General features: G+C 61.4%; 146 protein-coding genes and 2 tRNA genes (2 of these 148 running past the window's edge). 81 read left to right on the forward strand and 67 right to left on the reverse strand.

The features are described 5' to 3' along the window. The 4 genes from ACFQDI_RS05890 to sorB form a co-directional block, all read left to right on the forward strand. Positions 1-1134, forward strand: the final stretch of a protein-coding gene (locus ACFQDI_RS05890; protein ID WP_377164408.1) for a beta strand repeat-containing protein. The gene continues 2142 nt to the left of window position 1, outside the view; 1134 of the gene's 3276 nt are visible here — the last part of the coding sequence; its start codon lies off the left edge, out of view; the stop codon is at positions 1132-1134. Between the two features lie 63 nt (positions 1135-1197). Continuing rightward, positions 1198-2292 (forward strand): amidohydrolase family protein, encoded by a 1095-nt coding sequence (locus ACFQDI_RS05895; RefSeq protein ID WP_377164410.1) that lies wholly within the window; start codon positions 1198-1200, stop codon positions 2290-2292. A gap of 94 nt (positions 2293-2386) precedes the next feature. Next, entirely contained in the window at positions 2387-3595 is a 1209-nt protein-coding gene (gene sorA / locus ACFQDI_RS05900; protein ID WP_377164412.1) for a SorA family sulfite dehydrogenase catalytic subunit, read from the forward strand. 24 nt (positions 3596-3619) lie between these two features. Further along, on the forward strand, positions 3620-3949 hold the full coding sequence (gene sorB / locus ACFQDI_RS05905) for a SorB family sulfite dehydrogenase c-type cytochrome subunit (protein WP_377164414.1): 330 nt from the start codon (positions 3620-3622) through the stop codon (positions 3947-3949). Between the two features lie 12 nt (positions 3950-3961). Here sorB and ACFQDI_RS05910 read toward each other — a convergent pair whose 3' ends face one another. Together ACFQDI_RS05910 and ACFQDI_RS05915 are read right to left on the reverse strand one after the other, a co-directional pair. Further along, complete coding sequence (locus tag ACFQDI_RS05910; RefSeq protein ID WP_377164416.1) at positions 3962-4750, reverse strand: 3-keto-disaccharide hydrolase; 789 nt, start codon at positions 4748-4750, stop codon at positions 3962-3964. Between the two features lie 78 nt (positions 4751-4828). Further along, entirely contained in the window at positions 4829-6151 is a 1323-nt protein-coding gene (locus ACFQDI_RS05915; protein WP_377164418.1) for a hypothetical protein, read from the reverse strand. A gap of 94 nt (positions 6152-6245) precedes the next feature. On the opposite strand from ACFQDI_RS05915, the gene tsaA reads away from it, so the two are divergent. From tsaA to ACFQDI_RS05935, 4 genes are all read left to right on the forward strand, one after another. Next, positions 6246-6920, forward strand: coding sequence for a tRNA (N6-threonylcarbamoyladenosine(37)-N6)-methyltransferase TrmO (gene tsaA / locus ACFQDI_RS05920; RefSeq protein ID WP_377164420.1), 675 nt, complete (start codon positions 6246-6248; stop codon positions 6918-6920). 22 nt (positions 6921-6942) lie between these two features. Beyond that, entirely contained in the window at positions 6943-7815 is an 873-nt protein-coding gene (locus ACFQDI_RS05925) for a phosphotransferase (RefSeq protein WP_377164422.1), read from the forward strand. Between the two features lie 66 nt (positions 7816-7881). Next, a complete protein-coding gene (locus ACFQDI_RS05930; protein ID WP_377164424.1) occupies positions 7882-9516 on the forward strand; it encodes an RNA polymerase sigma factor in 1635 nt (544 codons plus the stop codon). Between the two features lie 414 nt (positions 9517-9930). Further along, on the forward strand, positions 9931-16974 hold the full coding sequence (locus ACFQDI_RS05935; RefSeq protein WP_377164426.1) for an autotransporter-associated beta strand repeat-containing protein: 7044 nt from the start codon (positions 9931-9933) through the stop codon (positions 16972-16974). A gap of 13 nt (positions 16975-16987) precedes the next feature. Here the strand turns inward: ACFQDI_RS05935 and ACFQDI_RS05940 are convergent, their stop codons facing one another. Then, positions 16988-17569, reverse strand: coding sequence for a hypothetical protein (locus tag ACFQDI_RS05940; protein ID WP_377164428.1), 582 nt, complete (start codon positions 17567-17569; stop codon positions 16988-16990). A 107-nt stretch (positions 17570-17676) separates the two neighbouring features. On the opposite strand from ACFQDI_RS05940, the gene ACFQDI_RS05945 reads away from it, so the two are divergent. Then, positions 17677-18363 carry a 3-keto-alpha-glucoside-1,2-lyase-like domain-containing protein gene (locus tag ACFQDI_RS05945; protein WP_377164430.1) on the forward strand — a complete coding sequence of 229 codons (687 nt, stop codon included), beginning with the start codon at positions 17677-17679 and terminating at the stop codon, positions 18361-18363. Positions 18364-18430: 67 nt separating this feature from the next. Here the strand turns inward: ACFQDI_RS05945 and ACFQDI_RS05950 are convergent, their stop codons facing one another. Both ACFQDI_RS05950 and ACFQDI_RS05955 read right to left on the reverse strand, forming a co-directional pair. Further along, positions 18431-19303, reverse strand: coding sequence for a sugar phosphate isomerase/epimerase family protein (locus ACFQDI_RS05950; protein ID WP_377164432.1), 873 nt, complete (start codon positions 19301-19303; stop codon positions 18431-18433). A 58-nt stretch (positions 19304-19361) separates the two neighbouring features. Then, positions 19362-19805 carry a YiiD C-terminal domain-containing protein gene (locus ACFQDI_RS05955; protein ID WP_377164434.1) on the reverse strand — a complete coding sequence of 148 codons (444 nt, stop codon included), beginning with the start codon at positions 19803-19805 and terminating at the stop codon, positions 19362-19364. A 90-nt stretch (positions 19806-19895) separates the two neighbouring features. On the opposite strand from ACFQDI_RS05955, the gene ACFQDI_RS05960 reads away from it, so the two are divergent. After that, positions 19896-21632: a sialate O-acetylesterase family protein gene (locus ACFQDI_RS05960; RefSeq protein WP_377164436.1), complete on the forward strand. Its 1737-nt coding sequence runs from the start codon at positions 19896-19898 to the stop codon at positions 21630-21632. A 9-nt stretch (positions 21633-21641) separates the two neighbouring features. Here ACFQDI_RS05960 and ACFQDI_RS05965 read toward each other — a convergent pair whose 3' ends face one another. Beyond that, complete coding sequence (locus ACFQDI_RS05965; protein ID WP_377164438.1) at positions 21642-22319, reverse strand: histidine phosphatase family protein; 678 nt, start codon at positions 22317-22319, stop codon at positions 21642-21644. A gap of 62 nt (positions 22320-22381) precedes the next feature. Here ACFQDI_RS05965 and ACFQDI_RS05970 point away from each other — a divergent pair, with 62 nt between their 5' ends. Further along, a complete protein-coding gene (locus ACFQDI_RS05970; protein WP_377164440.1) occupies positions 22382-23326 on the forward strand; it encodes a glycosyltransferase family 2 protein in 945 nt (314 codons plus the stop codon). A gap of 6 nt (positions 23327-23332) precedes the next feature. After that, a complete protein-coding gene (locus tag ACFQDI_RS05975; RefSeq protein WP_377164442.1) occupies positions 23333-23863 on the forward strand; it encodes a hypothetical protein in 531 nt (176 codons plus the stop codon). A gap of 9 nt (positions 23864-23872) precedes the next feature. Here the strand turns inward: ACFQDI_RS05975 and ACFQDI_RS05980 are convergent, their stop codons facing one another. The 7 genes from ACFQDI_RS05980 to ACFQDI_RS06010 form a co-directional block, all read right to left on the reverse strand. Next, positions 23873-25486, reverse strand: coding sequence for a right-handed parallel beta-helix repeat-containing protein (locus tag ACFQDI_RS05980; protein ID WP_377164444.1), 1614 nt, complete (start codon positions 25484-25486; stop codon positions 23873-23875). A gap of 63 nt (positions 25487-25549) precedes the next feature. Continuing rightward, a complete protein-coding gene (locus ACFQDI_RS05985; protein ID WP_377164446.1) occupies positions 25550-26488 on the reverse strand; it encodes a prolyl oligopeptidase family serine peptidase in 939 nt (312 codons plus the stop codon). A 111-nt stretch (positions 26489-26599) separates the two neighbouring features. Further along, positions 26600-28156 (reverse strand): sulfatase family protein, encoded by a 1557-nt coding sequence (locus ACFQDI_RS05990; protein ID WP_377164448.1) that lies wholly within the window; start codon positions 28154-28156, stop codon positions 26600-26602. Between the two features lie 51 nt (positions 28157-28207). Then, a complete protein-coding gene (locus ACFQDI_RS05995) occupies positions 28208-29446 on the reverse strand; it encodes a serine hydrolase domain-containing protein (RefSeq protein ID WP_377164450.1) in 1239 nt (412 codons plus the stop codon). Between the two features lie 140 nt (positions 29447-29586). Continuing rightward, positions 29587-30474, reverse strand: a complete 888-nt coding sequence (locus ACFQDI_RS06000) for a sugar phosphate isomerase/epimerase family protein (RefSeq protein WP_377164453.1) — start codon at positions 30472-30474, stop codon at positions 29587-29589. A gap of 9 nt (positions 30475-30483) precedes the next feature. Beyond that, complete coding sequence (locus ACFQDI_RS06005; protein ID WP_377164455.1) at positions 30484-31284, reverse strand: SDR family NAD(P)-dependent oxidoreductase; 801 nt, start codon at positions 31282-31284, stop codon at positions 30484-30486. Positions 31285-31291: 7 nt separating this feature from the next. After that, positions 31292-32680 carry an FAD-dependent oxidoreductase gene (locus ACFQDI_RS06010; protein ID WP_377164457.1) on the reverse strand — a complete coding sequence of 463 codons (1389 nt, stop codon included), beginning with the start codon at positions 32678-32680 and terminating at the stop codon, positions 31292-31294. A 111-nt stretch (positions 32681-32791) separates the two neighbouring features. On the opposite strand from ACFQDI_RS06010, the gene ACFQDI_RS06015 reads away from it, so the two are divergent. Continuing rightward, positions 32792-33409: a type II secretion system protein gene (locus ACFQDI_RS06015; RefSeq protein ID WP_377164460.1), complete on the forward strand. Its 618-nt coding sequence runs from the start codon at positions 32792-32794 to the stop codon at positions 33407-33409. An 18-nt stretch (positions 33410-33427) separates the two neighbouring features. Here the strand turns inward: ACFQDI_RS06015 and ACFQDI_RS06020 are convergent, their stop codons facing one another. The 5 genes from ACFQDI_RS06020 to ACFQDI_RS06040 are packed head-to-tail and all read right to left on the reverse strand — an operon-like array spanning position 33428 to position 37805. Then, positions 33428-34105, reverse strand: coding sequence for a hypothetical protein (locus tag ACFQDI_RS06020; RefSeq protein WP_377164462.1), 678 nt, complete (start codon positions 34103-34105; stop codon positions 33428-33430). 54 nt (positions 34106-34159) lie between these two features. After that, entirely contained in the window at positions 34160-35116 is a 957-nt protein-coding gene (locus ACFQDI_RS06025) for a hypothetical protein (protein ID WP_377164465.1), read from the reverse strand. A gap of 19 nt (positions 35117-35135) precedes the next feature. Then, positions 35136-36161, reverse strand: coding sequence for a zinc-binding dehydrogenase (locus tag ACFQDI_RS06030; RefSeq protein ID WP_377164467.1), 1026 nt, complete (start codon positions 36159-36161; stop codon positions 35136-35138). A gap of 20 nt (positions 36162-36181) precedes the next feature. Continuing rightward, positions 36182-36880, reverse strand: a complete 699-nt coding sequence (locus ACFQDI_RS06035; RefSeq protein ID WP_184339340.1) for an orotidine 5'-phosphate decarboxylase / HUMPS family protein — start codon at positions 36878-36880, stop codon at positions 36182-36184. Between the two features lie 55 nt (positions 36881-36935). Continuing rightward, complete coding sequence (locus ACFQDI_RS06040) at positions 36936-37805, reverse strand: helix-turn-helix transcriptional regulator (RefSeq protein ID WP_377164469.1); 870 nt, start codon at positions 37803-37805, stop codon at positions 36936-36938. A 109-nt stretch (positions 37806-37914) separates the two neighbouring features. On the opposite strand from ACFQDI_RS06040, the gene ACFQDI_RS06045 reads away from it, so the two are divergent. Both ACFQDI_RS06045 and ACFQDI_RS06050 read left to right on the forward strand, forming a co-directional pair. Beyond that, entirely contained in the window at positions 37915-39351 is a 1437-nt protein-coding gene (locus ACFQDI_RS06045; protein ID WP_377164471.1) for an FAD-dependent oxidoreductase, read from the forward strand. Between the two features lie 78 nt (positions 39352-39429). Further along, the gene (locus tag ACFQDI_RS06050) at positions 39430-40212 is read left to right on the forward strand and encodes an AraC family transcriptional regulator (protein ID WP_246437989.1); all 783 of its coding nucleotides are present in this window, start codon (positions 39430-39432) and stop codon (positions 40210-40212) included. A 3-nt stretch (positions 40213-40215) separates the two neighbouring features. Here the strand turns inward: ACFQDI_RS06050 and ACFQDI_RS06055 are convergent, their stop codons facing one another. From ACFQDI_RS06055 to ACFQDI_RS06075, 5 genes are read right to left on the reverse strand one after another with little or no spacing between them, the layout of a single operon-like run. Beyond that, positions 40216-41343, reverse strand: coding sequence for a prenyltransferase/squalene oxidase repeat-containing protein (locus ACFQDI_RS06055; RefSeq protein ID WP_377164474.1), 1128 nt, complete (start codon positions 41341-41343; stop codon positions 40216-40218). Next, positions 41340-41999, reverse strand: a complete 660-nt coding sequence (locus tag ACFQDI_RS06060; protein ID WP_377164476.1) for a GNAT family N-acetyltransferase — start codon at positions 41997-41999, stop codon at positions 41340-41342. The genes ACFQDI_RS06055 and ACFQDI_RS06060 overlap by 4 nt, the downstream gene beginning before the upstream one ends. Before the next feature lies 1 nt (position 42000). Beyond that, positions 42001-42465, reverse strand: coding sequence for an OsmC family protein (locus ACFQDI_RS06065; RefSeq protein ID WP_377164478.1), 465 nt, complete (start codon positions 42463-42465; stop codon positions 42001-42003). Then, on the reverse strand, positions 42465-43076 hold the full coding sequence (locus ACFQDI_RS06070) for an FMN-binding negative transcriptional regulator (RefSeq protein ID WP_377164480.1): 612 nt from the start codon (positions 43074-43076) through the stop codon (positions 42465-42467). The genes ACFQDI_RS06065 and ACFQDI_RS06070 overlap by 1 nt, the downstream gene beginning before the upstream one ends. Positions 43077-43081: 5 nt before the next feature. Continuing rightward, positions 43082-44053 carry an alpha/beta hydrolase fold domain-containing protein gene (locus ACFQDI_RS06075; RefSeq protein ID WP_377164482.1) on the reverse strand — a complete coding sequence of 324 codons (972 nt, stop codon included), beginning with the start codon at positions 44051-44053 and terminating at the stop codon, positions 43082-43084. A 154-nt stretch (positions 44054-44207) separates the two neighbouring features. Here ACFQDI_RS06075 and ACFQDI_RS06080 point away from each other — a divergent pair, with 154 nt between their 5' ends. The 3 genes from ACFQDI_RS06080 to ACFQDI_RS06090 all read left to right on the forward strand — a co-directional run bounded on the left by ACFQDI_RS06080 (position 44208) and on the right by ACFQDI_RS06090 (position 45711). Then, on the forward strand, positions 44208-44699 hold the full coding sequence (locus ACFQDI_RS06080) for a hypothetical protein (protein ID WP_377164484.1): 492 nt from the start codon (positions 44208-44210) through the stop codon (positions 44697-44699). 235 nt (positions 44700-44934) lie between these two features. Continuing rightward, positions 44935-45168, forward strand: coding sequence for a hypothetical protein (locus tag ACFQDI_RS06085; RefSeq protein WP_377164486.1), 234 nt, complete (start codon positions 44935-44937; stop codon positions 45166-45168). 57 nt (positions 45169-45225) lie between these two features. Further along, entirely contained in the window at positions 45226-45711 is a 486-nt protein-coding gene (locus tag ACFQDI_RS06090) for a hypothetical protein (RefSeq protein WP_377164488.1), read from the forward strand. A gap of 205 nt (positions 45712-45916) precedes the next feature. On the opposite strand, the gene ACFQDI_RS06095 is transcribed toward ACFQDI_RS06090, so the two are convergent. After that, complete coding sequence (locus ACFQDI_RS06095; RefSeq protein ID WP_377164490.1) at positions 45917-46759, reverse strand: LysR substrate-binding domain-containing protein; 843 nt, start codon at positions 46757-46759, stop codon at positions 45917-45919. 104 nt (positions 46760-46863) lie between these two features. On the opposite strand from ACFQDI_RS06095, the gene ACFQDI_RS06100 reads away from it, so the two are divergent. From ACFQDI_RS06100 to ACFQDI_RS06110, 3 genes are read left to right on the forward strand one after another with little or no spacing between them, the layout of a single operon-like run. Then, entirely contained in the window at positions 46864-48225 is a 1362-nt protein-coding gene (locus ACFQDI_RS06100) for a proton-conducting transporter transmembrane domain-containing protein (protein WP_377164492.1), read from the forward strand. Between the two features lie 25 nt (positions 48226-48250). Further along, positions 48251-50434, forward strand: coding sequence for a DUF2309 domain-containing protein (locus ACFQDI_RS06105; protein WP_377164494.1), 2184 nt, complete (start codon positions 48251-48253; stop codon positions 50432-50434). After that, the gene (locus tag ACFQDI_RS06110) at positions 50416-51276 is read left to right on the forward strand and encodes a DUF6671 family protein (RefSeq protein ID WP_377164496.1); all 861 of its coding nucleotides are present in this window, start codon (positions 50416-50418) and stop codon (positions 51274-51276) included. The genes ACFQDI_RS06105 and ACFQDI_RS06110 overlap by 19 nt, the downstream gene beginning before the upstream one ends. Positions 51277-51482: 206 nt before the next feature. Here the strand turns inward: ACFQDI_RS06110 and ACFQDI_RS06115 are convergent, their stop codons facing one another. From ACFQDI_RS06115 to ACFQDI_RS06140, 6 genes are all read right to left on the reverse strand, one after another. After that, positions 51483-52004, reverse strand: coding sequence for a GNAT family N-acetyltransferase (locus ACFQDI_RS06115; RefSeq protein ID WP_377164498.1), 522 nt, complete (start codon positions 52002-52004; stop codon positions 51483-51485). Continuing rightward, a complete protein-coding gene (locus tag ACFQDI_RS06120) occupies positions 52001-52279 on the reverse strand; it encodes a pentapeptide repeat-containing protein (protein WP_377164500.1) in 279 nt (92 codons plus the stop codon). Before ACFQDI_RS06120 ends, ACFQDI_RS06115 begins: the two co-directional genes overlap by 4 nt. A gap of 59 nt (positions 52280-52338) precedes the next feature. Next, a complete protein-coding gene (locus tag ACFQDI_RS06125; RefSeq protein ID WP_377164502.1) occupies positions 52339-52761 on the reverse strand; it encodes a PaaI family thioesterase in 423 nt (140 codons plus the stop codon). A gap of 19 nt (positions 52762-52780) precedes the next feature. Continuing rightward, on the reverse strand, positions 52781-53209 hold the full coding sequence (locus ACFQDI_RS06130; RefSeq protein ID WP_377164504.1) for a GNAT family N-acetyltransferase: 429 nt from the start codon (positions 53207-53209) through the stop codon (positions 52781-52783). Between the two features lie 22 nt (positions 53210-53231). Next, on the reverse strand, positions 53232-54500 hold the full coding sequence (locus tag ACFQDI_RS06135; protein WP_377164506.1) for a hypothetical protein: 1269 nt from the start codon (positions 54498-54500) through the stop codon (positions 53232-53234). Positions 54501-54611: 111 nt separating this feature from the next. Next, positions 54612-56237, reverse strand: coding sequence for an FAD-dependent oxidoreductase (locus ACFQDI_RS06140; protein ID WP_377164508.1), 1626 nt, complete (start codon positions 56235-56237; stop codon positions 54612-54614). Positions 56238-56779: 542 nt separating this feature from the next. Between ACFQDI_RS06140 and ACFQDI_RS06145 the strand changes: the two genes are divergently transcribed. Beyond that, positions 56780-57736 carry a sugar nucleotide-binding protein gene (locus ACFQDI_RS06145; protein ID WP_377164510.1) on the forward strand — a complete coding sequence of 319 codons (957 nt, stop codon included), beginning with the start codon at positions 56780-56782 and terminating at the stop codon, positions 57734-57736. Between the two features lie 66 nt (positions 57737-57802). Here the strand turns inward: ACFQDI_RS06145 and ACFQDI_RS06150 are convergent, their stop codons facing one another. Beyond that, positions 57803-60442: a right-handed parallel beta-helix repeat-containing protein gene (locus tag ACFQDI_RS06150; protein WP_377164512.1), complete on the reverse strand. Its 2640-nt coding sequence runs from the start codon at positions 60440-60442 to the stop codon at positions 57803-57805. Positions 60443-60634: 192 nt separating this feature from the next. Further along, on the reverse strand, positions 60635-61750 hold the full coding sequence (locus tag ACFQDI_RS06155; protein ID WP_377164514.1) for a helix-turn-helix domain-containing protein: 1116 nt from the start codon (positions 61748-61750) through the stop codon (positions 60635-60637). 309 nt (positions 61751-62059) lie between these two features. Between ACFQDI_RS06155 and ACFQDI_RS06160 the strand changes: the two genes are divergently transcribed. Beyond that, entirely contained in the window at positions 62060-63823 is a 1764-nt protein-coding gene (locus ACFQDI_RS06160) for a serine/threonine-protein kinase (RefSeq protein ID WP_377164516.1), read from the forward strand. 71 nt (positions 63824-63894) lie between these two features. Continuing rightward, entirely contained in the window at positions 63895-65409 is a 1515-nt protein-coding gene (locus ACFQDI_RS06165; protein ID WP_377164518.1) for a serine/threonine-protein kinase, read from the forward strand. Between the two features lie 156 nt (positions 65410-65565). Here ACFQDI_RS06165 and ACFQDI_RS06170 read toward each other — a convergent pair whose 3' ends face one another. The 3 genes from ACFQDI_RS06170 to ACFQDI_RS06180 all read right to left on the reverse strand — a co-directional run bounded on the left by ACFQDI_RS06170 (position 65566) and on the right by ACFQDI_RS06180 (position 67722). Next, complete coding sequence (locus tag ACFQDI_RS06170) at positions 65566-65730, reverse strand: hypothetical protein (protein ID WP_377164520.1); 165 nt, start codon at positions 65728-65730, stop codon at positions 65566-65568. A gap of 228 nt (positions 65731-65958) precedes the next feature. After that, positions 65959-66327: a hypothetical protein gene (locus tag ACFQDI_RS06175; RefSeq protein ID WP_377164522.1), complete on the reverse strand. Its 369-nt coding sequence runs from the start codon at positions 66325-66327 to the stop codon at positions 65959-65961. Between the two features lie 237 nt (positions 66328-66564). Then, positions 66565-67722, reverse strand: coding sequence for a Gfo/Idh/MocA family protein (locus tag ACFQDI_RS06180; protein WP_377164524.1), 1158 nt, complete (start codon positions 67720-67722; stop codon positions 66565-66567). Between the two features lie 81 nt (positions 67723-67803). On the opposite strand from ACFQDI_RS06180, the gene ACFQDI_RS06185 reads away from it, so the two are divergent. Continuing rightward, positions 67804-68892: a Gfo/Idh/MocA family protein gene (locus ACFQDI_RS06185; protein ID WP_377164526.1), complete on the forward strand. Its 1089-nt coding sequence runs from the start codon at positions 67804-67806 to the stop codon at positions 68890-68892. 32 nt (positions 68893-68924) lie between these two features. Here the strand turns inward: ACFQDI_RS06185 and ACFQDI_RS06190 are convergent, their stop codons facing one another. Beyond that, positions 68925-69800: a YicC/YloC family endoribonuclease gene (locus ACFQDI_RS06190; RefSeq protein ID WP_377164528.1), complete on the reverse strand. Its 876-nt coding sequence runs from the start codon at positions 69798-69800 to the stop codon at positions 68925-68927. A gap of 114 nt (positions 69801-69914) precedes the next feature. On the opposite strand from ACFQDI_RS06190, the gene ACFQDI_RS06195 reads away from it, so the two are divergent. The 3 genes from ACFQDI_RS06195 (at position 69915) to ACFQDI_RS06205 (ending at position 72912) form a co-directional block, all read left to right on the forward strand. Then, positions 69915-70826 carry a ParB/RepB/Spo0J family partition protein gene (locus ACFQDI_RS06195; protein ID WP_377164530.1) on the forward strand — a complete coding sequence of 304 codons (912 nt, stop codon included), beginning with the start codon at positions 69915-69917 and terminating at the stop codon, positions 70824-70826. A 78-nt stretch (positions 70827-70904) separates the two neighbouring features. Beyond that, positions 70905-71336, forward strand: coding sequence for a nuclear transport factor 2 family protein (locus ACFQDI_RS06200; RefSeq protein ID WP_377164532.1), 432 nt, complete (start codon positions 70905-70907; stop codon positions 71334-71336). Between the two features lie 13 nt (positions 71337-71349). Next, entirely contained in the window at positions 71350-72912 is a 1563-nt protein-coding gene (locus tag ACFQDI_RS06205; RefSeq protein WP_377164534.1) for a fused MFS/spermidine synthase, read from the forward strand. 127 nt (positions 72913-73039) lie between these two features. Here the strand turns inward: ACFQDI_RS06205 and ACFQDI_RS06210 are convergent, their stop codons facing one another. Further along, positions 73040-74464, reverse strand: coding sequence for a S41 family peptidase (locus ACFQDI_RS06210; protein ID WP_377164536.1), 1425 nt, complete (start codon positions 74462-74464; stop codon positions 73040-73042). A 110-nt stretch (positions 74465-74574) separates the two neighbouring features. On the opposite strand from ACFQDI_RS06210, the gene ACFQDI_RS06215 reads away from it, so the two are divergent. Next, positions 74575-75561 carry a hypothetical protein gene (locus ACFQDI_RS06215; RefSeq protein ID WP_377164538.1) on the forward strand — a complete coding sequence of 329 codons (987 nt, stop codon included), beginning with the start codon at positions 74575-74577 and terminating at the stop codon, positions 75559-75561. A 63-nt stretch (positions 75562-75624) separates the two neighbouring features. Here ACFQDI_RS06215 and ACFQDI_RS06220 read toward each other — a convergent pair whose 3' ends face one another. Then, positions 75625-79350, reverse strand: a complete 3726-nt coding sequence (locus tag ACFQDI_RS06220) for a PVC-type heme-binding CxxCH protein (RefSeq protein ID WP_377164540.1) — start codon at positions 79348-79350, stop codon at positions 75625-75627. A 342-nt stretch (positions 79351-79692) separates the two neighbouring features. Between ACFQDI_RS06220 and araD the strand changes: the two genes are divergently transcribed. Then, complete coding sequence (gene araD, locus ACFQDI_RS06225; RefSeq protein ID WP_377164542.1) at positions 79693-81435, forward strand: L-arabinonate dehydratase; 1743 nt, start codon at positions 79693-79695, stop codon at positions 81433-81435. Positions 81436-81663: 228 nt separating this feature from the next. On the opposite strand, the gene ACFQDI_RS06230 is transcribed toward araD, so the two are convergent. Beyond that, complete coding sequence (locus ACFQDI_RS06230; RefSeq protein WP_377164544.1) at positions 81664-82671, reverse strand: hypothetical protein; 1008 nt, start codon at positions 82669-82671, stop codon at positions 81664-81666. 346 nt (positions 82672-83017) lie between these two features. Here ACFQDI_RS06230 and ACFQDI_RS06235 point away from each other — a divergent pair. Beyond that, positions 83018-83094, forward strand: a tRNA-Pro gene (locus ACFQDI_RS06235). Positions 83095-83131: 37 nt separating this feature from the next. Beyond that, positions 83132-84466, forward strand: coding sequence for a response regulator (locus tag ACFQDI_RS06240; protein WP_377164546.1), 1335 nt, complete (start codon positions 83132-83134; stop codon positions 84464-84466). A 2-nt stretch (positions 84467-84468) separates the two neighbouring features. On the opposite strand, the gene ACFQDI_RS06245 is transcribed toward ACFQDI_RS06240, so the two are convergent. Further along, entirely contained in the window at positions 84469-86550 is a 2082-nt protein-coding gene (locus tag ACFQDI_RS06245; RefSeq protein ID WP_377164548.1) for a PAS domain-containing hybrid sensor histidine kinase/response regulator, read from the reverse strand. A 187-nt stretch (positions 86551-86737) separates the two neighbouring features. On the opposite strand from ACFQDI_RS06245, the gene ACFQDI_RS06250 reads away from it, so the two are divergent. The 3 genes from ACFQDI_RS06250 to ACFQDI_RS06260 are packed head-to-tail and all read left to right on the forward strand — an operon-like array spanning position 86738 to position 89707. Beyond that, positions 86738-87916, forward strand: a complete 1179-nt coding sequence (locus ACFQDI_RS06250; RefSeq protein WP_377164550.1) for a Gfo/Idh/MocA family protein — start codon at positions 86738-86740, stop codon at positions 87914-87916. After that, positions 87913-89121: an N-acetylglucosamine-6-phosphate deacetylase gene (locus tag ACFQDI_RS06255; RefSeq protein WP_377164552.1), complete on the forward strand. Its 1209-nt coding sequence runs from the start codon at positions 87913-87915 to the stop codon at positions 89119-89121. The genes ACFQDI_RS06250 and ACFQDI_RS06255 overlap by 4 nt, the downstream gene beginning before the upstream one ends. Next, on the forward strand, positions 89114-89707 hold the full coding sequence (locus ACFQDI_RS06260; protein ID WP_377164554.1) for a DUF1287 domain-containing protein: 594 nt from the start codon (positions 89114-89116) through the stop codon (positions 89705-89707). The genes ACFQDI_RS06255 and ACFQDI_RS06260 overlap by 8 nt, the downstream gene beginning before the upstream one ends. Here ACFQDI_RS06260 and recJ read toward each other — a convergent pair. Next, positions 89695-91425, reverse strand: a complete 1731-nt coding sequence (gene recJ / locus ACFQDI_RS06265; protein ID WP_377164556.1) for a single-stranded-DNA-specific exonuclease RecJ — start codon at positions 91423-91425, stop codon at positions 89695-89697. The genes ACFQDI_RS06260 and recJ overlap by 13 nt on opposite strands. A 76-nt stretch (positions 91426-91501) precedes the next feature. Here recJ and ACFQDI_RS06270 point away from each other — a divergent pair, with 76 nt between their 5' ends. Continuing rightward, positions 91502-92020, forward strand: a complete 519-nt coding sequence (locus tag ACFQDI_RS06270; RefSeq protein ID WP_377164558.1) for a DUF3592 domain-containing protein — start codon at positions 91502-91504, stop codon at positions 92018-92020. 29 nt (positions 92021-92049) lie between these two features. Further along, positions 92050-92595, forward strand: a complete 546-nt coding sequence (locus ACFQDI_RS06275) for a thioredoxin-like domain-containing protein (protein ID WP_377164560.1) — start codon at positions 92050-92052, stop codon at positions 92593-92595. A gap of 6 nt (positions 92596-92601) precedes the next feature. Here the strand turns inward: ACFQDI_RS06275 and ACFQDI_RS06280 are convergent, their stop codons facing one another. Next, on the reverse strand, positions 92602-94041 hold the full coding sequence (locus ACFQDI_RS06280; RefSeq protein WP_377164562.1) for an arylsulfatase: 1440 nt from the start codon (positions 94039-94041) through the stop codon (positions 92602-92604). Between the two features lie 67 nt (positions 94042-94108). Between ACFQDI_RS06280 and ACFQDI_RS06285 the strand changes: the two genes are divergently transcribed. The 4 genes from ACFQDI_RS06285 to ACFQDI_RS06300 are packed head-to-tail and all read left to right on the forward strand — an operon-like array spanning position 94109 to position 96367. Next, positions 94109-94633 carry a hypothetical protein gene (locus ACFQDI_RS06285; protein ID WP_377164564.1) on the forward strand — a complete coding sequence of 175 codons (525 nt, stop codon included), beginning with the start codon at positions 94109-94111 and terminating at the stop codon, positions 94631-94633. Continuing rightward, the gene (locus ACFQDI_RS06290; protein ID WP_377164566.1) at positions 94630-95217 is read left to right on the forward strand and encodes a flavodoxin family protein; all 588 of its coding nucleotides are present in this window, start codon (positions 94630-94632) and stop codon (positions 95215-95217) included. Before ACFQDI_RS06285 ends, ACFQDI_RS06290 begins: the two co-directional genes overlap by 4 nt. Next, on the forward strand, positions 95214-95942 hold the full coding sequence (locus ACFQDI_RS06295) for an AAA family ATPase (RefSeq protein ID WP_377164568.1): 729 nt from the start codon (positions 95214-95216) through the stop codon (positions 95940-95942). The genes ACFQDI_RS06290 and ACFQDI_RS06295 overlap by 4 nt, the downstream gene beginning before the upstream one ends. A gap of 5 nt (positions 95943-95947) precedes the next feature. Continuing rightward, positions 95948-96367, forward strand: coding sequence for a ribosomal maturation YjgA family protein (locus tag ACFQDI_RS06300; RefSeq protein WP_377164570.1), 420 nt, complete (start codon positions 95948-95950; stop codon positions 96365-96367). Here ACFQDI_RS06300 and clpB read toward each other — a convergent pair. Both clpB and ACFQDI_RS06310 read right to left on the reverse strand, forming a co-directional pair. After that, positions 96321-98906 (reverse strand): ATP-dependent chaperone ClpB, encoded by a 2586-nt coding sequence (gene clpB / locus ACFQDI_RS06305; RefSeq protein ID WP_377164572.1) that lies wholly within the window; start codon positions 98904-98906, stop codon positions 96321-96323. The genes ACFQDI_RS06300 and clpB overlap by 47 nt on opposite strands. Positions 98907-99345: 439 nt before the next feature. Next, complete coding sequence (locus ACFQDI_RS06310) at positions 99346-100527, reverse strand: AI-2E family transporter (RefSeq protein WP_377164574.1); 1182 nt, start codon at positions 100525-100527, stop codon at positions 99346-99348. Between the two features lie 59 nt (positions 100528-100586). Here ACFQDI_RS06310 and ACFQDI_RS06315 point away from each other — a divergent pair, with 59 nt between their 5' ends. After that, positions 100587-101447, forward strand: a complete 861-nt coding sequence (locus ACFQDI_RS06315) for a M48 family metalloprotease (RefSeq protein WP_377164576.1) — start codon at positions 100587-100589, stop codon at positions 101445-101447. Between the two features lie 21 nt (positions 101448-101468). On the opposite strand, the gene ACFQDI_RS06320 is transcribed toward ACFQDI_RS06315, so the two are convergent. Then, entirely contained in the window at positions 101469-102926 is a 1458-nt protein-coding gene (locus ACFQDI_RS06320; RefSeq protein WP_377164578.1) for a sulfatase family protein, read from the reverse strand. A 100-nt stretch (positions 102927-103026) separates the two neighbouring features. Here ACFQDI_RS06320 and ACFQDI_RS06325 point away from each other — a divergent pair, with 100 nt between their 5' ends. The 3 genes from ACFQDI_RS06325 (at position 103027) to ACFQDI_RS06335 (ending at position 105199) form a co-directional block, all read left to right on the forward strand. Further along, positions 103027-103827, forward strand: coding sequence for a hypothetical protein (locus ACFQDI_RS06325; protein WP_377164580.1), 801 nt, complete (start codon positions 103027-103029; stop codon positions 103825-103827). Between the two features lie 20 nt (positions 103828-103847). Continuing rightward, entirely contained in the window at positions 103848-104576 is a 729-nt protein-coding gene (locus ACFQDI_RS06330; RefSeq protein WP_377164582.1) for an ABC transporter ATP-binding protein, read from the forward strand. Positions 104577-104674: 98 nt separating this feature from the next. After that, positions 104675-105199: a glutathione peroxidase gene (locus tag ACFQDI_RS06335; protein ID WP_377164584.1), complete on the forward strand. Its 525-nt coding sequence runs from the start codon at positions 104675-104677 to the stop codon at positions 105197-105199. A 4-nt stretch (positions 105200-105203) separates the two neighbouring features. Here the strand turns inward: ACFQDI_RS06335 and recO are convergent, their stop codons facing one another. Beyond that, positions 105204-105749 carry a DNA repair protein RecO gene (gene recO / locus ACFQDI_RS06340; protein ID WP_377164586.1) on the reverse strand — a complete coding sequence of 182 codons (546 nt, stop codon included), beginning with the start codon at positions 105747-105749 and terminating at the stop codon, positions 105204-105206. A gap of 51 nt (positions 105750-105800) precedes the next feature. Here recO and prfB point away from each other — a divergent pair. The 4 genes from prfB (at position 105801) to ACFQDI_RS06360 (ending at position 109892) form a co-directional block, all read left to right on the forward strand. Further along, positions 105801-106950, forward strand: a protein-coding gene (prfB, locus tag ACFQDI_RS06345; protein ID WP_377164588.1) for a peptide chain release factor 2 whose coding sequence is annotated in 2 segments (ribosomal slippage) — positions 105801-105887 and positions 105889-106950 — 1149 coding nt in all. Because the reading frame shifts where the segments join, the coding sequence is not laid out codon by codon here. A gap of 90 nt (positions 106951-107040) precedes the next feature. After that, entirely contained in the window at positions 107041-107907 is an 867-nt protein-coding gene (locus ACFQDI_RS06350) for a helix-turn-helix domain-containing protein (RefSeq protein ID WP_377164590.1), read from the forward strand. 47 nt (positions 107908-107954) lie between these two features. Further along, positions 107955-108752: an Hsp33 family molecular chaperone HslO gene (locus ACFQDI_RS06355; RefSeq protein ID WP_377164592.1), complete on the forward strand. Its 798-nt coding sequence runs from the start codon at positions 107955-107957 to the stop codon at positions 108750-108752. A 54-nt stretch (positions 108753-108806) separates the two neighbouring features. After that, the gene (locus ACFQDI_RS06360) at positions 108807-109892 is read left to right on the forward strand and encodes a glycosyltransferase family 4 protein (RefSeq protein ID WP_377164594.1); all 1086 of its coding nucleotides are present in this window, start codon (positions 108807-108809) and stop codon (positions 109890-109892) included. On the opposite strand, the gene ACFQDI_RS06365 is transcribed toward ACFQDI_RS06360, so the two are convergent. Beyond that, entirely contained in the window at positions 109852-121470 is an 11619-nt protein-coding gene (locus tag ACFQDI_RS06365; protein ID WP_377164596.1) for a tetratricopeptide repeat protein, read from the reverse strand. The genes ACFQDI_RS06360 and ACFQDI_RS06365 overlap by 41 nt on opposite strands. Before the next feature lie 59 nt (positions 121471-121529). Next, positions 121530-129728: a tetratricopeptide repeat protein gene (locus ACFQDI_RS06370; RefSeq protein ID WP_377164598.1), complete on the reverse strand. Its 8199-nt coding sequence runs from the start codon at positions 129726-129728 to the stop codon at positions 121530-121532. 81 nt (positions 129729-129809) lie between these two features. Here ACFQDI_RS06370 and ACFQDI_RS06375 point away from each other — a divergent pair, with 81 nt between their 5' ends. Together ACFQDI_RS06375 and rnr are read left to right on the forward strand one after the other, a co-directional pair. After that, positions 129810-130346 (forward strand): YkgJ family cysteine cluster protein, encoded by a 537-nt coding sequence (locus tag ACFQDI_RS06375; RefSeq protein WP_377164600.1) that lies wholly within the window; start codon positions 129810-129812, stop codon positions 130344-130346. A gap of 49 nt (positions 130347-130395) precedes the next feature. Continuing rightward, the gene (gene rnr / locus ACFQDI_RS06380) at positions 130396-132624 is read left to right on the forward strand and encodes a ribonuclease R (RefSeq protein WP_377164602.1); all 2229 of its coding nucleotides are present in this window, start codon (positions 130396-130398) and stop codon (positions 132622-132624) included. Here rnr and trpS read toward each other — a convergent pair whose 3' ends face one another. The 4 genes from trpS to ACFQDI_RS06400 are packed head-to-tail and all read right to left on the reverse strand — an operon-like array spanning position 132625 to position 136237. After that, the gene (trpS, locus tag ACFQDI_RS06385) at positions 132625-133590 is read right to left on the reverse strand and encodes a tryptophan--tRNA ligase (protein WP_377164604.1); all 966 of its coding nucleotides are present in this window, start codon (positions 133588-133590) and stop codon (positions 132625-132627) included. Positions 133591-133625: 35 nt separating this feature from the next. Further along, a complete protein-coding gene (locus tag ACFQDI_RS06390; protein ID WP_377164606.1) occupies positions 133626-134060 on the reverse strand; it encodes a universal stress protein in 435 nt (144 codons plus the stop codon). A gap of 5 nt (positions 134061-134065) precedes the next feature. Next, positions 134066-135421 carry an Nramp family divalent metal transporter gene (locus ACFQDI_RS06395; protein ID WP_377164608.1) on the reverse strand — a complete coding sequence of 452 codons (1356 nt, stop codon included), beginning with the start codon at positions 135419-135421 and terminating at the stop codon, positions 134066-134068. A 15-nt stretch (positions 135422-135436) separates the two neighbouring features. Further along, on the reverse strand, positions 135437-136237 hold the full coding sequence (locus ACFQDI_RS06400; RefSeq protein ID WP_377164610.1) for a transporter: 801 nt from the start codon (positions 136235-136237) through the stop codon (positions 135437-135439). 125 nt (positions 136238-136362) lie between these two features. Between ACFQDI_RS06400 and mntR the strand changes: the two genes are divergently transcribed. The 9 genes from mntR to ACFQDI_RS06445 all read left to right on the forward strand — a co-directional run bounded on the left by mntR (position 136363) and on the right by ACFQDI_RS06445 (position 148981). Beyond that, complete coding sequence (mntR, locus tag ACFQDI_RS06405) at positions 136363-136812, forward strand: transcriptional regulator MntR (protein ID WP_377164612.1); 450 nt, start codon at positions 136363-136365, stop codon at positions 136810-136812. A gap of 90 nt (positions 136813-136902) precedes the next feature. Then, the gene (locus ACFQDI_RS06410) at positions 136903-137223 is read left to right on the forward strand and encodes a hypothetical protein (RefSeq protein WP_377164614.1); all 321 of its coding nucleotides are present in this window, start codon (positions 136903-136905) and stop codon (positions 137221-137223) included. Positions 137224-137418: 195 nt separating this feature from the next. After that, positions 137419-137910: a hypothetical protein gene (locus ACFQDI_RS06415; protein WP_377164616.1), complete on the forward strand. Its 492-nt coding sequence runs from the start codon at positions 137419-137421 to the stop codon at positions 137908-137910. A 197-nt stretch (positions 137911-138107) separates the two neighbouring features. Further along, entirely contained in the window at positions 138108-139445 is a 1338-nt protein-coding gene (locus ACFQDI_RS06420) for a TolC family protein (RefSeq protein ID WP_377164618.1), read from the forward strand. Positions 139446-139462: 17 nt separating this feature from the next. Beyond that, positions 139463-140638, forward strand: coding sequence for an efflux RND transporter periplasmic adaptor subunit (locus ACFQDI_RS06425; RefSeq protein ID WP_377164620.1), 1176 nt, complete (start codon positions 139463-139465; stop codon positions 140636-140638). Between the two features lie 5 nt (positions 140639-140643). After that, positions 140644-143856, forward strand: a complete 3213-nt coding sequence (locus ACFQDI_RS06430; RefSeq protein WP_377164622.1) for an efflux RND transporter permease subunit — start codon at positions 140644-140646, stop codon at positions 143854-143856. Between the two features lie 68 nt (positions 143857-143924). Then, positions 143925-144431 carry a hypothetical protein gene (locus ACFQDI_RS06435; RefSeq protein ID WP_377164624.1) on the forward strand — a complete coding sequence of 169 codons (507 nt, stop codon included), beginning with the start codon at positions 143925-143927 and terminating at the stop codon, positions 144429-144431. A 109-nt stretch (positions 144432-144540) separates the two neighbouring features. Beyond that, positions 144541-145791 (forward strand): TolC family protein, encoded by a 1251-nt coding sequence (locus tag ACFQDI_RS06440; protein ID WP_377164626.1) that lies wholly within the window; start codon positions 144541-144543, stop codon positions 145789-145791. Positions 145792-145828: 37 nt separating this feature from the next. After that, positions 145829-148981 (forward strand): efflux RND transporter permease subunit, encoded by a 3153-nt coding sequence (locus ACFQDI_RS06445; RefSeq protein ID WP_377164628.1) that lies wholly within the window; start codon positions 145829-145831, stop codon positions 148979-148981. Here the strand turns inward: ACFQDI_RS06445 and ACFQDI_RS06450 are convergent. Next, positions 148972-149559 (reverse strand): septal ring lytic transglycosylase RlpA family protein, encoded by a 588-nt coding sequence (locus ACFQDI_RS06450; RefSeq protein ID WP_377164630.1) that lies wholly within the window; start codon positions 149557-149559, stop codon positions 148972-148974. The two genes, ACFQDI_RS06445 and ACFQDI_RS06450, sit on opposite strands and share 10 nt — an antisense overlap. Positions 149560-149621: 62 nt before the next feature. Between ACFQDI_RS06450 and ACFQDI_RS06455 the strand changes: the two genes are divergently transcribed. Continuing rightward, positions 149622-150599, forward strand: a complete 978-nt coding sequence (locus tag ACFQDI_RS06455) for an alpha/beta hydrolase (RefSeq protein WP_377164632.1) — start codon at positions 149622-149624, stop codon at positions 150597-150599. 6 nt (positions 150600-150605) lie between these two features. Here ACFQDI_RS06455 and ACFQDI_RS06460 read toward each other — a convergent pair whose 3' ends face one another. Both ACFQDI_RS06460 and ACFQDI_RS06465 read right to left on the reverse strand, forming a co-directional pair. Further along, positions 150606-151682 (reverse strand): hypothetical protein, encoded by a 1077-nt coding sequence (locus tag ACFQDI_RS06460; RefSeq protein WP_377164634.1) that lies wholly within the window; start codon positions 151680-151682, stop codon positions 150606-150608. A 3-nt stretch (positions 151683-151685) separates the two neighbouring features. Continuing rightward, positions 151686-152600: a DUF2167 domain-containing protein gene (locus tag ACFQDI_RS06465; protein ID WP_377164636.1), complete on the reverse strand. Its 915-nt coding sequence runs from the start codon at positions 152598-152600 to the stop codon at positions 151686-151688. Between the two features lie 121 nt (positions 152601-152721). Here ACFQDI_RS06465 and ACFQDI_RS06470 point away from each other — a divergent pair, with 121 nt between their 5' ends. Next, a complete protein-coding gene (locus tag ACFQDI_RS06470; protein WP_377164638.1) occupies positions 152722-153498 on the forward strand; it encodes a hypothetical protein in 777 nt (258 codons plus the stop codon). A gap of 8 nt (positions 153499-153506) precedes the next feature. Here ACFQDI_RS06470 and ACFQDI_RS06475 read toward each other — a convergent pair whose 3' ends face one another. Beyond that, entirely contained in the window at positions 153507-153932 is a 426-nt protein-coding gene (locus ACFQDI_RS06475) for a type II secretion system protein (RefSeq protein ID WP_377164640.1), read from the reverse strand. Positions 153933-154023: 91 nt separating this feature from the next. On the opposite strand from ACFQDI_RS06475, the gene ACFQDI_RS06480 reads away from it, so the two are divergent. The 4 genes from ACFQDI_RS06480 (at position 154024) to ACFQDI_RS06495 (ending at position 157635) form a co-directional block, all read left to right on the forward strand. Continuing rightward, the gene (locus ACFQDI_RS06480) at positions 154024-154671 is read left to right on the forward strand and encodes a hypothetical protein (RefSeq protein WP_377164642.1); all 648 of its coding nucleotides are present in this window, start codon (positions 154024-154026) and stop codon (positions 154669-154671) included. A gap of 44 nt (positions 154672-154715) precedes the next feature. Beyond that, positions 154716-156008 (forward strand): ATP-dependent Clp protease ATP-binding subunit ClpX, encoded by a 1293-nt coding sequence (gene clpX, locus ACFQDI_RS06485; protein WP_377164644.1) that lies wholly within the window; start codon positions 154716-154718, stop codon positions 156006-156008. 78 nt (positions 156009-156086) lie between these two features. Next, entirely contained in the window at positions 156087-157040 is a 954-nt protein-coding gene (locus ACFQDI_RS06490) for a sugar phosphate isomerase/epimerase family protein (protein WP_377164646.1), read from the forward strand. 40 nt (positions 157041-157080) lie between these two features. Beyond that, complete coding sequence (locus ACFQDI_RS06495) at positions 157081-157635, forward strand: PH domain-containing protein (RefSeq protein WP_377164648.1); 555 nt, start codon at positions 157081-157083, stop codon at positions 157633-157635. 19 nt (positions 157636-157654) lie between these two features. On the opposite strand, the gene ACFQDI_RS06500 is transcribed toward ACFQDI_RS06495, so the two are convergent. Beyond that, positions 157655-158149, reverse strand: coding sequence for a hypothetical protein (locus ACFQDI_RS06500; protein ID WP_377164650.1), 495 nt, complete (start codon positions 158147-158149; stop codon positions 157655-157657). 66 nt (positions 158150-158215) lie between these two features. Here ACFQDI_RS06500 and hflX point away from each other — a divergent pair, with 66 nt between their 5' ends. The 5 genes from hflX (at position 158216) to ACFQDI_RS06525 (ending at position 166434) form a co-directional block, all read left to right on the forward strand. Next, entirely contained in the window at positions 158216-159547 is a 1332-nt protein-coding gene (gene hflX, locus ACFQDI_RS06505) for a GTPase HflX (protein ID WP_377164652.1), read from the forward strand. Between the two features lie 263 nt (positions 159548-159810). Then, positions 159811-160584: an SDR family NAD(P)-dependent oxidoreductase gene (locus ACFQDI_RS06510; RefSeq protein ID WP_377164654.1), complete on the forward strand. Its 774-nt coding sequence runs from the start codon at positions 159811-159813 to the stop codon at positions 160582-160584. A gap of 223 nt (positions 160585-160807) precedes the next feature. Further along, positions 160808-164479, forward strand: coding sequence for a class I SAM-dependent DNA methyltransferase (locus ACFQDI_RS06515; RefSeq protein ID WP_377164656.1), 3672 nt, complete (start codon positions 160808-160810; stop codon positions 164477-164479). An 11-nt stretch (positions 164480-164490) separates the two neighbouring features. Then, positions 164491-165420 (forward strand): restriction endonuclease, encoded by a 930-nt coding sequence (locus ACFQDI_RS06520; RefSeq protein WP_377164657.1) that lies wholly within the window; start codon positions 164491-164493, stop codon positions 165418-165420. 9 nt (positions 165421-165429) lie between these two features. Beyond that, positions 165430-166434 carry a hypothetical protein gene (locus ACFQDI_RS06525; protein WP_377164658.1) on the forward strand — a complete coding sequence of 335 codons (1005 nt, stop codon included), beginning with the start codon at positions 165430-165432 and terminating at the stop codon, positions 166432-166434. A 551-nt stretch (positions 166435-166985) separates the two neighbouring features. Here the strand turns inward: ACFQDI_RS06525 and ACFQDI_RS06530 are convergent. Continuing rightward, the gene (locus ACFQDI_RS06530; RefSeq protein ID WP_377164660.1) at positions 166986-168431 is read right to left on the reverse strand and encodes a Gfo/Idh/MocA family protein; all 1446 of its coding nucleotides are present in this window, start codon (positions 168429-168431) and stop codon (positions 166986-166988) included. Between the two features lie 242 nt (positions 168432-168673). On the opposite strand from ACFQDI_RS06530, the gene ACFQDI_RS06535 reads away from it, so the two are divergent. Both ACFQDI_RS06535 and ACFQDI_RS06540 read left to right on the forward strand, forming a co-directional pair. Further along, positions 168674-168745, forward strand: a tRNA-Arg gene (locus ACFQDI_RS06535). Between the two features lie 441 nt (positions 168746-169186). Next, positions 169187-212062, forward strand: coding sequence for an autotransporter-associated beta strand repeat-containing protein (locus tag ACFQDI_RS06540; RefSeq protein ID WP_377164662.1), 42876 nt, complete (start codon positions 169187-169189; stop codon positions 212060-212062). Positions 212063-212137: 75 nt separating this feature from the next. On the opposite strand, the gene ACFQDI_RS06545 is transcribed toward ACFQDI_RS06540, so the two are convergent. Next, positions 212138-212575, reverse strand: a complete 438-nt coding sequence (locus ACFQDI_RS06545) for a GAF domain-containing protein (RefSeq protein ID WP_377164664.1) — start codon at positions 212573-212575, stop codon at positions 212138-212140. Positions 212576-212660: 85 nt separating this feature from the next. Between ACFQDI_RS06545 and ACFQDI_RS06550 the strand changes: the two genes are divergently transcribed. Further along, the gene (locus ACFQDI_RS06550; protein WP_377164666.1) at positions 212661-213236 is read left to right on the forward strand and encodes a hypothetical protein; all 576 of its coding nucleotides are present in this window, start codon (positions 212661-212663) and stop codon (positions 213234-213236) included. Between the two features lie 5 nt (positions 213237-213241). Beyond that, positions 213242-215977 (forward strand): helicase-related protein, encoded by a 2736-nt coding sequence (locus ACFQDI_RS06555; RefSeq protein ID WP_377164668.1) that lies wholly within the window; start codon positions 213242-213244, stop codon positions 215975-215977. Between the two features lie 725 nt (positions 215978-216702). Here the strand turns inward: ACFQDI_RS06555 and ftsH are convergent. Both ftsH and ACFQDI_RS06565 read right to left on the reverse strand, forming a co-directional pair. Further along, on the reverse strand, positions 216703-218778 hold the full coding sequence (gene ftsH / locus ACFQDI_RS06560; RefSeq protein ID WP_464694251.1) for an ATP-dependent zinc metalloprotease FtsH: 2076 nt from the start codon (positions 218776-218778) through the stop codon (positions 216703-216705). Between the two features lie 193 nt (positions 218779-218971). Continuing rightward, positions 218972-219835: a phosphoenolpyruvate hydrolase family protein gene (locus tag ACFQDI_RS06565; RefSeq protein WP_377164672.1), complete on the reverse strand. Its 864-nt coding sequence runs from the start codon at positions 219833-219835 to the stop codon at positions 218972-218974. 113 nt (positions 219836-219948) lie between these two features. On the opposite strand from ACFQDI_RS06565, the gene ACFQDI_RS06570 reads away from it, so the two are divergent. Both ACFQDI_RS06570 and ACFQDI_RS06575 read left to right on the forward strand, forming a co-directional pair. After that, entirely contained in the window at positions 219949-220836 is an 888-nt protein-coding gene (locus ACFQDI_RS06570; RefSeq protein ID WP_377164674.1) for a helix-turn-helix transcriptional regulator, read from the forward strand. Positions 220837-220917: 81 nt separating this feature from the next. Continuing rightward, positions 220918-221154, forward strand: coding sequence for a hypothetical protein (locus ACFQDI_RS06575; protein WP_377164676.1), 237 nt, complete (start codon positions 220918-220920; stop codon positions 221152-221154). Between the two features lie 37 nt (positions 221155-221191). On the opposite strand, the gene ACFQDI_RS06580 is transcribed toward ACFQDI_RS06575, so the two are convergent. From ACFQDI_RS06580 to ACFQDI_RS06590, 3 genes are all read right to left on the reverse strand, one after another. Continuing rightward, positions 221192-221770: a SixA phosphatase family protein gene (locus tag ACFQDI_RS06580; RefSeq protein ID WP_377164678.1), complete on the reverse strand. Its 579-nt coding sequence runs from the start codon at positions 221768-221770 to the stop codon at positions 221192-221194. A 163-nt stretch (positions 221771-221933) separates the two neighbouring features. After that, entirely contained in the window at positions 221934-223037 is a 1104-nt protein-coding gene (locus tag ACFQDI_RS06585) for an NHL repeat-containing protein (protein ID WP_377164680.1), read from the reverse strand. Positions 223038-223078: 41 nt separating this feature from the next. Next, entirely contained in the window at positions 223079-224746 is a 1668-nt protein-coding gene (locus tag ACFQDI_RS06590; RefSeq protein WP_377164682.1) for a hybrid sensor histidine kinase/response regulator, read from the reverse strand. Between the two features lie 187 nt (positions 224747-224933). Between ACFQDI_RS06590 and rpmI the strand changes: the two genes are divergently transcribed. From rpmI to pheT, 4 genes are all read left to right on the forward strand, one after another. Next, positions 224934-225149: a 50S ribosomal protein L35 gene (rpmI, locus tag ACFQDI_RS06595; protein WP_377164684.1), complete on the forward strand. Its 216-nt coding sequence runs from the start codon at positions 224934-224936 to the stop codon at positions 225147-225149. Positions 225150-225272: 123 nt separating this feature from the next. Then, positions 225273-225656, forward strand: a complete 384-nt coding sequence (rplT, locus tag ACFQDI_RS06600; protein WP_377164686.1) for a 50S ribosomal protein L20 — start codon at positions 225273-225275, stop codon at positions 225654-225656. Between the two features lie 92 nt (positions 225657-225748). Continuing rightward, positions 225749-226774 carry a phenylalanine--tRNA ligase subunit alpha gene (gene pheS, locus ACFQDI_RS06605; protein WP_377164688.1) on the forward strand — a complete coding sequence of 342 codons (1026 nt, stop codon included), beginning with the start codon at positions 225749-225751 and terminating at the stop codon, positions 226772-226774. A 54-nt stretch (positions 226775-226828) separates the two neighbouring features. After that, positions 226829-229222, forward strand: a complete 2394-nt coding sequence (pheT, locus tag ACFQDI_RS06610) for a phenylalanine--tRNA ligase subunit beta (RefSeq protein WP_377164690.1) — start codon at positions 226829-226831, stop codon at positions 229220-229222. Positions 229223-229296: 74 nt separating this feature from the next. Here the strand turns inward: pheT and ACFQDI_RS06615 are convergent, their stop codons facing one another. The 3 genes in view from ACFQDI_RS06615 to ACFQDI_RS06625 are tightly spaced (at most 56 nt apart) and all read right to left on the reverse strand, a layout consistent with a single transcriptional unit that may run on beyond the window. Further along, complete coding sequence (locus tag ACFQDI_RS06615; RefSeq protein ID WP_377164692.1) at positions 229297-229620, reverse strand: type II toxin-antitoxin system RelE/ParE family toxin; 324 nt, start codon at positions 229618-229620, stop codon at positions 229297-229299. Next, the gene (locus tag ACFQDI_RS06620; RefSeq protein WP_377164694.1) at positions 229617-229889 is read right to left on the reverse strand and encodes a type II toxin-antitoxin system Phd/YefM family antitoxin; all 273 of its coding nucleotides are present in this window, start codon (positions 229887-229889) and stop codon (positions 229617-229619) included. The genes ACFQDI_RS06615 and ACFQDI_RS06620 overlap by 4 nt, the downstream gene beginning before the upstream one ends. A 56-nt stretch (positions 229890-229945) precedes the next feature. Further along, on the reverse strand, positions 229946-230686 hold the 3' portion of the coding sequence (locus ACFQDI_RS06625) for an aminotransferase class V-fold PLP-dependent enzyme (protein ID WP_377164696.1). 429 nt of this gene lie beyond the right edge of the window; the window shows 741 of its 1170 coding nt (coding positions 430-1170); the start codon falls outside the window, past its right edge; the stop codon is at positions 229946-229948.

Here is a 230686-nt window from a genome sequence, read left to right on the forward strand (position 1 = left end):
TACTTTTTCCTCAACGGCGGCAATCAGTCTGCGGCGAACCTGTCCAGCTTTGTGAGCACCATCTCGCTGAATGCAGGCGTCCTTTCCACGCGTGGCTTTGCCATGAACACCTCAAGCGGTGCGACGAGTGCGGGCAGCAACCGCCTTGCGGTGCTGAACTTCAACGGTGGCACCCTGAAGGCTACGGATAACAACAGCGCGACCAATTTTATTCCCGACTCGGCCAACCTCACCTCGAAAGTGCAGGCCGGTGGCGCGGTCATCGACTCCAACGGCTTCAACGTCACCATTGCCGACAGTCTGGAGCACGACACCGCGCTCGGGGCCACGGCTGACGGAGGACTGACCAAGAACGGCACCGGCACGCTCACGCTGACTGCCGCCAACACCTACACAGGAAAAACCACCGTGGCAGCCGGCACCCTGGCGCTCAGCGGCTCTGGCAGTGTGGCCGCCAGCCCATGGCTCGAAGTCAGGAGCGGAGCCACGCTCAATGTCACCGCAGTCACAGGTGGCACCCAGACTCTGAGCAATCAGGTGCTCAGCGGCACCGGCAGCGTGACTGGCACGGTGGTCATGGGTGCGGGTTCGATCTTGAGGCCAGGGGCTTCCACAGATGGTTCGCTTGGTGCGATTGCCAGTGCGGGCGATGGTCTGGGCACGCTGACTTTCACCAATCTCACACTGGCCACTGGGGCAAACAGTGCCAGCCCGCGTGTGCTCCTCACCCTGAGCGGGACCGCCAGCCATGCCGCAGATCCCACCAATGCCGCGCAGGTGAGCGCTTTCAAAGACGCCGGCTCCGGCGGCCTGTATGATTCCATCAAAATAACAGGCGGTCTTGGGCTGAACGCGGGAAGCACGATCAAAGTGGAGCTGGCCTCCGGCTACCAGCCTGGCTGGGGCGATGTCTTCAACATCCTGGACTTTGCGGCGCTGAACACCAATGCCGACGGTGTGAGCGGAGCCTTCACGGTGGCAGATCTGGACCTGCCGACCAACCTGGGCAACGGGTGGTTTTTTGCCACCGATCAGTTCATCACCAACGGCATCATCTACGTCGTGCCCGAGCCGTCTAAAATTCTGCTGCTGGCCGGCGGGCTGCTGCTCGTGATAGGCCGGCGTAAACGCTGAGAAGGCGATGGAAACTTTGCACCTCGGCATTGATCCCACGGTGCAGCGGGCTAACGAGAGCGCATGACACTGACTCTCCCCCGCTGGTTTGACCTGCACACGCATTTTCGCCAAGGCCCTGCGATGGCTTCGTACGTCCGCTCTCATCTGGACATGGGCTGCGCTGGAGCACTAGCCATGCCAAACACCCAGCCACCGGTCTCCCGTGTGTCTGGCGCTGCGCAGGCAGATGGATGGTCCGTCGAGAGCTACTCGGCAGAGCTGCGCGCCGCAGGTGCCGCCAGCTTTGAGCAGCTCATCGTGCCTCTCTACCTCACACGCCAGACCACGGCGGCTATGATCGCGGAAGGCGCGGCCTCGGGGCTGCTGCGAGCCTGCAAATACTACCCGCCGCACGGGACCACGAATGCGGAGCATGGCATGCCGATGGACGACCTGATCGGCAGCGAGGTGCTGCGTGCGATGGAGCAGCACGGCATCGTGCTCTGCATCCATGGCGAGCAGCATGCGCTGAACGGGCCGGACTACATCGACGCGCAGCAAAATGCGGAGACGCGCTTTTACACCGAGCGCATGCCCCGCCTGCTGGAGGCGCATCCCAAGCTGCGGATCGTGTGCGAGCACATCACCACACGCACGGCGGCGGAGTTTGTGGCGGCGGCACCGGAGCATGTGGGGGCAACAATCACGCCGCAGCACCTGCTCTACACGCTGGGACATTTGATCCAGGGACTCAAATACCATCTCTACTGCCTGCCGATTGTGAAGTTTCAGGACGACCGTGCGGCGCTGCGCCAGGCCGTGACGAGAGCCGGGCAGGCCAAGTTCTTTGCCGGCACGGACAGCGCGCCGCATACCACCAAGGCCACCGCCTGCGGCTGTGCGGCGGGCTGCTTCACTGGCGGCTGCGCACCACAGCTCTATGCCATGGCGTTTGAAGAGGCGGGCGTGGATTTCACCACGGCGGTGGGCCAGGCGATGTTTGAGCATTTCCTCTGTCTCAACGGGCCTGCGTTTTACGGCTTCCCGGCATCGGCTCAAAAATTTCAGATGGAGAAAAAACCTTCCAAGATGGAGCTGCTGGAAACGCCCGCCGGCCCGGTGACACCGCTGCCAGTGGGACTGGGCTTGGAGCTGACCTGGAGCCTTGTTGCTTGATAGAATCCAAGGCGCGTGGAGCGTTGATTCATGGCACAGTGCTGCAGACGCGCATTCTTCAGTGCGGTGCCCCAACTGTCATCTGCCTACCACCATGATCCAGAACTCTCGTTCCTCCCGTCGCCAGTTTCTCTCCCAGGCCAGCGCGGCAGTGGCCGGACTGGGGTTGGGAAGCGCTGCTGACGTCGTCACGCTGCCATTTGCGAATGGCGAGCGTCGGATGGTGCGCTTCCCGCAGAAGCGGCCGCTCATCCTGCTGACCACACGCCCGCCGCAGCTCGAGACGCCGATGGAGGTCTTCAAGGAGGTGATCACGCCAAACGACGCCTTTTTCGTGCGCTACCATCTGGCCAATGTGCCCCGCAGCGTGGACGCAGCCGCCTTCCGTCTGGAGATCAAGGGGCTGGTGGACAAGCCGCTGCAGCTCTCCCTCAAGGAGCTGAAGACTCAGTTTGATCAGGTGGAGGTGGTGGCGGTGAACCAGTGCTCGGGCAACAGCCGTGGGTTTTTCCAGCCGCGCGTGGGTGGCGGCCAGCTGGGCAACGGGGCCATGGGCAATGCCCGCTGGCGCGGCGTGCGGCTGAAGGATGTCCTGGCGAAAGCCGGTGTGCAGGCCGGGGCAAAGCAGGTGGTGTGCAACGGGCTGGACACACCGACGCTGCCGCAGACACCAGACTTCATCAAGGCGCTGGAGATGGACCACGCGTTGGACGGAGAGATCCTCATCGCCCATGAGATGAACGGCGAGCCCCTGCCACTGCTCAATGGCTTTCCCCTTCGGCTCGTGGTGCCGGGCTACTACGGCACCTACTGGGTGAAGCACCTCAACGAGCTGAATGTGGTGAAGGACGTGTTTGACGGATTTTTCATGGCCACGGGCTACCGCATCGCCACCACGCCCGGGGGCTGTGTGGAGCCCGGCACCACACCCACGAGCACGGTCCCCATCACGCGCTTCAAAGTGCGCTCCTTCCTCACCAGCCATCTGGACGGTGCTCAGGTGCAGGCAGGTGGGGTCACGCAGCTCAGCGGCATCGCCTTTGACCACGGTGCAGGCATCACCGAAGTGGCTGTGTCCGACGACGGCGGCCGCACCTGGCAGTCGGCCGAACTGGGCAAAGATCTGGGCAGATATTCCTTCCGCCCGTGGTCCTTGGCCTGGAAACCGCAGAAGAAAGGCCCCTGCGAGCTGAAGGTGCGCGCCGTGAACCGCCTGGGCGAGTCGCAGGCCATGGAGCCGCTTTGGAATCCCCAGGGCTACATGCGCAATGTGGTGGAGACCACCCACGTGACCGTCGCCTGATCTTCACTTCATCCATTTCATTCCATGAAGAGTTTTTTTGCCATCCTGTTCGTCATCGCTGCCACAGGCTTCAGCCTCTCAGCCGCAGACAAGGCCGCTGCTGATGCGCCTGATTTTTCCAGCTTCGTGTGGCCGGCGGAAGACGGCAGCTACAAGCCCGGTGCGGGTGTGGAGCTGGCGCAGAGTCTCTGCATCACCTGCCACTCCACCGAGTATGTCTCCACCCAGCCGCCGCTGCCGCGGAAGTTCTGGGAAGCCACGGTCAAAAAGATGAAGGAAAAGTACGCCGCACCACTGCCCGAGGACAACACGGCGCTGATCGATTACCTGACCAGCGCCTACGGTGCGAAGTGATTTCGCGGCAGCCTACTTGGCCGCTTTCTTGGGCGGTCCTCCTTGAGGCACCACCTTGACGGCATCTGCTGGCACCGTGGCCTGGGCTGGCGTGACAAGGGGCAGATCGTCAGGAAGATGCTTCAGGAAGAAGTCCTTGTACTGGATCTTCATCGGCGGACCGCGATGCACCTGCACGGCGATGACGCCTTCGAGCGCACGGCCTTTTTCATCGAGGTCGGTCACATCCACGGTCTGCACACCGTCGATCCAGTGCTGGTGGTGGTTGCCCTCCACGAGCACGCGGTAGTCATGCCACTGTTCGGCGGGAAAGGTGTGGACGGGCAGCTTGCCCACGACCCAGGGCTGGGCCTGGGTGTCGATAATGACCTTCTCTCCCGTATGGGCAAGAATGCGGCGGCCACGCTCCTCGTAGAGCATGCCGTTGTAGTCGTCTTTGTCAGGCACCACATCGCACTGGTAGCCGGTGACGACCCATTCTCCGAGATCGGGGCGCTCCTGGCCGCGGTATTGCAGGCCGCTGTTGCCGCCTTTGGTGGCTTTCACCTTCACGCGCAGCTCGAAGTTTTTCACCTTGCCGTCCTTCCAGGTGATGAAGCGGTTGTAGTCGAGCTTGCCGTCGGTGATACCGGTCAGACAGCCGTCTTCGACCGACCACCAGGTGCTGCCGCCGCTCCAGCCGCTGAGGTCCTTGCCATTGAAGATGGCGGTGAAGCCTTCCGGCGGGGCAGGGGCCTTGTCTTGAGCGGCCAGGGGCATGGCGATGGCGAGAGGCAGGATGCAAAGAAGTGTGCGCAGCATGGCGTGTGGGCTGGGGAGTGAAGGGATGAGCCACTAAACGGAGAATGTGCTCCACTCTTCTGAAATCTTTGCCACCGCTCACTCCTGCGGGGCCATGAGCCGAATGCTGCGCACCTTCATCCACGCCCCTGCCTCGCCCTGGCCTACCGGATCAATGCGCAGGCGCACCATGGCCCCTTGGTAGGCGGGGCTGGAGGACAATGGAATGACATGGCGGTGAAACTCGCCATCGGCCACGAGTGAAAAAGCGACGGCCGTCTCTGGCGCGTAGCTTTTCGCGCCGTGCGGCTGCAGCATCACCACACCCTGTTTCTGGCGGGTATGGAAAGCGGCCTCAATGACCAGCACGGCAGCTTCTCCAGCCTGCCAGAATGTCAGCGGGCTGATGAGCTGCGGATCATCCTGCTCCAGCAGCACCTGCAGGTGATCCTTCACCGGCCAGCCGGTATCGCGTGCATTCTGGTAGTGCCAGCCTTGGCGGTTTGCGGAAAAAATCCACGCAGGGGCTCCTGGTGTGCGATGCGTGGCGGCGCGCTCGCGGATCTCCTGCACGGTGCCAAGCACGAGCTCGTAGCGGAACTCATAGCCGATGTTGTGGTCCAAAATTTCCTGTCCCTGTCCAGCCAGATAGCCGGTGTTGTTGCCATGCGTGTCATTCGGGCCGGGCTTGCCGGCAAAACCGCCGGTGAAATGCACGCGCCCAGGAGTGACGAGGCCGAGGCCGTAGTCCTTGTCATCCAGCAGGGCCGCCCAGCCTTCTGTGCCTGTCCAGAAAGTCCAGGGATGCTTGGTCTGAGACTTCGGCATGACGGAGAATGCTTCGCCGCTGAAAGGGGCTGCGCCGGTGTAGCTCACCACACGGGGAAAGGCGGCATTCGCATACACGGCGGGCAGCTCCTGCAATCGCGCCGGGTACTGCGTGGTGTCGCTGCGTTTGTTGGTGAGTCGCGCACGTGCTTTCACCACCGCGCCATCCAGCTCCAGCCAGGAGTCAAAGGTGCACTCACCGGGCACGTTGTTCAGCGGCCACTGCAGCGGCACGCAGCTCAGGTGGATGCGCTTCCCATCATTTTCGTGGGCGAGTATGCGGCTGGCGTTTTTAAAGTCGTCTCCCGTCTGTATCGGATTCCAGCCAATGTGCCGCCAGTGCTCGGCGGGCTTCTGTCCGTTCGCTTCAAAGGGCACCGGGCCGGAAAAAAAGGAAAGCTGCACCTGCCGCCCGAGGTCGTAGTTGTTGATCACATTCACGCCGTCCTTGGTGCTGGCCAGAAAGGTGATGGCTCCGCCGAGGTCGAGATCCACTCCGAGCTTGATGCGGTCATTCTCCAGCCAGCTCATTTTTTCCGCACGGGCGGAGGCTGTGAGGAGCAGCGTGGCAAGAAGCAGGCGTTTGGCGGGCATGGGCATGGTTAAGACAACATGAGGTGCCTGCCACTTTCAGCAATCGCTGAAGAAAATGGATGCGTGGTGAAAAGCGCGCGCTCATTTCAGACGCATGATTTCCCTCAATGTCATCGCTACGCTGCGTACGTGCTACACCGACAAGTTCGGGGTGCCGCGCCAGCCCGGGCTGGCACCCAGCGCATGGGGGATCATTGAGTTTGAGCCCGCCTACCGGCGTTCGGAGGCCGTACGTGGCATCGAGGAGTTCAGCCACCTGTGGCTCATCACGCAGTTTCACCTGGTGCAGGAGGAGCCGACATCACTGACCGTGCGCCCGCCCCGGCTGGGAGGGAATCAAAAGCGCGGTGTCTTTGCCACACGTTCTCCCTTTCGCCCCAACCGGCTGACTTTGAGCGTGGTGAAGCTTGACCGCGTGGAACTGGAAGGCGCCGCCGCCCCCCGCATTTTTGTCTCTGGCGTGGACTTGGTGGATGGCACCCCGATTCTCGACATCAAGCCCTACATTCGCTATGCCGACTCGATTCCTGAGGCACGCAGCGGCTTTGCAGATGTGGCACCGCAGCGGCTTCCGGTGCAGTGGGATTGCGAAAGCCGTGTGCCGGATGACGTACGCGTGATCATCGATGAATCGTTGGCCCTGCAACCCCAGCCTGCCTATCACGAGGATGATGCGCGGGAGTATGCCACAGAAATCGCCGGGTGGCGCGTGCGCTGGGCAGCGACCACTGCCGGAGCCTGCGTGAAATCGTGCGAATGGGTGGGTTGAGTGCTATCTCTGTCACCCCTTCATGACCGATACCGATCTTCCCATCCGCGCTGCCACCGAGACCGCCATCGCCCACGGCATCACGCCAGACCGCTGCGACATTCTGCAAAACAGCAGCACACTGGTGCTTCGCCTCACCGAGACGCTGGTGGCGCGTGTGGTGCAGGACACCAGTGGCCCGAGGCAGGGCACGGAGTGGTTTGCACGCGAAAATGCCATTGCCCGCCATCTCACGGAAAACGGTGCGCCTGTCATTCCCCTGCACTCGGACCTGCCACCCGGCCCGCACGAGCACCTGGGATATCCGATGAACTTCTGGCAATTCGTTACCCGTATCGACGCCGCGCCCGACCCGCGTGAAATCGGCCGCACCTTGCAGCAGTGCCATGACGTCATGAGCCGCTTTACCGAGCCGTTGCCGCATCTAGCCATCATCACCGAAAGCCTTGCGATTCTGGATGAGCGCGAGCTCTTTCCTCCAGACACACAGCAGATGCTGCGAAATCATCTGACTCAGTCCATCAAGGCGCTGAACCGCTATCCGCAGCAGCCTCTCCACGGAGACGCTCATATGGGCAATCTCATGAACACCACACGCGGCCTGCTGTGGACAGACTGGGAGGATACTTTTTCAGGCCCTGTGGAATGGGACGTGGCGTCTATTATCTGGAACGCACAAATACTCGAGGATGATCACGCTGCAGTGAAAAAGATCTGCGATGCCTATTGCGAAGCCGGCGGAGCCATCGACGAAGAGGCTTTGCATCACAGCCTCATCGCCCGTGCGGCAGTCATCACCGTCTGGTATCCGATTCTCTACCCAAATCCGAATGAGGACCGCCGGGAGAAACTGCAGCGGCGCATCGAGTGGCTGCAGCAGCGGGCCGTCATTTGACTGGAACGCTGAAAACCGCATACTTTTTTGTCACCAGCCGGACAGTGGCGACCACTGGTGGGTGTCATGAATACTGCAACCTTCATCCCAGCAACTACGAACGACGCCCACCTCGTGGAACTCAGTCTGCGGGGCGATACACAAGCCTTTGGCAGCCTGGTGGAGCGTCACCAGTCGCTCATCTGCGGCCTCGCGTACAGTGCCTGTGGAAATGTGCATGTGAGCGAGGACCTGGCGCAGGAGACCTTCATCACCGCCTGGCAGCAGCTTCGGAATCTGCGCGAGAAGGGCAACATCCGCGGCTGGCTTTGCGGCATCGCTAGGCATGTGATTAACAATTTTCTGCGGCGCCAGCAGCGCACGCCTACGGCGATGGCAGCGGAGCTAGACGAAATGATGCATCCCGCATCCCCCGAGCTCCCACCCGATGAAAGCGCGATTAGTGAGCAGGAGAGCGCGCTGCTCTGGCGCACGCTGCAGAGCCTGCCCGAAAACTACCGCGAGCCCATGGTGCTCTTCTATCGCCAGAATGATTCCGTGGCCGCTGTGGCGGAGTCCCTGGGACTCTCCGAAGATGCGGTGAAGCAGCGGCTGGCGCGCGGCCGGGCCATGCTGGCAGAGCAGGTGGAGCGCAGGCTGGGCAACGCGCTGCGCCAGACCATGCCCACAGCAGCGTTCACCTTTGGCGTGCTGGCAGCGCTGCCCCTGGGCACCACCTCTGCCTCCGCAGCCACGGCGGGCATGACTCTGGCCAAAGGCGGCGCGAGTGGGAAACCGCTGGTCATGGCCCTGCTGAACGGAGTGCTAAGCCCGCTGCTGGGCTTTGCGGCGGCAGGCGTGGGCTACAAGGTGAGCATGGACAGCGCCCGCTCTGTGGAAGAGCAGCGGATGATCAAAAAATTCTTCCGTGTGCTGCTGGCTGCCATCCTCTTTTTCTGTGCCTACACCACGATGCTGATGATTTACGGCCGGTGGCTGGCCCTCCAGCATCCTGCGGCGTATGTCACATTGCTGACGGGCATGATCGGTGGATGTATCCTGCTTTGTGCCGGAGGAGGGGCATGGGCGCTGCGGCAGAACCGGAAAGTCGTGTCCGCAGAATCCGCCGTGGAAGACGCAGGCATTCTCCCTGTGGGAAATTGGGGAGTGCCGCATCTCGAATATCGTAGCAGACTCACACTGCTGGGGCTGCCTCTCGTGCATATGCGGCTGGGGAGAAAGCACGGCGAGCCCATCCGTCCCGTAAAAGCGTGGTTTGCCATGGGGGATTTTGCCCTGGGTGTGATTGGGGCCTTCGGTGCCTGCACCATCGCTCCCATCAGTCTGGGTGCCTGTTCGTTGGGTTTGATCTCACTGGGCGGGCTGGCCGTCGGCGTGCTCTGCTGGGGTGGGCTTGGCCTGGGCGTGTGGGCCATTGGCGGCTGTGCACTTGGCTGGCAGGCCTATGGAGGCTGCGCCGTGGGCTGGGAGGCGGTGCAGGGGGGCATGGTGGCGGCGCGTCATCATGCGCTGGGGGCCGTGGCGGTGGCGCAGCATGTGAATGATGCTGTGGCCAGAGCCTTGATCAATCAGAGCGCGTTTTTCCAGTTCACCCGAAAGGCGATGCATTACGCGATCCTCCTCAACTTCGTCTGGTTCGTGCCGCTGGTGCTGCTCGTGCGCAAAGGACGGCAGCTGAGGCGTCAGGCGGCCACTCGGTGATGCATCATGCCCAATGAAGACGCCGCTGTGGGCGAAAATGCCAGACGGTGATCAGGCAAAGCTCATGCGGCAGTGTCTTTTTTCATAAATCATCGGGGGGATGAATCACTGTGCCCGTGTAGTGTTGGACGCCACTAAAAAGGACTCGATTGCGAGTCCGACGCGTGCCACTGAACCAGTGTCCATGACCGTGAATTTCACGATGACCTCGCACGGCTATCTGCCGTGCCTCAGGCCTCGTATTCCGGTCATCAGGTGCGGCGGAATCTGCGGATGCAGGCTGGGGTGAACGTTCGAGTTAGAACTCCGTCTCTGCTTCTGTTTTTTTCGCGCCAGCAGTGTCCCGCAAATCCCCGTCTGTTTCATTTGTCTGCCAGAATCATGTTTCGTTCTCATTCGTCACCATTGCCCCGTTTGTCGATTCACCGCACATGGCCTGGGGGGCTTTTTAGCCTTCTGGCGGCGGCTTTTTGGCTGGCATGGGCCGGCGGCTCCGCATCCGCACAGACCATTCTCTGGAATCAGCCTGCCGGTGGCGATTTCAACACGGCGGCAAACTGGGACGCAAATGCCGTCCCTGGAGCTGGCGACACGGCACTCTTCAACATTGGCATGAGCGGCAGCATCACCTTGTCCGCCAATGCTGCGCCAGGAAGCATCTCCTACGACACGAATGCCACTAGTTTCGCCCTGGGCACCCTGGCGGGAAATACTCTCACGACCGCCAACGGCGGCGCGATCTCGATCCTCTCCACGCTTACGGCAGCAAACCAGACCTTCACCATCAATGCACCGCTGATCCTGACGCCGGATTCAACGACCACACCGGGAGCGTTCACAATTCAAAATGATGGCACGAGCCCCAGCACGATTCTCGTCATTGCAGGCGGCATTTCCAGCAGCACGACGAGCGGCACAGAAACGCTGACGCTGGCGGGAGCAAACACGGGGGCCAATGTGATCAGCGGCGTCATTGGCAACGGCGGTGCGTCGAGCCTGACACTGACCAAAAGTGGCGCGGGCACCTGGATGCTCACAGCCGCAAACACCTATACGGGTGCAACGAACATTGCAGCAGGCACCTTGGCCCTAAGTGGTGGCAACAACCGGCTGCTGAGCACTGGCACGCTGAATTTTACAGGCAGCACTGGTACGCTGGACGTGGGCTCCACGAGCCAGACACTGGCCGGCCTGACGTTTCTGACATCAGGCGTCAACAGCAACGTGATCACTGGCGCCGGAGGCTCGCTGAACATCATAGGCGGAAACATTCAGATCGGTGGAGGCAACCTGCTGACAGCAACAGCACAGAACGTGGACATGAGCGGCCTGGGCACGTTCAGTTACACCCGGACCTCCGGCAGCTTCAATGTCGGTGGCACCTCGGACGCAGGCACCGCCATCACCGCTAGCGCGACTCTGACGATGGCGGCCGTGAACACCATCACAGCGGCGAGCTTCAACGTGGGCTTTTACAACACGGGTGCCAACGCACTCAACAGCGGTACCGTGCATCTGGGACAGACAAACACGATCAACGCCTCCACCATTCTCGTGGGCAATCAAAAAACCACGGCCCTGCTGGATTTCCAAAACCTGACCGCGCCGACGCTGAAAATTCGCGGGACTGGAGGCACGGATGCAGACCGCGCGTCCATCACCGTGGGGCCTGAAAACAGCGGACTGACGGCAACGGTGGCCACGGTTGACCTGACCAGCGGCGGCACGGTTTCGAGCACTTTGGACGCCATGGTCAGCACGCTGATGATCGGGCAGAATCTCCGCAACACCAATTCGGCCGGCATGTCCGCCACCGGCACGTTCATCATGGGCATGGGAACGCTGAACGCGATCTCCATCGTCGTGGGCCAGCAGGATTCGACTGTCGTGGTGACCACGGGAGGAGCGGCCACGGGCACGCTCAGCCTCAAGGGCGGCACCATCACCACCACCACGCTGACACTGGCCGACAAGAAAACCAACGCGGCGGGCATTTCTCAGGCGCTCACCAGCAACCTCAATCTCTACAGCGGTACGCTGAACGCCACGACCATTCAGCGCGGCGGCGCAGGAACGGGGGCGGGAGCCAGCAGTGCAACAATCAATTTCAACTGGGTGGACGGCACCATCGGCAACATTGCCGGGGCAGACATGACCGTGAGCGGCAACACCGCACTGAATGGCCTGACCGGCGGGCTCAACATCGTTCTCAACAACAGCGGCAACGTCTCTGGTACCCACACCTGGAGCGTGAGCGGCACTCAGACCGCCACGGTGCAAAATACGGTGACGCTCAGCGGTGCAGGCGGCCTGACCAAGATCGGGACCGGCATGCTGGTGCTGGCTGGCGCCAACTCATACGCTGGGGTTACCAAGATCAACGCAGGCACTCTGAAGTTTGGCCTCGAGACTTCGCTCTACGGTGGGAACACGGCCAGCTGGACAGACACGAATCTGTTGGTCGGTTCAGGTGCGACAGCGGCATTCAATGTTGGGGCTGCCGGTGAATTTACCGCGGTGGACATCGACAATCTGAAGGCCCTGGGGACAGCCACCTCCGGCTTCATGAAGGGCTCCTTCCTTGGTCTTGATACCACGAACTCCGGGGGCGTCTTCACCTATGGCTCCGTCATTGCGAACTCGAACGGCGGCAGCAATGTGCTGGGATTGGTGAAACTGGGTTCAGGAACACTTCAGCTCACCGCCGCAAACACTTACAACGGTGGAACCATCATCGCCGCAGGCACGCTTGCCCTGAGTGGCGGCAACAACCGGCTTCTCAGCACGAGCACGCTCAGCTTTACTGGCAGCAGTGGCACTCTGGACGTGGGCTCCACGAGCCAGACTTTCGCAGGACTCTCATTTCCCAGCGTAGGAACAGCCAGCCATGCCATCACCGGTTCCGGAGGCACCCTCACAGTGAACGGCGGCAGCATTCAAATTGGTGGCGGAAATGCCACGGTAAGCGGTTCTGAAACCCTGGACATGTCAGGTCTGGGCACCTTCAGCTACATCAACACCGCCGGAAATTTCTATGTGGGCGGACTGTCCGATAATAGTTCGAATGCAATCTCCGGGAACGGGGTGCTGACGCTGGCGGCAACAAACACCATCACGGCGGCGAATTTCAAGATCAACCCGTTCAGCACTGGCCTTGGCTCCGTGAACTCCGGGACCGTGCATCTAGGGCAGGCCAATACCATCAATGCCAGCACCATCCTCATCGGTGAGCAGAAGACCATCGCGCTGCTGGATTTCCAGAGCGGACTCGTCAGTCCGACGCTGAAGATCCGCGGCACGGGAGGTACTGACGCAGACCGCGCAGCGATCACTGTGGGGTTCAATGGCAGTGGCGTTCTGGATTCCGTCTCGACGGTGGATTTGACCACAGGAGTGACGGGCAGCAGCATCTTGGACGCCAAAATCACCACCCTGCTCATCGGCCAGGCCATTCGAAATGGCACTGCAGGAAAGGCGGTGACGGGAACTTTCCTGATGGGCCAGGGCACCATGGACGCCACCACAATCATTCTGGGGCAGCAGGCGGCTGTGAGCGCCGGCAATTCCTCCGGTCAGGCGACGGCCACCTTGAGCCTTAACGGCGGCACGATCATAGTGACGACCTTTACTCTGGCAGACAAAATCAGCACGGCTGTCGCACAAACGATCACCAGCAATTTCAACCTCTACAGCGGAACGTTGAATGCCACGACGATTCAGCGCGGTACCGCAGGCACCGGTGCCGGAGCTGACACCGCAACCATCAACTTCAACTGGGTGGACGGCACCATCGGCAACGTGGCTGGTGCGGACATGACAGTGAACGGCAACAGTGCGCTGAATGGACTGACAGGGGGGCTGAACATCGTCCTCAATAACACAGGCAACCTTTCGGGAACACATACGTGGAATGTGACCGCCACCCAGACAGGGACGGTGCAGACGGCGACGATTCAGAGCACCGTGATCCTCAGCGGCTCGGGCGGGCTGACCAAGACTGGCCTTGGCACACTGGTTTTCAACAGCGCCAACACCTACACAGGGCTGACAAATGTGACTGCAGGTGAGCTCGACCTCAATGCCACGGGCGGGCAGGCCATAGCGGGGAATCTCACGGTCAGCGGCGGCACGGCCAAGCTGCTTCAGTCAGCCCAGATCAATTCTGTCAAAAATTTGATCGTCAGCGGAGGAGCCTTTTCATTGCAGAGTTTCAACCAGACCCTTGCCGGTGTGCAGATCACGGGTGGCATCATCACTGGCAGCACCGGCGTCCTCACCAGCACAAGCGCTTATGATGTTCAGGCAGGTGTGGTAAACGCCATCCTGGCTGGCGGTGCCGGTCTTTCCAAGACCACAGCGGGCACGGCTTACCTCTCGGGTGCAAACATTTACTCCGGTGGCACCTCGGTCACAGGCGGCACCCTCGTGGGTGTGAGCACCTCGGCCCTCGGATCCAACAGCGGGCTGAGCATCAGCAGTGGCGCCACCTTTGCCTACCGTCCTACTGCAGCTGGTTCGCTAAACATCGGCTCGGGCGTGCTGACGCTTGCCGGAGGCAGCACCATCGGCACCGCACTGGGCGGCACTCAGAGCCAGTCGGTGATCAGCAGCACCGCCGCCGCCTCAGCGAGCGGACAGATTGGAGTGGCGCTCTATTTCATTCCCGCAGCCACACTGACGACGGGCGCCAACAATTTGATCACTGTAGCCAGCGGGCTGACATCGGGCGGTGCCACCTACACTCTGACGCAGCTCTACAACGCCACAAACTTCACCGTGAGCAACCTCGTGGCCACGGACACCACCCTGAGCATCAGCGTTGCCAGCGCCACGGCATTGACCACAGCCTACTGGAAGGGTGGGCTCAGCGCGGGCGGGAATGTGTGGGCGCTCTCTGATGGCACCGCCAGCAATTGGGTGACCAATTCCAACGGCACCGGCGCTACGCCACTGGTGCCGGGATCGGGGGGCGCCATCACCTTTTCGGCCACGGGAGCCACCAATCAGGGTTCCATGGTCCTCGGGGCAAGCATGTCGATCAAAAGCCTGGTGGTGAGTGACACCAATCTTCTGACGCTGAATGCGGATGGCAACACGCTTACCATTGCGAATTCTGCTGGCATCACCGTGAACAGCGGCGCCGGGGCCGTCACCCTCAACGCCCCGATAACTCTCGGGGCCTCCCAAACCTGGACCAACAACAGCTCCAGTACGCTGACCATTGGTGGCGCGGTCAGCCTTGCTGCATTCAATCTGACGAGCACCGGTGCCGGCAACACCGTCATCAGTGGTGCCATCAGCGGCACGGGCAGTGTGACAAAGAATGGTGCCGGCACCCTGACCTTGTCCGGTGCCAGCACGACCACCGGCACACTGACCATCAATGCCGGTGCGGTGAATCTCTCCGGCAGCTACACAGGGGCTGTGACTCTCGCGGGCACATCCATTTTCAATCTGCAGGCGGGAGCCGGGATTTATGGCACCAACACAGCATTCAGTGTGGGATCGGGTGTTGGCAGTGCAGGGGCTTTTTATCAGACAGGTGGAGACATCCTGTTTAACAACAACTTCAACCTTGGCATCAATGGAAACTCCACGTCTGGTTCATATGGGTTCTACAGCCTCAGCGGTGGCACCGTGACAGATACGGGAGGGGGAAATGTGCGCTTTCGCATGGGCGGCGGAGCTTCCTACTCGACGGGTGTCTTTTACCAGTCCGGAGGCGCGGTCAGCATCATCTTCGGCAACGGTCTGGAGGTCGGCGCCAATGCAAGCACCAATATTTCGAATGCCACTGGCGTGGGCTACCTCACCGGAGGCACATTCACTGCGTTATCCAACCGGATCGGCTACAACGGCGTCAGCAACAACGCCAATGGGATACGTGGAGAGCAGACAGTGGCGGGCACGGCCGTGGTCACCATCAATGGCACCACTTTCCTTGGCCTCGCAGCCAGCGACATCGGCATTCTTAACCTGAACGGCGGTGTGTATGCCACGAAGCAGATCACCAGGACCAACGGCACGGGGATCGTGAATTTCAACGGCGGCATTCTCAAGGCTGCGAGCTCCGCAAACAGCGGATCTTTTCTCACCGGCCTCACCAGCGCCAACGTCTTTGCTGGCGGCCTGACGGTTGATACGAACGGTCAGTCGATCACGATCGGCCAGTCGCTGCTGGCACCTGCTGGCAGCGGTGTCGCGACAGTTGCTGTCACCAATGGAGGCAGCGGCTACGTGGGCGCTCCCTACGTGGCCATCAGCGGCACCGGCTCAGGTGCCACGGCGGTGGCGAATATGGTCGATGACGGCACGGGGAAAGGCACCTTCAAAATCGCCAGCATCACCATCACGAGCCCCGGCACCGGCTACACAGGCACACCCACGGTCACACTGACAGGCGGGGGCGGCACAGGTGCGGTCCTGGATGCTGCGGTGCTGGCAGCGAATGTGTCAGGGGGGATCACGAAAACTGGCACCGGCACGCTCACCCTCAGCGGCACCAACAACTACACCGGTGCCACCGTCGTCAATTATGGCGGCACGCTCGCCGCGGGCAGCACCAGCGCTTTCGGTGTCAATTCTGCTGCGTATGTGGATGGCACCCTGCGACTTGCGGGCAGGGACAGCGCGCTTGGCTCGCTGGCGGGCTCCAGCACAGGCATCGTCGAAAATGCCAGCTCCACCTCGGCCACGCTGACTCTGGGTGGCGACAATTCTTCACAGAATTTCAGCGGCATCATCCGGGATGGCACAGGAACCGGAGTGCTCAATTTGGTCAAAGTCGGCACTGGCACTCAAATCTTGTCTGGAGACAGCACCTACACCGGAGCAACGACGGTGAGCCAGGGTACGCTCCAGGTGGGGGCATCCGGTCTGGGCTCCACCGCCGCCAGCAGCGCCGTCTCCGTGAATGGTGCCACGGCTGTGCTCGCGGGCAGCGGCACGGTGAATGGTGCTGTCACCGTGACTTCGGGCTTCATACTGCCCGGAGACGTCGGCGGAGCCGCCGTCGGCACGCTGAGTGTGGGCAGTCTGAATCTCACCAGCGGTGGCGCCGCAGCCTTTCAGATCCAGGGTGTCTCCCTCAATGACCGCATCATCATTCTCAATTCCGGCGGACTCACGCTGAATGGCAAGGTGAGTGTCACCACTTCGCTCACAGGCACGGCTTTCAGTGCGGCCTTTGCAGCTGGCAGCAAGTATGACCTGCTGGACTGGAGCGGAGTGGTCAACGGCACCTTTGATGTCGGCACGCTGGTGCGCAACGGCAGCCTGGACAACGGCCTGCAGTTTGATCTGCCCGACCTCAGCTCACTGGGGCTGTACTGGGATGTGAGCAGTTTCCTCACCGATGGCTCCATCCTCGTCGTGGTGCCGGAACCCAGCCGCGCCATGCTTCTGCTGATGGCCATGGGATGTGCGATCTTCCGCCGCCGCAGGCAGATGCACGGATGAGTGACAGCTCTGCTCAAGGAAGCCCCGGCACCTGCTTCGGATCATACTTGGCACCCTTCGACACCTGGATCAGCGTCATGCGCACCTTGGTGGGGAAAAACTTCTCGGGATCTGGCCGCTTGTGGGCGTGCAGGTTGTGATCGTCCTTCAGCACCAGGTGCATTTCCTTGATGCCCTGGTCCCAGAGGATGTCGTTGTTCTGCCAGAAGCTCGTCATGGAGATGTCCTTCTCATGCACGCCTGTGGTGGTGTAGGCACCTGTGCCGATGCAGCCGTAGCCGTGGTTCTGGCCCTTGTAGGGGATGTAGCACACGCTCCATGTCGTGGGCTGGTCACCCATAGGCTTTTCGAGCACTTCCAGGCGCACATGCACGGTGCCGTTGCGGTAGTCCACGGGCGCGGTCCAGTTTTTGGGACGCGCGGCATTCAGCATGTCTCCTTTCACGTAGTAGTGTGACTGGCTGGGCTTCGAATTGAGCGCACCCTGGTGGGTAAAGGTGAAGGTGGCATCAAACAAAACAAACTGATCGGCGTGGCCGGGGGCGGCGATGGACAAAAGCAAAAGGATGGAAACAACAAGAGTGCGTGCGTTCATGCCGTGAATCATGATGGAGGACGAAGCTCGGTCAATGCTGGAAGAAGCAGCTCGCTCAATTCATGAACCGGACGCAACAGCCGCATGCATCGCATCGTTTCGAAAGCATGCGCCTTTCCTTGCCCTTGCTGCTGTTTTGCTCCTCCGCCGTTGCCGGCGAATTGATCCACGAAGATTTTTCTGCCGCCGGTCTGCCCAAAGGCTGGACCACCGGAGGCCGCGCCAATTCATGGACGGTGCAGGACGGTGTGCTGCAAGGCAGCTGCGCCAAAGACGATGACCACGGTCCGGCGGTTTTTGCGCCTCTCTCCGGCCGTGATCTGGACCTGAGCTGCAAGGTGAAGCTGGATGAAAAAGGCAACTGCCTCATCCTCGTCGATGGCGAGTCCGCCTTTGGTGGCTCCGCGCATCTGCTGCGCGTTTCCATCTATGGCAATACGCTGGCCATTGCGCAGGACCGCGGCTCGCCGCAGTCACACATCGAGCACGGAAAGCTGCGTGCTGCACTGGCCAAGGAAGGCAAGAAAGTTCCGCCACCCACGCCTGAGCAGCTGGCTGATCCGGCCTACTACCGCACCGAGCGTCTGGCCAGCGCACCGCTGCAGGCCAAATCCGGGGAATGGATCAAGCTGGATGTAGCCCTCAGAGGCAACAATGTGACCGTGACGGTCAACGACTCGCAGAAGCTCGACGCAAAAGGAACGGTGTTTGATGTGGCAAAGTCACGTCTGGTGTACCTGGTGGGTCAGGGCAAAAAGCTCTGGGTCGATGAGGTGAAAGCCTCAAACCCGTAAAGCCAAAACAAAAGCGCCGAAGGATGCGTGATCCTTCGGCGCTGCGATGATTCTTTCTGAATCTGGATTACTTGGTAGCCGCAGTCGGCTTGAAGTTCTTCACAAACTCCAGGCACTTGGTCACATCAGGCTGGCTCGTCTCCCAGTCCTTTTCCCACTCGGCATCCAGCGGACCGTAAAAGCCCTGCTCGGCGAAGAGGTTCAGCACGGCTGGGATGTCAGACTGGCCGGTGCCCCAGATCATGTCCTTGGCCTCGCGGACACCGAAGGCTTCCAGATCCTTCACGTGGCTGTCAAAGATGCGGCCTTTGAGAATGCGGATGGCGTCCGTGGGCTTCACGCCGGAGCGCACCCAGTGGCCGATGTCGGCGCATGAGCCCATGCGGGGATCGCGGTCCTTCACCACGCTGAGCACATACTCGGGGTCCCAGTAGCGGTAGCTGCGGTCCAGCGGCTTTTTGGGGTGGTTGTGGATCGCCATCTTGATGTCGTATTCCTTCACCAGTTTTTCGATGAGGTCGAAGGCGTCTTCCGCAGGCTCGCTGACCACGATGCCCACGCCCATGTCCTTGCAGAAGTCAAAGATCTTGCGGCACTCAGCCTCATCGTTGGCCAGGCGCACCACGCCGTAGCCCACGGGGGTGAGTCCCAGTTCCTTGAGCTTGGCCTTCACCGGGGCACGCTGTTCTGCCGTGGTGTTGTGGTCAAACTTGGATTTCGGATCGGCTTTGTTCACCAGATGGCCGGGGAAAAACTCCACCGTCTTGCCGCCGCAGGCGGCGATCTTTTCCAGCGCCGTCATGAGCTCAAAAGACTTGAAGGTGTAGGCCTGGCAGCCGGCATAGAACTGGCCGACTTTGGCGCTTTCAGGAAGAGGCTCTGCGGCAAGGGCGAGTGAGGCCGTGCCGAGAACCAGGGAGAGAAATGTCGTGCGTATCATGGGAGCGAGTCAACGCTCCGCATGCAGCATTCTTGCATCTCTCAAATGCTGCGCTCACTCATCGCAGCGCCACAAAATCTCCCTCATAAAGCACGCAGATTTTGTCTTTGTGGATGACCTGAACCCGCAGCCTGAGATGGGCTTTGCCGGTGGTGTGAAAGGTGTCCTTGAAGGTGCTGAGCTCCGCCTCATCAGGCTTCAGGCACACGGCGCGTAGAGTTCCGCGCACAGGGTGCTTGTAGCGTATGCTGCTTTCGCGTACGACGATGTGCGCCTGCCGGTCCCCCAGCTGCAGCCAGAGCATGGCGTAGCCAGCCAGGGTGGTCAGCGCGCTGAGGCTGCCGCCAAAAGCGGTGCCAAGGTGGTTGTGGTTCGGTTCCAGCGGCGCGGTCACCACGAGCTGCGCACCGTCGTAGCTTTCCAGCTTTACTCCCATGGCCTGGGTGAGCGGGATCTGCTCATGGAGAAAGCGTTCGGTGTCACGCAGGAGGTCGTCGTTCATCAGGGAAGGACTTTCGGGATGCTCCGCAAATTCGCAACGATCTTCGCGATAGGCCGTGGCTTTCGCATCGTTACCAGCGGCCCACCTGCCATGAAAATGCTTCCGTGCTTCCTCGTCGCCACCTTCTGCCTCGGTCTGTCAGCCAGCCTGCAGGCCGAGCTTTCGCTGCCCCATTTTTTCAGCGACCACATGGTGCTGCAGCGCGAGCGTGCGGCCGCCGTCTGGGGCAAAGCGAGCCCGCAGGCCGAAGTCACACTCGAATTCAAAGGCAAGACCGCCTCTGCCAAAGCGGACGAAAAGGGGCGCTGGCGCACCAGCATCGAAACGGGTGCTGCCGATGCCAAAGGCGCGACACTCTCCGTGAAATCCGGCCCCGACAGCGTTGCGATCAATGACGTGCTCGTTGGCGAGGTCTGGCTGGCTTCCGGCCAGTCAAACATGGCCTTTACCATGAACCGCGCGCCAGCGAATGCTGACATCATCGCAAAAGCGGATTACCCGGGGCTGCGGATGTTCAATGCACCTCTGGTCACTGCTGCCGAGCCGCAGGAAGACATCGACGGGGCATGGACACAGAGCAGCCCGGAGACCGTACCTGGCTACTCGGCAGTGGCTTTTTTCTTTGCCCTCAAGCTGCATCAGGATCTGGGCGTGCCTGTAGGCGTGCTCAAGACCGCCTGGGGCGGCAAGCCGGTGGAAACCTTCACCAGCCGTGAAGCACTGAACACACTGCCTGGAACCAAGGAAATGGTGGACAAGCTGCTGGCAGAAGCCGCCAGCTATGACGCCGCCAAAGCGCAGGCTGCTTATGAGGCCAGTCTCAAGAAATGGCAGGAAACGATGGCCGCCGCCAAAGGCAGGCCAGCACAGGACCGCAAGCGTCTGCCCAAGCGCCCCGCCGCCCCCAAGCCGCCGCTGGAGACCGAGGGCAAGCCCGGCGTGCTCTTCAATGCCATGATCAATCCCTTTGCTGGCTACACCATCCGCGGCGCCATCTGGTATCAGGGAGAAGCCAACGCCAAGCCCGGTGCCGTGCCTTATGATCAGACACTGCCGCTGATGATCCGCGACTGGCGCCAGCGCTGGGCAGATGACTTCTCCTTCTACTTTGTGCAGCTGGCCAACTTCCATGCCCCCTCCACCGCGCCCGGCACGCCGGACCCATGGGCTCTCCTGCAGGATCGCATGCGGCACATCCTGACCTCCACTCCCAAGACCGGCATGGCCATCATCAATGAAGTGGGCGAGGCCAATGACATCCACCCCAAAGACAAAAAGACACCCGGCGAGCGTCTTGCCCGCTGGGCGCTGGCCAAGGACTACGGCCGCGACATCATCTACAGCGGCCCCTTGTTTAAGTCGAGCCAGGTGGAGGGGGGCGCTGTCCGCGTGACCTTTGACCAAGCCGGCTCCGGGCTGAAAGCGCGCGATGGCGCTGCCTTGAAGCGCTTTGAAATCGCCGGTGCAGACCACGCCTGGAAATGGGCGGATGCCAAAATCGACGGCAAAGACAGCGTCATCATCAGCAGCGTGGAAGTAAAGCAGCCGGTGGCCGTGCGCTACGCCTGGGCGGCCAACCCTGAAGGGGCCAATCTGGTGAATAGCGACGGCCTCCCCGCCTCCATCTTCCGCACCGATGATTGGAGCGATGTGGAGGTCGCTGCCCCAGCACCTGCGGTGGACGAGCGCCGTGCTCTCGCCACTGAAATCAAGACCCTGAATGCCAAGCTCCAGAGCATGGACCGCAAAAGCGCGGAAGCCTTGGAGCTGCGCAAAAAGGTGCAGGAGCTGCTCACCCAATACAAGGCCACCGCACCGAAAAAATAGCGGCGTGCCTTACTTGGCCCACCAGCTGGACAGGCAGGCCTTCGGCGTGTCCGGCTTGATCAGCGTGTCCTCAGAGTAGTGCGAGGTGTCGTTGAAAAGCATCAGACGTGCGCGCACCGGATCCTTGAAGTCCACCACATTCAGCGCTGCCGGGTTCTGATCCAGATTGTCGCGGTAGCGGCGGGGATCAAATCCGAGCAGCGAGCTCAGCAGCAGGCGGATCGTTGCCTTGTGGGAGACGACGATGATCGACTCCCCCTCATGCTGCCGCACGATCTCCATCAGCGCGGGCAGGGCACGTGCCGTGACGGCCAGACCGCTCTCACCGCCCTCTGGCGCAAAGGTGAAAGGATCTTCGTCCCAGGCGGCAGCCTCGCTGGGAAACTTCTGCTCCACCTCCGCGCGCGTCAGCTGCTCCCAGTGACCGTGTGAGATTTCCTTCAGGCCCTCTCGTGGATGCACCTCCAGCTCATGTGCCGCGGCGAGAATGCGTGCCGTTTCCATCGTGCGGTCCAGCGGAGAGGCATACACCGCTGCCACAGGCAGACCTTTGAGTCGCTGCGCCAGTCGCGAGGCCTGGCTGCGTCCTTCATCAGACAGCGGCACATTCGTGGCACCGGCAAAGCGGTCTTCAGCCGTCAGGATGGTGGCGCCGTGGCGGATCAGGTAAATGCGTGTGAGAGCCATGGCCTGCCTATAGCACAGGTCATTTGGCTCTTTCGAGCAGATTCTGATTCAAGATCTGGGGCTTGCTCGAACAGCCCGGATACATTGATGATTTAAAAGAGGCTTGGTGCATTGACCTCCGCGGCACGATCAGGTATCGAGGGCTGATGGTGAGCGAAAATCCCAAAGTCACAGTGGTCATGGCTACCTACAACTGGAGTTCGGTGCTGCCTTACTCCATCGGCAGTGTGCTGCGCCAGACCATGACGGACTTCGAGCTCTGGGTGGTGGGAGATGCCTGCACCGATGATTCAGAAGGCGTCGTGCGCGCCATTGAGGATCCTCGTGTGCATTGGTATAACCGGCCCGTCAATTTCGGGCAGCAAGGCGGACCAAACAACGACGGCATCGAGCGTTCGCGTGGGCAATACATCGCCTATCTGGGCCATGATGATCTCTGGCTGCCGCATCATCTGGAGTCACTCGTTTCTGCACTCGATGGAGGGGCGGACGTCGTCTGGGGGGCGGTTTCCTTGATCATGCCAGATCAAAAGAGGGCCTTGATGCCTGCTGGCCCCCAGAGCTATCGCCCCGGGATGTGGATCCCTCCTTCAGGCTTCATGCATCGCAAAAGCCTCGCACAGCAGGCTGGCGGGTGGAGGTCGTTTCGGGAAATATCCATGGATCCGGAGGCTGATTTCCTGTTCAGGATGCATCAAGCCGGGGGTAGGTTTTGCTTTGTGCACAGGCTGACGGTTTTGAAGCTTCCTGCGGCTGAAAGAAAAAATGTCTATCGCGAGAAACCCTGCCATGAGCAGGCCGCCTGGACCCGCAGGCTTCTGGACGGTGAAGATCTGGAAAGAGCCGAGTTGCTGGAGATGGCCATCAAACCTGCGCAGGCGGTGGAAACCCACATCCGTTTGTGGATGCGTGGCCTGATGGACACGCTTGGGAAAATGCTCAAAGGTTACAAACGGACGGTCTTTGACCGTCGTCGAAAATACAAAGGCCTCGAACCCAAATCCTGACTCCTCATGAATCCCGAACTTCCAGCCGTGCCCGACCGCCAGACCGTCACACCTCAGGGACAGTCGATTCAGTCGTTGATCGATGGCGTCAAAGTGCGCCTGGCGGTGACACATCCCGACGAGCGTGGCGATCTTTGCGAATTGTACAGCACCGCATGGGGATTCGATGACGAACCCATGGTTTACGCCTACTTCGCCAGCGTCCGCCCCGGTCAGACCAAAGGCTGGGTCAAACACCTGCTGCAGACGGACCGGCTCTTTTTTGCGCTCGGTTCATTCCGGGTGGTCCTCTACGATGACCGGCCGGATTCTCCGACTTATCAGAAACTGAACGTGCTGCACTTCAGCGACCGCAAGCGCGGCCTCGTGCGCATTCCTGCGGGCGTTTTTCATGCCGTGCAGAATGTGGGCACGGTGGACGCCTGCTTTGTCAACAATCCCACCCGGGCCTACAATCATGCCCAGCCTGACAAATACCGGCTGCCGCTGGATACACCGCTGATTCCGTTCGACTTCGCTCCGACGCTTGGCGGTTAGTCTGCCTCTTCACCTCCGCCCGTGGTTGAAGTCCACGGTCTTGCTCGCCGTCTTGGCACCCTGGTTGTGGTCGATCAGCGTGTTCTTGCAGCTCGGGTCCACCACGATGGTCGCTGCCTTGTTTCGGAAAGTGTTGCCAGTGAACTGCAGGTCGTGCCCGTTGGGGGCAAAGGTGACGGCCTCGTCAGGCGCGGAATCGCCGAGGATGAAAATATTGTCACGCACAATCACCGGGCCATAGCTGGCTCCCGGCTCATAGATTGTGAAGTAGAGCTCCGGAAACTCGCCCGGCTTGGCCGTGCGGTAGGCGATCCGTCCCCGCCGCATGTCAGGCTCATTTTTCGTGGTGTTGTTCACGAACACATTCCCCGTCATGATGAAATTCACCGGCTGGTTGATCCACGCACCGCGTCCGCCGTTACGGAAGGTGTTTCCCGTCATCGTCACATCCGTGCAGCTTTTCTCCACGCTGATCACGCGCGAGCCGTTGGTTCCATCCACAAGGTTGCCCGTGATGGTGGCGTTCTGGCAGTACTCCGCCAGAAAGAAGGCCCCCATGCGGCTGCCAAGGATGTGGTTGCTGGCAAAGATCACATTCCGGCTGCGCTGAATGTGCATCGTGTCTCCCAGGGCGCTGAGCTGGCAGCCGGTGACGCGCACGTCCTTCGCACCCACAATGTCAAACGCCCCCTTGCCCGGGCCGCTGCCCGTCGGGGCATAGGCCCCCAGGTAGGTGCCGCTGAGATTGAATGCCAGCACGCCGCTGCCATCGTTTTCGAAACGAATCGGCACACCCTTCGGCTGCTCGGCGATCTTGATGTGTTGAGGGGTGGATTCGACCACAAAGTACTGCCGACCACGAACGATGTTTTTCGGCAGGCGGTCACCCATGATGGTGAGCGCTTCTTTGGGATCATCCGTTTCACTCACGGCGAGCGGGCGTGTGCTGTTGTCAAACTTCACCAGATCCCCGCTGAATGTCGCCTCACGCATCAGGTCCGTACGGAAATACTTTCTGGCACGCTCCACCTCCCACGGCTCGTAGGCTTCCGGGAAGGTCATGATCTGCCACAGGTATCCGTAGTCCCACATGAACTTCCCGCTGCGCAGCAGCGTGCAGCTTTCCAGCGCCACACGCTCGGCATAGGCCTTCACCGCGCTCTCGCTGCTTTTACCCACCAGTCCATGCACGCCCAGCACGGCTCCAGCCATGCCGTTGGCCTTCACCTCACGAAAGAGAATGTCATGCGTGCCGCCCTCTCGGGTCGTGGTGATTTCAATGCCCTTCGTGTTCGCATTGGGCTCCCAGAGGTTTTCCTTCTGCGCCGGATCAAACACGTGGCCGATGAACTCTCCGCCATGCCAGGTGACATGCGCAATGTCCTGCCCCGCAAAGATCACCACACGCGCCTTGTCCGGCAGCGTCTCCGGCAGGATGAATCGCGCCCCATGGGCCAGGACGGTCATGTTCGACTCCAGCACCAGCGGCTTGGCACCATCGAGATGGTAATCACCTGCAGGGATCGCCACCACACCGCCTTTGGAAAGAAGCGCGGCGAGTTTGGCCGAGTCATCAGCAAAAGTGGCGGCGGTCAGCAGCAGGAGACAAAAAAGAGACTTCATGAGACAATCATAACGAAGCCCATGAAGCCATCTCCACCCTAAAATAAGGATTGTGCGGCTGCCCTACTTCTTCGCCTTCTGCACCGGCGTGCTTGGCAGTGAGGACACATCCAGCGTGAACGCCTTGGCAGGTTGTTTGCCCAGAAGTTGGAGATCAAACCACTCGGTCATGCGCTCCGTGTCCTGCGGCATTTCCTGCCAGCCGCCGTGCCCAGCACCCAGACGGATGACCAGTTCGCACACCACGCCCTCCTCATGGCAGCGTTTCAGAAAGCGCTGCGACTGCGTGATGGACACCTGCGGGTCAGCATCGCCATGCACGATGAAGATGGGCGGCAGTCCTTTGTGAACCCAATAGATCGGAGACAGCTCCTTGCCCAGCGTTGCGCGTCCTTCTTCGGTTGCCGCTTTGGGGCCAAAGGCTGCCGCGTAAGCCGCGAGCTTGCCAATGCCCACCGCATTGTCTCCGGGCTCGAACCAGTTCAGGTAATCGGTGGGCGGGTAGAAGCACGCCACGGCATTCACCGCGCTGCTTTCACGATCCACGGGATCAGCCGCCTTGGGATCTCCCGGACCGCCGCGCGTGGCCAGCATCAGGCTCAGGTGGCCGCCTGCGCTGCCGCCCGTGACTCCCAGCTTCTGCGGGTCCACGCCATACTCCACCGCATGCGCACGCACAAAGCGCACGGCGCGGTTCAGGTCCGCCACGATCTCCTCCACCTGAAACCTCGGCTGCGTGCCGTGTACCACCACAAACGTGGTGTAGCCAGCCTTCGGCCAGCCGCCGTCGCTGATGCCATTGTGGTTCGACTTCCACCCGCCGCTGATGATCTTGATGATGCCCGCGCCGTTGGGCTTGGCGGGCTTGAACACATCCATCGTCAGCGCCACGCCATCGTGCTTCGTGTAAATGACATCACGAATCCTCTCCGGCTCCTGGGCGTGGAGCGTGAGGGAGACGAGGGCTAGGCAGGGACACAGCAGGCTGGAAAGAAGTTTCATGGAGGGGACTGAGTTGTGCCCAGCTTCTTAAAATCCGCAATCGCCTTCACCACCTCATCTCGGAAATCAGGCTTCATGATGCAGGGGAATGAAAGACTCAGCCTCGCGGTTTCACTTTTTCTCCCGCAGCATCCAGCGGTTCTGGATCTGGTCTGCCTCCTGGCTGTTGATCAGCCAGTTCAGCAGTCGGGTGCGCAGATCAAATTCCACATCGCGCATCTCAGGCTTCCCGGCCAGGTTCCTGGTTTCAATAGGGTCGGCCTGGATGTCGTACAGCTCCGCATAGCCCTCCGGGTAGTAGCAGTATTTCCAGCGCTCCGTGCGCACCATCTTGGCATCAGGATGGCGGATGCCGCCCACGCCCTGGCCTTTTTCAAACGGCATCTCCGTTTTTCCTCCGGTGATGACCTCGGGAATGATGTTTTCGCAGAACACTTCCGCATGCGGTTCGTAATTCCTTCCCATGTCTGCAATCAGCGGCGCAAAGCTGCGCCCCTGCACCTCGCGCGGCTCCGGAATGCCGGTAAACTCCAGCAGCGTCGGCAGCAGATCCACGGTTTCGATGAGCTGGTGATACTGCGCACTTTTGATGTGCCCCGGCAGACTGAGCATCAGCGGCACACGCACCGAGGGATCAAAGAAGCAGTTCTTGTCCGTGATGGCGTGCTCAAAAAGCTGGTCGCCATGGTCGGAGCTGAAAACAATCAGCGTGTTCTCGGCCTCGCCGGAGGCTTCCAGCACATTCAGCAGCAGACCGATTTCATAGTCCACATGACTGATGGTGCCGTAGTAGCTGCGATAGGCCCACTCCAGCCGCTCACGGTCCAGCTTCGGCTCGCCATTGCGCAGCGCCAGCTTTTGCACCGGCAGGGGCATGTTTTTCACCGTCTCCAGGCTCACCGTTTCGGGAATCGGGATCTGCACGCCGTCATACATGGAGTCATAAGGAGCAGCGACTTCATAAGGCGAGTGCGGCTTCCAGAACGAAACATAGTAAAAGAACGGCCGCTCATCCTTCAGCAGCTCCTTCAGCACCGCTCGGGACCGTTCACCCGTCCAGGCGGTGTCCGTGTACTGCACCTCAAGGGTGGAGCGAAACGGGTTTTTCCCCGGCTCAATGTTTTTGGCGGTGGCACGGTAATACATTTTTCTGTTGGGCAGGGCCTCATGCAGCCACCTGACGTAATCAGACCACAGGTCCGTAATGGCAGAGCCATCATGCAGCTCGGCGTAGTCGAAGCCCGTGCGCAACGCCTCCTCCTTGTTGGGCGGGTAGTAGTGCAGCTTGCCCACGGCGGCGGTGCTGTAGCCCGCCTCCCTGAAGCGTGCCTGCATCAGGACTTCGCTTCGGTCCAGCGGCGTGTAGTTCACGCGGTTCTTGTGCGAGTGCGCATAGCGCCCCGTGAAAAAGCTGATGCGCGACGGCACGCACACGGGCGAAGAAACAAAGGCATGTGTGAAATTGGCCCCTCGCGATGCCAGCCGGTCCAGGTTAGGCGTCTTGATGATCTTGTTGCCATTTGCCCCGATGCAGTCCCAGCGGTGCTGGTCCGTCATGATGAAAAGAATGTTCGGGCGCGCCTTGCCAGCAGCCACGGTCTGAGCCTCCAGCCCTGAAGCTAAGAAAAGCACCAGGGCTGGAATGAGGATGTGTAAAAGCAGGTTCATGTTATTGGGCTGAAGTCTGCACCGGAACGACGGACTTTCGCTGGCTGCAGCTCATTTTCCAGCTTTGCCATACGCAGCCACCGCCGCCTTCATGAAGCCGCCATACATGATCTTTTGCTCCTCGCCGGTCATGTCAAAGCGCTCCACTAGGATCACCATGGCGATCTCGTTTTTCGGATCAATCCACATGGCTGTGCGGCGCGCCCCACGGTGACCAAAGCTTCCGACGCTCGGGCCCTCATCATCCTTGAGCTTGATGGAGAATCCAACGCCATAAGCCGAATCGGGGCTCACCGGGGTGTCTCCGGTCTGGATGGAGGACAACTGTTTGACCGCCTTCTCCGAAAGGTAGCGTTTGCCATCGAGCGCACCAGCATTCAGCAGCATGCGACAAAAGGTGCCTATATCCGTGGCGGTGGAGAAAAAGCCGCCTGCAGGCTCGCCATAATGTTTGGCATAGTTGAATGCGATGCCTGCTCCCATGTCCGCCGTGACAGCCCGCGGCACATGCACGCCTTCGCTCCATTTATCGATGATGCGCTGCTCCACATCCTTGTCCTGCTTGATCTCCTCCAGCCCCTTCTTGTCTGTCGTGAACCGTGCCGTATGCGCCAAGCGAGCAGCCTGCTCTTCATTCGGCCACAAGGTCGTGTCCTTCATGCCCAGCGGCTCAAACAGTCGCTTCTGCATGAACTCAGCATAGCTCATGCCGCTGACCACTTCGATAATCCGGCCACCCGTGTTGATCCCGCAGTTGTTGTACTCGTACTTGGTCCCGGGTTCCTGACGCAGCGGAAACCTCGCATACAGCGCCACATTGTCCTTCAGCGACTGCGTTTGTTTGAGGCCCTTCTCATTCGCCAGTACCATGCCGCTCGTATGGCACATCACCTCGCGCACGGTGATCGGGTGCTTCGGCATGTGCAGGATTCCGTCTGCATCCTTCACCTGCTGCCCCTTGAATTCAGGCAGGTATTTCTCCACCGGATCATCCAGGCTCACCTTGCCCTCATCCACCATCATCATCAGTGCTGCACCGGTGAGCGACTTGCTCATGGAAGCGATCCAAAACACCGCATCCTCCCGCATCGGCGTCTCACTGGCCAGGCTGGCATAGCCAGTGGCTTCGATCTCAAGCACCTTGTCCTTGCCAGCCACCAGAGTGACGACACCAGGGGCGATGTGCTTTTCAACCAGCGACTCCAGCACTGGCTTGATCGGGCTGGAGCTTGTCTCGCCATGCGAGAGTGAGGCGAGGACAAAAAGGCTGAGAAAGGTGAGAAGTTTCATGGTCTAATTTAAGGCGAGATAAAAGCGAAGACTGCGGCTGAGCTTTGTGGGACCGAGTTATAGAGACACAAGCAGGGAACAGCCTCCCAGAGGATGGGTGGGATTCATTTTCATCATCAAAACGGGTGTGCAGAAGCAGCCTACTGCGGCCAGTACTGGGCGATCTTCTTCTTCAGGAACTCCACGCTGCGCGCTAGCTGCTCCATGCCATCCACACCGTCTTCGATGCTGATCCAGCCATTGAAGCCCTTGCTCTTCAGTTCGGTGAAGATCGCGTCATAGTCGTTGAGACCTTTGCCGATTTCGCCGTGGCGCAGGCGCTTGGCGTAGCCCATGGCGCCGCCTTCCTCCTTGCGCAGGTCTTCGATGGTTCCTTCCGCCAGATAACGGTCGCTGGCATGCATCGTCACCACGCGGTGCGAGACACGCTTCAGCAGCTCCACCGGATCTTCTCCCGCCAGGTAGGTGTTGGACGGGTCGTAGTTCACGCCAAAATTTGGATGGTTCACCGCATCCACCAGCTTGCAGAAAACATCCATCTTCTGTGCAAATTCGGGATACTCCCAGAAATCGTCCTTGTAGTGGTTCTCAATGATCAGCGTGATGCCGCGCTCCTGCGCATAGGGCAGGCAGGCGTAGATGGAATCGGCCGCCAGTTTGACGCCTTCATCAATCGACAGCTCCGGGCGGCGCTGCCCGCTGAGCACCCGGCAGTACGAGCCGCCGAGCGTGTGAGTCATGTCGATCCAGCGTTTCTGCTTGGCGATCTCCTTTTCGCGGAAGGCTGCATCCGGGTGCGTGAAATCGGGGGAGCAGCACATCATCGGGATCACCCGGCCTGTATCTTCCACTTCCTTCCGGAAACGCGGCCAGTTTTTTTCATCGGCCATTTCCAGGAACCCGGCATACCATTCCAGGCCCTGTACATCGAGCTTGGAGGCGAGTTGGATCCATTCGGAGACGGTCATGGTTCCTTCTTTGCAGAGGGCCTGCATGAAGGCTTTGGGGAAGGCGGCGAGCTTGGGCATGGTGGGGTGTTATTTGGAAGGGATGGTCGAGGCGTCTTTCGGCGGATTGCGGCCGATGAAGGGATGCTGCTCCAGATCAAAGACCTGGCCGCTGATTGGGCCGCACTCGTCGGCCAGCAGCCACGCGGCGCACGCGGCGATCTCATCGGGCCAGAGGATGCGTCCGGCAGGAGCATAAACCTTGGGCAGGTCGGCGTACCAGTCTTCGCGCAGGCCGTGCTCGCGTTTGCGCTTGGCTTCGTTTTCGGTCAGCACCCAGCCGGGATTGATCTGGTTCACGCGCACGCCGTTTTCACGCATCAGCGTGTCGCCCAGATTGCGGGTCAGCGTCATGAGGGCGCCTTTGCTCACGCTGTAAGGCATCAGGTTGGGTTCGCCGCTGTAGGCGTTCACGCTGCCGATGTTGATGATGCTGCCATGCGTTGCGCTCAGATGCGGCAATGCAGCACGGATGATCAGATAGGGCACCACGCAGTTGATCTCCAGCATGCGGCGGAACCACGCGCCATCCGTGGTCTGGATGTTGCCCGTGCCCACCTGCGCGGCGTTGTTCACCACGGCATCCAGTTTACCAAAGGCCTTCACGGCGGCATCCACCAGCAGCTGCGGGGCCGCCTCGTCCGCCAAGTCCTTGATCACGAGTGTGGCATTTTCCGCACCGAGCTCCACGACGGTCTGCTCTCCCAGATCCTGCTCCAGACCGTGGATGATGACTTTGGCTCCTTCGGCGACGCAGCGTTTGGCGATGGCTTTGCCGATGCCGGTGACACTGCCGGTGACGATGATGACTTTGTTTTGAAGACGGGACATGTTGTTTTTAGGAATCAGTAAAAGGGCCGGCATTCTGCCGGGTGAGGGCCTCACGCACACGCTGACCATTCAGCGAGGCCACGGCGGTTTTCTCGGTCAAACTCATGGCGGCCGCACATCCTGCGGCCTCCCCCAGCGCCATGGCAGTTACGGTCACGCGGGTGGAGGCATGCGCACCACGTGTGGCGCTATGGCAGCGGCCTGCCACGAGCAGATTTTCAATCTTTTGCGGCACCAGCGAGCGGTAGGGGATGTCATAGGGCCCGGGCTGCACCTTCTCCGGATTGAAGTCGTTCGCGCTGCCCACCACAGTTTTGTTCGGGTGCAGATCCAGATACCAGCAGCCGGTGGCGATGGCGTCGTCAAACCGGCGGCCCTGCATGACTTCCTTCTCATTCAGCACATGCTGGCCGATCAGGCGGCGCGACTCGCGCACGCCGATCCACGGATACGCTTCGAGGAAATACGAGTCTGCAAAGGCGGGAATGTCCCGTTTCCACGCACGATGCATGGCCAGTGCATCAGCCCGGCCTTGCATTTCGGCACGGCTCAGGTCGGCGGCATCGGTTGGGTTGGCTGGCACGCGCACGCCGTGGATGTAGATCTCATCATTGGCATACATGAACATCACACCCGGGCCGTAGAAATGCGGCAGTTCACCCAGCTCCTGCGCCTTCACCAGTGCGGCGCGGCAAAGTTTGCCAATGTCCGGCACCTTCTGCACTTTGCCGATACGGAAATGCAAGGTCAGAGGCTGCACCTCGGCGCTCTGCTCAGTCGGCGCACCCGACCAGGCCGCCACATCAGCGTCGCCGGTGCAGTCGATCACCACCTTGGGCTTGATTCGCACCAGCCCATCCTTGTTGGCGATCACCACGGAGGTGATGCGGCCGTTGGAGGACTCGGCATCGCAGGCAAAGGAATTGAACAGCACAGTCAGCTTGTCGCCGCAGGCCTGCAGTTCGCGGTCCAGCAGCACCTTGAATTCAAAAGTGTTCGGAATCGTTGGGTTGTGCGGCTTGATCTCTTCTGCATCCGCCTTGCACACGCCCGTCTTGGCCAGCAGTTCCAAAGCGATGCCACGCACGACCACACGGTGCGTCTTGATGTCTGCAATGCCGTCAAAATAGGGCAGCCCCACGCTGGTGATGATGCCTCCCGCAAAGGGGGCCTTTTCCACCAGCAGCGTCTTCGCGCCATTGCGTGCCGCACTGAGCGCCGCCGCCGTGCCTGCGCAGCCTCCGCCGCACACCAGCACATCCGTCTCGATCTCCCGCATCGGCGCCTTGGTGTTCGCTTGCTGTGCAGACGCCATCGGTGCCACCGCCGCGACGGCAGATGCTTTCACGAAGGCACGTCGTGTGCTTTGGTCATTGCTGGTTGGGCTGGGGTTCATGACTCTGATCATTAACGGAATTTCATCAGTCAGTTCCACGACAAAGTCTGTGTGAAATGCGTCAGTGATTTTAAGCTTGGGCAAATCCCGGGCTTCGCATATCATTTTTCCATGAAAATCATCCGTAAAGGCCATGGTTTTACATTGATTGAGCTGCTCGTTGTCATCGGCCTCATTGTCCTTCTTGTGGCGCTGGTGGTCGGCAACTGGAATCCAGGTTCCTCCAAACGGCAGGTGACGCAAAGCACAAAGGAGATGATCGAGTCTGCTCTGGAGCGCTATCATGAGCACTACGGTGAATATCCAGAGCCTGCAAACTCCGAAGAGACAGCCGAGATCATGCCTGGAAAGGTGTATCGCATCGGTGCTGCCAAATGCCTCTATCAGGCGCTTCGGGGCGATGGTTCCGATGCCATCAAAGGTGTTCAATCTCCCGGCAATAATAATAACTCTCGTTCGGATGGCCAGGTCAGCACGGACGAAATCAAACATGCCATGATCCCGGACATGCCGGAGGGTATGTGGCGCAAAGTGGGTGACAGCTACATCCTTGTCGATGCCTTCGGGCGTCCCTTTCAATACGTCAAGGCCGACGCCGAAAAGAAAAACACCATCAATGCCACTTACGATCTATGGTCTTACGCTGAGGACATGAAAAACATCATGGCCATAAGCAAAGACACCGAGGCCAATGCAAGCCTCGGTGCCAAATGGATCAAAAACTGGTGAGCCTGAATCGGCCGCTGACTATTTCGCCACTCCCTTGATGCTGAAGTCGTCGTAAATCACGTCCACGCGGTTGGTGGTGAGGCTCACCACCGTTTTGTGATCATGCGCGACGCCCGGGGACTGGAAGGTGCTGACAACCTTGCCGTCAATGCTGGTTTCCACCACGTCGCCATGGGTGCGCACGGTCAGCGTGTGCCACTCCTTGAGAGACACCGTGGTGGGTGTCGACTTTGTCCACTTCTGCATGTTGGCCTTGTCCTCGGCGGTCAGCGTCGGCGGCACCGCCTTCTTGCGTGTGTAGATGTCGTTGCTGAAAGTGCCGGTCTTGGCATCGGCCACCACGACTGCCTTTGGATTCACTGAGATACTGCAAATGTGCCCCGCGTGGGAGCCTTTGTAGTCCTTGTCATCCAGCCAGATGTTGAAGCCCTTGGCCTGATCGCTGACCAGTTGGAACTTCACAGACACCTCCAGATCGGTCTCCGGAGCGATGCGGATCACATCCACCGCAGCATGATCCGACTCTGGTGCGGTGATGCCCACCAGCACGCCGCCCTTCACCACGCTGGAGCTCTTGTAGTGGCCCCAGGCCTTGCCGAAACCGTCGGTGGCGAAGTCGTCTGAGAAAATGACACGGGGATAATCAACGGCAAACGCGGCCGTGGAGAGCAGGGCGAGGCAAAGAAGCGATTTCATGGTTGGTGTGGAATGAGAGAGAAAAGTACGGCAGGCCGCCTCCCATCACACAAGCTATTTCACGAACTTCTTCACAAAGTCCAAAACTGAGCGCGTGAAGGTCCATTCACCGGTTTCAGGCAGGCACTTGGAAGGCGCACTCACCCAGCTTTCGATCACCATCTGGTCCGGCCTGCCATCCACGGCGGCATAGTCATAGCCCTGCTGCATGATGGAGGTGTACCACGTGCTGTCATCTGCCAGCCCACGCTTCAGCATGCCGGGGTAGCCGGAGGCCCAGTAGATCAGAGAAAAGGGCAGCTTCTTCTGGCGGCAGTAGAGTTCAAGCTGCCGTACCCCCTTCCAGGAGCCCTTTTGCTGCACGTTAAAGCGCAGCCAGTCCACATCCAGGCGGTAAAAGTCCAGTCCGCGCACCTTCTTTTCCGCCAGCTGCTGCTGCAGTCCTTCGATCCACTTCTTGTGCTCTTCGACGCTGGCAGACGGGTAGGCCTCGATGTCGCCAATCAGCACATCCGGGAAATGCTTTCGCACCAGCGCGATGTAGTTGGCGGTCTCCTTCATCGCATACTCATCGCTTTCGTGGATCTGCTCGCGGGCGCAGACCAGCGGCTCGTCCATGGCGATGGCGTAGAGATTCGCCCCCAGGCTTTGCAGACGCTCCCAGTTCTTGCGCTCGGCATTGAAGCACGCTTCGCCGGTCCTGCCCCAGGGCTTTACCGCTCCGACCTCCATCGCCAGCCGCAGCTTCCACTCCTTCATCATGCCGAACCACTTGCGCAGTTCGTCATCGCTGAAGTGGCGCTGCAGATTCAGGTCCGTGATGAACAGCACATCAATATGCGCTCTCGTTTCCTTCCATGCGTCCGGTTGCTCAAAAAGCTGCCGGAAGGCCAGGCACTTGTCCTGCCCCGGCGGACTGATCCACACCGAGGGCTCGGGAGTCTGTGCCTGAGCTGAGGCCATGCAGCCACAGACGGACAGCGCTGCCGCTGCCAGGAGTCGAAAGCTCATGAGATGAAAAGTGTGGGGATTACACCGGGCGCAGCACACTCTTCACGACCTCGCCCTTGTGCATCTTCTCAAAGGCCTCGTGCCATTCGGTCACGGGCCAGACGCCGCCGATGATGGGCTTCACGTCAAACTGGCCGCTGCTGAGCAGGGCGATGACGCGTTCCCAGATGGGCCAGTTGTGGCTGAAGCTGCCCTGGAGGGTGATGTTTTTCTGCACCAGCGGGTCGAGGTTGAAGCCCAAAGGCTGAGGGCCCCAGCCCACCTTGCTAATCCATCCGGCAGGGCGCACGATGTCGAGCGCGATTTTCAGGGTGATGCTCGCACCTGCGGCATCGATGACTCCATCGCAACCCAGGCCGTCGCGGGCGGTGGCCCAGGGCTTGGCATCGCCGATGATGACCTCGCAGCCGTACTGCTTGGCGATTTCCAGACGGTGTGCATCCTGCGGCAGGCCGACGATGGCCACCTGTGCACCGCAGAGGCGTGCCATGGCAGCGCAGAGAATGCCGATGGTGCCTGGTCCGAGAACGACCACGCGGTCGCCGGGTTCGATACGGGCGTTTTTCACCACGGCGCTGTAGGCCACGCAGCAGGGCTCGGTGAGGCAGGCCTGCTCAAAGGGAAGCTGGTCCGGCACATGGTGCAGGATGCGGCTCGGCACGCGCACATACTTCGTCATGGCGCCATTCACGCCGTAGCCAAAGCCCTTGCGGGTCGGGTCCAGATTGTAGAGCCCGCGCTTCGTCATCGGGTTGTTCGGGCTGATGATGGCGGCGGTTTCGGAGACGACGCGGTCGCCCACTTTCCAGCCTTCCACATCCTTGCCAATTTCGACGATGCGTCCGCCAAACTCATGGCCAAGCACGACGGGGTAGTTCACCGGCCAGGAGTGGTCGGCGGTCCACTGGTGGAGGTCGGAGCCGCAGACGCCCACATTGGCCACTTCGAGGAGCACGTCCTCGCTGCCGATGGTTGGCGTTTCGATTTCACGGACTTCGACGGAGCCTTTTTCAGGCGCGTAATTGACGACGGCGGCGGATTTCATGGGGTTGGAAAGAGGTGGAATTAGAAAGCAGGAACGTCCTGAGCATGCACGGCCTCGCAAATCATGCGCAGGGAGGCTTCAAGATTGCCATCCGCCGTTTTGAAAGCGTCGGCGTCGATGGTGAGCGGAGCGCCGAGCACCACCAGCGGAGCGCCATACTTCGGGCATTGGATGGCCTGCTCCAGGCTGAGGCCGCCCACGGCCTGCACGGGCACTTTGACGGCGTTCACCACCTCGCGCAGCTGGTCCAGCGGGCTGGGCATGCGCTTTCCAGCGGCGGCGATGCCGCGGCGCTCGTCGTAGCCGATGTGGTGAATCACATAATCGCAGCCCAGATCCTCCAGCCACTTGGCTCCGGCGACCATGTCTTCAGAGATCATGTTGTCTCCCATGACCTTGCAGCCAAAGTCCTTGCCGGCTTTGACCACGCATTTGACGGTTTCAGCATGCGCGCGGGCCATGACCACGACGTGGGTGGCACCAGCCTTGGCCATCATCTCGGCCTCCAGGTAACCGCCATCCATCGTCTTCAGGTCGGCCACGATCGGGGTGTTTGGGAAAGCCTTGCGCAGGGCGCGGACACCGTGCAGACCTTCGGCGAGGATCAGCGGCGTGCCGGCCTCCAGCCAGTCGACACCAGCACGCATGGCCAAGGCGGCGGTTTCGAGCGCTTCGTCGATGTTCGTCAGGTCGAGGGAGATTTGAACGATGGGTTTCATGGGCGGTTGTGAGTGCAGATTAATGCAGAACCGTGCATCTGCGTCACGACAAAGATTATTCGAAATGCGACAGGCGGTCTTGGCCGGGGGATCTGCCGAATTTGCGCCGGTAACAGCGGATGAAATAGTTGGCATCACGGAAGCCGCAGGCATGGGCGATCTCGGTGATGTTGAGCTGCGGGTCCTTCAGCAGGGGCCGGGAGCGTTCCAGCCGCGCCTGCAGCAGAAAATCGAGAAACGACTGACCACTAAACTCCCGGAACAGCCGGGACACGTGGTTGGGATGCAGATGGAGGAATCTGGCGACATCCTGCCTGCCGATGGGGTGATGGAGGTTCTCCTGTAAAAACCGGCAGGCCGCCAGCCAGGTGAAGCGCGCCTTTCCAGCAGCCGAGGCAGGCGGCTCGGGCAGCTCGGCCATCTCAGCGGCCATGATGAGCAGCAGCTCCACGAGGCGGCGCGCGGCCAGGTCCTCGGGTGGTGAGTGGCGGCGGTTTTGCAGGGCCTGGAGAAAGTGCCGCCCATCCTCATCCAGCGCCCGTGAGGCATGATGAGCCTGCAGAAACCGGTGCCCCGCAGGGCCTTTTTTGGCCAGCAGAAAACGCGTCATTTCCGGCGTGAAGACGAAACCGATGGCAAGATAGCGCGCCGATGCGTGGGGCTCCATCAGCGCCTGCGGCGCGGCCACGATGGCGTCCCCGCGCTGGAGCGTGATGATTTCCTGCTTCTGCTGCCGCAAGACGATGTAGCGCCCGGTGCCAGCGAGGCAGATGGAGAAGCGCGGGCTATCATGCACAGGCAGACCGCCGCGCAGGGCTGGAGTGCCGGACTCCAGGGCCAAGTGCACGCGCCGGGGCCAGCCGCGCCTGAGCAGGCGGCGGATCCATGTGGGCCATGGGCCGGCAGGGGCGTGGGCGTCGGGCATGTTTCGTTTGTGCTATCTTTGTTAACAACTTGGGCTGGGAAGCTGGGGGCGGAAGCCGCAGACTGCAACGCGTACTCGCCGCCCTGGAACCAACCATTCTTTCTCTGTCATGAAGCCCGCGCCTGCTGATTTTTCCCGCCGTCATTTTCTACGCGCTGCACTCGCAGGTCCGGCCGTGCTGCCTGCGGCCACATGGGTGTCTGCTGCTGAGGGACTAGTCGATGCCGGGGCATTTGATGAGCCCAGCCGGACTGTGCCGCTGATAAACGACGCGGATGTCATCGTCTGCGGTGCCGGGCCTGCGGGTGTGGCGGCGGCAGTTGCCGCGGCGCGGTCAGGCGCGCGGGTGCGTTTGTTTGAAACGAACGGCTGCCTGGGCGGCGTGTGGACGGCGGGCCTGCTGACCTGGATCTTTGATTTCGACAAGCCGGGCTTCACCCGGGAGATCCGGCGGCTGCTCGATGAGCGGGGGGCACGTCGGGGCACGGATGCGGGGCGCTTTGTCTATGAGCCGGATGAAATGAAGCTGCTGCTGGAGGATCTGTGCAGCGAAGCGGGTGTCAAATTCCGCCTGCACACGCGTCTGGTGGCAGCTTATCGCGAGGGAAGGCAGCTTACTACCGTCATCACCGAATCACGCTCGGGCCGGGAGGCGTGGCGGGCTCCGGTGTTTATCGACACCACGGGCGATGGCGTTCTCGGAGCCTTGGCGGGTTGCAGCTGGGATCTGGGGAAAATGGCGCAGGACGACAAGTCGGCAGAGTGCGCCTGCCAGCCTCTGACCATGAACGCGCTGGCGGTGGTGCGGGATGTGACGCAGATGGGGAAATACATCTCGTTTTATCAGGGCGACCTCAAATGGCACGTGGAGGCAACAGCCAACTTCAAAGCGGAAATCCAGCGCGCCGGTGTGGATCCCTCCTACGGCATGCCGACCATTTTCCATGTGCGCGACAACATCGTGCTGCTGATGCTGAACCATGAATACGGCATTCGCCCGGATGACGCCGACGCCATGACCACCGCCACGGTGCGTGCGCGCAGGGAGGTCTTCACCATCACCCGCGCGCTGCGAAAGCTGGGCGGGGTCTGGGACGGCCTGCAGGTGGTGGCCACGGCGGAGCAGATAGGCGTGCGGGATGGAAGGCGGATCCATGGCCGCTATGTGGTGACGAAGGAGGATCTGACCCAGGCCGCGCGGCACCCCGATGCCGTGGCGCGCGTGACCTTTGGCGTGGACATTCATGCGAAGAGCAAGGCGGACAATGACAAGCTGACCATTGAACGTGGAGGCGTGCAAAAATTCACGCCGTATGACATTCCGCTGCGTGCGCTGATCGCCAAGGATGTGGACGGCCTCATGATGGCAGGACGCTGCATCAGCGGTGATTTTGTGGCCCATGCGAGCTACCGCGTGACGGGCAATGCTGTGGCAATGGGGGAGGCTGCCGGTGTGACTGCGGCACTGGCCGCACTGAACAAGCGCCAGCCTCATGAAGTGGCCTGGGAGGACTGCCGCACGATGCTGGAAAAGATCGCACGCTGAGGCCGCAGGCCTGTTGCATGCGGGCTGCGTCACGCCATCCTGCTTTGCGTGACAACCCCAAGGCGATCCGACTCACCCTTGAGACCCCGCGAGCGTCCCAAGCGCTCTGCGGCGGAAATCGTGCGCTGGAGGAGGCAACGGGCCGCATGGATGGCCGCGCTGGAGCCAACACTGCTGTTTCAGCGTCTTTTTGACCACATCCCGGGCGTGTACTTCTTTGCCAAAAACAAGGCCGGGCATCTGATGTTTGCCAGCGAGGGGCTGATGCAGCGCTACCAGATGCCGGACGATTCCGAGATCATCGGGCGCACGGACTTTGACCTGAACCCGGACACCATGGCGCAGGCTTATGTGGATGACGACAAGCGCCTCCTGGCCGGCAAGGCGGAGGTGATCGAGCGGGTGGAGTTGTGGTGGGACTCGCAAGGCATCCCGGACTGGTTTCTGGTGACAAAGCTGCCGCTTTTTGACCGCAGGCGGAAAATTCAGGGCGTGATGGGAACGCTGAGGCGTCCGGATGAAGCCGAGCGCAGGCTGCCGGTATTCCAAACCGTGGCGCAGGCGGTGGAAATCATCCGCCATGACTACGCCAAGCCGCTGCTGATTGAAGATGTGGCCAAATCCTGCGGGCAGTCGCTGCGCCAGCTGCAGCGGCGGTTTCAGAGTGCGTTTGGCATCACGCCGCAGGAGTTTCTGATCAAGACACGGGTGCTGGCCGCGGTGCAGCTGCTGGAGCGGACGACGATGACGGCCAGCGAGATCGCGCAGCAGTGCGGGTTTGTAGATGCCAGCAGCTTCACCCAGCACTTCCGCAAACGCATGGGCGAGTCGCCAGCGGCGTATCGGCGTGCACGAAGATGAAACTCAGTGCAGCTCGTCGCACAATGCCAGCGCCTTGAGGGCCTGGGCGGTGGCTATGTAGGTGATGTAGTGGTAGTTGCCCCGGTAGAGCGAGTGCATCCACCAGCGGCCGGAGACACGCTGCTCCTGCTTGAGCCAGGCGATGGCGCGCTGGATGCGCTCATCGCTGGCGGGGATGTTGTTTTGACGCATCAGGACGACGGCAAAGGCAGTCATGTAGGCGTCGCTCTCCGGTTTGGCGGCGTCTGGAAGGTTGCTGACGAGCTTCACCACAGTGTCGCTCATCTTGAAATGCCAGTCGCTGAGCGCGGACATGTCGCGCAGTGACCAGCCGCCATCGGCGTGCTGTTTGGACGAAAGCAGGGCCAGGGCGGAATCTCGCTGCGCCTGCGGAACGACATCTGGCATGTAGTGTGCCAGTTGAAGACGCAGGATGCGGTCGTAGTCGTTCTTCGGCTCGGCAGTGCGCAGCCATGCCTTCATTTTCTCGATGCGGGCGAGCAGTTCCGCATCCTTCAGGCTGGATAGCCAGCCGGGCGCGGCGGTCACGGCACGGGCAGCCTGGAGGGTGAGCTCGAAGTCGGTGGTGATGTGGGGGATTTCGACCTCGCCATAGCTGACGAAGGAGCCATCGGCAGACTGGCGCATGAGCATCTCGTGCAAGGAGCGCTTGGTGTGTGCGGAGAGTTTGCCGGTGACATGCCTGTCCCATTCGGCGAGGCCGAGGGAGCGCCAGATGCTGGTCCAGGAGCCGCCGTAGTATTTGATGCCATCTTTTTCCGTTTCTTTCTGCGGCTTGACCTCAGCGGGCACGGTTTTGACAAAGTCTGCCAGCACTTCCTCCAGAGGCTGGCCGAGCTGTCGGGAGAGGGCGGGGCGCTCGCTGAGGTAGGGGCCGGTGGTGTGGCAGTTGACGCAGGTCTTTTCACGCACCCAGCAGATGGCCCCGTCATCGAGGTATTTGGCGGCGGCCTTGATGGTGTCGGGACCGAATGCCTTCACGCGGGGCTCGTCTGCTGTGGGAATGCTGACCTGGATGCCTTCGGTCTTGTATTGAAACTCGGGCTTGGGTTTTGGGTCAGCGGCGACAACCATGGAGGTGGCCAGCAGGAGGAAAAGGGCGTGCTTCATGCACGAGCCTGTACGCTGCGACTTTCTGCAATTAATCGTCCGAGGGGAATTGAATCGTCTTCATACAGCCAGCGGTGGAACGCGGTGGCAATCTGCGGCCATTCGTGGTCGAGCATGGCAAACCAGGCGGTGTCGCGGTTTTCGCCCTTGATGATCATGTGCTGGCGGAAGATTCCTTCAAAGGTGAAACCGAGGCGCAGGGCGGCGGCGCGGCTGGGGGCATTGCGTGCATCGCATTTCCATTCCATGCGGCGGTAGCCGAACTGCTCAAAGCAGTAACGCAGCAGCAGGTAGCAGGATTCGGTGTTGGTCTTGGTGCGCTGTGCTGCTGGTGAATACCAAATGTTTCCCAGCTCTGCCACGCCGTGCTCTGCGCGAATGCTCATGAGCGAGATGCTGCCCAGTGGCTGACGGGTGCCTGTGGCGCGCACGGTGAAGGCGATGACATTGGGCGTGGCCTGCCATTCACGGAGAAAGGCGGCGTGTTCTTCAGCGCAGGCAAAGGGGCCGCGGGGCAGGTAGCGCCAGAGCGTGGGTGTGGCTGCTGCGTCTGCATGCGATATGGTGTAGAGTTCTGCCAAGTCCGCAGCGACATCAAGCGGTGTGAGGGTGACAAAGCGGCCTTCGAAAATCTGGGGGGCGGGCTGAGGTTTCATGTCAGTTTTCTGGCTGAACAATGACGTCTGTTTTGATGGAATTGGCAATGAAGCACTGCTCATGGGCAAGATGATGCAGGTGCGAGACTTCAGTTGCAGAAGGCTGCTTTTCGCCGCCCCAGATGATTTTAGGGCGCAGGGTGATGCGGCTGATCCAGATCACGCCGCGCTCATTTTGCGTCATGATGCCTTCTGCTGCGTCATCGTAGCTTTCAGGGAGGAAACCGGCGTCGCAGGCGACGTGGAGGAACCAGAGCATGTGGCAGCTGGAGACGGAGGCGACGAACAACTCCTCGGGGTCGATACCCGCGGAATTGGACCATGGGGCGGGCACGATGTGCGGGGAAGGGGAGCCTGGCATGACAGCGCCGCCGTCGAAATGGAGCGCATGTTCGCGCGAATAACGGCGGCTGAGGAAATCGGGGCCCTGGTTTTTCCAGCGGATGGTGGCGGTGTGGGTGGACATCAGAGGCTATCCTTCATCATCTGGGCGGTTTCGCGATCGGTCTGATCGGTGCTTTTTTCGAGCATGGCGATGACAGACTGTGCATCTTTTGGTCGGTTTTGGCTGAGCTTGAACTTGCCTTCGAGGCGGGTGATTTCGATTTCGATGCCGACGATGCCTTTCATGAGGGCGTCGCGGAATTCGGGTGGGAGTTCGCCATTCCAGCGGTTGGGGCGGCCAGATTCGTAGAGTTCGACGAGGTCGTGCAGCATCTGGGCGAAGCGGTCATGCTGCGTGACGATGCGTGGAATGCCATAGGCATGCACGGCGGTGTAGTTCCAGGTGGGGACGGCGGGCTGGGTGGCATACCAGGCCGGGGAAATGTAGGCGTGGGGGCCGGTGAAGATGACGAGGACTTCGGAGTTGGTGAAATGCGACAACTGGGGGTTGGCGCGGGCCATGTGGGAGAGGAGAATTCCGTGCCCGCCTTGTGTCGGATTCAGCAAAAACGGCAGGTGTGTGGCCTGCGGGACGCCGCCCTCCTGTGAAACGAGGGTGGCGAAGCTGTGGCGCTGGATGAATGCGTGGAGCGTGCCGAGGTCGTCGATCTGGAAGTGGGCGGGGGTGTACATGGGGCCTACTTTTTCTTTTCTGGCAGCGCGGGGATGGCGGTGATGTCGATGGTGGCGTTTTCACCCCGGAGGGTGTTGCTGATAAAGATTTTTGCGCGGACCATGACGTCGGGATGGCTGACGGAGCCGTGGCCACCGTCGGTGATGGGGATGAGCAGGGAGGGGACGCCAGCTTGTTTCAGGGCGGCATGAATGGCTTCGGCGTGGAGGAAGGCGACGCGTTTGTCGGCGGTGCCGTGGAAGGTGATGAAGGGAGGATCGTCGTCGGTGACGTAGGTGACTGGAGAGGCGGCGACTGCTACCTCATGCTTTTCCTCATAGGTGCCGCCGAGGAGACCGGAGACGGCGTCGTCTTTGACGACGGGCTTATTGTCTTTGTCGAACATGAGGGCCTGGGTGAAGTCTTCGGGGCCACAGAGGTTGATGACACATTGGACGCGGCTGCTGAAGGTGGTGCTGGGGCCGAGGTCGCCTTCGAGTTCTTTGACATCGCCACTGGTGCCGATGAGGGAAGAGAGATGACCGCCGGCGGAACTGCCCATGACGGCGATCTTGTCAGGATCGAGATTGAACTCCTTGGCATGGGCGCGGATCCAGCGGATGGCAGCCTTGCAGTCGTAGATCTGGGCGGGCCAGTGGGCTTCCTTGGTGAGGCGGTAGCCGACGGCGACGGCGGCGTAGTCACCGGTGCGGGCGAACTGGATGGCAGCGGCGGCGTAACCGAGGCGGTCGCCGTTGACCCACCCGCCGCCGTGGATGAGGGCGACGACGGGGAGGGGCTTGTCGGTGTTGCGTTTTTTAGGGAGGTAGAGATCGACCTTCTGCTTGGGGTTGTCATTGGCGGCGTAAGGCTGGTCGAGGTGGAGTTCGACCTGATTTTTCTCTGCGGTGTTTTGGACGTTGTGCTTTTGGGCGGAGAGGTCCTGGGTCCATGCGGATGATGTCGCGAGGAGGACGAGCGGAAGAAGGTGTTTCATAGCGTGCAGAGTACGGGGTGGGTGCGTCAGAAGCAACTCCCATGAACCTGCCCCCCTTGGTACTCGACAAATCTGTGCCCCGTGATGTTGTTGACGTGCTCGACAGAATTGTTTCTCATCAAGAAGTTCGGCAACTCCTTCCATTCTTCGCCTTATGTTCACTCGAAACAGCTTGTTTTCGATCCTTGTCTTCCTCATTTGCAGTTGCTCCAAATCAAATACGACGTCGGTCCCGGCATCAGCAGACAAACCAGAAGTCACCACGCAGTCCAAGACTGAGCTCAAGGCCGCTCCGGTGCCTGCAGCCGCCAATGCTCCCATTACCGTTAGTTTCATTGCAATGGTGAAAGTGGAAGGAGCAAAGCTACCGAAAGTCGGAATCGTCAACCAGACCCAAAAAGGCATCAACGGGATTGAGTTCGAGTATCAGTGCTTCGATCAAGCAGGCAAAGACATTACAGGAGATCTTCACAAGTGGGGCATGACAGGCGCGGAACCACCGGCCGATCCCTTGCTCGCTCCCGAGGCCAAGGACGATGCAGTTGTTGGTTTGGATGATGCGTGGATTCCCGATGGAACAGTTCGCATCACGACAACCCCCATCTGGGTGAAGTTCGCGGACGGCACCGAATGGCACAAAGGCTGATCAGTTGACATCCCCGGTTCCATCCTAGCGCTGGCGCACCGAACGCTGAAACCCATTCACACTGGCCGAACAAAACAGATGCAAGCAGGGGGCTCGTATGGCACTCGTCATGTGATCGACGGTGGACTGTGACTCCAGCGGTGACCTTCGGGCTGCCTTCTGCAAGCTATGCCGCTCCAGCCCCACCCGCCGTCGCCTGAGCCGAACGTCAGGTCATCATGAAGCACGCCCCCCCATGAACGAAGACAACGACCAAGGGCATTCTCTTTCGTATTGGCGGCTTTCCTACCGCCAAAAATTCATCCGCACGCTTTGGACTTCTGTGTTCCTGCTTCTGCTCATTGTCATTGATCCTCCAGATGGCACAGTCTGGTCGCTGAGCATCTATGGGGTTCTCTTGCTCGCTGTCATTGTGCAGGCGGTTTATACTTTTTATCGCTGGCAGCGAGATGAACGCCACAAGGCCTAACCCGGCCAGCAGTCGCCGCTCAGCTTTTCTCCGTCCGCTCCACTCAACATGATCACCATGACCCACGAAGTCTATTGCACTGGGACCTGCCATTACCGGCGTCTTCCCGTATTGATCACGGGGATGGCGTTGTTCGCGTTCTGCTCGTTCTTTCTTGTCCGCCTTTTCCCGCAGTGGGTCGCCGTCTGGCATGATCCCAGGAAGCTCTTATTTGGCCTCTTACCCATGGGCTTCTTGAGTTTCTTCGCTTTTCTCGGCGCCATGCTGACTCGATACTATCTGACCGACTTTCGCGTGGAGTTGCGGATCGATTCACAGGGAGTGCATTATGGCCGTCGCTTCTATCCATGGGCAGAGATTGGTTCGCTGTCTGGCCGGGGGTATCGCGGGAGGCTACAACTGCTTCTGCACCGGAGAGGGCGTCTGGTAGTCGATCGCCACCTTCTGACTGACCTAGGACTGACGGAGGATGAGTATTCACATCTCATGGAGCGACTCGATGAGAACATAGGGGGCCTATATCCACACCTGAGAATCGGATGAGCCTGGAAGCGTGTCATGAACACGGGGTTGAGGGCCAGTGTTTAGTGTCCTGTCATGGACAGTTCCTTGCAACAATCAATCGCAGCCGTGCACACGAACGGGCCTGCGGCTGCCAAAGGCGGTAAGGGAGCGAGGTTGCCTTCAAGTTCTTTGACGTTGCAACTGGTGCCGATGAGGGAGGAGAGATGGCCGCCAGGGGATGATGTCAGTGCTTGAGGCGCTTGAGGACGAATTCCTCCAGTGTGTTGATGGCGGGATTGTCGGCGCGGTGTTTGAGGAGGGAGACGTGGGTGTCGGCGAGTTTTGGCAGGAGTGAGGCATCGACGGCCTGAAGCTCCGGGGGGATCATGGTGTGGGGCATGACGCTGATGCCCATGCCTGCTTTGACGGCGGCGACGGTGCCTGCGTAGCTGGGGCTGGAAAACACGAGACGCCAGGGGCGGCCGGCTTTTTCGAGGGCCTTGATGGCTGAAGCGCGATAGACGCAAGGATGCGGAGACAGGACGAGGGGGACGGGTTTTTTGCGGTTGATGAGAATGGGGTCTCCGACCCATTTGAGAGGCTCTGACCAGACATCGAGGCCGTTGGGGAAGTCTTCGGGCCGGTTCATTTTTACCAGCACGAGATCGAACTTCTTCTTTTTGAAGCGATCGAAGAGGTTGAGGGTGAGATCGCACTCGATGTTGAGAAGGATGCGGGGGTGGATGCGAGAGAAGTCGGCGAGCACCTCGGAGAGGTACACGCTGGCGAAGTTTTCCGGCAGGCCGAAGCGCACCTCGCCCTCGAGCTCGGGAGTGGTGAAGCGGTCGAGGGCCTCGCGATGGAGGGCGAAGATCTGCCGGGCGTAGCCGAGGAAGATTTCGCCCTCAGGTGTGAGGCCGAACTGCCTGCCTTTGACGAAGAGAGGCTTTCCGAGGAGGGAGACGAGCTTGGTCATCTGCTGGCTGATAGCCGACTGGGTTCTGCCGACGCGCTCGGCGGCCCGGGTGAAGCTGCCGGTTTCAGCGACGGCGATGAAGCATTGGAGGGTGATGGTGTCGAAGATCATTAGAATAGCTAATGTGATGTATAAGAATAATGATCTTTTCTTATATTATCAAGGCTAATATGTGTCCGGTGTAAGCCAAGAAAAACTAATACACACACATGAACATGACGCACGAACAAGCTGAAGCCCTGCTGTATCCGGACCCCCTGGCCGCCATCATGGTGGCGCTGGTGGTATTCATCGGTGTGTGTGTCGGCAGCTTTGCCGGCCGCTACCTGAAGGGGGACACGAGATACCGCGCCTTCTTCATCCAGCTAGGCCTGCTGGTGGCGACCCTGGCGGTGATGGTAAGCGCAAACCACCTGGTGGTGCTGCTGGCGGCCTGGATGGTGAGCAACCTGCTGCTGGTGCGGCTGATGGTGCATAAGACATGCTGGAGGGCGGCGCGGGCCTCGGGAGTGCTGGCGGCCAAGAACTATACGCTCGGCGCAGTATGCATGGCGGCCGCCTTTTGGCTGCTCTACCAGGCGAGCGGAGAAACGAGCATCCAGGCGCTGCTGCACAAGCCGAATGAGTCGAGTCTCATCATTCCTGCACTGGTGCTGCTGCTGGTGGCTGCGATGACGCAGTCGGCCATCTGGCCCTTTCACCGGTGGCTGACGAGTTCGCTGAACTCTCCGACGCCCGTCTCGGCGATCATGCACGCGGGGCTGGTGAACGGGGGCGGGTTTCTGCTGGCGAGGTTTGCGCCGCTCTACCTGAAGCACAGCGGGCTGCTGAGCGTGATCTTTGTGGCTGGAATCATCACCGCGCTGGCGGGGACGCTGTGGAAGCTGATGCAAAGCGATGTGAAGCGGATGCTGGCCTGCTCGACGATGGGGCAGATGGGGTTCATGCTGGCGCAGTGCGGGCTGGGGCTGTTCCCTGCTGCGGTGGCACACCTGGTGTGGCATGGGATGTTCAAAGCCTACCTCTTCCTGGCGAGCGGTGGCGCGGCGCAGGAGAAAAGGCTGGACCCCAACTACCCGCCGAAGTTGCTCAGCCTGATCTGCGCGCTGATCTGCGGTGTGGTGGGCAGCCTGGGATTTGGCTACGCGAGCGGCAAGTCCTGGAGCGCCGGAGACTCGACGCTGGTGCTGATGGTGGCGGCCTTTCTGGCGGCGAGCCAGTTTGCGCTGCCGATGGTGAGGCAGCAGCCGCTGAAGGGCCTGCCGCTGGCACTGGCGGCGGCGATCTGCGCCGGGCTGGCCTACGGAGGAAGTGTGCACCTGATTGTGGCGCAGATGGAAACGATGGAGCTGATGCAGCCGCAGCCGCTGAACGGGCTGCACATCGCCGGATGCGTGGTGCTGGCAGCGGCCTGGCTGACGATGCTGATGGTGCCACGAGGCAAGACGGACAGCCAAGTCCATGAATGGGCGATGAAATATTATGTCACAGCACTAAATGCCAGCCAGCCACACCCAAGCACCGTGACGACGCACCGCAACCACTACCAGTATCAACCAACGATCCAAGGAGCCTAAACCCCTGAACCCACTCAAAGCTGACATGAAAACTGCCACAAAACCACCCCACCCCGCCGAACTGACGAAAGAAGCGTTTGGCAAAATAGCGCCCTTCTGGCCGCTGAAAAACCTGATCGCGGTGAACCCGCTGCAAGGTCTGGAGGACAGGCCGATCGAAGAGGCGCTGAAAGCGGGAGCCGCGAGCTTTCAGCAAGCAGACCTGCCAGAGGAGATGCTGGCGGTGAACCGCGAGACGATCAAATGGCTGCAGGCCTTCTTTGACCAGGGGCAGGCGACGATTGCCATGCCGCTGCGGAGCCAGGGGCTGTATGCGGCCTGGAAACAGCTGGCGGTGCATGACAGCAAGCTGCATGGCCACAACAAGGACAAGCAGGCAAGGCTGAAGGCTCTGCCCGAGAGCGCGGAAGAGGCGGCGGCGGACTGCCTGAACAGGCTGGGCATCGAGGATGACGAACTGGCGACCTTTGCGACCCTGATGCTGACGACGCTGCCGGGCTGGGCGGCCTATGTGAAATACCGCACCGAATGGGCGGGGCTGGAGGCGGACCATGCGCACCCGGTGACACAGACGGACTATCTGGCGATGCGGCTGGTCATCACCAGCCTGCTGTGGCCGGAAGCCCAAGGACTGCTGCAATGGCATGCCAAAGCGCTGAAAAAGGCGGAGAAGGCAGAGAGCCCGCTGGTGAAGATGCAGGCGGCGGAGAAGGGATACCGCAAGCCGCTGCTGGACAAGCTGGCGGCGCAACCGATCAAGCCGGCGCATGCGCCCAAGGCGCAGATGGTGTTCTGCATCGACGTGCGCTCCGAGCCTTTCCGGAGGGCGCTGGAGTCCACCGGGGACTACCAGACGCTGGGGTTTGCCGGATTCTTCGGCGTGCCGGTGAAGATCACGGATGCGGTGACCGGTGACACCCATGCCTCGTGCCCGGTGCTGCTGACGCCGAAGCATGAGGTGGTGGAGTCTCCCTGCTGCTGCGGGCATGAAGAACTGCATGCGCAGCGCCAGGGCCATGAGAGACTGAGCGGATTCAAGCGGCTGTATCAGTCTGTGAAATACACCTTTACCACGCCCTTTGCGCTGGTGGAGGCGATGGGGATGGCGAGCGGCGTGTGGATGGGGCTGAGGAGCCTGGCACCGCAGGCGGCGACGAAGCTCAGGACGGCCGCGTCCGGGATGATCCGGAAGCCAGCGGAAGTGGAGCCCTCTCTGGACAGCATCTCAACGGCGGAGCAGTGCGCGTATGCGGAAGGGGCGCTGCGGACGATGGGGCTGACGCGCCACTTTGCGCCGGTGGTGGTCTTCTGCGGGCATGGGAGCACGACGCAGAACAACGCGTATGCCACGGCGCTGGACTGCGGCGCCTGCGGCGGGCGGCATGGGGCGAGCAACGCGCGGATCCTGGCGGGGATCATGAACCGCGCCGAGGTGCGGAGCCATCTGGCGAAGCAGGGGATCGAGATTCCGGAGGGGACGCGCTTTTATGCGGCCGAGCACAACACGACGACGGATGAAGTGACCCTCTTCTGCGACGCCAATGATGCTGCGATCCAGAAGCTGCGGGAGGATCTGGAAAAGGCGCGGCAGATCAACAGTGCTGAGAGGCTGAAGCAGATGAATGTGAAGAATGGCAACGCGCACCATGCCTGGCTGCGGGCGCAGGACTGGGCGCAGGTGCGGCCTGAATGGGGGCTGGCGAGAAACGCCGCCTTCATCGTGGCACCGCGTGACATCACCGCCGGGGTGAACCTGGAGGGGCGGTGCTTTCTGCACTCCTACGACTACACGCAGGACAGCGAGGGGCGGGCGCTGACGGTGATCCTGACGGCACCGATGGTGGTGGCCGAGTGGATCAACACGCAATACCTCTTCTCGACGCTGGACAACGTGGCATATGGCGGGGGCAGCAAGATCACCAAAAACATCACGGGGAAAATGGGGATCATGCAGGGGAACGCGAGCGACCTGATGACGGGGCTGCCGCTGCAGTCAGTGCACCTTAGCGACGAGGAGGCCTACCATGAGCCGCAAAGGCTGATGGCGGTGGTGTATGCGCCGCGCGCGATGCTGGACAGCATCATCCAGGCGCAGGCGGTGCTGCAGAAGCTGTTTGGCAACGGGTGGGTGCAGCTGGCCTGCATCGAGCCGGATGACCGCACAACCTACTATCTCAACCGGGACCTGACATGGAAACCCGCCCTTTGAAACTGTGCCGGGTGTATGAGGGGAGCTGCATCGTGCTGAGCACGAAGCATGCGAAGTCCGGTGCGCTCTCCGCGCCCTTCTGGAACACCCTAAAGGCGAGCATGATCGAATGTCCGGTGGACACCGATCTGCTGGGCAGCTTTCCGAGCACGGGCTCACGCGCGGGAAACGCGATCGAGTGTGCCCGGCGCAAGTGCCAGATGTCGTTGCGGCGACTGGGAGAGAAGGTGAAATTTGTGCTGGCGAGCGAGGGGAGCTTTGGGCCGCATCCATTTCTCGCAGGGAGAGCCAGCGATTTTGAGGTGCTGTATTTCATCGACCGGCAGCATGGGTTTCAACTGCATCTGTCTTGCCTGAGTGCGAAAACGAATTTTTCCATGAGGGCTGTGGGTTCGATGGAGGAACTGAGGGAGTTTGCGGCCAAGGCGCTGTTTCCGGCGCATGGTCTGATCCTGCGTCCGAATCGGAGCGTGGATTCAAACCTAGTGTTCAAGGGGGTGGATTCAGCGGGGGCGCTGGAGCCGGCGTTCAGGGAGTGTGTGAAACATTCCGCCGACCGGATGGCCTGGGTGGAGACGGACATGCGTGCGATTTTCAACCCCACGCGGATGGAGGTGATTGCGGAGCTGGGGTGCAAGCTGGCGGAGCGGCTGGCCGTGCTGTGCCCGAAATGCCGCACGCCTGGCTGGGGAAGAGTGCAGCTGCTGCCGGAAATGGACGGTGGTGAGTGTGCGGGTGGCGTGGAGGTGGGGAGCGCAGAAGTGCACGGATGTGCGAAGTGCGGCCATGAGGAGAGGATGGGCACCGGAGGCCTTGTGGAGGGGCGAGCGAGGATTTGGTGAGCGGACGGGGCGGCTGTGGCGGTGGTGCGATGAAGACGCTGCTGGAGGGCACGGAGCGTGAAGAAGGCACTGGTTTTGCTTTCCCCGATGTTTCGTGAGGGAACCCAGGGCTTGCTCGTGCCTCGCGGCGCCCTGGGCTGAGTCCGACGCCCCTTTGGGGCTAGAGCAGGGAGGTGCGTTTGAGACGCAAGAGAATCGACCTGTTTTCAATGGATCGCGGTATGAGCGTGCGAGGTATCACAATCCTTTCGGGCAGAGGGCGGCAGAGGAAGCTGTTTTGTGAAATACATTTTGGAGTGTCCGTGCGAGTCCCAGTCGGGGATGTGGCCGGCTTGTTCGAAGCCGTGGGCCAGATAAAACTGCGGGGCCTGATAGTCCATGGTGTCGACATAGGCGTGTTTGCAGCCGCGTTCGAGGGCGAGGCGTTCGGCTTCTGCTAGCAGGGCGGCGCTGATGCCTTTGGAGCGGTGTGCGGGATGCACGGACATGATGGAGATGCGCAGCCAGGAGAGCTGGGTTTCGGCGAAGAGGCCGCCGATGACGGAATCGCCGGAATGAGCGAGGATGATGAGGGGGCGGACAGCGTGTTCCGGTTGTTGAAGCTGCACCATGAAGGATGGATTCACCGCCCAATTGTGCTCACGCAGCCACTGGCGGACGAGGTCGCAGCCGGGGGATGAGGTGTCTGGTGCGGTGGTGAGGTGCCAGGCGGTGTGGGGAGCACTCATGACGACTGGTTTCGATAAACGTGCAGCAGATCGGAGACGAGGATGCCGTCGATACGCATGCCTTCGTAGCAGGCGTCTTCGATGCTCATGTGGGAGCAGTTGGCGTTGCGAATGATGGTGCCGGTGAGGTTGACGTCTTCGAGGTGTGAGGACGAAAGGTTGACGTTCACAAACCGGGCGGCTGAGAGATTGACGTCGTTGAAGATGGCGGAGCTGAGCCGGGTGTTGAGGAACTCGGCGTTGCTTAGGTCGGCGTTTTCAGTTTTGGGGGGCATGGCAGGTGAGGACGGTGAGTTGAGTGTTTTGAGGACGGTGGGGAAGAGATGACCGACGGTCATTGAATTTTAGTGATGAACCATTCGACAGTGGCGGAGAGGGTGTGGGTGCCGGACGCGTCGTGGAGTTCGACGTTGATGCTGATGGTGGCACGACCTTTCGCTGTGAGATCGGCGCGGAGCTGGCCGAGGGCTTCGGGCGGTGTGGTGACGGTGGAGGTGAGTGAGCCGCGGGCGGGTTTGCGGAATTTGGATTCAAGGCGGCGGACGACAGGGATGACGCCGGAGTCGGGACCGAAAGCGCGCAGAAGGAACTCGCCGCTGGTGGCTTCTGCCAGTGCGAGCTGAGCGCTGGCGTGGACGGTGCCGAGGTGGTTGAGGTATTGGGGGCCGGAGGGGAGGCGGAGGAACTGCGCAGGGGCGGCGGATGGTTCGAGGCCGAGGAAGCGATTGAAGGGGAGCTCGGTGACGCTGCTAGTCATAGAGGGAGGGGGCAGGAGCTTATTCCAATTGAAACGACACGAGGATGGCCGAGTGCTCTCTGCCGCCTGAGGACGCGTAGATGCGTCGGGCCGGGAGGTTGCTTTCATCGGTGAGAACCCAGGATTCACGGCAGCCTAAAGTGCGGCCGTGGGCGAGCAGGGTTTGCATGAGCTGTTTTCCGATCCCACAGCCTCGATAGGAAGAAGTGACGCCGACTTCATTGATCCAAAGTTCGGGCGGCTTGTCGGGATGTACGTAATGAACTGCTGAAGCCATGCCGATGACCTGGCCTTCAAGCAATGCGACAGCGAGATGATGCCGAGAGTCGGCTAAGAACTCTGCGAGCCAGCGCGGATGGATGGCATGGTCAAACACCTCGGCCGCCACGTTCTCCAAAACATCTGAGTCGGTTTGATCCAGCAGGCGAATGATCACCGATGCATTCATGACAGGGCAGAGATTTGCCTTATCACTTGAGTGTTTGCAAGCGCTCCCAGGCGGAGTCTGACCAGAAGAACTGGGAGTAGTAGAGTTTTGAGTAGTCGTAATGGGCGATGACGCGCTCGACATCAGCGGCTCGGGATTTGAGGATGGCGGAGTCGGGTGCGAGGGTGACGACCCAGGCGGCGGCGGTGGGCTCGCGGACGAACTCGGTTTCTTTGCTGCGACGTGGGGCGACCTTGAGGAACTTTTTCAACTGCAGGTGGGCGAGGTCCTGGGCCTCCTGTTCGGTCTGCTGGGGTTTCCAGTCGGCATTCATGACGCGCCAGTTCATCTCGAAGTGGGAGGTGTCGGCGTTGCCGAATTTCTCCGCCATGGGCAGGCTCTTGAAGGCGAGGTCGGCGCTGGCCTGCAGTCCCTGGGCATAAGCGGTTCGGATGGTGTCATCTTTCTCCATCTCCCACAGTGCACGCACGGCGCCAACACAGGTGCAGGAGGTCCAGGTGTGGTAGCGGGCGTATTCAAAGACCATGCCGTGCTGGCAGATCTCCAGGCGGGTGCGGTTTTCCTTGCCCCCGCGCTCGGCGAGAGAGGTGCGGTAGAGCCGATCCCATTTAGCGTCGCCGGTGACTTGATGGAGGGCTTTGCAGACGAAGAGGAGGCGGGGTGAGCTGTCGAAGCTGAAGCCGCCAAAGCCGCCGCGTTTGCCAAAGGGCTGTTCGGCGGGCATCTGCCATTTCATGGCGACAATGGCCTCGGCAGTCTCGACGAGGTGCTGGGCGATGCGTTGTTTTTCTTCTGCGGTGGCGAGGGCGGAGCTCCAGTAGCGCCAGAGGCCGAGGAACCAAGGGAGGGTCTGGTCATTGGAGCCCATGGGGTAGTGGGATCTGCCGTCCTCAGCGACGCCGCGACCGACGAAGCCTTTGACGTCGCTGATGGAGTTGAGAAGGAGGAGGCCCTGCATGAGCTTGCGGGCCTTGGTGGCGTCTTCCGTGGAGCGGGTGCGCTGCCAGCGGAGGAGGGCGGCGTCCATGTAGAGGCCATTGAACATGGCGCCGTTTTCGATGGGGGCCCACCAGCCGAGGGCGTTGGGTTTGCCGGCGCGGAGTTCTTCGGGGGTGGGGAGTGAGACGGAGCCGTCGAGGTCGGCGAAGTCGATCATGATGCCGAATTTGTCGATGAAGCGGCGCCAGATCTCGGTGTGGGCCTGTGCGGCGGCGGTGGCGACGTCTGCGGCGTGGGCTCTTGGGAGAAGGGCGGCGGCGAGAGAGGCGGTGAGGAAGGTGCGGCGGTGCATGTGACGCATGGTGGATAGGAGCAGGTTTTAACCACTAATCTCACACTAATGTCCGGAGGTGTGTGGTTTTGACGGTGGAATGATGGGGGCTGTGGGCGGGAGATGTGTCGTTTATTTTTGCGGGACGGAAAGGATCTGTGCGTCTTTGAGCAGGCGGGTGCGCAGGGCGGGGTAGCTGACTTGCTGGATGTCCTGGGAATGATCGAGGGCGAGGGAGGCGGCGGTGGCGGCGGACTGGGCGGCGATCATGAAGGTGAACTCGATGCGGTAGGCGCCGTAGGCGACGTAGCTGGAGGAGGGGCAGGTGGGGGTGAGGAGATTGGTGCACTCGGAGGTGTGGGGCACGAGTGCGCGATAGGGGATGCCGCAGGGGATCCAGTCGGCTTCCTTGGATTCATTGAAGACGGCGCCTTCATTCCACACGCGGCTGTCTTTGACGATGCGGCGGGCATGGTGGAGATCGGGCGGCCACCAGATGAGGCCGACGCTGTCGGTGACTGGTTCGGGGTCGGCTTTGCGGACGTGGGCTTCGGTGAGGACGAAGTCGCTCACCATGCGGCGGCCATTGCGGATGTAGAAGATGCGGGGCCAGCCGTCGTTGTCGGTGAATTCGTCTTTGCAGCGGCCCCATGCGGACCAGGTGGTGCGCTGAGCCTCGGGGACGGCGGGATCGTGGGCCATGAACCAGTAAACGCCCTGGATGTAGTCGCGGCTGGTGCGGAGCATGTGCTCGCGCTCGGCGTAGGTGGCGACGGGGTAGCGATGATTCCAGCCGGTGAAGTTGCCGGCGAGGGAGTGCCAGGAGCCGGGGTCGGTTTTGCCATTGGGGAGATTGGCGCCGGGTGGTGAGATGACACCGCCTGCGGCGATGTAGCGGCGCTGAAGTTCGTAGTGAGCGGGATCGTATGCGGCGGGCTTTTCGATGGGAATGCGGTTGGCGGGGTTTTTGGTGAGGCAGAGACGGAAGGCGTAGCCCTGGATGCTTTCGTCTGCGGTGCCGTGCTGACCGAGGGGCGAGTCCTGCACGCCGAAGATGAGGCCGCTGGCGGGTGAGCCGGGGGTGAGATAGGGATCGATGCGCTTATCCAACTGGCCGTGGTGGGTGTCGGTGCGGATGCCGTTTTTGGTTTCCTGGTACTTTGCATTGCCCTCGCGGCCGACGGTGAAGCTGATGCCTGCGAAGGCGAGGAGATCGCCCTCGTAGGTGGCGTCGATGAAGATGCGGGCGCGGACCTCGGTGCCGTTTTCAAAGTGGAGGGCGGTGATGCGGGGGCCGGTTTTGGTGACGCCGTCTTTTTCTTTGAGTCGGTGGCCGCGGAGGACGGTGATGCGGGGTGATTCGCGGACCCAGTCGTCGAAAACGGATTCGGCGACGTGGGGTTCGAAGCCCCAGAGGGATGAGTTTTTGAGACGCTGGCGGACCATCTCGTCGAACTTGGCCTCGCGGTGGTAGCGTGCGCTGATGCGGCGGTAGAACTCGAGGGTGAGACCGCCGACGGCAGGGCTGTTTTGGAACTCCTTGTGGTTGTCGATGTCGGTGCCGCCGAGGCCTTCGACGCTCATGCCGCCGAGGTGCTGGCCGGGCTCGACGAGGATGACGGAGCGGCCTTCTCTGGATGCCTGCACGGCGGCGATGACGCCTGCGCTGGTGCCACCGTAGATGCAGATGTCTGCCTCAGTGGCGGCGTGGAGAGGGAGTGCCAGAAGGGCGGCTAGGAAGAGTAGGCGGCGTGTCATGGGAGGACTATGAGAGGCGCGTGGGGAGTGATTTTGGACGGGGAGTGAGAACGGGGGCGGAAATTTGTGCCGCCGCTACGTGGCTCCGAGAGGGGATGGGGTTCGTCGGGGGCGGGCTGCTCTACGTGCAGAGAATGGGCGCCGGGTTCTGTGACGGGGGATGAAAGACCAACTCTCAAAAATCTTGTCACATTGTCCGAACGGCTGAGCGGCCCCATTGTCTGCGTGAGACGGTGTCTTCGACTTCATGGCGGGTGAGCGTGTCTATTTTTTGCCTGACATTAACGCCATGTGCTGAGGCTGCGTTGAGTGCAACGTGCATTCCGGCCTGTGATGCACATGCTAAGTGCCGACATGCTTGATTAATTCGTCGATCGGACTAACAAATTGCACCGGCCTGAAATGAACATCGTTTCAGCAAAAAGGAAGAGGCATTCTGCCATGATCATTTATCTCGGCTGGTTGAGAGAGACACAAACTACACCGGAGTGCAGCTCCTTCATGTTCACTCGTAACGTCACCCATCATAGATATTCACGCGAATGATCCTCCTTCTGGGCAGCAGCGGGTACCTTGGCCGGGCATTTCAGACCATCCTCGATCAGCGTGGAGAGAAGTACACCACTCTGCCCCGGAGCGAAGCGAACCATACAAGGTTTTCCTCTCTCACTGAATGGCTGCGTGTTCATCAGCCTGAATTTGTCATCAATGCCGCCGGCTACACAGGAAGGCCCAATGTGGACGCGTGTGAAAAAGCCCGAGGGGAAACCCTCGATGGGAATGTTCTCTGGCCCATTGCCCTGGCGCATGCATGCTCCTTGCTGGAGATACCCTTCGGGCACGTCTCTTCAGGCTGCCTGTATAACGGGGCGTACTTGAACGGCGCCCATGGGTGGAATGTGGAGACTGATCTCACCCAAGACGTGGTGGGAGAGATTATCAACAGGTCTCCAAACATGATTCGGGGGTTCAGCGAGGATGATGCCCCCAATTTCACCTTTCGACAATCGAAGTGCAGCTTTTACAGCGGATCCAAGGCTCTGGCGGAGGAGGCCATTGCAGATCTGGGGGAATGCTATTTGTGGCGGCCGCGTCTGCCCTTCGATCATTTCGATCATCCTAAAAACTACCTGTCCAAGCTGCTGAGGTACGAAAAATTATACTCCAATGTCAATTCGCTGTCGCACCGGATGGATTTTGCCAATGCCTGTCTTGATTGCTGGAAGCAAAGAGTTCCCTTTGGCATCTACCATGTCACGAACCCTGGGTATGTGACAACTTCGGAGGTGGTTGAGAGAATCCAAGAAATTCTCCGGCCTGACAAAGCGTTCGCCTTTTGGAAGAACGACCTGGAATTTTACACACATGCCGCCGATGCAGCGCGTTCGAACTGCATTCTGGAAACGAACAAACTGATCGAGGCGGGTGTGCAGATGCGGCCGGTGAAGGAGGCTCTAGAAGAAGCGTTGAGATTTTGGAAGCCTGAGCACTTGCACTGATGATGAAGTGCAGCATGAGGCGGAATCCGAGAAAAGATGGACCTCCCGCAGCCGATGCCGATGGCATTATTTCAGCTGCTCCAGCTTGAGGTTGTCGAGGAAGAAGGCTGTCTTGGTGGTGCCGAGGGAGCTGAAGAGGAGGTAGCCGGCGTTGGACCAGGCGGGTTTGCAGGCGAGGTCGGGGTAGGAGTGTTTGGTGCCATCCTGGCGGGTGAGCTCAAGTGACCATTTGCCTGCGGTGGTGGCGGCGGTGATGGAGACGTGGAACCATTCGCCTGCGGGGATTTTGATGAGCTGTACTTTGCCGTCGGTGCTGGCGGCGAGCTGGTCTTTCTGCCAGCGGAGGTAGGGGCCGTTGCCGAAGTCGAGGTTTTTGCCGCGCATCTCAAAGAACCAGTCGGCGCCGGGCTGGGCCATGACATCGAACTCAGCGTGGAAGGTGCCGGTGGTGTCCCAGGTGGTGGGGTAGATGTCGAGGACGGGATCGTAGCTGTGTTTGAGGTCGGGGGCGTCTTGCACTTTTACGCTTCGTTTGGAGCCGGGGGTGAAGGGGGAGGAAACTTCGTCGGTGACGCCGATGGATTCGCCTTTGTTTTCGTGGGTGTTTTTGGCGCTGCGAATGCCGAGAGTGCCGAGGGCGGCGTGCTCGAAGTCTTGATTGATTTTGTATGCGGGGGCGGGCCAGGGTTTGGCGTCGGTGTCCCAGGCGGGGTAGGTGTGGCCCTTGGCGGCGAGGGTGCGCCATGCGGGGTCGTCTTTTTTCACACCGGCGAGAGTGAGGTCCCAGGGCTTGAAGCCGATTTTTTCGGCGGGGGAGTTGGGCTTGAGGCGGAAGTCGCGTTTGGCGATGTCTTCGAAGAGGGGATCGGCAAAGAGGCTTTCTTTGTCGCGGCCCATCTTGCGCCATTCGTCCCAGGTGAAGTGGGTTTTGGTGAGGGTGGCGGGGATTTTGCCGTCGGTGGGCCAGTAGAGGTTTTTGCGGAAGACGAGGCTGTCTTTGGGATCGCCGCGCTCGGGTTTGTCGAAGAACTTCCAGTTCCATTCGCCGCCATCGAGGAGTGGCGAGGCGGGGTCCCAGACAACGATGTTGTTCATGTAGCGGAAGCGGAGGCGGGCTTCGTTGCGGGAGGCTTGAATTTGCGCGGTGTGGCCGAAGGCGAAGATGTTGTTCCGGACGGTGTTGAAGTAGCCGTAGTGCTGGTGGAAGCCTGCGTTCCAGGTGTCGTGGACGAGGTTGTTTTCCATGAGGGTGTCGGCGCTGCCTTCGTCATTGTAGAGGCCCCAGCCGCCGTAGCGGTGGCTGGCAACGTGGTGGACGTGATTGCCACGGACGATGGTGCCGGGGGAGGTGCCGAGGCCGTAGTAGCCGCCCATGTCGCTGAGGTAGGCCCAGCCGAGGTGGTGGATGTGATTGTTCTCCACTGTGGTCTCGCGGGAGGCGGTGTCGCCGTAGCCCCAATTCCACCCGGCGCTGACGCCGGTGTAGTAAAAGTCAGCGATGTCGCAGTGGGTGACGGAGCTGTGCTGGGTGTGAGTGAAGACGACGCCGCAGGCGCTGGGGTGGAGGCGGCCGCCGTGGTGGATGATGGAGTCGGTGACGGTGATGTGGTGATTGACGCGCTCGTCGGCGGGGCGGCCGGTTTCGCCGACATAGACGCCGCCGCCGCCGAGGTCGTGCAGGTGGCAGTGCTTGACGGTGGAGTCTGAGCAGCCGTTTTTAAACCAGAGGGCGTGCAGGCCGGTGTGGGAGACTTCGCAGTGGGTGAAGTGGATGTTGGTGGAGTCTTCGACCTCGATGCTGCCCTGGGTGGTGGTGGCGGCCTGGGTATCGTGCAGGCCTTCGGCGGGGTAGAGGTGATTGCTGTGCTGGAAGGAGATGCCTTCTAAGCTGACATTGTGTGCGCCTTTGATGGCGAGGAATTTGTCGGCGACGGGGGCGATGACTTCGGCCTTGGTCATGTCTTCGCCGGGGAGGGGGAGGTAGAGGACTTCGCCTTTGGCGCGATCGAGGAACCATTCGCCGGGGGCATCGAGGGCGGCGCGGAAGTTTTCGACCCACCAGCGCTGGTCGGGTTCGAACTCGACGAAGGGATAGCGGGAGCGGCCTTTGATGCGGACGGCGAGGACTTCGTCGTTGAGTTCTTTGATGCGGCACTGACCGACGGCCCAGGCGTGGGTGACGGTGAGGAGGACGTGGTCGCGCTCGGGCTGCGGGATGGATTTGAGGACGTCGTACTGCTCTTTGGCGATGGAGAAGGCGTGGAAGTTCATGTTCTCCTTGAGGTCTGGGAACACGCCTGCGCCGACGGCTTCGGTGATGTGGTAGTAGCCTTTGTTGGGCGAGCGGGCGAGGGTGGCGCGGCGGCCATTGATCCAGAGCTGTTCGAAGGTCCAGGCTTTGTCGGGGAGGGTGGCTTTCCAAAGGCCTCCATCGGTTTTTTGCCAGCCGGTGATGGGTTTGCCGGCGGTGAAGGTGGCGTCTTTGCCAGACCAGGTGACCTGGGAATCCTCAGCGCCGAGGGTGAGGGTTTCGGTAAGAGGGTAAGTGCCGGGGGCTACGACGATGTGTACGGGCTTGGGGGCGGCGCGTGCGGCATCGCGTGCTGCCTGCGGGGTGGAGATAGGACCCGAGGGGGAGAGCTGGATGTCTGCGGCGGATGAGAACGGGACCGCCAGGAGAAGGAGGGCGAGGGTGCGGGGGAGCATGTACCCTTATTCGCGCTGGGGGGCGGGAAGGGCAAGAGGGTAGCCATGCGGGTGACAGAATCCGAATGGCGAAAGCCAAATGAAGGGACGTGCGATTCAGCCGCAGGTGGACCGGATTGATTGACGATTGATGATCAATCGATTTTTGATTTTAGAGGTGTCGATCCTGAGGTGGAGTCGTGGGCTGAAGAGTTAGTGCAGCATCTGGCGGACAGTGGTGGCGACGGGGTAGAGCCAGGTGATCTCGTCGGGAGTGAGGGTGACGGGGGGATAGAGGGGATTGAGGCTGGAGAGGACGATGGAGTGGCCGTGGTCTGCGGTGCTGTAGATGCGGAAGAGGATGTCTCCGCCGAGGCTGTCGCTGAGGCGGGCGATGACGCGGTTGCCGGTGTGGGGGGCGGTGTTGGGGTAGAGGATGGCGAGCTCGCCATCGTGGTGCTGAGGGAGCATGGCGTCTCCGGCGAGGCGCATGGCGAAGGCGTCGGGATCTGTGACGCTGAAGGCGAAGTGCTCGGTGGCGGCGAAGGCGGCGAGGCTGGGGGAGGTGAGATCGCGTGCGGCGGGGATGGTGAGCACGGGGAGCGCGCTGATGCGTGGCATGGCGGACACGGGCGGCAGCGTGGCTGGAGCTGCGGGGGCTTCCTGCGCAGCGGGAGGCTGGGTGAGCGGTGGCGAGGCCGGGGCTGCGGCAGGAGTCTCGTGGAGGGTGGGCTGCGCTGTGGCGGCGGTGCCATGAAGGACTTCGGCCTCGAGCTTTTCAATGAGCTTGATGACGGGGAGGGAGGCGTGGGCGCCATTTTCGATCTTGGTGACGTACTGGCGGGAGACGCCGAGGCGCTGGGCGAGCTTGGGACGAGTGACGCCCATTTTTTCACGCAGGGCGGCGACGCGGAGGGCGAAGGCGTTTTTCCCGCGCTGGAGAGGTTTTTCTTCGGGCATGGAGGGAGCTGGGGCGTCTGGGAAGGGGGCAGAGAGGGTTTCTTCCGCAGGCTGCACGAGGCGGTCCAAAGCGGCGATGGCTTCCGGGGGGAGGCCTGACATGACCGGGGAGGGTGCGGCACTGGTGTCCGGCTGAGGCATGTGCATGGCGAGCTGTTTCAAGTTGGCGGCAGCTTCGAGTTTTTCGATCAGCTGAAATACAGGGCGGGAAGGGGCGAGACGGCCTTTTTCCATGACGCTGACGTAGCTGCGGCCGACGCCGAGCCAGCTGGCGAGCTCGGGCCTGGAGACGCGGAGCTTTTGACGAAGGGACTGGCAGCGTGCGGGGAAGCCGACGAGCTTTTCTTCGGAGACAGGTGAGTGGGGCATAGGTGAAGAGGGTGAGGTTTCAAGGGGTGACGTCGCATTTCGACTGGCATGCACCGGGGGGATTTGGCGCGACCTCCCTCCATGCATAATCTGCGCCAAGAACGTTTTTGGAGGCGGGGTGCATGACAAAAGTACCAAACAGGGGTACATTGAATCGTCGCTTTTTATGCCCTGTCTCTTTTCGTGCGAGGCAAACGGCCGTCAGCGGGGCGACAGCTTTTCAGTGTGCGGCTTGGAAAGGTAAAATGGTGCCGGTGATTTTACTCGCTGTCCGGGTGCGTATCGGTAAGAGTCCGCCGCTTTTTTTTCATGTCCCAGGAATCTCCAGCTCAGCACCAGCCGCCGTTTGAAGTCCCGACTGTCGAGGAGATGGACGCATTGCTGCCGCAGTATGCCTTTGAGAAACTGGCGGCCTTTGGTGGCATGGGGGCGGTGTACCGTGCGCGGCAGGTGAGCCTGGACCGGCCGGTGGCGATCAAAATTTTGCCGCCGGAGTTTGGGCGGCATGAGGACTTTGCCGACCGGTTCAAGTCGGAGGCGCGGGCGATGGCGAAGCTGAACCACACGCACATCGTGGGGGTGTATGACTTTGGCATCACCAAGGAAGGGCACCTGTACCTGGTGATGGAATGGGTGGAGGGGCAGACGCTGCACACGCTGATCCAAAACGGCAGCATTCCAGTGCGCAAGGCCGCCAGCCTGGCGATGCAGCTGTGCGACGCGCTGGCGTTTGCGCATCACCACAAAATTTTGCATCGCGACATCAAGCCGGGGAACATCATGATCAGCGAAGATGATCAGGTGAAGGTGGCGGACTTTGGGCTGGCGAGGCCGATCACGGGCGAGGTGGAAGAAAACCCCTACGGGACGCCGGACTATGCGGCTCCTGAAATTCTCGGCAAAGGTGCGGTGGACCAGCGTGCGGACATTTTTGCCGCAGGGGTGGTGCTGTATGAGATGCTGACGGGGCGAGTGCCGCAGCAGCCGCGACGCTCGGTGACGGAGTTTGCCCCGCTGTCTCCGAAATGGGATGAACTGATTGACCGGGCGACGCATGCCGACCCGGCGCGGCGTTTTCAAGACGTGGGTGAGTTGCGTGCGCACATCGCCATGCTGATCAACCAGGCTGCGCAGGCGGTGAAGGTGGTGGCAGTGGTGGAGGACGAGCCGAAAGCCAAGGCCGGACTCAAGCCGCCGCATTTGGTTTTGATCGGGGCGGCGGTGATCGTCGTCGGCATCGTGCTAGGGATGATGTTCAGAGGTGAGTCGCCGCAGAAGCCGGACATCGCGAGCGCTCCTCCCAAGGCTGAGGAGCCTGTGCCGAAGCCCGAGGAGAAGAGGGTGGTGGAACCGGAGAAGAAGGCTGAGCCGGTGGTGGTGGTGCCTGCGCCTGAACCTGAAATGAAACCTGAGCCGGCACCGCCTCCGGCTGAAAAGAAGGTCGTCGTGGCGCCGGTGCCTGCTCCGGCTGCAATGCCTGAGGCCAAGCCGGTGGAGACACCGAAGGCCATGCCACGCCAGGAAACCCCCGCCGAGGTGATTCAGCGTCTTGACGAAAAGGACGCGGAGCTGGCGGGAATGGTCATGGATTTCGCCGCCCAGTGGCTGGCCAACACGGAGCTGGACACCACGTCTGAAATGCAGGGGCTTGCTGAAAAATACATCCCGGCGCTGCAACGCAGCCTGAGCGGACTGATGCCGCAGCAGCGTGATTTTGTGCTGAGTGAGATCTCGCACATCGCGAACCATGAGCCACTGGACGAGCCAGACGCGCTGTGGCCGGAGGTGCTCAAGACGCTGCGCAAGGCCTACGATGCGCAGAGCGAGGCGATCCAGGGGCGTGCGAGCACGGCGGCGCAAAAAATGCGGGCGGAGCAATGCGAGCTTGTTTTGCAAAAGGCGCGTGAACGTGCTGCCGCAGGCAAGGAGGAAGCGGCGAAACGGGCGGAACTCGTGGCGGGGGAGCTGGCAAAGCTGAAGACGGCACCGTCCATGAAAGCGCTGAGAGAAAGCGTGGCTGGCGCAGCGAGGGCTGGTGCCGAACCGACGGCGGCCGCAGAGCCTGTGCGCTGAGCGTGCATTACAGGATACGCTGTTAAGATTTTTTCCTCGCGGCGGATGCTGTAGAAGGTTATGAATCAAGCATGTCCGAAGAAACCACCTCCAGCGAGCTGCCTTCATTTGATGTCCCGAGCCTGGAGGCGATGGACGCGTACCTGCCGCAGTTTAAGTTTGAAAAGCTGGCGGCATGCGGCGGCATGGGCGCGGTGTACCGGGCCTACCAGGAGAGCCTGGACCGCAGGGTGGCGGTGAAAATCCTGCCGCCGGAGTTTGGGGCGGAAAAAGAGTTTGCCGACCGGTTCAAGGTGGAGGCGAGAGCAATGGCGAAGCTGAACCACACGAACATTGTGGGGGTGTATGACTTTGGCATCACGAGCGGGGGGCACCTGTATCTGGTGATGGAATGGATCGAAGGACGCACGCTGCATGAACTGATTCATCATGGTAACCTCTCGCTGCGGAAGGCGACGAACCTGGCGATGCAGCTGTGCGAGGCGCTGGCCTTTGCGCATGAGCACCAGATCATTCATCGTGACATCAAGCCGGGGAACATCATGGTCAATGACAGCGACCATGTGAAAGTGGCGGACTTTGGACTGGCGCGGCCCGTGTCTGACGAAGCGGAGCAGGAGAATCCTTTTGGCACGCCGGACTATGCTGCGCCGGAGATCCGTGGTGGCAGCGTGGTGGACCATCGGGTGGACATTTACGCGGCGGGTGTGGTGCTCTACGAAATGCTGACCGGCACGATTCCGGGAGAGCCGCGGTGCTCGGTCACGGAGTTTGCCAAAATTTCGACGCGGTGGGATGCGATCGTCGGCAAAGCCATCGACCCCGATCCGGATAAGCGGTATCAGGATGCGGGAGAGCTGCGTGCGCACATCAATGTAGCGATGAAGCAGGCAGCGGAACCTGAGTCGGTTCCAGGTGATGTCATGGCCATCGATCTGGGCATCGGGGTGGGAACAGCCTCGCGAGCTGGCATGGGGGCAGGTTTGGGGGGAGGCCTGCGATTGGGAGGAGGCCCAAGCGCGGGTGTGCCTGCTGCACCTGCTTCGCCGGCACCTGCAGTGCGTGCACCGGGACCGGCTGTGCCGCGAGCGCCGGGTGTGCGTGCGCCCGGCATGCCGGCGGTGGTGGAGAAAAAGAAAGCTGCGCCGCCACAAAAGCCGGCTGGCCGACAGACGTCGCAGCAGCAACAGCTCATGATGGTCATCGGAGTGGTGGCTGTGGTGGTGGTTGGTTTTCTGGCATTGATCTTCTGGCCCTCTTCCAAGAGTGCGTCACGCAGTTCGGCCGAGAATGCGCAGGCAACGCCGGATGAAATTCATGAGGTGATGCAAAACCTGGAGCAGCATGATGCCGAGCTGGCGAGGCTGGTGAACTCGTTTGCCCACGACTGGGCAGCTACGGGAGCGGACAAGAGTCCGAACTCGCCCGTGGCTGAAAAACTGCGCAAGACGCACAATGCTGCGGTGCAGGCCAAGGCCAGGGAACGCATGGAGGCGGCACGGCGCGCGGAGATTGTGGCCTCGGAGATGGCGAAGCTGACGGGGGCGCCGTCGTTAAAGGCGCTCAAGCAGGCGGCAGAGAGGTAGGGGAAGGTTATCGAAGCAGGTTTTCCTTCTGGCGAATCATTGAGCGGATGCTTTCGAGGGAGTGGCTGACTCCGGCGAGGAGCAGGCAAGAGTGCCTGCAGCACTTATGAAAAAGCCGCCACCCGTTTCCGGGTGACGGCGTGGTTTTGACCGGGGTTATTCGCCTTTGCAGCAGTCTTTGCCGCAGACCTTGCCCTTGTCTTTGCAGCAGGCGGCGCAGTTGTCCTTGCAGCACTTTTCACAGGCCTTGCCGGCGGCGAGTGCGGTGCCGGAAAGGGCGGCGACGGAGGCTGCGGCGATGAGGGTGAGGATGGTTTTCATGGTATTGGATGTGTTTGTTTGTGTTTCTGAGATGCCCGCTTTGAAGATTCCGGCGTGCGGCGCAGGCATGCGCGTGCCGGGTGTGCCATCGAGTGGCGTGTTGAACTGGCGGTGAGGCCAGACGGCCGGGCAGGCTGTCTAGAGGGCGGCGAAGTCGAGTCCGCAAGAGCGTGAGCTGAGATCACGGCTGCCCGGAGCGTCTGGCTTCCAGACGCGGGGTGCGTGTCTTCAAATCAAGAGAGCGCAGTGCCGCGAATAGAGCGGCGTGGTGCGCAAGGGCGGCCCGTGGTCGTGACGGGGCGCATGAATGAAAAGAGCCGCTGAGGTGAGGCTGAGGGGCGGAAGGGCGTGCCAGACGGGCGCAGCCAGCAGCTTCAGGGCAGGGGCGGGGGCTTTGACGAAAGTGGCGGCGACATCGCGTGCGGTTTCGTGCCTGGCGCAGGGGCAGTTTGGCTCCTGGGAATGCTCGGATGCCGAGTGCTGCTTTTTGGCGCAGCAACTGGCGACTTCTTTCTGCTGCGGAGCCGCGACGCAGCACCAGCACATCGGGAGTCCGATGCAGAGGGTGAGGATCAGGGCTGTGAGGCGGGTGAGCATGTCGTGCTGTCAGATGCAGGAACGATCGATTTTATTCCAAGGTTGCAAGCAATTGGTGTGCCGGGGTTGCTGCGGAGTGTGCGGTGGATGTGCGCGAAGCGGGGGCTTGGGTGGGAAGGACAGGCCAGAGGCACTGTCTCTCCTGGACAGCCGGGACGGCTATCCTCCGAGGTGGGCGAAAAAAACGCCGCGCGGTTTCCCGGGCGGCGTTTTTTGGGTGAAGTGGTGACGGAGCTGTTAGCGGAAGCTCTTGGCGAAGTCGTCGGATGTGGCCTTGGCGACGACTTTGGTCTTTTGGAAGGTGGATTTTTCACCTTTCTCAATGAGGAGGTTTTCGTAGTCGGCTGAGGACATGGGGAGCTCGATGGTCTTGTCCTGCCAGGTGGAGAGGAGGATGGCGTTGGCGAGCTCGACGCTGCGGATGCCCTCTTCGGCGGGGGAGAGGAGTTTCTCGCCCTTGAGGATGGCGTTGGTGAAGTTTTGGAGGATCTCGATGTGCTGGCCGCCGGTCTGGTCCACATGGATGTCCATGTGCCAGCTTTCGGGCATGGCGAAGGCGGCCTCTGCCTCCATGCAGAACTTGCTCATCTGCTGGCGGTTGCGCTGGAAGTGGATGCGGGTGCCGTCGGTGACGGTGAGGCGGCCCTGCTCGGCGGAGATTTCGAGCTTGTTGATGCCGGGGGCTTCGCCGGTGCTGGTGACGAAGGTGGCGGTGGTGCCGTTGTCGTACTGCATGACGGCGGTGACGTCGTCCTCGACCTCGATCTCATGGAAGCGGCCGAACTGGCAGAAGCCGCGGACTTTTTGCGGCATGCCGAAGAGCCACTGGAAGAGGTCGAGATTGTGAGGGCACTGGTTCATGAGGACGCCGCCGCCCTCGCCCTTCCAAGTGCCGCGCCAGCCGCCGGTGGCGTAGTAGTAGTTGGTGCGGAACCAGTTGGTGACCTCCCAGTGGACGCGGCGGATGGCGCCGAGCTCGCCGCTGTCGATGAGGTCCTTGACCTTCTTGAAGCAGGCGTTGGTGCGCATGTTGAACATGGCGGCGAAGATCTTGCTCTTGTCGGTGTGGGCGGCGATGAGGCGCTCGCAGTCGGCCTTGTGCACGGAGATGGGCTTTTCCACGAGGACATTCAGACCGGCCTTGAGGGCCTCGATGCCGATGGTGGTGTGGCTGAAGTGGGGGGTGCAGATGAGGATGGCGTCGATGTGGCCACTGCGGATCATGGCATTGACATCGGTGAAGGCCTTTTCGCCTTCGACGAGGTTCGGCAGGGTGCCGACGCTCTCGCATAGCGCGGTGACGCGCAGGCCGGGGATTTTGCCCGCACGAATGTTTGCAAGGTGTGCCTTGCCCATGTTTCCAAGCCCAACGATGCCGAGTCTGACGGTTTCCATGGCGCGAGCGTAGCGGGGCAAGCGGAACGGTCAAGCGACTCAACAGTTGCGCTTTCGCGCCCCAGCCTGCATTTTACCTTTATGCGCCCGACCCGCCGCCTCCGAGAACTGCTGATCCTCGTCATGGGGTGTGTGGTGGCGGCGCTGCTCAGCCCCCACCTTATGGCAGACGATCTTCGCATTGGCATCATCGGGCTGGACACGTCTCATTCGGAGCAGTTCACTCTGCGCCTGAACGATCCTGCGAACCCGAACCACATACCTGGCGCGAGGGTGGTGGCGGCGTACCCTGGGGGCAGCCCTGACATCGAGGAGAGCAAGACGCGGATCGATGGCTTTACGGCGACGGTGAGGGACAAGTTTGGCGTGCGGATCGTGGGGAGTGTGGCGGAGGCGTGCAAGGATGTGGACGCGGTGCTGCTGCTGAGCCTGGAGGGGCGGCCAAGGCTGGAGCAGATGAAGCAGATCATTGCGGCGGGCAAACCGGTGTTTATGGACAAGCCGGTGGCGGCGTCGCTGAAGGATGTGGTGGAGATCTACAAGCTGGCGGCGGCGGCTCAGGTGCCGGTGTTCAGCGCCTCGGCGGTGCGGTGGTACCCGGGGGTGCTGGAGGTGGCGAATGCGGAGCCGACTCCGGCGCGCGGTGTGATCTCCTACGGGCCGGCGCATGTGCTGCCATTCCACCCGGACCTGTTTTTTTACGGCATCCACCCGACGGAGGCGCTCTTTACGGTGATGGGGCCCGGGTGCCTTTCGGTGGTGCGTACGACGACGCCGTCTGAGTCGGTCGTGACAGGGGTGTGGGCCGGCGGGCGCACGGGGACGCTGCAGGCGATCCATGAGGGGGCGATGAGCTACAAGCTGATCCGGTTTGGCGACAAGCAGATCACGGAGCAGAAGTCCGAGGGGGACTACACGCCGATGCTGCGTGAGATTGTGAAGTTTTTCCAGAGCAAGCAGCCGCCTGTGTCGCCGAAGCAGACGCTGGAGATTTATGCGTTTATGGCGGCGGCTGAGGAGAGCAAGAACCGCGACGGGGGCCGTGTGACGCTGAGAGAAGTGATGGTGAAAGCCGGGGCGCCGGAGGCGTGGCTGCCGGAGGACGGGAAGGTGAAGCACGAGGCGCCGAAGTCGGTGCCGAAGGGGCTGCCGAAGCCGGGCGGGTCGTGAGTGGGCTGGCAGGAGACCGCTGGTGAGCGGGTTTATTCGGCGTTTTGGACCTGCTCGCGGATTTTTTCGAGCTCGGTTTTGGCGGTGACGACGTGGTGGGCGATCTCGGCGTTGTTGCACTTGGAGCCCATGGTGTTGAATTCGCGGAAGAACTCCTGGAGGAGGAAGTCGAGGCTGCGGCCGGCGGGGGCAGCGCCTGCGAGGTAGGTGCGGAACTGCTGGATGTGGCTGGCGGCGCGGGTGAGCTCTTCGGAGATGTCGGTACGGTCGGCGAAGAGGGCGATCTCCTTGACGAGGCGCTCGTCATCCAGGGGGAGGGGGAGGCCGGCGTCTTCGAGGCGCTGGCGGAGGATTTTGCGCTGATGCTCGGGGACGGTGGCGGCTTTGGAGCGGATGGAGTCGAGGAGGGACTCGATCTGGGAGAGTCGGGTCTCGATGTCGCTGCGGAGGCTGGCGCCTTCGGTGGCGCGCATGGTGTTCAATTGCTTCAGGGCGGCGGCAAGGGCCTCCTGAACGGGGGGCCAGGCGTCTTCCGTGGCGATTTCTGTCTGGGCCTGGGTGATGACGCCGGGCAGGCGTGTGACATCTATGAGGGAGATGTCCGGGGGGACGTCCAGTTTCAGCGCCAGGGAGTGGAGGGCGTGGTAGTAGTGGGCGGCTAGCTCCTGATCGACGCGGACGGCCTCGGTGCCCGAGGTGCCGGTTTCGCGGCGGACGGCCACATTGACGCGACCGCGGGATACGGCGGCGGCGACCTCGGTGCGGACGGCGTTTTCGAGCTCTGAGAGCTCACGGGGGAGATTGACGGCGACTTCGAGCTGTTTGCGGTTCACGGAGCTGCATTCGACGCTCCACGTGACGCCGGAGCGCTGAGTTTCGCCGCGGCCAAATCCTGTCATGCTTTTCATAGCCATCAGATGGAACGTGATTTGACTTTGGTAAAGTCCCGGTACGGGGCGGGTGCAGATTCGCCACGATTCCAGTTTGCAAGGTCACGGCTCCGCCCTAGTCTCGCCCTCCCTATGGCAAAAGCGGCTCTCGGCAAAGGACTCGGCGCACTCATCTCGACATCTCCAGCGGTGTCAGGAGTGTCGCGACTGCCTGCACTTGCACAGCCAGCCCCTGGAGACGTGGTGAACCGCGTGACGCTGGACCAGATCGTGCCCAGCCCGCTGCAGCCGCGCAAGGAGTTCCAGCCGGAGATGCTGACGGAGCTGATGGAGTCGATCCGCGAGCATGGGATCATCCAGCCGCTGATCGTGCGGCGTGTGAACGGGAAGCTGGAGCTGATCGCGGGTGAGCGGCGTTTCCGTGCTTCACGGGAGCTGGGCCTGAAGGAAGTGCCGGTGATCGTGCGGGAGGCCAGCGACAAGGACGTGCTGGAGATGGCGCTGATCGAGAACCTGCAGCGTGAGGGGCTGAACCCGATCGAAGAGGCGCAGGCGTACTCGCGGCTGGCGAAGGATTTCCAGATGAGGCAGGAGGACATCGCGCAGCGTGTGGGCAAGAACCGCGCGACGGTGGCGAACACGATGCGACTGCTGGAACTGCCGGCCGGCATCCGTGACATGCTGGTGGGGGCGAAGATTTCGACGGGGCACGCGAAGGTGCTGCTGATGCTGAAACAGCATGAGGAGCAGGAGCGGCTGGCGCAGCAGATCGTGGCGAAGAGCCTGACGGTGCGTGCGACGGAGAAAGCGGTGGATGCGATCCTGCACCCGCCGCCGCCGCCGCAACCGAAGCCGACAGAGACGGACCTGATCCGTGCGATCCAGGCGGTGGAGCAGAAGCTGATCCAGCACCTGACGACCAACGTGAGCATCCACCACGGTGAGAAGAAAGGGCGTGTCGAGATCGACTACTACGGGGTGGAGGACCTGAACCGCATCCTGAGCGTGATCGGAGTGCCGGAAGAGACGTTTGTGGAGGAATAGCGGGCGGCTGCCCGTAATGACGAAACCGGAATGACGAATGACGAAACAGGCATGCGTTTGAAGCTGATGGCATTCGTCATGCGTCCCTTAGTCCTCATAGCCGCGGCTCTGGTGCTGCTGGGCTGCCAGCCCGAAACCCAGGCAGAAACCGCCGATGTGCGGGAGTTTCTCACGCATTATTTTTCGACCTGGTCGGCGAAGGACATGGACGGGTACGGCGCGTGCTTTCACGAGCAGGCGAGGATCGCGTTTGTGCATCAAGGCGTGCCGCAGAGCCAGGGGCTGACGGACTTTTTGCACGGGCAGAAGCTGAGCCACGCCACCACGACGGTGCCGATGACGGAGGTGCCGACGGACATGAAGATCCTGCGTGATGAGCGCACCGCGCAGGCGAGCGTGAGGTGGAAGCTGACGAAGGGGGGCGAGGTGACGCTGGGCACGGATTGCTTTACGCTGATCAAAACCCCCGCGGGGTGGAAAATCATGAGCCTCGTCTTTTACAACGACTGAACGCGAATCACGCATGTCCCAAAAACCTTCCAAATCCACCGCCCCCGAGGCAGAGAACGCAGCCGCGACACGGGGCACGCGCCTTTTTCTGGGGCTTTCATGCTTCCTGGCCGGAGCGGCGATGATGATCATCGAAATCTGCGCCTACCGCCTGCTGGCGCCGTTTTTTGGCAACAGTGTCTATACGTGGACGGCCTTGATCGGAGTCATCCTGATCGCGTTCAGCGCGGGGGGATATCTGGGCGGGCATCTGGCGGACCGGAAGATGGCGCTCGATCTTCTTGGGTGGCTGCTTTCCGGCTCTGCGGTGCTGACGTTTTTCATTCCGGCGCTGCACACGGTCTTTGCCGCCGGGCTGAGTGCGCAGGGGCTGATCGCGGGACCTGTGATCATTTCGCTGCTGCTGTTTGCGGTGCCGGGGATTTTGCTGGGGGCCGTCTCTCCGGCTGCGGTGAGGTTTTACAGCCTGACGCTGAAGGACACGCATGTGGGGGCGGCGGCGGGGACGATCAGCATGCTGGGCTCTCTGGGCAGTTTTGTGGGCACGTTCCTCTCCGGTTTTTTCCTGCTTTCCACCTTCGGTGTGAGGAGCATCTTTTTTGGCACGGCGGCGCTGCTGCTGGTGCTGGCGGTGGCGGCATTCTTGCTGGCCAAAAACACGTTGAGGCAGCAGGCACCGGTGATCCTGAGCGGCCTGTTTGCGTTTTTCATGAGCTGGATGACGGCGCCGAAGCCCAAGCCGGGGGTGATTTTTGAGCACGAGTCGTTTTACCACCACATCGAGGTGAGCGAGCGAACGGATGGCGATGTGACGCGGCGGGTGCTGCAGCTGGACTCGACCATGGAAGGCGGGATGGATGCGAAGACGGGCGACTTGATCCTGCCGTATCAGCAGTACTGGAAGCTGGCTCTGCTGCGCGAGCCGGCGAAGGTGGGTAGCGCGCTGTTCATCGGGGCGGGCGCGTTTGGCATGCCGGAGAATGTGTCGCGTGAGTTTCCTGAAGCGGCGGTGGATGTGGTGGAGATCGACCCGCAGGTGATCGAGGTGGGGCGCAAGTTTTTCAAACTGGACGAGCACCCGCGAGTGAAGGCGCATGCGGGTGATGCGCGGCGGTACCTGCTGCAAAGCGGCGGGAAAAAGTGGGATATGATCTTTGGGGATGCGTACAACGGCATCCGGCAGATCCCGCCGCACCTGGCGACGCAGGAGTTTTATCAGCAGATCGCGGATCATCTGGAGCCGAAGGGGGTTTTTATCATGAACATCATCGCGGCCATCACCGGGCCGAAGGCGGAACTGACATCCGGGATGCTGGCGACGGTGAGAAAAGTGTTTCCGCATGTGGAGGTTTTTGCGGTGGGGTATCGGCGGGATGAAACGCAGAATGTCATCCTGATGGCGTCACGTGAGGATTTGAAGCCGCTCATTCAGGACCGCTATGTGCAGCAGGGCTCATGGCAGGAGAGTCTGATCAAGACGCATGTGCCGAAGGGGACGGTGCCCCACGCCTCCTATGTGTTCACGGATGATCACAATCCTGTGGATGCGATCATTGCGCGGGGGCTGCTGGAGTAGCGGATGTTTCGCCAGAGGGCTCTGAGCTGGGGACGGTCACCGGTGTGTTTGCCGTGCGCCGATGGACGGGCGGGCTGACGCCACACCCATCCTACGGACGGAGTGCGCACGCTGATGGAAGCAGTGACTACTTTTCCAAGGGCTTCGCCGCAGGGGCGAGGGCTGGGGCGACGAAGGCGTCGAAGACGAGGACGCCTTTGAGGGAATCGACGGCGCGTTCGAGCTGCTTGTCGCCGAGACTGGCGAGCTCGAGGGCGGCGGCTTCGCCGGTGCCGTGGGATGCGCGCCATTTGGCGATGCGGAGCTCCTCCTCGGAGGTGAGGGCGGAGACGATGTTGGGCTCGACGCCGTTTTCGTGAATGGTGCGGTGGCTGGGGGTGTAGTACTTCGCGGTGGTGAGGCGCATGGCGGCACCGTTTTTCATGGGCAGGATGGTCTGGACGCTGCCTTTGCCGAAGCTGGTGGTGCCGACGATGATGGCGCGCTTGAGGTCCTGCAGGGCGCCGGCGGTGATCTCTGAGGCGCTGGCGCTGCCCTGATTGATGAGGACGGCGATGGGGTATTTGCGGGGCTCTTTGCCGCTGCGCGAGGGGGTGCGGAAGGGCGGGGGATTTTGCGAGGCGACGCGGCCCTCGGTGGTGACGACGACGGTGCCTTCGGGGAGGAATTCGCCGCAGACGGCGACGGCGCTGTCCACGAGGCCGCCGGGGTTGTTGCGCAGGTCGAGAACGAAGGCTTTCATGCCCTGCTTTTCGAGTTGATCGAGGGCTTTGCTGAGCTCGCGTGGGGTGGGCTGGTTGTACTGGGAGATGCGGGCGTAGCCGATCTTGTAGTCTCCGGCCATTTTGGGCGAGAGCAGCATGGGGTCGTGCACGGAGGTCTCGGCGAGGGTTTCGTGCTTCACCTTGAACTCGAGGAACTGCTTGGTGCCGGGGCGGCGGACGGTGAGGCGGACTTCATCGCCGGCCTTGCCTTTGAGAAGCTGCATGGCCTCGGCGATGCCGACGGAGTCGGTGAGGACGTCGTTGATGCGGACGATCTGGTCGCCGGAGAGAACGCCTGCGGCATTGGCGGGGCCGTCTTCGCGGACGGTGATGATGGTGAGGATGCCCTGGCGGAGGGCGATGGTGATGCCGATGCCCTCAGAGGTGTCGCTCTGCTCGCGCTGCATGTCTTCGAAGAGGGACTTGCCCATGTATTCGCAATGGGGGTCGAGCTTGTGGAGCATGCCTTCGAGGGCGCCTTCGACGAGCTCGGCGTAGGTGATCTTGGACTCGTCCACGTAGTTCTGACGCACCATCTCCATGGCGCGGGTGAGCATCTCGATCTGGATGTAGGCGTCCTCGGGCGGCGGCTTGACGGGCGGGGAGGCTGGGGTTTTGGAGTCTGGCTGGGGAGCGGGCTTGGGCTCGGCGGGTTTTGGGGCGGGCTTGGACGCTGGCGCTGGGGTGGCTGCGGGAGTCGCGGCGGGCGCAGGAGTAGGGGACGGAGGAGCGGCGTGGAGACTTACGCTGAGGGCCAGGAGGGAGAGGAGTGCGGGGGCGCGACGCATGGGGGCACAGTGAACGAATTCGCCGTATGCGACAGGGGAAAATTCATCTGGCTGGCGCTGGTCTGTCGGCAGTTGATCAAGGCTGATTCCGTCCCACTCTAGGCGTCTGCATGAATCCGGTTTCCCGACAATCCTCAGAGCCAGGATCCTCCGGCTCATTTTTGAGCGCGTTGATCGGCGACGGCACTCCGCTGATTTTGCTGACGGCGCTGGCCCTGGCAGCCTCGGGCGGCTTTGCCTTGTTTCTGTCCGTCACAGGAGCGTTTCTGCCGCACGACATTGCCTTTCTGCGCATGCAGCCGGAGGATCTGTGCCGCATCAATGAGTGTCGGATCGTGCATTTCATGATTCACGACCGCTTTTCCTTTGGCGGAGTCCTGATCGCGATCTCGGTGCTGTATGCATGGCTGGCCTTGTTTCCCTTGCGGCAAGGAGAGGCCTGGGCGTGGCGGCTGCTGGCGCTCAGTGGGGTAATCGGCTTTGGCAGCTTCCTGGCTTACATCGGCTACGGCTACCTGGACAGCTGGCATGGTACGGGCACGCTGCTGCTGCTGCCGATCTTTGTCGTGGGGATGGCTCTGACGCGGAGAAAGGTGACGTCATGGCCTGTATGGGGGAGCATGCTGAGCTCCACATGGCGGACGACGAGTTGGAAGAGCTCAGAGGGCATCGCCAGACTGTGCCTGCTGGGGACAGGCGTGGGGATGATCGGAGCGGGAGCGGTCATCTCCCTGGTGGGAGTGACGTGTGTGTTTGTGCCGGAGGACATTCGGTTCATCGGGCTGACGGCGGTGCAGCTTGATGCGATCAATCCGCGTCTCATTCCTTTGATCGCGCATGACCGGGCAGGATTCGGCGGAGGGCTGCTGACATCAGGGCTTTTGGTGCTGGGAATTGTATGGAAGGCCAGGCCGGTGCGTTCGATGTGGGAGGCTATGCTGGTGGCAGGGCTAGCAGGATTCGGCTGCGCCATCGGAGTCCATTACCCCATAGGATATGTGGACTGGTACCACCTGGCTCCGGGGTGGGGCGGGCTGGTGCTTTTCGTGACCGGCATGTGGCTGGCGCGGCCTTTTTTTATGAGAGAGGAAAGCTAGGCGAGTGGAATGCACGCGCAGGCTCGGAGGCTGCGCCAGCGGATGGCCATTCGAACACCTCCATTATTCCAGGGTGATGCCGCCCCAGTAGGCGAACTCCATGTTCCAGCCGTTGACGTGGGCTTCGAGGCGGACGGTGATTTCCTGGCCGGTGAATTTGGAGAGGTCGAGGTCGATGGTTTTCCAGCGGGGCTTTTCGTGATCCACAGTCAGCTCCTTGACGACTTTGCTATTGATCACGGCCTTGGCGGTCCAGTCGCCGCGATCATCGGCGGCGACGGTGGCGGTGAGCTTGGTTTTGCCGGGTTCGACTTTGAAGGTGCGCTCAAAGCTGGCGGGCGTTTTCTTGTCGGGGAAGGGGTGGATGAGGAGGACATTTTTGCGACCGTAGTACTCGCCGAGCTTCATGGGGGTGCGCTCGAAGTCGGGGGCGCTGACGGTCCATGCGGGGTTCCAGAGGCTGACGCTTTCCCAGTCGATGGCACGGGTGCCGCTGCCTTTGGGTTTGGAGGGGACGGTGTCTTCGACGCCTTTGATCAGGAGGTCTTTTTTCTCCTTGGTGAGGGGGCCTTCTTCGGGTGGGGCGAGGATGTACCAGATGAGGTCGCGGAAGGCGGTGTCGGGGAGATTGCCGAAGCCCATGGGCATGAGGCTTTGTTTTGTATTCGTGAGGGTGGCGACTTGATCGCGAGGGACGATCTGGGCGGCTCCGCCTGCGCCGAGGAGTTTGACATGGCTGGGGGTGTCCTCCACCACGCGTCCGGCGAGAGTCCGGCCGTCCTTGGTGCTGAGAGTGAAGTTTTCGTAGCCGTTGCCGATGATCTGATTGGGATCGATGACGTTGGCGAGGATGGCGTCGAGGTTGCTGCGCCCGCTGCCGATGAGGTCGGGGCCGACTTTCTGGCCGCCGCCGTGGAACTCGTGGCAGACCATGCAGGTGGCGGTGAAGAGGAGTTTGCCATTGGCGAGATCGGGCTCGCCGGTGAGGCAGGCTTGTTTCTTTTTCGCGATCAGGACTTTGACGTCGTCTGAGGAGTCCTGCCAGGCGCCGAGGACTTTGGAGGCGTGATTGCGGGTGGCGGTATCCTGGCTGGTAGCGAGGGCGCGGCGCACGGGTGCGGGGAAACCGGTGGCGCTGACTTTGCCTTCGCCGATGGCATCGAGCAGGGCATGCATCCATGGGGTGCGGCTGCAGAGGGCCTCAACGGCGGCGTTGTAGAGGAGGCCGCGGGCCTGGGGATCGGAGTGTGAGGTGGAGGCTTGCGCGACGGTCAGAAGCGGGGCGATGAAGTCATCGGTGCCGAAGTCTGCGGCGGCGCGGATGGCGGCGACGGAGAGAGCGGGGGAGGTGCTATCGGTGAGGAGGAGAAGCAGCGCCTTTTTGACGGTGTCCGACTTCACCTTGGCTATGGACTGGAGCAGGGCGACGCGGTCTTTTTCGGGCTTGGTGGTGTCGCGCAGGGCGGTGATGGTTTCCTGAAGCGCGGCTTCATCGCCCCAGAGGACGGCGAGGGTCTGGGCGTGATTGCGAACATCGTCGTTGGAGTGCGCGCGCCATTTGGCGAGGCTGGCTGAGATGTCCTTGGTGGGCTTGATGACGCCGCTTTCCTGGCCTTTGACGAGGCCGCTGAGAGCGTGGGCGAGGAGGATGTCGTGAGCGGCGATCTTGTCGCAAAAGTCGATGGCGAGGTCGAGGTTCTCGGCCTTGCGGGTGTCACAGAGGCGACGCATGGCTTTGTGAGAGAGGATGTGGGAGAGGGGCTGACACTCGGCAGCGACGCACAACTGCCCACCTGCGATTGTCTCCTCAGGATCATAATCGAGACCGCGTTCGAGGCACATCCAGATCTCAAACTGCAAGAGAGGGTCGAAGTCTTTGGCGCTGGACTTCATGAGATCGTTCATCATGTAAAAGGTGCGGACGAGAGGGCGGAAGAATTTGCCTTCGTGCGACAGAGGGCGGTTTGCCGTGAGTGCCTTGGACGAAGCCATGCGCATGCCGATTGCTGTGGCGTGGCGGACAGTGATGTCCTTGTCGGACTCGAGTTTTTCGATGCGCTCCAATTCCGGCCACATGAGGGCGGCGGCTTGTGTCTCGGCTTCGGAGGTCTTGAACATGTCGTCATCGGCCACGTCGGCGAGGTGCTGGCTGGTGACACGGAAGCGTTCGCCACTGAGGCGGGCAGCCCAGGCACGGACGGCTGCGTCGGCGTGGCTTGCGCCTTGATCAAGGAGTTTGCCTTCGAGCAGGTTTGCCTGATGCAGGGTCCAGAGTGAGTCGAGATATTGAGCAGGCGTGGCGGTGGATTGCGTGAGCTTTTCGAGGAGAGGCTGTGCGTTTTTATCTTGGTGTTCTGCCACAATCCTTCTCGCCATGCGGCGCATCCAGTTGTTGGGGTGTTCGAGGGTTTTGACGAGGTCGGGGGTGGAGAGGGTTTTGAGGTTGAGGGCGGTGTGTTCGCGAGTGGTGTTGGATTTTGAATCGGCGGTGACGACGCGCCAGATGCGGCCGCGTTCGCGGTCCACGCCTTCGGGGTTGGCCTTGGCGTTTTGGTAGCAGGGGTATTTGTCGCACCAGTCCATGATCCAGAGGAAGCCGTCGGGGCCGGTCTGGGTGCTGACGGGGCGGAACCAGCCGTTGTTGGCGCGGAGGAAGTCGCGGCGGGGTTCGCATTTGAAAGTGGCACCGAAGGGGGTGAGGACTTCTTCGTGGATGGCGTTGTCGTGGATGTTGCCGATGAAGGCGTGGCCGTGGGTGTCTGCGGGATAGCGGCCGCCCTGGTAGATCTGGATGCCGGCGTAGGCGGCGCGGAAGTGCTTGTGCTTCACGATGCTGGGGAGGAGCTCGTAGGCGTAGGGGTTCTCGGGGGCGCCGCCCTGGCGAGTGTAGATGCCGCCGGGGGCCATGTGGAAGAAGTGGTCGATGACGCAGGCGCTGACGAAGAAGTTGCCCGCAGCGTCGTAGTCGCAGCCCCAGGGATTGCTGGTGCCGTCGGCGAAGACTTCGAATTCCCAACTCGGGGCGGAGGTGTTTGCGGAGTTGTCTTTGCGGGCAGGAGTGCCCGCGCTACTGGGGCGGGCGCGGCCGATGCCGGCGTCGAATTTGAAGCCTTCGCTTTCGGGCTGGCCGGGGAGGCGGACTTTACTGTTGGTGAAGACGCCGTGGGTCATGTAGAGCCAGCCGTCGGGGCCCCAGGTGAAGCTGTTGACGAGTTCGTGGGTGTCTTCGCGGCCGAAGCCGGTGAGGACGACGCGCCAGGCGTCGGGTTTGTCGTCGTCGTCGTCATCGCGGAAGTGGATGAGGTGGGGCTGCTGGCCGACGTAGATGCCGTTGTCGCCGCAGATGATGGCGCTGGCGAGGTTGAGGCCTTCGACGAAGACGGTGCGCTTGTCGGCGGTGCCGTCGTTGTCGGTGTCTTCGAGGATGATGACGCGGTCGCGGGGGATTTTTTCGCCCAGCTTCGGCATGGGGTGGTATTGGTCGTCCTTGGCCACGCCACCGTAGGGGCGCTGGTCTTCGGGGAGGGGAGTGCCGAGGGGGTATTCGTAGGCTTCGACGATCCAGAGGCGGCCGCGGTGGTCCCAGGTCATGGCGACGGGATTTTGCACCATGGGCTCGTGGGCGAAGCAGCGGACCTCGTAGCCCTCGGGCACGGACATCTTGGCGCGGGCTTCCTCGGGCGTGGGGCAGACGGTGGTGGCGGCGGCGCGTTCGCCTTCGAGCTCTTTGCCGGCGGCGAGGAGGTGCGGAGCGACTAGAAGCAGCGGAAGGAAAAGGAGCGGGCGCATGGCTGGGGTTGGTTGTAACAGATGCTACGGAGAAAGGACAAGGGGGATGTCGGACGCGATTTGGGTGGAATCGGACGGAGGTAGGGGCCTGGGAATGACGAATGAGTAAATCCGAATGACGAAATAATGACGAATGACCAATGAGGAAGAAGGGGAGCAGGTGTTGGTCTTTGTGGTTAGGCGCTGAAAAGTGGAGTGGGCAGAAACGGTAGATTTTTAACCACAGAGCACACTGAATACACGGAAACCAGAGTGAGTGTGGGTGGTGGAAAATGAGGGGGACGATTTGACCGGGGGAAATCCGGCCTGTTAATGGGGGTGAATCTTGTTAATGCTTTTCCAATGGCCTCTGAAAACACCCCCACCCGCAAAACTCCTGAACAACTCCGATCCTGGCGCTGGTATGGCCGTGATGAACTCAGATCCTTTGGACATCGCTCACGTGCCAAGCAGGCGGGGTGGGGGAGTGAGGATATTGTGGGGAAGCCGGTGATCGGGATTTTGAACACGTGGAGTGATCTGAACTCCTGCCACATGCATTTGCGCCTGACGGCGGATGCGGTGAAGCGCGGGGTTTTGCAGGCGGGGGGGCATCCGATGGAGATCCCGATCATGTCCGCCGGGGAGATGCTGACGAAGCCGACGGCGATGTTTCATCGCAACTTTCTGGCGATGGAGACGGAGGAGATGCTGAGGGCGAATCCGATCGACGGGGCCGTTTTGCTGGGTGGCTGCGACAAGTCCACGCCGGGGCTGCTGATGGGTGCTTTCAGCATGGACATTCCTGTGATCTACATGCCCTGCGGGCCGATGATCAAGGGCAACTGGCGCGGCGACACGCTGGGCAGCGGCAGCGACGTGTGGAAATACTGGGACGAAAAGCGTGCGGGCAATCTGAGCTGGGAGCAGTGGTGCGAGATTGAGGACGGGATCGCCCGCAGCCCGGGGCATTGCATGACGATGGGGACGGCAAGCACCCTGACGGCGCTGGCTGAGACGCTGGGGCTTTGCATTCCGGGAGCTTCGTCCATTCCTGCGGTGGACAGTGCGCATACGCGTATCGCGGCGGCGGCTGGAAGGCAGATCGTGGAGAACGTGTGGCTGGACCGCAAGCCGTCGGGCATCGTGAGCGAGCGCTCGTTTGAAAATGCGATTGCGGTGGACATGGCGCTGGGTGGCAGCACGAATGCGATCGTGCATCTGGTGGCGATGGCTGGGCGTCTCGGCATCAAGCTGCCGCTGGAGAAGTTTGACGAGATCAGCCGGAAGATTCCGCTGCTGGCGAACATGCGGCCTGCGGGCAAGTATTTGATGGAGGAGTTCTTCCTGGCGGGCGGGCTGCGGGCGCTCTTGAATGGCATGCGCGAGCTGCTGCACACGGATGTGCCGACGATCACGGGCAAGACGCTGGGCGAGGACATCGAGGATGCGATCATCCATAATGAGGATGTGATCCGCACGCCTGCCAACGCATTGCAGCCAGACGGCGGCACGGCGATCCTGCGTGGCAATTTGTGCCCGGATGGGGCGGTGATCAAACATGCGGCGGCGACCAAGGAGCTGTGCACGCACACGGGGCCGGCGCTGGTGTATGACAGCTATGCGGAGATGAAAAAGCACATCGACGACATGGATCTGGATGTGACGAAAGACACGGTGCTCATTTTGCGCAATGCGGGGCCTGTGGGCGCGCCGGGGATGCCGGAGTGGGGACAACTCCCCATTCCAAAGAAGCTGATCATGCAGGGCATCCGCGACATGGTGCGACTGAGCGACTGCCGCATGAGCGGCACGAGCTACGGGGCGTGTGTGCTGCACATCGCGCCTGAGAGCGCGGTGGGCGGGCCGCTGGCGTTGGTGAAGACTGGCGACCTGATCGAGCTGGATGTGCCGAACCGTAAGCTGCACCTGCACGTGAGCGACGAGGAACTGGAAAAGCGCCGTGCCGACTGGAAGCCTGCGCCAGTGCGGTATCACCGTGGCTACGCGAAGCTGTATGTGGAGCATGTCACGCAGGCGGACCAGGGAGCGGACTTTGACTTCCTGCAACATGGGCCTGCAGTGCCGGAGCCGGACATTTTTTGAAGGCTGGCTTGAGGAACGATTTTGCGGAAGGGATTTGGGTGGCGGGCTGAGGACAGCCCGCCCTGCCGATGCCGGGCGGCTGAGAAACATGGGAGCTGCCATGCGCTGATGGACGGGCGGGATGTTGCCTCACCTGTCCTACGACAAGCATAAAAAAACCTCCCGGCTTGCGCCGGGAGGTTTGAAAACCTTGGAAGGTTGAAGTCGCTCAGGAGAGAGCGGCCTGAATTAGAAGCGGACGCTGAGGGTCACGCCGTAGTAGCACACGCTGTGGAAAGCGGTGGCTGGGCCTCCGGGAACGCCAGGGAAGGGAGCATAGCTGTTCGTAGCGGAACGGGCCATGTTCTTCATCGGTCCCATTGGCACGTTGAATGCCACGTAGGGGGTAAGGGTCGCACGGCTGTTGAGCTTGATTGGGAAATCAATGCCAACGTTAAGTGCGGTCCAGCCGCTGATGCCGCCCTGAGCAGCGCTCTGGCCGAAGATGCCGCCGCCACCGTAGAGGTTGCGGGAAGCCTGGGTCCAGCCAGCGTTGTAGTTCAGGCCATAGCCCAGACCAGCGTGAGGGACGATGCTGATGGCATCGGTCACGGTGATGGTGGACTTGGCGGTCAGGTCGAAGTACCAGCCACCGTTGAACAGGTCATAGTTCGCGCTGGAAGCCAGGTTGATGGGGCCCAGGTTGGTGTTGACGCCCAGAGTGAGCTGCTGGATGTCGTTCATGCCATAGCCGCCACCAGGACCGAAGGGGAGCTGGTTGAGGCCGCTGCCGTTGGCAAGGGAGCCCATGTTGTGGATGAAACTGTAGCCGAAGCTCACGCTGGCAGGACCGAAGTCATGCGAGATGGCTGCACCCAGCTGAAGGCGCTGGAAGGAGGAGGTGTTCTTGATGCCGACGGTCTGGAGGCCGTTGGGGGAGAAGTGGTCCTGGTCACCTGCGAGGGAGCCGTAGTTCACGTCCCAGAGAAGGGAGGTGCTGCCAGCGCCGTCTTCAGCTGCACCACCCACGAGGAGGAGAGCACCGTTGACGCCTGCACGGACCCAATGCTGACCGTAGTTGATGCCACGCCACACGTAGTTGGAGTCGTAGCCGATGGAGGCGGTGATGCCCAGATCATCGTCCACAGGAGCGGGCGCGATGGGATTTTTCGGGGCGGGAGCGGATGGTCCGGCCACGACGGGAGTGGCGGCCAGTGCCAAGAACCCCAGCGTTTTCAGCAATGCGTTCAATTTCATAGTCTGATTAGTTTGGTATTAGGTTGGTTGGTTTGAGGTCGGACACTCGCATGAATTGCCACAACACGGGTGTATTGAAGCAAAGTACGTGAGCCGTTCAGCCCGTATGATAGCGCGGCTGCCGTGGCTGCAAAGCCTTTTTGTATCATCTTGCTTTAGGCTGTCCGCCTGCCCGGCGACTGCAAATTCAAATTAAAGCCACTCAAAAATGCGAGCTGGCGCATGTGTGAGTGCAGGGGGCATCTTACAGCTTGCGTCGTGTGCTGGTGAGGCTACAAATCTGTTCCCGCCCATTGAATGGCAGCAATGCCTGCAGTGGGGCCGCAAGAGTCAGCAATGGCAAAGGCGGGCTGTGGCTCAGCCTGGTAGAGCGCTTCGTTCGGGACGAAGAGGTCGTGGGTTCGAATCCCGCCAGCCCGACCATTGTTACTGTGCATACGAAGTGATACCGAGGCAAGACATGGCGTCCCCAACACCACCCAAAAAAATCCTGCTCGCGGAAGATGTGCGCGCGCTTTCCATGCGGCTCTCGCATGCGCTCGAAACGCACGGGTATGCCGTCAGGGTGGCGGAGGATGGCGAAGAGTGCCTTGAGCTGATGGAGGAATTCAATCCCGACCTCCTGGTGCTGGACCTGATCATGCCGAAGATGAACGGGCTGGAGGTGCTGAGACATCTGCGGGCGCAGCAGTCAACGCAGCACCTGCCGGTGATCGTGTGCACGGCGAAGGATTACTCGACCGAACTGAAGCACATCCAGCAAACCGGGCCGGTGGATGTACTGATCAAGCCCTTTGATCCCGAACTGCTGCTGGAGAAGCTGAGGCAGTATTTTCATGACGCTGCAACGACGAAGGGGGTCACGCACCGTGAGCACCTGCAAGTGTCTGCGGAGCAGTATGCGCCAGTGCTGGACACCAAGCGTCCGCATGTGAAGCTGTGGGGTACGCGGGGGTCCATCCCTGTGTGCGGTGCACGCTATGCGCAGCATGGGGGCAACACGACCTGCTTTGAGTACAACACCGGGAAGGAGCGCATCATGTTTGACGCGGGTTCCGGCCTGAGGGAGGCGGGGCAGTCGTTTCTGGCCGGGGGCCCCTGCCACATCCACCTTTTCATCACGCACACGCACTGGGACCACATCCAGGGCTTTCCATTTTTCACGCCCATCTATGTGCCGGGCTTTGAAATCACGGTTTATGGCGAGCGCGGTTTTGGCAAGAACATCGAGTCGCTGCTCTGCGGGCAGATGGACCGCGATTATTTCCCGATCCAGCGGGAGGACCTGAGGGCCAAGATCAACTTTGTGTTTCTCGACGACACGCCGGTGAAGATCGGAGATGTGACGGTGACACGTGAGTTTACGCAGCACCCCGGGGCAACGGTGGGCTTTAAAGTGACGCATGATGGCTGGAGCGTGGCCTTTGTGCCGGACAATGAATTTCTCCAGGGCTACACGGGCTCTCCGGTCAAGCTGACACGTGATTCAGACCTCGTGGTGCCGTATGAGCCGATGCTGGCCTTTCTTGAAGGGGTGGATCTGCTGGTGCACGAGGCGCAGTACCTGCCTGCAGACTATCCCAAGCGCATCGGCTGGGGACACTCCAACCTGGCGACGGCCTGTGCGCTGACCAAGCTGGTGGGGGCGAAAAAATGGATCGTGGTGCATCACGATCCGGACCACGATGATGCGGCGCTGCATGCCAAGCTGAACCTCACGCGTCAGATCATGCGGGAGGTCGGGCATCCGATCCAGCTGGTGCACGGCTATGATGGGATGACGGAGTACCGTTGATCTCAGATGCCGGGCTCAAAGGCGCCGACGAGGGCTGCGCCAAGCAGGGCGCATTCACTTTTCAGCTGATCCAGCATGAGGTGGGCGCCCTTCAAGTCTCCGGCATGTGCGTACTCGCAGAGCTCGGAGGCGAGTTTCAAGGCCTTGCCTGCGGCATAGACGCCGAGCATGCCCTTGAGGGAATGAGCCGCCTCGTAGAGGGGCCTGGCTTTGCCTGCGGCGAGGGACTTCTCGGCCTTGCGGAGATACTTTTGCGCATCTTCGGAGAAGATGGCCACGAGCTTGCGCGTGAGCTTTTCGTCGCCGGTGGATTCACGGAACTCCTCCAGGTCGAAGGGGGGAGGCTCGGTGGGGGGGCGTGGAGGCTGGGGGGCGGTGGGTGGCTGCGCCGGCGCGGGGTGACTGGAACGCTGCGCGAACTGCTCCACGACCTGGAAGAGCTCGGCTGAGCGCAGGGGCTTGGCGATGTAGTCATCCATGCCTGCGGCGAGGCATTTTTCGCGGTCGCCTTTCATGGCGTTGGCGGTCATGGCGATGATGGGGACATGCCTGCCGGAAGCCTGCTCTGCCTGGCGGATCCTGGCGGTGGCTTCGTAGCCGGTGATGCCGGGCATGTGAACGTCCATCAAGACGGCGTCGAAGGTCTCCCGGGCGCAAAGGTCGATGGCCTCCCTGCCGTTGGAGGCCAGGGTGACGGTGTGGCCGCGCTTTTCCAGCATGCGCGCACCGACAAGCTGGCTGACGTGGCCGTCTTCGACAATGAGCACCTTCATCGTGGACTGCGCCGCGAGGACGGGTCTGATGCGTGGAGACCGGGGCCTGATGGAAATGCCGCTGGTGCGGCCAAAGGCGGCGGTGAAATGGAAAGTGCTGCCGGCACCGGGCTGGCTCTCGACCCAGATGCGGCCATGCATGAGGGCGACCAGATCATGGCATATGGCGAGGCCAAGGCCCGTGCCTCCATAGCGGCGGGAGGTGGAGGTCTCCGCCTGGGTGAAGGCCTCAAAGATGCTTTCGCGCATTTCGGGGGCGATGCCGATGCCGGTGTCGCTGATTTTGAAATGCAGCGTGACCATGTCCGCCGTTTCGGACTCCATGCTGACGTCGATGGTGACGCCGCCTTTGTGGGTGAATTTGATGGCGTTGCCGATGAGGTTGACCAGGATCTGCCGCAGCCTGCCGTCATCTCCGATCAGGCGCGTGGGGACCTCCGGGCTGATGTGATGAAGGAACACCAGCCGCTTTTGAAACGCGCGGATGCCCATGGCCTGGGTGATCTCGGTGACGACCTCGCCGAGGTCAAACTCGTGGGCGTCGAGCTCCATCTTGCCGGCTTCGATTTTGGAGAAGTCGAGGATGTCGTTGAGGAGCTCCAGCAGCGAGTCGGCGGAAAGCTTGAGCATTTCCAGGTATTCGCGCTGGGTTTCATTGAGCTCTGTGCCCAGGAGCAGCTCGCTCATGCCAATGACGCCGTTCATGGGCGTGCGGATCTCATGGCTCATGTTGGCGAGGAAGGCGCTCTTGGCGCTGTTGGCGGACTCGGCGTCACGCCGTGCCTTGCGCAGCTCCTCCTCGTCGTGCTTGCGTTCGGTCACGTCCGTGTGGGAGCCGGCCATGCGGTAGGGGGTGCCCTGTTCATCTCGCAGGGCGCGGCCGCGGGCGAGAATCCAGCGCCAGGAACCGTCTTTGTGGCGGAAGCGAAACTCGACAGCGTAGCGCGGAATGCGGCCGGCGAGGTAATCGTTCAGGGTGGCCATCACGCGGTCGTGATCATCCGGGTGAAGATGGCTCTCAAAAGTGGCGAAGACGTTTTCGAGCTCGTCGTCCTCGTAGCCGATCATGCTCTTCCAAGGCGGGGAAAAGAAGACTTTGCCGGTGCGAATGTCCCAGTCCCAGATGCCGTCATTGGTGCCGCGCACCGCCAGGGCAAAGCGCTCCTCGCTTTCCGCCAGCTCGCGAACAGCCTCCGCAGGCGCATTGGGCAGGCGCAGGCGGCAGGCATGGAGCATGCCTGCCAGTTCCCGAATACGCTGCTTCAACTCCGGCACGGAGTTGCCAGCGGCATGCTCATGAGTGTCTGACATGGGGGTTGTTGGCATCCTCAGGACAGTTGGAGGACGGATGCGTGGGGATGAATAGACATAAATTGGCACAAACAAACTCAAAAAGGTGTGTGTGGAATGGCAAAGTGTGGTGCGCCAACGGCTGCGGAATGCCGCAAAGCAGATGTAGTTGCGTGTTTGGGCCTGCTGCTGACGTTCATGATCCCGCATGAACCGCCGCCGACTTCTCGCCTCCCTGCCTGCCGTTTTCGTCACTTCCGGCCTGACCGCCGCCGAAGCCAAGCTCCGTGTGGGCGTCATCGGGCACACGGGGCGTGGCAGCTATGGGCACGGTCTTGACACCCTGTGGCTGAAGATTCCCAGTGTCGAAATCGCCGCCGTGGCGGATGCGGACGAAAAGGGGCTGAACGCCGAGCTGAAGAAGCTGGGGGTGGGCAAGGGGTATGCGGACTACAAGAAGATGCTTTCGGAGACCCGGCCGGAACTCGTGGCCATCGGGCCGAGGCACATCGACCAGCACCGTGACATGCTGATGGCGGCGATCCAGTCAGGGGCCAAGGGCATCTACATTGAGAAGCCGTTTTGCCGCAGCCTGGAGGAAGCGGACGAGGTGATTGCCGCAGCGGACAAGGCGGGAACGAAGATCGCCATCGCGCACCGCAACCGTTACCATCCGGTGCTGCCTGTGGTGGCAAAGCTGATTCAGGAGGGGGTGATCGGCCGGGTGCTGGAGATGCGCGGGCGGGGCAAGGAGGACACGCGGGGTGGCTCGCTGGATCTCTGGGTGCTGGGCTCGCACATCTTTAATCTGGCCACGTTTTTTGGCGGAGCGCCCCAGGCCTGCAGCGCCACGGTGCTGCAGGGCGGGAAGCCAGTGACCAAGGCGGATGTGAAGGATGGGGACGAAGGCATCGGCGCGCTGGCGGGGAATGAGGTGCATGCGAGGTTTGAGCTGGCGGGCGGCATGCCGCTCTTCTTTGACTCGGTGCAGAGCGCGGGGACGAAGGAGGCGGGATTTGGCCTGCAGATCATCGGCACGAAGGGGATCATTGATTTCCGCATCGACAAAGAGCCTGTGGCGCACCTGTGCGCGGGGAGTCCGTTTGACCCGGCAGCCAAGGAGCCGAGGAAGTGGGTGCCGATCACGACAGGAGGGATGAACCAGCCGGAGCCGATTGCGGATCTGGGGAAAAAGCTCTCCAGCCATGAGGTGGCGGGGCTGGACCTGATAGCGGCGATCCAGGAGAAGCGTGCGCCGCTTTGTGATGCTGCGCAGGGGCGGGAGACGATAGAGATGATCAGCGCCATCTTTGAGTCCCACCGCCTGAACGGGCAGCGGGTGGCCTTTCCGCTGAAGACACGCGTCAATCCGCTCACGCTCCTATGAGAACGCCGCCGGCTCCTGCACTGCTGATCCAAAATGGCACGCTGATCCTGCCTGACAGGCTGGTGGCCAGGGGGGCGGTGCTTTGCGAGGGCGGAAAGCTCAAGGCGGTGGGTGCGCGTGTCGCAGCGCCGAAGAATGCGGTGGTGGTGGATGCGAAGGGCGGATACATCAGCCCGGGGTTCATCGACATCCATGTGCATGGTGGTGCGGGGGCGGATTTCATGGACGGCACGGTGGGGGCGGTGCGTACCGCGCTGAAAGTGCATGCGCGGCATGGGACGACGACAATTTTTCCCACGACGACGACGGGTGCGCCGGTACAGATCATGGCCATGCTGATGGCGTGCCGTGAGGCGCGGCGAAGCTGGGTGCCTGTGCATGGCTCGCGCATCGGCGGGGTGCATCTGTACGGGCCGTATTTTGCGCCGGACAAGGTGGGCTGCCATTCACGTGAGGGGCGGCGGGCACCGGATGCGGAGGAATATGCGCGGTGGTTCAGCGATGATCTGGTGCGGATAGCGACGTGTGCGGCGGAACTGCCCGGGGCGGAGGGCTTTTACCGGATGGCGCGCAAGCAGCGCTGCCTGATCACCTGCGGGCATTCGAATGCGAACTGGGCTGAGATGGAGAGGGCCTTCAAGGCGGGGATGCGGCATGTGGACCACTTTTGGTGTGCGATGAGCTCGGTGGCCTCCCTGCGCACGCGCTTTGGCACGCCGATGCAGGCGAGCATGGAGCAGTATGTGCTGGCGAACGCGGAGATGAGCACGGAGGTGATCGCGGACGGCCTGCACCTGGCACCGGAGCTGCTGGACTTCGCCTTTCGCATGAAGGGCGCGCAGAGGCTGTGCCTGGTGACGGACTGCAACCGCGCGATGGGCATGCCGCCGGGGCGGTACCGATTTGGCCCGGATGATGATGGTGCGTTTTTTGAGAGCGACGGGCGGGTGGGTTTTGTGCCGGGGCAGGGGCTGGCGAGCTCGGTGATGGGGCTGGACCATATGGTGAGGCACATGAAGAAGAGCACCTCTGCCACGCTGCCCGATACGGTGCGGATGGCGAGCCTGACGCCGGCGGAGCGCACGGGGATGGCCAAAAAATGCGGCAGCCTGGAGAAGGGCAAACAGGCGGATGTGCTGGTGCTGAACCGGAGGCTGGAAGTTCAACGAACTTTCATCGCAGGTGTCGAAGTGCCGCATGAGTGACTTGTGCCTGCGTCCGCTGCTGTTTTTTGTGTGGGCAGCCGCCTCAGTGGCGCAGACGGCAGAGACGCCCTTTGCCGAGAGGCTGGTGCAGGCGGCGCTGGAGAGGGTGCGGCATACGGTGCGCTATGATCCCGCCTATGTGGTGCTGGATTATCCGAACGGCGATGTGCCTGCGGACACCGGGGTATGCACGGATGAGGTGATCCGCAGCTACCGGGCGCTGGGGATCGACCTGCAAAAGCTGGTGCACGAGGACATGAAGCGGGGGTTTGCGGCATACCCGAAAATCTGGGGGCTGCGCAGCACGGACAGGAACATCGACCACCGGCGGGTGCCGAATCTGCAGACATTTTTCAAACGGCGTGGGGCGGCGCTGCCGGTGACGCAGCGGGCGGAGGATTATCTGCCCGGAGATCTTATCACCTGCACGGTGCCGCAGAATCTGCCGCACATCGCCATTGTGGTACCTGCGCCGGATGGGAGTGACACGCCGTGGATCGTGCACAACATCGGGCGGGGGCCGAAGCATGAGAACCGGCTGTTTGAGTTTCCGATCACCGGGCACTACCGCTTTCACCCACGCTGAACGGATTCAGCGGTGCGCACGGCTTCAAGGGTGAGCTGCCACTGCTCGGTGCCACGGAACCAGCCACGCTGGATGCGCATGGCGACGTCCCAAGGGGGGGGGGGCAGTCTGCCGATGGGGGCATTGAACCAGCGCGCCTCCATGGAGGCGCCATCCTGGGTGAGGATGATGCGCAGATGCTTTTCCTTCATGGTGCGGCCTGGGAGCTTGGGGCGCACATTGCGGCAGAGAAAGAGAGGCTCGGGGTTTTTCTGGCCAAAGGGCTCGAGTAGCTTGTAGCTGTCAAAAAAGCTGAGCGAGAGATCGCGCAGCTTCACCTCGGCATCGAGCTCCAGCACGGCGGTCATGGCGTCCTTGCTGAGGGCCTCGCGTGCCGCCTCCTGAAAGGCGGAGCGGAAGGAGTCGATCTTTTCCTCATGGACGGAAATGCCTGCGGCCATGGCGTGGCCGCCGCCGCCGAGGAGGTGGTCGCGGCAGATGTCGATGGCCTCGACGAGGGAGAAGCCGGGGATGCTGCGGCCGCTGCCTTTGCCGATGCCGTTTTCGTCGATGGACACCAGGATGGTGGGACGATGGCAGAGGCGTGAGATGCGGGAGGCGACGATGCCGATGACACCGGGGTGCCATTTGCGCGAGGCCAGCACGATGGCGGAAACTTTGTCGATCTCGCCGATGTCTGCGAGCATGGCCTCGGCCTCGAGATGAACCTGCTGCTCGACGTTTTGACGGTCTTTGTTGTGGGCTTCGAGAAGCTCGGCGAGCGCGGAGCCTTCGTCTGAGTCGGTGGCAAGCAGGAGCTGAAGGGCCGTGGCGGCGGTGTCGAGGCGGCCTGCGGCATTGAGGCGGGGGCCGAGGCGGAAGCCGACGTGATGCGTCTGCACCAGGCCGTCCACGCCAGCGATCTGCTTGAGGGCCCTCAAGCCATGGCGTGGGGTCTGTGCCAGGGCCTCCAGGCCGCGGCGCACAAGCAGGCGGTTTTCATCGATGAGCGGCACGAGATCCGCCACGGTGCCGAGGGCGACGAGATCGAGCGTCTCCTTGAGGTCGTAGTTGGGGAGCATGCGCGCCTTGAGGAGGGCGTGGGAGACTTTGAAGACCAGCCCGGCGGTGCAGAAGTAGTGGTAGTCTTTGCCGAGCTTGGGATTGACCAGCGCGAGGCAGTCGGGGCGGCCCTTGGGCGAGAGTTCGTGGTGGTCGATGATGACGCAGTCCACGCCGTCGGCGCGTAGTTTGGCCACCTCATTGAGCGAGGTGGTGCCGCAGTCGAGTGCAATGAACAGGGCGGGCTTGCCAAACTGCTCGTAACATTTGGCGATGCCATCGAGGCTGAGGCCGTAGCCTTCCTCCATGCGGGTGGGCAGAAAAAGGTGTGTGTCGAGCCCGTAGGCTTTCAGGATCAGGTGCATCAGCGCCATCGAAGTGACGCCATCCACGTCGTAGTCGCCGTAGAGGACGACGCTTTGCCGCTCATCGACGGCACGCAGGATGCGCTCCACAGCCATTTTCATTTCCGGGAGCACGGTGGGATCTCCGAGGGAGGCGAGTTTTGGCACGAGGAAATCGCGCGCGAGCTCCACGCTGGTGAGCCCGCGCTGCACGAGAAGCTGCGCCATGAGCGGAGACAGGCCCATGTCTGCCGCCAGCTCTGCAGCGCCATCCACGGCGGGCTTCAGCAGCCAGCGTGGGGGACGTATCGAGATGGGTGAAGGTTCAGACATGAGGAAATTTGCGAGATGGATACATCTCTGTATGGAACATGCGTGAAGCGTAGTCAAAGCCTGCTTCCCCTAAGCCATGTCGCAGAATCAATTTGCATCTCACTCAGGCCGCCTGTGGCTGTGCATGATGGGCCTGTTCCTCATCGTGGCAGGATCGTTCTTTGCGTGGAGGATGTGGCTGTCGTATGAGAAGGCGCAGATCACGCGGCAGTGGTCGCAGGTTTCATGCCGCATTCTGTCATCGCGGGTGGTGAGCGAGCGGCCGACACCGCATTCCGACCCGGCGCACCGGGTGGAGGTGCGGTATGAGTACGAGGTGGGCGGGGTCAAACATCACAGCACCCGCATCCGCCAGGTGGAGGCGGCGCCGACGCTGCATTTTGATGACGCGGTGCAGAAGCAGCAGATGTACCCGGCGGGGTCGGCACAGACGTGCTGGGTGAATCCTGCCAAGCCGGACGAGGCGGTGCTGCAGCATGGGTCGCGTGCGGCGCTGTATTCCATCTGGTTTCCGCTGCTGTTTGTGGCGGGAGGATTTGGGATGGTGGGCGGGGCACTGCGGCAGCGGGCGGGGAAACAAATGTCTTGTGAATGAGGGCGGGGCTGGTTTCAATCTGCCTCACCATGAAAACCTCATTGCTCGTGCTGCTGATCGTCACGTTGTCATTCAACGCCATCTCCACCGGCCTGGCCGCGCCCCAGGAGGCCGCTGCAAAGCCCTCGATCTTCAAGGACATGCTCAAGGGCAAGCTCGTGGCACTCACCGGCAAGCGAGTGGGACGTTACGAAATGGCCGAGGAGCCGAAGTATTACGCCTTCTATTTTTCTGCACACTGGTGCCCGCCCTGCCGGGCTTTCACGCCGAAACTCGTCGAGTTTTACAATGCTCAGGAGACCAGGAAGAAGAATTTTGAAATCATCTTTGTCTCTGCCGACCACGATGAGCAGTCCATGGTGGAGTACATCAAGGGCGATGCCATGCCCTGGCCTGCCATTGCCTTCCGCAGTCTTGACCGCATCAAGGAGATCAAAAAATACTCCACTCAGGGCATCCCTCGGCTCGTCCTGACCGATCGCGAAGGAAAGGTGATTTCAGACAGCTACGAAGGGAGCACCTATGTGGGACCTGAAAAAGTCATGAACGAGATCCCTGGAAAAACGGCCCAGTGAGCGGCCTTACGGCGCGCGCCATGAGGACTGAATGAGTTTTTCCAGCTCGGCGACGATCTCGGGTTTCTCTGCGGCGAGGTTGTTTTCTTCGCCGATGTCGGTTTCGAGATTGTAGAGGAGTTTTTCGAGGGGTTTGGGCTTGCCTTTGGCTTTTGGGCTTTTGGGGGCGGCGCCGGTGTTGAGGTGGATGAGTTTCCAGGGCCATTTGAGCACGGCGATCTTGCCGCCCTGTTCATCGAAGGCCCAGTAGAGATGCGAGTGCTGCTGCTGGCCTGGTTTGCCGAGGAGAGTGGGGGCGAACGAGAGGCCGTCGAGCTGGGGATCGCTGCTGAGTTTGGTGAGGCTGATGTCCGCCAGGGTGGGGAGGATATCCTGAAAGCCGCAGACGTGTTCGCTGGTGGTGCCTGCTTTGATCTTGCCGGGCCACCAGGCGATGAAGGGCTCGCGGATGCCGCCGTCGGTCATGTCGCGCTTGATGCCCTTGAAGTCGCCGTTGCTGTTGAAGAAGTCGCTTTGATGGCCGCCTTCCTGATGAGGGCCGTTGTCGCTGGAGAACATCACCAGCGTGTTTTCGGCGAGGCCGAGATCTTTGAGGCGGGCGAGGATTTTGCCCACGTCATTGTCGAGGAAGCGCATGAACTGGGCGAAGCCTTTCTCGGCGTCGGGCCAGTCTTTGTCTTTGAATTCGCCGTAGCCGGGGGATTCCATGCCGTGGCCGAGAGGGGAGGTCTTGCCGGCTTCGTTGTTGGCGTGGGGGATGTTGAAGGCGTAGTAGAGGAAGAAAGGAGCTTTTTCTTTGGCGCGCTCGCCGAGGTAGCGCTGGACGTCGTCGGCGAGGAGCTGGGGGACCCAGGCCTTGCGGCCATCGAGAGGGGCGACTCCTGTGCCGACGAGATCGCTGTCGGAGTAGTCTTTGGCGTCCTTGGCGGAGCCGGGGATGACGGTGTTGGGAAGGTCCACGATCTTACCGTTTCGGACGAGAGCCTTGGTGTAGAAGTTATGCGCGTGGCTGGTGCCGACGTAGCCGAAGAATTCATCGAAGCCTTTGCGCTGCGGGTCGTCGAGGGGGATGGGTTTGCCGAGGCCGTATTTGCCGATGCAGGCGGTGTGGTAGCCGGCGGATTTGAGTACCTTGGGAAGAGTGAGGTCGCCATCGGGAATGGAGCCGACGCCGTTGCCACGCACGCGGCAGTGGCCGGTGTGCAGGCCGGTCATGAGCACGCAGCGCGAGGGGGCGCAGACGGTGCAGCCGGCGTACATGCGGGTGAACTTCATGCCCTCAGCGGCCATCTTGTCGAGATGAGGCGTGGTGAGTGTTTTTTGACCGAAGCAACCGGCGTCGCCGTAGCCCATGTCATCGGCGAGGATGAAGATGATGTTGGGCTTGTCTGCGGCTTGGGCGATGGCGCCGAGGAAGAGCAGGGTGAGGATGAGGAAGGGCTTCATGGATTTGCAGCAAACGTGGGAAGTGGAGGGTTGCTTCAGGAAAAGAGGGATCTAGCGTGAGAGCATCATGGGATTCATGCAAAGTCTTTGGCGGTTGCTGCCTCCGAAGGTGCGTCAGTTTTTTGAGGACGGGCCTGAGACAGTCATTTTGTCCGGTATCCCGCCCGGGGACCTGTTGCTTCGAATCCACGAATCATTCGGCGAGTCGTTTTCTTCGGGTGAGGGCTGGGCGCATGGCAGCGTCATAGGAAACACCATCCGTGTCCGCTGGAAATGCGCGAACATGCGTGATAATTTTGAGCCGCTGTTTCGCGGAAGGGTTGAAGCCGCCGAGGGAGGGAGCCGGATTGTCGGATGCATGTCACACAACCGCTTTGTCCAGGGATTCATGGCTTTCTGGTGTGGTGCCATCCTTTTGTTTTCTTTGCTGACGGTCTGGACGGTCATCATTCCTCTAGTTGGCTGGGGACTGCTATGGCTGGCCAATGGCCTTTTCAGTTTTGGCGATCATTTTTATCCTGGCCGTCGGGAGTGTATCATGGAACATCTGCGTGTGTGTGCAGCGCGCCCTTTTTCTGATCTTCCGCCATGAACCAGATCCTTGTCCTCTATGATTCCCGCAGCGGCAATGTGGCGAAGATGGCCGCGCTGGTGGCGGAAGGAGCGCTGCAAGTGCCGGAGACGGAGGTGAGGGTGCGGCATGTGGATGAGGCGACGGCGGAGGATGTGGTGTGGTGCGACGGGCTGGCGGTGGGGAGTCCGACGAACATGGGGATTTTGTCGTGGAAGATGAAGCGCTTCTGGGACGAGACGATGGCGGACAAGTGGCTGGAGGTGGATGGGAAGATCGCGTGTGCTTTTAGCAGCGCGGGAGGCTGGGGCGGGGGCATGGAGATGGCGTGTCAGTCGATTCTCACGGTGCTGATGAACTTTGGGTTCCTGGTCTTTGGCGTAACGGACTACTCGGGCCGGAAGATGACACTGCATTACGGGGCGGTGGCCTCGAAGGAACCGCGTGAGGAGGAGACGCAGGAGGCGTGTCGGATTCTGGGGCGTCGGCTGGCGGAGTGGACGGCGCTGTATGTGCATGGACGCAAGGACCAGCATCCGCTGACAAAGGGAGTGAAGCGGTTGTGTCCGGGTGATTTTGTGGAAGATAAAACGCAAGAGGCATGACACCGACATTGTGCATTCTTGGTGGCTGCAACGGGGCAGGCAAAACCACGCTTGCCCGTGAGCTGCTGCCGCGTCTTGGCATCATGCGCTTTCTTAATGCGGATGAGATTGCGCGGGGGCTTTCGCCGCTGGATCCGAGCCTCACGGCTTTCAAGGCGGGGAGGCTGCTGATTGAGGAAGCGCGAGGCTTGATTGCGGCGAAGGCGAGCTTTGCGATTGAGTCCACGCTGAGCGGCAAGACTTATGTGGCCATGATCCGGGAGGCGAAGGCGCAGGGCTATCGCTTCCTGTTGCATTACATCATGATCGGTTCCGGCGATCAGGCGGTTGGACGCGTGGCGCTGCGGGTGAAGCTGGGCGGGCATCATGTGCCTGAGGACGATGTGCGTCGGCGGTTTGAGAGGAGTCGCAGGCATTTCGTGCAGGATTATCTGCCGCTTGCCGATGAGTGGGTGCTGTGGGACAATGCCTCGCCTCCGCATCGTCAGATTGCGGACAGCAGCACTCACAACCTCGAACAACTCCAGACCATGCTTGCTTCCAACAAAGTCCAGGAAGTTCCGCCGATGAAAATGTCGGAGATGGTGCGCATCGGCCTCGAAGCTAGCCAGGTGGCCACGGAGAAAATGCTGGACTACTACAAGCGCATGGGCATCAAAGTGACGCCACAGATGACGCTGGCGCCGGAGAAGCCGAAGAGGGTGCGGAAGAAGAGCTCATCATAGAAGCTGTGCATCGTCATCGGCTTTTACAATCTGGGGCGCTCGCGCTGGTTTTGGGTGCTGGTCTGCTTTGGAGATCCTGTTATCTGCCACTCTCTTCTTTTCTATCGAAATACGGTGGTGATGCGTTGTGGGCGCTGTCTGTCTTTCTGGCGGTTGGTCTATGCTTTCGCCATGCGTCTACGTGGCGGATAACATTGATCTCCTTTGCCTTCTCATGGGGCATTGAGTTTTCGCAATTGTATCATGCGCCCTGGCTCGACCAGCTCCGCAGCAGCCTGCCAGGACGGCTTGTTCTTGGCTCGACCTTCAACGCCCCGGACTTGCTGGCATATTTGGTCGGAATCATTTTGGGTGCTGCTGCAGAGCGTGTCTGCTGCTTTAAGCTTTCACAAACTCCACCTTCCCCTTCTTCATCTCGGCGGTGATGTGGTCGCCTTCTTTGAAGCCGCCTTCGAGGACCGCCAGTGAGAGCGGGTCGAGGAGGTGCTTCTGGATGGCGCGTTTGAGTGGGCGGGCGCCGAAGACGGGGTCGAAGCCGGCGTCGGCGAGGTAGCGGGTGGTGTCGTCGGTGACGGTGAGGTGGATGTTCTGCTTGGCGAGGCGGTCAATGACGCGCTGGAGCTGGATCTTGACGATGCTGTCGAGCTGAGCGGCGTCGAGGCGGTCGAAGATGACGATTTCATCAATGCGGTTGAGGAACTCGGGGCGGAAAAACTGCTTCAAACTGTCGCGCACGAGGGCATCGCGCTGCTCAGGATTGCTGACGTCCTGGATGGCGTTGCTGCCGATGTTGCTGGTCATGATGAGGACCGTGTTTTTGAAATCGACCGTGCGGCCCTGGCCGTCGGTGATGCGGCCGTCGTCGAGGACCTGCAGGAGGACATTGAAGACATCGGGGTGGGCTTTTTCGACTTCGTCGAAGAGCACGACGCTGTAGGGGCGGCGGCGCACGGTTTCGCTGAGCTGGCCGCCTTCTTCATAGCCGACGTAGCCGGGAGGCGCGCCGATGAGGCGGCTGACGCTGTGCTTCTCCATGTATTCGCTCATGTCGATGCGGGTCATGGCGGTTTCGTCGTCGAAGAGGAATTCGGCGAGGGCTTTGCAGAGCTCGGTCTTGCCGACGCCGGTGGGGCCGAGGAAGAGGAAGCTGCCGATGGGGCGGTTTTCATCCTGGATGCCGGCACGGGCACGGCGCACGGCATTGCTGACGGCGGCGATGGCGTCCTTCTGGCCGATGACGCGCTGGCTGAGGCGTTCCTCCATTTTGACGAGCTTGGAGCGCTCGCCTTCCTGCAGGCGTGAGACGGGGATGCCGGTCCAGTTGGCGACGACGCGGGCGATGTCCTCCTCGGTGACTTCCTCGCGCAGCAGCGAATGAGCGGAGCGAGGCTGGGAGGCTTCGACGGGGGCGGCGCTGAGTTTCTTTTCGAGATCGGGGATGAGACCATACTGGATCTCACCGGCGCGGCCGAAGTCGCCACGGCGCTGGGCCTGTTCGAGTTCGGTGCGGAGGCGGTCGATCTCCTCCTTCACCTTGCGGCCTGCATCGACGGTTTCCTTTTCCTTGAGCCACTGGGCTTTGAGGGCGGCGGAGCTTTCTTTGAGATCGGCGATCTCCTTGTCGAGTTTTTCGAGACGGGCCTTGGAGGCGGCGTCTTTTTCTTTTTTCAGGGCCTGGCGTTCCATCTCTCCCTGCATGATCTGGCGCTCGATGACGTCGATCTCGGTGGGCATGGAGTCGAGCTCGATCTTGATGCGGCTGGCGGCTTCATCGACGAGGTCGATGGCCTTGTCCGGCAGGAAGCGGTCGGTGATGTAGCGATTGCTCAGCGTGGCGGCAGCGATGATGGCGCCATCTTGAATGCGCACGCCGTGATGGACCTCGTAGCGTTCCTTCAAACCGCGAAGGATGGCGATGGTGTCTTCGACACTGGGTTCTCCGACTTTGACGGGCTGGAAGCGGCGTTCGAGAGCGGGGTCTTTTTCGATGTATTTGCGGTATTCGTCGAGCGTGGTGGCACCGACGCAGCGGAGTTCGCCACGAGCAAGCTGGGGCTTGAGGAGATTGCCGGCGTCCATGGCGCCTTCGGCTTTGCCGGCGCCGACGATGGTGTGGAGCTCATCGATGAAGAGGATGATCTCGCCTTCGCTGGAGGTGACTTCTTTGAGGAAGGCCTTGAGGCGTTCCTCGAACTCGCCACGGAACTTGGCCCCGGCCATCATGCCGCCGAGGTCCATGCTGATGAGGCGCTTGCCTTTGAGGGAATCGGGCACGTCGCCAGCGACGATGCGGCGGGCGAGGCCTTCGGCGATGGCGGTCTTGCCCACGCCGGGCTCGCCGATGAGCACGGGGTTGTTTTTGGTGCGGCGGCTGAGGACTTGCATGACGCGGCGGATTTCCTCATCGCGGCCGATGACGGGGTCGATCTTGCCCTGCTTGGCGCGGGCGGTGAGGTCGGTGCCGTATTTTTCGAGGGTCTGGTATTTGCCTTCGGGATCCTGGTCCACGACGCGCTGGCTGCCGCGCACGGTGGTGAGGGCTTTGGAAACGGTGTCGTAGGTGAGGCCGGACTGCTTGAGGAGGTCGGAGAGCTCGGTCTTCGTCTTGAACAGCGCCAGGATGATGTGCTCGACGCTGAGGTATTCGTCCTTGAGCTTTTTCTGCTCGTCCTCGGCCTTCGTCATGAGCTCGCGCATCTCATTGGAAAGATGCAGACCGCTGGTGCCGCCGCTGACTTTGGGCTGGCGGGCGAGGAGGGCCTCGACGTTTGATTTCAGAGACTGGGCGGCGGCCGGATTGACGGCGGCTTTTTCGAAGAGGGGAACGGCGATGCCGCCCTCCTGCTCGAGCAGGGCGAGGAGGAGGTGGGAAGGCTTCAGTTCCTGATGGCCGTGGCGGGTGGCGACGGACTGAGAGGCATTGAAGGCTTCCTGGAGCTTAACGGTGAATTTTTCGGGAGACATGGTTGGTGGGAGAATGGTTGTTTCTCTGTCTTTCTTGCTGGAAGCATGCCACAGGGCTGGCATGGGCTGCTACGCCTGATTTGCCTGGGATGCAGCGCGATTTGATGTGGCTAAGCGAAGTGTTTAGTGTGCATGGCTGGCACAGCGGGAAGGACGATTTGGCACAGGTGTGAAGGGGCGTGAAGTGCGCGGGGAAGGGCTAGCGGAGCGGCGGGGAGCCGCTGCAGGAGAACGCGGAGTGGAAAGGGGGCGCTGGGTTTGCTCACCGGGGTGTTGGGGCTGATACCCAGGGCTGAGTTCAGCGGCCCTTCAGGCCGCGAGCCGGGCATATGGCAAGTGCTACCCTTGGAAAGCACGCATTGAAACATTCGGCGGAGGCTTGGGGACAAGCCTCCCTACCTTGGGCTGAGCATGAGAAGGCAGCTCGATTTGACCGGTGTTACTTCTCGCGTCCGGGGAATTCGGTGGTGGCACCGCTGCCGATGGTTTCGTCATCGGTGAGGTGGAGGTCGTAGCCTGCGACTTCGACTTCGCCGTGGCGGATTTTTTTCTTGGCCATGGCAACGGAGATCCACTGGAACTCGGCGTTGTTGTCGAGGAGGACCTTGAGAACCATGGTGAGGGGGACGGCGAGGAACATGCCGAGGGGGCCCCAGAGCCAGCCCCAGAAGATGACGGAGAGGATAACGACGAGCGGGGAGATGCCGAAGCGATTGCCGAGCATGGTGGGCTGCACAAAGTTATCGAGGAAGAAATTGATGCCGCCGTAGCCGATGCCGACAAAGACGGCGGTGCCGGGACCGTGCTGCACCAGGGCCTCCACAATGGCGGGCACGCAGGCGGCGGTGCTGCCCACGGCCGGAATGAAATTGAACAGGAATGCGAGCAGGGCCCAGAGAAGCGGGTAGTGGAGGTCAAAGAACCAGCACCAGAAGCCTGCGAGGAGGCCGGTGAGGGCGCTGATGAGGGTTTTGACGCCGAGGTATTTCTGGATGTCGTCCGCGCTGCGCATGAGGCCGCTGAGATCGGGGCCGCCGGAGAGGCTGACGGCATGCAGGCGGCTCTGGGTGCCATGGGCCTCCATGAGGATGAACATCATGACAATGATGACCATGATGAGGCTGGCGAGGAAGGTGGCCAGGGTGCCAAAGGTGGTGCTCAGCATGCCCATCATGTTTTGCCTTGCCGCCCAGCTGATGAGGTTGTTCCAGTCGAAAATGCCGCCCAGCGTGGTCTTGGCATCTGCAACGCCCCTGAGCTCAAGCCAGGCTCCAAGATCGTTCGAGTACTTTTCCAGGCCACGGAGATAGTTCGGCAGATCCCGCCAGAAGCTGATGAGCAAGCGTATGCCGACAGTGACCAGGCCTGCGAGCACGCTGAGGTTCATCAGCATCGTGATTCCCAGGGCCAGACCTGCGGGAACCCTGTGGCGCCGCAGCCAGCGCACCATGGGGTAGCTGAGGACGGCCAGGAAGAAGGCGTAAACGATGGGGACCAGGACATTGGCCGCGATCTTCATGCCGGTGAGGACAACGAACAGACACGCCAGTGTCACAACCGCCTGCGATCCTTTGCGCCCCCAATCGACGGTCTGATGATGCTCCTGAAACAACGACATCATCCGCAATGCCGCAAAATACCTGCTAGCTCAAGATTTTTCCATGAAGTATAAGGCATTCCATGATCTCCACGCTAAGCAGGCTCCTATCTCCGAACCGCCTTTCTGTTTTTGGCGATGATCGCCGAGGTGCGGGGATCAACCCGCGCATCATCCTGGGGCTGCTGATCATTGCCGGATCACTCATTTACAACTGGCTGGGCACCACGACCTATCAGAACGAGTTCACCGGGCGGAAGCAGACACTCGCAATGGCGACACCGCAGGAGGAGATCGCGCTGGGGCTGCAATCTGCGCCGCAGATGATCCGGGAGAGCGGCGGCCTCTCGCGCGATGGCAACGCGCGGGCGATGGTGGAGCGGGTGGGGGCGCGGCTGATCGCCTCCACAGCGGCGCGGCAGACACCCTACCAGTTCAAGTTTCATCTGCTGTCTGACACGCAGACGGTGAACGCCTTTGCCCTGCCGGGTGGCCAGATTTTCATCACGGAGGCGCTGTTTCGCCGCCTGAAGTCTGAAGACCAGCTGGCAGGTGTGCTGGGCCACGAGATGGGGCATGTGGTGGGGCGCCATTCCAATGAGCAGATGGCAAACTCGAAGCTCTGGAGCGGTCTGGCCCAAGGCCTGGGAGTGCTGCTTTCCGACGGGCACAACAACTCGGGCATGCAGATTGCCAACATGGTGGCGCAGTGGCGGGTGATGAAGTTCAGCCGCGATGATGAGTCGGAGTCTGACGCCCTCGGCGTGAAGTTCATGATGCAGGCGGGCTACAACCCGGAGGCGCTCATCGGCGTGATGGAAATTCTCGCGCAGGTCAGCGGGGGCGCGAACCGGTCGGATTTTATGAGTTCACATCCCAACCCGGCGAACCGCATGGAGCACATTCGTGATGCGATTGCGAAGGAACGGGCGACGCAGCGGTGAGGCGAGTGCGGGGACGTTGTTTTATGGGGCCATGCCGAGAGGACGGTTTTCGGTGCCTTTGATCTGCTGGAGGGCATCGCCCAGCTCTGTGCGGGCGGGTTCTGCGAGCTTTTGAAGGCGTGCGACGATTTCAGGGTGCTCTTTGGAGACATCGCGGGCCTCGCCGGGATCGTCGTTGAGGTTGAAGAGGGAGAGGTCGATGTTTTCCACGCGGTAGCCATGGCGTGAGGCGATGCCTGCGATGCCGCTCTGGGTGATGGACTTGGGCTTCATCTGGCCAAAGCGTGCCGGCTTGCCATCGCGGCCGGGTTCGCCGTCCACGGTGATGTAAGGATGGGGAAAGTGGAGCTTCCACGGGCCGCTGCGGACGGCCTGGAGCTCATCGCCGCCGTAAAAGATGAGCGCCTCGTGGGGGGATTTGGCATCGGGTTTTCCTTCGAGGAGAGGAAGGATGTCTTTGCCATCGATTTTGCGTTCGGAGAGTTTTCCGCCGATGAGTGTGGCGATGGTGGGGAGGAGGTCGATTTCCATCACCGGCTCGTCATTCACCTGTGCTGCGGGCACACGGCCGGGCCAGCGTACGATGAAGGGGCTGCGCACGCCGCCGTCGAAAGTGGTCAGCTTGCCTTCGCGCAGGGGCTTGGCGCTGCCAGCGTGGTTGCCGTAGCTGAGGAAGGGGCCGTTGTCGGAGAAGAGTATGACCAGGGTGTTTTGGTCGATGCCGCAGCGCTTGATCGTGTCGAGGATCTGGCCCACGGACCAGTCGATTTCCTGCACCACGTCGCCGTAGAGTCCTGCACGGGACTTACCGCGAAAGGCATCCGAGGCGAATATGGGCACGTGGGGCATCACATGGGGGACGTAGAGGAAGAAGGGCTGATCCTTGTGCCGCTCGATGAAGCTGGTCGCGCCTTCGGTGAAGCGTCGGGTGAACTGGCTCTGGTCGGGGTCGGTTTCGGAGACTTTGAGGCCGTCGTAAAAGGGCAGGGGCGGCATTTCCTTTGCCAGGGAGGGATGGTACTTGCTGTTGTCGTTGGAGTAGGGAATGCCGAGGAATTCATCGAAGCCGTTGTTGAGAGGATTGAAGAGCAGATCGGTGCCGAGGTGCCATTTGCCGAAGGCGGCGGTGGCATAGCCGCGTGCCTTGCACATTTCCGGCAGCAGCCATTCGTCAGGATGGATGCCCTCTTTGCTGGTGTGGTTCAAAGCTCCCTGCATGCCGACGCGGTTGGCGTAGCAGCCGGTCATGAGCGCGGCACGCGAGGCGCTGCACACGGCCTGGGCCACGTAGAAGCTGGTGAACTTCGTGCCTTCCGCCGCCATGCGGTCCATGTTTGGCGTTTTGATTTTGTCTGCGCCAAAGCAGCCGAGGTCGGCGTAGCCCAGATCATCGACGAGGATGAGCACGACATTCGGCGGACGTTGATCGGCGGCGGAAAGAGCGAGCGAGGCGAGGAGGAAGGCGAGCAGCAGGCGCATGGCCACACCGTGGCAAACTCAGGCGAAAGTGGCGAGTTTTTTCGCAGGCAAAAGCCGGTGGTGCTTGCCAGGACAGTTGTTTCCTGACTACTATCCGGCCATGATCTGGCGTATGGCGGCGGTGCTGGCGGTGGTTTTCTGGGCGGTGATGTCCGGACTGCTGGTGCGTGACATTTATTTTCCCGAGGCTTCGCGTTTTGCCGTGGTGCCGCCGCGCATGGTGATGGACCTGTTTCTGCGGCAGTCGGAAAGCTTTGGCTGCACCCTGCACCTCTACCACCAGCAGGAAAAAATCGGGCATGCGAACCTGCAGGTGAACCGCCGGATCAATCCCCACCATGAAACGGTTTATGACCTCATCGCCCATGGTGCGGTGGAGCAGGTGATGCCGGACGAGCAAATGCGCACCATCATGGCCACATGGAGCCTGGGCTGCACGCTGGCCGATGCCGAGCGCTGGCAAAACCTGGCGGTCAAGGCCAGCTTTCCCCAGAGGGATGCGAGCATGCGCCTTTCCTGGAGCGAGACGCAGCCCTCTCCCGAAGTGCAGGTGAAGCAGGGGGAGCGTGTGGTGATGAATTCACAGGATGTGCAGATGCTCATGGGCATGGGGGCTGGGCAGGAAAGCGCGCTGGCCCTGCTCTTGCTGATGGGGGGTGGCATGCCGAAAACGGGCACAACCCCAGCCGCCCCGGAAGCGATGAAACTGCAGGCCCGCGAAGGCATGATGATGCTCGCGGGCAGGCAGCGGAAGTGCTTTGTGCTGACGCTGCCGGTGCTGGGCATGCATGAGGTCAAAATGATCTTCACCGAGGCCGGTGAGCTTGCGCGCATCGACCTGCAAGACGACTACGTGCTGCTGGAGCCCACGATCCATGGACTGCAAGACGCCGCGCGTTGATCCGAACCCTTTTTTGAAGCATGATCGAGATCGAAGACCTCACGATGAACTATGGCGAGCTGCGGGCTCTGGACGGCCTGAACCTCACCATCAAGCCCGGCGAGCTGTTTGCCTTTCTGGGGCCGAACGGCGCTGGCAAGACCACGGCCATGAAGCTGCTCACGGGGCTGATGAAGCCGGACGCGGGGCGTGTGAGGCTGTGCGGCCATGACGTGCAGCTGGAGTCCCTGCAGGCCAAGTCCCTGCTGGGCTATGTGCCGGATGTGGCGGTGTTTTATGAAAAGCTCACTCCGATCGAGTTCATGGAATTCATTGCGGAGCTGTTTGAGATGTATCTGCCTCATGCGGAGGCGCAGACGGATGCGCTGTTCACCAAATTTGCCCTGCACGAGTACTCACGGCAGCGCATTGAGAACCTCAGCCACGGCACGCGGCAGCGCCTCGCCATCGCGAGTGCTCTGCTGCATGATCCGAAGGTGTTTGTGATCGATGAGCCGATGGTGGGGCTGGACCCCATCCATGCGCGCACGGTGAAGCGTGAGATCAAGGAGCGCAGCCAGGCGGGTACGACGGTGCTGATGAGCACGCACCTGCTGAACATCGCGGAGGAGCTGGCGGACCGCATCGGCATCATCCATCACGGCAGGCTGGTGGCGCTGGGGACGCTGGAAGAGCTGAGGAAGGAGCACGTGAAGCGGGGGAGCCGGCTGGAGGATATTTTCCTCAGCATGGTGGAGGAGCCGGGGTGAATGACGAATGAGTCAATCCGAATGACGAAATAATGACGAAGCCAGAAGTGTGAATGGTGAGGCGTTCTCTGTTTGTTGTTCGTAGATCCTACCTGAATATGAAATCGCTTCTTCTTTCCCTCCTCATGACTTCCATTGCTGTGGCTGCCGATACCAACGTCCAAGATATTAGGGTCAAGGACATCGATGGCAAGGACACGACGCTGAAGACTTATGCGGGGAAGGTGCTCCTGGTGGTCAATGTGGCTTCTGAGTGTGGCTACACGCCGCAGTATGCGGGGCTGGAGGCGCTCTATGAAAAGATGAAGGACAAGGGGCTGGTGGTGCTGGGCTTTCCCTGCAATGATTTCGGTGGACAGGAGCCCGGCGTGGAATCGGCCATCAAGGCGTTCTGCACAGAGAACTACAAGGTGACTTTTCCGATGTTCTCAAAAGTGGCGATCAAGGGGGATGCGAAGCACCCGCTGTATGCGGCGCTGCAGTCCGCCGTGGGCGGCGAGGTGGGCTGGAACTTTGAAAAGTTCCTCATCGGCAAGGATGGGAAGGTGCTGCAGCGGTTTACGTCAGATGTGGAGCCGGAGTCGCCTGAGCTGAAGGCGGCGATCGAGGCGGCGCTGAAATAGCTGCTTACTTTTTGGCCATCCAATCCGCGAGCTGGCGGCGCTGGACGGGGAGCTTGCGGTGGAAGCTGTCCTCGATGGCGGCGGCGGCCATGCCGGAGTCGCCCTCGGGAATGATGCCGAGGTGCTCGGCGAGGCGCTGCTCGAAGCGGGTGATCAGGGCGGGTACTGGGTCCTTGGCGGAGAGGTAGTCGAGGGCTTTGACGAGGAGGTCGTGGATTTCCGGGATGGGCGAGCCTGTTTCAGCGACGAGGCTGATGAGCTTCACCAGGTAGGTGGCGGCGAGCACGCGGCCGTAGCTCTCGCGCAGGCCGAGGCGGGGATTCGTCCAGCGGGCTTCGGAGAGGGTGTGGAGATCGCTGGATTTGCTGCGGACGAAGCCGAGCTCGGCGGAGACAAAGAGATCGAGAACGCCGGAGAAGGGAGATTTGGGGCGCAGCGAGCCTTTGGCGATGGTTTTGAAGAGGCCCACGTCCGGCGAGCACCAGTGCACGATGAGGCTGCTCTCCGCATAGCGTGTGCGCCCGATGAGGATGGCCTCGGTTTTTTCCATGATGACAAAAGGCGTTGAACTCGTGTGCCCAGCCGCTATCTACGCTGCATCATGGAAAAGACCAGCAAGACCATCCTCACCGATCTCCAGGCCCTCGACACCACCGCTCTCAAGGCAAAGCTGGGGGAGCTCCGGAGGTATCTTTGACGTACCGAAATTAAAAGACGAACTGGCCATGCTGGAGGACCGCCTGGCGGCCCCTGGCTTCTGGGATGACGCGAACGCGGCGCGCAAGACGATCGACCGCACGAATGTCATCAAAAAGAAAATCGGACCGCTCCAGGAACTGGAAGCGCGGGCCGGAGATTTTGACGGGCTCATCGAGCTGGCCAAGGAGGCCGGTGACATGGAGACCTGGCGTGAGGTGGAAAGCGAGCACAAGAAGCTCACAGAGGATGTGGGCACCTTTGAGCTCAGCCAGCTTCTGAAAGGCCCCTTTGACCGTGGCAATGCCTTCATCAACATCCACTCGGGCGCCGGTGGCACGGAGGCCTGTGACTGGGCGGACATGCTGATGCGCATGTACCAGCGCTGGTGTGTGCGTCGTGGCTACAAGGTGGAGCTGATCGATCACGAAGCCGGAGACGACGTGGGGACACGCTCCGCGACGCTGGAAGTGATTGGCGAAAATGCCTTTGGATTTTTGCAGGCCGAGCGCGGGGTGCATCGTCTGGTGCGCATTTCCCCCTTCGATGCCGCCAAGAAGCGCCACACGAGCTTTGCCTCAATCGACGTGACGCCGGACTCCGAAGAGGACATCGACATCGTCGTGCGAGATGAAGACCTGCGGGTGGACACCTATCGCGCCGGCGGCAAAGGCGGCCAGAACGTGAACAAGGTGGAAACCGCCGTGCGCCTCACGCACATTCCCAGCGGCGTCATTGTGGCCTGTCAGATCGAACGCAGCCAGCCGAAGAACCGCGCCAAAGCGATGGCGATGCTGAAGGCGAAGCTGTACCAGATCGAAGAAGACAAGCGCAAGGCCGAGATCGACCGCCAGTATGGCGAGAAGAGCGACATCGGCTGGGGCAGCCAGATCCGCAGCTATGTCTTCCAGCCCTACCAGATGGTCAAAGACCTGCGTACCGGGGTGAAGACCAGCAATATCTCTGACGTGATGGACGGTGATCTGGACGCGTTCATGGAAGCCATGCTGCGCGGGCAGAAAGCCGGCGAAGGAGACAAGGACGACGACGAATAAAGCCGTTTGCGGTTGTTGGCAGTGGTTTGCAGTTGTTAAGCAATCGCAAACCATTGCAAACCATCGCTAACAACTGCAAACTCCCGCCCCATGAAGCCTGTTTTTGAGAAAGTACCGAAGCGCCAGTGGGAGTCGTTTCACTGTGAGGTGGTGCGTGCGCTGGACTACGGGACGCGGTGGCACTTTCACCCGGAGTACCAGCTGACGCTGGCGATTGAGAGCCGGGGCCACCGGGTGGTGGGGGACAACATCGGGGCGCTGACAGACGGAGACATCGTGCTGATCGGCTCCAACCTGCCGCATGTGTGGCACCAGGACACGAGCGCGAAGTCGCGGCGGGTGAATGCGATCATCGTGCGTTTTGACGAGGACTTTCTGGGGCGCGACTTCATGGCGCTGCCGGAGATGGAGCCGGTGAAGAGGCTGCTGCAGCGCGCGGCGCGCGGCCTGGAGGTGCGCGGCCCCGCGCGTGCGGTGGTGACCGAGCACATGAAGCGCCTGGCAAACAGCGAGGGGCTGGGGCGGGTGATCGAGCTGCTGGCCATTCTCAACGCGCTGGCCCAGTCCGAGGACTTGAAGGCGCTGGCGAGCTCGAACTATGAGCCCAAGCTGGAGTCTGCGGACCAGGGGCGGATGGAGAGGGTGATCGACTTCATCCACACACACCTGACCGAGGAGATCGACCGCGAGCGCCTGGCAAAGCTGGCGCACCTGAGCCTGGGGGCTTTCAGCCGCTTCTTTCACTCGCGCACGGGCAAGACGGTGCCGCAGTATGTGAACGAGGTGCGGATCGGGCGTGCTTGCGGGATGCTGGCGGAGGATGTGTCAAACATCACGGACATTGCGATGGACTGCGGGTACCGCAATCTGGCGAACTTCAACCGGCGCTTTCGCGAGGTGATGGGGACGACGCCGAGCGCCTACCGGCAAAAATTCCGCGGCATGGCGGGGAAGTGACGCCTGCGCCACTTGCGCGGCCTTTCATCCGGTGAGATAAGCAGGGCATGAGTCAGATGCTAGAACCGGATCTTTCCGTGGTGGACCTCCGCTCCTACTTTGTGCGGAAGCGCAACGCGCTGCTGGTGCGTGGGCGGTTCAGTCCGCTCTACCTGGACTACTACCTGCACCTGATGCAGTACGGGATGCAGAATGCGGAGCCGCTGGACCTGATGCTGAAGGAGGCGCTGGCGGCGCTGGCGCTGCACCTATGCTCGCGCCCGCAGGATGAGAGCTGCGCCTGGACGATCCATGTGAAGGAGCCTCAGCGCGCGAATGTCTTTGTGACCGGCAGCACGCGCCCGGGGCGGGTGGCGGGCCGGGTTTTCACGGAAGATGTGCGCCAGGAGGGGGAGGCGATGTTCATCGCGCAGACGACGCGGCCGGACCAGCCGCCGCGGCAGAGCATGATCGAGTTTCACGGCAGCGACATGCTGAAGGCAGTGGAGGCGTTTTACACGACCAGCGAGCAGAGGCTCACGCGCTTTTTCCGGCTGGAGGACGAGGAGTTTGTGCAGATTTCAGCCGAGCCGGACTGCGATGAGGCGTGGCTTTCCGAACTCACGCTGGAGCAGGTGCTGGCGCTGGAAACGAACGAGCATCTGACCCTGCTGGAAACGCGCGGCTATGTGTTTGAGTGCGGCTGCTCGGTGGAGCGGCTCATGCCCATCATCATGCGCCTGCCGCAGGATGATCTGGACCACATTTTTGCCGACGGCGTGGCGCAGATCACCTGCCCGCGCTGCGGCGCGGTGTTTCGCACGCCGAAGGAGAGCTTTGAGCAGTGGCGGTCCCAGCAGTCGTAGGGCAAGCGTGCTGTTGCATTTTGAAGCCGCCAACGAGACGGTGGCGCCCCACGCATGAAACTTGCCCTCATCCGCCGCCAGTACTCCGCCACCGGAGGTGCGGAGCTGTATGTGCAGCGGCTGCTGGGGGCGCTGGCCGCCGCAGGCCATGAGACGCACCTGTTTGCGGAAAAGTGGCAGGGGCAGGCGGACGGCGTGCAGTTTCACAGCGTCGCTGTGGAGGGAGCACGCGCGGAGCGGCCGCTGCGTTTTGCGGAGGCGGTGAATGCCGCGCTGCAGCACGGGAGATTTGACTGCGTGTTCAGCCTGGAGCGGACGCTGAAGCAGGATGTCTACCGCGCAGGAGACGGCCTGCACCGTGTGTGGCTGCAGAGGCGGAGGCAGTTTGCACCCTGGTGGAAGCGCCCGCTGGTGGGACGTGGCGCGTTTCACCGCAACATGCTGGCGCTGGAGGCGCAGACGTTTGACCCGGCCAACACGAGGCACATCATTGTGAATTCTGAAATGGTGCGCGGAGAGATAGCGCAGCATTTCCCGGCCTTTCCGCAGGAGCGCGTGCACACGATCCGCAACGGGGTCAATGTGCAGCGGTTCAGAAGCGTGCCGAGATCGGTGGCGCGCACACGCTTTGGGCTTGGGGAGGATGATTTTGTGCTGGTGTTTGTCGGCTCCGGCTGGGAGCGCAAGGGGCTGCCCTGGCTGCTGAAGTTCATGGCCGCGCACAGCGGGGATCCGCGTCTGAAACTGCTCGTCGTCACGCGGGACCGCATGCGTGGAAAGATCCCGCCGAATGTGATCCTCACCGGGCCGCTGAGCGATGTGGAAGCCGCCTATGCCGCAGCGGATGTGCTCACGTTTCTGCCTATCTACGAACCCTGCTCCAATGTGGTGAGCGAGGCGCTGGCCAGCGGAATTCCGGTGGTCACGACGAGTTTCAACGGGGCCAGCGAGCTGATCGAGCCCGGCATCAACGGGCATGTGCTCAGTGATCCCGCTGACATGGCCGCGCTCGGCACGTGCATCCGCCACTGGCGGGAGAGAGGCAGCGCCGCGCCCGTGAAGACGCGGCTGCCACTGGACCTGGAGCAGAATGTGGGGCTTACTTTGCAGGTGCTGGAGCAGACTGTGAAAGCAGCCTGAGCAGGGCCGGCTGCCTTGAGCGTTCCAGGCTGCTGCTGGCCGCAGCATTGAACTGGGAGAGCGCGCGCCTGGCGGCTTCGAGGTCTCCAAGACGGATGTGCATTTCGACGCAGGCCAGCACGCAGCGGTTTGCGTAATAAGAGGAAGGGTTTTTGGCGCGGCTCCACTGCTCCCCGGCCAGCGCATAAAACTGTGCGGCGTGTTGGTGCATGCCGTGTCCGCGCATGAGGTGGGCATAGTCTTCGAGCTGCCCCGCTGCGAAACACGGGGAGACCTTCAGCACCGAGTCTGCGTTTTTGATGAGCTCCTCCTGGGAGAACACCTGGTGCTGAATGAGCTGCTGCCAGATGTTGCTGTTGAAGAATCTGATGCGCCACGTGGTGCGTGTGACGAGCTCCAGCCGCTGCTGGAATGACAGGCGGTTTTTTCCTGTGCCGGACATGGCCGCCATCAGCTCCATGAGGCCTGTGACGTTGCTGAGGGAGAATGTGCTGTCCGCAGTGCCGGCTGGAAGGGGCTCCTTTTTGAGCGTCGAATGCCATGCGCTGATGGCGGACTTCAGCACCGCGTGAGACAAATAGTCGTATTCGCCGGTGTTTGCAGGAGCACCTGCAAGGCTGGCGAACTGGAGCACCTTTTCCGGATCGCGTGCCAAGCCTGCCTGCCACAGCGGCGCGAGGCACTGAAGCAAGGTGCTGCGGTAGCTGCCGAGCGGGTAATCATTGGAGCGGCCATGGCGCTTGATGAAGCCGGGATCTGTGCGCAGGCGCTCGAGATGGGTGTCAGCCGCCTTCATGTCGCCCTTGGCAGTCTTGAGTGCGGCGTGCACGGCCAGAAAATCCCGCCAGCAATTTTCACTGAAGGAGTCATCACCCAGGGAGCTGGAGGTGAAGACTTTGCCGAGAGCCTCGAACTGCGGGAGCAGGAGCAATGCGGATTCAGGCTGTTCCCTGCCCAGGAGGACAAGGGTCTGAGCACGCTGCACCGGCTGCTGAGGCAGAGGCAAAGAGGCCACTTTTTTGGCAAAGGCCGCGAGGCGTTCAGTGCGTGACGGGATGCGGGAATCCGGATAGAGGATGTGGGTGGCGGTGTCGTCTGCGGTGAGTGCGACGATCTCCGCCAGCAGACCGTCTTCCAGGTTCCCGGCCTGGAGTTCACGGATGGTGGCATCCGTGGGAGGGAGCCACCAGCGCCTCTTCATGCCGGAGGTGAGCGAGATCTGCACCGACCGCAGCTTCAAGCTGCCGACACGCTGCCACTGATTGTTTTCAAGCAGCAGGCCGGTGGACTCGACGACATCGTTTTTGCCATAGAGGTTCAGGATCGGGTTCAGGGCGGAGGTATTCTCTGCCCCCGCCGCCAGGCGAAAAATGGCGGAATTCAAAACGGAATCACGATAGCGAGTGCGGTTGCTGTTCATGATGGCCTCGAGCTGGTCCCAGCGTTCAAGCGCGAGTCCGCTGATTTGCTGCCAGGTCTCAGTGTGGGGAAGCACGGCGGCGGAGTTGAGCAGGAAGCCGAGCTCAAAACGGGTGATGGGCACATTCTCATGCCAGGCGGTGGCGGCGGCGAGGCCCCACGACTGCCGCTCTTCTTGGTCCAGAAGGCCCGGATGAGTGGCGGTGAGCCAGGCGGCCAGGGCGAGGCGGACGTGAGGCCTGACCTGCTCATCTTTCAGCAGCGCTCTCACCTGAGTGGTGGCTGCTGAGAAAGTCTTCACTGCGGCTGGTGATGAGGAAAGCGGCTTGTAGGGCCCGTCCGGCCAGCCGGGCATGAGTTCAGTGCTCTCGAGGAGATCGAGTGCGAGACGGCATTCATGGCGGATGGTTTGGAGGGCGGGTTCTTCTTTTTCAGCCGCCCAATCCGCCACTGCGCGGCGCTCCGTCCTGCCCATCTGGCTGAGGGCGCTGTGCAGCACGGGAAGCCACAGGCCGCGGGTACCTGTGCTGGCATGCGGCGCCACCTGCTGCATAAAGTCTGCCCATACAGCCCGGGGGGCTGCCCATCCGCCACGCTGCTCCCAAATCTGGAACAACAGGCCGGCGCCAGCGACTGCGTTTTGAGTGTAGAGAGTGTCAGCCATGATGCGAACCTCCGGGAGGCTGGACGCAGCCAGCATCTGGCAGGCGAGCAAAACCGGGGTGTCATCTGCATTGATGCGGAGCTGGCTTTGGAGGAAGTAGCTGACTGCGCCGCCCACACGGAAATAAGGCGCCTTGCCGAAGCTGCTGGAGGTGTCTTCGGGCTCCAGGCTGCGTGACAGGGCGCTGATGAGTTTCAATGCGTCTTCCTTTCTGGAGGCCGCCATCAGCCGCACCAGTTCATTCCGAACCACCATGGTGTAGCCGCGGAATGGCGTGGCTGCATTGCGCTGGCCTGCCAGAAGGGCATTGAGATAGCTGCGTTCCTCGGCGGAGCGAAGCTGCAGCAACGGGGCGAAGTGCCGCAGGCCGTCTCCCGCCTGCTCCGTTGTGGCCAGTTCAGGAAACTGCTTTTCAAAGACGTCCAGCACGGCGCCTGCGGTCTCCAGGTTCAGCTTGGTGAAATGCGCGGCACAAAGCTCCAGGCGCCGGTTTCTCTCAGGGGAGTCTTTGGCCGTGAGACAGGCGGCGATTAAATAGTGACCGAATTTTGCCCCCTTTTGGCTGATGAGAAATTGCGCTGTTTTTTCAAGCTGATCCGGACTCAAAGAAGACAGGTGGTTCAGTGTCAGTGCGAGAACGCTGCGCATCCTGAACCCGGGCAGTGGAAACGCGTCGTAGGTGGCGGCATTCGCAAGCAGACCCATCTCTTCGAGTGAAGGGACAAGCTTTTCTGCGCTGGCTACAATCTCTTTGGGCAACGCAACGGAGATCAGCTGGTGCTCATTTAAAGGCATATTGCCTCTGCTGGTGGCCCAAACACCATTTTGACCTCCGAGGTTTTGCGCTCCGAATTGCAGCGCCTTGGGTGCAAGCCGGGGAGAACTGCACAATTTAAGCACGAATTCGTTAAGCGGTGGCATGCGATAGGGGGTGGGACTCTGACTGAATTCGGTGCGATATAGGCTGCCGATGAGCTGCAGCGACTGTGCGACCCTGTTAGCGTCCGTCTTGCCCATCTGCTGCAGCTGGTCTGCGAAGTATCCCAAATAACCAAGCCCTCCAGTGCTGTAGTATTGCATCCCGCCAGGCATGCGGAGATCGTAGCGAGACTGCACAGCTGGGGGGAGAGACTTAATGTAGATCGCTTCGAGTTCCCGCCAAGTTTTGATCTTGAGCAGGTCGTCGATGAAGGTCTGCAATCTGTCCTGCTGCTCTTTGACGAGCGGGGCGAATTCCTCCTGAAGCGCGGGCACGTTTGCCGCAAACGCCTCCGCCCATTTCCGCCGCTGAAAGTAGCCGGCGAGAAGCTTTTTCTGCTCGGTGGAACAGGTCGCGATTTCATCGGCGTGAGCCTGGGCGAAGGCGGCGATTTCGTCCTGCGCATTGTACCGTTTGCTGCAGAGAAGGGTGATCAAATCCGCTCCGAAAGTGCGGGGCTGACGTTTGGCGAGCTCCTCCACAAGGCCGGGCTGGGAACTGCCGCCGGTGAACTCACTGCTCATGAACTCCAGCAGGGTCACCTGCTGCGAGTTTTTGGGAAGAGGCCGGGGATTGAACGTGGCGGCAGGGTCAAGCATGCCCGTGGCTTCCAGCAGAGCGATGACGCGCCGGGGGCTGCCGCGGTGCTTGTAGAGATTGCCTGCGTTGCGAAGGGTGGTTTCAAGCCATGAAGGATCTGTGGCTGCTCCGCTTTGCTCCGCACGCTCCATGACTGCACCAAAGAGCTCCGGGATGGCGGCGGCGTTTTGCAGCCACTGGGCGACTTGGGTCTGATGAGGCTGGCGTTGTCTGCTGCCACGATTGTACAGTGCATCCTGCTGCGCCACCAGCTTGCTGATCTGATCAAGAAGGGCGACGGCCCTTGGCGTTTCAGACTGAGCCAGGCGGTCAAGCAGGCTGACTCCTGTTTTGATGACTCCGTAGATGTCGTTTGCGGAATTTCCCAGGCGGGTCATCTGCATCCAGCTTGAGACAGCATTTTCAAACTCAGCCTTATCCGCGATCACCAGCGGCTGAAGGGCCTGTTTGAGCGCGCTGTCCTGATCCGTTTTCTGATCCAGGTCCGGCATGCGGGCCCTGAGCATGGCCAGGAGACTGGCCGCTGATTCGGGCTGCAGGCTGGCAAAATCTGCCTGACGCTTTTTGATGAAAGCCAGAATGGGGGAGGGGTCCGGGCGATTGCTGTAGTAAAAGCTGCGGGCGTTCGGGTTGTCTGCAGTCGAGCGTTGCAAAAACGCCAGCAGCAGTTCGGTGCCAAAGGTGGCGGGTTGTTTCTTCAGTATGTCCGGGACCAAGGTGCTCAGGCCCGTGTCATTTTCGATGCGGTTGACAAGGCAGGCCAGCAGGGTGGGCGTCTCATCATTTCCGCCTGCCGGATCCATGTATCCCGAGGCCTCGGCCACCCAGGGCGTGCCAGAAAACACAAGCCCGACATTTTTTGGCTGATGCAGCAACTGCTCCATCTGGCTGCGGAGATTGGAGGTCCAGCCAGGCACATGTGAGATGCCCTCCTCCTTTGCAATGGCGGACGTGACATGCAGGAGCTGAGGCACCTCAGCGAGAGAGGTCAGCAAACGATACACCAAGTTTTCGCTGCCATTCCGCACCACCGCCACTTTCTGCTCCGGACTGTCGTGCAGGAGTTTGACGGCATGCCGGACTGCGGCTGCAGCCTTGCCGGCATCCACGGAGGCAAAGTCGCGGAGCAGCGCCGGGAACTGCTGTGTAAACTGCTGCTCCTGCTGCCTGAGATCGCTCCAAGATTTCGCGGCCAGCACCTGGTCGATCTTACGTGTCAGTTCCTGGCTTTCGATTTTGAGAAGCGGGGCCAGGACGCGGGTGAGCTCCTCACCCATGAGCTCGGGATGGGGATAGCCGCTCAATTCGCGGCGCAGGAGGGTGGCGAGCTCGGCCTGGCCAGTTTGGGGCATGGCGGCGATGTCTTTGGGATGACGCAGGAGAACGATGCGCAAAGCCGCGCTGCAGTAGGCGTCGCTGTCATCACCGACAAACTGAGAACTGCTGAATTGCGCGACTTCAAGCGGTGCGGGCCTGCCATCCAGCAGCATGGGAGTGCGGCTGTTTTTCACCAGCAAAGCCTGGGCGAGCTCGTTGCCCAGCGTGGGTTTGCGCTGGCCCAGCCGGGCGAGGGCCTGGTTGACCTTCTCATCATTCCAGCGGTCTCGGTAATGATGCGCCAGAGAGCCAAACCAGGTCGAGTGGTTTTCCCCGTCGTTAAGAGCATAAGTCCGGAAAGATGCCGGCTCTCCCAGAAAGCCGAGGGTGTCGGCCGTCTGCAAGAAGTCATCAATGGTCTGGAATCGGTCGCTCGTGTACCTTCTGGCGATCTGGGCCAGCCAGTTGTCCGAGCTGATGAGATTATCTTCCAGGGCCAGATCGAGCAAAGGGAGAGCGCGCGGGTCCTCCAGCAGGTTCTGCAGCCACTGGATGTAATTCTGAACGGACTGCAGGGCCGGGGAGAATGAAGAGTAAAATCTTCTGCTGTTGCTCTGCTGCTGTTTTTGGTATTCGCGCCAGGCGGTGATGTTTTGAGTGCGGAGCTCCGGAGTGCCGCCAATCCACCGGTCACGAAGGCTGCGTATGAAGCTGCGCAACGCCTCCGGGTTTCTCTCGCCGAGGGCAAAGGCGTAGGAATTGAGCGGCTGCGGCACGCTGTAGGCCTGCGGTGAGGTCTGGGAGAGGAAGAGCTCATTCAGCGGCTCCTTGATCTGCCGTTTCTGCCACAGCCGCACGATCTCCTCCAGCGGCCCGCCCTGCTGCTGGCTGCGGTGGGCATAAATGCCTTTGCCTGCTGGGTTGAGCCAGGCTGATGCCGCAGAGACGAAATGGGCATCATCCGCCATGATCAGGGCGGCATACGCGCGGCAGTACTCCTCGGTGTTCTTTCCCTCAGCTTTGAGGATGGCGGGAAAGATGACCTCATCAAGCAGTCGCTGATCTCCGCGCAGGGCGGCGCTGTAGGTGGCGAAGACGGCCGGCACAGGCATGGCGATCTGTCTTTGGGTGGCAAACATTCCGCCATAGGGGGAGACGGGGTCCGTGCCGCCATAGCCCTGGGAGTAGTTCCACTGTGACATGAGCCGCCGCCTTACCTTGGGCATGGTGCGCAGGCTGAGCAGTTCGAGCGCCATTTTTTCTGTGTCGGCGAGACTTCCGCTTTCGGCCATGGCAAGACCGCCGAGCGGAGCAAAGCCCATGAGGGCAAGTTCGGGGACTCCAGTCATCGCTTTGCAGAGCTGGTCGTGGGCCGCCCTGCGCTCATCCCGTGCCTTCTGGCTCTCCGGGCTGAGCTTGATGGAGCCGTCTTCATTAAGGCTCCACCTGCGGTCATTCTGGGGGCTGCCGCCACCGGGAGGCTGCCACAGCGCCGGGAAGGCCACATTCTCGCTGGAAACGCCGTTCTGAAGGTTGCTCAAAGCCTGGCTAAAGTTCTGGGTGATGCCGGCGGACAGGGGACGTTTGGCTGGCAGGGAGCGCAGCCAGACAGAGAGCAGCCCGGAGAGCGCGGCGGGCCTGGGGGTGGAGATCGAGCTGCTTTCGTTGAACTCGTGGATGAGCGCGGGCAGGTGCGCAGCCTGGGTGACTTCCGGCATCTGCTGCCAATGCTGGAGCGCGGTCTGGAAATCCCCTTCCAGCGCAAACAGTGTGGCCAGCCGCGCATGTGAAGCAAAGGCGCGTGGATTGGCGGCGACCACTGCGCGGTGCGCCTCAATGGCGGGCTTGGTTTCGAGGCCGGTGTGCTCGAGCAGCACGGCATATTCCTGCCGGGGCTTCCAGCCTGCGCTGGCGGCCGTCTCCATGGTCTTCATCACCTGGTCCGTCAGTTTGTACTGACCGAAGCGATTGATGACATCGTGAATCTGATGATGGGCGCTGGAGCTGTTCTGCGGGCTCAGGCAGCCCTGGATGGCCAGACGCAGCTGTCTCACGAGCTCCTTCACGGCGGCCGCCTCGTCTCCTGTTCTCACCATTTCGTCGAGGGACACCTGCTTTTTCTGCTGCCGCTGGCGGTAGGAATAGCTGCGCGAGTAGGGGTTGGCGACCACCGGTGTGTTTTGCGGGCGCGAGGCAGGCTGGCTGCCCTGCGCCGCCTGAGCCAGATTTTCCGCCTCCTCCTCCATGCCCAGTGCATTGAGTGCCTCCGCAAGCATGTACCTTTCATTTTGATTGCTGGCAGTCTGGGTGAGGTGCTCGATCACGGGCTTGATCGTGGCCATGAGTTCTCCGGTCCCGTTGTTGCCGGGCTTCTGGAGCATGCGCTGTGCATGGTGGAGAATGGCAAACTCGAGCTGCAAGATCTGGGCTGAGTCGGTGGCCAGCGCCCTGGCCTGCTGGAAATAGGCCAGCGCCTTTTCAGAGCGGTTCATCTGCTGTGAGAGCCAGCCTGCGAGCAGCAGGTCGTCCAGACTGGGGTTTGCCGTGAGACGGGGGGCCATTTCATCCAGCAGCGCCTGCTGCTGGCCCGTCATGAGACGGAGGGTGAGTTTCAGCTTCGGGTTCTGAGCCTTTTCAACGAAGGGAGTCAGGCCGGCATGAAACTCCTTGATCCATTTTTGCTGGGCCTCGTTGACCGGGGCCTGGTCATAATCCTGCTGCGCACCGGAGCTGGCGATCAGATTCAAAACTACCGTGGGCAGCGAGACCGAGATGGCCGGCATCGGCAGAGCAGCGGGCCGAAAATTACGATAGTACCCCTGCGGGGTTCTGCCGCTGATCGAGAGGCTGCCAGCAGCCTGGGCCTTGTTCTGCGGCTTTTCAGGCTGGTCCAGCTGCTGCTGGATGATTTCCACCATGCCTGCCCAGTCACGCACCGCGCCAAGGGAGTACACGACGTCGGCGACATAGTATGACGGCTGGCTGTCAGCAGAGCTTACCCAGCGTTTCAAAAGGGTGGTGATAGCGCGGATATCCTCCGGCGAGATTTTGGCCGTGTCGGCGTTTTGGGGTTCCTGGGGAAACAGATCCGACTGGCTCCGCAGCAGGCTGGACAGCGAGCGGATCATGTCAGGTGTCACCTTGGACATGGCTGCGTGGAGGTCGAGAATGCGCCGCACCCAGACTGGGGACTGAGCGCCTGCGGCATGCCAGGCCATGGTGGCGGTGCGCATGGCCAGTGATGGGTAGTTGGACTGAAAGAGCTTGTACGCGCGCTCGTAAACCGGCAGGAATTCCTCCGGTGAGTCATTGCGGGCCTGCATGAGCCAAGCGGCATGCAGGGCGACATTCTGCGGCTGTTCAGCCAGCATTTCCGAAGTGATGACAAGCTGCGGCGAGCTCTCCGCCGCTGCGAGCAGCAGGGGGGCATCGCTGACGCCGGCCTGCCTGAGGCTGCGCAGGGTGGGCTCGCGCTCAGCCACATCCCACAGGGACACTATCTGCAGCACATGGGCCAGAGCCAGAACGGGAGACTCGGTGACGCCGGGAGCCTGCTGGACGTAGCCGTTTGAGGGCAGCCCGTTGGAAAAGTTTGAGCCAAAAGTATTGTAGCTGCCGAAGCTGGCGCGCCCTCCCTGCTTCTGACGGTGCACATAGGCCGCCTGCACCATGGCCGGAAGAACCAGCCAGTCCTCCGTGCCCGGAGGCAGGGAAAGCGTGGAATACTGCGCGCGCAGCCCGATGCTGCGCCCTGCCGTGGTCACACCGGGCAGCTCTTCGTGCATGCCCATGATTTCGATGAACGCGCGCACAGCCTCCTTTTCACGCCCGGCCTCCTCCAGTGCCACGGCATTGAGATAGTGCAGCCGGTAGTCTTGCGGGTGCTTTGCCAGCAAAGGGTCGAGGAATGTAATGACGCGGTCCCATTCGCCTTTCTCCGCAATGGTGTCCGCCATCTGCTCGATGGAGCGCGCATCCATCTGGCTGCCGCCGGCGATCTCAAAGAGCATGCGGTAGCCGAGGTCGGGATCGCCGCTTTCGATTTGCAGGCGTGCGATGCTTTCACGGGCCTTGGTGGTTTTGTCGAGCTTGGCGGCGCTTTCGAGGGTGCGCAGAGCCTCGGCCGTGAGTCCGATCTCCTCTTCGCTGCGCGCGATGTCGAGGAGCAGCGCCAGATCCTGCGGCCGCAGGCGTGAGGCCTCATAGAGGCAGCGGCGGCGCTCCTCGTCATTGTTGACGGCACGGTAAATCTCCGCCAGCGCCAGCCAGGGCTGGGCGCTGGCGCGGTTTTGCTTCTGCCGCTGCTGGAAGTTTTCAATAAGACGCGGGACATTGTTGTGCTGCTGGGCTGCGAGCGTCAGCGGGCTGATCAGGCGCAGGCGTGCTGCGGCATCTGCGGTTTTTTCATACAGCGCCAGATAGGTGCGCTCCGCTTCGTCCGGCTGATTGTTTTCAAGGCAGAGGGTGGCATAGCTGGACGCCATCTCGATGGAGTCAGGAAACTTCCGCATGGCATCGCGCAGGAGGCCCAGGGCGTCCTTGGTCCGGTTCAGCCCTAGCAGCAGGCGGGATTCATCCAGCCATGGCTGCACGGCGCTGGGGGAGAGCTTTTTCCATTCGGCGACCCATGTGAGGGCCTGCTCCGGCTTTTCCGCGCGGCGGTAAAAGTCCACCATGCGCTGCACTCGGGCCGTGGTGCGTGCTCCGGGAAGTGCGATCACCTGCTGCAAGGTCTGCGCCGCCTTCTCCCACTCCTGCCGGGTCTGCAGCAGGGTGGCCAGCTGGCTCAGCGCGGTCAGTTGGTCCTCTGCGGGAGCGGAGGTCAGGGCCTTTTCTGCCTCTGCGTGTTTGCCTGCGTTTTCGAGCAGAGCCGCCAGCAGGCAGCGGTTTTGGATGGTGGCTGCAGCCTGGACCTGGAGCTCCTGCAGAACGGGTGGCGTGAGTTTGCCTGACTCGTCGCTGCGCAGCACGAGGAGGAGGTCCTTCACGGCCGTTTCGATGCTCTCGGCATCCTGAGCGAGGCCCAGGCGCGTGCGCGCCCAGGGCAGCGCACGCTCGATTTCCTTGTTGGCAATGCCCAGCTGCACCAGCAGGGCATAAAGGCGTGGCTCACGGGCAAAGTCCTGCTGGCGTGGCGCGAGGAGATCCAGCGCCGTGCGGGACTCCTGCCGCGCCTGCAGCGCCTGCACGATGCGCAGCAGATCTTCCAGCGTGGCGGATTTGGCCAGCCGCGTCCAGATGGCGAGCGCGGCATCACGCTGGCCTGCGCGGTGCAGGTAGTGCGCCTGCGCCTCCTGCGCGGAAAGGCTCTCCGGGAAGCGCTCCACGAGCTGCGCATACGCCTGCGCCGCAGGGCTGCCGGGCTTCACGGGCGGCTCCTCCCAGTTTTCCAGCAGGCGCGCGGCGCGCAGATAGTCCGCTTCTGCGGCTCCCGGCAGCTTGAGAAAGCGCTCCAGCGTGGCCCGCGCGGCGGCATCATCTTTCGCGCGATGCTGCAGGCCTGCCAGCCGCACGAGCATTTCTTTGTCCGCGGCATTCTGCTGCGCCAGAGTCTTCGCCTGCTCGATCGCTTCATGGGTCAAATCGAGCGATTCGAGAAGATCGAGAAATCCTTCCTGAAGATCGCGCCTGCCAGGATTCGACTGCAGCAGCGCGCGTGCCTCCTTCAGTGAGGCGTCTTTCTGCCCGGTCTCACCGAGCAGCAGCGTGTGCTGCCACGCCAGAGCCACGCGCTGCGGGTGCTCTTTCACGAGGCCTGCCATGAATTTTTCGAAGCCCTCCAGGTCGTCGCTCATGCGAAACACACGGCTGATGCGGCCCAGCACATCCCCTTCGATCCAGGAGTCGGAGCCGGTTGACGCCAGGGTCTCCCTGAGGGTTTTCAGGGCGTCATCCCGCCTCTCCGCCAGCAGCAGCACATCCGTGAGGCGGAGCTGGCGCAGCGTCCGCGCCACTGGATCGCGGGAGCGTTTGATCAGAGCCTGCGCTGTTTCCAGCGCCGCTTCATACTGGCCTTCATCCGTCAGCAGGTCGATGAGCTCTTCGGAGAGGTCTTCATCCTCGGCATGGGCTGCAGCCAGTTCCTTCCAGGTGCGCAGAGCCTCTTCATTTTTGCCGAGGCGCAGCAGCGCACGGCCGCGCAGCTTGCTGATCTCCATGGCTGCGGCGGCATCCGGATGCGCCTTGGCGCCTTCATCGAGCGAATGCAGGGCTGAGGCAAAATCTAGCGCTCGCGCCTCCAGCCGGGAGCGTTCAATCCAGGCCGAGGTGTTGGCAGGATCCAGCTTGAGCGCCGTTTCATACGCCTTCAGCGCGGATGGGTCATCGCCACGGTGGGAGTGAAAGACGGCCAGCAGCAGATGATCTGCCGCAGTGGCAGATGGCGCTTTGGCCCGGGCGTCTAAAAAAGCCCCGAGGTCCGCGGTCGTGCCCTCCTCCAGCCACGCGGCATGGAAGCGCTCAAAAAGGGTGCCCGGCTGCGGGCGCTTGAGCAGGATGTCCAGATAGCGCCGGGCCGGTGCCGGAACTTCGGGTGGCGCTGTTTGCGCGAGGGCGCTGGCGCCGAGCAAAAAGAGGCAGAGGGCGGTGCGTGAATGCATGGCAGTTTTTTAGCGGGAAGGAGCAAGTGTTTGCAAGCTCTGAGGTCGAATTCGTAATCTTATCGCTCATCCTGAGGTGGGGGGAGCTTGTCCAGCCCCAGGCGCCGCAGCAGTTCAGAAATGAGCTTTTGCTGTGCCGGGGGGAGGGCGGCGATCTCCGCCTCATGCTTCACGGCAAAGGCCGCAGTTTCTTGGTCTCTGGGCCCAGGAATAAGCAGGAGCCGCAGAAGGTCGGCTCCGAAGCTGTCCGGACGGACCTTGGCGAGAAGCGGCGGCAGATCCGGCCACTGAAGCATGGCGGGCAGCCAGTTTTCCAGCAGCGTGGGCCGCTCTTTCTCCATGGGCATGGGCTGGGGATTGAAGGTGGCTGCCGGGTCCAGCATGTGCGCGGCCTCCAACAGTGACACAAAACGCTGCGGGCTGCCCTGCAGGTGCTGCAAGTCCATCAGGTGTGTCAGCGCACCCTGCATCCAGACGGGATTGCCGGTGGCACCACATTCGTTGGCGCGCTGCATGATCTCCTCAAAGAGCTCAGGCGTGGCCGCCGCACGCTGCAGCCATTGGGCGATGCGCGTCTGGTGCGCAGGGGCCAGCCGGCCCTTGCTGCGGGCGATGATCTCCTCCGTGGCCATCAGCTTGCTCACGTGATCTAGCAATTCGACAGCCCGCGCTTTGTCCATGGGGGCGAGGCGGTCGAGGAAGCGCAGGCCGCGCTGGGTGGCCTCATACTCGCCAAAGCCTGCCTGCTGCAGGCTGGTCAGCTGGAGGAACTGCTGCAGGTCCGACTCAAACTGACGCGCATCTGCATCGATGAGAGGCTGGAGCGAGGCTTTGAGCCGGGGATCGGCCGCACTGCGAGAGCGCAGGTCGGGAATGCGCGCCTGAAACAAGGCAAGGACGGCGGTGGAAGTCTCGGGCGTGAGCCGGGTGAAGTCGTCGCGATGCTGGCGGATGAAGGTGATGATCCTGGAATCATCCGGGCGGTGGGGCTCGTTGTAGAAGCTTCGCCGGGCCTTTGCATCCTTGGGGTCACGGTGCAGCAACGCCAGCAGCAGCTGGGTGCCAAAAGTGGAGGGCTGCCCGGCAAGCCATTGGCGGATTCTTGCACAAGTTTCCTGCTCCTGCTCCAGGCTGTCGATGATGCGAGCCAGCATCGTGGGTTCATAGGCATCATCCACCCGCATGTCCCGAAAGTCCGGGGCGGCGGCGGTGAACGGCGTATTCTGAAACACCCAGCGGGCGCTGTTCGGCTTCTTGAGAGCCTCTTCAAAACGGAAGCATTCGTTGCCGCACCAGCTCAGCGACTGATGCAGCCCATGCTTCTCCGCCAGTGCGAGTGATGTGCCAAGAAGCTGAGGCACATGGGCGAGTGACATGATGTAGCGGCTCGCCGGTGTGTCTGGCAGTCCCTCGCCCATGGTGGAACGCTGTTCCTTGCAGCCGCCCAGCAGTTTCAGCCCATGCTCTGCCACGGCCCTGGCGCGCCCCGGGTCGTCTGCTGCGACAGTCTGCAGAAAGCCGGTCAGATCTTCCGGGGAGCTGCCTGCCGGATTGAATTCCTCCCAGGTCTTGCATGCCAGCCTGGCGTCGGCCTGGTGGCGCAGCTCCTCGGATTTGGCCTTCAGGATGGGGGCCACGGCGTGCTTGAAAGCCGCATCTGCGATGTCGAGATGCGGGAAGTCCGGCAGCTGGACCTTGAGAAAGGCTTCCAGATTCAGACGCTCATCCGTCGGCATGGCGGCGATCTCTGCGGCATGGCGGACCAGCAGGAGGCGGAAGGCAGCGTGGCAAAGGCCTTTTTCGCTGCCGGGATCTGCCGCCTGAAGCTTTACCGGTTTGCCATCCAGCCACAAAGTTGTGATGCCTGCGCGCACCAGCATGGCCTGAAGCCAGTGAGTGGTCAGGCTGGGTGGATGGTCTTTGCCGAGGCGCTCGATGATGGCGTTGATGACGCTGTCCTTCTGTATGTCGCGGCATTGCCAGGCCAGCTTGACCATCAGGTCCTTCTGCTGCTGCCTGGCGCTGGCAAAGGGGTGGGACTTTGCCGCAGGATCAAGAAAACCCAGGGCACGTGTGAGGCGGATGAACTCTTCAGGCGTCTGCACACGGGCGCTCAATCCAGCGGCATCCATTTGCGACAGCCAGAAGCTGGGCTCGGTGGAGTCTTCTTCCAGGGCGGTTGCCACGATGGACAGAGAGCCCTCGCTTTCGTTAATGAAGTGCTGCAGCCAGTCGCGGTACTTCAGGGCGGCGCGTTCCAGCGGTGTGTAGTCAGGCTGGCTGCCATTTTTTTCGGTCTCCCGGATTTTTTCAAAGGCCTTCTGTCGGAGGGCTGCCTCCGGGCTGACCCAAACGGATCGCAAACGGCGGATAAAGCGTGGCAAAGCCTCGGGCTCACGGCTGGTGAGCACTTGGACATAAAAGTCCAGCACAGACGCTTCCGGCCTTGCAGCAAATGGATCCGCCGGCTCGGGGGAGGGCAGGGTGAAATCGCGATGTTCGATGATGAAGTCATCCAGTGGAGTGGTGAACTTGCGAGCCCGCCAGAGGCGCACGATTTCACCGGCCATGCAGCCAAGGGTGGAACGCCCCGTGCTGTGCGAAAAGGGGCGGAGCCATTCCGCCGCAGCTTTTGGGAAGTCCTGATCGCCAGCCATCAGCAGGCCGGCATAGCCACGGCAGAAGTCGAGCATGGGCTGGCCTTCGGTCTTGAGGATGATGGGAAAAAGGGTGCCTTCGAGCATCTGCACATCTCCGCGCGCTGCCGCGCTCCATGTGGCAAAGACAGCCGGAGAAGGCATGGCGATGCGGTTGCGGGTCTGAAAGCAGTTTTCGCTGATGATGGCGGAGGCTGAGCCGTTTCGGCGTCGTCGGCTTGGATCAGAGCGGCCCCGGCGGTCTGCCGGCCTGGAAAGAATCTGCAGGGCCAGCTTTTCAGTTTCCTCGATATTGCGCCCCTCGTGCATGGCCAGGCCCGCCAGCGGGGCAAAGCCTGCTTCCGCCAGCTCTGGCAGCGCAATCATCGCGTGGCACAGGGCATCATGGGCGATGCGGCGTTCATTGCGTGCCCGACGGGCATCTTCGCCGAGCTGTGGCTGGCCGGGGGCATCCGCTCTCAATCCCTGCTGGGAAGGCGCCGGGTGCCAGTCATTGTCGGCTATTTCCCACCAGGAGGGGAAGCTGCTGCCGCCCCGCTGGACTCTGTCGAGAACCTCCCCGATCAGGGCGATGCATCTGGCTGGCAGCCGGTCGGTAGGAGGGCGGTTCTTGATCCACTGCGTGACAAGCCGAGCTGCGGCGAGGCTGCGAGCGTTATCCTGGTCGCTGCCGGAGATCTGCCGTGTGAGCGGCAAAAGCAAAGGGTGCTGCTGGGTGGCGGGAAGCAGGAGCCAGTGCTTCAGGGCCGTGCCGGCATCTGAGGCGGCATGCAGCATGACGAGCCGCTGGCGGGCTGCATGGGCGTGCGGATTGGCCTCCAGAACGGTGATGTATCCCGCGACTGCATGCTCAAACAGCGCCTCGGAGGAAAGGGTCTGGTCTCCATCATTGTTTTGAAAGGGGCGGCCATGCGCGTGCTGCATGTCGAGCAAGGCGGCATGCTCCAGGCGCGGCTTCCAGCCATTGGCGGCAGCGTTCTTGATGCCGAGGAGCAGGGTCTGGCGGAGCTGCTGAACTTCGAGCTTCAGCAGCAGCTGGGTCAGCTTTTCGGCTGTCTCCGCCGACTGACGGGCGGGGTCGAGCCATTCCGCCGTCAGCGCTCGCACCACGCGCCGTGCCTCATTGAGCGCGCCGGAGATGTTGTTTTGTGAGAGGTGGCGGTCGAGCGCTTCACGCCCGTCCACCGTTCCACGCTGGAGCAGGGCCTGGGAGTAGGGATTGAGTATGGCGGTTGTGGACTGGGAGGCTGCCACAGCGTGCAGCGCGGGGAGTGAGCTCCGCAGTTTTTCCGCCTCGGCGTCCATGCCATATTCTTCCATGACGCCGGCGAGGCTTTCCTTTGTCTCCCGGGTGCTGGCATGCTGCAGCGCCAGACGCATCATTTCCTGCACGGCAGCCACGGCCGTCTCTTCTTTGCCAGTCCCGCCAAGCTGCTTCGCATGGTAAAGAACTGCGTTGGCGGCCTGCTGGCGTGCGTCAGGGGTGATGGCGGTTTTATACGCCTTCAGGAAGTGGCCGAGCGCGGCCTCATGCTGCTGCATCTCCTGGCAGATCCAGCCGGCGGTGAAGAAATCTTCCGCAGTGGCTTCAGGGCTGCTGAGGCGGGGTTGCAGCTCCGTCAGCAGTGTCTCCCCTTTTCCGCACAGCATGCTGAGAATGAACTTGAGGCGGGGCTCGGAGATGGCGGCCAGCCGTGTCTTCATGGCCTCAACGAATTCCGCAACCACAGTGTTTCCGCCCTCGCGGCGGTCGGCCTGCTGCCGGGTGAACTCGAGTGCGTTCATCAGCATGCCTGTGACGAAAGGCGGCAGGTGACAGCTGGTGGCCTCAAGACCCAGTGGGCTGACTTCGAATGAACTGGATCGACGGACCGACTGACGAGGCGGTGCATTGGGCAAACCGGGCTCTTCGGCGAGCTGGATCATGCGCTGGAGACATTGGATGACGTCATCCCAGGCCTTCAGCTCAAAGAAGCCATCCAGCAGTGACTCCATGCGATCCAGGTGGCGGTTGTCCATGCCCTGCATCCAGCGCCGCAGCGTGGCGGCGATGGTCTGGGACTGGGCTGGGCTGATGAGCACGAGCGGGGCCTGTTTGGACTCATGGGCATCTCTGCTCTGGCTGGTCAGCAGATTTTGCAGCACGAGGTGTTCGTTGCTCTGCGGCTGAGGCACTGCGGCGCACAGATCAATGACAAGCTGAAGCCATGTGGCGGCGTCTGCCGGCGTTTCAGCGGTGTCATAGGCGGTATCGGCAGCGCAGAGCGCCAGGTAGCCGTGCCTGCCCTTGAACATGTCAAAGCAGCGCTGGCAGGCGGCCAGCTTGTCAGCCGGGTCGTCTTCGCTGGCGGGATCCAGCAGCCAGGCTGCGTGCAGCGCTGCATCCTGAGGATGGGCGGAGAGTATTTCCAAGCACACATGAAAATCCGAGGACTCGCGGGCAAGCTCGAGCAGCAGCTCGGCGTGGGCCACACCTTCCCGCTTTAGCTGCTTTGTCAGCCGCGGCTGGGCATCCTCCTGCCAGACGCTGCTGATCTGGAGGAGATGGACGAGGGCAAAGGTCGGGGACTCCGTGACGTCTGCGGGCAGCGCTATGAGTGAGAACGTGCCATGGCCGCTGCCGGGCGGCAGCAGGGCTGCGTGCCTTCGTTCCTCGCGGTAGGAGTAGGCTGTGCGCGCGATGTTCGGCAGCGCAAGCCAGTCGGCCGTACCTGAGGGCAGATCTTGAGGCAGCGCGTGGAGCTGAAGCTGCTGCGGCTGGGCCTGCCGCGATGAGGGCAGTTCTTCATGCATGGCCAGCACTCGCAGGAATGCCTGCACGGCCTCAGGCTCATGGCCGGCTTCTTCCAAGGCCACGGCTTGGAGGTAGTGCAGCCGGTAGTCGTCCGGGTGCTTTTCGAGCAGCGGGGCCAGAAAGGAGCTGACGTGCTCCCAGTCGCCCTTCATGCCAATGACAAGCGCCATCTGCTCCACGGCGCGCGCATCCATCTTGCTGTCCGCCAGATCAAACAGCATGCGGTAGCCGATGTCGGGATCTCCGTCTTCAATCTGCAGCCGGGCGATGTGTTCTCTCGTCTGCGTGGTTTTGTCGAGCTTTGCGGCTGCTTCGAGCGTGCGCAGGGCTTCGGGAGTGAGTCCCTCCTCTTCTTCGCTCCGGGCTATCTCCAGCAGCAGCGTGAGATCATGCGGGCGCAGGCGGGAGGCTTCATAGAGGCAGCGGCGGCGTTCTTCGTCATTGTCAGTGGCACGGTGGATTTCCGCCAGCGCGAGCCAGGGATAGGCGGAGACGCGGTTCTGCTTCTGCCGCTGAACGAAGTTTTGCAGCAGCTTCGGCAGTCCGTCATGACTTTGGGCGGCCTTTGCCAGGGGGGCAAGCATGCGCAGGCGTGAAGCCGGGTCCGTGGTCTTCTCATACATGGCCAGGTAGATCCTTTCGGCCTCCTCGGCCTGCCCCGCATTGAGGCAGGCGGTCGCACACGCTGCGGCGACATCCGCAGCATCGGGAAATTTGCGCAAGGCCAGGCGCAGAGCTTTCAGGGCCGCTTCCGGATGCAACAGATCTTCATGCACCCGCGCCTCCGTGATCCAGGGAGCGACCGCCCCAGGTGAAACCGTTTTCCATTCGGCGATGTAGGTCAGCGCCTGCTCCGGCTGGAGGGCGCGGCGGGAGAGCTCGACCATGCGCTGAAGATTGCCGCTGCTGCGCCCGCCGGGCAGTTCAAGAACGCGCCGCAGAGTCTCCGCCGCTTTGGCCCAGTCCTGATGAGACTGGAAGACATGGGAGAGCTGGCTGAGCGCGATCAGAGCATCCTGGGCAGGGGCGGCATTCAGCAACGCCTGCGCCTCGGAGGTTTTGCCAGAATGATCAAGCAGTGCGGCGAGCAGGCAGCGATCCTGCAAAGTCAGTGCGGACATCGCTTTCAGTTCATCGATCAGTGGCTGGGCCGGGCTCATTTCCTGGCTGCGGACGATGGCGATGATGTCTCTCAAGGAGCTGTCGATGCCATCGGCGTCCTGCATCAGCCGCAGGTGTGCACATGCGCATGGCAGCGCGCGGCCAAACTCCTTGTTGGCCATGAGCAGGTGCACCATCAGCGCCAGAAAGCGCGGCTGTGCGGAGAAGTCCTTTTCACGCTCCAGCAGGACATCCAAAGCGGGGCGCGACTCGAGCCGTGCCTGCAATGCCTGGGCGATGCGGAGCAGGTCTTCGAGCACGGCGCTTCCGGCCATGCGCCGCCAGATGGCGATGGCCTCTTCGCGGTGGCCGGTGCGGTGCAGGTAGTGCGCATGCGCCTCCTGGGCGCTGAGACTTTGCGGGAAGGTGGCGACGAGCCTGAGGTAGGCCTTCGCCGCCGGGGAGTCCGCCTTCGCGGGCGGTTCCTCCCAGCTTTCCAGCAGGCGGGCGATGCGAAGGTGGGCGGACTCATCGGCAGCTGCGCTGGAGAGAAAGGACTCCAGCGTCAGGCGTGCCGCAGAATCATCGCCCGCACGATGCTGCAGGGTGGCAAGACGAACGAGCAGCTCCTTGTCTCCGGGGTTTTGGGCAACGACGAGCCGTGCCTGCTCAACGGCCTCGCCGGGGAGACCGAGCGAGTCCAGCAGATCGAGAAAGCCATCGCGCAGATCACGGCGGCCAGGGTTGGACTGCAGCAGAGAGCGGGCGCTTTTCAGCGCGGCATCATTCTGGCCTGTGGCCGCGAGCAGCAGCGTGTGCTGCCAGGCCAGAGTGACGCGCTGCGGGTGCGCTTTTGACATGGCGGCCAGATGCTTCTGCAGACCGCTGACATCATCGCCCATGCGGAAAAGGCGGTCGATCCGCGCGAGGATGTCTCCCTCGATCCATGAGTCTGCCCCCGTGGCGGCGAAGGCGGAATCAAGCATGGCCAGGGCTTCGTCTCGCCGTTCTGTCAGCAGCAAAACATCGGCGAGACGAAGCTGACGCATGATCTTGGCTGCCGGATCCCGGCTGCGCTGCACCAGGGCGCGTGCGGATTCCAGAGCCGCCTCAAACTGGCCTTCATCGACAAACAGATCGATGATCTCCTCCTGCAAATCCTCGTCATCCGAATGGACGGAGGCCAGAGCTTTCCAGACGGCCAGCGCCTCGTCACTTTTCCCGAGGCGCAGCAGCGCACGGCCGCGCAGCTTGCCGATCTCCGCCTTCTGCTGGTCCTGTGGTTTTGCCCCTTCCGCCTGGTCGAGCGACTGCAATGCGGCGGCGAAATCAAGCATGCGTGCCTCGATGCGTGAGCATTCGATCCAGGCACCGGCATTTTGAGGGCTGAGCCTGAGGGCTGTCTGGTAGCAGAGCAAAGCCTCCGGGTCATTGCCGCGATGAGCATGAAAAATGGCGAGGATGAGGTGAGCTGTGGCAGGGGCGCCTGTCGCGGCAGCCTGCGCCTCAAGGAAGCGCTGCATTTCCGCCACCGTGCCCTCCTCCAGCCATGCGGCATAGAAGCGCTCAAAGAGAGTCCCCGGCTGCGGGCGCTTGGAGAGAATGTCCAGGTAACGCTGTGCCGGGGCCGGCACTGCCGGAGGCTTGTCCTGTGCCGGGAGAGGAGCGCAAAGCAGCAGCAGGCAGAATGCGGCACGGAAAATCATCCATGGCTTTTAGCGGATCGGCGGTTGATTTGGCAAGAGCAGAGGTTGATTTGGCGGGAGAAAAGCCTTTAAGAATTCAACATGTCCCCCGAAGAGTTTTCCTTGGCCGCTCCCCGCCTGTGCACGGCGTGCGGAATGTGCTGTGACGGGACGATGTTTCAGATCGTGCGCATGCAGCCAGGAGAAGTGCCGGCAGAGCTCGGGAGAATGGGGCTCAAGATCCGCAGTCGTGGCGGCGAGTATTACATGGAGCAGCCCTGCTCGGCATTGAAGGACAACAGGTGCACCGTGTATGAGCGGCGGCCGGTGCGCTGCCGTTTGTTCAACTGCCAGCAGCTCGGGCGTTTGCAAACGGGTGAAACCACGGAGGCTGAGGCGATGGAGCTGATCGTCGAAACGCGCGCACTCGTGGAGCAGGTGAAAAGTCTGATCACGCAATGCGGACTGCGCGAAGATGGCCAGGCGCTCATGGAGCGCTATGAGCGCGTGATGTTCACGCCGGTGGACAAAGCTCTGGAGCCGGAGCTCGCTCGCACGCGTGACGAACTGGATGAAACGATGCGCAAACTGAAGCTGCGACTGAACCGTGAGTTCCGCCTGCCTCCGAATTCTCATTGACGGAATCAATCGACGTGCGATGTACCTCGATCAGATAGGTAAGAATAAGATGGAAAAGAAATTATTGGGGCTGCTTGGCAGTGAGGATTACATACCCTCGAATGTGCCGGAGCTGCTCTCACAACTGGGCATGAAGCCCAATCAACAGCAGGTGCTTCAAAGCCTGCTCAAAAGCCTGGAGAAGCAGGGCAAAATCGTACGCACGAAAGGCAACCGCTACATTGTGGCGAAAGAGGCCGACCTGGTCCCCGGGGTGATCCAGATCACACGTGGCGGCCGCGGCTTTGTGCAGCCGGATGAGGCAGGCCTCGGCGAAATCAGCATTCCGGACAGCAAGACGGAAACGGCCATGCACGGAGACCGCGTGCTCGTGCGCCTGGATGTGAAGCCCGGGCAGCAGGAAAAAAGCGGCAGCGTGGTGAAGGTGCTGGAGCGACGGCGCTCGCAGTTTGTGGGCACTTTGCAGCGCTCCAGGCAGTTCCTGCACGTGACACCGGACGATCCGCGTCTTCCTGGCGCGATCTACGTGCCCGAGCCCCGCGATGTGGGCCGCAAGCCGAACGTGGGGGACAAGGTGGTGGTGGAGATCACGCACTGGGATTCCCGCAAGACCGCGCCCGAGGGGGAGATCATCGAGGTGCTGGGTTCGCCTGATGAGGAGGGCGTGGACATGCTCTCCGTGCTCCGCCACTACGAGCTGCCGCTGCACTTTCCGAAAAATGTGCTCCATGAGGCGAACACGATTGCCAAATCGCGCCCGGACAATCAGCCCAGCGCGCAGGAGTGCGCAGGCCGTGTGGACTGCCGTCCGCACAATGTCATCACCATCGACCCGGATGATGCGAAGGACTTTGACGACGCCATCTGCATTCAGCGTCACGGAGATCAGTGGAAGCTGTGGGTGCACATCGCGGATGTGTCCCACTACGTGCTGCCGGGCAGCGCGCTGGATGTGGAGGCAAAGAAGCGCGGCAATTCTACTTACCTGGTGGACCGTGTGATCCCGATGCTGCCGGAGGCGCTGAGCAATGAGCTCTGCTCGCTCAAGCCGAACGTGGACCGTCTGACAAAGTGCGTGGAGTTTGTGCTGTCCAAGGACGGGCATGTGGTCAGCTCAAAGTTTTATGCCGCTGTGATCCGCTCCAAGCGCCGCTTCACTTACAAGGAGGCTTATGGAATCATCCAGGTGCCACCCACGAATGAGACGGAGCAGATGCTGCACGATGCGCACGCGATGGCGCAGAAGATACGTCAGCAGCGCTTCAAAGACGGCTCGCTGGACATGGACTTCCCCGAGAACAAGATCCGCCTCGATGAGCATGGCAAGGTGCTGCGCATTGAGCGCATCGAGAACGATGAATCCCATCAGCTCATCGAGGAATACATGCTGCTGGCCAACGAGGCTGTGGCCGGCCGCCTGATGGGGCTGAACCGCCCCTCAGTGTATCGTGTGCATGAGTCGCCCAAGGAAAAGAAGCTCAGCGACTTCCGCGAAGAGGTGCTGAGCCACCGCGTGCAGTGTGGCAATCTCACGCATCGGCCCGAAGTGCAGAAGCTGCTGCATCGCCTCAGCACGCTGCCGATTGGGCCTGCTTTGAAGATCGGCTTCCTGCGTTCGATGATGCGGGCGCGCTACGCGGTCGAGCCTCTGGGCCACTACGGCCTGGCAAAGCCGAAGTACACGCACTTCACCTCCCCGATCCGCCGCTATGCTGACCTGGTGGTGCATCGCTCCTTGTTCGACAAGGTCGAGCTCAATGCCGGTGTGGCAAAGCAGATCGCTGAGCATATCAGCGCCACGGAGAAAAACTCGGCGGATGCCGAGCGCGACAGCAAAGAGGTGAAGCTCTATGCCTACCTCAAGGCGCAGATCGCTTCGAAGAAGCCGCAGCCCTATGCCGCGCTCGTCACCGATGTCCGGAACTTCGGCTTCTTTGTGGATGTGCCCGATCTGGGCCTCAGCGGCGTGGTGCCCCTTTCGGCCATCCGGGATGACTTCTACGTCTTTGATCAGGCCAGCCGCCAGATCACCGGCCGCCACACACGGCGTGTCATCCGCCTGGGAGACAATGTGGTGGTGCAGATCTACAAGCTCGACAGCCTGAAGAAGCAGGTGGACTTCCAGCTTGTGGTGCCCAAGGAGGAGTTTCCACGCTCGCGCAAGTCAGAGCGGCCTGAGCGCCGTGAAAGGGACCGCAGCGAAATCAAGAGCGCACCGCCTCGCAAGCCTGGGCATGGCCACAAGCGTGCGCAGCAGGGCAAGAAGCGGAAACGCTGATCAGCCCAGTCCCACGGCATCACGCACGCGGCCAAGGGTCTTGCGGGCGACGGCGCGGGCTTTTTCCGCGCCTTCGGCCAGCACCTTGTCCACATAGCCCTTGTCTGCCACGATCTCGTCGCGGCGTGCACGGAAGGGGGCGAAGTAGTCGGTCACGCCTTGCAGGAGGCGCTTTTTAAAGTCGCCGTAGCCCACGCCGCCGTTCAGGTGGTCGGCCACCATGGCATCGTAGTCGGACTGTGAGGCCACCAGCTTGTACAAGGCCAGGATGCTGCTGCCTTCGACGGCCTTGGGCGCTTCCACGGGGGTGGAGTCGGTCTTGATGCCCATGATCTTCTTCTTGAGCGGGCCGGGCTCTTCAAAGAGTGGGATGGTGTTGTCGTAGCTCTTGCTCATCTTCTGACCATCGAGGCCGGGCACGACGGCGGTGGCCTCCTGGATGCGCGGCTGGGGAAGCTTGAAGAGTCCTTCGCCAAAGGTTTCGTTCATCTTGATGGCGATGTCGCGGGTGACTTCGACGTGCTGCTTCTGGTCCTTGCCCACCGGGACGACATCGCTGTCATAGATGAGGATGTCCGCCGCCATGAGGACGGGGTAGGCAAAGAGGCCGTGGGAGGGTTTGATGCCGTTGGCAATCTTATCCTTGTAGCTGTGGCAGCGCTCCAGCAGGCCCATGGGGGTGATGGTGCTCAAAATCCAGGAAAGCTCGCAGTGCTCGGGCACATCGCTCTGGCGGAAGAAGACACACTTCTCAGGATCGAGGCCGCAGGCGAGGAAGTCGATGGCGAGCTCACGCACGTAGCTGCGGAGGGCCTTGCCGTCGTGGACGGAGGTGAGTGAGTGGTAGTCGGCGATGAAGTAGTAGGCGTCGCCTTCGTGCTGCAGCTTGAGAGCCGGCTCCATCATGCCAAAGAAATTGCCGATGTGGAGTCTGCCGCTGGGTTGAAGGCCTGAAAGGATGCGCATAGGAGCCCCTGATATGGCGGGAGGGGGCGCGTTCGTCAAGGTGCGCGCTTGGGCGGCACCACAAAGAGGGGCACGGTGGCCTTGTGCCGGACGGCGTCGATGGTGCTGCCGTGGATGATGTCGCCGATGAGGCGGTGGCCGTGGGAGGCGAGGGCGATGAGGTCGATGTTTTCCTCAGCGGCCACTTTGAGCAGCTGGTCCGGCGGCTCGCCCAGCACGAGGCGGACGCTGACGGTGAGGCTGGTGTCCGTGCGCAGCCTGGCGGCGGTGGTTTCCAGGTAGTCCAGGTCCTGCTTCATCTCTTCAGACTCGGCGAGCTTGAGCTGGTCGAAATTTCGGGCCGCCCAGCCGTCAGCCACATGCACGAGCAGCAGCTCGCTCCGCATCAGGGTGGCGAGGGCGGTGATGGCGGGGAGCAGCTCCTGATCGGAAGAGCCGGTGTCGAGGGCGACGAGGATTTTGCGATACATGGCGTTTAGATTCCGAGGGCGTTGATCCAGGACTGCGGGGCGAAGAAATCGAAGAGAAGCTTGAAATTGAGGATGATGATGACCACCGCGCTCGCCCAGGCGAGGCCTTTGATCCAGGCGGGGTTGGCAAAGCGGCCCATCTTGGCCTTTTCATCCGTGAATCTCAGCAGCGGCACCACGGCAAAGCTCAGCTGCATGGAAAGGATGACCTGGCTCCAGATCAGGAGATTGGTGGTTTCACCTTCACCGTAATAGCCGATCACGCAGACGGCGGGCACCACGGCGATGAGGCGGGTGAGGAGGCGGCGCAGCCACGGCTTCAGGCGGATGTTGAGGAAGCCCTCCATGACGATCTGCCCGGCGAGCGTGCCTGTGAGCGTGGAATTCTGCCCGCTGGCCAGCAGCGCCACCGCGAACAGTGTGCTGGCCACGCCGACGCCGAGCACCGGGCTCAGGAGCTCGTAGGCCTCCTGGATTTCCGCGACTTCCTTGTGCCCGCTGGTGTGGAAGGCCGCCGCCGCGACGATGAGGATGCCGCCATTGATGAACAGCGCAAACATCAGCGCAAAGGTGGAGTCGATGGTGGCAAACTTGATGGCCTCGGCCTTGCCCGCATCATCACGGGCAAAGTTGCGCGTCTGCACGATGGAGCTGTGCAGGTACAGATTGTGAGGCATCACTGTGGCGCCCAGGATGCCGATGGCGACAAAGAGCATCTCGCGGTTTTTCAAAATCTCCATCGAAGGCACAAAGCCGCTGGCGATGCCGGCCAGATCCGGGCGGGCAAACACCATCTCGGCGGCGAAGCACCCGCCGATGGTTAGGATGAGGGTGATGACGAGAGCCTCCACGTAGCGGAAGCCGCGGTTTTGCAGCAGCAGCACGATCATGACATCGAGCGTGGTGATGACGCAGCCCCAGACAAGCGGGATGCCAAAGAGCAGCTGCAGCCCGATGGCCGAGCCGACCACTTCCGCCAGGTCGCACGCGGCGATGGCGGCCTCGCACAGAAACCAAAGGAACCACACGACCGGCTTGGGGTAGTGGTCGCGGCAGGCCTGCGCCAGGTCCCGGCCCGTCACGACACCGAGCTTCACGCACAGGTGCTGGAGAAGGATGGCGATGACGTTTGAAATCAGGATGACTGAGAGCAGGGTGTAACCGTAGCGGGCTCCCCCTGCGAGGTCCGTGGCCCAGTTGCCGGGGTCCATGTAGCCGACGGAGACCAGGAAGCCCGGGCCGGCGTAGGCGAGCATCTTGCGCCAGAACGAGCCGCCTTTGGGCACGGGCACGGAGCGGAAGACTTCGGGCAGAGAATCGCCTCCGCGTGAGCGCCAGCCTGTTTCAGGAGTGTTTTCCATGGTATGGGGATTGAATTAAAAGCGGAAAGAGACGCCGACAAAGGGATTGATGGCCTCCTGGGCGTTGTAGTACCAGTTTACGCCGGCGTCGAACTTCAGGTTGGATGTGACGAGATAGCTGAGGCCGCCGTCCAGCGAGGACTGCCAGTAGCGCCCTTCATCCGTGAGGTAGCCCTGGTACGTCTCCACATAGAAGCCGATTTTTTCAGTCAGGTCGCGCCCGATGGCGATGGTGAAGGCGGGCTCAAAATAGCGCGTCTGGTGGTCTGTGACGGCCATGGAGAGGAAGATGCTGGAGCCGAGTTCCCAGCCGCCACCGATGTCGAGCTCCTGATTGATTGTGAGGCCGTACTCCCAGCAGTCATTTCCCAGCCCCTTGGTGGCGGTGGGGGCTTTCGCCCATGGCAGCAGAGCCAGGGCGTAGGGGCCTTCGTCGTTCCCCACCAGACCGGTTTTCATCCGCAGGTACAAGTCCCCGCTGCCGTTGTTTTTGCCGATCAGCACGCTGTCCGCGTCTTCACTGCGGTGCAGCAGCCGTGGCGCCCAGCCGATCTGCAGGTCCGTGTTGTGGGTGATCCCGTATTTGAAAATAAAGTCGCAGAAGGAGGTGTCATCAGACCTCTCCCCCGCCTGCCGGGTGCGGCTGAAGGAGATGAGGTTGCTTTCCACCTGAAACCAGCCCTTCGGCACGGTGTGGGCGGACTCCGTTTGGTCCGGGCGGTCGGTGCTCAGTTCGCGCACGGGGGGCTGCTCTTCGGCGCCGAAGACGGCGCTGGCGACAAAGAGTGAGGTGAGAAAAGTGATGTTTGCGCGCATTATAAAAATTAGTCTGGGCTAAAAACATCAGGCCGGGAAAATGGCAAGCGGAATTTTAGCCCAGGCTAACTTTGGGCGCGGAATGATTCGCTTTCCCTGCACCGGGGCGTGGGCTAAAAGTCTGCATGCCCGCCAAGCGTCAAGAAACCACCGCGCATGTCCATTCGCCCGCCATCGAGGATTATCTGGAGCAGATCCATAATCTCATCGAAGGGAAGGGGTATGCCCGTGTCGTGGACATCGCCAAAAACCTGGGCATTTCCCAGGCCAGCGTGACCAACATGATCCAGAAGCTGGATGCGGAAGGCTTTGTGGTGTATGAACGGTACCGTGGCGTGGTCCTGACGGATGAAGGGCGCAAGGTCGGTGCTGAGATCGCACGTCGGCATGAGGTTTTGACACGTCTGCTGGCGGGGTTTGGGCTCGATCCCCAAACCGTGCATGAAGATGTGGAGGGCATGGAGCACCACATCAGCCGCCAGACCCTGGATGTTTTGACCCTTCTGATGGAAGAGCTGGAGGGGAACGCCGTTCTGATGCGCAAGCTGAGACGAAAGCTCGCTGGCCTGGGGTGAATATAGGGCTTTTTTTTCTTGGCAAAATAATTAAAAGCCTGTGATAGCCACCATGACATCCGATCGTTAAATCCGCCTACCGACTCTTTCATGCGCTGGTACTTGTACATCTCATCAATTCTGATCCTGCTGACATTCGGCTCGGAGTTGTGTGCCCTGGCCTCAGGCTCGGCGGCACTGAAGGTGACTTCCCACCTGGTGCTGGCCCTGGATGAAGACGATGTGGAAATGAAGATCAGCGGTCTGCGTGATCACGCAGACCCGGAATGGGATCCGTTCATGCTGAGCAGAATGGATCTGATGGCGCACTGCGTCAGGACAGAGCTGGTGTTGTCGCTTGAAAAAGCGGCCATCTCCAAGGCCTGCCCCGGCGTGCGCCGCCATCGCCTGTTGTGCAGGGAGTGCTGTTGAGGCTGAAGGCCAAATGCCGGCAACGCCTCGGCATTGCCTAAAATAGGCATAGGGATTGCTGTGCACCGGCTTCTAAGCGGGTGGTTTGCATCAGCTTCCATGACTTTCATCATCGTGCATGGGCCGGTCCGGTCTCACTCTGTCCATGCCGTAGCTTTCTCCAGCTTGAGACCCTCACTCTTCCTTTTTTCTTCCATGAAAACCATCCTTTCCATTTTCCTCGGCCTGCTGCTGACCGGCGTTGCGTCTGCCGGCTCTGTCATGCTCAACGTCAAGGCGGCCAGTGAAAACAAGACCGCCGACAAAAAACAGGCCGAAGTCACCCGCGCCTACTGGCTCAATGTGCGGGTCACCAACCCCTCTGGCGCCAAGCTGGAAGGCGTGACCTTGAGGTGGACGCTGTTCGCCGCCAACCTGCGCCGTGGTTCAGACACCATCGTGGTGGAAAAGTCCGGAGACATGAAGATCTCCGTGGACGCCAACGGCAGGTATGCGGATGTGGCCACGCCCAAGGTGGCGTTTGTTTTCACCCCCATGCACACGGAGAGAAGCGGCAGAAGGTCCGTCAAGACCGTCGAGGAGTCCGGGCACCGCTATCATGGCTTTCACGTGCAGGTGCTGAATGGAGATGCCGTGCTCGCAGACTTCTGGAGCAACGAGGCGCTGCGGAAAAACCAGCTCAAGTAACCCCTCCGGGCACGGGTTTCCTAGAACGAGCGATAAAATAAACACCCTCCCATTTGAACTCTTTCTGTCGGGCTGCCAGCTGCTGGCATTCCGCGGGAGAGCTGCTCTGCCTGCCTGCCTGAAATACAACAATGATTGCGCTGTATCGAATGACTCATAACTTACCTAGCTCAAGGTCATTGATGCCGCCACGACACATGAAAACCTGTCTTCATCTCCTTCTGTTGATGCTGTTCTTGAAACTTCGGGCGACCGCCGCAGAAGCACCTGTGGCACCGGAGGGCCCCTCTGCGGAGCGTCTGGCTGAACTGACCAAACTCACTTCCCGAAAAACATCGATCAAGCTGGAGGATTACCTAAACAAGGTGGCGGCATCGAACCTTGGGTATGCTGCGCAACGTTACAATGTCACGATTGCTGAGACAGCGATTGCCGCCGCCAAGGTGTTTCAAAATCCGGTCTTGCAGTTTAACAATGGGAAAGACCTGACACACACCGGGGCACAATCTCTGCCAGGCTACTACCAGACAAGCATTTCCCAAACTTTTGAAACAGGCGGCAAGAGAGCGAAGCGCTGGCTTGTAGCCCGAAAAAATTATGCTGCGACCTCCGCTTCGCTGCAAAGCTTTCTGCAGAACCTTCGCCTGGACGCCTCTGCTGCGTATGCGGATGCAATCTTCATGGGTCAGGTGGCAGCCCAGTTCCAGCGCACCGCCACGCTGCTGAGGGAACTGTTGCAGGCCCAGCAGGAAAGACAAAAGGCCGGAGACATCAGCGATGTGGATCTGCTGCAAACAAGGGTGGAAGTCCGCCAGTTTGAGGCGGAGCTGCTGGATGCGCAGGCCCAGGCCAAAAATGCGGAACTGGGGCTCAACGCATTTTTGGGGCCGCAGTTTGCCAGCACTCACTGGCAGCCGGTGGGAGCTCTGGATGTGGCGCCGCAAAATACGGATCTCTTCAAACTGCTTTCCAGCGCCATCAAAAACCGGCCGGACCTGATAGCAATGCGTTATCTTCGTGATGCGGCGCAGGCCGGCATCAATTTGGAGAAGGCCAAGCGTATTCCAGATGTCACCATCGGAGCTATCTGGCAGCAGAGCACTCCCTCGTACAACGACGTTTCTCCGCAGCCGATTTATAACATGGGCGGGGTGATGTTCTCCATCCCGCTGCCAGTCTGGAACCGGAACAAAAGCGGGATAGCCGCTTCCCAAGCCATGGCACAGCAGGCGCAGCTCAACCTTGAAAATGCCGAAGTTCAGGCAGGAGTGGATGTGCGGCAGGCGCTTTCCCTCTACGGCATCGCTCGTGAAAGAGTGGAGCTCTACAAGGCCGGGGTGCTGAAGGACGTGGACTCCGCGCTGGAGAAGCGTGTGGTCAGCTACAAACGAGGCGGCTCATCGCTCCTCGAACTGCTCGATGCCCAGCGCAAGGCCAACGAGGTCTGGCAGAGCTTCTACACCGCCCAAAGCGACCACGCCCGTGCGGTCATCGAGCTGCATCGCGCCGCAGGCATCTGGATCATCCACTTTTGACCCCAACCCTATTTCTCATGCAAATCGTCAGACACTCATGGCTTTTGGTGCTGCTCATCGCATCATGCAAACCGGCCGCAGTTGTGGAGCCAGATCCTTACCCGCTGAAAGTGGAGCGCAATCACCTTCTTTTTACTGCAGGGGATCCGCAGCTCAAGGCCATCGGTGTCCAGCCGGCCCGGGAAAAAGACGAAGTGGTGCTGCACCTGACCGGCAAGCTGGTCTGGAACGAGGACGTCACGACCAATGTCTTTTCCCCCCTCGCCGGGCGCGTGGCCAGCATCAAAGGCGCACGCGGGCAGAAGGTGGCGGTGGGAGATGAGCTGGCGCGCATCACCTCTCCGGATTTCGGCCAGGCCCAGGCAGATGCCGTCAAGTCTGAGACGGATCTGGCGCTGGCCAAACGCGTGCTGGAGCGCACCCAGGACTTGTTCAAGCAGGGTGTGCTCCCTCAGAAGGAGCTCGACTCGGCGGACACAGCCTTCCGTGACGCCCAGTCCGAGCGCGATCGTGCGGTCGAGCGGCTGGCCGTGTGGGGCGGGCGTGGCGGCGATGTGAACGGTTCCTTTGCGCTGAAAGCCCCCATGGGAGGCGTCATTGTTGACCGCAACGTGCAGCCGGGCCAGGAAGTGAGGTCTGACCAGATGCTCGCCGGCATGGCCGTGGTGGCGGCCCCGCTTTTCATCATCTCGGATCCCGAATCCCTGTGGGTCCACCTGGATGTGAGCGAGCAGGATCTGTCAAACCTGCAGGTCGGGCAGAAGCTGGAGATTCGCTCACGTGCCTATGGGGACCAGGTTTTCCCCGGAGTGCTCACGGTGATCGGCCAGTCGCTGAACCCTGAAACGCGCACCGTGGTGGCCAAAGGCACGGTGGCCAATCCGAAGAAGCTGCTGAAGGCGCAGATGTATGTGGACGTCAACGTAATCACCCACGTGCCCAAAATGCCGCAGGTGCCCATCAAGGCGGTGTTCCTGAGGGAGGGAAAGGCCTGCGTCTTTGTGCGCAAATCTGAAAGCGACTTTGAAATGCGGCAGATCACCACGGCTGCGGAAGACGCCGGGCATGTCTTTGTCAGCAAGGGGCTCGCTGCGGGCGAGGAGGTCGTCTCCGAAGGTGCGCTGGTTCTGGAGAGCCTGCTGGACGCCAATACCAGCACCGCCAACGCCGGCGCCGAGAAGGCCGAACATTGATCGCCATGGGCACGCTCACCAAATACGTTCTTAAACACCGGCCCATCGCCTTCGCGCTGATGGTGCTGTTTGTGCTCGCCGGGGCGCTGGCCTTCAACCGCCTGCCGGTGGAGGCCTATCCGGACGTCACCAACGTCTCCGTGCAGATCATCACGCTGCTCCCCGGGCGCGCCGCAGAGGAGGTGGAGCGCCTGGTGACGGTGCCCATCGAGAATGCCATGAACAGCATTCCCAAGCGCTCGTCGATCCGCTCCGTCTCCCTCTTTGGTCTTTCTCAGGTCACCATCGTTTTTGATGACGACGCGGACCGCGCCTACTGCCGGAACATGGCTTTCCAGCTGCTCTCCAGCGTCAGCCTGCCGCCGGATGCGGACACGCGGCTCTCGCCGGACACCACCCCTGTGGGCGAGATCTACCGCTACACGCTCGATGCGCCGCGGAGCATGCTCTCCACAGAGCTGCGTGCCGTGCAGGACTGGATCGTCGAGCGCCAGCTGCGCACGGTTTCAGGCGTGGTCGATGTCATCGGCTTTGGCGGCGCCACCAAGCAGTACCAGGTGCTGATCGACCCGATGAAGCTGCTCTCATACGACATCTCGCTGCGCCAGGTGCTGGATGCCCTCTCTGCGGGCAATAAAAATGCCGGAGGTGCCTACATTGAGCACGGGCCGGAGATGTTCATCGTCCGCGGTCTCGGCTTTGTGCAGTCGCTGGAGGACATCGGCCAGATCGCGGTGGAGACGCGCGGAGGCACGCCCATTCGCGTGCGGGACCTGGGGCGCGTTTTGATCGGCGAGCAACTGCGGCTCGGCAGGGTGGGCCGCAACATCCCGGCTGAGAACTACGACCTCGATGACGCCATCGAGGGGATTGTGATGCTCCGCAAAGGCGAGAACGCCATGGAAGTCCTCGAGCGTGTGCGTGACAAGATCGACATCATCAACACCAAGTTTCTGCCGGCCGGGGTGCACATCCACATGCACTATGACCGCACCAATCTGATCAACCGCACACTGCACACGGTGCATAAAAACATGGCGGACGGCATCGGGCTTGTGCTGCTCGTTCTCATTCTTTTCCTCGGGCTGGGAAACATCCGCTCCGCGCTTGTGGTTGCTGCCGTCGTGCCTCTCTCGCTTCTGGGCGCCTTCTCCATGCTCGACTTGCGCGGCATCCCCGCAAACCTCATCTCCATGGGGGCCATCGACTTCGGCATCATTGTGGACTCCGCCGTGGTGGTGATCGAGGACCTGCTGCGCATGATGCATGAGCGGCGGGACAAGAAGGAGTCCCTCTTCAAGCTGCTGCCCAAGGCGGTGGGGCAGATGGGGCGGCCCATCCTCTTTTCCAAGGCCATTCTCCTCACGGCCTTCCTTCCGCTTTACACGATGCAGCGTGTGGAGGGCAAAATCTTCAAGCCCATGGCGCTGACCCTGACGTTTGCGCTGGTTGCAGGCACCATTCTTGCCCTCACGATTGTGCCGCTGCTGGCCAGCTACGCGCTCAAGAAGGGGCCGGGGGAGCATGAATCCTGGCTCGTGCGCATTCTCGTGCGCATGTACCGCCCCTCGCTCGACTGGGCGCTCAAGCATGGCCGGACGATCGTTTTCAGCGGCGTCATCATGCTGGCGGTCGCCGGAGTCGTCTCCTCGCATACGGGCACGGAATTCCTCCCCAAGCTCGATGAGGGCTCCCTCTACATCCGTTCCTTCCTGCCGCAGACCATTGCGCCTTCGGAGTCCGCAAAGATCATGCGCCGCATGCGTGCCGTGCTGGCCTCTTTTCCGGAGTCCAGGTCCATCATCACCCAAAACGGCAGGCCCGACGACGGCACGGACGTCAACGGTTTTGATGTGAGCGAAACTTCAGTGGATCTTTACCCGCGTGAGGAGTGGAAGACCGCCAAGGACCGGGACGGCCTCGTCAAAGCCATGAAGGCCAGGCTCAATGTCGAAGTGCCCGGAGTTCAGTTCCAGTTCAGCCAGATCATCGAGGACAATGTCAACGAGGCCATCTCAGGTGTGAAGTCGGAGCTGAGTGTGAAAATCTTTGGTGACGAGCCTGAGAAGCTCCAGCAGCTCGCGGATCAGATCGTGGACATCCTCAATACTGTCCCCGGTGCCGCAGATGTGGGCACCGACCGTCTTATGGGGCAGCCGCAGGTCCAGATTGCGGTGGATCGCACCGCCATCTCGCGTGCAGGATTGTCGATGACGGATGTGCAGTCGGTCATTGAGACTTCCATGGGCGGTTCCGTTGCCACCAAAGTGCTGGAAGGCGAGCGCACCTTTGATCTCGTCGTCAAAATGATCCCGCGTTCGGTTGCCAGCATTGATGGCATTCGCCGCATCCCTGTGTCGGGCTCCGACGGTGAGCGCCTGACGCTGGGGGCCGTGGCCTCTGTGGAGGTGAAGCCCGGGTTCGCCCGCATCTATCGCGAAGAAAACGCCCGTCTCACGGCGGTGAAGCTCGCCGTGCGTGGCCGCGATCTGGGAACGCTGGTGGCCGAGGCACAGCAGAAAGTGAACGCCCAGGTCGTGCTCCCCAAGGGATTTCGGCTGGAGTGGACGGGGGCCTTTGAAAACCAGCAGCGCGCCGTGAAACGCCTGATCTTGGTCGTGCCCATCACGCTCATCGCCATTTTCTTCCTGCTCTTCACCGCGTTTGATTCCGCGAAGCTCGCCACGCTCATCCTGCTGAACGTGCCTTTCGCTGCCGTGGGTGGCATCCTGGTTCTGCCGCTCGCGGGGCTGGCCATGTCTGTCTCGGCCCTGGTGGGCTTCATCGCCCTTTTTGGCGTCTCGGTGCAGAACGGGGTGCTCCTCGTCGAGCGCATCCGCGAATTGCGCAAGGAAGGCATGCGCATGGCGGAGGCTGTCCGGGAGGGGGCCATCAGCCGTGTCCGGCCGGTGGTGATGACGGCCGCCATGGCTGCTCTGGGCCTGCTGCCTGCGGCCTTGTCCCATGCCGTCGGTGCGGAAACCGCCCGCCCCTTCGCCTGTGTCATTATCGGGGGGCTGGTGACCGCCACCCTGCTCACGCTTTTCATCCTGCCGGTGCTCTACCCGCATTTTGATGCCGGAGAAGAAGGCCTGCACAGTCAGTACGTCCTTATCGAAGGCCCCGATCACCAGCCATTTTTGTCGTGGGGTAAAAAGAAAGGTTCGGAAAAGAGAAGCTCGGAAAAGCCGGAGGACCGTCCACCCGCGGACGGCTGATACCCGCCTCTCTTTTTGTGCTAGATTGCCCTTGTAGGATATGTTATACAATTATCCTCCAATCTGACATGCGCGCACACCGCCATCACTCCAGGCCTCTCACCAGGCTGGTGCATCTGCTGCTGCTGGCAGGCTGGCTGCTTTCCTCTCAGGGAATAGCGCCGGCCATCTGCATGGCGGCGGCTTTGATCGATGGTGACCATGCCGTCAAGGTGGGCGTCTCGAATGAGGAGGGGCTGACCGTCGTCCTCTCCCATGCGGGTAAATCCACGGCCGAGCTCTCCCGCCACCAGCATGATGCCCTGTGCAGGTTTTTGATGGCCTTTGCGGTGACGCCTGAATCTTCCGCCTCGGACCACATCCTGGCCTTCAAGTCTGTCGATGAGGCTTCACGGGCCCAGCAGCAGCAGCAGTCGCCCACGCAAGGCATCGCCCAGACCGTCATTCCGGTGACGGTTCTTGACTGCCGCTTTGCCAGACCTTCGCCAGATCAGGCCGTGGCAGCGCGGCTTCTGAGAGGCTCTTGGTCGCACGGCCTTGCGCTCAGATCAGGCCGGACAGTCATGCGCTGTTGAGAAAATGGCTTTGAAATCCTGCATCCGCACCTGCGGGCAGTGTTGGCATGTGTCGCGGATGACTCCGCATACTCAGTCTGTTTTCGAATCCATTTTCCTTTTTACGCGCATGAAATTTCCCTCCCTCGTTTCCTTTTTCTTTGTTTTGCTTTTGGCCTCCCGCTCTGGCGGCGCGGAGCCTGTCTCAGTCAATTCACTCGTCCTCAAGGCTCTCGCCACGCACCCTGAGCTGCGTTATTACGAGGCTCAGATCGACGTTGCCCGTGGTGGCAAAACCAAGGCGGGGGAGATCAAAAACCCCGACATGATGGTCGGCGTCGGCAACTGGCATTTGCGGGACCTCGCCACCACCCAGGTCAGCGATGGCCCCACCTGGGCGGTGCAGCTCACGCAGACTTTTGACTGGCCGGGACGCCTCTCCCTGCGCAAGGCCATCGCACAAAAAGACATCGAGCTGGCCCAGCTCGGCTTTGCCCAGTTCCGTGCGGCTCTGGCCGGGCGGGTGCGCACCATCGCCTGGAAGCTGCTGGCCGCCCAGGAGCAGACCCGTGCCGCCGAAGAGGTGGCAAAGCGCTTCCAATCCCTCGCCTCCGTGCTGCTCCAGCGCGACCCCGCCGGCGCTGCTCCGCGACTTGAGGCACGCATCATCCAGGCCAGTGCTCTCACGCTCGGCGCTGAAGCCACACTGGCCCGCAATGAACTCGCCGCCGCACGCTTTGAGCTGAACCAGCTCCTGGGCGAAAAAGCCGAGCACCCGCTTGAGCTCCGCATGGAAGATCTGGTGCTCAACCCGCCGCCCGCGCTCGAGTTTCTGCTGGCTGAGGCACGTCGCAAAAACTTCGCACTGCGTGCCCGTTTCATTGATGTGGAGCAGCAGGGCTACCATGTGGAGCTCGCGAAAAACGAGCGCTGGCCTTCCATCACCGTGCAGCCCTACATGCAGAAGCAGACGACCCTCACCCGCGAAACGCAGGTGGGCATCGGCGTTTCCATTCCGCTGCCTTTGTGGAACCGCAACAAGGGCGCGATCGACGCCGCAAAAGCCAGGGAAGTGCAGGCGGAGGTCATGCTCACCGCGCAAATGCGCCAGCTCGAGCGTGATGTCGCCGCCCAGGCAAGCCATTACCGCATCCACACGGAGGAGCTCGCCAAATGGCCCGCAGACACCCTCGAGAGCTTTCGCAAGGCTGCCGCTGAAGCCGATGAGCATTATCGCCTGGGGGCGCTGCCGCTGGCGACTTACACCGAGCTGCAACGCCAGTACATCGCCTCCGTCAAGGCGGTGCTCACCTCGCAGCTTGGCGCTGTGGACGCACGTCTGCAGCTTGAGCAGCTCACGGGCGGCTCCCTCGCGGAGTAGGCTGGTCGCATTATTTTGAAACACTCTTTCTGCGGCCATGCTCAATTTCATTCTCGACTTCTCCGTCCGCCAGCGTGCCCTCGTGCTGCTGGGGGCTTTTGGCCTGCTCGGTGCGGGCTTGTATTCTCTCATGCACCTGCCCATCGACGCCGTGCCGGATCTCACCGGCCCGCAGGTGCAGGTAAACGTCGCTGTGCCTGCCCTCGCACCCGAGGAATCCGAACGCGCCGTCACCCGCCCCATCGAAATGGCGCTTTCCGGCATGCCCGGGGTGCTGGATTCGCGCTCTCTCACCAAGTTTGGCCTCAGCCAGGTCACGATCCAATTTGAAGACGACGCGGACATATTTCGTGCACGCCAGCTCGTCACCGAACGGCTGACCGCCGTGATGCGCGATCTGCCACCGGGCAGTTCGCTCAGCCTCGCCCCCATCAGCACGGGGCTCGGTGAAATATTCTACTACACCCTTCACTGGAAAAAGGGGGCCAAGGAGAAGCCAGCCGATGAACGCGAAGGCCTCATGCGCCTCTGGGAAACGCACGAATACGTGGTAAAACCCCACCTGCGCGTCGTGCAAGGGGTGGCGGAAATCAACAGCAACGGCGGGCATCAGCGACAGGTCACGGTCGAGCCCATCCTCGATAAATTAAAGTCGGCGAACATGACCGTGGGCGAACTCGCCGCCATCATTCGTGGCAATGTCGAAAACGCCGGCGGTGGTGTCATCAATCGTGGAGACGAACAGCTCACCATTCGCAGTGTCGGCCGCGTCAGCACGGCGGAGGAAATCGCCCAGCTGCCAATCAAGTTTGGTGCCGCCATCGAGCCGCTGCGGGTGAAGGACGTGGCCAAGGTCCAGTGGGGCGCCGGCTTCCGCGGCGGTGCGGCCACCATGGACGGGGAGGAGGTCGTGCTCGGCACCGTGATGATGCTTATGGGACAGAACGCACGTGTCGTCTGTCATCGCGTGGCACCACGGCTTGAGGAGTTGAAGGAAAAGCTGCCTGCAGGCATGGATGTAACCGTCGTGTACGAGCGGTCTGATCTCGTCGAGGCCACCGTTGGCACCGTGGAAAAAAATCTCCTCGAAGGCGCCGTGCTCGTCATTGTCGTCCTGCTCCTCCTTCTCGGAAACTGGCGCGCGGCTTTGATCGTGGCGCTGGCCATTCCGCTCTCGTTCCTCTTCGCCATCTGTGGCATGGTGCAGGGTGGCTGGTCTGGCAATCTGATGAGTCTTGGCGCGGTCGATTTTGGTCTGATCATCGACGGTGCTGTGGTCATGGTGGAAAACATCATTCGCAGGATCGGCGTCAAGCAGCATCACCTCGGACGTATTCTCACCAAAGAAGAGCGTTCACGCGAAGTGCTCGCCGGCAGCAAGCAGATGGCCAGCCCGATGTTTTTCGGCGTGCTCATCATCACCATCGTTTATCTGCCGATCCTGACGCTCACGGGCACCGAAGGAAAAATGTTCCGCCCCATGGCGGTGACGGTGATTTTTGCGCTCGCCGGAGCCCTGCTGCTGGCGCTGACGCTCATGCCCGCGATGTGCTCGTTCTTCCTCGGCGGGAATGTCGCGGAAAAAGACAACTGGATCATCTCAGCTCTCAATCGCGTGTTCCAGCCCATGCTGCGTGCCGCCATCAAAATGCGTGGGGCGGTGGTGCTTCTGGCCGTCGCCTTCTTTGCTTTCTGCGGCTGGCGGTTCAGCACACTGGGGGCCGAGTTCGTTCCCAAGCTGGATGAAGGCTCCATCGCCGGGATGATCTACCGCAAAGTCGGCATGAGCCTCAAGGAGTCTCTGCATGAGGACCTCGTGCTCGGCAGGATGGTGCGCGAAAAGTTTCCACAGGTCACCTGCTTTTTCTCCCGCAGTGGCACCAGCGAAGTCGCCACCGATCCGATGCCGCCCAATGAAACGGATTTCTACATCTTCTACACACCCGTGTCCGAGTGGCCCAAAGGGCCCGGCCTTCCCACTAACAAGGCCGAGCTTTGTGCAGCCATCGAGAAGGAGGCGCTCAGTGAGCACGAAGACCAGACCATCGAATTCGGCCAGCCGATCGAGACACGCTTCAATGAAATGATGGAAGGTTCCAAGGCCGAGCTCACCGTGCGCATCTATGGCATCGAATTCGACATGCTCGAAAAGCTTGCCAGCCAGATTCGTGACATCATCAACAACACTCCGGGCGGATCCGCCGAGCTTGAAACAGACGGTCGCACCAGCACCGTCGTCATGCAGGTGAAGCGCGACATCCTCACCAAGTACAACGTTCCTCTGGCCGAGCTCAATCATGCCGTCTCAGCCGGCCTCGGCGGGGAGGTGTCCGGCCAGGTCGTCGAAGGCAATCGCAAGCGCGACATCGTCGTGCGCCTTCCGGAGGAGGAGCGCGCCAAGGAGGAGATCATGAAGAGCCTGCCGCTGCGTGTTGGCGACTTCGGCATGCTCTCGCTGGGAGATGCGGTGGACATTCACACCGAGAAAACCGTGGAACCCATCCGTCACAGCCGCACGCAGCGCCGTGCCGCGTTGCTCGTCGGTGTGAAGGGGCGAGACATGGAAGGCTTCGTTAATGAAGCGAGCGCGCGCATTAAAAAAGAAGTGACCTTCCCCGAGGGCTACAGCTTCGAGTTCGGCGGCACTTTTAAAAACCTCCAGGAAGCTCGTGCTCGTCTCCTCATCGTGGTGCCCACCGCCTTGGCGCTCATTCTGATGCTCATCTTCTTCGCCTTCGGCAGCATCCGCCAGACACTCCTCGTCGCCACGGGTATCCCGCTCGCGCTGACTGGCGGCATCATTGCCTTGGAGCTGCGCGGCATGCCCTTCAGCATCACCGCCGCCGTCGGTTTCATTGCGCTGAGCGGCGTCGCCGTCCTCAACGGACTCGTGCTGGTGAACTACTTCAACGAGCTGCGGGAGGAGGGCATGAGCGTCCGTGATGCCGTCCTCACAGGCGTCGCCACCCGCTTGCGACCCGTCATGATGACCGCCCTCGTTGCCGCTCTGGGCTTCGTCCCCATGGCGCTCGCCCACGGTGCCGGTGCAGAGGTTCAGCGCCCTCTGGCCACCGTCGTCATTGGTGGCATCATCAGCTCCACATTGCTCACGTTGCTGCTGCTCCCCATGCTCTATGACTGGATCGAGCGCAAAGCGAAGACCCCGGAGCCGTCAGCCGGTCAACGATAGCCGGGCGGCGGTGGTGGAATGCCCGCAGGCGGCGCGCTGGTGCCGTAGCCTGCGGGTGGGACTGTGCCAGCCTTGTTTGGATAAGACGGGGTTTTGGGCGCGGGAGGGGCTCCGTAGTAGCTGCCAGAAGCAGGGTAGCCCGCAGGCGGGGCCGAGGTGTAGGTGCTTGCAGGCGCGGTGTTGTAACTGCCCGCGGTGGCAGGACCGCCCGCCACCGTCTTGGCGGTCACCGTCACATCCCCCAGCTGCTGGTAGGGAATCTGAAGTTCCTGGGCTGCGGCACGGGAGAGATTGATGACCCGGTTCGGGTAAGACGGGAAGCGGTCGTTCACCGTCACATTGACCGTGCGGCCGTTGTAGTTGTTCTTCACCTTGACCACCGTGCCAAATGGCAGCGTGTTGTGCGCAGCCGTCCAGCCCATGGGCTGATAAATGGCCCCTGAGCTCGTGTAGCGGCCTGCATACTGCTCCGCGATGTAGGAGGCGTAGCCACGCACCTGATAGGCGGGCTTGGCGCAGCTGGCCAGCAGAGCGGGCAGCACGATGGCAAAGACTCGAAGAGGCACTGAATATTTCATGATCTGCTGTTTTGCAGCATAACAAGATTGGCACCCGGCACAATCTTGCTCATCATCGCCTGGTGAAAAGAAAACGAATCGTGCTCGGCGGTGTGTTCCTGCTGGTGCCATTTCTGGCGGGCTGGCTGGCCGCAGACCAGATGGCGCATCCCCCTCGCAGGCCGTTGCAGGATTATCATCGGGAGTTCCTCGCGGACCCCGCCGCCCATGGGGTCCTGCTGAGGCCTCTGACCTGTGCTGACGGCACTCCCTGCCTCGTATGCGAGCCAGCTCCGCATGGAGCCCTGGGGAAGCGTGGGCTGGTGATCCGGGAACAGCTGCTCCAGAAAGGGCTCACCCTCGTGGCTCCGGGCAGTGTGGTGGGCACTCTGGTGCTTGTGCATGGCCGCCGGGGCCGGAAGGAGGACTACCTCCTGGTTGCAGAGCGTTTCTGTGCAGCAGGCTTCCGCTGCATTCTGCCAGACCTTCCCGCGCATGGGGAGCATCAGGGAGAGACAGCCTGCTTTGGTGTCAGGGAGGGGCACTTGCCGGCAATGGTTTTGCAGGAGGCGGCGGCGAAGTTTGGATTCAACCCTCAGCCTGCTGGCATCATGGGCATGTCGATGGGTGGGGCCGTCAGTGTGCGTGCACTCTCGCAGGAGGGCGCACCGTGGCGTGCCGCCGTGCTGGTTTCGACTTTTGATTCGCTGGACCACGTCGTCCGTCATCAGACGGCAGGCTGGGCCGGCGAGGCGCTCGGCTCGGTATGGAGCCGCATCACCGGCTGGTTTTACCAATGCCAGACGGATGTGGCCATCAGCGCAGCGAACTCTGCGGCTCTGGCTCCCCGCTTAAAATGCCCGGTGCTGGTCGCCCATGGCACTTCAGACCGTGTGATACCCGTCGAGTGTGGAAGGCATCTCTACGAGGCTTTGCCCCAGGGGCTGGAAAAGCGCTGGGTGGAGATCCCCGGCGCCGACCACGACAATGTGCTGATCACAGATTTTCCCATCTACGCAGAGATGGCGGAGTGGATGCTGCGCCACGTTCCCAATCCGTGATGCGGCTTATGTCGCTGGCTGCCTCAGCTCCACCCCGCCGCAATCGGCGCAGGAGGTGACACCGCTCTGGTATTCCGCCCTGCATCGCGGGCAGGTGGGCAGCTTCGTCTCAGCAGGCGGATCGTAATCAGTCTCCGCAACACCTTCACTCTGGAAAAATGACCGCAGCGCTTCGGCCTCAGGCGTGAGAGGGGCGTTTTCAGACCAGCCGGGCGTGTAACGGCTTTCACGCCAAAACTGCCGTGCATGTTCGAGCCATGGCTTCTCATCCAGCAGGCTGCGCCAGGCGAGCGGGTGCGGAGGTTCGGCATCCGTGCTCAGATTCACGCTGTCAAAGGCCCTCATCGTCAGCTGCGGCAGGAAGACGATGCCCAGCGCACGCCAGCGGCGGTGGGGAATCAGGGCGGCGTTTTTCCGGGTGTTCCGCAGAAACAGCCATGACTGGATGAACTGTAGCAGCAGCAGCACGCCTGCGGCGGCGAGCACGGGCAGACTGTCTCCAAAGCGGTGGTAAAGGACGCTGAGGACGCCGAAACACCACATGAAATGGGTCGTTGCCAGCAGGCGCAGCGCGCGGCTCTGACCCGCCGAAGCCGCAGCACTCTGGCTGGCAGACTTGACGTCGAGGCTCGCTCGCGCGTGCTTGAGAAAGGCCTTCCTCCGCTGTTCGGGTTTCAGGCCTTGCCATTCAGCAAGCCGCTGCCGCCAGACCTCGGCCAGTGCGGCTGAGGGCAGGCGCACGCGGCAGCCTGTGCCAAGATGCAGCAGGTTTTCCTCCACACGCAGGGCCAGTTGCTCCCACGGCACATAGGTGCTCACGCTGTCGGTCAGTCTCACACGCAGTGAGTCATGATCAGGTGCAAATATCCAGGGCAGCGCCAGGGCATGCGCCCTCATCGGTGGCAGCGGGGAGAGCAGCAGCGGAGAGCCGCCGCCGAGTTGCAGCTTCATCCATGGCCGCAGGGTGCTCCAGCCTTTGTTTCCTGTGCCCGCAGCCATCCATGCAGTGGCAGGCACCAGGCGCAGGCACTCCATGAGGTAGAGCAGCACAAAGACTGCGAGAAGCGTCTGGCCGTCGGTCATGCCCTATTCGCTGGGTGGCTGTTCGCGCGCGCCGAAGAGTTTGCCGAGCAGCTTTTTCAAACCCGCCAGCACACCAACCACCAGCAGGATGGCAGCCTTGCCCAGCTTGGCGAAGAAGATCCCGATTTTGCCAAACAAACCCATTTTGGCCGCAGCAAACGCACCCGTGCCGGCGACGAGTGCCGTCAGGCCGTATTCGGCCACCTTGTCCCCTTTGCGGAACTCGGCGTAGCGCTGGCCTTCGACATAGGAGAAGCCTTGCATGACACGCTGAAATTCAGCCAGCAGAGGCTGGAATTCCTCAGGCCCGCACACGAGCTGCACCTGCATCGAGCCCGTGCGGCCCAGCAGCCGCGTCTCGTAGTTCACCGACTCGCCGCCTTTGCCGTCCAGGCTTTGGATCCTCACCGCCCACTCGAGTGTCTTGGTCGTGTCGTTAAACCGCGGTGGCATGGCCCAGCCCAAGATGGCGAGCTGAGGGATGCCCCGCTCCTTGCGCACTTCATTGGACTCCGCCAGCCGCTCACGGCGGAGTTTGAGCAGCTCGTCTGCATTGATGTCATTTTTCTCGTCATCCTTCACATGGCCGGAGTCATCATAGCTGAAGATGATCCATGGGCCGAACCCTTCGGTGGTGAGCATGCCGGAGGCGGAGGACTGGGGCAGATTGCCAAACAGCTCCAGCACACGGCTGGTGCCGCTGCCGTGGGTGAAGCGGTAGCCTTTCGGAATGGCGATCTTCGCGACGCCTCCCAGATCTCCCGCGCCTTCACGCACCCACCCCACCTTCTCCATGGCATCCAGCAGCTTTTTTTCTTCCTCATTGGCATTTTGATCGCCCGGTTGCTGTGCCTGGATTGAGGGTAGGACTGCCAGCAAAATCAGCAGCACGGCGCGAGGGAAGAATGAAGACTTCATGCAGGCGCAGTTTCGCAGGGGCTGAGGGAGATCGTCAAGGCGAGGTTTTTACCAGATTCGTAATTGGCAGAGGATGCCTTAGGCGGCATGTTCACCACCAGCTATCCCTTTTTTTCATCCCATGGCTGAATCCGATCTCACACCTGAATCCGCGCCACGTCGCGGGCCGGGATGCTTCACCATCCTCGCCTTGGCGTTTCTGCTGGCAGTGATCCTCGGGGCCGCCGTGGCTTGGAAGATGGTGGACGCGGGCTTCGGCATGAAGTGGCTCGCTGAGCATTTCCAAAAACAGACCATCACCGAGAGCTTTCGCGAAAACGTGAAGCGCATCGCCTCGACTCATGGCGACGTTCTGGAACTGGCCACCCTGGACACAGAGGAGACGGTCACCAAATATGACACCAAGACATGGCTCAATGACGCCATCTACCTCGGCACCACAGTCGCGGAGATTCGCGCGATGGTCGTCTATCGCTACCATTTGAAGTTGTCTGACGAATGGAAGCTGACGGTTGAAAACGGACGCTGCGTGGTGGTCGCGCCAGCCATCCGGCCCTCGCTGCCACCTGCGATTCGCACGGAAACGATGGAAAAAAAATCCGAAGCAGGCTGGCTGAGGTTCAACGCAGCGGAGAACATGGCCGAACTCGAAAAAGGGCTGACATCCATTCTCGAAAGCCGTGCCGCAGTCCCGGGCAAGATCCGGCATGTGCGCGAGGCCAGCCGTCTGTCTGTCGCCAAGTTCGTCCAGCACTGGGTGCTCAAGGAGCACAAAGAGCGCGCGCCGCAGGACATCCGCGAAATTGTGGTGATCTTCCCTGATGAACCTGCGGCAGCCAATCCCCTGGAGGCCGCGAAGCTGCCTGCCACCGCAACCTTGGAATCAAGAGCCGACTAGGTCCGGCCTCACGGCTGCTGCCCGGCAGGGGCATAGAGCAGCAGGCCAGATTCAAATTTCACAAAAGTCAGCGCGCCGGGCAGGTCGGCAGGTTTCAGGTTGTTGAGGCGGAAAAGTTTGTCCTTCCACATTCCCTCCCGGCCGGTCACTCCGACAATCAGGTTGGCGGCCGTCGCCATTTTGTTGCCGGGCACGACAAAGTCCGCCCCTCCCATGGTGGCGCAGACTCCCAGTGAAACGATCTCCTGCGCGTTCCGCTGGTGAATCACACGCTCGATGCTGCTCTTGTTGTTTCCCCCGAACCAGCCGAGCGCGATGCTGCTGAGAATGCCGATCAGGCAGATCACCGCGAGCACTTCCACCAATGAAAAACCCGCCGCCTGGTTACGGGGCTGGCTGTGCAGGCGCAGAGCAGGAAGGGAAGGGGATGACACGAGGTTTATAATTATCATAAACATCCATTCGTCGCAATCTCTCGTTTTGACGGGTGACTCTCTCTGCACTTTAGACAGAGCAGCAGCACCCATGAAACCCGATCTGACGGCACAACTTTCCCGGAAACAGCGTGAAGCCGTTGAGTCAGCCGGTTATCGCATCCTGCGCTGGGCCGCAGCCCGCAAGATCCTGCAGGCCCGCGTCAGCAAAGCCCGCATCGGGGAACCCTTGGGCAGTTTCCTGGCGCACTGGATGGCGCTTGCCCCGGGGAGTGAGGTCGGTGCAGAGCTCTGGCTTTCATTTGATTACGTGCAGGATCAGGATGGCATCACTTTGACGGCAGGCAGTGCCTCGCTGGCCAGCGCACCTCTGGAGCAGGCTCTCCTCCACTTGCCGGCTTTGCGCTCTTTTTGGAGCCAGGAATTGCGGCGGCAGCATTTTGAAGCCCTGCAAAGCCTGGTGCCCAAGGCTTGGTTTCTGGACGGTGCCGAGATCCCTCCCGGGGCGGTAATCCAGGGCCTCGAAGCGGTGTCCTGGCTGGACCCTCAATTGCGGGTAGGGCAGGGGTGGAAACTTCAGGACCCGCGAGGGCTCATCCGGCAGGACTGGCAGGCTGCTCTGGCTTCTCGGGACTGCGTTTTGTCCTTGCAGGCATCTGCAGGCACAAAACTCAACGTATTGTACGGCAGGGATGACAAAGAGCAGGTTGTTGTGCGTTCTCTTGAAGCGTCACCTTGACGTACAACCTGCTCACGTGCGACATTCTGACATCATCACAAATCATGGCTCGCGGCTCCAACGTTACACTCTGCTCCTTCTGCGGCAAAAGCCATGCAGAGGTAAAAAAGCTTATCGCGGGGCCTGGGGTCTACATCTGTGACAACTGCATCCACGTCTGCAAAAACATCCTCGACAAAGAGACGACCGTTGACTCCGAGGGCGGCCCTTCACTTCTGGTGCCACGCCCCGCAGACATCGCTGCATTGCTCGACCAGCATGTGATCGGCCAGGCACAGGCGAAAAAAGTGCTCAGCGTTGCAGTGCACAACCACTACAAGCGCATCCTCCACACACAGCAGCAGGCCACCCGTGCCGGCAGCGGAACGTCCCGCAAGGTGACGACAGCCCTGCCTGACCCGAACGATGTGGAAATTGAAAAGAGCAATGTGCTTCTCATGGGCCCCACCGGCTGTGGCAAGACGCTGCTCGCCAAGACTCTGGCGCGCATTCTCAATGTGCCCTTCAGCATCGCAGATGCCACGACTCTCACCGAAGCCGGATACGTCGGAGAAGATGTGGAAAACATCGTCCTGCGCCTCCTCCAGGCGGCGGATTACGATGTCTCACGTGCCGAGATGGGCATCGTTTACATCGACGAGATCGACAAAATCGGCCGCAAGACGGAAAACGTGAGCATCACCCGCGACGTGTCCGGAGAGGGCGTGCAGCAGGCCCTGCTCAAAATCATCGAAGGCACCGTCTGCAATGTGCCGCCTCAGGGCGGGCGCAAACACCCGCAGCAGGAGTACATCCAGGTGAACACCGAAAACATTCTGTTCATCTGCGGCGGCGCCTTTGTCGGGCTGGACAAGCTGATGGAACGCCGCCGTGGCGGCAAAACCATGGGTTTTGTCAATTCTCATGCACCCAAGCCCGAAGCCGGCAAATCCCGGATGGAAGTGGAGCCCGAGGACCTTCTGTCATTTGGCCTGATACCTGAGTTCATCGGCCGTCTGCCGGTCGTGTGCTCGCTGGAGCCGCTCACCGAGCAGGAGCTCGTCCGGGTACTCACCGAGCCCAAGAATGCGCTGATCAAGCAGTACGCCAAGCTCATGAACATGGACGGTGTGGAGCTCTCCATCACCCGCGACGCCATGCTGGCCATGTCCAGGGAGGCCGTCGCCAGAGGCACCGGCGCACGCGGGCTGCGCAGCATTTTCGAGCGCATCATGCTCGACGTCATGTATGACGTCCCCAGCCGCATGGACGTGCGCGGCGTCACCATCAACGAAGGTGTCGTCAAAGGAGAGCGTGCCGCCATGCTGCGCAAGCGGGTGGAGCGCAAGGCTGCCTAGCCGTTTGTTACAATCCCCGGGCAAAAATTCTTCTGGAGGTTTGGCGGCACTGCACGTCATATTGCGGCCATCGCATCCATGACTTCCCGCCGCCACTTCCTCCAGCTCGTCTCCACCGCCATTGCAGCCGCCGGTTCCCGCCCCCTCATCGCCGCCGACAAGGAGCCGCCGTTCAAAATCTCGCTCGCCGAGTGGTCTCTGAACAAAGGCATCTTTGGCAAAGGCAGCGCCGAGCGCCACGAGCATCTCGACTTCTGTAAAATCGCCCGCAGCCTCGGCATCGACGGCGTCGAGTACGTGAACCAGATGTTCTTCGACAAAGCCGCCGACGCCGCCTACCTCGGCGAAATGAAAAAGCGCCAGGAAGGTGAAGGCGTCCAAGGCCTGCTCATCATGTGTGATCGCGAAGGCAATCTCGGCGACCCCGATGAAGCCAAGCGCGCCAAGACCGTCGAAAATCACCTCAAGTGGCTCGACGCCGCCGCCACCCTCGGCTGCCACAGCATCCGCGTGAATGCCGCCAGCGACCCCAAGCTCAGCCCGGACGAGCAGATGAAACTCGCCGCAGACGGCCTGCATCGTCTCTGTGTCGAAGGCGACAAGCGCGGCCTCTACGTCGTCGTCGAAAATCACGGCGGCCTCTCCAGCAACGGCCTCTGGCTCACCGGAGTCATGAAAGCCGCAGACCACGCCCGCGTCGGCATCCTTCCGGACTTTGGCAATTTCTACACCGACCGCGTCAAAGGCGAGCTCTACAACCCCTACAAAGGCCTCCGTGAGTTCATGCCCTGGGTCAAGAAAGGCATGAGCGCCAAGGCTTATGACTGGGACACCGGCGCCGGCAAGTTCTACACCGAAGACCGCCGCGAAGGCCGCGAGATCACCCTCGACTTCGAGCGCCTGATCAACATCGTCGTCAAGGCCGGTTACAACGGTTACATCGGCATCGAATACGAAGGCGACAAGCACACCGAGATCGAAGGCATCAAGCGCACCAAGCAGGCGCTGGATGAGATCAAGGCGCTGCTCTGATTTTCCAACCGCCTCCTAACCTCACACACCCTCCCACATCATGCCCACCGACGACGCCTCCCCTCCTTCCCCAGCAGCGGAATCCACCCTCTGGTCCGGCCATACCTCACAGTGGGTTCATTTCTGGTACTACTTCTTCTGCATCCTCCTCGCCGCAGGCATTTCCGTGGCAGCCACCGTTTTTGGCCTCGCCACCGCCGGCGTGGGAATGCTGGGCTATCTCGCGCTCATCATCCCCTTGCTCATGTGGCTCACCCGCTGGTGGGTGACCAAATGCACCACCTATGAGCTCACCACCCAGCGCCTCCGCATCCGCGCCGGCATCCTCAACAAAAAAGTCGATGAACTCGAGCTCTTCCGCGTGCGCGACTACACCATGGAGCAGCCGTTTTTGCTGCGCCTCGTCGGGCTCGGCAATCTCACCATGATCACCACTGACGCCACCACTCCCACCGTGGCGATGCGCGCCATCCCCAATGTGGAGGCTGTCAGGGAAAAACTTCGCAATGCAGTGCAAAATGAGCGCGATCGTAAACGCGTTCGGCAGATGGACGTGGACAGCGTGGATGACGGCAGCAGCGGCCCCCTGCACTGAGGGGCCTGGGGCGGGTGGGTCAGGATCCTCCGACTTTTTCTGAGCTGATCACGCTCGTCTTGCCATCCTTCACCTCCAGGCGCAGCTTGATGCGCCCAAATTCCTTCTTGTAGCTCCAGCCGGCCTCGGCCTCCCAGGTGGTGGCGCTGGTGGGCTTGAGATTCCGGAGCTGCAGGATGAATGCGGCAAGCCGTGTGTCGGGATCCGCAATCGTGTGGTCCGGCTCGATGTCCTTGAGGTTTTGGGCGTTGATGAACTTGAGCTTCAAGTCGGCAAAACGTTTGGTGAAGGCGTCAGTCGCAGGCGTCATGCCGTCACGGTTGATCTCGCCGAGGACGATGGAGTAGCTCTTGGCCACGCCGGGATTGAGGTCGGGCAGGCTGGAGATGAGGTGGCGCACTGCGGCCTCGCCGGCATCGCACTCATAGAGGTTCAGCGGCAGGGGGGCGGTGTCTGAGGAGTCGCAGGCGGCGAGACCGAGGCAGAGGCTCAGCAGGAGGTGGCGGCGTGTCATGTGGGTGTTCATGGCATGGAATACGCAGCTTGGCAATGAGCCGCAGCGCTTCATACTGACGCCCCCATGTTTGACATCCGAGAAAAACCCAATGCCGTTGAGAATGCGTTTCTGATCGCGGCGTACTTCGACCGCAGGCAGAAGCAGGAGGCTTTAGACTTGCTGGAGGAGCTCGCGGAGCTGGTCGGGACGCTGGGCATCCAGATCATTGGGAAGGAGCTGGTGTTTGCGCGTGAGCACACGGCGCGGCACCTCATTGGCAGCGGGAAGTCGGCGGAGCTCATGAAGCAGGCGAAGGATCTGGGGGCGGACGTGATCGTATGGGACAATGAGCTCAGCCCCGGGCAGCAGCGCGCCTGGGAGAGCGAGGGGGACATCTGTGTTATTGACCGGCATGAGGTGATCCTGGACATTTTCAACATGCGTGCCAAGACGCGCGAGGCGCGGCTGCAGGTGGAGCTGGCGCGGATGGAGTATTCCATCCCACGGCTGACGCGCATGTGGGCTCACCTTGACCGTCAGGGCGGTGGTGCGGGGGGGGGCGTCGGCGGTGCGGGTGCGGCGCGCGGTGAGGGTGAGACGCAGCTGGAAGTGGACCGCCGGCTCGCGAGCAAGCGGCTGGACAAGCTGAAGGCGGACCTGGAAGAAGTGAAGAAGCAGCGCGAGACGATGCGCAAGGAGCGCAGCCGCGTGCCGGTGCCGCATGCGGCCATCGTGGGCTACACGAACGCGGGCAAGTCGTCGCTGCTGAACAAGCTGACGGCCTCTGATTCGTATGTGGAGGACAAGCTCTTTGCCACGCTGGACACCACCACGCGGCGCATGGAGCTGCCGGATGGTCAGCCGCTGCTCGTGACGGACACCGTCGGGTTCATCCGCAATCTGCCGCATGATCTGGTGCAGTCCTTCCGCGCCACGCTGGAGGAGGCCATTCAGGCGGATTTCCTCATTCATGTCATTGATGCCAGCTCGCCGCAGGCGGTGGAGTTTTACCAGACCACGTCCAAGGTGCTGGCGGAGCTGGGCGCGGGGGAGAAGAAGGTGCTGCTGGTGCTGAACAAGGTGGACCTGATCGACGATGCGCGGCTGATGGAGCTGAAGCGGGAGTTTTCCGACGCGGTGTTCATTTCCGTGAGGTCCGGCCAGGGCATGGACGACCTGCTGCACCGCCTGCATGATTTCATGATCGACCGCGTCGTGCGGCTGACGCTGAGCCTGCCGCTGGACCGCATGGATCTGGTGGCGCTGGCGCATCAGGAGGGCAAGGTGCTCAGCGAGGATTACGAGACGGGGCGGGCGGAGATCCAGTGCGTGATCCCGAAGCGCCTGGAGAGCCGGTTTGCGGCGTTTCTGCCGGTGGACCCCGAAGCGGCTGGGAAGAAGAAGGGGAAGAAGTAGAGGTGCCGGAATGGTTGGCCGCAAAGGGGCGCAAAAAAGGATGCAAAAAAGGATGCAAAAAAGGGAGGGGACTGCCGGTTGTTGAGCCGGTGCTTCCAACGCGAATGACGCTAGGTCGGCTCGGCTTCGCGGTCATTCGCGGCTGTTCGCGGCCATTCGCGTTTCAAATTCCGGCCCGCACCTCGGCCAGCCGTTCAGAATTGACTGGCTCAAAGACAGGAAAGCCGTAAAAAACCATCACCAATCTCTGTTTACATTCACTCATGTTTTCACTCGCAAATAAAACCGTCATCATCACCGGAGCCGGCTCAGGCATCGGCCAGGCCATTGCTGTTCTTTTCGCCAAACAGGGGGCGCACGTGGAAGTGCTGGACCTCAAGCAGGAGGCCGCGCAGAGCACGGTGGACCAGATCAAGGCCGCAGGCGGCAGCGGCTGCGGCCGTGCCTGCGACGTGGGGAACTATGCGGAGGTGAAAGCCCTGTTTGACGAGGTGGCAAAGACCCACGGCAAGATCGACATCCTGGTGAACAACGCCGGCATCGCGCACATCGGCAATGCGTTGAACACGGCAGAGGAGGACATGGACCGCCTGCACCGGGTGAACATTAAGGGCGTCCACGCCTGCGCCCAGGCCGCGCTGGCTCACATGACCGCGGTGAACAAGGGCGTCATCCTGAACATGTGCTCCATCGCCGCGCAGATGGGGCTGGCGGACCGGTTTGCTTATTCGATGACGAAGGGCGCCGTCCTCATGATGACGTATTCGATCGCGAAGGATTTCATCAAGCAGGGGATCCGCTGCAACTGCATCGCTCCAGCGCGGGTGCACACGCCGTTTGTGGACGGGTATCTGGCCAAAACGTATCCGGGGCAGGAAGCGGAGATGTTCCAGAAGCTGAGCGAGGCGCAGCCGATTGGGCGCATGGCGAAGCCGGAGGAGATTGCGGCGCTGGCGCTGTATCTGTGCAGCGATGAGGCGTCGTTTGTGACGGGGAGCAGCTACCCGATCGATGGTGGCGCGGTTAATCTGCGGTGAGAGTTTACGGTTGTTGACCGTTGTTGACAGTGGTTTGCCCTGAGTTCCTGTGAGGAGACTCGGGGCTTTTTGCTCGGGCGGTGGAGAAGGGGTGGTTGGGTTGGGAGTGGGGTGGGTGGTTTTAGCTTATGAAATTAGCCGAGGGTTGACCTGGTGGCATAAGGAATTGGGCTGCTCACAAATCCTTGCCATTCCGGCATGCCTCCGCTTTCATCCGCCACCCATGTCGCAGCCCGCCCTCACTCCCGCCTCCTTCATCGACCACTGGTCCCGGGCCGAGGCCAATGAGCGCGCCAATTCCCAGAGCTTTCTCATCGGCCTCACCCAGCTCCTCGGCCTCCCAGCCCCTTCGCACAACCACGCCGACGGCTACAGCTTCGAATACCCCGTTAAAGTCCCCGGCGGCACCAGCACCAATTTCCTCGACCTCTACCGCCGCGGTCACTTCGTCCTCGAGTCCAAGCAGTTCACCACCCAAAAGCTCGAACAGTCCGCCCTGGAACTCGCCGCCATCGATGCCGGCGCACTCGCCCAGCAGAAAAAATCCGGCCCCGTCCGTGGCACCGGCTCCTGGGACGACGCCATGATCCGCGCCAAAGGCCAGGCCGAGCGCTACGTCCGCTCCCTCCCCGCCGACGATCCCAATCCCCCCTTCATCCTCGTCTGCGATGTCGGCCACAGCATCGAGGTTTACGCCGACTTCACCCAGGCCGGAAAGGCCTACCTCCCTTTCCCAGATCCGCGCACCTTCCGCATCCTGCTCAAAGACCTCGAGCGCGAAGACATCCGCGAGCGCCTCCGCCTCATCTGGACCAATCCCACCGCGCTCGATCCCGCCAAAGTCAGCGCCGAGGTCACCCGCGAGATCGCAGGCTACCTCGCAGAGCTCGCCAAATCCCTGGAGCAGGAAAAGCACGACCCCGAAGTCGTCGCCCAGTTCCTCACCCGCTGCCTCTTCTGCATGTTCGCAGAGGACGTCGGCCTCCTCCCCGACCACGCCTTCACCGAGCTGCTGCATTCCGTCCCCGCAGACGGCACCGGCTTCCCCGAGCTGCTCAGCACCCTCTTCCGGGAGATGAACACCGGCACCGGAAAGAGCATCTCCGTCGTCCTGCGCAAAAAGCTCCTCAAGTTCAATGGCGGCCTCTTTGCAGACGACACCGTCCTACCCGTCAATGGCCTCCAGCTCGGCCTCCTCAAGCAGGCCGCCAAAATGAACTGGCGCAATGTCGAGCCCGCCATCTTCGGCACCTTGCTCGAGCGCGCTCTTGTGCCCTCAGAGCGCCATGCCCTCGGCGCTCACTTCACCCCACGCGCCTACGTCGAGCGCCTCGTCCTCCCCACCGTCATCGAGCCCCTGCGCGAGGAGTTTGAAAACGTCTATGCCGCCGCCGTCACCCTCGCCAGCAAGGGCGACCTCAAAAAGGCCCGGCAGGAGATGAACACCTTCCACGACAAGCTCTGCCACATCCGCGTCCTCGACCCCGCCTGCGGCAGCGGCAATTTCCTCTACGTCGCCCTCCAGCATCTCAAAATCCTCGAAGGCGAGCTCCTCGAGCGCGCCGCCCAGTTCGGCGAGGACATGAAGCTCGAACTCGAAACCCACACCATCGATCCTCACCAGTTCCTCGGCATCGAGCTCAATCCCCGCGCCGCCTCCATCGCCGAGCTCGTCCTCTGGATCGGCTACCTCCAGTGGCATTTCAAAATCCACGGCCAGCGCACCCCGCCAGAGCCGATTTTGCGCGCCTTTAAAAACATCCAGTGCCGCGATGCCGTCCTCGCCTACGACGGCGAGCCCCAGCCTGTCACTTGGATGATGGCGTTCAGTAATCGGCAACTGCCAGGCGTTGCCAGCGCAATTGCAGCGAATCCCGACACCGTCCGGCCTGGTTGCCCGGCCCCCAGCGCTATCCTCACCGTCTGGGACCGTCGCAGCTTCAAGACCGACCCCGTGACCAACCGCGACGTGCCTGATGAGTCCAAACGCGTTCCGTTGCTGGCATATGCAAACCCGCGGCCAGCCGAATGGCCGGAGGCAGATTTCATCGTGGGCAATCCGCCGTTCATAGGCACCGCTCGCATGCGCGAAGATCTAGGAGACGGCTACGCCGAAACCTTGCGCAAAACATATCCAGACGTCCCCGAGTCTGCAGACTTCGTCCTCTACTGGTGGCACAAGGCCGCGCTGCTCGTTCGGGCGGGGCAGGCACAGCGCTTTGGCCTCATCACCACCAACAGCCTCCGCCAGACCTTTGCCCGTCGAGTGGTGCAGCACCATCTCAACGCCAATCCATCGCTCTCCCTCGCATTCGCCATCCCCGATCACCCATGGGTGGACACCGCCGAAGGTGCCGCCGTTCGCATCGCCATGACCGTTGGTGTCGCAGGAGCCAGCGAAGGAGACTTGTTCGAAGTCATCGACGAGGAAGAACATGAGGACGGCTCTGCAAACGTGACGTTGCTAACGAAGCGCGGTAAAATCGCAGGAGATTTGACAGTAGGTGCCGATGTAACGGGGACGGTGAGCTTGCGCGCAAATGAACGTATCGCTTATCGTGGCATGCAACTCATTGGCTCCGGGTTCATTTTAACCCCTGATGAAGCAAAAGCGATGGGCGTGGGTAACGTTGCTGGATTGGAGAACCATATCCGCCCCTATCGTAATGGCCGTGATCTCACTGACTCTCCACGCGGGGTATTTGTGATTGATCTTTTTGGTCTCAAAGAGGCAGAGGTGCGTGAGCGCTATCCCTCTGTGTATCAGCATGTGCTCACCACCGTCAAACCTGAGCGTGACGCTAACAACCGTGACAGCTATCGGCGCAATTGGTGGATCCATGGCGAACCGCGCAGAGACCTGCGTCCCGCATTGGGTGGACTTCAGAATTACATCGCAACAGTCGAGACTGCAAAGCATCGCGTCTTTCAATTTCTCAATGCAGACACGTTGCCAGATAACAAGCTGGTGGTGATCGCTCTCGATGACACTTTTTATCTTGGTGTACTCAGCAGCCGCGTTCATGTGAACTATTCACTGGCTGCTGGTAGTTGGCTAGGAGTTGGAAACGATTCGGTCTATGCGAAGTCTCGCTGCTTCGATCCCTTCCCATTCCCCCTCTGCGCCGAAGCCGAGAAAGACCGCATCCGCAAAATCGCCGAAGAACTCGACGCCCACCGCAAGCGCGTACAGGCCACCCATCCCAGCCTGACACTGACAGGCATGTACAACGTCCTGGAAAGGCTGCGCGCGGGCAAGGAGCTGAGCGCCAAAGACAAGCTCATTCACGACCAAGGGCTCGTCTCCATCCTCCTCCAGCTCCACGACGACCTCGACGAAGCCGTCTTCGCTGCCTACGGCTGGCAGCATCTCTGGCAGGCACGCAAAGAAACCCGCCAGGGAACCATCCACGACCTCCAGACCGGAAGCATCCGCGTGCTCGATGCTAGCCTCGACATGTTTGACGCCGCAGTGGCCCGATTCGACCAGCAACTCGACGCCGAAATCCTCCAGCGCCTCGTCACCCTCAACGCCCAGCGCTCCGAAGAAGAAGCCCGCGGCATCATCCACTGGCTGCGCCCCGACTACCAGAACCCCGCCGGAAAAGCCTCAGGCATCCAGGACACCCTCGATCTACCCAAGACCAGCGGCACCAAGTCCAAAACCAAAACCTCGGCCACCCAAAAGCCCGGCGCCAAAATCCCCTGGCCCAAACCCCTCGCCGAACGCATCCGCGCCACCGAACAAGCCCTCCACGCCGCCGCCCACCCCGTCACCGCCGAAGAACTCACCACCCACTTCTCCCGCGCCAAAACCCCCGACCTCCAGGAAATCCTCGAAAGCCTCGTTACGCTGGGGAGAGCTCGGAAGGACGGGGAGCGGTTTGGCGTTTAACTTATTCTTTTATGAGTTCACCTATTGATGATCTTTTCTTTGACTTGTATGGTTCCAAACCTTCTAAAGACGGACAAGCATATGAGAGGCTTGTAGCTGCCGTTTTTAAACTTTTAGAACCCGACAAGCAGGTGGAGCATGATCGTCAGATCAGAGGTGAAGTTTCTGGCACTAAGTATCAAGTGGATGTCCTTCAAAAGGACGACGATAAAAAATTGATGGGTGAGGCAAAGGACTACACCGAAAGAAATACCAAAGTTGGTCGTGGAGATGTGCAAAAACTTGCCGGAGCACTTCCAGATTTAAAAATCCAATCAGCAGCACTCGCTTCGGCTACCGGATTCACGAAGCCAGCGGCAAAATATGCCTCAAATGCGAAGAATATAGTCGGGAGTGACATTTCACTTTGGGAAGTCAGGAAGGTTACTGAGGGGGATATGGAAGGCCGTTTGAAAACCATCACGATAAAAATGCATGTGATGTCATATGACTACAGCAAATCCAAAACTGAGCCGGTGTTTACTGATGAGGGGCGGATGCTGCTAAAGAAAATGTATGATGAAGGTATAATAGGTGCGTCAATACAGACGGTGCTTGAATCGATTTTCAATGCGGACGGCTCGGTATTAGTGACCTTAAGAGATCTTACACTAGGCGGATATGGAAGTTCTTGTGACAATATGCATCGCGGTTCGTTTGTCCTCAACGGCGGCCATATTTTAGTTCATGACAAATTGATACCAATCAAAGGTATTACATATGAAGTGCCCAGCGTCGAGGTAGGTGTTCGTGAAATGGTTATTGGCGCAGATGGGGTCGCCACACTCTTAGCTAAGAACCTCGATGGATCGGTAGACAAAGTTATCAGAGATGTGGATCTGAAACGAGTTGCATTTGATAAAGATGGCAAGGTAACGCTCGGGGCGAAGGGCTCTAACTAGGCGGATTTTATGCTTTGGACACCCCAACACCAATACCACCCGTGGCCCTTTGACAAGGAAGCGGAACTTGAAAACACCATCGCCGAGGTGAAAATGGCGCTTTTTGGTGACAGCCGCATCTACCTGGAGCTGAAGAAGCTCATCGGCGAGAAGGGCAAGACGCAGAACATTCCGGACGGCTATCTCATCGACCTCTCCAGCCCGAAGAAGCCGGTGCTCTATCTCGTGGAGGTGGAACTGGCGAAGCATGATCCACTGCGACACATTGCCCAGCAACTCCTGAACTTCTCCCTCTCCTTCAAGAGCACGCCGCAGAAAATGAAAGGCCTCCTGCGCGAGCACCTGCTCAAAAGCCCGGAAACCGTGAAACGCTGCGAGGCCTACGCGCAGCAGAATGGCTTCAGCAATCTCGACTACTTGCTGGAGCAGATGATCTACCCGGAGAACGCCTTCAACTGCCTCGTCATCATCGACGAACTGGAGGATGAACTCGAAAGCATCCTGCGCCGCTCTCTCGCCTTCCCCGTGGAGACATTAACTCTGCAACGCTTCCGTTCCTCCTCCGGCGACAGCGTTTACCAGTTTGAGCCCTTCCTCTACGACCTCAGCACCCAGAGTGCCTCCAGCGCCGCCGACAGCGGCAACACGCCCGCCATCGACCCGGCGGAGATCGACACCGTGGTTGTGGCCGCACGCGAGGACGGCTTCAAAGAAACCTTCCTCGGCGAGAATCGCTGGTATGCCATCCGCATTCACTCCAGCATGCGCGACAAAATCAAATACCTGGCCACCTATCAAGTGGCTCCCGACTCCGCCATAACTCACGTGGCCGAAGTAGCCAGCATCGAGCCGTGGAAGGACACCGGCAAATACGTGCTCAACTTCAAAGAGCCCGCCAAGAAGATCCGCCCCATACCTTTTGTACCCGGTGGCAGAGTCATGGCCCCACAGTCCCCCCGCTACACTTCATACGCCCGCCTGCAAAACGCCAGGAATCTGGACGCGGTGTTTTGAACAACTGCGGCCATGTTCAACACTATTGCCGCAGTGGTGAGAAAAACTCTTTGCGGGGCTCTTTGCAGAAACTGCTGGTCGACGCGGAGAGTGGCGCTGTGCTGGATTTGCTTTCCGGATGGCGGGTTGCCATGACTCGACGCACTGCAATGGGCTGCGATACGTCGCGCTGTTGGCGCTGTGGAGATGAAAAGGCGGCAGGGGGGCGCTGTCTGAGATGGAAACCACTGCGAGCTTTCTAAGCTCCTCCTCGTTCCCTGCCTGTCCCAACCCCAAAATGTCAGACCACACCGCTGACCAACCCAAAACAAGCGCCGTATTCGCCTCTTTGTTTGCACCAGGCACCCCAAAATTCACAAAAACGGCTCTCAAATGCTCTCCAAAATCGTCCCTCGATCCTCTTTTTTGCTGAATCCGACACATTAAAAACCATAAACGCCCTCCAATTTCATCCTCCATTTCCCTAAAGATTTCCGTTCGCACCCAAAAAATAAGCGGCAACAGGTCGCCCTGCTGCCGCTGAAATCTAAATAGGGGCTAAAGAATAGGATTTATGCTTTCCAACCATCCCTGTAAGAGGGACGTGTGATGTATTTATTGGGGGCTTCGACGTTGGTGACTTTCATGGCACTCTTGTCCCACTGGACGGTCTGCTGGGCGCGGATGGCGAGATTTCCCAGGAGGACGAATTCGGTGAGGGGGGCGGAGTAGTCGAAGTTTGAGGAGGGGAGGCCGCCATGGACGATGTGGTGAGCCCATTCGCCCTGGGGGTTGTCCGGCATGACGGAGCGGGTTTCGGTCTGCTTGATCTTGCCGGACTTCATGTCTTCGCGGACGGCCTTGTATTTATCGAGAGGGTAGATGATGGGGCTCTTGCAGTAGGCGTCGCCTTCGAAGATGACGCCGTCGGTGCCGATGAACATCATGCCACTGGTGGCTTTTTTGAAGGTTTCTTCGGGGATGTCGGGGTGGCGTTCGGGCTTGTTGGGGACGCCGTCTTTTTCGCCGTCATGCCAGGAGACGGTGAGGGCGGGGTGTTTGCCGGCGGGCATGTGGTAGATGAGCTTGGACCACATGGGGGCGTTGAGATCGGTGATGGGGCCGGATTCGGCTTCGATCTTTTCAGGGATGAGCTGGCCGAGGATGGAGAAGCTAGAATCCATGATGTGGCAGCCCATGTCGCCGAGGGCGCCGGAGCCGAACTGCCACCAGCCGCGCCAGTTGAAGGGGGCGGGGCCGGGGGAGCGCTGCTTCTTTTTGGCCATTTCGGGGTCGAGATCGAACTCGAAGTAGGGCTCGGAGGGTTCGCAGGAGAGCCAGAGGTCCCAGTCGAGATTGGCGGGGCATTCGACGAGCTTCTTCTTAATAGGACCCTGGGGCCAGATGGGGCGGTTGGTCCAGAGGCGGATTTCTTTGAGGGTGCCGATGGCACCCTGCTCGATCCATTCTTTGGCCATGCGCTGGCCGTCCATGGTGCGGCCCTGATTGCCCATCTGGGTGACGATTTTAGCGTCTTTGGCGGCGCGGTGGAGGTCTCTCACTTCTGAGATGTAGTTGCAGAGGGGTTTCTGGACGCAGACGTGCTTGCCGTGCTTGATGGCGTGCATGGCGGCGATGTAGTGGGTGTGGTCCGGGGTGGAGACGATGACGCCGTCGATCTGGTTGCTCATTTCATCGAACATCTTGCGGAAGTCCTGGTAGAGCTTGGGGGCGGGGGGAGCGGGCTGGGAGGAGTCGAGGTGGTGCTTCTCACGCTTTTTGGCGGCTTCCTCGAGGCGCTTGGTGTCGACATCGACCATGGCGACGATGTTGTGATTGAGGGTGACCATGCCGGTGTCTGCGAGGCCTTTGCCGTTGGCACCGATCTGGACGAGGTTGAGGCGCTTGGCGGAGGCGTCCTGGCCGCGGAGGAGGAGATTGGGGCCGGTGAAGGCGCTGGCTGCGAGGCCGGCGGTGGTGGTGAGGAAGTGGCGGCGGGAGTGGGTGCGGTGATTCATGGGCTGGTGTGTCTTTCTATATAAGGGATGCGGGAAACGTGTGGAGGGAGGGGATGTTGCGGGGAAAGAGGGGAGGGGATTTATGATTTACGATTTATGACTTATGATTTGGACCGCCGTGGGGTGGATGCGAGTGGCGGGCCTGGGTGGGGGGGGAGGAAAGAGGTGGTTGGAGTTGGTTGCAACTTGCATTCGGGAGTTGAATCCTGGCGTGAACCGGTGAAGACATGGCGGTCTCCGTTGTCCCCGTAGTTCAATGGATAGAACGAGGGTTTCCTAAACTCTAGATACAGGTTCGATTCCTGTCGGGGATACGAGGTGGTTAAATGATGAGGCAGATGGGGCTCGAAATGAGCTGTTAATTTACCATAACTGCTGCGCTTTCTGGATTTTGCGCAAGAGAATGTTTCTCATTTAAGGTCAATACCTTAAGATTTGAGACTGATCTTTTGTCTGTGGAACTCTAAAACTTAGATTGTTGAAAATCAGCGGTTTAAGTTTTTTGCGAAAGAATAAAAATAAATTGGCTGGTAAGGGAACATTGTGTTTTGATACAAAGAATACCTTTAGATGCCACCAACCACGGACTGCCGCCAAAATAAAGAATGTATTAGCCGCGCCTCTTGCGAAGAGGCTGCGGGCTGATGCATCGACGCATTTGTGAACGCAGACACGGGAGCACAACCTTTTCCTTATCGCTTATGAAGACATTACGCCACCACCGCCAATTCCTGGGATGGTTCATGATTTGCCTGATGGCAACCTGGCTGCCTGGACCTCTTGCTGTGAATGCGGCAACTCTTTACTGGGACAGTGATGCCACGGCCATCAACAATGTCGTCACAGGCGGTGGCCTCGGTGGTGTGGGCACCTGGAGCAATGGCAGCGGTGCGAACTGGTGGAATGGCAACGGACTGCTGCAGACGTCGCTCTCGACATGGAACAACACGAACAATGACCTTGCTGTGTTTACGGGCACTGCGGGTTCTGTTTACCTGGGGTCTGGGATCACGGTGGGCGGGCTGCAGTTTAACACGACGAACTACGCGCTGGGTGCTGCTGGAAACACGAGCGTGCTGACCTTTGGTGCGACGAACAACAACATCATCCTGAACAACGTCGCGGCGGCGACAATCAACGGTTCGCTGGCGGGCAATAATGTGACGCTGTCTGGCGGAGTGTTTGGCGGTGCGACGGCGGGTGTGCTGACGCTTTCGGGGACGGCGGCGAGCCTGACGGGATGGAGCGGGACGACGACGATCAACAACGGGATGACGATGTCGCTGACGCAGAACAGCCGTGCGCTGCTGAGCACCTCGGCGATCACGCTGAACGGGGGCACGATTTTGCTGACGAACACGACGAACACGGAGGCTGGCCTGGACCGTGTGAGAAACGGAGCGGCGATCACTTCCAACGGCGGGACGATTCAGGTGACGGACACTGCGGCGGCGGTGACGGCGGGTTCGGAGACGTTTGGTGCGGTCACGCTGAACTCGGGCCGTCTGAACATCTTTGGCACGAATGCGGTGTCGAGCGGTACGCAGGCGATCATCCTGAGCGGACTGACGCAGACAGGGACTGCCACGGTGACGATCTCGGCTGGTGGCAACCCGAACACGACGACGAACCGGATCAACAACAGCGCGTTTGGTGCGGCGACGACGGCGGGGCAGATCATCGGGCCATGGCTGACGACGGGGTCGGGGCTGGCCACGAACAATGACTACGGGGTGTATGATGCCTCGGGGAACATTTTGCAGGCGAACATTGCCGCCTCGGCTGAGACGACGTGGACGAATGCTGCGAACAGCTACACTTTGAACGCGGCGACGACGCTGACTGGGACACGCAACATGACGGGCCTGCGCTACACGGGTGCCGCGGCGACGCTGACTCTGGCGACTGGTGCGAACCTGGGCACGAACGGAATTCTCAACGGCGGCACGGGTGTGCTGACGATTGCGGGCGGTACGGGCGGTGTGGTGACGCTGCCGAGCGCGGTTTCGGGGAACCTGTACGTTTCTGCGAGCAACGGGCAGGGGATCACGATCAATGCCGCCATCACTGACAACGACGTGGGTGTGCTGACCTTTGTGAACTCCGGCACGAACACGACGACGCTGGGTGGCACGAACACGTACACGGGCGGCACGGTGATCAACGCGGGCACCCTGAGCATCGCAACCACGGCGAACCTGGGGGATCTGAACGGGGACATCTATTTCAACAATGCGGGGAACACGGGCGGGGTGCTGAGCATCACGGGGGCCTCGCAGCTTCTGGACACGGGACGCGACATCTTCTTTAACAACGGGTCCCTGGGAACGATCAACACGACGAATGCCTCGGTGACGACGATCAACGGGATTCTTTCGGGTACGGGCGGGCTGATCGCGACGCCGGTGGCTGGCGGTGTGCTGCTGCTGAACGGCCAGAACACCTACACGGGGCCGACGCTGGTGAACACGGGAACGCTGCGTGCGGGGCTGGCTTCGGATGTGGGATATGGTGCGTTTGGCAACAACTCGGCGGTGACGCTGGCGAACACGTCATCTGTCTTCCTGGATCTGAACGGGTTTAACAACAGCATCGGGTCGCTCTCCGGTGGTGGCACGGGCGGTGGTGCGGTGCTGCTGGGGACGAATGCGCTGACGGTGGGCAGCAACAATGAGAACACGACTTTTGCCGGTACGCTGGTGGGTGTGGGCGGCGGCATCGTGAACAAGGTGGGGACCGGCATTCTGACGCTGACCTCCTCCCGTGCGGTGACGACCACTGCGGCGTCGACGGCCTCCACGACACTGACGGTGCCAACGGCTGGCCTGCAGGTGGGGATGGTGGTCGCAGGGGCCAACATTCCGGAAGGGACGGTGATTTCCGGCATCACCAACGGCACCACGCTGGTGCTTTCGAATGCGGTGACCGTGGCCAATGGTGCGCCGATCACCTTTGGGGGCAATCCTTTCTCTGACAGCCTGAATCTGAACGGAGGGCTGGTGAATTTCACCAACGCGGTGATGCTCGGGACTGGAGCGATCAATTTCAATGGAGGCGGGCTGCAGTGGAACCCGAACACGACGCTGTTTGGAAGCATCGACCCCTCCACGCAGCAGATGACATTCAACAGCACTGCAGTGTTTGACACGAACAACAACCAGGTGGTGCTGGCAAACTCTGTGGGCAATTCCGGTGCGGGCGGGCTGAGCAAGGCCGGCAACGGCACGCTCTTCCTGCAAGGTGCCAACACCTACCAGGGCAACACGATGATCCAGGCGGGCTCGATCAGCGCGCAGAACGACCAGGCTCTGGGCGGCGGGCTGCTGACAACGATCACGGTGCAGACAGGTGCTGCGCTGCTGCTCAACGGGCAGCTTACCGGTGCGGTCAGCACGGGCGGTGTGGGACTGGGCGGCTCGCTGGTGCTGAATGGCAACGGTGCAGCGGCCGGTCAAAACGGCGCGCTGGTGAACAGCTATGGCAACAACACCTTTGGCGGGGCGATCATCCTGGGGAGCTCGGCAACCATCGCGATCGATGCAGGCTCTCTGGCGATCGGCAGCGGCACTGCAGTGTCGGGAACGGGCACACTGACTCTGGCGGGTGTTGGCAATGGCACCCTGGATGATGATCTCCAACACAATGGCGGACTGAACATCACCGGCAGAGGTACCTGGAGGCTCTCGGGTGCCGGTGGATCCTACACGGGTGCCACCAGCATCACTGGCAGCACGGTGAACATCGTCGGAGGCGCACTGGGTGCAACGTCCGGGACCACCCTGAGCGGAGCAACGCTGAACCTGATGTATGGTACGCAGAACCTGGGCACTCTGAGCATCGCTGCCAACACGAACAATTCTTTGATTGCCAGCTCTGGCACGCTGACCGTGGGCAGCACGATCAACCGTGGTGCGGGCGGCACAGTGGCGTTTGACACCTCAGGCGGCGGTGTGGTCGCGACGACGGCGACGAGCGGGCTTCTGGGCTACGCGACGATCAACGACGGCACGGCGACCGGGGTGGCGATGACGAGTGGCACGCAGATTGTGCGCTACACGGGGGCCGGGGCGACTGTGCTGGCCAACAACAGCAACAATGCCAGCGTTGATTACACGACCAACGGCATGGCCAGCAATCCGCTGCTGTGGAGCAACGGCATCACGGCACGTTCTGTCAATTCTCTGACGATGGACACTTCCGGCGGTGCGCAGACGGTGGACATGGGGGCTGCCGGCAATGTGCTGACAGTCTCCAGCGGAGTGGTGCAGTTCACGGGCTCCAGCAACGGAACGCTGACCGGCGGCCAGGTGGGGGCAAACAACTCGGAAGTTTTTGTGCACCAGTACGGCACCGGAGTTTTCAGCATCAACAGCACGATCAGCGGCGGCACGGGCAGCCTGATCAAATTTGGTGACGGCACGCTGCAGGTGTCCGGCGGGGTTTCCACAGCTCCGGCGATCATGAACGGCACGACGACGGTCAAGGTGGCGAACACGACGGGACTGGCCGTGGGCCAGGCGGTTACGGGCTATGGCATTCCTGCTGGCACGACGATCGCCAGCATTGGTGCAGGCAGTGTGACGCTGTCCCAGGCCGCGACGCAGACGACCTCCATTTTCCTGGCGATTGGCAGCGGCGCAACCGCAGTCAACACCACGGGCACCCTGAGCGACACTGCCACGGTCAATGTCAGCAGCACGGCCGGGCTTAGTGTCGGGCAGGCCGTGACGGGATACGGAGTCGCACCAGGGACCACGATTGCGAGCATCGGATCTGGCACGATCACGCTTTCGCAGGCGGTGACCCTGCCGACATCCTCCACCCTTACGTTTGGCACGGGCAGCACCTACACGGGCGTGACTCTGATCAACGGGGGCACCCTGCAGGCTGGAGCATCCAGCCAGTTCGCCGTTGGCTCTGTGACCAACGGAATGGCGGCTGCGCAGACAACGCTGGGCGGCCCGCTGGGAATCGGATCGGCGGTGACGCTGGCCAATGTGGCCGGAGCAGCGCTGGATGTGAACGGCTACACGGTGGCGATCGGTTCGCTGTCAGGCGGCGGTGCGCTGGGCGGAAATGTGCTGCTCAGCAACGGCGGGACGCTGCAGATCGGTGGCATCAACTACCTCAACAACACTTCGGCGATTGGAACGCGCACGAGCTTTGGCGGCCAGATTTCCGGCTCTGGCAACCTGACGCTGGTGGGTGGCGGAGTGCTCAGCCTGACCAACAGCGGCAACAATTTCACCGGGCAGGTGAACATCAACATCGGAACTTTGATCGTCACGGACCAAGGGCAGCTTGGGGCTGGGACGTCTCCGATTTTCGTGAACGGCGTCAACAGTTCTGTGGGCCTGCCGAGCGGCACGCTTGTGATCCAGGGTGGCGGCGGTGCCACGGGGATGACCTTCAGCCGCGATCTGGTTCTTTCCGGCCGTGGCAACAACAACTTTAACAGCGTGGCGCTGCTGAACATCGGCAACAACACGTACACAGGTGTCATCGGCACCTCGTCGAACACGGAAAACCGAGTGGGTGCCGCTTTTGGCACCATGAGGCTGTCGAGCTCTGCCGTGCTGGCAGTGGGTACCGGCAACCAAGGCTTTTACTTCACCGGCGGCCCAGGCAACATCATCATCGACGGGCTTGTCATTGGCGGTGCCAGCGGAGCCTCCGGCATCAACAAATCATCAATCAGCGGCTTCAACAACACGCTGGTGCTGACCAACGTCAACAACAGCTACATCGGGGATTTCCGAGCTGACTCGGGCTCCATCCGTATCAGTGATCCGCGGCAGCTGGGTCTTGGCACGTCAGCCAGTGTCATCCGTGGCACCACCGGCATCTGGGAGTTCCGCACGGACAGCCCAGCTGGCTTTGCCTCGAAAAATGTGAGCTTGTCGGACAATACCAGCGGCAACCTGACTTTGTTCCTTGACCGTTCGATCGGGGGAACGGGACTGAACCAGATGGTGGCCTTCGGCACTTTGTCGGGCGTTCCCGGGGCTGCTGCGAATGAGGGCCTGGTGATCACCGGACGCGATGGCTATTCGGCAAGCTTCAGCAATTACAATCCTCTTGGCAACAGCGCCCAGATCGCGAGCCTCAGCCTTACCAACAACGGCAGCGGTTCCGTGACCTTCAATGGCGACATGTGGAAGACGACTGAAAACGCCGGGTTGCGCACCCTGACGCTGGCGGCCAGCGGTGAGATGGTGATCACAGGAAGCATCATCAATGCGGCAAGCCGCGGCCACCTTGTGGTGAAGTCTGGCAGTGGTACGGCCAGCGTGCTGGGCTCGGCGTCGACCTACGGTGGCACGACCAGTGTCAACGGCGGTACTTTGATCATCAACAGCGTCGGCGGTCTGAACAACAACGTGAGCGGTGCGGGCGCCTTTGCAGGCATGGTCAGCCTTGGCTCGACCACGACTGCCGGCACCCTGAACTACACGGGGGCGGGAGAGACTGCGGGCAAGGTCTTCAACCTTGCCGGAACGACGGGCGTCAATGCGGTGCTGCTGTCGAACGCGACGGGAGCGACGGGACTGGTGCTGAGCAGCAACATTGCGACGACCGGAGCGGGAGCCAAGACGTTTGCCCTGGGCGGAGACAGCCTGTCCACGACCATCAACGAAATCCGTGGTGTCATCCAGGACAACGGTGGTGCGACCTCGCTGCTGAAGATTGGCACGGGCACCTGGAGATATGATCCTACTGTGGGCAACTATGCGGCTGCCTCCAGCGGCATCACCGTCACCACGGGAGCAGCGAACCTGAACCAGCTGGTGCTGAGCTCTGTCGCGGGTCTGGTTCTGGGACAAGCCATCACGGCGACGCCCACCAACGGTCCTGCTGTGGGCTCAGTGATCACCGCGATCGATCCGACCACCAACACGGTGACGATGAGCGCTAACACGGGTGGCACCGCGATTACCGGCGGATCTGCGATCACCTTTGGTGCGATCGGCACAGGATTCACGGGAGGCGTCACCGTCGCAGGTGGCAAGATTCAGTTCAGCCCGACGGTGGCCACGGGAACGGGCTCGGACCTGCTGAACAACAGCACGGGCTCGGTGACGTTCAATGTGGACTCCGTGCGTGGCAACGGGTATGCGGGCGGTACTTTTGAATACCGAGGCTTCACCACTGGCAGCTCAGAGTCTGCAGGAAGCCTTATCGCGACAGCGGGTGCGGGTACGGTGCTGGTCACTGCGGGTTCCTCGGGTGCGACGGCGCTCACTTTCTCCAGCCTGGGAACGGTGGCTGCGGGGACGGGCCTCAACTTCCTCACGGACACCACTGCAGGTGGTACGGCCTCGATCACGCTCACTGGTGCTGCCAATGTGAACGGCATCCTGAATGCGCACCTTTATTTCAGAGGAGCGGACTTTGCCGCAGGCAGCACGGTGGGTGCGGCCACCTACACCACATTTGCCGGTGGCACTGCGCTGACTGGCGGCAATACGACACCCTACCTGCTCACAGGAAATGTGACGGGTCAGACCACGGCGAGTATCAACGGCGGCATCAAGGTGGCGAGCGGGCCTCGCCTGCTGACCCTTGCGTCCGGCCAGACACTCACGCTGCAGAACGGGGCTGGTGTCGCGGGTGGCATTCTTGTCACGGGGGGGAATTCCCTCACGATCTCCGGTGGCACGGGGATCACCTCAGGCGGTGCGGCGGATCTGGTCTTCCGCACTGATACAGCGAGCGACACCATCACGCTTTCCACGGCGATGCTGGTGGGAACCACCGGCGGCTTCACCAAGAATGGTGCGGGTACCCTGATCCTGAATGCTGTGAACGCAGAGGCGGCAGCCACCATTTTCCTCAACGAAGGCACGCTGAAGCTGCAGGGTGCCACCACGACGCTGGGTGCGAACAACATGAACCTGACCATGCGCCAGGGCACCACGTTTGATGTGAATGGTGTCAACGTCAGCTCGACGGCATTCAGCGGCACCAACACGCAGAACCTGAACGCGCTGAGCGGAACGGGGGTCATCACCAACACCGCTGCCAACACCACTTCCACCCTCACGATTGGGAACGGAAACACTGCGAGTGTGTTTACGGGGATCATTCAGGATGACACCGCCACGCCTCTGCCTGGACAAACGGCGGGCCAGATCTCCATCCTCAAGACGGGAACGGCGGCGCTGTCGCTCTCCGGCCTGAACACCTTCTCGGGCAAGGTGCAGATCAACTCCGGAACGCTGGTGGTGAACAGCCTTGCGAACATTGGCTCTGCGAGCAGCATCGGTGTGGGCAACTCCAGCGGAGCCGACCAGGCGCAGAAGGATGCGAACAATGCCGCGAGCCTGGTGTTTAACGGCGGCACCCTGCAGTACACCGGCTCGACCGCGAACGGCATTTTCCAGACTACGGCAACACCGTCTGTTTCCATCAACCGGCTCTTCACTCTGGCAGGCAACGGCACGATTGATTCCTCCGGAAGCTTTGGCAACAACATCGTCACTGCAGCCGGCGGGGGCAACAGCGCAGCTCTTATTTTCAACAACACCGCCGACCTGGTGTTCAGCGGCTCTGGCGCGCGGCTACTGACGCTGACAGGGAACTCGATCGGTGACAACGAGATCGACCTGCACCTGATTGACAATCCGAATGGCGGAGCGCTTTCGATCACCAAGGCCGGAGCGAGCCTGTGGATTTTGGGCAACAGCAACAACACCTACACAGGACCGACCACCATCACCGGTGGTCAGCTGCGCGCGCAGGACGGCGCCGGCCTGTCTGCAGGTTCCAACCTGCGTCTTGCCGGTGGTGTGCTGGAAAGCTCAGGCACGTTTACGCGCAGCATCGGAACCGGTGCAGGGCAGGTGGCCTGGACGGATGCTGCCGGTACGGCCATCAGCCAGAACGGTGGTTTTGCGGCCAGCACAGGCAAGCTGACGGTGAACTTTGGCGGGAGCAATGCGATGCAGACCTGGGGGCTTGGCGGCATCGGCAATGGCACGGGAACCCTGATCCTGAGCTCCACGACGGCGCTGTATGACACGGAGGTGACCAATGCGATCAATCTCAATGGAGCGGTGCGGACTGTGCAGGTGGATGACAACACGAGCACGTTCATGGATTACGCCACCCTTTCGGGTGTTTTGAGCGGTGTTGCGGGAAGCGGCCTTATCAAAACAGGGGCAGGGCTGCTCTACCTGACCGGAGCGAACACGTACAGCGGCAACACCACCCTGTCTGCGGGCGGTCTGGCTGTGACTTCGATTGGCGGCGGGTCTGTGAACACGAGCGCCTTTGGTGATGGCTCGGGGCAGCTGAACCTGAACGGCGGGACGCTGCTGTATGCCGGCGCCGGAGAAACTGCGCAGCGCCAGATCAACCTGAATGCCTCGACCACGATCAGCTCCAGCGGCAGCGGGGCGCTGATTCTGACCAATGTGATCAATGCTGCGGCTGGAAACAAGACCCTGAACCTGATCGGCTACAGCAACGATGCGAACACCATCACCTCCGTGCTCGCCGACAACGGTGGCGCGCTGCGCATTCTGAAAAATGAGGGCGGCACTTGGGAACTGACTGGCAGCAACACCTTCACCGGTGGTGTGCGTGTGGACGCCGGCTACCTTGGGATTGGAAGCAACAACAGCATCGGTGCCACAGGGACCACCAATCTGGTGGCCAATGCGGTTTCCAACACAGCAACGATCACACTTTCTTCCGGCACGACGGCCGGGCTGGTGGTGGGCATGAACATCAACGGCAACGGGATCTCCTACGGTGACACGATTGCCAGCATTGTGGACTCCACGACGTTCACGATCTCCGCAGCGCGCACCGTGGTGGCTGGCAGCCCGCTGATCATCGGCGGCCTGCTGATTTCCAACGCAGGCATCTACGCCACGGATCCGGCCGGATTGACACTTACGCAGCCCGTTGTCATGAACCCGAACACGACGGCGCAGTTCATGGGCAATGCCCCGATCACGCTGAATGGCGGGATCTACATGGTGTCTGGCAATCCATGGAACATCAGCAATGCGGTTGCCGGTGGCCTGACCATCAACGGGAACATCACCAGCCTTGAAAGCGGTACTGCACGTGCGCTGAGTTTTGTCGGCACGGGCAATACGAACCTGAATGCTGTGATCGGCTCTGTGGGCAATGCGTCTGCAGCGGTCAGCGTGGTGTATAACACCATGGGAACAGTGACGATCGGCGGTGCGAGCGCAGCGGGGGCTGGCTACGTGGGAGGAACCACGATCAACCAAGGAACGATCATCGTGAACAAAGCGGGCAACCTCAATCCGTTTGGCACGGCCAACGTCCTCGCGTTTGCGGGCGGCACCCTGCAGTCCAACGTGGCTCTGACAGGAGCCAATGCGCTGGTGACGCCGCTGCAGGTGACGAATGCCTACGGGGTGATTTCCGGAACGAACTCGATCGAATTTGCAGGCAATGCCACGCAGGGCTACTCCCTGCAGAACAACGGTGGCAACCGCCTGATCACGAACAATCTCAGCGGTGGTGCGGTGCTGACCTTCAGCACGCAGCCGGTGAACCTGACCAATGACACCACCGGCCGCACGCTGACCATCGCCGGCTCTGGGAACACGAACATCTCCAGTGTCATCCAAAACGGTGGCACAGGGGCGAGCGGCTTTACGTATGCAGGCACGGGGACGGTGAATCTGACCGCTGTGAACACAGCGACTGCGGCACTGACGGTGAGCAGTGGTGTGGTAAGCCTGAACGGTGCCAACGGTGCGTGGTCAGCGGGTACGGTGGCCATCAATCCGACAGGCATTCTGCGCCTGGATAACAGCACCAACAACAACGGCAACCGTTTGTTTGACACCGGTGCGATCACCATCGCCGGCGGCAGGCTGGACTTCATCGGCAACAGTGCGGGCTCCACGGAAACCCTGGGTGCGCTGACCCTCAACACGGTGGACTCCGTGATCACGATGTCCGGCAGCGGCTCGAACACGCTGACCTTTGCGTCTGTGAACTTTGCGAACACCGGATCCTCGCTGGACCTGACCGGAATCACAGGGCTGGGCAGCACGAACAAGATCCTCTTTACGACAGCTCCGACGCCGGTGCCCGCAACTACGGGCATCCTGCAGCGTGTGTACCTGAACGGGGGCAATGATTTTGCCACCTACAACAACGACGGTGTGACTGCGAACAGCAACGGCATCCAGGCCATGAGTGCAGCCGGGTATGTGACCACGAACGACCTGAACGGTGCTGCGGCCACGGCCACGATGAACCTGACGGCGAATCCAGCGGCGCTGACGGCCGCCAAGACGCTCAATGCGCTGAAGATCAACGGCAACAATCTGACGGTGGGCTCCAACAATGGATTCGTCATGACGCTGACAGCGGCGGCCATTCTGAACACGGGGGGCAACAACACCCTGGCCCAGACCAACACGGCCTTCGCGGGGAACACCGCCTACTTCCTGGTCAACACAGGAACGACGCTGAATGTGACTGGCGCGATCACCGGCACGAACGGCATGGCTCTGGTGGCGGGGGGGACGCTGAGGCTTTCGACACCGACCTTCATCACCAGCACGACTAACATTTTGAACGGCACCATGGTGATGGCGGGCGGACTGAACTCGCTGTATCCGAACCAGCTTCTGAACCTGGATGTGGGCGGGGTGCTGGACCTCAACGGGAACACGCAGTATGTGGGGCAGTTCCAGTCGGCAGGTGTGGTGCCCAACAGCGGCGGCATCGTGACCTCCAGCAATGGAACAGGCACGTTCATCACGAACATGAATGCCGGCGGCACCACGTTTGCAGGGCAGATCACGGGCGCGGTGAACTTTGTTCGTCTGGGCGGCAACACGCTGACGCTGGAAAGTGCGCAGACCTACACCGGGGTGACCAACCTGATGGGCGGCACTTTGCTGCTGCAGGACGGTGCAACGATCCTCAACACATCGGCGATCAATCTCAATTACGCCACGCTGACGATGGACAACAATACGAGCTTCGCGACGGACAACACGAACCGGCTGAGCGACACAGCGCCGATCACGATGCGTGGCGGTGTGCTGAACTATAACGGACGCGCGAACTCCTTCAGCAGTGAAACCGTGGGTGATGTGACTGCGGCGCAGGGGGCGAACCAGATCACGGCAAGCGTGCAAACTGTCGGCAGTTACGCCAATTCTCAGCTGACACTCTCCAGCCTGACGCGCAACACGGGCACCACCGTGAACTTCACCAGCAACAACGGCACGCTGGGCTCCGAGGGAACGAACCCACGGATCGTGGTGACAGGCGGAATGACGAATGGCAGCAACGGGGCGCTGGGTGCCTGGGCAATCGCGAACAGCACGGATTATGCGGCCTACAATGCGGCGCAAGGTGTGGGTGCCCTGGGCACGGCGGGCTATGCGGGGTATGATGCCGCGTTTGCTTCCGGCAACATCACACTGCTGCAGGGGCCTGGCAACACGCTGACGAGCTCCGGGTCTTACAACACGACGCTCTCCGCCCCGATCACCTACACCTCCATGCTGCGTTTTGGCGGCACCTCCGACGCGAACGTGCTCTTCAGCGCGGATGGCAATGTGCTGAATCTTGAGGCAGGCGGCCTTCTGCGCAGCAACCAGACCGCAGGCTCCACCATCGGCAGCGCTGCCTTCCGCGGCGTGCTGACTGCCGGCGGCACAGCGACCAGCGGCACCAACGAGCTGGTGATTTACAACGCCTCCACCGGCACCACGGCCGCAACAGGCGCCGCGACTGCGGCAACCGTGGCCGGTTCCAATGTGGTCAGCATGGTTTCCACCGCGAACCTCTCTGCCGGGATGCTGCTGACGGGCCCTGGCATACCTGTGGGCACCGTGATCGCCTCTGTGGACAGCGGCACGCAGATCACGCTGAGCAACAACGCGACCGCCACCAACAACGGCGGCACCTACACGGGAACTGCCAACTTGATGATCAATTCGGTGATCGCCAACAGCGGCTTTGGCTCCTCGAAAGTGGCGCTGGTGAAATCGGGCGGCGGCCTTCTGACTCTGACGGGTGCCAACACCTACACTGGCGGAACGACGGTGAACCAGGGAACTCTGGCGCTGAACGGTGCGGCATCTACGGTGGTCATTCCTGCGGGCGGGCTGACCCTCAACGGCGGTGTCGTCAACCTGCTGATCAACGGCGGTCAGATCGATGCCTCGAATGTGGTGACGCTGAATGGCAGCTCAACGCTGAACCTGGTGGGCGCGAACACGCTGGACAGCCTGGTCTTCAACAACAACGGCGGCACGACGAACCCCACGGTGAACACGCTGGGCGAACTGAGGCTGACGGGTGCGAACGCCATCAGCGTCACGTCGAGCAATGCGCTGACGATTGCGACGATCGCCGGCGGCAGCCTGAACCTGGGAAGCGGAACAACGACGATCAGCGTCGGCGCACCCACGGCCGTCGGGCAGGTGTACACGACGATCAATCCTGCGCTCATCATCGCCTCTGTGATGACCGGGACCGGCACGATCAACAAGACGGGAGCAGGGCTGCTGCAACTGAGCGGGCTGAGCTCCATCAGCGGCGGCTTGAACGTGAACGAGGGCGGGCTGTTTGTGGGGATCGCCAACGGCGGTGTGCTGAACTCGACGGTGAATCTGGCCGGAGGCACGATCATTGACCTCAACGGCCTGAGCGGAATCGTGGGCGGGCTTTCGGGATCCGGCACTATCACGAACAGTTCGGTGGCCGGCACCGCGGGCACGCTGGTCGTGGGATACAACAATGCGAACACGGTCTTCTCCGGCAGCTTCAGCCGGCCACGCCTGGACTTCCCGGCGATGGTGAACCTGACCAAAATGGGCACTGGCGTGCTTAATCTGACGGGGGTGTCGACCTCCCAGGGCGCGATGATCATCAACAATGGCACCGTGCTTTACAGCGGGAATGCGGCGAGCGATTTTGCCACACAGACGGTGAACAACACGGGTGTGCTGACCCTGGACAACAGCGGCACGAACGTGAACAACCGCCTTGGCGGTGTGACGTCTCCGGCGAATGCGACGCTGACCCTCGGTGGCGGTTCCTTTAACGTGACCGGCAACTCCGGAGCTGCGACGACGGAGTCGATGGGAACGTTCAGCCTTGCGGTGGGGGGCAGCAAGATCACGCTGACGCCGAATGCGGCACAGAGCCTGACGATCAATGTCGGGGCCTTCAGTCCGCTGACGGTCACGGCGGGTGCATCGCTGCTGCTGCGTGGCACCAACCTCGGCGGGACCGTGGGCACGGCGAATACGGCCAACTTTGTGGCGGTGACGACTGTCCCCACACAGATTGGCGGAGCCGGGGCCGTCGGAACCACGACGATGTCCATCCGGCCAGACATTCTGGTGGACACCTCAGCCACAGGGAATGGGACATCATTTGCGACCTACGTGGGAGCGGCAGGTGCGGCCAACGTGGCCGGTGGCAACGGGTTCCGTGCGCTGGCTGCGGCTGAATACGCGCCATTCCTGAGCTCCAGCGCGACAGGCAACGACCTGCTGGCGATCGGCACCTTCGGCGGTGTGTTTGCCACGGGCACAACGATCAACAGCCTGACGATGACCGCCAATGCGGGCACGCGTGCGGCGGGGCCGCTGCCTCTGGTGAACACGCTGACCATCACCAGCGGCGGTATTCTGGTGCAGTCTGGCAGCAGCGTGATGAGCGGTGGGTTGATCGCCGCGCCCTCGACATCGCTGTTTCTCTGGACCCCGGGAGCGAGCACCTCGCTGACGCTTAACGCTGCGATCACCGGCTCAGGTGGCATCACCAAGGACGGTGCAGGTACGGTGACTTTTGGCACACGCCAGCTGTTCACAGGAACGACGAACATCAACGGTGGCACGGCAGTGCTGAGCGGTGGCGCCAACACGCTCTTTGTCACCGGCCTCGGTGTCGGCAACGCCCTGAACGTGAACAACGGTACGCTGGACCTGAACGGCAACAATCAGCTGGTGGCTGCGCTGGCAAGCTCCAACACGACGCTGGCGAACACGGGAGGAACGATCACCAACCTTTCCGCAACGACAGCGACACTGACCGCGACTGGCACGGGCACGTTTGCGGGAGTGATCGCAGGCAACCTGAATTTCACGCGTTCGAGCAACACAACGACGACCCTGCTGAGCAATAACACCTACACGGGCGCGACGATCATCCGCGGTGGTGTTTTGAATCTGCAGCAGTATGGCCAGCTCTCGGGCACGAGCTCTGTGTCCAACTACTTCGGCACGCTGAACCTTGACAGCACCAACGCTCCGGCGGTGGACATCAACCGCCTGAATGCGGCGACTCCGATCACGCTGCAGGGTGGTACGCTTGCTTTCCTCGGCTTCAACGGCGGCACTTCGACGCAGAATGTGGGTGCTGTGACGATTCTTTCCGGCGCGTCGGTCATCAACGCCTCCCGCAGCTCGGTGAACACCAGCTCCAACGCGGTGCTCACCCTGGCAAGCCTGACGGTGAGCGATCTGACCGCCACGACGGTGAACTTCACAAGCGCCGGCACGCTGGGACAGACAGCGGTGGGCAACAGCCAGATCATCATCACCAACGCGCCTACCCTGAGCAACAACCTCATCGGCGGCTGGGCGATCGTGAATGGAACCGACTTTGCGAGCTACCTGGCACCCGGCAGCGCCCAGGGCGGTGTGGGTGCGCTCGGCAGCACAGGCTATGCAGCTTACTCCTCTGCCGCACTGACCGCAGGTGGTGCGACTGACAACATCACCGTGGGTGCCAGCGTGGCAGGCGTGACCGCACGCATGATCAACTCGCTGCGTGTGAGCGCTGCCTCGACCATCCAGATGAGCACGCTTTCGGACACGCTGACGATCGCCTCCGGCGGCCTGCTCCTCAACGGTGCTGCCAGCGTGCTGGCTGGCGGCCGTCTCACCGCCGGTGCGGCGCCTAACACTCCTGCCACGCTGTATGCCTACACGAACAACACGGCAACGATCTTCACCCCGATCACCGACAACGGCACGGGTTCGGTTTCCCTGGTGAAGTCCGGCGGCAACACGCTGACGCTGACGCCAGCCAACTCCATGGCCGCGACCACTGCAGCTGGCAGCAACGTGGTGACCGTGACCAGCACGGCAGGTCTCGTGGTCGGTCAGGCGATCACTGGCAATGCCAGCATCCCGACCGGAGCGACGATCACCAGCATCACCGGTCCGACCACCTTCACCATTTCGACATCCACAGGAGTGACTGCGGGAAGCAATCTGCGCACCGACTTCAATCCTGTGCCGATCGCGGCGACGAGCACCGTTTACGGCTCTCCGGTCATCACCGTGGCGAGCACGAACGGGCTTGCCGTGGGCATGGCAGTCAGCGGCGTGGGCGCACCGGTCGCTCTGGCGGGTGTCGCAACGACCAGCGGCAGCAACAGTGTGACCATCACTGCGAACACTGCTCTGTATGTGGGCATGGCTGTGACCGGGCCTGGCATCCCGCTGGGAGCCACGGTGACGGGCATCACAAGCAGCACGCAATTTACGATCAGCGCCAATGCGACCCAGACCATCTCGGGCGGCACCTTGACGGCGAATTCGGTCATCCCAGCGGGGGCGGTGATCACGGCCATCAACGGCAACAACGTGACCTTGTCTCTCAGCGCGACGGCCAGCGGGACCTCGGTGCCGCTGACGTTTGGTGCTCCGGTGCTTGCCGCGACTGCGAACGGCAGCAACGTTGTCTCCGTGGCAAACAACGCGAACCTGGTGGTCGGACAGACCGTCACGGGTACGGGGGTGCCTGCCGGAACGACTGTTACCGGCATCTCGGGTAACAACATCACCCTTTCCAACAATGTGGCGGCCGGTTCCGTGGCCCTTACCTTCTCGACCGTTCAGTCCAACACCTACACGGGTCCGACCGTTGTGAACCAGTCCACGCTGACGCTTGCCGGCCAGGCTGGCTCGATCGTCATTCCTGGCGACCTGACGCTGAACAACGCCAACGTGACGATGACGCTGAATGCAGGGCAGATCGCAGCGGCGTCAAACATCGCCATCAACAGCGGCAGCACGCTGACCTACATTGGCAACAACGCGCTCAACGGCACGCTGTCCTTCAACAATCCAGGCGGCACCGCCGCTCCGACGCTCGCCGTTGGGTTTGGTGTGCTCACGCTGGGCAACAACATCACGGCCAGCAATGACAGCTTCACTCTTCCAGCCGTCCTTTCCGCGACTGGTGCGGCAGGTACGGCTGCAGCGCCGACCACGGGTGTCGTCAATCTGGGCGGTTCGGCACGAACCATCACGACCACGGGGCTGGCGCTTGTCAGCCTCGACATCACGGCCGCGCTGCAAGGCAGCGGATCCAGTGGCGTCACCAAGGCTGGCAATGGCGGGCTGCGACTGTCGTCTGCCGGCAACAGCTACGCAGGTGCGACGACGCTGAACGCGGGAACGCTGTTCCTGGGAGCCTCGAACGTTCTTCCAGACTTCTCCACCTTCAGCATGGTGGCGGGCTCCACCCTGGACCTGAACGGATTCAGCGACGCGATCAGCCAGCTCAGCGGAGCCGGCATCATCACGAACAACAGCGGCACCAGCGGCACGCTCACGGTCGGCCTGAACAACTCCGACACGACCTTTGCGGGCCAGTTCCTTGCCTACAATGCGGCGACACTCGCCGCGCTCAACGTGACGAAGGTGGGAAGCGGCAACCTGACGCTCACCGGTGCAGGCAGCACGGCGACCGGAACGCTGACGGTGAATGGCGGAACGGTGACCCTGTCAGGCAACGGACAGACCGCCTTTGGAACTTATGCGGTGAACAACACGGGGCTGCTGGTCCTGGACAACTCGACCACCGCTGTGAACAACCGCCTTGGCGGGCCGAATGCCACCGCTGCCGGCAACAGCCGCAACCTGACTGTGGCAGGTGGTGAAGTGAAGATCATTGGCGCGGCTTCCGGCTCTTACGAGTCGGTGGGCACGCTCAACAACGGGGCTGGAGCCAATACTCTGACGCTGGTGGCTGGCAGTGGCTCCACGGTGCTGAACCTGGCCTCCACGCCTGCGCTGGGCGGTGGAACGAGCTGGCTGATCCGTGGCGACAATCTCGGCTCTGCACCTGGTGCCGGAGTGGCCAATGTCTTCAGCTCAAGCGTCGCCATGAGCGGCGGTGGTGCGGTGATGGGGCTGGCGAATGTCAGCGTGCGCATTGACACGATCGGTGACAACTCCTCCGCCGGCAGCGGGCAGGGGTTTGTGACCTACACGCCTGGCGTCGGCTACCGTCTGCTCAATGCGAGCGAGATGATCGGATCGATCGCAGGAATCAACGCTACGAACGCCAACCTCACACTGAGCGGCGGCCAGACCTTCACGACCAACACGGTGAACGTGGCCTCGCTGCTGAGCGGCGGCGGGCTGACAGGATTCAACACGGGAAGCATCCTGAACCTGGGCGGCATCGCCCTGCTGGCCAAGACAGGCAACACCGGCCTCAATGGCGGTCAGATCTCCAGCGGTGGCTCCACATTCTGGCTGCACGCTCTGGGAGACATCGCGGTGAACAGCTACATCCTCAACACGGCGGCCAATGGTTTCACCAAGGACGGCCTGGGCAACGCCACCTTCTCCAAGGGGCTTTTCACCACCGGCACCGTCACGGTCAACGCCGGCACGCTGACTTTGAACGCGGCTGCGGACAACACCATCGCGGTCAATGCAACAGCCACGGCTGTCGGTACGCAGTCGCTCACGCTGAACAGCGCCACGGTGAATCTCAATGGCCGTAATCAGGCGGTGGGAGCACTCGGCAGCACCAACATCCTGCCTGGCACCGGTGGAACCATCACCAGTGCAACGGCGGCAGTGCTGACCTCGACCGGTGGAGGCAACTTTGGCGGAGTCATCGACGGTTCACTGGCCTTCACGCGTTCTGGCAACAACACCACCCTGCTGACCGCTGCGCAGACCTACACTGGTGAGACGATCATCCGTGGCGGCACCTTGCAGCTGAGAGACAACGCCAGCCTGAGCAGCACAGCAGGGCTGAAGATCTACTACGGTGCGCTGAACATGGACAACAGCAACCTCACCATTTACGCCAACTCGAACCGGGTGGCTGACAGCAATGCCGTCACTCTGCGCGGTGCCACACTGACACTGACCGGTGCACCGGGGCTGGCTACGACTGAGACGCTGGGAACGGTCACGCTTGAGAGCGGAGCAGCAGCAGGCGGTGCGAATATCATCACCTCCACTGCCGGAAACGCAGGCACAGCCGTTCTTACGATCGGCAACCTTCTCCGCAGTGGCGTTGGTGCCACGGTGAACTTCACCGGTACCAACCTTGGGCAGGCTGGAAGCGGCAATTCCCAGATTCTGCTGACTCAGATCAACGGCAGCGCTCCAACGCTCACCAATGACATCATCGGTGGCTGGGCCACGGTGAACGGCACCGACTTTGCCACCTACATGACCAACACCAGCACGCAGGGTGGTGTTGGAGCCCTGGGCAGCCTGAACTACGGGTTCTATTCGGGCGCAGCCCTGACAGCGGGACTGGCCACGGACAACATCACCGTTGGAGCGAACGTTTCTGGCGTTACGGCAAGGACCATCAACTCACTCCGTGTGAGTGCGGCTGCGACGATTACGCTGACTGGTGCGCTGAATGTAGCAACGGGCGGCATCATCCTGAACGGCGCGGCCAGTGTGATTACGGGCAGCACGCTCACCTCCGGCGTTTCTGAGCTCTATGTGCACACGAACAACACGGCCACCATTTCCAGCCAGATCATTGGAACGGGAATGGCGCTGGTGAAATCCGGTACGAGCACCCTCACGCTCGCAAGCACGGTGGCCAACACCTACACCGGTGGCACCATCGTGAACCAGGGCACGCTGACCCTGGGTGGTGCTGCTGCGCTTGCCCAGATCCCTGGCAACCTGACGATCAACAATGCGACGGTGACGATGGCCACGAATGCAGGCCAGATCGCCAGCGCCGGCAACATCGTCATCAACGGCGGCGGTATTCTCAACTACATCGGAAACAACACGCTGACCGGCACCATCACCTTCAACAACAGCGGCGGTACGGTGGCTCCGGCCATCAATGCCACGGGCAACGCCGTCAGCTCCACAACGGTGCTGGGCAGCAACACGGTCACAGTGGCACCGGCAGGCCTTGCAGTCGGCATGCTGGTCACGGGTCTGGGGATCCCTGCTGGCACCACGATCACCGCCGTGGGCGGTTCCACAGTGACACTGTCCAACAATGCGACGGTTTCCGGCACCAACACGCTCAACTACGGCGGCCTGACCCTGGGAGCTGGCAGCAGCATCACCTCGGTGAATGACAGCCTCAGCTTCACGCCGACGATCTCGGGCGGCATCGACCTCGCCGGTGGCTCACGCACGATCACGACCTCCGGTCTGTCTCCAAATGACCTTGTCATTTCCGGCATTGTTCAGAACGGCTCTTTGGTGAAGGCTGGCAGCGGCTCCCTGTCCTTCAGCGGTGCGCTCAGCACCTTCACCGGCGGCATCACGCTGGGTGCGGGCTCACTGATCGCCGGCGCCTCTGACACAGTTTCATCAGGCATTGTGATGGGCGGTGCGTTTGGCCTCGGCACCATCAGCCTGACGGCGGATGGCGTGAAACTTATCGGCACCGGTACGACGATTTACAACGCCATCACGGTTTCCAACAGCAGCAACACGCTGATCTTTGGCGGTGTCGTTTCGAACAATCTTGCCTTGAACGGGCTGGTCACCTTTGGCGGAGGCACCCGGACGATCACGGTGGAAAGTCCGGTGGTGGTCGGCACTCTGGGGGCGGCTTACACCGGTTCATTCGCCTTCACCAAAAACGGAGCTGGCATTCTCTCCCTGTCCAACATTGCGAACAACTACACGGGCATCACGACCATCAGCGATGGCACCCTGCGTGCAGGTGCGACGAACGGCCTGTCCCGCAATTCGCAGATCAGCCTCGCGACGGCAGGCACGCTGGACATCAACGGTGTGAACGTTGTCACGGGTTCGATCACGGGCACGGGGCTGGTGACCAACAACGCTGGCGCATCGACCCTGAGCACAGGCTTTGACAATTCGAACTTCACCTTCTCGGGCATCTTTGGCTCCGCCACCCAGGTGAGCACGGCGTTCAATCTGAACAAGATCGGCACCGGCAACATGACGATCGACAGCGCGGCCGGAAACTACTCGATCACGACCGGAACTCTGACAGTCTCCCAGGGTGCGGTGAACCTGAGCGGCGCTGCGGGCAGCACGAAGTTTGGCACTTACACCCTGCTGACCGGGGGCACACTGACGCTGGACAACAGCGGAGCCAACCTGAGCAACCGTCTGGGCGGCACTGACTTTGGAGTCGGCGTGCTCAGCCGGACCGTCAATGTCAGCGGCGGGCGCCTGAACATCATTGGCAGCTCGAGCTCCAGCAGCTCTGAAAGCATCAACGTCGGCACGGTGGGAACGCTGCAGGCGGCGAACGGATACAGCATCATCACCCTGACCGCCGGCGCGGGCCAGTCGCTCTCCTTCACGGCAGGCACCTTTGGCAGCATCACGGGTGGTGCCACGATGCTGATCCGCGGGACGGGCTTGGGCACTGCTCAACCAGCCAACGTGGCGAACCTTTTTGTCAGAACCTTTGGCAATACTTTCGGCGGTGGCACAGGAGATGGGTCCAACACGATCAGCATCCGTCCGGATGTGCTGGTCGACTCGAGCGTCAGCGGTCTGGGCCAGGGCTTTGCCACCTACTCCGCGGCAGGAGGCTTCCGTGCGCTAACGGCAGCGGAACTTGCGCCAGGACTGTTCCGTGCGGTGAGCACGAACTCCAACGTGGCGATGACTTCTTCGCAGAAATTTGGAACGCTGACAGTGAACAGCCTGACGCTGAACACCGGAGCAGCGCTGAGCGGGATCAACAATGCTGCGGTGCTGACGGTAGGCAGCGGTGGCGTGCTGGTCTTTGATGCCAGCGGCGGTTTCAGCAACGGCATCGTGCAGGCTGGTGGCAACCAGTTCATCGTGCACCAGATGGACACGGTGAACACGCTGAATTTCAACAGCTACATGCAGGGCAGCAACGGCTTCATCAAGAGCGGAGCCGGGACGATGAGCATCAACAAGCAGCAGTACTGGACAGGTGGCAGCCAGACGACGATCAACGATGGCACTCTGATCCTGAACAGCGGTGCGGACAACACCCTCACGGTGCTGCCGACGGCGACGACGCCAACGCTCCTCTCTGTGCGCGTGAACGGCGGCAAGCTGGACATCAACGGCAAAAACCAGGCGGTGGGCAGGATCGACAGCGTCTCTTCGCTGGCGGACACTGCAGGTGAGGTGACGAACAGCAGCCTGACCGTGGCGACCCTCACGGCCACCTATGACGCCAACGCCACCTTTGCGGGCAAGATCACTGGCAACCTGAACTTCACCCGTGCTGGCAACAATACGACCACGCTCACCAGCACGAGCACCTACACGGGCGCGACAGTGGTGCGCAACGGCACGCTGCTGCTGCGTGACAAAGGCCGCCTGTCCGGCACCACCGGTGTCACGGTGAACTTTGGCGGACTGACCCTGGATGACACGGGGCTTTACACGACGGCAGACCTTCCGGGCCAGCGCGTAACGGCAGCCATCTCCCTGCAGGGCTCGACGCTGACCTATCTTGGCGCCCAGAGCAGCGCGACCGTGGGAGCGGTGACGATCCAGTCCGGCGCAAGCACGGTGACCGTGACGCCTGCGTCCAACTCCGTGGCGGCGTCCACGCTGACGCTGGCAAGCCTCACCCGCAATGCTGGCGGCACCCTCAACTTTACGGGCACCAATCCGGGATTGGGCGGCACGAACAACAGCCAGATCATCATCACTGCAGCACCGACTCTTGCGAATGGCATCATCGGTGGCTGGGCCGTGGTGAACGGCACAGACTTTGCCGGATACATCACACCAAGCGGAACAGCAGGCGGTGTGGGCGCGCTGGGGACCCTTGGCTATCCGCTCTACTCCACCAATGCACTGACCGCCGGCACGAGCACGGACAACATCACTGTCTCCGCAAACGTTTCGGGCGTGACCACACGTACGATCAACTCACTCCGCGTGAGCGCAGCGGCCACGATCACTGAAACTGCGGCCAACGTGCTGACGATCGCCACGGGTGGTGTGATTCTGAACGGTAACGCCAGCGTGATCACCGGAGGCGACATCACCTCTGGCGTCTCGGAACTGTTTGTCTATACCAACAACACGGCGACGATCAGCAGCCGCATCACGGGAACGGGCGTGTCTCTGGTGAAATCCGGAACCAGCACTCTGACGCTGGCAGGAACAGTCGCCAACACCTACACGGGTACGACCATCGTGAACCAGGGGTTCTTGAGCCTGGGCGGTGCGGCAAGCATTGCACAGGTGCCGGGCGACCTGGTGATCAACAACGCCACGGTGACCATGGTGACGAACCAAGGGCAGATTGCAGCAACGTCCAACGTCACGATGAACGGCGGCGGAACGCTGACCATGGTCGGGACGAACACGCTGGCCAGCCTCACCTTTAACAACACTGGCGGCCAGGCCACGCCGACGGTTGCCGCCGCGACCTCACTGACGCTGTCTGCGGCGAATGCGATCACCGTGGTGAATGACACCTATGCCTTCACGCCAACCATCTCCGGCACGGCGCTGGCCTTCAGCAATGCGGCACCTGTGATCAATGTTTCCGGTCAGTCTGCGGACGGCCTGATCATCACCGCGCCGATCACGAGCGCGGGCGGAGCCATCACGAAGTCTGGCAGCGGCGCGCTGGTGCTGAATGCGGCCAACACCTTCACCAATGGCATCAATCTGACGGCTGGTTCAATCGTCATCGGCAACGCAGCGGGCCTCGGCACAGGAACGCTGACCATCACCGACGGTGCCAAAATCCTTGCAGGTGGCGGTGCCATCACCATCACCAATGCCATCACGGCGAACACGAAGCTGATCTTTGGCGTCACTGCGCAGAACCTGACCCTGAACGGTGCTGTGACCTTCGGCACGGCGACGCCTACGATCACTGTGGAAAACCCCTTCCAGGGCAACACAGCCGTGGCCTCCACGATCAGCCAGGCCTTTGGCGGCACCACGATCACGGGCTTTGTGAAAGACGGGGCAGGAGTGCTGGTCATGAATGCAGCCTCGAACGCACGCCTGACTGGCAGCATCACCGTCAATGACGGTGCGCTGAACGTGGGTGCGCAGTATGCGCTGGGCGGCTCGCTCTACACTGCGGGAGCCACGGTGACCCTGAATGGCGGCACCTATAACAATGCGATCACGAATGTCTTTGTGCAGAACGCCGTCAATCTGAGCGGCAGCGGCATCCTTGGAGCGACAGCGAGCGGAACCGCGATCGGTGCGGTGACCATGGGCAGCGGGGCCAACACGCTGGGTGTGCAGGGCGGACAGACCTCCACGGTGTTTGGGGCGCTGGCGGCGAATGCGTCTACGGCCACGACGATCTTCACGGCAAATCAGCTGAATGTCCTCGGGGCGTTCAGCGGCACGACATCATCGATCACCAAGACCGGCACCGCGACCCTGCTGCTGGGAGGCTCGTCCTCCTACACCGGCGGCATCACGATCGACCAGGGCACGCTGGAAGCGCGCATCGGCGCTCAGGCGCTGACCACCGGCAGCGTGGTCGTGAATCCTGGAGCAGTGCTTCGCGTGACCAACGCAGCCAATCTGGGGACCGCCTCCTCGGTGACGGTGAACACAGACGTCAACGGACTGGGCATTTTGGCCGTGGCCTACAACGGTGCGGTGCCGACGGCGAGCTTTGTCTCCTCCTATGCAAACGCAGATGGCACGGTGGCGATTGACGTGGGCGGTTACAGCACCGTTCTGAGCCAGGCCGGCACGAAGCTGTTCCTGGGATCCAGCCTGACCGGCACCTACACAGCGAGCACGCTGACAGCAGGCAGCGGCAACATTTACCGCCTGGGCACGGGCGGCGGCACCCTGAACATCAACAGCGCTGTGCTGACCGGCGCGAACGCAGTGGTGGTCGGGGTGGTCACGGGCACACCCGGAGCCAACCTGATCGGCAACTCCGGCACAGTAGTGATCAACAGCGCGAACGACTACACCGGTGGCACAACCATCAACGGCAACGCTGTGGTGCAGATCGGTGATGTGAATGCGCTGGGGACTGGCACGATCACCTTCAACGCCGGCACGCTGCAGACGAATCAGACAGGTCTGGGCACGGGCTCGAACTCCATCCTGCTGACGCCATTCACGCTGGCCAACAACATCAACTTTACTGCAGGCAGTGTGCTGACAGCGCTGGCGGGACCGGGCAACACGGCCGGAGCATTTGCCGCGGACGCCTTCATCGGTGCAGGACCGCTGGGCCAGACGGATCTGACTCTGAGCGGAACGATGGACCTGAGCGGGGCCGCCTACCGCGCCCTGAGCATTGCAGGAACGGACCGCATTGTGACCGTGAGCGGCCAGATCACGGGTGCTGCGATGCTGGTGAAGACCGGTGCGGGCATTCTGAAACTGACCAACGCGGGCAACAGCTACAGCGGTGGCACCGCCGTCAGCCAGGGAACGCTGGCGCTGAGCAGCAGTGTGGGAGGCGGCCTTGCAGCCGGTCTCATCAGCATGAACAGCGGCACGCTGGCAAGCTGGGACAAGAGCCAGACGCTGAGCAACAACATCCAGTTCATCCAGAACAGCACGATCGACGTGGGCGCCGGGGTGGTGCTGACCGCATCGGGCATCCTGAGCGGAGACTTCACCTACGTCGGCGCGCAGACGGGCTTTACGAAGTCTGGTGTGGGCACCCTGGTGCTGACTGGCAACAACACCTATCTGGGAACCACAACACTCTCCGGAGGCATTCTCAGCATCAGCAGTGATGCCAATCTCGGCTCTGCCGGCAGCTCCACGGTGCTGCCAGGCGGCATCACCTTCAACGGTGGCTTCCTGCGCGTCACAGACGACATGACGACCAACCGGGTGATCACCATGACTGCAGCAGGCAGCATCAGCGTGAAGGCTGGCAAGACCCTGACGATCAACGCACTCACGGCCAACAGCACCGGGCTGCTGACCTTCAACGGTGCGGGCACGGTGATTCTCAACGGCAACATCAGCGGTGCCAACGCCCATGACAACACGGCCATCAGCAATGGAGCGACGGTGATGACCCAGGCGACGGGTGGCACCCCATTTGGTGACACCGCAGTGACGATCAATGGTGGTACTCTGCAGGTGAACACCAACGGACCGGGGGCGACCTTCACGATTCCGACGCTCAACTTCAACGGTGCGGCCTACGTGCGCCTCGACGCGCAGATGGGCAACGACATCCAGCTGACTGCGACCACCCTGGCGCGCCAGAATGCGGGCACACTGATCCTGATGCCGGGCAATGGAGCCGTGCTGGGCAACACCAGCGGCTCAGACGCCCGCATCCTGAGCGGCACGGTACTTGGACAGTCCACCTCGACCGTTGCCGGCCTGCAGGCGCTCAACAACTACGGTGCCGGATCGAATGCCGGCATCGTGGCGGCGAGCATCCTGGCGGTGGCATCGCCCACGGACCGGACGGCGGACTTTGTGAATTATGACCCGACAGTGGGCTTCATCAACGCGACTCCGAGCTCCTTGCTGACCAACACGTTTGCCGGGGCGACCTCAGCCAGCGTCGTCAGCATCACGACAGCGACTGCGCTTTCCGGCATTGTGGATGTCTTTGCGCTGAAGACCACCGCGGATCTGAGCGGCGGCACGCTGCGCATCCGCTCCGTCAGCACCACAGACATGGGCGGCCTGCTCATCAATGGTGTTGGCAGCCTTGCTCCGACGATCAGCTCCAACCTGTTCTTCAATCCGTTTGGCACCACGGGTGGTGCGACTGCCGGTGAAGGCCTGATCTATGTGAGCGGCGGCTATTCCAATGGAAACACGGCCACCATCAACGGCAACATCACCGCCAAGAGCCTCACCATCTACGGTGCGGGAGATCTTGTCCTCGGAGGTGTCAACAACATCCTCGGCAACATCACGGTCAACGAAGGGCTGCTGAGCATCAGCAACGTAAGCGCGCTGCCGAGACTGACAGGCGGCCTGGTGCTCAACGACATCGGCAATCTTGATGTTGACGGCATCCGCGTGACAACGGCCAGCCTGGCGGGATCGGGCGGCGTGGTCGGCAACACATCCTCCACTGCCAACGGCGTGCTGCAGATCATCGGCATCACGAGCACGACCTATTCCGGCCAGATCACCGACTCACTGGCAGGCGGCACGAAGAAGACGGCTCTGGTCAAAGACGGCACCAGCACGCTGACTCTGGGCAACATCACCGCGAACAACACCTACTCCGGCCAGAACAGCTTCACAGGTGGCGTGATCATCAACCGCGGCCAGCTGACCGTGCAGGATCCATTTGGCCTGGGCGGTGCTGACACCGTCAACGGAGGCACCAACTACACCACGCCGGGAGTGGTGACAGTGAATGGCGGCACGCTTGCGCTCAACAGCAACGGCGGCGGCCCGAACGGCACCATCATCTTTGGCAATCCGAACACGCTCGGGCTCGATGTGGCGGTCACAGGCTATGGCACGATCAACGTGGACCGCGTCAGCGCGAATACGGGCAACCAGATCCAGATCGGCACGCTGTCAGTGGCCAACAACTCGCTGACGCTGACCGGTGGCAACAGCTACTCGCTGAAGGTGGCAGGAACAACGACGCTCGGCGGTGCCTATGCGAACTTCAACACGAGCACAGGCACCACGCAGTTCCTTGAACTTGCGGGCCTGATCACCGGCACGGGTGCGCTGAACAAGTTTGGCGGTGGCGGAACGACCTATGGCACCCTGCGCATCTCCGGCAATGCCAACAATTACACGGGCGGCACCAACATCCAGGTGGGTGCGCTTCAGGTGACGAGCACGACGGGCACGCCTTTCGGCAACGGCCCGGTGAGCGTTCTCCCAGGCGCCGCGCTGCGCATCGCTGGCAATGGCAGCCTTGGCGGTGCAACGGCGCTGTACCTGAACAGCAACATCAACAGCCTGTCCGCCCTCGTGCTGGACAACGACTACAATCCTGGCACCGGGCTGAATTCTCTGATCAGCCTGAACGGTGGCTATGGTGCTGTGCTGCAGCTGGCCGTGCCGACCTTTACCACTGCGCTCAACATGGCGCAGATCGGGGACGGCAACTTCTTCCTTGGCGGGTACCTGAACAACACCGTGGTGGAATACATGGCGGCCACCCTTGGAGTGGGTGCCGGCAACACCTATCGCCTGGGCGCGAACAATGGCGGCACGCTGGCATTCTCCGGTGCAGACAATGTGCTTACTGGAAGCGCACGGGTGATCATCGGCTCTCAGCTGAGCAACCTGCAGGGCAGCGGCATCACCAACGGTGCGGGAACCGTCTCCATCCGCAACTCGAACGACTACACCGGCGGCACCACGATCAGCAAAGGATCGACGCTCTCGCTCGAAGTGGGAACTCTGGGCAAGACGCCGCTGGGCACCGGCACGGTGGAAGTCTATGGAACGATCCAGGTGGTGGCGCCGACCAACGGCATCAGCAGCTCGTCGTCCTTCTACAACCCTGTCAGCAACGCGAACAACAACCTCATCGTTCTTCGCCCCGGTGGCACGATCATCATCAATGACCAGCTGGGCCAGGAAGCCGGCGGTCAGGGGCGCTGGAAAGACACGACCGGCCAGGATTTGAACGGTGGTACGTTCCGCTTCAACGGGGTGGCGAACGCCCAGTCCTATGAGAAGATGGGAACGCTGACGGTGAGCAAGGGCTCGACGATCCAGGTGGTCCGTGCAACGGGCGCAGGTTCTGCGACCTTGGAAGCGGCGGACATCACACGTGGCACGAACGGCACCCTGAGCATCCTGCACACCGCTTCGACGCTCGGGATTCCTACCGGAACCGCAACCTCCTATGAGCGTTTTGTCCTGACCAACGGCCTCACCTCCATCGGGGCGCTGGGTGGCACCACGAGCAATGGCTCCGGGGTGATCAATGGCGGCATGCTGGCTCCATGGATCGTGGATGCGACGGAAAACAGCTTCGTGGGCTACAACCCAATGGGAATCGGCTCAGGCTTCCAGGCGCTGCTGAGCACCGGCACACCGGCCGCAGGCCAGATCGAGTACAACAAGCGCATGACGACTGCCGGCACATTTACGACCGGTCTTGCCACGACCGACATCGTGGATGTGAGCGGTGGAGCGCAAACGCTGGGAGACAATGCGAGCGTCTATGCGCTGCGCACGAACCAGAACATCACGGGAACAGCCACTTTCAACGCGCTGACGATCAACAGCGGCGGCCTGCTCTTCAACAACACCTCCGGCACAGTGATTATCAACCCGCTGCAGGCGCAGTCGGCGACACTGACCGGGGTCAGCCTGGCCATGACCCTGAACTTCCCTGCGCAGGCTGTCATCTTCACCGCCAGCGGCGGCACAGCGCAGATCAACGCCCAGATCAACAGCACGGGGCTGATCAAGTTTGGAACCGGCACCCTTACGCTGACTGGCAGCAACAACATCACCGGCGCGATCACCCTGAACCAGGGAACGCTCAACCTCTTCAATCCGGTCTCCAACGCCGGTGGCAGCGCAATCAAGACTGTGACCAACGGCCAGAGCATTGTCATCAATGGCGGCACGCTGGTGATTGACAGCCTGATCTCGAACAATGACGGCCGCGACTCGCAGATCCTGAGTGGCTCCCGCTTCACCGGGAACATCGGCAGTGACATCACGGTCAATGCTGACACGACGATCACGAACAACAACACGGGCATCATGCAGCGCATCGGAGCCCTGACGATTGCTGATCTGGGAGCCAACTCTCCGATTTACCTCAACTTCTCGCAGAACGGCATCACCGTCACCGGCACCACCACCCTCGGAGCCAACAGCAATGCAATCGGCGCGTCCTTCGGCTCGGCGAACCAGACGATTCTGGAAGGTCAGGTCGTGGGTGGTGCGAATGGCAAGCTCATCAAGTATGGCAACGGCGGCCTGATGTTTGCCAACGGGACCAACACCTTCGGCACAGCAGGGCAGATCGGGCTGGAAGTCTGGGCTTCCACACAGAACACCGCGACCAGCCTTGTGGGCAGCACGACGCTGACTGGGACGCCATTCGGCAAAGGTGACATCAACCTTCTGCCTGGAACCATCATCCGCCTGGCCGATGCGAGCAACATTGCCCTGCAGAAGGTGACGGCGACGAGCGATGCCATGGGCTTCTCCGGTGTGTCGTTCGGATACAACAACAACGGTACGCCGCTGACGCAGGCGGGCATCCTGAGCATCCTCACGACCTCCGGGGCAACGAATGGCAAGGTGCAGCTGAACAGCACGGGGCCAGCTCTTGGCGTGATCTCCCTCGACAACGGTGTGCAGTATGGCGCACTGGACATGGGAGCGATGGAAACAGCGCTGCGTGGTGCCAGCGGCAGCTACCTCTGGCTTGGCTCCATGACCAGCGGTGCCATCAACCAGATCTACTTTGCCTCGACGCTGGGCGCTTCGACTGACGGTGTTTACCGCTTTGGCGCCGGTGGCAACCAAGGCACGATGCAGATCGGTGCCGGGGCGTTTGAAAACGTTCTGACCGGCAACACTTCCGTCCAGGTGGGCGCCATGGTGGGCGGCAATGGGTACAACAACCTGGCTGTCATCAACGGCAACTTCAACCTGACGCTGAACACACGGAACAACTACACTGGGAACACCTATGCGAACCGCGGCTCGACGCTCAACATCGGCAACAACTTTGCCCTTGGATCCGGCAAGCTGATCGTCAGCGAGACCAGCAACACAGGCACCAACGTTGGCCAGGGCCAGGAAGGCGCTGTCAGCGCAGGCGGCATCAGCCTGCTGAACACGGTGGATCTGGTGGGTGACTTCCGCACGGCTGGCACAAACTTCGTGCTGCGCGGCACGGTCAATCTGGCACCGAACGGTGTCGGTGGCACGCGCACCATCGAGAACACGGGTGAAATGAGCATCATCGGTGTGATCACCGGAGCCGGGTCCAACCTGATCAAGACCGGAGCCAGCAACCTTTACCTGAACGGCATGAACACCTACACGGGCACCACCACGGTCAATGGCACCGGCGGTCTGTTCGTAGGCACGGACGTGCTTGCAGACACGGACGGTGCGCTGGGCAACAGCAGCAGTGCGCTGCTGATTTCCACGGGGTCCACGCTGGGGCTCAGCGGGCAGGTGGTATTTGGCCGAGACATTCTGATTTCGGCGGCTTCGACTATCCTGGGCAACTCCGTCTACACCGCCCGGATCACCGGCGGCATCGGTGCGACGGCCGCTGTGACGCTGCAATCCCTGAGCACGGGACGTCTTGAGGTTCTGGGGCCGATCGCCGGCACCAGCAGCGTCACCATTGGCAGCACGGCGACCGCCGCTCCGCTAAACGCTGGCGTGGTTTACATCGGCGCGGGCCCGAATGGCTACTCACAGAACACCTACACGGGTGGCACGACGCTGAACAACGCCCACATCATCATCGGGGCAAACGCGCTTTATTCTGGTCCGGCCAATGCGCTGTCCATCATCAGCAGCCCATTCGGTACTGGGGCGCTGACCTTTGGTGCGGGTGCATCGAATGGCGGGACATTCCTCGGCTCAGACGGTGCTGACCGCATCATCGCGAACTCGCTGGCCTCACTGAGCACAGACGCCAATCTGCCGCTGACGTTTGAAGGACGCGGAAGCCTGACCTTCATCAACACCAACAATGCGGGCACGGGCGGAGCCTGGGACCTGCATTCGGGTGGCACGCTGCGCAATCGCACCATGCAGGTGATAACGACGCAGGGGATCGTTCAGATCGATGGCAATCTGATCGCCAGTGGCGCGCAGGGGGCCAACCTGCTCAAGACGGGATCCGGCATCCTGCTGCTCACAGGAAACAACGCTGCCTACAACAAGCTCACGACCGACGTTAACTATGGCGTGTCGCTGTTCATTGACGCCGGTGTCCTGCGCGTCAACACGGACAACAGCCTCGGTGATCTGACTCCGCTGGCCGTCGGCACGGGCAACCACACGGTGGCCGGACTGGCGACCGATGTGCGCCTGAGAGGCGGCATGCTTTCCGTTGGCGGCACCTTCACCTCCGCCCACCAGTTCCTGCTGACGACTGCGGCCAGCACGATCGAGGTTTCCGGCAGCAATGTCTTCAGCATCGTGCTGCCAGTGAGCGGTGCGCAGGGCCTGACCAAGATTGGCTCCGGAACCATGGTGCTCAACTCCACGGCAAACACCAACAGCAGCCTGACGATCGGCGGTTACAACGGCAGCAGCGGTCTCGTCATGACCCAGATGACCAGCGGCACTCCTTTCGGAGCGGGTGCGGTCACGCTGAACGGCGGCGGCATCCAACTGCAGGCCATCAATGGCGCTGCGCCAGTGGGAGTGACGGCGGGAGCCACGCAGGCGGCGGTGGGCTACACGATTACGGTCAGCAGCAGCGCGGGCATTCTTCCCGGCATGGCGGTCAGCGGCACGGGCATCACAGCCGGCTCAGTGGTCACCAATGTGAGCGGCAATGTCGTCACCCTCAGTGCGGTCACGAGTTCTGCCGTGACTTCCGGAACAGGGCTGACCTTTACTACGCCAAATCAGGCTCTTTCGGTGGCTTCCATGACCTACAGCGGCGCGGCTGGCGTGCAGCTGCTGAAGGGTGCTGCGACCACTTCGACACTGACACTGACCGGCACGCTCACCCGCAGCACGGCCGGCATGCTGACGATCACTTCTTCGAACCTGACCTCCGACCTGGGCAACACTGAGAAGTTCATTGTCACCACCACCGCTCCTGGCAATACCAGCGGCATGCTGAGCACTCCGAGCATCGTGGGGCTGGGTCTGAACGACGGGAACCTGAACTTCCTGCGCTACGTGGATGCGACGACCGGCTTTGCCCTGCACAATGCCACCACGGTGGGAGTGCTGAGCAGCTCCGCAGCCACCTCGCTGGCAGACATCACCGGCGGTGACCAGGCCGTGGCCAACAGCACCGTCAGTGTGCTTGCGCTGCGCACAGACAGCAACATCACCGCAGGCGGCGCCAGCTCGCTGCTGCGCATCATCAACGGCGGTCTGATCATCAACGGAACCACCAGCGCGCCGAACCTCAGCGTGAACCTTGAGTTCGACAACGGTGTGGCGGGCACGCCGGGTGAAGCCTTCGTGTTTGTGCGAGGCGGCCAGACTGGCTCTTCCGCACTCTCCGGCAGCTACACCGCCACGGACTTCACCAAGGCCGGTCTGGGCACACTCCTGCTCTCCGGCACTGGCAATGTGATGGCACCTACCACCACACAGCTGCGCACCCTTACCATTCAGGAAGGCACGCTGATGTTCTCCTCCCAGAGCGCCGTGGCTTCCGGCGGATTGATCAACCTTGCGGTCAACAACGCAGGCGTCTTTGATCTCAACAACCAGAACATCACCGTCGCCGGACTCACGGGCACGGGAACAGTCAGAGGCAACTCGGGCTCACTGACGGTGAACACCGGCCTCGGACAGGCCACCACCTACACGGGCGTGATCACCGGCAATGTGAGCCTTGTGAAGACCGGCAACGGCACGCTGACCCTGAACCAGCCCATCAACAAGGATGGCACGCCGCTGGCGAGCACCTACACAGGCGGCACGACCGTGGGCGTGGGGCGCATCATCACAGCCTCGCTGGCGAATCCGGCGCTGCCAAGCGCCACTGCCAGCTCGCTGGCAGTGCGCAACACCCTGGCGCTGGGCACCGGTGGTGTGACGTTGCAGGGCGGTTTCCTGGACCTGGCAGCAGTGGCTCCTTATGCCATTGGCGAGTTCATCGACAATATCAGCGTGATGCAGTTTGGAGCCGGCAGCGGCCTCAACATCACGGTGGATGCCCTGAACAGCTGGGGACAGGCCAACACGACCTCCGCGCTGGCCACCAGCACGGCACCGATAGCCTGGAGCATGGTCAACAATGTAACCTTGAACGCCCCAGCGCTGACCTGGACCGGCGGCCAGAACACCAACGTTTTGATCGCCGGCACGCTGGACATGACCGCGAATGCTTCGAGCAATGTGGTGCTTAACACCGTCAACAGCGGTGTGATATCCGGGCAGATTCTGGCCGGCAACCGCACGATCACCAAGATTGGCGGGCAGACGCTCTTCCTTACCAACGGCCGCACCAGCATGCTGCCCGATGGGTCGGCAGATCCGCTTGGACAGGGAGCCAACCAGGTGGGAGCCTGGCAGGTCCTGGCAGGAACCATGGAAATCCGCCTCTCTGGGAATGCCCTTGACATTCTGGGCGGCACCAACGCGGCCCGGAACAACGCCTCAGTCACACTCAACGGCGGCACGCTCTTTGTGAGGCACGAAGGTGACAACAGCGCCAACATGCAGGTGCTCAACACCTTCGCCAACAATGACCTGATCATTGGCTCGACCGCAGGCATCAGCAGCGGATCCTACATCGGCAGCACCAATGCCGCGCTGACTCTCGACCGCTTCGGAAGCGGTGCCAACAAGACGCTGCAATTTGACACGCTGTCCTTTGGCGGACCGCTGGGAGCAGCCTTCCTCACCGTGGCGAACAACCAGGACAACCAACAGCTCTCGGTCAGCTTTAGCGGGCTGACGATGGTACGTAATGCCTACCTGGCGCTCAACAGCCGCACCGGCAACAACGGCAACGTGACCATCTATGGCGGCATCACGGGCAACGGCACGCTCTTCAAGCAGGGCGGCGGCAACCTGTTCGTCAACAGCGACAACACCTCCAATTACAAAGGCGGAACCGTTCTCAGCGGCGGCACGGCCTTCTTTGGCACGTATGAGGGCAATGTGACGACCCTGAGCAGCACCGCCAACCTTGGCTCTGGCAACATTCTCATCAACCCAGGTGCGGCGATCCAGTTCAACGGCACGGGCAACCTGGTGTCAGGGTGGACAGGCACGACAGACCTGCGGAGCAACGCGCTGGCCAACTACGGCATCATCCGCCTTGCCTCCAATGACACGCTTTCGGCCTTCAACGTGGTCATCGGCAGCCTGGGTGGTCCGCAGACGACCTCCTACTTCAACCTTGCCGGTGGCAGCGGGCTGAACGGAACTGGCAAAGCTGGTGGCGGCATCATCGTGGCGCTGAACACGGTCTATACTCAGACCATCAACCTGGCCCGCATCGGCGACGGTACTTCGTTCCTTGGTTCCTCGAGCAATGCCGTCGGCCAGAACGGAAGCTACAATGCGGCCACGCTGGGAGTTGGAGCAGGCAACACTTACCGCCTGGGCACGGGTGGCGCGACACTCTATGTGTCCAGCGACATGGCGAACAGCAATGTGCTGACCGACGCCTCCAGCACTGCAGCGAGCCAGCTCATCGTCGGTCTGCCGTTCAGCGTGCTGAACAACGACAACATCAACGGCGGCAACGGCCGCGGCACGGTGGTTCTCATGACCGCCAACAATTACACCGGCAGCACGGTGGTGAACCGCGGCAGTGTTCTTGAATTCCGCGGCAGCCTGACGACCAGCTCCTTCGACACCTGGGGCACGCTCACCGCTGGCGGCCTTGGTGGCACGTTCCTGAACGCTGCTGGCACGGCCAATCTGGGGACGGTCACGCTGCGCAGCACTTCCGAGCTCCGCTTTGACTACTCCACCGGACTTCTGGCGACCAACAAGCTGGAAGGCTATGGCGGCCAGGGCCGCTGGGATGACGATACGGCCATCGCACTGAACAACTCCACGATCCGCCTCATCGGCAACCGTGACATCGAAATCACGGAAACGGTGGGCAATGTGACGCTCAACAAGTTCAGCCAGATCGCGGTGCAGCGTGACCTGCTCGACCGCACGGTGACCCTCGTCCTGGGTGGTGGTGCAGGCAACGACATCACCCGCCTGATCAACCAGGTCGTCAGCGGTGTCACCATCTCTGGCAACAGCGCCACGCTGCAACTCAACCCTGCGAACGCCAACTTCCTTGGCAGCGATGAGCGCATCAAGCTGTTCGGCGGCACGGGAGCCACCGGTATCGCCGCTCTTGGCGGGATCACCAACGGCATGCTCGCACCTTGGATGGTCAATGCCACCGATCTGCAGTTCCTTTCCTACACTGCGGACAATGGCTTCGTGAATGCAGGCTTTGACGGCAGCCGCTCCGGAGCACTTGGCAACACCAGTGTGGTGACTGAGCGCACCTTCATCAGTGGAGCAGCGTCGATGGTGGGTGGCGGTGGCCTCGCACTCGACACCTACGCCCTGAGGATTGATGCTGACATCACGTTTGCCTCAGGCACTGCGGCAGCTACGGACCGCATCCAGATTCGCAGCGGTGGCCTGATGAGCAACGGGGCAGCCCGCACTGTGACTCCTGGCATCTCCTTTGGGGTCACTGCGCAGGAAGCAAACATCTACAACGCCAGCACCCTTACGCTGGGTATTCTTGCGAATCCGACCACCACGGGTCAGATCACGAATGCCACGAATGTGATCAAGCAGGGTGCAGGCACACTGGTCGTTGAAGCCGCACAGGCCAGCTTCAACGGCAACTGGATCGTCAATCAAGGCAGCATTCAATTCCGCTCTGCCACAGTGCAGGCCAACCTCGGTGGCACAGCCACTCTGTCGCAGATGATCGCCGGCACCAACGGTCTGGTGGTTCTCAACGGCTTTGGCAGCCAGCTGCAGCTGCGTGCAGACACAGCGAACACAGTGTTCAACCTCGGGCTGGTCATCGGGGAGAGCAATCCCTACGCGGTCCTTAACAACGACCGTGCCGCAGGCACCACCAATGCGCTGAGCATTATGACAGGCGGCATCCTGTTTGGCGGATCCCCAGGGGAGCAGGGGCAGACACTGTTCTACAACAATGCGGGCAACAACATTGCATTGCAGGTCAACGGTCCGCTGACACTCAGCGCGGCCACCATGGAAAGCGCGCCTTCCTACAACTTCATCCGCAACGACCCCAACCTGACGATTTACGGTCAGGTCACCGGTGGTGCGACCTTGGTCCACGCTGGTGGTGGCACGCTTGAGCTGGGCAATGGTTTCACCGGCTTCAGCAACGGCATCAACACCTTCTCCGGCGGCGTGATCAACGTTCAGGGCGGCCTGACCATCCGTGCCCTTACGACGGGAACACCGGTGAACTTTGCCACCATCTTCAGCGGTGTTACCACCGGCGGCATCGGCTCCGGGGACGTCACCATGTATGGCGGCACCCTCAATCTCCGACTGGATGGCACGGGGACTACCACCCGCGAGCGCTACGTCATCGGCACCAATGCGACTGGCAACAACCTCATCATCAATGGCGCCTCAGTCATTGATGTGAACCGCAACGTCTCCACGGTTGCCACGAGCAAGCACATCGTGTTCAACAACCTGACGATTGGCTCCAACTCGCTCGGTGTCACGGGAGCCAATTCCTACGTGCTGGAAATCAACGGCGGCACAAGCCTTGTGGGCACGCCGATCCTGAACGCAAGCACCGCCGAACTGCTGCTCAATGGCGCCATCACTGATGGCGGCAGCAACTCCGCGATCATCAAGAACGGCGGAAGCAGCCTCTGGCTGAACAGTGCCGCCAGCACCTTTGGCGGAATGTATGCCGGCTTCCTGAGCGCCAAGGGCCTCGGCATCGTCGTGAACGCTGGCCTGCTGCGTTTTGGCGACGTCAACTCGGGCGACACCAACCTCAGCAACGTGATGGATCTTTCCGCCATGCTCAGGGGCAGCACGATCCGGGTGAACCCCGGTGCGCAGATCCTGGTGGGCAGCAGCGCGATCAGCTTTGGCGCAGGCCAGATCGAGATGATCAGCTCCGGCTCGTCGCTGTCCATGTTCCGTGTGCGCAGCACCTCGCTCACACAGGGCAAGCTGGCCGCCTGGCTCTCCAGCAACTCCAGCGGTGTCATCGCTCTTGATGTGGCACCCGCAACGGCTTTGAACCTTGGAGCCATCGGCAACGGCACCGCATTCCTGGGTGCGGCGACCAACACGACCTACGCATTTGAAACGCTGGGCATTGGATCCGGCAACATCTACCGCATTGGCGGTGGCAGCACGACGCTGACACTCAATTCCAGCGCCGCAGGGCTTGCCGGGGTGCTGGCGGAAGCGGCGACGGGAACGCGGGTGCTGATCGGCACACAAGCCGGCAATGGCGGTGGCGGCGTTGATTCCTTTGACATCAACACCTACACTGGAGGCACCATCATCAGCCGCAGCTCGTCCCTGGTCATTCGTGAAACTTCCACGGCTACAGCCGGCCCGCTGGGCAACGGCGGCACGGTGGACATCTTTGGCACGCTGCAGGTCTATGGCAACGCCACGCTGCTGAACGCCGCTGGAACGGCCAATGCCTACAATGTCGTCATCCACCCAGGTGCCGTGCTCTGGCTGGACAACGATGCCGTGGACCTGGCGAACCGCTGGGATGACTCCACCGGCATCAGCCTGAACGGCGGGCAGCTGTATTTCCGCTCCCGCAACGTGGCGACCACGACCAGCACGGAAACCGTGGGTGCTGTGACCTTCTCGCGCGGCTCCTCCATCCGCCTGGACAAGCGGCTCGCAGCTGGCGCCGCACAACTCACTGTGGCCAACCTGGTGCGCACTGGCACGGGCAGCACGCTCGCGATCACGCCAAGCACAGCCGGCAACCTGGGTGTGGCTGGCAACGATGATGCGGAGCGCCTGATCGTCTCCGCCTGGAACACCGCTCTTCCGACCCTCTCCGGGGTCGTGAACTCGGGTGTGGGTGGACCGACGGGAATTCTGCCCGGCTACTACATCGACACCTCAAGCGGTTCATTCGTGAGCTACAACGCCACGACAGGCTTCCAGCCGCTGCTGAGCACGCTGACACCAACGGCCGGGCAGGTGGCCTACAGCAACATCATCTCCGGTGCGACCGTGAACGCCGGCATCAATGCTGGAACGGCCACGGTGGACCTGACGGGAGGCGGTACCTTCACGCTGCAGGACAATCCGTATCTCTATGCGCTGCGCATGAACGCCGCCAACATCAACAGCTCGTTTGGCCAGTTCAACACCATCACCTTCGGCGGCAGCGGAGCCAATGTGGGCGGTCTGATCGCCATCACGACCAACGTTGCCATCAATGCCAACCTGAAGTTTGGCAGCACGGGCGCCAATGAAGGGGTGATCTACAACACCTCCACCATCACGATGAACGGCGACATCAGCGCCGGAAGCATCACGAAGTTTGGCTCCGGCAACCTGACGATTGCCAAGGACCAGACGGCTGCTGCCCGTGGTGACGGCGGCTTCTCCGGCAACTGGGTGGTCAACGGCGGCACGCTGCAGTTCAACACATTTGGTGGTGCGGGCGACGGCGGCACGATCACGCTCAACAGCAGCAGCACAAGCACCGCCGCTGGCTCCACACTGACGCTGAACATCAATCCTGGCAGCCCAGTGCTGGCGCAATACAGCATGGGCCGGATCATCACTGTGGACAATGCCGTCATCAATGTGGACACGCAGACCTCGGACCGCACTGTGGGCATCAGTGACCTTGAAGTCTTCTCGACGGACACGACAGGGCTGTCTCCTGCTCGCATGCGCATGGTCATCGGGCGTGACCGCACGATGGTGAACGCAGGAACATTGTTCCTCACCGGCACCGGCAGCTCGATCATTGACATCGCTCAGACAAACACGACGAACAACCAGATCACCTCTGGCAATTCGACCGGGCTGAACATCGCCGGCCTGAGCGGCAGCAAAGACCTCATCAAGTGGGGCAACGGCTACCTCTACGTCGGAGGTGACAACAGCAGCACCTTCAGCGGCAACCTCATCATTGAGGCGGGTGCTGTGGCGCTGACCAACGTGAATGCGTTTGGCAATGCCGCGACGAACATCACGGTGCGCCGCTACGGCGTGCTGGATCTGATGGTCACCGGCTTCAACAAGGCAGTCACCTATGAGGCGGCGTCGATCGAGCGCTGGAGCGTGGACAATGCGCGCAGCGGCGCCATCAATCTGCAGGGCGCGACCCTTCAGGTGAATGCGGATCAGTTCAACACGGTTGCCACCATCACCCTCAACGGCGGTGCGATCGAAGGCTTCCTCCGCAATGATGACCTGGTGAGCGGCAACTCGGGAGCGGTGTTCCGCACGCTGGGCGCCGGAGTGAGCGTCATCCTGGCGAGCAACTCCTATGTGGGGCAGAATGCGCTGACAGACGGTGCGAACGGCACAGACAACGGCCGCTCTGCTGACAACAACCCCGGCTCAGGCCTGCCTGACGGCAACAACAACAGCGCGCTGACGGACACGGGCCGAGGCGTCATCCTTGAAATCAAGGGTAACATCTCGGGTGCAGGCGGCCTTACCAAGCAGAGCGCCGACACGGTGATCCTCTCCGGGACCAACACCTACGCGGGCAGCACCAACGTGACCAACGGCTACCTCCGCCTTGGCTCCGCCACGGCTCTGCCGAACGGCACCAACGTCACCACCTCCGGCCGCGGTGTGCTCGATCTGGGAGGCTACAATGTCTCCATCGGCAACCTCAACAGCTCGGTGATCACGGGAGCCGCCTTCAGCAACTCTGCCGGCTTCATCACCAACAGCGCGACTGTGCTGAAGACACTCACCGTGACTCCAAGCACGGACAGCACCTACGGCGGCGTGATTCAGAACAACGTCAGCGTCGTCAAGAGCGGCAGCAAGAAGCTCGTCTTCACCAACGTGAACACCTACAATGGTGACACCACGGTGAGCGGTGGAGTGCTGGAAGTCAGCCACGTCACTGCCGGTGCCATCGACGGCATTTCAGGCACCTCCTCTCTGACGGTCGCCAACGGCGCCACCTTCAACCTGCTGACCGGCACCACAGGCGGTGTGCTGACTCTGGCACCTTACACGGGCACGATCCTCACGCTTGCCGGTGGCAGCCGTCTGGGTGTCGAAGTGGGAACCACTGGCAGCAGCATCCTGCTGAACACTGGCGCCAAGGCACTGGTGACGGGCAACGTCACTGTGGATGCCTACTTCCTCAGCGGACAGACGCCGGGGGCCACCTCCACCATCCTCGCGGCAGCATCTGGCGGCCTGGTGAACACCAACGGCAGCTCGGGCACCTACACCGTCGGAAACCTCTACAACGTGACCAACTTCAAGGTGACCAGCATCACAGCCACGGACACTCTGGTGTACTTCAACACAGCCTCCACGGCAGCTCTCACGGCAGCCTATTGGAAGGGCGGCTACAGCGGCGCGGCCAATGTCTGGGCGGTCTCCAACGGCTCCACCTCCAGCAACTGGGCGACGGATCTGGCCGGCACGGCCACAGGACTGGTGCCTAGCGCCAGCACGGATGTGTTCCTCTCCGCCACCAGCAACACGAACCAGAACAACATGGTGCTGGGTGCCAACATGAGCATCAAGAGCCTGACGGTGAATGCACAGAGCGCCGGCAGCAACGTGGTGCTGAACAGCGATGGCGGCTACACGCTCACCATTGCGACGAACATCACCACTGACGCGGGCTCCAGCGCGGCCACCATCAACAGCAACGTGGCTCTCAGCGCGGCCACGGCCACCATCACGGTCAACTCGGCCAATGCTCTCACTCTCAACGGTGCTGTGAGCGGCGCAGCCATCACGAAGGCAGGGGCTGGCACCTTGGTTCTCGGCGGAGCCAACACCTACACTGGAGCCACCACGGTGAGCGCAGGCGTGCTCAGCCTGGCCAACAGCCTGGCTCTGGGAACGATTGCCGGAGCCACCACGGTCTCCAGCGGTGCATCTCTGGAACTGCAGGGCGGCATCAACGTTGCCAACGAGGCTGTGACCATCAATGGCGCAGGCGCCTCGGGTGCCGGTGCACTCCGCAACCTCAGCGGCGACAACATCTACAACGGTGCTCTCACCCTTGGCAGCAACTCCACCATCCAGTCTGACGCTGGCAGCCTGTCCATCCTCGGACCTGTGGGTGGCACCGGGCTTGCGCTTACTGTCCAGGGAGCTGGCAACACGATCATCAGCGGTGTCATCGGCACGGGTGCCTCCGGCACTGTGATCAAGAACGGCACCGGCACCCTGACGCTGGCCAATGCCAACACCTACACGGGTGCCACGACGATCAATGCTGGCACTGTCAGCGTCTCCAACGCCACGGGCCTTGGAACCACGGCAGGAGCTACGACGGTGAATGCAGGCGGTGCGCTCAACGTCAATGGCGTCACGGTTGCAGAAAACCTGACGATCAACGGCTCTGGTGTCTCATCCACGGGTGCTCTCACCGGAACTGGCATTGCCACCGTCAGCGGCACCGTGGCGATGGGCAGCAGCAGCTCGGTCGGAGCGGCTAACGCTACGGACGTCCTCACCATCAGCGGTGTGATTTCTGGCAGTGCCTTTGACCTGACGAAGGTGGGAGCCGGCACCGTGGCCCTGACTGCGACGAACACCTACACGGGCAACACCACCGTCTCGGGAGGCACCCTGTCCATCGGCAACGGAGGCACGACCGGTGCGATCTCCACCACGAGCACGGTCAGTGTTGGCACGGGCGGTGTGTTTGCGGTGAACCGGAGCGACGCTGTCACTCAGGGGACTCAGTTCACAGCCACCGCCATCACTGGCACGGGTGGATTTGCCCAGACCGGAACGGGTGTGACGACCCTGTCCACGGCCGGCAACAGCTACTCGGGCGGCACCACGGTCAGCAATGGCGAACTGCGCGTGACTGGCAGCCTGACCGGTGCTGGTGCGGTGACAGTGGCCGAAGCAGGTGGCTCGCTCACCAATGCGGCTGTCCTTGCGGCTGCTGGCGACGGCACCACGACCGGCGTCATCGCCGGTGCGGTCAATGTGGGTGGCGTCAACAGCGTCGGCATCCTGACACCGGGCGTCACTTCTGCCAATGCAGACAAGGGCACGCTGACGATCACCGCTGACAACACGGCTCTGACGGTGGCCACCGGCTCGCAGATTCAGCTGGGCATTACCAACCCAACGTCTGCCGCAGTGGTGGACTACTCCGGCACCTACAACATCGGATCCAACACCTATACCAATGCCAAGGACTACTTTGCCGCACTGGGTGCAGGTGCCGATGTTTACACCAAAGGAGCGCCGACAGCCTCCACGGACATGGACTTCATCAATCTGAGCGGCAGCAACAGCACCCTGTCTGTGGGCAACCGTGCGGGTGCCGCATGGGGTCAGGGATCCATCGTGGTGAACTCGGCCGGAACCGTCAACGTGCAGAAGGGCCAGGTCTTCAATCTCATCGACTGGAGCGGTGCCAGCATGAGCGGCGGCTTCAATGTGGGCGCCTTCAACACCTACGATGCAAGCACCAGTGTGATTGCTGGCGATCTGGACCTTGCCGCGCTCGGCGCAGGCCTGTCCTGGGATGTCAGTGCCTTCACCACCTATGGTGTCCTGGTTGTGGTTCCAGAACCTTCCCGCATGCTGCTGCTGATGTTTGGCCTGCTGGGCCTGTTCTTCCGCCGCCGCCGCCGCAACGGCGCGGTGTAACCTGCGGAGGGGCAAAAAAAGCCCGGTCAGCCGATGGCGGCTTGACCGGGCTTTTTGCATTTCAACATTCCGACATCAGGCAGGCAGCAGAGCGGGGGCAATTTCTCTGGCGGCCCGGATGAGCCGGTCTTTCTCCTCGGCAGTGAAATCATAAGGCACGAGCTTGCCGATGCCCAGCGTGCCGCAGAGGCGGTCGCCATCCAGCACCGGGACGGCCAGGGTGCCTTGCACCTGGGTCTGCTTTGCTCCAGGCTTGGCCACACCGGAGGTGTCCGTCTGCAGGTTGCACATTTCCACCGGTTCCTTGCGCTCTGCCGCTACGCCGGCAATGCCTTTGCCGACGGGGATGGACTGGATGATGGGCATCAGGGCTTCCGGGATGCCCTGGTGTGCCACCAGCTTGAGGTGGCGGTCAGCCGGGTCCAGCCGGTGAAGCGTGCCCGTGGTGCAGCCGAAATCCGCGATGGTTTGAGAGAGAAATGCAGCCCAGGTGGGATCGGTGGAAGAAATCATGACGCAGGGAGGGAGGGTAAAGTCGGGAATTGTCGTTGTCGCAGTGAGATGGGGGCGTTATTCTGGAGGCATCTTCGTTTCTGTCATGAAAACCTGCTCTGCTTTTTTTGTCCTTCTTTGGGTGACAGCTGCCGCCGCGCAGCCAGCTGCGCCAGCGAACACGCCGATCGTGGCGAAGAGTACATACCATCCTGACAATTCTCATTCTGAGACGATTGTGGACAAGACCACCAACGAGCTCATCGAGTCCACCTACAACTCCGGGGGGGCGCTTGTGGCCAAAAAGCACTACCTGCTCAATGAGCGCGGGCTGCCCACGCAGGGCCACATTTACGACGGGCGTGGCAACCTTGTGGCCCGGTCCCAGGTCTATTTTGATGCGTACGGGCGTGCCACGGAGATGCGCTCCTTCAACCTGAACGGCCAGTGCTATCAGCAGGTGGTCTATGAGTATGATGCTCAGGGGGCAGCCAAGAAGCCCAAGGTGGTCAATGTTGACCCGCGAGCAGCCCCTTCGATCAAGCCTGGTGTGATTGATTTCACTCAAAACCCGGCAGCTCCGGGAATGGTGGTGCCGCAGCAGCAGGCGGTGCCTGCGCAGCCGAAGCCCGCGGCCGAGCCGCAGAAAAAGTCCTTCTTCAAACGTTTGTTTGGCAAATAGCACTGATGGAAGCTCCTGCACCCGGCCAGCGCTGGATCAGTCAAAGCGAGCCCGAACTCGGGCTCGGAATCGTCAGCGGTCTTGAAGGCAGCTTTGTGGACGTGAGGTTCCCGGCTGCCGGAGAAAAGCGCCGGTACGCACGCAATGGTGCCCCGCTGCGCCGTGCCAGCTTCCATGCGGGCGATCAGATCTCCCTGCGCGATGGCACCGCGCTGCAAATCGATTCAGTCAGTTCCATCGATGGTGCTTTGATCTATCACTGCGGCAGGCGCAGTGTCCCTGAGTGTGACCTGGCTGACACGCTCAGCCTTGGCGGCCCGCAGGAGCGGCTGCTGGCTGCAAGCACGGACGATCTGCAGACCTTTGCCCTCCGTGCGGAAGCCGTCGAATGGCGCTGCCGGATGCAGGCTTCGCCGGTGAGGGGATTCATCGGGGGGCGGGTCGATCCCATTCCGCATCAGATGTCGATTGCGGCAGACGTCACCGGGCGGCTGCTGCCGCGAGTGCTGCTGGCGGATGAGGTGGGGCTGGGGAAGACGATTGAGGCGGGACTGATCCTCCACCGGCTGAACCTCACGGGGCGTGCCTCACGCATTCTGGTGCTGGTGCCTGATGCGCTGCCACATCAGTGGTTTGTCGAGCTTCTGCGCCGGTTTAATCTGATGTTCAGCCTGTTTGATGAAGAGCGCTGTGCGGCCATCGAAGCCGGAGATCCGGAGGGGAACCCCTTTCTGGACAGCCAGCTGGTGCTGTGCCCGCTGTCTCTGCTGAGTGAGTCGCCCAAGCGAGCCCAGCAGGCGGCAGACGCGGCCTGGGACCTGCTCATTGTGGATGAAGCACACCATCTGGAGTGGGCTGTCGGAGCGCCGGGTGTCGCTTATCAGGTGGTCGAAGCCATCGCGCAGCGGGTGCCTGGCGTGCTGCTGCTGACCGCCACGCCGCAGCAGCTTGGTGCTGAAGGTCACTTTGCCCGTCTGCGACTGCTGGACCCGGACCGCTACGGCGATCTGGACGCTTTTCTGGAGGAGTCCGGCCGCTATGAGCAGGTGGCGCAGGTCGTGGACCGGATTCTGCAAGGCGGGGGCATGAGCCCGGAGGACCGGGAGCTCTTTGCCAGCCATTCTCCACGTGTGCAGAACCATGCTGCCGAACTCGCCGGAGGCGATGAAACCGCCAGGCAGCGCCTCGTGGCCGACCTTCTTGATGAATTCGGCACCGGCCGTGTGATGTTCCGGAACACGCGAGCTGTCATCCAGGGGTTTCCGCCTCGGAAGTGCCATCTGCGTGAGCTTGTGCTTGAGGCTGGGACGACACCTGCAGAGGCGCTTGCCCGCTGGCTGGCGGCGACGCTGCGCGAACTCGGTGACGCCAAAGTCCTGCTCATCTGCCGCACGCGAAAACTCGCCGAAGACACGCACGAGCGTCTGCTGCGTGAGATCAATGTACATGCGGTGCTGTTTCATGAAGGGCTCACCCTGATGCAGCGTGACAGGCATGCGGCGGCGTTTGCCGATCCCGAAGGGGCGCGCATTCTGATCTGCTCTGAAATCGGCAGCGAAGGGCGCAATTTCCAGTTTGCGCAGCACCTTGTGTTGTACGACCTGCCGCGAGATCCTGAACTGCTGGAGCAGCGGATTGGCCGCCTGGACCGCATCGGTCAAAAAGGCACGATCAACATTCATGTGCCATTCATCGCGGGCAGTGAAGGGGAGGTGCTGGCGCGCTGGTATCATGACGGTCTCGACGCCTTTGAGCACAGCCTGCAGGGAGCGACGCAGCTTTTGCACAGCTTTGCCGCGGAGATCGAAGAGCTCTGCTCCTGCTTCAATGCCAAGAAGCTCGCCGGCTGCATCCGCCGCAGCCAGGCGCTGAGTCGGGAAGTGCGCCAGAAGCTCGAGCGTGGTCACAACCGCCTGCTGGAGCTGAACTCGTGCAAGCCGCGCCTTGCGGCGCGCATGATCGAGAGGATTCGAGATGTGGATGCGGAGCTGGATTTCGAGCGCTTCTTCATCCGCCTGCTGGACCACTTCGGCATGCATGTGGAGGAGATGACGCACCGGACGTGGTACATCCGCCCTGACAATTTGATCACGGACGCGCTGCCCTCATTGCCGGAGGAAGGGCTTACCTTTTCCTTTGATCGGGAGCGTGCGCTTTCGCGTGATCATGAGGCGTTTCTGACGTGGGATCATCCGCTGGTTTGCGCGGCCCTGGACGTGCTGCTGGGCTCTCCGGCGGGCAATGCCGGATTTGCGTTTTGGAAGGCGTCAGGCGGCGAGGGGCTGGTGCTGCAAGCGTGCTTCATTGCGGAGTGCATCGCGCCACCCTCTTTGCATGCGACGCGCTTCATGCCGGCCATGCCTTTGCGGGTGGCGGTGGATCATCAGGGCCGGGACCTGAGCGCCGATGCTGCCTTTACCCGGGCCAAGCTCACGCCGGGTGATCCGACACGCACGGTGGAGAACGAAACGGTGCGGCACAAGCTGCTGCCAACGATGCTGGGCAAGGCGCAGCAGCTTGCCGAGGCGCAGCTCAAGAGCCTGCAGCAGCGCGCCACGGCGGCGATGCGCAAGCAGATGGATGAGGAGATCTCCCGGCTCGAGGATCTGCAGGCGCGCAATCCGCATGTGCGCCCGGAGGAAATCAGCGCCTTGCGGGACCAGCGTGATGCGCTTGCGGCGGCCATTGGTGCGACCACGGTAAGGCTGGATGCGGTGCGGCTGGTGCTGAGGCTGAGGTGAAGAAGGAGAGTGGGCGAGGATAAGGGCGTTGTCTGAGCGCGGTGCCAGCTTGTGGCGGAGCTTTTTACAGGCGCTACTGGTGGACGCGGGGTGCGATGGGGTGCTGGGTTTGCTTCCCGGTCGTGTTGTGTTTTACCCGGGGACGCCTCGCTCAGGCTCGGCAAACGCTGGGCTCAACTACGCAGCCCTTTCAGGGCTGGTGTGTGGTGAAGGCGCTGGTTTGTTTTTTCAATCAGATTGTGCCCTGTACCAAGATAACCTCGCTAAAGCTCGGCAACCCGTTGGGACTGGTGTCAAGCGGAGTGGGATGACGAAAGAAGGCGACAACCGGCATAGATTGGGGGTGGCGACAACCCACGCGTCCATCAGCGTACGGCAAGCAGCGTGGCGTACGAACGTCCTGGTGGTCGGGCGGTTTGGCGGAGAGCGATGTGGCGCAAGACAAACGCTCGACGTCAAACACACCCAACCTACGGGCCCTGGGCGCCGCGCTGTTCACCTGTTCGATTACAGGCTCTTCTTCGACAGGAATACAGACCTGTTTTCAATGGCGTTTGTTATTACGCAGCCTGGCTGGGGCTGAATATCAAGATTGGCGAAAACTTGGGGGCGATTTCAGTGGTGCTGGCGACGTTTGAGCCTCGCAAAAGAAGAAGGGGGATCATTGCTGATCCCCCCTTTGATGAGTGTTGAAATGAAGGGATCAGGATGATCCCGGTGCTTGGTTAAGCGGGCACGCCGGTCAGGCCTGGGGCCATGCCGCCGTCGTCTTCGTCTTCACGCTTCACGGGGCGTGAGTCGGTGACTTTGGGAAGAGGGGGCGGAGGCGGGGGCTTGCTCTTGTTTTCGGGCGGATTGATGAGATGGCCGTGCTCCATGATTTCCTTGATGTGGGTGCCATCGAGGGTTTCGTATTCGAGCAGCGCGTGGGCGATGGCGTCGAGCTTGTCCTTGTGTTTGATGAGGATCTCGGTGGCCTTGGCGTAGGCTTCGTCGATGAGGCGCTTCACCTCTTCGTCGATCTTCTGGGCGGTGTCTTCGCTGTAGTTGCTGCTGCCACGGCCCATGAAGGCGTTGCTTTCGTTTTCACCGTACTCGATCATGCCGAGCTTGGTGCTCATGCCCCAGGAGCAGACCATGCTGCGTGCCACACGGGAGGCCATGCGGATGTCGCCGCTGGCGCCGCTGGTGACATCGCCAAACTGGATTTCTTCGGCCACACGGCCGCCCATGGTGACGATGAGGTCGTCGAGCAGTTCGCTTTTGCGGTGGGTGAACTTGTCCTCTTCAGGAAGCATCATGGTGACGCCGAGGGATGGGCCGCGGGGGATGATGGTGACTTTGTGCAGAGGGGCGGTGTGCTCCAGCACTTCATTGAGGATGGCGTGGCCAGCCTCATGGTAGGCGGTGTTTTCCTTCTCCTTCTCGGTGAGGGCCATGCTGCGGCGTTCGCGGCCCCAGCGCACCTTGTCACGGGCTTCTTCGAGCTCGGGATTGGTGATGGACTTCATGTTCTTGCGCGAGGCGAGGAGGGCAGCCTCGTTGAGCAGGTTTGCGAGCTCGGCACCCGAGAACCCGGGGGTACCACGGGCGATCTTGGAAAGGTCGGCGCTGTCTGCGAGCTTCACCTTCTTGGCGTGAACGCGGAGGATTTCCTCGCGGCCTTTCACATCCGGAAGATTGACGGTGACCTGACGGTCAAAGCGGCCCGGACGCAGGAGTGCGGGGTCAAGCACGTCGGCGCGATTGGTGGCGGCGATGATGATGATACCTTCCTGGGTGTCGAAGCCGTCCATTTCGACGAGCAGGGCATTGAGGGTCTGCTCACGTTCGTCATGGCCACCGCCCATGCCGTGACCGCGATGACGGCCGACGGCGTCGATTTCGTCGATGAAGATGAGGCAAGGGGCGTTCTTTTTGCCCTGCTCAAACATGTCACGCACGCGGCTGGCACCGACACCGACGAACATTTCGACGAAGTCCGAGCCGCTGATGCTGAAGAATGGAACGTCGGCCTCGCCGGCGATGGCCTTGGCGAGGAGGGTTTTGCCGGTGCCGGGAGGGCCGGTCATGAGGACGCCTTTGGGGATCTTGCCGCCGAGGCGCTGGAACTTCTTGGGGTCCTTGAGGAACTCGACGATTTCCTGCACTTCTTCCTTGGCTTCCTCAACTCCGGCCACGTCCTTGAAGGTGACCTTGTTGCGGTCCTGGGCGAGCATCTTGGCCTTGCTCTTTCCAAAGCTCATGGCACCGCGGCCGGCGCTGCGGAGCTGCTGGCGCACGAGGAAGTAGAAGAAGGCGAGGATGACGAGCAGGGGAAGCAGGAAGCCGATGAGGGAGGACCACATCTCGTTGTCATAGGTGGGGATGAGGACGAGCTTGTGGGCGTCGAGCAGCTTGTGGAGCTCCTCTTTCTGGAACTCGATGTTCACCTGGACGCTGAAATCCTTGGACTCCGTCTTGGGGGCTTCGGCAGCCGGCTTTTCAGTGACAGTCACCTCCTTGGCGGGAGCCTCAAGGGTGGGGTTGCCCAGGCTGGGGGCAGGCTCCGTGCCAGATTCAACGGGTTTGGCCACCGGGGCTGGTGTGATGCTGGGGGGCAAAGGGAAATAGCCGCCTTCAATGACCTGCTTGGAGGTGGCGTCTGAGTTGATGAGGACCAGCTTCTTGTTGGGGTCGATGCGGCCGGCCTCAACGTGTTTTTTGAATTCGGCGTAGTCGAAGACCTTGCGGCTTCCAGCCAGCCCCTTGTTCATCATGAAGCCCGAGATCAGCAGGGTGATCGCGAGCGCGAAGAGCATGAACCCGCGCCAGTTGAACTGCGGATCTTGGTTGCGACGGTTGGGACCGTCGGGGCGGTTGTTGAAGGGGTCGTCGGACATGAGCGGGGGTGTTACAACTAAGTAACGCGAGTCCGAGCATACACGCCGGTAATTTTTTTGCAAAATGCGATTCGCCGGGACTGGAGCCCCCCTTTATGGGGGGAGCAGCAGGCTAACGCTCGATGGGAACGCGTTTGAACTCGCGTGTCAGGCTGGTCAGGGAGTCTTCAACGCCCATGCGTTCCAGGCTGCTGGCGCCGACGAAGCCATCCGCCGAGGTTTTGCTGAGGATGAATTCCACATCCTTGGGGGTGTTGATCGGGCCGCCGTGGGTGAGGGTGAAAACGTTTGGATTCACGCTCTTTGCGGCATCAATGATCTCCTGGGTGATCTTGACGGTGTGGTCCCAGCTCACCACGGCATTGGTCACGCCGATGCTGCCGCCGACGGTCGTGCCGACATGGGCGATGATGGCGTCGGCTCCGTTTTGGGCCATCTTTACGGCCTCCTCCGGCGTGGCGACATAGACGATGCTGAACATGTCCATGCGGGTGGCGAGGCCGACCATTTCGAACTCTTTTTCCACGCTCATTCCTGTTTCCTCCAGGACGCCGCGGAAATGACCGTCCACAATGGTGTGGGTGGGGAAGTTGTTCACACCGGAGAATCCCATCTCTTTCACACGGCCGAGCCAGTGCCACATGCGGCGGCGTGGGTCCGTGGCATGCACGCCGCAGACGACGGGGATTTCTTTGACGACGGGCAGGACTTCGTATTCGCCGATCTCCATGGCGATGGCATTGGCATCTCCATAGGCCATGAGGCCGCAAGTGCTGCCGTGGCCCATCATGCGGAAGCGGCCGCTGTTGTAGATGATGATGAGGTCTGCGCCGCCTTTTTCGATGAACTTGGCGCTGATGCCGGTGCCTGCGCCCGCGGCGATGATCGGCTCGCCCTTGGCACGGGTGGCTTTGAGGCGGTCCACGACTTCTTGCTTCGTGTAGGGATTTCCGATTCCGGTCCAGGGATTGGGCATAAGGGTGAAGTTTGCGGTTGTTTGCGATGGCTGGCGCTGCGCGCGTTTGCAGTTGTTTGGGAAACCATTGCAAACCACAGTCGACAACGGCAAACAATCGCAAACTTAAGCTTATGCACGCCCGCGCCGCCATCCAAGAGCTATCCGAAACGCACACCCACGGGCCTGATACGGAGTACCGCATGGTGCGTGGGTCGGAGAGGGATACGCGGGCCTGGCTGCGCAGTGCGCCGCTGTGCACCACGCTGGCGACGCACCGGATCGCGCATGCGGGGGTGATGACGGCGCGTGCGCCGTACCGTATCGTGCGGATGCACCAGGGCGGCCTGTATTTCCTGGCATGTCTTGAAGGGGAGGGACGGGTGCTGGTGGATGGTGTGTGGAAGAAATGCACGGCAGGCATGGCCGTGGCGCTGCCGCCTTTCATGGTGAACGCCTTTCATGCGGTGCCGGGCAAGATCTGGCGCTGCTGCTGGGTGCGCTATGAGCAGCAGCCGGAACAGACGCCGATCCTGAGCAGCAGCTCGCCGCTGATGGCTCCTTTTGCCGGTGCGGCGCTGTGGAATGCCATCGAGGGACTCATTGAGGAAGCTGGAAACGCAGCGCAGCCCGCCGCCATGTTTCACTGGGTGGAGCTGGTGCAGCATTACATCGAGCGCTTTGCGCAGCCGTGGCAGGTGGATGACCGGCTGCACCGGATCTGGGAAAAGGTATCCGCGAATGTGGGCTATGACTGGACGCTGGATGAACTGGCGCATCAGGCGCATGTGAGTGCCGAGCACCTGCGCCGGCTGTGCCGGAAGGCGCTGGGGCGCACGCCGATGCACCACGTGACGTGGCTGCGGATGCGCAAGGCGGCGGAACTGCTGAGCACGACGAATTTGAAGATCGAGACGATCTCCCACGAGGTGGGGTATCAGAACCCGTTTGTGTTCAGCAACACGTTCAAGAAGTGGATCGGGTGGCGGCCGAGCGAGCACCGGAGCCGGATGGGTGGCTAGACGGAGTGACCGGTTGGGAGGAAAAGCCTAGCCTGCCTGGGCCGCACTCCTGGAACGGTGAGAGCACTCATGGGCAATGTAATGCTGCAAGCGCTCTATTTCATCCTGCTGGCGCTTGAGCAGAGGCACAAGGGCGCGGAAGAGCTGGTTGAGGTTGTCCGCAGTGCTTTGGGGCAGTTCGTTTCCGCATGCGATGCGAATGGCCGCGAGTTCAATGGCTTCCAGTTTTTGTTTCATGCGCGTACCCACAGGCTACGCAAAAGGGATTCATTTGTCGCAACATATGGATATTTTCCGTTATCAAAATATCAAAAATGACGCGAAAAATACCAGGGTGGCGGAGTCAGCGGGGGGATTAATCGTCGCCATCGACGCGTGAGATGCCGGCGTAGAGCTCGGGGAAGCGGCGTTCGAGGGACTTTGGGGTGATGTAGCCGATAAGCTGGGCCTCGTTCCAGTCTGCCAGGCCCCAGAACTCATGAGGGAAAGCCATGATGATGGCCGTGCAGGTGGGCACTTTGGGGATGTGTGCCCGGGCGAGGATGTGCTCGGCGAAATCGTGGAGGCCCGGATTGTGGCCGAAGATCATGGCGTGGTTCCAGCTTTCTTCAAAACCGCGCATGACATCGAGAATCAGTTCGGAGTCCGCCAGGTAGAGGCGGGATTCCAGGAGCAGTTTTTCAACCGGCATGGCAAAGGTCTCGCGCATGATCTGAGCGGTGCTCAGGGCGCGAAGCGCGGTGCTGGTCACGAGCCGGTCCGGCAATGGCAGCAGGGGGGGGGAGTCTGCGCCGCCGAAGTAGGTGCGGTGCAGGAATGTGGCGACCGCCGGTGCGGCGCGCTGCCCGCGCTCATTGAGCGGGCGATCATGATCCGCGAGCCCAGGCTGCCCCCAGCTGGATTTGGCGTGTCGCACGATCGTGAGGTATTTCATGATTCAAGAGGCAGGGGCGAGGCAGGGAGCGAAGGAACTGGAATGAGGAATGAGTGACGGAGCCCGGCACTGACGCAGGGTGATTGCGGCATTTCAGGCGTTTGTCATTCGGATTTTTTCCGTCATTTGACTGCGCCACAAAGATGAGCAGGCCTCAGGAGCGTCAGGCGGCCACTTTTTCGAGCCTGATGGGGTAGGTCTGGAAGGCATTCCACTGGCAGACAATGAGGTCGCCGTTTTCGAGGACGCAGACGTCGTGACCGTGGTCGAAGACACGCTCGGCCTGGGTCAGGGGCTTGAGCTTGCCGTCTTCGTAGACGGGCTCGCTGCCGCCAGGGGCGCTGATGACTTTGCCAGCGGCATCCAGCACGACGGTGAAACCGCTGGGGTTTTGCGGCAGCTTGTTGATTTCCGGGGTTTTGGACCAGCAGACTCCAGCGTAAAGCTCCTGGCCGGAGATGACGGGGCGGCAGACCATGGCGCCGGGTACGGGCAGGGTTTCGAGGTATTTGCCGTCGAGAGTGAAACGGCGGAAGCAGTTGTCTGCGCGGGAGGTGACGATGACGGTGGCTTTGTCTGCGCCCTGGCGGGTGTCGATGGCGATGCCATGGGCGTTGTTGAGGCGCTGCTCTTCGGGCACGCCCTCCTTGCCGCCGAAGCGCTGGATGAATTTGCCGCGGGAGTCGTAGCGGAGGACATGCTGCGAGCCGTAGCCGTCCACGACGTAGATGTCCCCATTGGGGGCGATGGCGGTTTCGGTGGGATTGAAGACCATGCCCGGCTCATAAGCGCCGACGCTCATGGGGTGGCTGATGGAGAAAATTTCTTTGCCGGTGAGATCGGTCTTTGTGACGCGACCGGTCTGGCGGTAGCCGCCGCTGCCGGACTTCCAGAGGCCGCTGTCGGTGACGAAGAGGAACTCTTCGCCGTTTTCATCGGAGAGCGTGAGGCCATGGCCTCCGGGCCAGACGCTGCCCCAGGAGTCGAGGATGGTGCCGTCGGGTTTGAAGACGAGCATCTGGTTGTCCCAGTGGTCTCCGATCATGAAAAGGCGGCCGTCTTTGACCTGGACCATCTCGTGGCAGTTGAGGATGGGGTGGTGACGGCCCTGGCCGGCAGGCACCCACTCCTTGTTGACCCTGTAGCGGTGGGTGCCGTGGCCGATGACGACGTCTTTTTTCGGATCGGGGGCGCTGCGCAGCGTTGCTGTGAAGCTGGAAGCGGCAGCGGTGGCCAGGCCTGAGAGGAAGAAGCGGCGTGTTTTCATGCGGAGCGGAAACGGCCACTCAAGCACGCAAGTGACCCGGCTCAATGGCGTTTCATCATGGTGGCCACATTGTGGACCATCTGCGTGAGCTCGCCTGCTTCATAGGGCTTTGGCAGAACGCCGACAAAACCGCGCTCGAGGAAGACCATCTGAACCTCCTCGGTCACGCTGCCGCTGGTGCAGACGATGCGTGCATCGGGATCGAGGTGCAGGATCTCTGCGGCGGTCTCAGTGCCGTTCATGCCGCCACGCAGGGTGAGATCCATGAGGACAACATCGGGCGGGGTGCCGGTGCGGAAGAGGCTGTGGTAGATGCGGACGGCATCCTGGCCATTGTCACACTGCACGACCTCGTAGCCGCAGCGGGTGAGGATCATGTGGGCGACTTTGCGCAGATCGTCCTCGTCATCGACGATGAGCACCTTGCCTTTGCCGTGCTTGAGAGGGACCGGTACGGTGTCTGCCGGGGCGAGGGGTCTGGTGCCGCCGGTGCCTGCGGCCGCCGGCAGATAGACGCTGAACTCGGTGCCGACGTTGGGTGTGGAGGTCACGCGGATGTCGCCACCCATTTCATCAATGAAGCGTTTGCAGGTGGTCAGGCCGATGCCGTTGCCGTCGGGCTTGGTGGTGAAGGATTCGCGGAACAGGCGGTCGATATTTTCCCTTGCGATGCCGCAGCCGCGATCGCGCACGATGATGTGAACATGCTTGCCGGGCCTGAGCTTGCCGTCTCCCGCAGGGCCGACCACGAGATTGAAAGCCTGGACGTCCATGTAGCCGCCGTGAGGCATGGCCTGGATGCCGTTCATGACGAGGTTTTGCAGTACCTGGCTGAGCTTGACGGGGTCTGCCACGGCCTGGCGCAGGTTATCGTCACTGCGCACGCACACATGCACATTGGAGCCTGCGCCGGCAAACTCGACGGTGTCACGAATGAGGGAGACGATGTCTGTGGGCTCCAGTTTCCGAGGGGAGGACTTGGAAGCGGTGACGACCTGGGAGGTGAACTGCTTTGCGCGCTTCAGGCCTGCAAACACGAGCTGCAGCTCCTGCGCCAGCACGGGGTGGTCCTGCACCTGCTGGATCAATGCCGAGAGACGCACCGTGACGGGGCCGAGCAGATTGTTCACATCATGTGCGATGCCTTGGGCGAGCGCTGCGAGATTTTCCTTCCTCAGCAGGGCGGACTGAGCGTCCAGGTCGTCCGGTGCAGGCTTGGGCTCCGGCCTGACGGCGACCGCAGGGGTAGCTGGCTGGACCGGGGTGATGAGAATGGTGAAGTTCAGCAGCTTGCGCATGCTGTTGAAGACCGCCCGGACACGCCACCTGCTGGGGACAGGAGCCTGCATGCGCAGGCTTTGCAGCTGGCATTCGCATTCATGGCAGCCGCCATGGTCCACGGCCATCCGGAGGCTTTGCTGGAGGGTCGCAGCATCACGGGCATCAGCGACGAGGTCGTTCAGCCCCAGGCCACGCAGACCTGATTCGGGGTCGGTGCCAGCCAGCATTGCTGCGGCGGCATTGCTGAAAAGGACCTTCTGACCGCTTTTAGGATCGCTGGCTTCGCTTTCCACAATCACCACACCATCGGCCACCTGGTCGAGCGCGACGCGGAGGTAATAATTTGCCACTTTGAGGTGCTCCAGCCCCTGCTCCAGCTCAGCGATCGCTGCTGGAGATGCGGAGGAAGTGGAGAGGGAGGGTGGCATGAATTTTCCGCGTGAATCCAGTTCATTTAGCAATCTCCAATAATTAAGACAACTTTAATTTTTGATACTTCGGATATTTCTGACTCCAATATTTGAGAGGGGAGCGGGTGAGAAATTTGCCGAGACTGCAGGTACAGGTGAAAAACACCTTGCCGAAACGGGCTTCTCCACTACCATCGCCGCCCCTATGTCCAAAAATGCCGGTATCGCCAAGACGAGGAAAGCTTACGCCAAGCGGTTCAAAATAACTGCCACGGGTAAGGTGCTGCGCCGTAAACAAGGCAAGCGCCACATCCTGCAGAACAAGAGCCGCAAGCGGAAGCGCAACCTCGGTAAAGTCGCCCTCGTGGCGGAAGTGGATGTCAAAGCAATCAAGGCGAACATGCCGTTCTCCCATCGCTAAGACGCCCACGGTCTCTCTCATTTGAGACCACGATGAAATTGCCTGGCTTCACCCGTGAAGCCTTCGACCAGGTGAGGCAAGCCATCGCTACCCAAACAACAGCCTGATCATAGACCCAGATACATGTCAAGAGCCACCAACTCCCCCGCCAGCCGGAAGCGCCGTAAGCGCGTGCTGGCCAAAGCCAAAGGCTACCGCGGCTTCCGTTCCACGCATTTCCGTTATGCGAAGGACGCCGTGCGCAAGGCCGAAACCTACGCAACCCGCGACCGCAAGGCCAAGAAGCGCAGCTTCCGCAACCTGTGGGTGCAGCGCATCAACGCAGCCACACGCCCCCTCGGCCTGAGCTATTCCCGATTTATGGAAGGCCTGAAGTTTGCCGGCATCGAGCTGGACCGCAAGGTCCTGGCCGATCTCGCCGTCAAGGACATCGCCGCCATTGAGGCCCTTGTTCAGCAGGCCAAGGCCGCGCTGGAAAAGAAAGCCGCCGCAGCTCCCGCCGCGTAAATCACAGGTTCAACCAACCTTTCACCACAGCCGGGATGCAATGCGTCCCGGCTGTTTGCTTTTTCCGACTCCACCCCTTTTTCTGACAAGCCATGCTCTCCCAACTCGACTCCCTGAAAACTGAAGCCCTAGCCGCGCTGGATGCAGCGCAGGATGAACCCGCGCTGGAAGCGGTGCGTGTGAACTTTCTGGGCAAGAAGGGCAGCGTGACGGCCCTGAGCCAGGGCATGAAGGACGTGCCGGTGGAGCAGAAGAAAGAAGTGGGCGCGAAGCTGAACGAAGTGCGCACGGCGATCACCGAAGGCATCGACGCGAAGAAGCTGGCGCTGCAGGCTGCGCAGGATGCGAAGGCGGTGGAGGGGATCGACATCACGCTGCCGGGGCGTCCGGGCGCTGGTTTGGGCGCATTGCATCCGCTGACACAGATCCGTGACCTGGCGATCCGCACGTTGCGCCGCATGGGCTTTGCGCTGGCAGAGGGGCCTGAGATCGAAACTGAGTGGCACTGCTTTGATGCGCTGAACACTCCTGCCGACCATCCGGCGCGCAATGAGAAGGACACCTTTTACCTGCCTGACGGACGCCTGCTGCGCACGCATACCTCGAGCGTGCAGATCCGCACGATGGAAGCGGCGAAGACGCTGCCTATTCGTATCATCGCGCCAGGCTCGGCCTATCGCCGTGATGAGATCGATGCGACGCACCTGAGCGTGTTCAACCAGCTTGAGGGTTTGTATGTCAGTCAGGACGTGAGCCTGGGGGATTTGAAAGGCACGCTGGAGTATTTCTTCCGCGAAATTTTTGGGGCAGGAACGGCGGTGCGTTTCCGCCCACACTTCTTCCCGTTCACGGAGCCGAGCTTTGAGATCGATGTGAAGCTGGAAGCGAAGGGCAAGGATGCGCGCTGGATTGAAATCGCGGGCTGTGGGATGGTTGACCCGGCGGTGTTTGCCGAGATCAACAAGGCGCGTGGCGACAATCTTTTTGACCCGGAAACGACCACGGGCTTTGCGTTTGGCCTGGGCCTGGACCGACTGGCCATGATCATGCATGGCATCACTGACATTCGTCATCTCATTGAGAATGACGTGCGCTTCCTGCAGCAGTTCGCCGCTTAATTTTGACGCGGTTTTCCTGATTCATTCAACGACCCTTTTGCCCTTACGTCTGTCATGCAAGTTTCCCTCTCCTGGCTCAGCAACCACATTGACCTGAGCTCCTACACTGTCCCTCAGCTTTCGGATCTTCTCACCTTCGCGGGTGTGGAGGTGGAAGGCATCGAAGAGCGTGGTGTGTCCACTGACAAAGTCGTGGTGGCGCAGATCCAGTCCTTTGTGCAGCACCCGAACGCGGACAAGCTGAGCGTGTGCCAGGTGGACGACGGCAGCGGCACGGCGCGGCAGATCGTGTGCGGTGCGAAGAATTTCAAGGAAGGTGACAAGGTGCCGCTGGCGCTGCCGGGTGCGGTGCTGCCAGGTGGATTTGCGATCAAGGAAGGCAAGCTGCGCGGTGTGGACTCCATGGGCATGATGTGCAGCGGCAAGGAGCTGGGCCTGGGTGAAGACCACAGCGGGCTGCTGATCATGAGCGCGGACGCGGTGGTGGGCACTCCCTTCAACAAGATCCATCCTGCGGATGTGCTCTTTGATCTGGAGATCACGCCGAACCGTCCGGACCTGCTGAGCCATCTGGGGCTGGCGCGTGAACTGGCGGCGCTGACCGGACTGCCTCTGAAGGGCGAGCGCCATCATGGGAATGCGAGCACGAAGACGAAGAAGGCGGCTGAGGGGCAGATCTTGATCAAGGCGGCTGAAGCGTGCCCGCTGTACACCGCGCGCCTGATCAAGGGCGTGAAGGTGGGGCCGAGCCCGGAGTGGCTGCGTGTGCGGCTGGAGAGCATCGGGCTGCGGCCGATCAACAGCATCGTGGACATCACGAACTATGTGATGATGGAGATGGGGCAGTCTCTGCACTGCTTTGATCTGGACAAGCTGAGCGGCGGCATCGTGGTGCGCCTGGCGGACGAGGGTGAGAAGATCCTGGCGCTGGACGGGCAGAGCTACACGCTGCAGGCGGATGATCTGGTGATCGCCGACAGCAAGCGGCCTGTGGCCGTGGCGGGTGTGATGGGTGGTGAAGAGACCGGAGTGACGGAAGCCACCGTGAACGTGCTGCTGGAAGCGGCGTATTTCGCGCCCAGCGGCATCCGCCGCACCTCGCGCCGTCTTGGCCTGAGCAGCGACAGCAGCTACCGCTTTGAGCGTGGCATGGACCCGCAGCAGGTGCTGGGTGGATCTGAGCTGGCGACGAAGCTGATTCTCTCCATCGCCGGAGGCACGGCTGAAGATGTGGTGCAGGTGGCTGGTGAAGCACCCGCGCTGGTGGGTGAGGTGACGCTGGATGAAGAGCGCGCCCGCAAGCTGCTGGGAACGCCGGACATGAGCGGCGATGAGATGCATGCGATTCTGGAAAAACTGGGGCTGACGAAGAAGGCTGCGAACAAGCATGAGAGCCGCTGGGGCATCCCGAGCTATCGCCTGGACCTGCTGCGTCCGGTGGATCTGGTGGAGGAGCTGGCACGCGTGATCGGGCTAGATCGTGTGCCTTCACGGCAGGTGGCAGTGGCGTCTCCGGTGGAGGCGGCGGACCGCACGTATGACTTTGCGATGGGGCTGCGCCAGACGCTGGCGAGCCGTGGCTTTTACGAGGCGCAGACGCTGCGTCTGGTCTCTGAAGCGCAGCTGGCTGACTCGCTGGGTGGTGGGCAGGGCGTGGCGGTGAAGAACCCGCTGAGCGAAGACCACACGACACTGCGCCCGAGCATTGTGCCGGGGCTGGTGGCGACTGCGGCGCTGAACATCCGGCAGGGGCTGCATCGCCTGCGGTTCTTTGAGATTGGTCGTGTCTTCCTGGCGCTGCCGAAGGGTGGCAGCCGTGAGGAGGAGCGTCTGGCGGTGCTGATCAGCGGTCCTGTGTCTCCGACGAGCTGGCATGGACGTGAGCCGCAGGCTGCGGATGTGCATGAGCTGGTGGGGCAGATCCAGAACCTGACGCGCACGCCGATCGAGGTGCGCCCTGCAAAGGAGAACAGCGCGAACTATCTGCTGACAAGCGAGCTGCGTGCGGGGAACCGCGTGCTGGGCTGGATCGCGCAACTGCATCCGGCACGTGCGCGTGCGATCGATGCGCGGCATCCGGTGTATGTGGCGGAGCTGCTCTTGAGCGCGCTGCGCCAGGGCAGCACGGGGCCGGCGAAGTTTGAGGAGCTGCCGCGCTTCCCCAGCATGACACGCGACGTGGCGATGGAAGTGCCCGCCGACCTGCCGAATGCGAAGGTGGCGGCGTTCTTTGCGAGCCAGAAGCATCCGCTCTTCGTGGGGGCGGAAGTCTTTGACGTGTTCATGGATCCGTCAGGGGCGAAGATTGCGAAGGACCGCAAGTCGATCGCGTGGACGCTGACGTACCGCTCTGCTGACAAGACGCTGGAGACGGCCGAGGTGGATGCGGCGCATGCGGCGATCCTTTCGGCGCTGGAGAAGACGCTGCCGGCGACTGTGAGGCGGTAGGATGGGAACTGTCGCTGCGGTTGATTGTGGAGCATCCAGCGTGACTTTCCGTCATAGCTGGATGAATCACTGGCTCAAACCGGCAGGTCTCCCTCTTCCAAAGGCTTTCGTGAGTGGTGGCGCACGGAGAGAATGACGACGTGATTCTCAGCGATGGTGAAAAGGATGCGGAACTGGCCGTGACGTTTGCGAAAAAGCAGCTGGCGAATTTCGACTGGAAATCTGCAGCTCTCGGGAGCAAGGCGATGCTGTGATGGGTTGGATGACAGCGACTCTACTTTGGCGATCAAATCATCCCGCCATCGGGCGGCAGTCAGAGGGGCCCGCGCTTTGATCCAAAGATATACATCCACCAGTTCGCCTTGTGCCTGCGGCGTGTACTCGATTTTAAAGCTCATAAGCTCCGCAGCCGCTCATGAACGGTTTTGGCGGATATGGTTTTCCCTGCTGCCATCTGACCGAGGCTTGTTTGAATGGATTTGATCGCAGCGAGTTCCTCCATCGCATCTTGCATCTGCTCGTAAGCTTTGCGGCCGAGCAGCACGGCCTCTGCACGGCCGTTGACCGTCAAAACCTCGGGGCGTCCGGTTTTGTTCACCCGGTTCAGGTGGCTCTTGGCATTGCGCTGAAAATCGCTGAGCGGATGGATGTCTTCTAGCTGGAACATGACAGCAATAAAGCATGAAATTTCATGCGAATCCAGCTTGCTTTTGAAGCGCGTTTTTACGCCGCGTCTGCGATCACCTGGGCGACGCGGTCCATTTCGGCTTCGGTGTTGTAGAAGTGGGGGCTGAAGCGGATGAGGGGCTGGCCGGCGCGGTTGTGGCGGAGGGAGGGGATGATGTTGTGCGCGGCGAGGTGCTTGGAGATGTCCTCCAAGGAGCGTGTGGGGTGCTGCACGGTGGTGATGCAGGAGGCGTTGACGCTGTTGTGCGGGTCTGGGCCGAGGAAGGTGAAGCCGAGGGGCTGCAATCCGTCATGCAGGCGGGCTTTGAGCTTGAGGAGCTGGGCGCTGATGGCGGGGATGCCGAATTCGAGAATGAGGTCGATGCCGGCTTTCATGCCGAGGATGCCGGAGATATTGAGGGCGCCGGGTTCGTAACGGCGGCCGCCGCGCTCGAAGGCGATTTCTTCCTGAGCGATGAAGTTGGGGCTGCGCACGTTCCAGGAGCCGAGGAGGCTGGGGCGCAGCATGTCCTGAAGCTCCTCGCGCACGTAGAAGATGCCGGCGCTCATGGGGCCGAGCATCCATTTGTGGGAGTCGGCGGAGAGGAAGTCGACGTGATCGACAAGGGTCTCAAAGGCGCCGACGGTCTGGATGGCATCGAGGCAGAAGAGGACGCCGCGCTGGCGCAGCATGCGGCCGATGCGGTCGATCTCGATGCGGTAGCCGCTCTGGAAGTGGCAGGAGGCGAGGGCGACGAGTTTGGTTTTGGGGGTGAGTGCGGCCTCGACGAGCTCGGG

Source organism: Prosthecobacter fluviatilis (genome assembly GCF_042655725.1).
Lineage (GTDB): Bacteria > Verrucomicrobiota > Verrucomicrobiia > Verrucomicrobiales > Verrucomicrobiaceae > Prosthecobacter > Prosthecobacter fluviatilis.

Coding starts and splice junctions, on each gene's coding strand:
- ACFQDI_RS05895 (WP_377164410.1), top strand. CDS start 1,198: ATGACACTGACTCTCCCCCGCTGGTTTGACCTGCACACGCATTTTCGC.
- sorA (WP_377164412.1), top strand. CDS start 2,387: ATGATCCAGAACTCTCGTTCCTCCCGTCGCCAGTTTCTCTCCCAGGCC.
- sorB (WP_377164414.1), top strand. CDS start 3,620: ATGAAGAGTTTTTTTGCCATCCTGTTCGTCATCGCTGCCACAGGCTTC.
- ACFQDI_RS05910 (WP_377164416.1), bottom strand. CDS start 4,750: ATGCTGCGCACACTTCTTTGCATCCTGCCTCTCGCCATCGCCATGCCC.
- ACFQDI_RS05915 (WP_377164418.1), bottom strand. CDS start 6,151: ATGCCCGCCAAACGCCTGCTTCTTGCCACGCTGCTCCTCACAGCCTCC.
- tsaA (WP_377164420.1), top strand. CDS start 6,246: ATGATTTCCCTCAATGTCATCGCTACGCTGCGTACGTGCTACACCGAC.
- ACFQDI_RS05925 (WP_377164422.1), top strand. CDS start 6,943: ATGACCGATACCGATCTTCCCATCCGCGCTGCCACCGAGACCGCCATC.
- ACFQDI_RS05930 (WP_377164424.1), top strand. CDS start 7,882: ATGAATACTGCAACCTTCATCCCAGCAACTACGAACGACGCCCACCTC.
- ACFQDI_RS05940 (WP_377164428.1), bottom strand. CDS start 17,569: ATGAACGCACGCACTCTTGTTGTTTCCATCCTTTTGCTTTTGTCCATC.
- ACFQDI_RS05945 (WP_377164430.1), top strand. CDS start 17,677: ATGCGCCTTTCCTTGCCCTTGCTGCTGTTTTGCTCCTCCGCCGTTGCC.
- ACFQDI_RS05950 (WP_377164432.1), bottom strand. CDS start 19,303: ATGATACGCACGACATTTCTCTCCCTGGTTCTCGGCACGGCCTCACTC.
- ACFQDI_RS05955 (WP_377164434.1), bottom strand. CDS start 19,805: ATGAACGACGACCTCCTGCGTGACACCGAACGCTTTCTCCATGAGCAG.
- ACFQDI_RS05960 (WP_377164436.1), top strand. CDS start 19,896: ATGAAAATGCTTCCGTGCTTCCTCGTCGCCACCTTCTGCCTCGGTCTG.
- ACFQDI_RS05965 (WP_377164438.1), bottom strand. CDS start 22,319: ATGGCTCTCACACGCATTTACCTGATCCGCCACGGCGCCACCATCCTG.
- ACFQDI_RS05975 (WP_377164442.1), top strand. CDS start 23,333: ATGAATCCCGAACTTCCAGCCGTGCCCGACCGCCAGACCGTCACACCT.
- ACFQDI_RS05980 (WP_377164444.1), bottom strand. CDS start 25,486: ATGAAGTCTCTTTTTTGTCTCCTGCTGCTGACCGCCGCCACTTTTGCT.
- ACFQDI_RS05985 (WP_377164446.1), bottom strand. CDS start 26,488: ATGAAACTTCTTTCCAGCCTGCTGTGTCCCTGCCTAGCCCTCGTCTCC.
- ACFQDI_RS05990 (WP_377164448.1), bottom strand. CDS start 28,156: ATGAACCTGCTTTTACACATCCTCATTCCAGCCCTGGTGCTTTTCTTA.
- ACFQDI_RS05995 (WP_377164450.1), bottom strand. CDS start 29,446: ATGAAACTTCTCACCTTTCTCAGCCTTTTTGTCCTCGCCTCACTCTCG.
- ACFQDI_RS06000 (WP_377164453.1), bottom strand. CDS start 30,474: ATGCCCAAGCTCGCCGCCTTCCCCAAAGCCTTCATGCAGGCCCTCTGC.
- ACFQDI_RS06005 (WP_377164455.1), bottom strand. CDS start 31,284: ATGTCCCGTCTTCAAAACAAAGTCATCATCGTCACCGGCAGTGTCACC.
- ACFQDI_RS06010 (WP_377164457.1), bottom strand. CDS start 32,680: ATGAACCCCAGCCCAACCAGCAATGACCAAAGCACACGACGTGCCTTC.
- ACFQDI_RS06015 (WP_377164460.1), top strand. CDS start 32,792: ATGAAAATCATCCGTAAAGGCCATGGTTTTACATTGATTGAGCTGCTC.
- ACFQDI_RS06020 (WP_377164462.1), bottom strand. CDS start 34,105: ATGAAATCGCTTCTTTGCCTCGCCCTGCTCTCCACGGCCGCGTTTGCC.
- ACFQDI_RS06025 (WP_377164465.1), bottom strand. CDS start 35,116: ATGAGCTTTCGACTCCTGGCAGCGGCAGCGCTGTCCGTCTGTGGCTGC.
- ACFQDI_RS06030 (WP_377164467.1), bottom strand. CDS start 36,161: ATGAAATCCGCCGCCGTCGTCAATTACGCGCCTGAAAAAGGCTCCGTC.
- ACFQDI_RS06035 (WP_184339340.1), bottom strand. CDS start 36,880: ATGAAACCCATCGTTCAAATCTCCCTCGACCTGACGAACATCGACGAA.
- ACFQDI_RS06040 (WP_377164469.1), bottom strand. CDS start 37,805: ATGCCCGACGCCCACGCCCCTGCCGGCCCATGGCCCACATGGATCCGC.
- ACFQDI_RS06045 (WP_377164471.1), top strand. CDS start 37,915: ATGAAGCCCGCGCCTGCTGATTTTTCCCGCCGTCATTTTCTACGCGCT.
- ACFQDI_RS06055 (WP_377164474.1), bottom strand. CDS start 41,343: ATGAAGCACGCCCTTTTCCTCCTGCTGGCCACCTCCATGGTTGTCGCC.
- ACFQDI_RS06060 (WP_377164476.1), bottom strand. CDS start 41,999: ATGAAACCTCAGCCCGCCCCCCAGATTTTCGAAGGCCGCTTTGTCACC.
- ACFQDI_RS06065 (WP_377164478.1), bottom strand. CDS start 42,465: ATGTCCACCCACACCGCCACCATCCGCTGGAAAAACCAGGGCCCCGAT.
- ACFQDI_RS06070 (WP_377164480.1), bottom strand. CDS start 43,076: ATGTACACCCCCGCCCACTTCCAGATCGACGACCTCGGCACGCTCCAC.
- ACFQDI_RS06075 (WP_377164482.1), bottom strand. CDS start 44,053: ATGAAACACCTTCTTCCGCTCGTCCTCCTCGCGACATCATCCGCATGG.
- ACFQDI_RS06080 (WP_377164484.1), top strand. CDS start 44,208: ATGTTCACTCGAAACAGCTTGTTTTCGATCCTTGTCTTCCTCATTTGC.
- ACFQDI_RS06085 (WP_377164486.1), top strand. CDS start 44,935: ATGAACGAAGACAACGACCAAGGGCATTCTCTTTCGTATTGGCGGCTT.
- ACFQDI_RS06090 (WP_377164488.1), top strand. CDS start 45,226: ATGACCCACGAAGTCTATTGCACTGGGACCTGCCATTACCGGCGTCTT.
- ACFQDI_RS06095 (WP_377164490.1), bottom strand. CDS start 46,759: ATGATCTTCGACACCATCACCCTCCAATGCTTCATCGCCGTCGCTGAA.
- ACFQDI_RS06100 (WP_377164492.1), top strand. CDS start 46,864: ATGACGCACGAACAAGCTGAAGCCCTGCTGTATCCGGACCCCCTGGCC.
- ACFQDI_RS06105 (WP_377164494.1), top strand. CDS start 48,251: ATGAAAACTGCCACAAAACCACCCCACCCCGCCGAACTGACGAAAGAA.
- ACFQDI_RS06110 (WP_377164496.1), top strand. CDS start 50,416: ATGGAAACCCGCCCTTTGAAACTGTGCCGGGTGTATGAGGGGAGCTGC.
- ACFQDI_RS06115 (WP_377164498.1), bottom strand. CDS start 52,004: ATGAGTGCTCCCCACACCGCCTGGCACCTCACCACCGCACCAGACACC.
- ACFQDI_RS06120 (WP_377164500.1), bottom strand. CDS start 52,279: ATGCCCCCCAAAACTGAAAACGCCGACCTAAGCAACGCCGAGTTCCTC.
- ACFQDI_RS06125 (WP_377164502.1), bottom strand. CDS start 52,761: ATGACTAGCAGCGTCACCGAGCTCCCCTTCAATCGCTTCCTCGGCCTC.
- ACFQDI_RS06130 (WP_377164504.1), bottom strand. CDS start 53,209: ATGAATGCATCGGTGATCATTCGCCTGCTGGATCAAACCGACTCAGAT.
- ACFQDI_RS06135 (WP_377164506.1), bottom strand. CDS start 54,500: ATGCACCGCCGCACCTTCCTCACCGCCTCTCTCGCCGCCGCCCTTCTC.
- ACFQDI_RS06140 (WP_377164508.1), bottom strand. CDS start 56,237: ATGACACGCCGCCTACTCTTCCTAGCCGCCCTTCTGGCACTCCCTCTC.
- ACFQDI_RS06145 (WP_377164510.1), top strand. CDS start 56,780: ATGATCCTCCTTCTGGGCAGCAGCGGGTACCTTGGCCGGGCATTTCAG.
- ACFQDI_RS06150 (WP_377164512.1), bottom strand. CDS start 60,442: ATGCTCCCCCGCACCCTCGCCCTCCTTCTCCTGGCGGTCCCGTTCTCA.
- ACFQDI_RS06155 (WP_377164514.1), bottom strand. CDS start 61,750: ATGCCCCACTCACCTGTCTCCGAAGAAAAGCTCGTCGGCTTCCCCGCA.
- ACFQDI_RS06160 (WP_377164516.1), top strand. CDS start 62,060: ATGTCCCAGGAATCTCCAGCTCAGCACCAGCCGCCGTTTGAAGTCCCG.
- ACFQDI_RS06165 (WP_377164518.1), top strand. CDS start 63,895: ATGTCCGAAGAAACCACCTCCAGCGAGCTGCCTTCATTTGATGTCCCG.
- ACFQDI_RS06170 (WP_377164520.1), bottom strand. CDS start 65,730: ATGAAAACCATCCTCACCCTCATCGCCGCAGCCTCCGTCGCCGCCCTT.
- ACFQDI_RS06175 (WP_377164522.1), bottom strand. CDS start 66,327: ATGCTCACCCGCCTCACAGCCCTGATCCTCACCCTCTGCATCGGACTC.
- ACFQDI_RS06180 (WP_377164524.1), bottom strand. CDS start 67,722: ATGGAAACCGTCAGACTCGGCATCGTTGGGCTTGGAAACATGGGCAAG.
- ACFQDI_RS06185 (WP_377164526.1), top strand. CDS start 67,804: ATGCGCCCGACCCGCCGCCTCCGAGAACTGCTGATCCTCGTCATGGGG.
- ACFQDI_RS06190 (WP_377164528.1), bottom strand. CDS start 69,800: ATGAAAAGCATGACAGGATTTGGCCGCGGCGAAACTCAGCGCTCCGGC.
- ACFQDI_RS06195 (WP_377164530.1), top strand. CDS start 69,915: ATGGCAAAAGCGGCTCTCGGCAAAGGACTCGGCGCACTCATCTCGACA.
- ACFQDI_RS06200 (WP_377164532.1), top strand. CDS start 70,905: ATGCGTCCCTTAGTCCTCATAGCCGCGGCTCTGGTGCTGCTGGGCTGC.
- ACFQDI_RS06205 (WP_377164534.1), top strand. CDS start 71,350: ATGTCCCAAAAACCTTCCAAATCCACCGCCCCCGAGGCAGAGAACGCA.
- ACFQDI_RS06210 (WP_377164536.1), bottom strand. CDS start 74,464: ATGCGTCGCGCCCCCGCACTCCTCTCCCTCCTGGCCCTCAGCGTAAGT.
- ACFQDI_RS06215 (WP_377164538.1), top strand. CDS start 74,575: ATGAATCCGGTTTCCCGACAATCCTCAGAGCCAGGATCCTCCGGCTCA.
- ACFQDI_RS06220 (WP_377164540.1), bottom strand. CDS start 79,350: ATGCGCCCGCTCCTTTTCCTTCCGCTGCTTCTAGTCGCTCCGCACCTC.
- araD (WP_377164542.1), top strand. CDS start 79,693: ATGGCCTCTGAAAACACCCCCACCCGCAAAACTCCTGAACAACTCCGA.
- ACFQDI_RS06230 (WP_377164544.1), bottom strand. CDS start 82,671: ATGAAATTGAACGCATTGCTGAAAACGCTGGGGTTCTTGGCACTGGCC.
- ACFQDI_RS06240 (WP_377164546.1), top strand. CDS start 83,132: ATGGCGTCCCCAACACCACCCAAAAAAATCCTGCTCGCGGAAGATGTG.
- ACFQDI_RS06245 (WP_377164548.1), bottom strand. CDS start 86,550: ATGTCAGACACTCATGAGCATGCCGCTGGCAACTCCGTGCCGGAGTTG.
- ACFQDI_RS06250 (WP_377164550.1), top strand. CDS start 86,738: ATGAACCGCCGCCGACTTCTCGCCTCCCTGCCTGCCGTTTTCGTCACT.
- ACFQDI_RS06255 (WP_377164552.1), top strand. CDS start 87,913: ATGAGAACGCCGCCGGCTCCTGCACTGCTGATCCAAAATGGCACGCTG.
- ACFQDI_RS06260 (WP_377164554.1), top strand. CDS start 89,114: ATGAGTGACTTGTGCCTGCGTCCGCTGCTGTTTTTTGTGTGGGCAGCC.
- recJ (WP_377164556.1), bottom strand. CDS start 91,425: ATGTCTGAACCTTCACCCATCTCGATACGTCCCCCACGCTGGCTGCTG.
- ACFQDI_RS06270 (WP_377164558.1), top strand. CDS start 91,502: ATGTCGCAGAATCAATTTGCATCTCACTCAGGCCGCCTGTGGCTGTGC.
- ACFQDI_RS06275 (WP_377164560.1), top strand. CDS start 92,050: ATGAAAACCTCATTGCTCGTGCTGCTGATCGTCACGTTGTCATTCAAC.
- ACFQDI_RS06280 (WP_377164562.1), bottom strand. CDS start 94,041: ATGAAGCCCTTCCTCATCCTCACCCTGCTCTTCCTCGGCGCCATCGCC.
- ACFQDI_RS06285 (WP_377164564.1), top strand. CDS start 94,109: ATGGGATTCATGCAAAGTCTTTGGCGGTTGCTGCCTCCGAAGGTGCGT.
- ACFQDI_RS06290 (WP_377164566.1), top strand. CDS start 94,630: ATGAACCAGATCCTTGTCCTCTATGATTCCCGCAGCGGCAATGTGGCG.
- ACFQDI_RS06295 (WP_377164568.1), top strand. CDS start 95,214: ATGACACCGACATTGTGCATTCTTGGTGGCTGCAACGGGGCAGGCAAA.
- clpB (WP_377164572.1), bottom strand. CDS start 98,906: ATGTCTCCCGAAAAATTCACCGTTAAGCTCCAGGAAGCCTTCAATGCC.
- ACFQDI_RS06310 (WP_377164574.1), bottom strand. CDS start 100,527: ATGATGTCGTTGTTTCAGGAGCATCATCAGACCGTCGATTGGGGGCGC.
- ACFQDI_RS06315 (WP_377164576.1), top strand. CDS start 100,587: ATGATCTCCACGCTAAGCAGGCTCCTATCTCCGAACCGCCTTTCTGTT.
- ACFQDI_RS06320 (WP_377164578.1), bottom strand. CDS start 102,926: ATGCGCCTGCTGCTCGCCTTCCTCCTCGCCTCGCTCGCTCTTTCCGCC.
- ACFQDI_RS06325 (WP_377164580.1), top strand. CDS start 103,027: ATGATCTGGCGTATGGCGGCGGTGCTGGCGGTGGTTTTCTGGGCGGTG.
- ACFQDI_RS06330 (WP_377164582.1), top strand. CDS start 103,848: ATGATCGAGATCGAAGACCTCACGATGAACTATGGCGAGCTGCGGGCT.
- ACFQDI_RS06335 (WP_377164584.1), top strand. CDS start 104,675: ATGAAATCGCTTCTTCTTTCCCTCCTCATGACTTCCATTGCTGTGGCT.
- recO (WP_377164586.1), bottom strand. CDS start 105,749: ATGGAAAAAACCGAGGCCATCCTCATCGGGCGCACACGCTATGCGGAG.
- ACFQDI_RS06350 (WP_377164590.1), top strand. CDS start 107,041: ATGAAGCCTGTTTTTGAGAAAGTACCGAAGCGCCAGTGGGAGTCGTTT.
- ACFQDI_RS06355 (WP_377164592.1), top strand. CDS start 107,955: ATGAGTCAGATGCTAGAACCGGATCTTTCCGTGGTGGACCTCCGCTCC.
- ACFQDI_RS06360 (WP_377164594.1), top strand. CDS start 108,807: ATGAAACTTGCCCTCATCCGCCGCCAGTACTCCGCCACCGGAGGTGCG.
- ACFQDI_RS06365 (WP_377164596.1), bottom strand. CDS start 121,470: ATGCATTCACGCACCGCCCTCTGCCTCTTTTTGCTCGGCGCCAGCGCC.
- ACFQDI_RS06370 (WP_377164598.1), bottom strand. CDS start 129,728: ATGATTTTCCGTGCCGCATTCTGCCTGCTGCTGCTTTGCGCTCCTCTC.
- ACFQDI_RS06375 (WP_377164600.1), top strand. CDS start 129,810: ATGTCCCCCGAAGAGTTTTCCTTGGCCGCTCCCCGCCTGTGCACGGCG.
- rnr (WP_377164602.1), top strand. CDS start 130,396: ATGGAAAAGAAATTATTGGGGCTGCTTGGCAGTGAGGATTACATACCC.
- trpS (WP_377164604.1), bottom strand. CDS start 133,590: ATGCGCATCCTTTCAGGCCTTCAACCCAGCGGCAGACTCCACATCGGC.
- ACFQDI_RS06390 (WP_377164606.1), bottom strand. CDS start 134,060: ATGTATCGCAAAATCCTCGTCGCCCTCGACACCGGCTCTTCCGATCAG.
- ACFQDI_RS06395 (WP_377164608.1), bottom strand. CDS start 135,421: ATGGAAAACACTCCTGAAACAGGCTGGCGCTCACGCGGAGGCGATTCT.
- ACFQDI_RS06400 (WP_377164610.1), bottom strand. CDS start 136,237: ATGCGCGCAAACATCACTTTTCTCACCTCACTCTTTGTCGCCAGCGCC.
- mntR (WP_377164612.1), top strand. CDS start 136,363: ATGCCCGCCAAGCGTCAAGAAACCACCGCGCATGTCCATTCGCCCGCC.
- ACFQDI_RS06410 (WP_377164614.1), top strand. CDS start 136,903: ATGCGCTGGTACTTGTACATCTCATCAATTCTGATCCTGCTGACATTC.
- ACFQDI_RS06415 (WP_377164616.1), top strand. CDS start 137,419: ATGAAAACCATCCTTTCCATTTTCCTCGGCCTGCTGCTGACCGGCGTT.
- ACFQDI_RS06420 (WP_377164618.1), top strand. CDS start 138,108: ATGAAAACCTGTCTTCATCTCCTTCTGTTGATGCTGTTCTTGAAACTT.
- ACFQDI_RS06425 (WP_377164620.1), top strand. CDS start 139,463: ATGCAAATCGTCAGACACTCATGGCTTTTGGTGCTGCTCATCGCATCA.
- ACFQDI_RS06430 (WP_377164622.1), top strand. CDS start 140,644: ATGGGCACGCTCACCAAATACGTTCTTAAACACCGGCCCATCGCCTTC.
- ACFQDI_RS06435 (WP_377164624.1), top strand. CDS start 143,925: ATGCGCGCACACCGCCATCACTCCAGGCCTCTCACCAGGCTGGTGCAT.
- ACFQDI_RS06440 (WP_377164626.1), top strand. CDS start 144,541: ATGAAATTTCCCTCCCTCGTTTCCTTTTTCTTTGTTTTGCTTTTGGCC.
- ACFQDI_RS06445 (WP_377164628.1), top strand. CDS start 145,829: ATGCTCAATTTCATTCTCGACTTCTCCGTCCGCCAGCGTGCCCTCGTG.
- ACFQDI_RS06450 (WP_377164630.1), bottom strand. CDS start 149,559: ATGAAATATTCAGTGCCTCTTCGAGTCTTTGCCATCGTGCTGCCCGCT.
- ACFQDI_RS06460 (WP_377164634.1), bottom strand. CDS start 151,682: ATGACCGACGGCCAGACGCTTCTCGCAGTCTTTGTGCTGCTCTACCTC.
- ACFQDI_RS06465 (WP_377164636.1), bottom strand. CDS start 152,600: ATGAAGTCTTCATTCTTCCCTCGCGCCGTGCTGCTGATTTTGCTGGCA.
- ACFQDI_RS06470 (WP_377164638.1), top strand. CDS start 152,722: ATGGCTGAATCCGATCTCACACCTGAATCCGCGCCACGTCGCGGGCCG.
- ACFQDI_RS06480 (WP_377164642.1), top strand. CDS start 154,024: ATGAAACCCGATCTGACGGCACAACTTTCCCGGAAACAGCGTGAAGCC.
- clpX (WP_377164644.1), top strand. CDS start 154,716: ATGGCTCGCGGCTCCAACGTTACACTCTGCTCCTTCTGCGGCAAAAGC.
- ACFQDI_RS06490 (WP_377164646.1), top strand. CDS start 156,087: ATGACTTCCCGCCGCCACTTCCTCCAGCTCGTCTCCACCGCCATTGCA.
- ACFQDI_RS06495 (WP_377164648.1), top strand. CDS start 157,081: ATGCCCACCGACGACGCCTCCCCTCCTTCCCCAGCAGCGGAATCCACC.
- ACFQDI_RS06500 (WP_377164650.1), bottom strand. CDS start 158,149: ATGACACGCCGCCACCTCCTGCTGAGCCTCTGCCTCGGTCTCGCCGCC.
- hflX (WP_377164652.1), top strand. CDS start 158,216: ATGTTTGACATCCGAGAAAAACCCAATGCCGTTGAGAATGCGTTTCTG.
- ACFQDI_RS06510 (WP_377164654.1), top strand. CDS start 159,811: ATGTTTTCACTCGCAAATAAAACCGTCATCATCACCGGAGCCGGCTCA.
- ACFQDI_RS06515 (WP_377164656.1), top strand. CDS start 160,808: ATGTCGCAGCCCGCCCTCACTCCCGCCTCCTTCATCGACCACTGGTCC.
- ACFQDI_RS06520 (WP_377164657.1), top strand. CDS start 164,491: ATGAGTTCACCTATTGATGATCTTTTCTTTGACTTGTATGGTTCCAAA.
- ACFQDI_RS06525 (WP_377164658.1), top strand. CDS start 165,430: ATGCTTTGGACACCCCAACACCAATACCACCCGTGGCCCTTTGACAAG.
- ACFQDI_RS06530 (WP_377164660.1), bottom strand. CDS start 168,431: ATGAATCACCGCACCCACTCCCGCCGCCACTTCCTCACCACCACCGCC.
- ACFQDI_RS06540 (WP_377164662.1), top strand. CDS start 169,187: ATGGCAACCTGGCTGCCTGGACCTCTTGCTGTGAATGCGGCAACTCTT.
- ACFQDI_RS06545 (WP_377164664.1), bottom strand. CDS start 212,575: ATGATTTCTTCCACCGATCCCACCTGGGCTGCATTTCTCTCTCAAACC.
- ACFQDI_RS06550 (WP_377164666.1), top strand. CDS start 212,661: ATGAAAACCTGCTCTGCTTTTTTTGTCCTTCTTTGGGTGACAGCTGCC.
- ACFQDI_RS06555 (WP_377164668.1), top strand. CDS start 213,242: ATGGAAGCTCCTGCACCCGGCCAGCGCTGGATCAGTCAAAGCGAGCCC.
- ftsH (WP_464694251.1), bottom strand. CDS start 218,778: ATGCTCTTCGCGCTCGCGATCACCCTGCTGATCTCGGGCTTCATGATG.
- ACFQDI_RS06565 (WP_377164672.1), bottom strand. CDS start 219,835: ATGCCCAATCCCTGGACCGGAATCGGAAATCCCTACACGAAGCAAGAA.
- ACFQDI_RS06570 (WP_377164674.1), top strand. CDS start 219,949: ATGCACGCCCGCGCCGCCATCCAAGAGCTATCCGAAACGCACACCCAC.
- ACFQDI_RS06575 (WP_377164676.1), top strand. CDS start 220,918: ATGCTGCAAGCGCTCTATTTCATCCTGCTGGCGCTTGAGCAGAGGCAC.
- ACFQDI_RS06580 (WP_377164678.1), bottom strand. CDS start 221,770: ATGAAATACCTCACGATCGTGCGACACGCCAAATCCAGCTGGGGGCAG.
- ACFQDI_RS06585 (WP_377164680.1), bottom strand. CDS start 223,037: ATGAAAACACGCCGCTTCTTCCTCTCAGGCCTGGCCACCGCTGCCGCT.
- ACFQDI_RS06590 (WP_377164682.1), bottom strand. CDS start 224,746: ATGCCACCCTCCCTCTCCACTTCCTCCGCATCTCCAGCAGCGATCGCT.
- rpmI (WP_377164684.1), top strand. CDS start 224,934: ATGTCCAAAAATGCCGGTATCGCCAAGACGAGGAAAGCTTACGCCAAG.
- rplT (WP_377164686.1), top strand. CDS start 225,273: ATGTCAAGAGCCACCAACTCCCCCGCCAGCCGGAAGCGCCGTAAGCGC.
- pheS (WP_377164688.1), top strand. CDS start 225,749: ATGCTCTCCCAACTCGACTCCCTGAAAACTGAAGCCCTAGCCGCGCTG.
- pheT (WP_377164690.1), top strand. CDS start 226,829: ATGCAAGTTTCCCTCTCCTGGCTCAGCAACCACATTGACCTGAGCTCC.
- ACFQDI_RS06615 (WP_377164692.1), bottom strand. CDS start 229,620: ATGAGCTTTAAAATCGAGTACACGCCGCAGGCACAAGGCGAACTGGTG.
- ACFQDI_RS06620 (WP_377164694.1), bottom strand. CDS start 229,889: ATGTTCCAGCTAGAAGACATCCATCCGCTCAGCGATTTTCAGCGCAAT.